The organism is Pseudomonas sp. Leaf59, from assembly GCF_920984685.1.
In the GTDB taxonomy this organism is placed as follows: Bacteria; Pseudomonadota; Gammaproteobacteria; order Pseudomonadales; family Pseudomonadaceae; genus Aquipseudomonas.
Genome location: NZ_CAKLBR010000001.1, coordinates 1 through 230,686 on the forward strand (window position 1 = coordinate 1; position 230,686 = coordinate 230,686).

At 60.7% G+C, this 230,686-nt stretch carries 160 protein-coding genes, 2 tRNA genes and 13 pseudogenes (1 of these 175 cut by a window edge); 76 read left to right on the forward strand and 99 right to left on the reverse strand.

All coding sequences use genetic code 11. From position 1 onward, the window contains the following. Nucleotides 1-131: 131 nt before the first annotated feature. A pseudogene (locus LUB09_RS00005) lies at nucleotides 132-737 on the forward strand (DUF2252 family protein); the annotation flags it as partial. On the opposite strand, the gene yghX reads toward LUB09_RS00005, so the two are convergent. Together yghX and LUB09_RS00015 are read right to left on the reverse strand one after the other, a co-directional pair. Then, a complete protein-coding gene (gene yghX, locus LUB09_RS00010) occupies nucleotides 738-1,625 on the reverse strand; it encodes a YghX family hydrolase (RefSeq protein WP_231421154.1) in 888 nt (295 codons plus the stop codon). An 81-nt stretch (nucleotides 1,626-1,706) separates the two neighbouring features. Then, nucleotides 1,707-2,138 carry a nuclear transport factor 2 family protein gene (locus LUB09_RS00015; protein ID WP_209981645.1) on the reverse strand — a complete coding sequence of 144 codons (432 nt, stop codon included), beginning with the start codon at nucleotides 2,136-2,138 and terminating at the stop codon, nucleotides 1,707-1,709. Nucleotides 2,139-2,289: 151 nt separating this feature from the next. On the opposite strand from LUB09_RS00015, the gene LUB09_RS00020 reads away from it, so the two are divergent. Next, on the forward strand, nucleotides 2,290-2,502 hold the full coding sequence (locus tag LUB09_RS00020; RefSeq protein ID WP_209981647.1) for a DUF6434 domain-containing protein: 213 nt from the start codon (nucleotides 2,290-2,292) through the stop codon (nucleotides 2,500-2,502). Between the two features lie 209 nt (nucleotides 2,503-2,711). Here the strand turns inward: LUB09_RS00020 and LUB09_RS23930 are convergent. After that, a pseudogene (locus LUB09_RS23930) lies at nucleotides 2,712-2,795 on the reverse strand (hypothetical protein); the annotation flags it as partial. A 194-nt stretch (nucleotides 2,796-2,989) separates the two neighbouring features. Beyond that, entirely contained in the window at nucleotides 2,990-4,699 is a 1,710-nt protein-coding gene (locus LUB09_RS00025) for an amidase (RefSeq protein WP_231421397.1), read from the reverse strand. 116 nt (nucleotides 4,700-4,815) lie between these two features. Between LUB09_RS00025 and LUB09_RS00030 the strand changes: the two genes are divergently transcribed. Then, nucleotides 4,816-5,121 (forward strand): DUF2834 domain-containing protein, encoded by a 306-nt coding sequence (locus LUB09_RS00030; RefSeq protein ID WP_231421155.1) that lies wholly within the window; start codon nucleotides 4,816-4,818, stop codon nucleotides 5,119-5,121. Here the strand turns inward: LUB09_RS00030 and LUB09_RS00035 are convergent. From LUB09_RS00035 to proP, 4 genes are all read right to left on the reverse strand, one after another. Next, a complete protein-coding gene (locus LUB09_RS00035; RefSeq protein ID WP_231421156.1) occupies nucleotides 5,118-6,284 on the reverse strand; it encodes a GGDEF domain-containing protein in 1,167 nt (388 codons plus the stop codon). The two genes, LUB09_RS00030 and LUB09_RS00035, sit on opposite strands and share 4 nt — an antisense overlap. A gap of 111 nt (nucleotides 6,285-6,395) precedes the next feature. Then, a complete protein-coding gene (locus tag LUB09_RS00040; protein ID WP_231421157.1) occupies nucleotides 6,396-7,607 on the reverse strand; it encodes an MFS transporter in 1,212 nt (403 codons plus the stop codon). 96 nt (nucleotides 7,608-7,703) lie between these two features. Next, nucleotides 7,704-8,210 carry a GAF domain-containing protein gene (locus LUB09_RS00045; protein ID WP_231421158.1) on the reverse strand — a complete coding sequence of 169 codons (507 nt, stop codon included), beginning with the start codon at nucleotides 8,208-8,210 and terminating at the stop codon, nucleotides 7,704-7,706. Nucleotides 8,211-8,261: 51 nt separating this feature from the next. Next, nucleotides 8,262-9,764 (reverse strand): glycine betaine/L-proline transporter ProP, encoded by a 1,503-nt coding sequence (proP, locus tag LUB09_RS00050; RefSeq protein ID WP_209981655.1) that lies wholly within the window; start codon nucleotides 9,762-9,764, stop codon nucleotides 8,262-8,264. A 327-nt stretch (nucleotides 9,765-10,091) separates the two neighbouring features. Between proP and LUB09_RS00055 the strand changes: the two genes are divergently transcribed. Then, entirely contained in the window at nucleotides 10,092-11,495 is a 1,404-nt protein-coding gene (locus tag LUB09_RS00055; protein WP_209981658.1) for an MFS transporter, read from the forward strand. Between the two features lie 132 nt (nucleotides 11,496-11,627). Here the strand turns inward: LUB09_RS00055 and LUB09_RS00060 are convergent, their stop codons facing one another. Together LUB09_RS00060 and LUB09_RS00065 are read right to left on the reverse strand one after the other, a co-directional pair. After that, nucleotides 11,628-12,920 carry a PQQ-dependent sugar dehydrogenase gene (locus LUB09_RS00060; protein WP_209981661.1) on the reverse strand — a complete coding sequence of 431 codons (1,293 nt, stop codon included), beginning with the start codon at nucleotides 12,918-12,920 and terminating at the stop codon, nucleotides 11,628-11,630. Continuing rightward, on the reverse strand, nucleotides 12,917-13,333 hold the full coding sequence (locus LUB09_RS00065; RefSeq protein ID WP_231421159.1) for a DUF2231 domain-containing protein: 417 nt from the start codon (nucleotides 13,331-13,333) through the stop codon (nucleotides 12,917-12,919). Before LUB09_RS00065 ends, LUB09_RS00060 begins: the two co-directional genes overlap by 4 nt. Nucleotides 13,334-13,509: 176 nt before the next feature. Between LUB09_RS00065 and LUB09_RS00070 the strand changes: the two genes are divergently transcribed. Continuing rightward, nucleotides 13,510-14,547, forward strand: coding sequence for a UV damage endonuclease UvsE (locus LUB09_RS00070; RefSeq protein ID WP_231421160.1), 1,038 nt, complete (start codon nucleotides 13,510-13,512; stop codon nucleotides 14,545-14,547). Nucleotides 14,548-15,185: 638 nt separating this feature from the next. On the opposite strand, the gene LUB09_RS23935 is transcribed toward LUB09_RS00070, so the two are convergent. From LUB09_RS23935 to LUB09_RS00080, 3 genes and pseudogenes are all read right to left on the reverse strand, one after another. Next, complete coding sequence (locus LUB09_RS23935; RefSeq protein WP_413469471.1) at nucleotides 15,186-15,953, reverse strand: methyl-accepting chemotaxis protein; 768 nt, start codon at nucleotides 15,951-15,953, stop codon at nucleotides 15,186-15,188. Between the two features lie 90 nt (nucleotides 15,954-16,043). Then, a pseudogene (locus LUB09_RS23940) lies at nucleotides 16,044-17,138 on the reverse strand (cache domain-containing protein); the annotation flags it as partial. A gap of 154 nt (nucleotides 17,139-17,292) precedes the next feature. Next, nucleotides 17,293-17,757: pseudogene (locus LUB09_RS00080) on the reverse strand (ABC transporter substrate-binding protein); the annotation flags it as partial. Here LUB09_RS00080 and LUB09_RS00085 point away from each other — a divergent pair. After that, a pseudogene (locus tag LUB09_RS00085) lies at nucleotides 17,751-17,930 on the forward strand (alpha/beta fold hydrolase); the annotation flags it as partial. The pseudogenes LUB09_RS00080 and LUB09_RS00085 sit on opposite strands and share 7 nt — an antisense overlap. 43 nt (nucleotides 17,931-17,973) lie before the next feature. On the opposite strand, the gene LUB09_RS00090 reads toward LUB09_RS00085, so the two are convergent. Next, nucleotides 17,974-18,168, reverse strand: coding sequence for a hypothetical protein (locus tag LUB09_RS00090; RefSeq protein ID WP_231421161.1), 195 nt, complete (start codon nucleotides 18,166-18,168; stop codon nucleotides 17,974-17,976). Between the two features lie 347 nt (nucleotides 18,169-18,515). On the opposite strand from LUB09_RS00090, the pseudogene LUB09_RS00095 reads away from it, so the two are divergent. Together LUB09_RS00095 and LUB09_RS00100 are read left to right on the forward strand one after the other, a co-directional pair. After that, nucleotides 18,516-18,713: pseudogene (locus LUB09_RS00095) on the forward strand (hypothetical protein); the annotation flags it as partial. 42 nt (nucleotides 18,714-18,755) lie between these two features. After that, nucleotides 18,756-18,860 (forward strand): annotated as a pseudogene (locus LUB09_RS00100) (DNA mismatch repair protein MutT); the annotation flags it as partial. Between the two features lie 64 nt (nucleotides 18,861-18,924). Here LUB09_RS00100 and LUB09_RS00105 read toward each other — a convergent pair. From LUB09_RS00105 to LUB09_RS00115, 4 genes and pseudogenes are all read right to left on the reverse strand, one after another. After that, a pseudogene (locus tag LUB09_RS00105) lies at nucleotides 18,925-19,238 on the reverse strand (hypothetical protein). A gap of 480 nt (nucleotides 19,239-19,718) precedes the next feature. Further along, on the reverse strand, nucleotides 19,719-20,816 hold the full coding sequence (locus tag LUB09_RS00110) for a methyl-accepting chemotaxis protein (protein ID WP_416195173.1): 1,098 nt from the start codon (nucleotides 20,814-20,816) through the stop codon (nucleotides 19,719-19,721). Between the two features lie 195 nt (nucleotides 20,817-21,011). Beyond that, a pseudogene (locus tag LUB09_RS23945) lies at nucleotides 21,012-21,374 on the reverse strand (PAS domain-containing protein); the annotation flags it as partial. Then, entirely contained in the window at nucleotides 21,375-22,049 is a 675-nt protein-coding gene (locus tag LUB09_RS00115; RefSeq protein ID WP_231421163.1) for an HAD family hydrolase, read from the reverse strand. Nucleotides 22,050-22,243: 194 nt separating this feature from the next. On the opposite strand from LUB09_RS00115, the gene LUB09_RS00120 reads away from it, so the two are divergent. Further along, nucleotides 22,244-24,442, forward strand: a complete 2,199-nt coding sequence (locus tag LUB09_RS00120; RefSeq protein ID WP_231421164.1) for an OsmC domain/YcaO domain-containing protein — start codon at nucleotides 22,244-22,246, stop codon at nucleotides 24,440-24,442. 125 nt (nucleotides 24,443-24,567) lie between these two features. On the opposite strand, the gene LUB09_RS00125 is transcribed toward LUB09_RS00120, so the two are convergent. The 6 genes from LUB09_RS00125 to LUB09_RS00150 form a co-directional block, all read right to left on the reverse strand. Then, nucleotides 24,568-25,734: a cystathionine gamma-synthase gene (locus LUB09_RS00125; protein WP_231421165.1), complete on the reverse strand. Its 1,167-nt coding sequence runs from the start codon at nucleotides 25,732-25,734 to the stop codon at nucleotides 24,568-24,570. Then, nucleotides 25,731-27,107 carry a pyridoxal-phosphate dependent enzyme gene (locus LUB09_RS00130; protein ID WP_231421166.1) on the reverse strand — a complete coding sequence of 459 codons (1,377 nt, stop codon included), beginning with the start codon at nucleotides 27,105-27,107 and terminating at the stop codon, nucleotides 25,731-25,733. The genes LUB09_RS00125 and LUB09_RS00130 overlap by 4 nt, the downstream gene beginning before the upstream one ends. A 249-nt stretch (nucleotides 27,108-27,356) precedes the next feature. After that, the gene (locus LUB09_RS00135; protein ID WP_209981691.1) at nucleotides 27,357-27,758 is read right to left on the reverse strand and encodes a hypothetical protein; all 402 of its coding nucleotides are present in this window, start codon (nucleotides 27,756-27,758) and stop codon (nucleotides 27,357-27,359) included. Then, nucleotides 27,745-28,134 carry a hypothetical protein gene (locus LUB09_RS00140; RefSeq protein WP_231421167.1) on the reverse strand — a complete coding sequence of 130 codons (390 nt, stop codon included), beginning with the start codon at nucleotides 28,132-28,134 and terminating at the stop codon, nucleotides 27,745-27,747. Before LUB09_RS00140 ends, LUB09_RS00135 begins: the two co-directional genes overlap by 14 nt. 144 nt (nucleotides 28,135-28,278) lie before the next feature. Continuing rightward, nucleotides 28,279-30,585, reverse strand: coding sequence for a TonB-dependent siderophore receptor (locus LUB09_RS00145; protein ID WP_231421168.1), 2,307 nt, complete (start codon nucleotides 30,583-30,585; stop codon nucleotides 28,279-28,281). 147 nt (nucleotides 30,586-30,732) lie between these two features. Beyond that, the gene (locus LUB09_RS00150; RefSeq protein WP_231421169.1) at nucleotides 30,733-31,584 is read right to left on the reverse strand and encodes an AraC family transcriptional regulator; all 852 of its coding nucleotides are present in this window, start codon (nucleotides 31,582-31,584) and stop codon (nucleotides 30,733-30,735) included. A 260-nt stretch (nucleotides 31,585-31,844) separates the two neighbouring features. Between LUB09_RS00150 and LUB09_RS00155 the strand changes: the two genes are divergently transcribed. The 5 genes from LUB09_RS00155 (at nucleotide 31,845) to LUB09_RS00175 (ending at nucleotide 36,928) form a co-directional block, all read left to right on the forward strand. Then, nucleotides 31,845-32,756 carry a LysR family transcriptional regulator gene (locus tag LUB09_RS00155; RefSeq protein WP_209981698.1) on the forward strand — a complete coding sequence of 304 codons (912 nt, stop codon included), beginning with the start codon at nucleotides 31,845-31,847 and terminating at the stop codon, nucleotides 32,754-32,756. A 106-nt stretch (nucleotides 32,757-32,862) separates the two neighbouring features. Then, nucleotides 32,863-33,792, forward strand: coding sequence for a hydroxymethylglutaryl-CoA lyase (locus LUB09_RS00160; RefSeq protein ID WP_231421170.1), 930 nt, complete (start codon nucleotides 32,863-32,865; stop codon nucleotides 33,790-33,792). A gap of 25 nt (nucleotides 33,793-33,817) precedes the next feature. Further along, on the forward strand, nucleotides 33,818-35,008 hold the full coding sequence (locus LUB09_RS00165) for a CaiB/BaiF CoA transferase family protein (RefSeq protein WP_209981702.1): 1,191 nt from the start codon (nucleotides 33,818-33,820) through the stop codon (nucleotides 35,006-35,008). Nucleotides 35,009-35,020: 12 nt separating this feature from the next. Next, nucleotides 35,021-35,545: a gamma carbonic anhydrase family protein gene (locus LUB09_RS00170; protein WP_209981705.1), complete on the forward strand. Its 525-nt coding sequence runs from the start codon at nucleotides 35,021-35,023 to the stop codon at nucleotides 35,543-35,545. Between the two features lie 66 nt (nucleotides 35,546-35,611). After that, complete coding sequence (locus LUB09_RS00175) at nucleotides 35,612-36,928, forward strand: MFS transporter (protein WP_209981707.1); 1,317 nt, start codon at nucleotides 35,612-35,614, stop codon at nucleotides 36,926-36,928. Between the two features lie 40 nt (nucleotides 36,929-36,968). On the opposite strand, the gene LUB09_RS00180 is transcribed toward LUB09_RS00175, so the two are convergent. Further along, nucleotides 36,969-37,589, reverse strand: a complete 621-nt coding sequence (locus tag LUB09_RS00180) for a LysE family translocator (RefSeq protein WP_231421171.1) — start codon at nucleotides 37,587-37,589, stop codon at nucleotides 36,969-36,971. Between the two features lie 340 nt (nucleotides 37,590-37,929). On the opposite strand from LUB09_RS00180, the gene LUB09_RS00185 reads away from it, so the two are divergent. The 4 genes from LUB09_RS00185 to LUB09_RS00200 all read left to right on the forward strand — a co-directional run bounded on the left by LUB09_RS00185 (nucleotide 37,930) and on the right by LUB09_RS00200 (nucleotide 41,691). Beyond that, nucleotides 37,930-38,397, forward strand: a complete 468-nt coding sequence (locus LUB09_RS00185; protein ID WP_231421172.1) for a DUF1203 domain-containing protein — start codon at nucleotides 37,930-37,932, stop codon at nucleotides 38,395-38,397. Between the two features lie 367 nt (nucleotides 38,398-38,764). After that, nucleotides 38,765-39,748: a DUF3644 domain-containing protein gene (locus LUB09_RS00190; RefSeq protein WP_231421173.1), complete on the forward strand. Its 984-nt coding sequence runs from the start codon at nucleotides 38,765-38,767 to the stop codon at nucleotides 39,746-39,748. Nucleotides 39,749-39,829: 81 nt separating this feature from the next. After that, a complete protein-coding gene (locus LUB09_RS00195) occupies nucleotides 39,830-40,870 on the forward strand; it encodes an ion channel (RefSeq protein WP_231421177.1) in 1,041 nt (346 codons plus the stop codon). Then, nucleotides 40,870-41,691: a nucleotidyltransferase domain-containing protein gene (locus LUB09_RS00200; protein WP_231421178.1), complete on the forward strand. Its 822-nt coding sequence runs from the start codon at nucleotides 40,870-40,872 to the stop codon at nucleotides 41,689-41,691. Before LUB09_RS00195 ends, LUB09_RS00200 begins: the two co-directional genes overlap by 1 nt. An 81-nt stretch (nucleotides 41,692-41,772) precedes the next feature. Here LUB09_RS00200 and LUB09_RS00205 read toward each other — a convergent pair whose 3' ends face one another. Together LUB09_RS00205 and LUB09_RS00210 are read right to left on the reverse strand one after the other, a co-directional pair. Next, nucleotides 41,773-42,459 carry a tetratricopeptide repeat protein gene (locus LUB09_RS00205; RefSeq protein ID WP_231421180.1) on the reverse strand — a complete coding sequence of 229 codons (687 nt, stop codon included), beginning with the start codon at nucleotides 42,457-42,459 and terminating at the stop codon, nucleotides 41,773-41,775. A 14-nt stretch (nucleotides 42,460-42,473) separates the two neighbouring features. After that, a complete protein-coding gene (locus tag LUB09_RS00210; RefSeq protein WP_231421182.1) occupies nucleotides 42,474-43,148 on the reverse strand; it encodes a hypothetical protein in 675 nt (224 codons plus the stop codon). Between the two features lie 92 nt (nucleotides 43,149-43,240). Between LUB09_RS00210 and LUB09_RS00215 the strand changes: the two genes are divergently transcribed. Then, a complete protein-coding gene (locus LUB09_RS00215) occupies nucleotides 43,241-44,005 on the forward strand; it encodes a pyrroline-5-carboxylate reductase family protein (RefSeq protein ID WP_231421183.1) in 765 nt (254 codons plus the stop codon). A 13-nt stretch (nucleotides 44,006-44,018) separates the two neighbouring features. Here the strand turns inward: LUB09_RS00215 and LUB09_RS00220 are convergent, their stop codons facing one another. From LUB09_RS00220 to LUB09_RS23955, 19 genes and pseudogenes are all read right to left on the reverse strand, one after another. Beyond that, complete coding sequence (locus tag LUB09_RS00220; protein ID WP_231421185.1) at nucleotides 44,019-45,164, reverse strand: sensor histidine kinase; 1,146 nt, start codon at nucleotides 45,162-45,164, stop codon at nucleotides 44,019-44,021. A 147-nt stretch (nucleotides 45,165-45,311) separates the two neighbouring features. Next, entirely contained in the window at nucleotides 45,312-46,805 is a 1,494-nt protein-coding gene (locus tag LUB09_RS00225; RefSeq protein ID WP_231421186.1) for a methyl-accepting chemotaxis protein, read from the reverse strand. 169 nt (nucleotides 46,806-46,974) lie between these two features. Next, nucleotides 46,975-49,134 carry a TonB-dependent siderophore receptor gene (locus tag LUB09_RS00230; protein WP_231421188.1) on the reverse strand — a complete coding sequence of 720 codons (2,160 nt, stop codon included), beginning with the start codon at nucleotides 49,132-49,134 and terminating at the stop codon, nucleotides 46,975-46,977. 750 nt (nucleotides 49,135-49,884) lie between these two features. Then, a complete protein-coding gene (locus LUB09_RS00235) occupies nucleotides 49,885-50,646 on the reverse strand; it encodes a PIG-L deacetylase family protein (RefSeq protein ID WP_209981743.1) in 762 nt (253 codons plus the stop codon). Between the two features lie 188 nt (nucleotides 50,647-50,834). Beyond that, complete coding sequence (locus LUB09_RS00240) at nucleotides 50,835-51,434, reverse strand: SAM-dependent methyltransferase (RefSeq protein ID WP_231421190.1); 600 nt, start codon at nucleotides 51,432-51,434, stop codon at nucleotides 50,835-50,837. Next, complete coding sequence (locus LUB09_RS00245; protein ID WP_209981747.1) at nucleotides 51,431-52,189, reverse strand: PIG-L deacetylase family protein; 759 nt, start codon at nucleotides 52,187-52,189, stop codon at nucleotides 51,431-51,433. The genes LUB09_RS00240 and LUB09_RS00245 overlap by 4 nt, the downstream gene beginning before the upstream one ends. After that, nucleotides 52,186-53,184 (reverse strand): acyl-CoA dehydrogenase family protein, encoded by a 999-nt coding sequence (locus tag LUB09_RS00250; RefSeq protein WP_231421192.1) that lies wholly within the window; start codon nucleotides 53,182-53,184, stop codon nucleotides 52,186-52,188. Before LUB09_RS00250 ends, LUB09_RS00245 begins: the two co-directional genes overlap by 4 nt. 1 nt (nucleotide 53,185) lies before the next feature. Next, complete coding sequence (gene glgX, locus LUB09_RS00255; protein WP_209981750.1) at nucleotides 53,186-55,345, reverse strand: glycogen debranching protein GlgX; 2,160 nt, start codon at nucleotides 55,343-55,345, stop codon at nucleotides 53,186-53,188. Between the two features lie 119 nt (nucleotides 55,346-55,464). Then, nucleotides 55,465-55,758, reverse strand: coding sequence for a DUF2934 domain-containing protein (locus tag LUB09_RS00260; protein WP_231421193.1), 294 nt, complete (start codon nucleotides 55,756-55,758; stop codon nucleotides 55,465-55,467). Nucleotides 55,759-55,781: 23 nt separating this feature from the next. Beyond that, nucleotides 55,782-58,532 carry a malto-oligosyltrehalose synthase gene (locus tag LUB09_RS00265; protein ID WP_231421194.1) on the reverse strand — a complete coding sequence of 917 codons (2,751 nt, stop codon included), beginning with the start codon at nucleotides 58,530-58,532 and terminating at the stop codon, nucleotides 55,782-55,784. Further along, nucleotides 58,529-60,613: a 4-alpha-glucanotransferase gene (gene malQ / locus LUB09_RS00270; protein ID WP_209981756.1), complete on the reverse strand. Its 2,085-nt coding sequence runs from the start codon at nucleotides 60,611-60,613 to the stop codon at nucleotides 58,529-58,531. The genes LUB09_RS00265 and malQ overlap by 4 nt, the downstream gene beginning before the upstream one ends. Further along, on the reverse strand, nucleotides 60,610-62,355 hold the full coding sequence (gene treZ, locus LUB09_RS00275) for a malto-oligosyltrehalose trehalohydrolase (protein ID WP_231421202.1): 1,746 nt from the start codon (nucleotides 62,353-62,355) through the stop codon (nucleotides 60,610-60,612). Before treZ ends, malQ begins: the two co-directional genes overlap by 4 nt. 20 nt (nucleotides 62,356-62,375) lie before the next feature. After that, complete coding sequence (gene glgA, locus LUB09_RS00280) at nucleotides 62,376-63,932, reverse strand: glycogen synthase GlgA (protein WP_231421204.1); 1,557 nt, start codon at nucleotides 63,930-63,932, stop codon at nucleotides 62,376-62,378. A gap of 590 nt (nucleotides 63,933-64,522) precedes the next feature. Beyond that, the gene (locus LUB09_RS00285) at nucleotides 64,523-65,476 is read right to left on the reverse strand and encodes a D-2-hydroxyacid dehydrogenase family protein (RefSeq protein ID WP_231421206.1); all 954 of its coding nucleotides are present in this window, start codon (nucleotides 65,474-65,476) and stop codon (nucleotides 64,523-64,525) included. Nucleotides 65,477-65,502: 26 nt separating this feature from the next. Beyond that, nucleotides 65,503-66,504, reverse strand: coding sequence for an alpha/beta fold hydrolase (locus tag LUB09_RS00290; RefSeq protein ID WP_231421208.1), 1,002 nt, complete (start codon nucleotides 66,502-66,504; stop codon nucleotides 65,503-65,505). 45 nt (nucleotides 66,505-66,549) lie between these two features. Continuing rightward, nucleotides 66,550-66,987, reverse strand: a complete 438-nt coding sequence (locus LUB09_RS00295) for a YqaA family protein (RefSeq protein WP_209990326.1) — start codon at nucleotides 66,985-66,987, stop codon at nucleotides 66,550-66,552. 39 nt (nucleotides 66,988-67,026) lie between these two features. After that, nucleotides 67,027-67,476 carry an SRPBCC family protein gene (locus LUB09_RS00300; protein ID WP_231421210.1) on the reverse strand — a complete coding sequence of 150 codons (450 nt, stop codon included), beginning with the start codon at nucleotides 67,474-67,476 and terminating at the stop codon, nucleotides 67,027-67,029. Nucleotides 67,477-67,560: 84 nt separating this feature from the next. Further along, complete coding sequence (locus LUB09_RS23950; RefSeq protein ID WP_428839043.1) at nucleotides 67,561-68,406, reverse strand: methyl-accepting chemotaxis protein; 846 nt, start codon at nucleotides 68,404-68,406, stop codon at nucleotides 67,561-67,563. A gap of 15 nt (nucleotides 68,407-68,421) precedes the next feature. After that, nucleotides 68,422-69,555, reverse strand: a pseudogene (locus LUB09_RS23955) (HAMP domain-containing protein); the annotation flags it as partial. A gap of 213 nt (nucleotides 69,556-69,768) precedes the next feature. Here LUB09_RS23955 and LUB09_RS00310 point away from each other — a divergent pair. Beyond that, nucleotides 69,769-69,963 carry a hypothetical protein gene (locus LUB09_RS00310; protein ID WP_209981770.1) on the forward strand — a complete coding sequence of 65 codons (195 nt, stop codon included), beginning with the start codon at nucleotides 69,769-69,771 and terminating at the stop codon, nucleotides 69,961-69,963. 6 nt (nucleotides 69,964-69,969) lie between these two features. Here the strand turns inward: LUB09_RS00310 and LUB09_RS00315 are convergent, their stop codons facing one another. Continuing rightward, nucleotides 69,970-70,350 carry a fe2+ zn2+ uptake regulation protein gene (locus LUB09_RS00315; RefSeq protein ID WP_209981772.1) on the reverse strand — a complete coding sequence of 127 codons (381 nt, stop codon included), beginning with the start codon at nucleotides 70,348-70,350 and terminating at the stop codon, nucleotides 69,970-69,972. A gap of 237 nt (nucleotides 70,351-70,587) precedes the next feature. On the opposite strand from LUB09_RS00315, the gene pvdQ reads away from it, so the two are divergent. The 4 genes from pvdQ (at nucleotide 70,588) to LUB09_RS00335 (ending at nucleotide 74,298) form a co-directional block, all read left to right on the forward strand. After that, complete coding sequence (gene pvdQ, locus LUB09_RS00320) at nucleotides 70,588-72,867, forward strand: bifunctional acylase PvdQ (protein WP_269325471.1); 2,280 nt, start codon at nucleotides 70,588-70,590, stop codon at nucleotides 72,865-72,867. Nucleotides 72,868-73,097: 230 nt separating this feature from the next. Beyond that, nucleotides 73,098-73,171 (forward strand) — tRNA-Cys (locus tag LUB09_RS00325). 234 nt (nucleotides 73,172-73,405) lie between these two features. Continuing rightward, the gene (locus LUB09_RS00330; protein WP_231421213.1) at nucleotides 73,406-73,618 is read left to right on the forward strand and encodes a hypothetical protein; all 213 of its coding nucleotides are present in this window, start codon (nucleotides 73,406-73,408) and stop codon (nucleotides 73,616-73,618) included. Nucleotides 73,619-73,686: 68 nt separating this feature from the next. Continuing rightward, complete coding sequence (locus LUB09_RS00335; protein WP_231421214.1) at nucleotides 73,687-74,298, forward strand: serine protease; 612 nt, start codon at nucleotides 73,687-73,689, stop codon at nucleotides 74,296-74,298. An 80-nt stretch (nucleotides 74,299-74,378) separates the two neighbouring features. On the opposite strand, the gene LUB09_RS00340 is transcribed toward LUB09_RS00335, so the two are convergent. Then, the gene (locus LUB09_RS00340) at nucleotides 74,379-74,990 is read right to left on the reverse strand and encodes a tyrosine-type recombinase/integrase (protein ID WP_442964082.1); all 612 of its coding nucleotides are present in this window, start codon (nucleotides 74,988-74,990) and stop codon (nucleotides 74,379-74,381) included. Between the two features lie 73 nt (nucleotides 74,991-75,063). Between LUB09_RS00340 and LUB09_RS00345 the strand changes: the two are divergent. The 7 genes and pseudogenes from LUB09_RS00345 to LUB09_RS00375 all read left to right on the forward strand — a co-directional run. Then, nucleotides 75,064-75,531, forward strand: a pseudogene (locus tag LUB09_RS00345) (DUF4113 domain-containing protein); the annotation flags it as partial. A 292-nt stretch (nucleotides 75,532-75,823) separates the two neighbouring features. Next, nucleotides 75,824-76,366: an ATP-binding protein gene (locus LUB09_RS00350; RefSeq protein ID WP_231421399.1), complete on the forward strand. Its 543-nt coding sequence runs from the start codon at nucleotides 75,824-75,826 to the stop codon at nucleotides 76,364-76,366. Nucleotides 76,367-76,541: 175 nt separating this feature from the next. After that, nucleotides 76,542-77,108, forward strand: coding sequence for a DUF6630 family protein (locus tag LUB09_RS00355; protein WP_231421215.1), 567 nt, complete (start codon nucleotides 76,542-76,544; stop codon nucleotides 77,106-77,108). Nucleotides 77,109-77,345: 237 nt separating this feature from the next. Then, a complete protein-coding gene (locus tag LUB09_RS00360) occupies nucleotides 77,346-77,537 on the forward strand; it encodes a hypothetical protein (RefSeq protein WP_231421216.1) in 192 nt (63 codons plus the stop codon). A 44-nt stretch (nucleotides 77,538-77,581) separates the two neighbouring features. Further along, a complete protein-coding gene (locus LUB09_RS00365; RefSeq protein WP_231421217.1) occupies nucleotides 77,582-78,364 on the forward strand; it encodes a hypothetical protein in 783 nt (260 codons plus the stop codon). Between the two features lie 118 nt (nucleotides 78,365-78,482). After that, on the forward strand, nucleotides 78,483-79,199 hold the full coding sequence (locus LUB09_RS00370; RefSeq protein ID WP_231421219.1) for a hypothetical protein: 717 nt from the start codon (nucleotides 78,483-78,485) through the stop codon (nucleotides 79,197-79,199). 509 nt (nucleotides 79,200-79,708) lie between these two features. After that, nucleotides 79,709-79,821: transfer RNA gene (locus tag LUB09_RS00375), tRNA-Ser, on the forward strand. 133 nt (nucleotides 79,822-79,954) lie between these two features. On the opposite strand, the gene LUB09_RS00380 is transcribed toward LUB09_RS00375, so the two are convergent. Further along, entirely contained in the window at nucleotides 79,955-81,268 is a 1,314-nt protein-coding gene (locus LUB09_RS00380; protein ID WP_209981774.1) for an acyltransferase family protein, read from the reverse strand. A 291-nt stretch (nucleotides 81,269-81,559) separates the two neighbouring features. On the opposite strand from LUB09_RS00380, the gene LUB09_RS00385 reads away from it, so the two are divergent. Genes LUB09_RS00385 through xylB form a run of 5 tightly spaced genes read left to right on the forward strand, consistent with a single transcriptional unit; the run spans nucleotide 81,560 to nucleotide 87,547 of the window. After that, complete coding sequence (locus LUB09_RS00385) at nucleotides 81,560-83,092, forward strand: sugar ABC transporter ATP-binding protein (RefSeq protein WP_231421220.1); 1,533 nt, start codon at nucleotides 81,560-81,562, stop codon at nucleotides 83,090-83,092. After that, entirely contained in the window at nucleotides 83,085-84,065 is a 981-nt protein-coding gene (locus LUB09_RS00390) for an ABC transporter permease subunit (protein WP_231421221.1), read from the forward strand. Before LUB09_RS00385 ends, LUB09_RS00390 begins: the two co-directional genes overlap by 8 nt. Nucleotides 84,066-84,099: 34 nt before the next feature. After that, nucleotides 84,100-85,032: an ABC transporter substrate-binding protein gene (locus LUB09_RS00395; protein ID WP_231421222.1), complete on the forward strand. Its 933-nt coding sequence runs from the start codon at nucleotides 84,100-84,102 to the stop codon at nucleotides 85,030-85,032. A gap of 21 nt (nucleotides 85,033-85,053) precedes the next feature. Next, nucleotides 85,054-86,046 carry a LacI family DNA-binding transcriptional regulator gene (locus tag LUB09_RS00400; RefSeq protein ID WP_231421223.1) on the forward strand — a complete coding sequence of 331 codons (993 nt, stop codon included), beginning with the start codon at nucleotides 85,054-85,056 and terminating at the stop codon, nucleotides 86,044-86,046. Between the two features lie 16 nt (nucleotides 86,047-86,062). Beyond that, on the forward strand, nucleotides 86,063-87,547 hold the full coding sequence (xylB, locus tag LUB09_RS00405) for a xylulokinase (RefSeq protein WP_231421224.1): 1,485 nt from the start codon (nucleotides 86,063-86,065) through the stop codon (nucleotides 87,545-87,547). Between the two features lie 296 nt (nucleotides 87,548-87,843). Here xylB and LUB09_RS00410 read toward each other — a convergent pair whose 3' ends face one another. The 3 genes from LUB09_RS00410 to LUB09_RS00420 all read right to left on the reverse strand — a co-directional run bounded on the left by LUB09_RS00410 (nucleotide 87,844) and on the right by LUB09_RS00420 (nucleotide 91,107). Further along, the gene (locus tag LUB09_RS00410; RefSeq protein ID WP_231421225.1) at nucleotides 87,844-88,302 is read right to left on the reverse strand and encodes an REP-associated tyrosine transposase; all 459 of its coding nucleotides are present in this window, start codon (nucleotides 88,300-88,302) and stop codon (nucleotides 87,844-87,846) included. A gap of 364 nt (nucleotides 88,303-88,666) precedes the next feature. Beyond that, on the reverse strand, nucleotides 88,667-90,646 hold the full coding sequence (locus LUB09_RS00415; protein WP_231421226.1) for a peptidase U32 family protein: 1,980 nt from the start codon (nucleotides 90,644-90,646) through the stop codon (nucleotides 88,667-88,669). Between the two features lie 80 nt (nucleotides 90,647-90,726). Then, on the reverse strand, nucleotides 90,727-91,107 hold the full coding sequence (locus tag LUB09_RS00420; RefSeq protein WP_231421229.1) for a RidA family protein: 381 nt from the start codon (nucleotides 91,105-91,107) through the stop codon (nucleotides 90,727-90,729). A gap of 191 nt (nucleotides 91,108-91,298) precedes the next feature. On the opposite strand from LUB09_RS00420, the gene LUB09_RS00425 reads away from it, so the two are divergent. Next, nucleotides 91,299-92,654: a methyl-accepting chemotaxis protein gene (locus tag LUB09_RS00425; RefSeq protein WP_231421238.1), complete on the forward strand. Its 1,356-nt coding sequence runs from the start codon at nucleotides 91,299-91,301 to the stop codon at nucleotides 92,652-92,654. 23 nt (nucleotides 92,655-92,677) lie between these two features. Here LUB09_RS00425 and LUB09_RS00430 read toward each other — a convergent pair whose 3' ends face one another. Beyond that, entirely contained in the window at nucleotides 92,678-94,381 is a 1,704-nt protein-coding gene (locus LUB09_RS00430) for an ABC transporter ATP-binding protein/permease (protein WP_231421240.1), read from the reverse strand. Between the two features lie 226 nt (nucleotides 94,382-94,607). Between LUB09_RS00430 and fhuF the strand changes: the two genes are divergently transcribed. Further along, nucleotides 94,608-95,264: a siderophore-iron reductase FhuF gene (fhuF, locus tag LUB09_RS00435; protein ID WP_231421400.1), complete on the forward strand. Its 657-nt coding sequence runs from the start codon at nucleotides 94,608-94,610 to the stop codon at nucleotides 95,262-95,264. Here the strand turns inward: fhuF and LUB09_RS00440 are convergent. The 8 genes from LUB09_RS00440 to LUB09_RS00475 are packed head-to-tail and all read right to left on the reverse strand — an operon-like array spanning nucleotide 95,255 to nucleotide 133,052. Continuing rightward, the gene (locus LUB09_RS00440; RefSeq protein ID WP_231421243.1) at nucleotides 95,255-96,895 is read right to left on the reverse strand and encodes a cyclic peptide export ABC transporter; all 1,641 of its coding nucleotides are present in this window, start codon (nucleotides 96,893-96,895) and stop codon (nucleotides 95,255-95,257) included. The two genes, fhuF and LUB09_RS00440, sit on opposite strands and share 10 nt — an antisense overlap. After that, nucleotides 96,896-100,639: a non-ribosomal peptide synthetase gene (locus LUB09_RS00445; protein ID WP_231421247.1), complete on the reverse strand. Its 3,744-nt coding sequence runs from the start codon at nucleotides 100,637-100,639 to the stop codon at nucleotides 96,896-96,898. Further along, nucleotides 100,636-110,676, reverse strand: a complete 10,041-nt coding sequence (locus tag LUB09_RS00450) for a non-ribosomal peptide synthetase (protein WP_231421250.1) — start codon at nucleotides 110,674-110,676, stop codon at nucleotides 100,636-100,638. Before LUB09_RS00450 ends, LUB09_RS00445 begins: the two co-directional genes overlap by 4 nt. A 47-nt stretch (nucleotides 110,677-110,723) precedes the next feature. Further along, nucleotides 110,724-124,619 (reverse strand): non-ribosomal peptide synthase/polyketide synthase, encoded by a 13,896-nt coding sequence (locus LUB09_RS00455; protein ID WP_231421252.1) that lies wholly within the window; start codon nucleotides 124,617-124,619, stop codon nucleotides 110,724-110,726. Between the two features lie 34 nt (nucleotides 124,620-124,653). Continuing rightward, a complete protein-coding gene (locus LUB09_RS00460; protein ID WP_231421253.1) occupies nucleotides 124,654-127,638 on the reverse strand; it encodes a non-ribosomal peptide synthetase in 2,985 nt (994 codons plus the stop codon). Nucleotides 127,639-127,672: 34 nt separating this feature from the next. Further along, on the reverse strand, nucleotides 127,673-128,719 hold the full coding sequence (locus LUB09_RS00465) for a TauD/TfdA family dioxygenase (protein WP_209981815.1): 1,047 nt from the start codon (nucleotides 128,717-128,719) through the stop codon (nucleotides 127,673-127,675). Between the two features lie 17 nt (nucleotides 128,720-128,736). Continuing rightward, a complete protein-coding gene (locus tag LUB09_RS00470; protein ID WP_231421254.1) occupies nucleotides 128,737-132,108 on the reverse strand; it encodes a condensation domain-containing protein in 3,372 nt (1,123 codons plus the stop codon). A gap of 8 nt (nucleotides 132,109-132,116) precedes the next feature. After that, nucleotides 132,117-133,052 (reverse strand): TauD/TfdA family dioxygenase, encoded by a 936-nt coding sequence (locus tag LUB09_RS00475; protein WP_442964085.1) that lies wholly within the window; start codon nucleotides 133,050-133,052, stop codon nucleotides 132,117-132,119. 294 nt (nucleotides 133,053-133,346) lie between these two features. Here LUB09_RS00475 and LUB09_RS00480 point away from each other — a divergent pair, with 294 nt between their 5' ends. After that, complete coding sequence (locus LUB09_RS00480; protein ID WP_231421256.1) at nucleotides 133,347-135,407, forward strand: TonB-dependent receptor; 2,061 nt, start codon at nucleotides 133,347-133,349, stop codon at nucleotides 135,405-135,407. 87 nt (nucleotides 135,408-135,494) lie between these two features. Further along, nucleotides 135,495-136,910: a diaminobutyrate--2-oxoglutarate transaminase gene (locus LUB09_RS00485; protein ID WP_231421257.1), complete on the forward strand. Its 1,416-nt coding sequence runs from the start codon at nucleotides 135,495-135,497 to the stop codon at nucleotides 136,908-136,910. Between the two features lie 83 nt (nucleotides 136,911-136,993). Here the strand turns inward: LUB09_RS00485 and LUB09_RS00490 are convergent, their stop codons facing one another. From LUB09_RS00490 to LUB09_RS00520, 7 genes are all read right to left on the reverse strand, one after another. Continuing rightward, a complete protein-coding gene (locus tag LUB09_RS00490) occupies nucleotides 136,994-139,618 on the reverse strand; it encodes a hypothetical protein (RefSeq protein WP_231421258.1) in 2,625 nt (874 codons plus the stop codon). Nucleotides 139,619-139,620: 2 nt separating this feature from the next. After that, nucleotides 139,621-142,263, reverse strand: coding sequence for an antiviral RADAR system adenosine triphosphatase RdrA (gene rdrA / locus LUB09_RS00495; protein ID WP_231421259.1), 2,643 nt, complete (start codon nucleotides 142,261-142,263; stop codon nucleotides 139,621-139,623). Between the two features lie 597 nt (nucleotides 142,264-142,860). Continuing rightward, entirely contained in the window at nucleotides 142,861-143,523 is a 663-nt protein-coding gene (locus LUB09_RS00500) for a fimbria/pilus periplasmic chaperone (protein ID WP_231421260.1), read from the reverse strand. Beyond that, complete coding sequence (locus LUB09_RS00505; RefSeq protein ID WP_231421261.1) at nucleotides 143,507-145,909, reverse strand: fimbria/pilus outer membrane usher protein; 2,403 nt, start codon at nucleotides 145,907-145,909, stop codon at nucleotides 143,507-143,509. The genes LUB09_RS00500 and LUB09_RS00505 overlap by 17 nt, the downstream gene beginning before the upstream one ends. 52 nt (nucleotides 145,910-145,961) lie before the next feature. Further along, complete coding sequence (locus LUB09_RS00510) at nucleotides 145,962-146,657, reverse strand: DUF1120 domain-containing protein (protein ID WP_209981830.1); 696 nt, start codon at nucleotides 146,655-146,657, stop codon at nucleotides 145,962-145,964. 179 nt (nucleotides 146,658-146,836) lie between these two features. Then, complete coding sequence (locus tag LUB09_RS00515; RefSeq protein WP_231421262.1) at nucleotides 146,837-150,550, reverse strand: ATP-binding protein; 3,714 nt, start codon at nucleotides 150,548-150,550, stop codon at nucleotides 146,837-146,839. Then, nucleotides 150,547-151,197: a response regulator transcription factor gene (locus tag LUB09_RS00520; RefSeq protein ID WP_209981833.1), complete on the reverse strand. Its 651-nt coding sequence runs from the start codon at nucleotides 151,195-151,197 to the stop codon at nucleotides 150,547-150,549. Before LUB09_RS00520 ends, LUB09_RS00515 begins: the two co-directional genes overlap by 4 nt. Nucleotides 151,198-151,494: 297 nt before the next feature. Here LUB09_RS00520 and LUB09_RS00525 point away from each other — a divergent pair, with 297 nt between their 5' ends. Continuing rightward, a complete protein-coding gene (locus LUB09_RS00525; RefSeq protein ID WP_209981835.1) occupies nucleotides 151,495-151,743 on the forward strand; it encodes a CsbD family protein in 249 nt (82 codons plus the stop codon). A 524-nt stretch (nucleotides 151,744-152,267) separates the two neighbouring features. Beyond that, nucleotides 152,268-153,200 (forward strand): cupin, encoded by a 933-nt coding sequence (locus LUB09_RS00530; protein ID WP_231421263.1) that lies wholly within the window; start codon nucleotides 152,268-152,270, stop codon nucleotides 153,198-153,200. 700 nt (nucleotides 153,201-153,900) lie between these two features. Here LUB09_RS00530 and LUB09_RS00535 read toward each other — a convergent pair. The 3 genes from LUB09_RS00535 to LUB09_RS00545 are packed head-to-tail and all read right to left on the reverse strand — an operon-like array spanning nucleotide 153,901 to nucleotide 156,558. Continuing rightward, nucleotides 153,901-154,518, reverse strand: coding sequence for a hypothetical protein (locus LUB09_RS00535; RefSeq protein ID WP_017279715.1), 618 nt, complete (start codon nucleotides 154,516-154,518; stop codon nucleotides 153,901-153,903). 5 nt (nucleotides 154,519-154,523) lie between these two features. Then, the gene (locus LUB09_RS00540) at nucleotides 154,524-155,339 is read right to left on the reverse strand and encodes a hypothetical protein (protein WP_231421264.1); all 816 of its coding nucleotides are present in this window, start codon (nucleotides 155,337-155,339) and stop codon (nucleotides 154,524-154,526) included. Nucleotides 155,340-155,388: 49 nt separating this feature from the next. Continuing rightward, nucleotides 155,389-156,558, reverse strand: coding sequence for a PDDEXK-like family protein (locus LUB09_RS00545; protein WP_122243100.1), 1,170 nt, complete (start codon nucleotides 156,556-156,558; stop codon nucleotides 155,389-155,391). A 357-nt stretch (nucleotides 156,559-156,915) separates the two neighbouring features. On the opposite strand from LUB09_RS00545, the gene LUB09_RS00550 reads away from it, so the two are divergent. From LUB09_RS00550 to LUB09_RS00570, 5 genes are all read left to right on the forward strand, one after another. Continuing rightward, entirely contained in the window at nucleotides 156,916-159,147 is a 2,232-nt protein-coding gene (locus tag LUB09_RS00550; protein ID WP_231421265.1) for a sugar kinase, read from the forward strand. A 1-nt stretch (nucleotide 159,148) separates the two neighbouring features. Beyond that, nucleotides 159,149-161,113 (forward strand): hypothetical protein, encoded by a 1,965-nt coding sequence (locus LUB09_RS00555; RefSeq protein ID WP_231421266.1) that lies wholly within the window; start codon nucleotides 159,149-159,151, stop codon nucleotides 161,111-161,113. Nucleotides 161,114-161,116: 3 nt separating this feature from the next. Continuing rightward, nucleotides 161,117-162,115: a hypothetical protein gene (locus tag LUB09_RS00560; RefSeq protein WP_231421267.1), complete on the forward strand. Its 999-nt coding sequence runs from the start codon at nucleotides 161,117-161,119 to the stop codon at nucleotides 162,113-162,115. Nucleotides 162,116-162,798: 683 nt separating this feature from the next. Further along, complete coding sequence (locus LUB09_RS00565; RefSeq protein ID WP_159957525.1) at nucleotides 162,799-163,983, forward strand: hypothetical protein; 1,185 nt, start codon at nucleotides 162,799-162,801, stop codon at nucleotides 163,981-163,983. Then, nucleotides 163,980-166,145 carry a hypothetical protein gene (locus tag LUB09_RS00570; protein ID WP_231421268.1) on the forward strand — a complete coding sequence of 722 codons (2,166 nt, stop codon included), beginning with the start codon at nucleotides 163,980-163,982 and terminating at the stop codon, nucleotides 166,143-166,145. Before LUB09_RS00565 ends, LUB09_RS00570 begins: the two co-directional genes overlap by 4 nt. A gap of 86 nt (nucleotides 166,146-166,231) precedes the next feature. Here LUB09_RS00570 and LUB09_RS00575 read toward each other — a convergent pair. Next, a pseudogene (locus LUB09_RS00575) lies at nucleotides 166,232-166,396 on the reverse strand (IS3 family transposase); the annotation flags it as partial. A gap of 85 nt (nucleotides 166,397-166,481) precedes the next feature. On the opposite strand from LUB09_RS00575, the gene tnpB reads away from it, so the two are divergent. The 3 genes from tnpB to LUB09_RS23965 are packed head-to-tail and all read left to right on the forward strand — an operon-like array spanning nucleotide 166,482 to nucleotide 167,431. Next, entirely contained in the window at nucleotides 166,482-166,841 is a 360-nt protein-coding gene (gene tnpB / locus LUB09_RS00580; RefSeq protein ID WP_231421269.1) for an IS66 family insertion sequence element accessory protein TnpB, read from the forward strand. Between the two features lie 18 nt (nucleotides 166,842-166,859). Further along, the gene (locus LUB09_RS23960; protein ID WP_442964088.1) at nucleotides 166,860-167,087 is read left to right on the forward strand and encodes a hypothetical protein; all 228 of its coding nucleotides are present in this window, start codon (nucleotides 166,860-166,862) and stop codon (nucleotides 167,085-167,087) included. Then, nucleotides 166,997-167,431, forward strand: coding sequence for a hypothetical protein (locus LUB09_RS23965; protein ID WP_442964083.1), 435 nt, complete (start codon nucleotides 166,997-166,999; stop codon nucleotides 167,429-167,431). The genes LUB09_RS23960 and LUB09_RS23965 overlap by 91 nt, the downstream gene beginning before the upstream one ends. A 645-nt stretch (nucleotides 167,432-168,076) precedes the next feature. Here LUB09_RS23965 and LUB09_RS00590 read toward each other — a convergent pair. Together LUB09_RS00590 and deoC are read right to left on the reverse strand one after the other, a co-directional pair. Continuing rightward, nucleotides 168,077-168,652 carry a hypothetical protein gene (locus LUB09_RS00590; protein ID WP_231421270.1) on the reverse strand — a complete coding sequence of 192 codons (576 nt, stop codon included), beginning with the start codon at nucleotides 168,650-168,652 and terminating at the stop codon, nucleotides 168,077-168,079. Between the two features lie 194 nt (nucleotides 168,653-168,846). Beyond that, nucleotides 168,847-169,530: a deoxyribose-phosphate aldolase gene (gene deoC, locus LUB09_RS00595; RefSeq protein ID WP_231421271.1), complete on the reverse strand. Its 684-nt coding sequence runs from the start codon at nucleotides 169,528-169,530 to the stop codon at nucleotides 168,847-168,849. Between the two features lie 126 nt (nucleotides 169,531-169,656). On the opposite strand from deoC, the gene deoR reads away from it, so the two are divergent. Next, the gene (deoR, locus tag LUB09_RS00600; protein ID WP_231421272.1) at nucleotides 169,657-170,415 is read left to right on the forward strand and encodes a DNA-binding transcriptional repressor DeoR; all 759 of its coding nucleotides are present in this window, start codon (nucleotides 169,657-169,659) and stop codon (nucleotides 170,413-170,415) included. On the opposite strand, the gene LUB09_RS00605 is transcribed toward deoR, so the two are convergent. From LUB09_RS00605 to LUB09_RS23975, 5 genes and pseudogenes are all read right to left on the reverse strand, one after another. Further along, nucleotides 170,412-171,458 (reverse strand): aldose 1-epimerase family protein, encoded by a 1,047-nt coding sequence (locus tag LUB09_RS00605; RefSeq protein WP_231421273.1) that lies wholly within the window; start codon nucleotides 171,456-171,458, stop codon nucleotides 170,412-170,414. The genes deoR and LUB09_RS00605 overlap by 4 nt on opposite strands. Continuing rightward, nucleotides 171,455-172,789, reverse strand: coding sequence for an L-fucose:H+ symporter permease (gene fucP, locus LUB09_RS00610; RefSeq protein WP_231421274.1), 1,335 nt, complete (start codon nucleotides 172,787-172,789; stop codon nucleotides 171,455-171,457). The genes LUB09_RS00605 and fucP overlap by 4 nt, the downstream gene beginning before the upstream one ends. A 28-nt stretch (nucleotides 172,790-172,817) precedes the next feature. Beyond that, nucleotides 172,818-173,738, reverse strand: a complete 921-nt coding sequence (rbsK, locus tag LUB09_RS00615; RefSeq protein WP_231421275.1) for a ribokinase — start codon at nucleotides 173,736-173,738, stop codon at nucleotides 172,818-172,820. Between the two features lie 163 nt (nucleotides 173,739-173,901). After that, the gene (locus tag LUB09_RS23970; RefSeq protein WP_373460621.1) at nucleotides 173,902-174,765 is read right to left on the reverse strand and encodes a methyl-accepting chemotaxis protein; all 864 of its coding nucleotides are present in this window, start codon (nucleotides 174,763-174,765) and stop codon (nucleotides 173,902-173,904) included. Then, nucleotides 174,760-175,515 (reverse strand): annotated as a pseudogene (locus LUB09_RS23975) (MCP four helix bundle domain-containing protein); the annotation flags it as partial. The gene LUB09_RS23970 and the pseudogene LUB09_RS23975, both read right to left, overlap by 6 nt. A gap of 207 nt (nucleotides 175,516-175,722) precedes the next feature. Between LUB09_RS23975 and LUB09_RS00625 the strand changes: the two are divergent. Further along, nucleotides 175,723-176,580: an SDR family oxidoreductase gene (locus LUB09_RS00625; protein ID WP_231421276.1), complete on the forward strand. Its 858-nt coding sequence runs from the start codon at nucleotides 175,723-175,725 to the stop codon at nucleotides 176,578-176,580. Nucleotides 176,581-176,726: 146 nt separating this feature from the next. On the opposite strand, the gene LUB09_RS00630 is transcribed toward LUB09_RS00625, so the two are convergent. Continuing rightward, nucleotides 176,727-177,641, reverse strand: coding sequence for a site-specific integrase (locus tag LUB09_RS00630; RefSeq protein ID WP_209981962.1), 915 nt, complete (start codon nucleotides 177,639-177,641; stop codon nucleotides 176,727-176,729). 108 nt (nucleotides 177,642-177,749) lie between these two features. Next, nucleotides 177,750-178,568: a M949_RS01915 family surface polysaccharide biosynthesis protein gene (locus LUB09_RS00635; protein ID WP_231421277.1), complete on the reverse strand. Its 819-nt coding sequence runs from the start codon at nucleotides 178,566-178,568 to the stop codon at nucleotides 177,750-177,752. Nucleotides 178,569-178,980: 412 nt separating this feature from the next. Here LUB09_RS00635 and arnC point away from each other — a divergent pair, with 412 nt between their 5' ends. From arnC to LUB09_RS00695, 12 genes are all read left to right on the forward strand, one after another. After that, complete coding sequence (gene arnC / locus LUB09_RS00640; RefSeq protein ID WP_231421278.1) at nucleotides 178,981-180,012, forward strand: undecaprenyl-phosphate 4-deoxy-4-formamido-L-arabinose transferase; 1,032 nt, start codon at nucleotides 178,981-178,983, stop codon at nucleotides 180,010-180,012. Further along, on the forward strand, nucleotides 180,009-182,000 hold the full coding sequence (gene arnA, locus LUB09_RS00645) for a bifunctional UDP-4-amino-4-deoxy-L-arabinose formyltransferase/UDP-glucuronic acid oxidase ArnA (RefSeq protein ID WP_231421279.1): 1,992 nt from the start codon (nucleotides 180,009-180,011) through the stop codon (nucleotides 181,998-182,000). The genes arnC and arnA overlap by 4 nt, the downstream gene beginning before the upstream one ends. Continuing rightward, entirely contained in the window at nucleotides 182,000-182,884 is an 885-nt protein-coding gene (gene arnD, locus LUB09_RS00650; RefSeq protein WP_231421280.1) for a 4-deoxy-4-formamido-L-arabinose-phosphoundecaprenol deformylase, read from the forward strand. Before arnA ends, arnD begins: the two co-directional genes overlap by 1 nt. Further along, nucleotides 182,881-184,536, forward strand: a complete 1,656-nt coding sequence (gene arnT / locus LUB09_RS00655) for a lipid IV(A) 4-amino-4-deoxy-L-arabinosyltransferase (RefSeq protein WP_231421281.1) — start codon at nucleotides 182,881-182,883, stop codon at nucleotides 184,534-184,536. Before arnD ends, arnT begins: the two co-directional genes overlap by 4 nt. Beyond that, nucleotides 184,533-184,880 (forward strand): 4-amino-4-deoxy-L-arabinose-phosphoundecaprenol flippase subunit ArnE, encoded by a 348-nt coding sequence (arnE, locus tag LUB09_RS00660; RefSeq protein ID WP_231421282.1) that lies wholly within the window; start codon nucleotides 184,533-184,535, stop codon nucleotides 184,878-184,880. Before arnT ends, arnE begins: the two co-directional genes overlap by 4 nt. Continuing rightward, nucleotides 184,877-185,278 carry a 4-amino-4-deoxy-L-arabinose-phosphoundecaprenol flippase subunit ArnF gene (arnF, locus tag LUB09_RS00665; protein ID WP_231421283.1) on the forward strand — a complete coding sequence of 134 codons (402 nt, stop codon included), beginning with the start codon at nucleotides 184,877-184,879 and terminating at the stop codon, nucleotides 185,276-185,278. The genes arnE and arnF overlap by 4 nt, the downstream gene beginning before the upstream one ends. Next, a complete protein-coding gene (locus LUB09_RS00670; RefSeq protein ID WP_209981977.1) occupies nucleotides 185,275-186,654 on the forward strand; it encodes a UDP-glucose dehydrogenase family protein in 1,380 nt (459 codons plus the stop codon). Before arnF ends, LUB09_RS00670 begins: the two co-directional genes overlap by 4 nt. Before the next feature lie 3 nt (nucleotides 186,655-186,657). Then, nucleotides 186,658-188,280, forward strand: coding sequence for an ArnT family glycosyltransferase (locus tag LUB09_RS00675; RefSeq protein ID WP_231421284.1), 1,623 nt, complete (start codon nucleotides 186,658-186,660; stop codon nucleotides 188,278-188,280). Nucleotides 188,281-188,584: 304 nt separating this feature from the next. Beyond that, entirely contained in the window at nucleotides 188,585-188,752 is a 168-nt protein-coding gene (locus LUB09_RS00680) for a hypothetical protein (RefSeq protein WP_209981982.1), read from the forward strand. Between the two features lie 171 nt (nucleotides 188,753-188,923). Beyond that, nucleotides 188,924-189,634 (forward strand): HPP family protein, encoded by a 711-nt coding sequence (locus LUB09_RS00685; protein WP_231421285.1) that lies wholly within the window; start codon nucleotides 188,924-188,926, stop codon nucleotides 189,632-189,634. 131 nt (nucleotides 189,635-189,765) lie between these two features. Continuing rightward, complete coding sequence (locus LUB09_RS00690; protein ID WP_231421286.1) at nucleotides 189,766-190,869, forward strand: enoyl-CoA hydratase/isomerase family protein; 1,104 nt, start codon at nucleotides 189,766-189,768, stop codon at nucleotides 190,867-190,869. A 3-nt stretch (nucleotides 190,870-190,872) separates the two neighbouring features. Then, complete coding sequence (locus LUB09_RS00695) at nucleotides 190,873-192,024, forward strand: acyl-CoA dehydrogenase family protein (RefSeq protein ID WP_231421287.1); 1,152 nt, start codon at nucleotides 190,873-190,875, stop codon at nucleotides 192,022-192,024. A 762-nt stretch (nucleotides 192,025-192,786) separates the two neighbouring features. On the opposite strand, the gene LUB09_RS00700 is transcribed toward LUB09_RS00695, so the two are convergent. The 5 genes from LUB09_RS00700 to LUB09_RS00720 are packed head-to-tail and all read right to left on the reverse strand — an operon-like array spanning nucleotide 192,787 to nucleotide 198,345. Next, nucleotides 192,787-193,560 carry an enoyl-CoA hydratase gene (locus LUB09_RS00700; protein WP_231421288.1) on the reverse strand — a complete coding sequence of 258 codons (774 nt, stop codon included), beginning with the start codon at nucleotides 193,558-193,560 and terminating at the stop codon, nucleotides 192,787-192,789. A gap of 11 nt (nucleotides 193,561-193,571) precedes the next feature. Further along, nucleotides 193,572-194,699 carry an acyl-CoA dehydrogenase gene (locus LUB09_RS00705; RefSeq protein WP_209981993.1) on the reverse strand — a complete coding sequence of 376 codons (1,128 nt, stop codon included), beginning with the start codon at nucleotides 194,697-194,699 and terminating at the stop codon, nucleotides 193,572-193,574. A 12-nt stretch (nucleotides 194,700-194,711) separates the two neighbouring features. Beyond that, nucleotides 194,712-195,896, reverse strand: a complete 1,185-nt coding sequence (locus tag LUB09_RS00710) for an acetyl-CoA C-acyltransferase (RefSeq protein ID WP_231421289.1) — start codon at nucleotides 195,894-195,896, stop codon at nucleotides 194,712-194,714. A 9-nt stretch (nucleotides 195,897-195,905) separates the two neighbouring features. After that, nucleotides 195,906-196,673 (reverse strand): SDR family NAD(P)-dependent oxidoreductase, encoded by a 768-nt coding sequence (locus tag LUB09_RS00715; RefSeq protein ID WP_231421290.1) that lies wholly within the window; start codon nucleotides 196,671-196,673, stop codon nucleotides 195,906-195,908. A 22-nt stretch (nucleotides 196,674-196,695) separates the two neighbouring features. Continuing rightward, nucleotides 196,696-198,345: an AMP-binding protein gene (locus LUB09_RS00720; RefSeq protein ID WP_231421291.1), complete on the reverse strand. Its 1,650-nt coding sequence runs from the start codon at nucleotides 198,343-198,345 to the stop codon at nucleotides 196,696-196,698. 208 nt (nucleotides 198,346-198,553) lie between these two features. On the opposite strand from LUB09_RS00720, the gene LUB09_RS00725 reads away from it, so the two are divergent. From LUB09_RS00725 to LUB09_RS00735, 3 genes are all read left to right on the forward strand, one after another. Beyond that, the gene (locus LUB09_RS00725; RefSeq protein WP_209982002.1) at nucleotides 198,554-199,612 is read left to right on the forward strand and encodes a HEAT repeat domain-containing protein; all 1,059 of its coding nucleotides are present in this window, start codon (nucleotides 198,554-198,556) and stop codon (nucleotides 199,610-199,612) included. A gap of 434 nt (nucleotides 199,613-200,046) precedes the next feature. Next, nucleotides 200,047-201,549, forward strand: a complete 1,503-nt coding sequence (locus tag LUB09_RS00730) for an ATPase domain-containing protein (RefSeq protein WP_209982005.1) — start codon at nucleotides 200,047-200,049, stop codon at nucleotides 201,547-201,549. Beyond that, entirely contained in the window at nucleotides 201,546-203,216 is a 1,671-nt protein-coding gene (locus LUB09_RS00735) for an ATP-binding protein (protein WP_231421292.1), read from the forward strand. Before LUB09_RS00730 ends, LUB09_RS00735 begins: the two co-directional genes overlap by 4 nt. Before the next feature lie 27 nt (nucleotides 203,217-203,243). On the opposite strand, the gene LUB09_RS00740 is transcribed toward LUB09_RS00735, so the two are convergent. The 5 genes from LUB09_RS00740 to LUB09_RS00760 all read right to left on the reverse strand — a co-directional run bounded on the left by LUB09_RS00740 (nucleotide 203,244) and on the right by LUB09_RS00760 (nucleotide 209,808). Then, nucleotides 203,244-203,621, reverse strand: coding sequence for a response regulator (locus LUB09_RS00740; RefSeq protein ID WP_057009991.1), 378 nt, complete (start codon nucleotides 203,619-203,621; stop codon nucleotides 203,244-203,246). Between the two features lie 78 nt (nucleotides 203,622-203,699). After that, the gene (locus LUB09_RS00745) at nucleotides 203,700-204,893 is read right to left on the reverse strand and encodes a hybrid sensor histidine kinase/response regulator (protein ID WP_209982009.1); all 1,194 of its coding nucleotides are present in this window, start codon (nucleotides 204,891-204,893) and stop codon (nucleotides 203,700-203,702) included. Continuing rightward, the gene (locus LUB09_RS00750) at nucleotides 204,887-205,486 is read right to left on the reverse strand and encodes a chemotaxis protein CheB (protein WP_209982011.1); all 600 of its coding nucleotides are present in this window, start codon (nucleotides 205,484-205,486) and stop codon (nucleotides 204,887-204,889) included. The genes LUB09_RS00745 and LUB09_RS00750 overlap by 7 nt, the downstream gene beginning before the upstream one ends. Next, the gene (locus LUB09_RS00755) at nucleotides 205,483-206,313 is read right to left on the reverse strand and encodes a CheR family methyltransferase (protein WP_015372059.1); all 831 of its coding nucleotides are present in this window, start codon (nucleotides 206,311-206,313) and stop codon (nucleotides 205,483-205,485) included. The genes LUB09_RS00750 and LUB09_RS00755 overlap by 4 nt, the downstream gene beginning before the upstream one ends. Continuing rightward, nucleotides 206,314-209,808 carry a response regulator gene (locus LUB09_RS00760; RefSeq protein WP_209982013.1) on the reverse strand — a complete coding sequence of 1,165 codons (3,495 nt, stop codon included), beginning with the start codon at nucleotides 209,806-209,808 and terminating at the stop codon, nucleotides 206,314-206,316. 274 nt (nucleotides 209,809-210,082) lie between these two features. Here LUB09_RS00760 and LUB09_RS00765 point away from each other — a divergent pair, with 274 nt between their 5' ends. The 3 genes from LUB09_RS00765 to LUB09_RS00775 all read left to right on the forward strand — a co-directional run bounded on the left by LUB09_RS00765 (nucleotide 210,083) and on the right by LUB09_RS00775 (nucleotide 215,809). Continuing rightward, entirely contained in the window at nucleotides 210,083-213,655 is a 3,573-nt protein-coding gene (locus tag LUB09_RS00765) for a hypothetical protein (RefSeq protein ID WP_231421293.1), read from the forward strand. 252 nt (nucleotides 213,656-213,907) lie between these two features. Beyond that, the gene (locus LUB09_RS00770) at nucleotides 213,908-214,273 is read left to right on the forward strand and encodes a response regulator (RefSeq protein WP_209982018.1); all 366 of its coding nucleotides are present in this window, start codon (nucleotides 213,908-213,910) and stop codon (nucleotides 214,271-214,273) included. A gap of 135 nt (nucleotides 214,274-214,408) precedes the next feature. After that, the gene (locus tag LUB09_RS00775) at nucleotides 214,409-215,809 is read left to right on the forward strand and encodes a DUF1254 domain-containing protein (RefSeq protein WP_231421294.1); all 1,401 of its coding nucleotides are present in this window, start codon (nucleotides 214,409-214,411) and stop codon (nucleotides 215,807-215,809) included. Between the two features lie 5 nt (nucleotides 215,810-215,814). On the opposite strand, the gene LUB09_RS00780 is transcribed toward LUB09_RS00775, so the two are convergent. Together LUB09_RS00780 and LUB09_RS00785 are read right to left on the reverse strand one after the other, a co-directional pair. Continuing rightward, a complete protein-coding gene (locus LUB09_RS00780) occupies nucleotides 215,815-216,309 on the reverse strand; it encodes a hypothetical protein (RefSeq protein ID WP_231421401.1) in 495 nt (164 codons plus the stop codon). Between the two features lie 108 nt (nucleotides 216,310-216,417). Beyond that, nucleotides 216,418-216,930, reverse strand: a complete 513-nt coding sequence (locus LUB09_RS00785; protein WP_209982025.1) for a GNAT family N-acetyltransferase — start codon at nucleotides 216,928-216,930, stop codon at nucleotides 216,418-216,420. A gap of 177 nt (nucleotides 216,931-217,107) precedes the next feature. On the opposite strand from LUB09_RS00785, the gene LUB09_RS00790 reads away from it, so the two are divergent. Beyond that, nucleotides 217,108-218,697, forward strand: a complete 1,590-nt coding sequence (locus LUB09_RS00790; protein WP_231421295.1) for an alpha/beta fold hydrolase — start codon at nucleotides 217,108-217,110, stop codon at nucleotides 218,695-218,697. Here the strand turns inward: LUB09_RS00790 and LUB09_RS00795 are convergent. After that, on the reverse strand, nucleotides 218,670-219,833 hold the full coding sequence (locus LUB09_RS00795) for a glycerate kinase (protein WP_231421296.1): 1,164 nt from the start codon (nucleotides 219,831-219,833) through the stop codon (nucleotides 218,670-218,672). The genes LUB09_RS00790 and LUB09_RS00795 overlap by 28 nt on opposite strands. A gap of 91 nt (nucleotides 219,834-219,924) precedes the next feature. Next, on the reverse strand, nucleotides 219,925-221,031 hold the full coding sequence (locus LUB09_RS00800; protein ID WP_209982032.1) for a sugar diacid recognition domain-containing protein: 1,107 nt from the start codon (nucleotides 221,029-221,031) through the stop codon (nucleotides 219,925-219,927). Nucleotides 221,032-221,191: 160 nt separating this feature from the next. Here LUB09_RS00800 and LUB09_RS00805 point away from each other — a divergent pair, with 160 nt between their 5' ends. Then, a complete protein-coding gene (locus LUB09_RS00805; protein ID WP_231421297.1) occupies nucleotides 221,192-222,502 on the forward strand; it encodes an MFS transporter in 1,311 nt (436 codons plus the stop codon). A gap of 108 nt (nucleotides 222,503-222,610) precedes the next feature. After that, nucleotides 222,611-223,492: an EamA family transporter RarD gene (gene rarD / locus LUB09_RS00810; protein ID WP_231421298.1), complete on the forward strand. Its 882-nt coding sequence runs from the start codon at nucleotides 222,611-222,613 to the stop codon at nucleotides 223,490-223,492. 49 nt (nucleotides 223,493-223,541) lie between these two features. Here rarD and hppD read toward each other — a convergent pair whose 3' ends face one another. Then, the gene (hppD, locus tag LUB09_RS00815; RefSeq protein ID WP_209982039.1) at nucleotides 223,542-224,618 is read right to left on the reverse strand and encodes a 4-hydroxyphenylpyruvate dioxygenase; all 1,077 of its coding nucleotides are present in this window, start codon (nucleotides 224,616-224,618) and stop codon (nucleotides 223,542-223,544) included. Between the two features lie 401 nt (nucleotides 224,619-225,019). Here hppD and LUB09_RS00820 point away from each other — a divergent pair, with 401 nt between their 5' ends. Both LUB09_RS00820 and LUB09_RS00825 read left to right on the forward strand, forming a co-directional pair. Next, complete coding sequence (locus LUB09_RS00820) at nucleotides 225,020-226,561, forward strand: EAL domain-containing protein (protein WP_209982041.1); 1,542 nt, start codon at nucleotides 225,020-225,022, stop codon at nucleotides 226,559-226,561. Between the two features lie 196 nt (nucleotides 226,562-226,757). After that, nucleotides 226,758-227,123, forward strand: coding sequence for a histone-like nucleoid-structuring protein, MvaT/MvaU family (locus tag LUB09_RS00825; protein WP_231421299.1), 366 nt, complete (start codon nucleotides 226,758-226,760; stop codon nucleotides 227,121-227,123). 111 nt (nucleotides 227,124-227,234) lie between these two features. Here LUB09_RS00825 and LUB09_RS00830 read toward each other — a convergent pair whose 3' ends face one another. Beyond that, on the reverse strand, nucleotides 227,235-227,771 hold the full coding sequence (locus tag LUB09_RS00830; protein WP_322213590.1) for a DUF4946 domain-containing protein: 537 nt from the start codon (nucleotides 227,769-227,771) through the stop codon (nucleotides 227,235-227,237). Between the two features lie 176 nt (nucleotides 227,772-227,947). Here LUB09_RS00830 and gloA point away from each other — a divergent pair, with 176 nt between their 5' ends. Next, complete coding sequence (gene gloA, locus LUB09_RS00835; protein ID WP_209982046.1) at nucleotides 227,948-228,469, forward strand: lactoylglutathione lyase; 522 nt, start codon at nucleotides 227,948-227,950, stop codon at nucleotides 228,467-228,469. A gap of 50 nt (nucleotides 228,470-228,519) precedes the next feature. Here gloA and ahpF read toward each other — a convergent pair whose 3' ends face one another. Together ahpF and ahpC are read right to left on the reverse strand one after the other, a co-directional pair. Then, a complete protein-coding gene (gene ahpF, locus LUB09_RS00840; RefSeq protein ID WP_003230739.1) occupies nucleotides 228,520-230,085 on the reverse strand; it encodes an alkyl hydroperoxide reductase subunit F in 1,566 nt (521 codons plus the stop codon). A gap of 123 nt (nucleotides 230,086-230,208) precedes the next feature. Next, a protein-coding gene (ahpC, locus tag LUB09_RS00845; protein ID WP_003191303.1) for an alkyl hydroperoxide reductase subunit C crosses the window boundary here: on the reverse strand, nucleotides 230,209-230,686 show its 3' portion. 86 nt of this gene lie beyond the right edge of the window; only the last 478 of its 564 coding nucleotides appear in the window; its start codon lies beyond the right edge, outside the window; the stop codon is at nucleotides 230,209-230,211.

A 230,686-nucleotide genomic window follows, 5' to 3' on the forward strand; every position in this document is an offset into this window, starting at 1 on the left:
TCGACTTGGTCTACGACCGACAATTTAAAAGCTAGCGTGTAATCGCGTTGGCTGCGCCTTTTTCCCGTATCCATTGAGTCCTCCTGAAGAAAGGTCAGAAGGTGTAAACCTTATTCAGGACGGGACACGGCTCCGATGAGCTGCATCACCTGGTGACCTCGCTCAAGGGACGGCCCAAGGACGCCAAGGTCGAATTGATGGACTCGGCCTATTGGGTCAAGGGTTGCAGCTCGCTCGGCCTGCTGCGTTACGCGGCGCTGTTGCGCGTTGGCGACAAGGACGATCAGGAATACTGCCTGATCGACATCAAGGAGGCGGTCGGCGCAGCGGCACCGCGCGCAGCCCGCGCAAAAATGCCACGGGACAACGGCCGGCGCGTGGTGGAGGGCGCCCGTCAGCTGTCACCGGGGTTGGGTGAGCGCATGTTGGCGACGCGTTTTCTGGACCATGGTTTTTTCATCCGCGAGCTGCTGCCCCAGGACATGAAGCTGGAGCTGGACGAATTGAGTGAGATCGACGCCATGCACGCCGCCGGTTACCTGGCGCGCGTGGTTGGCATCGCCCATGCCCGGCAAATGGATCGGGCGACGCGCAGGCACTGGATGGCCATGTTGCAGGAGAACCGCTCACGGCAGCTGGATGCACCGTCCTGGTTATGGACCAGCGTGGTGCAACTGGTGGGCAGCCACGAGCAGGGCTACCTCGACCATTGCCGGCGGTATGCGCTGGAACACTGATCAGGCCAGGTATTTATTGAACCAGCCCAGGGTGCGCTCCCACGCCAGGTTCGCCGCCGCTTCGTCGTACCGTGGCGTCGAGTCGTTGTGAAAGCCGTGGTTGGCGCCCTTGTAGATGAACGCCTCGTAATGCGTGCCGGCCGCTTTGAGCGCCTGTTCATAGGCCGGCCAGCCTTCGTTGATCCGCGTATCCAGCTCGCCGTAATGCAGCATGAGCGGCGCCTTGATGCGCGGCACATCCCTTGCCTCGGGCTGGCGTCCGTAGAACGACACGGCGGCGCCCAGTTCCGGGTAGGCCACCGCCGCCGCATTGGTCACGCCGCCGCCGTAGCAGAAACCGGTGATGCCGACCTTGCCGGTGCTGCTGTCGTGGTGCATCAGCCATTCGATGGCGGCGAAGAAGTCGTTCATCAGCTTGGTCGGATCGACGGTTTGTTGCAGCGCCACGCCTTTTTCATCGTTGCCGGGGTAGCCGCCCACGGAGGTCAGGCCATCGGGCGCCAGGGCGATAAAACCGGCCTTGGCCAGACGTCGGGCGACGTCTTCGATGTAGGGGTTGAGGCCTCGGTTTTCGTGAACCACCACCACCGCCGGCAACTTGCCTGCAGCTTTCGCAGGGCGCACCAGGTAGCCGCGCACCGTGCCGTTGCCCTTGGGTGAGGGGTAGGTGATGTAGTCGGCCACAATGTCCGGGTCGGTGAATTTCACCTGCTCGGCCAACGCATAGTTGGGGCTCAGCGCCGCGAGCAGCGCCGAAGCGGTCAGGCCGCCGAAGGTGAACAGCGCGGCGCGGTCGAGAAACTCGCGCCGGTTGAGCTTGCCATGGGCGTAGCCGTCGTAGAGTTCCAGCAGTTCGGGGGCAAAGTCTTTGGCGGTGAGACGAGTCATCGGTGCACTCCTCGATTGGCGATGGCAAGCACTATAGACCAAGGCGGGCCGCCGCCTGGATTCGTGTCGGTGTGCGCCCAATCAGTACTTGTAAGCCTGACGACCGATCAACAGCCACTTGCCTTTCTGCTTCTGCCAGACCTGGAAGTTGTCGATATCGGTCGGCACGTCGACGCCGCTGTTCACTGCCAGGGCGTGAAAGTGATTGCGCACCAGGGCGGTGTCACCGTTCAGGGTGATGGTCTGGTTCTGCATTTCGAGGGTCTTGAACGCGCTGACGTGGTTTTCCAGGTCGGCGATAAATTGCGCCTTGGTCTGCACCTTGCCGCTGGAGTGGCCGTAGGTGAGGTTATCGGAGGTCAGCGCGTTGAGCTGCTTGAGGTCCAGGTGCAGCATGGCCTGGGTCAGTTGATCGACGGCCTGGGCAACCTCTTTTTCGGCAGGGGCAGGCGTAGCGGCGACGTAGCCGGCGAACAGGCACAGAAAACCGATCAGCACTTTGAATTTTTGCATGGGGGTTCCTTATTGTTGTGGGGGCGCACGCTCACCAGGTGAGTTGTCGTACAACCATGCAATAGATTCGAAAGCGAAGGAAAGTGAATTTTTGAAATATCTTGAAAGGACTATGCTGATGCCCAATCACCCGACGCCTGCGAGAGCCTGAATGGAATTTAACTGGCACAGCGACCGACTTACCCGCGCCACGCCTGTCACCTCAGGCTACAAGAACACTCAGAACGTACGCCGATTCATGCTTGAGCAGTGTGGTACGGCGTTCAAGTTTGATCGGCCGTTCATGGCCTGGATCCGCAACGGCACGCCCAAGACACTGGGGGATGCGGTGGACGAGTGGCAACGCCGGCAAGCCGACGTTTAAACCTCTGCAAACAGGGCTCTTGTGGCGAGCGGGCTTGCTTGTGGCGAGCGGGCTTGCCCCGCGTTGGGCTGCGAAGCAGCCCCAGTAAAGACAAATGCGCTGTATCAGGCACTCCCTGGGACTGGTTTTGGGGCTGCTCCGCACCCCAAAGCGGGGCAAGCCCGCTCGCCACGGGGCGTTTCGCGATCCTCGAATTTGCATTCAGCCTGTCATTCAGTCGCCAGCGGCGGAGTACGCGGCGGCACCGGGCGACGGCTGCCGGTGGCTTCATACGCCGCAGCAAAGCGCAGCAGCTAAACCCTGGTAAACAGGGCTCTTGTGGCGAGCGGGCTTGCCCCGCGTTGGGCTGCGAAGCAGCCCCAGTAAAGACAAATGCGCTGTATCAGGCACTCCCTGGGGCTGGTTTTGGGGCTGCTCCGCATCCCAACGCGGGGCAAGCCCGCTCGCCACGGGGCGTTTCGCGATCCTCGAATTTGCATTCAGCCTGTCATTCAGTCGCCAGCGGCGGAGTACGCGGCGGCACCAGGCGTTTGCTGCCGGTGGCTTCATACGCCGCAGCAAAGCGCAGCAGCGCCGAGTCGTCGTAGGCGCGGCCGGCAAAGGTCAGGCCGACCGGCATGCCGATGTCCGCCATCACGCCCATCGGCACGGTGACGGTGGGCACGCCCAGGTGGCGGATGGCAAGGTTGCCGTTGGCCACCCACACGCCGTTGCTCCAGGCGAGATCGGCGGACGCTTCGTTCACGTCGGCATCCGCCGGGCCCACGTCGGCCACGGTGGGGAACAGCACGGCGTCGAGTCCGCGTGCGTCCATCCAGTCTTCCAGGTCTACCCGGCGCGTGTGTTCCAGACCGCGCAGGCCATCGGGCAAGGTCGCGATTTCGTTCCAGGGCGTGATGCCGCGCTGGGCCATGCGCACGTATTCGTCCATGCCGGCGGCCAGGTCGTCTTCGCGGTTGGGCAGGGTGCCGGGGTCGTGGGGGAAAATCTGCGGGCCGTCCACATCGGCCAGGCGGTTGAGCGCCGGATCGCCGTTGGCGCGCAGGAAGTCATCAAAGCCCCAGGCCGACAGTTCCCACAACTCATCGTGCAGAAATGCCTCGGATACCAGGCCACGGGTAAACACGGTCGGCGCGCCGGGGCGGTCGCCTTCGCAGTTGGACACCAGCGGGAAATCCACATCGATCACTTCGGCTCCAGCCGCTTCCAGCGCCTGGCGTGCTGCGTGCCACAGGTCGATCACCGATGCGCGGGTGTTGATCTTCTGCCCGGTCGGGCCGCCGATGCCGGGTTTTTCACTGGTGCCGGCCTCGGGGTCGGCATTGATGTACATGCGCGGCACGCCAAAGCGTTTGCCGGCGAGGGCGGCGCTGTCGGTAGCGAGTGCCGCGTAGGACGCCGGGCGCACCGCGCTGACGCTTGGGATCGGTACCCACGGTTGCAGACGCCACAGGTCGCCACGGGTGTCGGGGTCTTCGGCCACCACCACGTCGAGCACTTCCAGCAGGTCGGCCATGGTGCGCGCGAAGGGCACCACCACGTCCATGGTCGGGGTCAGCGGCCAGTTACCGCGCACCGAAATCACCCCGCGCGACGGCGTGTAGGCGCACAGGCCATTGTTCGACGCCGGGCCACGCCCGCTCGACCAGGTTTCCTCGGCCAGCCCGAACGCTGCAAAGCTCGCCGCCGTGGCCGTGCCGGCACCGTTGGACGAGCCGGACGCAAAAGGCGCCGTCAGGTAATCGGCGTTGTACGGGCTCTCGGCACGGCCATACACGCCGCGCTGCATACCGCCATTGGCCATCGGCGGCATGTTGGTCTTGCCCAGGCAGATGGCGCCACCGCCACGCAGCCGTTCAATGGTAAAGGCGTCACGCTGGGCGACCAGCCTGGCAAACGCCGGGCTGCCGGATGCAGCGGTCAGGCCCTTGACCAGATAACTGTCTTTGGCGGTATAGGGAATGCCATCCAGCGGCCCGAGTGTTTCACCCCTGGCCCGGCGCGCATCGGACGCCTTGGCTTCGTCGAGCGCATCAGGGTTGCGCACCACCACGGCGTTCAACGCGGTGGCGGTGTGCGGGCCGTCATAGGCATCGATCCGCGCCAGGTACGCCTTGACCAGTTCAACGGCAGTGGTCTGGCCGGACTCAAGCGCAGCGCGCAATTGGGCAATCGAGACTTCGGTAACTTGCATCAGATTTTTTTCGCCGCCTTCACGTGGGGGTATGGCGGCAGTCTACGTACAGATATTTCACAGTGCCAGCTTGCTGCTAAGGTGAGCGCTTTGATGATTCACGCTCCAAGGAGGAGAAGATGCCAAGACCCTATATTGCCCTGATCGCTCTGGTCGGGTTTTCGTTGTACACCGTGGCGACGATGTTAACCGCCGAGCAATCGCTGCTGGCCTTCGGGCGCGAGTTGATGTCGCGCCCGGACACCGCCCAGGTGGTGATTGACCTGTACCTGATGGCGGCGCTGGCCTGTGTGTGGATGTACCGCGATGCCAAAGGGCGAGGGCGCTCGGTTGTCTCACTGCTGCCGTACTTTTTGTTGACGGCACTGTTCGTGTCGGTGGGGCCGTTGCTCTACATCGTCGTAAATGGATTTTCACGACGCTAGCGCAGGCCGCCCGCGCCGGTGCGGTCTACCAGTTGCAGGCTGTCACGCCCGCCGCGCTTGGTTTCGTAAAGCGCGGTGTCGCCCAGTTCGATCACCGCCGCCAGCGAGGCAGGTGGCTGGTCGAACAGGTTGGCGCCGATGCTCAAGGTGACCGGTGCGGGCGTGGTGAAGGCTTGCGCGGCGCGTTGCTGGAATTGCTCGCGCAGGTGACTGCCCAGTTCGATGATCTGCTGCGTGGAGGTGTTGCTCAGCAGGATTACGAACTCATCGCCGCCCTGGCGGGCCGACAGCGCGCCCTGGGGCGTCGCGCTGCGGATCAGTTCGCTGAGGTCGATCAGCAGGCGGTCGCCGGCGGTATGGCCGTAGAGGTCGTTGACCAGCTTGAAGTTGTCGATGTCGATCAGCAGCAGCGCCCCGGGTTGCGTGGACGACACCTTGGCCAGCAGACGCGGTGCCCGCAGTTCCAGGGCGCGGCGATTGTAGAGGGCGGTCAGCGGGTCACGGGCGGCGAGCCGGGCGATCTGCTGTTCGCGGCGATGGCGCTCGGAGCCGGTCATCGACAGCGCAATCAGCATGATCGCCATGGCGCCTTCCACCAGGGAAATCTGGATGATCTCGCCCTTGAACGAAGCCAGGTCGATCAGCGCGCCCGGTATCAACACCGACAGCGCCTTGACCACATAAAAGCCGCCGTGAAACCGCAGCACGTAGCGCAGCTGTACCGCGCCGATGCTCAACGAGCTGCCGTGGGGCCGCAGCAGGTAGCTCGCCCGCAGCGTCGGCAGCGCCACCAGCAGCGACTGCACGCCCAGCATGGCCTTGGACCAGGGCAGGTCGGCGGGCAGCGCCAGCATGCCGAACCACACCACAAGCATCAGCAACCAGGCCCGCGAAAGCTTTACCTGAGTAAACCGTGCAACGCCAAGCAGAAACAGCACGTGCGCGCTCACCAGCATGCCATTGGCGAGCCAGATGCCGATCATTAAAAAACCGTTGATGCGCAGCAAGGCCAGGGTGGAACCGACGCCGATGGTGGCGAAACCGCTGGCCCAGAACAACAGCGAGGGTTCGCGCACGCTGTGCCATTCAATCGCAAGGTAAAGGGCGGCAGCGGCTGCCAGGGCAACGGTCAGTGCCAGAATCGTAGGAGGGTCGAGCGTCATGTTGGTGCCGGGGTTGCCTGGATGTGCGTTTAAAAACGCGATTGTAAGCGCACACGCAGGTTTTTCGGAGCTTTCAGAGTGATGGCTCAGTGATATCAGATAGCCGGTTCATCAAACGCCTTTGGTCGACGGCAACAGGATCGTCAGGATGCCCACCAGCGGCAGGAACGAGCAGATCTTGTACACGTACTCGATACCGTGATTGTCCGCGAGCAAGCCCAGCAACGCCGCGCCGATCCCGCTGAAACCAAACATCAGCCCGAAGAACACCCCGGCGATCATTCCCACATTGCCCGGCACCAGCTCCTGGGCGAACACCACGATGGCCGAGAAGGCCGAGGCGAGCACGAAACCGATCACCACGCTGAGCACGGCAGTCCAGAACAGGTCGACGTAGGGCAGGGCGAGGGTGAACGGCGCCGCGCCGAGGATCGAGAACCAGATGACTTTCTTGCGCCCGATCTTGTCGCCAATCGGGCCGCCGGCGAAGGTGCCCACGGCGACGGCGCCGAGGAACAGAAACAGGTACATCTGCGAGCTGGACACCGACAGCTGGAATTTTTCGATGAGGTAAAAGGTGAAGTAGCTGGTCAGGCTGGTCATGTAGAAGTATTTGGAAAACACCAGCACCGCCAGCACCACCAGGGCAAAGGTCACGCGGCCTTTGGACAGGCCGTGGGTGGCTTTGCCGCCTTGCTTGAGCTTGAACAGGTTGAGGTGGTTGCGGTACCAGCGGCTCAGGCCGTACAGCACCAGAATGGCGAACACGGCAAACAGGCCGAACCAGGCGATATGGGTCTGGCCGTAGGGAATGATGATCGCCGCCGCCAGCAACGGGCCGAAAGCGCTGCCGGTGTTGCCGCCCACCTGGAAGGTCGATTGCGCCAGGCCGTAGCGTCCGCCCGAGGCCAGGCGCGCGACGCGGGACGTTTCCGGGTGGAAGGTCGACGAGCCAACGCCCACCAGCGCCGCCGCCATCAGGATGGCGGGGAAGCTGCCGACAAACGCCAGCATCAGGATACCGACCAGGGTGCACACCATGCCGGCCGGCAGCAGCCAGGGCTTGGGGTGACGGTCGGTGTGGTAGCCGATCCAGGGTTGCAGCAGCGAGGCGGTGAGCTGGAACGTGAGGGTGATCAGGCCGACCTGGGTGAAGCTCAGCCCGTAGTTGGCCTTGAGCATCGGGTAGATCGACGGCAGCACGGCCTGGATCAGGTCGTTGATCAGGTGGGCGAGGGCGCAGGCGCCCAACACGCGCATGACCAACGGGCTTATCTGGGGCGCAGGGGCGGCAGCGGAGGGTGTGACGGTGACGGTCGACATGCAGGCATTCCATACAAGGCAGCTAACAGGGGCTGACAGTACTTCAGCTGGCAGCTCATTTCTAATTGTTTCGAGGCCTGTGCTGCAGGCATTCCGTTACTGCTCGGACACCGACAGGTTTGCGTAGAAAATGCAGCCGATCAAGCGTGCGAACAGGCTCAGGGTTTCCGGCAGGTTGGGGTCTTCAAACAGCATTGCGCGCGAATCCAGGGCGCACAGGGCACCGTAGAGACGGCCATCGGGGAGGAAGATCGGCGCGCCGGCGTAGCTTTCAATGTCGAACTGCTTGACCACCGGGCGTACCGCGAAACGGCCGCTCTTGCTCACTTGCGGGATGAACAGGGTATTAGGGTTGACGCAGAATTCGCTGCACAGGGTGGTTTCCAGGTCCAGCACGTCGTTGGCGTTGATGCCCATTCCCGAAGGGTCGTAGACCGAACAGACCACCCACTCGACGTCGGTGAACTTGGCGATCCCGGCAAAGCGCATGCCGGTCAGGCGGGTGACCAGTTGCAGGATGCTGGTGGTGGCTTCGATTTCGGCAATGGCAGCGCGCTCGTCCGCGCTGAGCAATGATTGTGGGGCGATGACGCTTGGAACCATTTGGAACACTCCAAAGACGTGGCGACCGAGGCCGCCACGTGCAGGCAGGTACTAGTTGATGCGTGGATGCTGTTGTACCAGATTGTTGCGCTTGGCTTCCAGTGCGGCGATCTCGGCATCGATATCTTCGATCTTCTGCTCGATATTATCGTGATGTTCCTGCAACAGTTCCTTGGCTTCTTCCATGTCCGAAGCCGCGGGCGCCGCGCCGCGCAGGGGCTTGTTGGCGGTTTCCTTCATGGTCAGACCGGTGATCAGGCCGATTACCGCGAACACCATCAGGTAGTACGCGGGCATGAACAGGTTGTTGGTGCTTTCCACCAGCCAGGCCACCGCCGTCGGGGTAACCCCCGCGATCAGTACTGACACGTTGAACGCACTGGCCAGGGCGCTGTAGCGCAGGTGAGTGGGGAACATCGCCGGCAAGGTGGAAGCCATCACGCCGATAAAGAAGTTCAGCACCACCGCGAGGATCAACAGGCCGGCGAAAATCAGCCCGGTCTTGCCGCTGGTGATCAGCATGAACGCGGGGATCGACAGCAACAGCAGGCCGATGCTGCCGGCGATGATGAAGGGCTTGCGGCCGATCTTGTCGCTGACAAAGCCGATGAACGGCTGCACGAACAGCATGCCCACCATGATTGCGATGATGATCAGCACGCCGCTGTTTTCGGCGTAGTGCAGGTTATGCGACAGGTAGCTGGGCATGTAGGTGAGCAGCATGTAGTACGTCACGTTGGTGGCCGCGACGATACCGATGCAGGTCAGCAAACTGCGCCAGTGCTTGGTAGCGATCTCCTTGAACGACACTTTGGGGCCATGGGTCAGGCCTTCGCGGTCGCCCTGTTCGAGCTTGTCGACGTGCTGTTGAAAGGCCGGGGTTTCTTCCAGCGCATGGCGCAGGTAGAGGCCGATCATGCCCAGGGGCAGGGCCAGGAAGAACGGCAGACGCCAGCCCCAGGCTTCGAAGTCCGCCTCACCCAGTACGGTGGAAATCAACACCACCACGCCCGCGCCCAGCACGAAACCGGCAATCGAGCCGAAGTCCAGCCAACTGCCGAGGAAGCCACGCTTGCGGTCAGGAGCATATTCGGCGACGAAGATCGACGCGCCGGTGTATTCACCGCCCACCGAGAAGCCCTGGGCCATTTTGCAGAGCAGCAGCAGGATCGGTGCCCAGATGCCGATGGAGGCATAACCGGGAATCAGGCCGATGGCGAACGTGCTCAGGGACATGATCACGATGGTGGCGGCGAGGACTTTCTGTCGCCCGTATTTGTCACCCAGTGCGCCGAAGAACAGGCCACCCAGTGGACGAATCAGGAAGGGAACGGAGAACGTGGCCAGGGCTGCGATCATTTGCACGCTGGGGGAGGCATCCGGGAAGAACACCTTGCCGAGCACATAGGCGACGAACCCATACACGCCAAAGTCGAACCATTCCATGGCGTTACCCAGTGCGGCGGCGGTGATCGCCTTGCGCATCTTGGCATCGTCGACAATGGTGATGTCTTTCAAACCGATGGGTTTGACGCTTTTCTTACGTAGTTTCATGCAGGCCACTCTAAACAGAACAGGGGGAGTGCCATCGTTGCAGTGGCACCGCTGTGCTGCTTCAGATACACGCGGACACGAAATAATTCACCTTGTTGCATATTTTTTTGCCTTTTCCGCCTGCAGGCGAGAAGGCCATCGAGTGATGCGCGGCTGTCATCCTACAACCTGTTGCGGCTGCCGTTTTTCATACCCCTTTAAATCCTTGCCCAATCGGCAATATTTCAGATTGACACCCTGTAGCCGTCCCGATATAAAAGCCACAGTTGTACGACGACATATGACGTTACATATGTCCTATCTAACAAAAATAAAAAAAGTGATGCCATGAATCTGAACGAGCCCATCAGTGCCCATCGTGTCGGCCAGGCGGTCGGCAATTACCGCTGGACCATCTGTGCGATGCTGTTCTTCGCCACCACCGTCAACTACCTCGACCGCCAGGTGCTCAGCCTGCTGGCGCCGCAGTTGTCGACGCAATTTGGCTGGAGCAACACCGACTACGCCAACATCGCGGCGGTGTTCCAGTTTGTCTACGCGATTTCCATGCTGTTTGCCGGGCGTTTTGTCGACAGGATCGGCACCAAGGCGGCTTACGTCATCGCCATCGGCATCTGGTCCAGCGGTGCCATCCTGCACGCGTTCGCGGTGCCGATGGGTGAGGGGATTGCGGCGGTCAGCGGCGCAATCGGTCTGGCGGTGATCCCGGTGTCGATTGCCGGTTTCATGCTGGCGCGTGCGGTGCTGGCGATTGGCGAGGCGGGTAACTTCCCGATCGCCATCAAGGCCACCGCCGAATACTTTCCGAAAAAGGAGCGCTCGTTCGCCACCGGTATCTTCAACTCGGGTGCCAACGTGGGCGCGATCCTGGCGCCGATCTGCGTGCCACTGATTGCCGGCATGTGGGGCTGGGAGGCGGCCTTCATGGTGATCGGCATGCTCGGTTTCGTGTGGGTGGCGATCTGGGCCGCCGTGTATGAGAAGCCGGACCAACAAAAACGCCTGTCGGCCGAAGAGCTGGCCTACATCCGCAGTGACCAGACCGCACAGCCGCTCACCCCGGCGCCTGCCGGCAGCGTCGCGAAGAAAGTCTCGTGGTTCAAATTGCTCACCTACCGCCAGACCTGGGCCTTCGCCTTCGGCAAGTTCATGACCGACGGCGTGTGGTGGTTCTTCCTGTTCTGGTTGCCCACGTACCTGTCGGCGCAGTACGGCATGAAAGGTGCGGATATCGTGATGCCGCTGGCCGTGCTGTACAGCATGACCATGGTCGGCAGCATCGGCGGCGGCTGGTTCCCCAGCTACTTCATGGCCCGAGGCGACGCACCTTACGACGGCCGCATGAAAGCCATGCTGGTGATCGCACTGTTTCCGCTGGTGGTATTGCTGGCGCAGCCGCTGGGCTACATCAGCTTCTGGATACCGGTATTGCTGATTGGCGTGGGCGCGTCGGCGCACCAGGCGTGGTCGTGCAACATCTTCACCACCGTGTCCGACATGTTTCCGCAGAAGACCGTGGCCTCGGTGGTCGGCATCGGCGGCATGGCCGGCGGCCTGGGCGGTGTGGTGATGACCAAGATCGGCGGCTGGGTGTTCGACTATTACAAGTCGATCAATGACATCCACACCGGCTACATGATCATGTTCGCGATCTGCGCCCTGGCGTACCTGGTGGCATGGAGCGTGATGAAGACGCTGGTGCCGCGCCACAAGGAAATCACGGACCTCTAAAAGCGGCGGCGATCAAGTGTGGAAGGGGGCTTGCTCCCGATGGCGGTGGGTCAGTCAATGCAGATGTTGACTGAAACACTGCCATCGGGAGCAAGCCCCCTCCCACATGTTGATCGCCGTTATCAGACCAGGTTACGGGTTGCGCGTGACTCGCCAAATGGTATTGGCCAGGTCATCGGCAATGATCAGCGCGCCTTTGGGGTCAACCGTCACGCCCACCGGGCGGCCGCGGGTCTTGCCGTCATCGCCGCGAAAGCCGGTGGCGAAATCAATCGGCTCGCCAGCCGGCTTGCCATTGCTGAACGGCACGAAGATCACTTTGTAGCCCACCGGGTTGGGACGGTTCCAGCTGCCGTGTTCGCCCACGAATACGCCGTCGGCAAACCTGGCGCCCATGGCCGGGATGGAAAAGTCCACGCCCAGCGCCGCCACGTGGGAGCCGAGGCTGTAATCCGGCTTGATCGCAGCGGCCACCTTGGCCGGGTTTTGCGGTTGCGCCCTTGGGTCGACGTTCTGCCCCCAATAACTGTAGGGCCAGCCGTAGAAGGCGCCTTCACGCACCGAGGTCAGGTAATCCGGCACCAGGTCCGGGCCCAGTTCGTCGCGCTCGTTGACCACCGTCCACAATTGCCCGGAACCCGGTTGAATGGTCAGCGCGGTCGGGTTGCGCAGGCCGGTGGCGTAAGGCTTGTGCGCGCCAGTGGCGGCGTCGATCTGCCAGACCATCGCGCGGTCGATCTCCACTTCCATGCCACGTTCGGTCACATTGCTGTTGGAGCCGATGCCCACGTAGAGCTGGCGCCCGTCCTCGCTCACGGCCAGGGACTTGGTCCAGTGATGATTGATCTGCGCCGGCAGGTCGGTGACCTTGGTCGGTGCGCCGCTGGCTTTGGTCTGGCCGTCGGCATAGTCGAAGCTCACCAGCGCATCCTGATTGGCCACATAGAGCTTGCCGTTGGCGAAGGCCAAGCCGTAGGGCGCGTTGAGGTTGTCGGCAAACACGGTCTTGAGTTCGTACTTGCCATCGCCGTCTGCATCGCGCAGCAGGGTGATGCGGTTGCCGCTCTTCACCTTGGTGTTGCCTTCGGCCTTGATCAGGCTGGCGATCACGTCCTTGGGCTTGAGCTTGGCGGCGCTGCCACCGCGACCTTCGGCCACCAGAATGTCACCGTTGGGCAGCACCAGGGTCTGGCGCGGGATCGCCAGGTCGGTGGCAATGGCGGTCACACTGAAGCCTTCGGGCACCGTGGGCTTGCGGTCGCCCCAGGGGGTCGGCTCGGCAATCTTCATGCTCGGCAGCAGGCTGCTTTGCTGTTCCGGCAACTTGGGATCCGGGCCACGGGCCTGGGTCTTGTCGCCTTCGCCACCGCAGGCAGCCAGCAGCAGTGCGGCGCTCAATAAGGTGAGGGTGTGGGACGTTTTCATTTGCTACCTCCGGCGCGCAGGCCAGTCCAGGTTGCCGCCAGGGTCAGCAGCAGCACGATGGCCGACAGCACCAGGCCGGCGGGCATGGCGGCGTAGGCATCCTTGGCGTGTTGGAAGGCATTGACCAGGCCCAGGACCCAGGTGGCCAGCAACAGCAAAACGTACAGCAGCGGTGCCCCGGCCTTGCGCTCGGCGCGTACCAGGTTGACCAGCGCGCACAACAGCGCCAAACCGCAGAACAACAGCGCACCGGCGATCAGCCAGGAGGCAAAGTTGGCCCACTGAATCTGGAAAGTCTGGGTGTAGGCGATGTCACTGAGCAGGGCGCCGAGAAACAGCGGCACGGTGCCGGCGAGCAAGGTCGCATGCAGCGGCCCGGGGGTGATGCGTTGATACGCGGGAAGGGTAGTCATGGGGGAACGGCTCCTTGTTGTACAACGCCCCAGGTTCGGGGCAGCGCATAGGAAAGGAACGCAGCGTTTGTCAGAAAGTTCAGCGCATCTCGTGTCTAAATATTATGAACCGCCAGGGTCAGCCGCCGGCCCAACACCTTACAATCCCGCTCAATACTCCCACGCCAGGCCCTTCCATGACCCACCCTCGCATCGGTTTCGCGTGCCAGTACCGGCACCCAGAACGCTTGCTGTCCAACAGCGCCCTCAAGTTGATCGAAGGCCCGTACAACCCGCGTACCACCACGTTGCGCTGGATGGACGGGGTGGCGCCAGAGGTCGCCCGCGCCAAGCTGGTCGAGGTAGTCACCCATAACCTGGCGGCCCAACTGCGTCTGCTGGCCTACGTTGCCGACCTGCCACCGACCCTGCGCATGCTGCGCTTGAGCAGCGACCTGCTGCCGTTCTACAGCCACCCGAAAGTCGCCGTCTTCTACCAGGACCCGGCCATTGCCAGCCAATTGCTCGAAGGTTTTGCCGCCATCGGCGACCTGGCGCGCGCGTCTGACATTCGTTTGTCATTCCATCCCGGCCAGTACTGCGTGCTCGGCTCGGAAAACCCCGGCGTGGTGGAAAACAGCCTGGCCGAATTCGAATACCACGCCGACATGATCCGCATGACGGGCTATGGCCGGCGCTTCCAGGACCTCAAATGCAACGTGCACATCGCCGGTCGCCTGGGCGTGGCGGGCACGCGCGCGGTGTGGTCGCGTTTATCGGAAGTGGCGCGCAACTGCATTACGTTCGAAAACGACGAAAAGACCTACGGCCTCGATCACTGCCTGCAAGTGGCCGACCTGGCGCCCGTGGTGCTGGATATTCACCACTGCTGGATCAACGAAAACGACTACATCGACCCCGATTCGCCACGGGTTGCCCGCGTGATCGAAAGCTGGCGCGGCGTGCGCCCGACCCTGCATTACTCCCAGCCCCAGGAGGTATTGCAGGAAATGGGCTTTGACGCCGAGCACAAACTGGAAATGGATGCCTTGCTGAAGGTGGTCTCCAAGCGCGACCTGTACGCCCACAGCGCGCAAATGTGGAACCGCTGGACCAACGATTACGCGCTGCAGTTTTTTGATCGTTTCGACATCATGCTCGAAGCCAAGGACAAGAATGTGGCTGCGCTGGCGTTTTACGAGCATTTCAAAAAAAGCTCAGCGGCCTCCAGCTGACACAGCTTCTCAGTGCGGAGCGGGCGTGTTGTGGCTAGCGAGCTTGCCCTAATGCCGTTCAGTTAAGCCAACGTGATGCTCGAAGCAACGAGCGGTGCGACTTTTCGGTGTACATATCGGTTGTGCGGTAACGGCGGCTTAGGGTTCCGCCCTTACGGCGGCTCACTTTTGAAAAGCGCAAAAGTAAGCAAAACGCTCTTGCCCCAACACTCGGCACCTCGCCTGGGCTCGGTGTGCCCTCACGCAGGCTTTGGAGCGTGGCGGCCTGAGAGCCGACCGAAATGGTCTGCCGAACGCTGTAAAAAATGTGGGAGGGGGCTTGCTCCCGATGGCGTCGGCCCAGCAAACATTGATGTTGAAGACCCACCGCTTTCGCGGGCAAGTCGAATCGTCGCACCGCAGCTCTTATCAAACACAAAATAACTTATTGATTTTAAACCTGAAGTTTCAGGCAGCCACATTCCTGTGGCGAGCGGGCTTGCCCCGCGTTGGGCTGCGCAGCAGCCCCCCAGCCCCGACTGCCCGCGGTACCTGACCCGCCGGCGGCGTACTTCATTGAGAGGGGGCGCTTCGCACCCCAACGCGGGGCAAGCCCGCTCGCCACAAGGGTTCGCTCTATACAAACGGTTAATCAGTCCCTAGGACTTGAACCGCCCCACCAACCCATTCAACTCGTCCGACAGTTGCGACAACCGCCCCGAGTCGTCCTGCGCCGAATGGGCCAGGCTTTCCACCAGCCGTGCTTCGTCGTAGATCTGCTGGATATGCCGATTGATCTCTTCGGCCACGCTGTGTTGCTCTTCGGCGGCGGCGGAGATCTGCAGGTTCTGGTCGCGGATTTCGTTGACCGAGGTCTGGATGCCTTCGAAGCTGTCGCGCGCGCTTTCGATGGATGACACGCTGGCGCGGGACAAGTCCATGCAGCTGTTCATCTTCTGCGTGACTTCCTCGGTCTTGCTGCCGAGGGAGCCCAGCAGGTGCTCGATTTCGCCGGTGGAGTCGGACGTGCGCTTGGCCAGCGCGCGCACTTCGTCGGCCACCACCGCAAAACCACGGCCCTGGTCACCCGCCCGGGCAGCTTCGATGGCGGCGTTGAGCGCCAGCAGGTTGGTCTGTTCGGCAATCGCGCGGATGGTGCCGAGGATCTGGTTGATGCTGCGGCTGCCGGCTTCCAGCTCGACCATGGCCTGGGACGATTCGCTCAGGCGCCGGCCCAGGCGGTTGACGTTGTCGGTGGTCACTTCGATCTGCTGTTTGCCCTCGGCGACACGGCGGTGACCGTTTTCGGCCGACTCGGCCGCGCCGCTGCAGGAACGCGCCACCTCGTTGGCGGTGGCGACCATTTCATTGAACGCGGTCGATACCAGCTCCACAGCCTCGCGCTGGCGCCCGGCTGCTTCGTTCATGTTGTGCGCCACTTCGCTGTTGACCCGTGAGGCGTCCTGCAAATTGGTCGATGCCGACCCGATGCGCTGGATCAGATGGCGAATCGCGGCAAGAAACTTGTTGAACCAGCCGGCCAGTTCGGCGGTTTCATCCTTGCCCTGCACGTGCAGGTCATGGCGCAGGTCGCCTTCGCCCTCGGCGATTGACTGCAAGCCACTGCTGACCTGGCCGATCGGCTTGACGATCACCTTGGAAAACGCCGCCGCGAGCAGCCCGAAGATCAGCACCAGCACCACCACGATCACGGCCGTGATGTAAGTCATGCGGGTCGCGGCCGCCATCACTTCGTTGTATTCAATCAGCCCCACATAACGCCAGCCCAGACCAGGCGAGGTCCAGATGTTGGCCATGTAGCGCACGCCGTCGATTACCACCTCGGTGGAGCCCTGAGGGGTGTTGGCCAACTGCGCGTACGGCGCGCCGAGGTCCTTGAGCGGCTTGAAGTTGTGCGCGGCGTCGCGCGGGTCCACCAGCACCACGCCGTCTTCGATCAGCATCACGTAGCCGCTGTCTCCCAGCTTGATGCTCTTGAGCAACTCGGTGAGATTCTTCAGCGACACACTCACCACGAACACGCCCTTGGGCTTGCCGGCGTTATCCAGCAACGTGCGCGCAGTGCCCACCAGCGCCACGTCATCTTTATCGTAATAGTAAGCCGGGGTGCGCACGGTCTTGCCGGGGCTGGCCATGGCGGCCTTGTACCACGGGCGGGCGCGCGGGTCGTATTTGGCCAGTTGCGGATCGTCAGGCCATTTGACGTAGGTGCCGTCCTCAAGGCCAATGGACAAGATGGCCGCCGCCGGGTGAGTGGTGCCAAAGCGCGCAAACTGCTCGATCACGCGCTGGGCCTGGGGCGGCATCGGTTGGCTGGCCGCATCGGCGCCCTGGTAGTTCTTCAGTGTGTCAACAGAGGTGTATACAGGATCGGCGGCCATTTGGTCGACGTTCTGCACCGTGCCATCGAAGAACTGCCGGATATTGCCGTCAATCTGACGAATCTCGCGGGTGCTGCCATCGATGAACTGATCGACCGCCTCGGTGCGCGTGTTCATGACGGAGATCACCGCGACCAGGCTGACCGGGATAAAAGCGACGCAGACGAAGGCGAGCACCAGCTTGTTCTTTATTTTCATGGAGACGACCATCAGCGGGGAGGGCGGCCAAATCGTCTGCCCTGGGTGGGCACGGCGACTTGATTTCACTGACTGTTTCGGCCTGATGGTGGTAAAGCTTTAGCGTTATTTTGTGTACAACTCGTCGCTGCCGAGTGGCGCCTTCCCTGGCGCTCTTTTCACCCGTTTATTGCGCCTGGCTGCAGTCGCGCGGGGTGATGCCTTTTTCCTTGGCGTACTGCTTCGCCGAGGCCTCGATGATGGGGCGCAACAGCGCGCGGTCGGCCTGCACCCAGTCGCTGATCAGGTTCCAGCGCTGCCCGTCCCATTGTTGGAAGCGCACTGCGCCGCCGCCTTCATGGTCGGCGCAGGACAGCTTCAGCGGCTGCACCAGGCCCTTGGCGCCCAGCGCCTGCAACCGCGCATCGTCCAGGTTCAGGTGCTCGAAGCCCCAGCGCACTTGCTCGCCGGTCAGGGGTTGGTGGCCGTATTTCTCCTGGGCCAGGCGCACGGCTTCGACGTTGAGAATGCCGTTGACCACGCCCAGGTTGTAATACACGGTGCCAAAGCGCTTGGGGTCGGCGAGGTTGCCCTTGCCCGGGTCGATCACGCTGTGCTGAATGCCTTGCAGCACGGGAAAGTCGGTGCCCGAAGATGTTCATGTATGGCGAGCAGAACGCCTCACTGTCGTACCTGCCCCATATCCAGGCCCACGGTGTGCGCCTGGCGCCCATTGCCCGGTGCGGACACTTTCCGATGTATTCCAACCCGGTCGCGATGTGGCAACAGATCGCGGAATTTCAGCACTCTACATTCAGTCTTTGACAGCATCAGCAGCCGATACCCATGTTCATGTCACGAAGGGTCGCTAGCGTTCGTACATCACATAACCAGGAATTGGTTTGTACTCATAGATAACGGTAGCCGAGTGTTTACCAACATTCTTCGTCACCTTTGATATCTCAACGGTGTACCCCTCTCTTGCGAGCACTCTCGTCGTTTTGTCACGTATAGCTTCATCAGACTCATCAGTTTCGCGGACGTCGATTATAAATTCGGTCATGACTCAAACTCCGTTGCGCTTCGGCCAAGTCGAAATAACTGGGCTGACTGGATGTTCGCACTCGGCATGGAACCTGAGACCTGTCAGATCTGACAGGTCTCAAGCTCGATTTTGAATAATAAACAACATTCCAGTTTTCTCTGTGGAATATTGGACTTTGTGTTGCTCTAGGATTTGAAGAGGCCGACCAAGCCATTCAGCTCCTGCGACAGGCCCGCCAACCGCCCCGAATCATTTGTCGCATTGGCCAGGCTCTCCACCAACTTACTCGCCAGGTTGAAAGTGCTGAGCCCCGCAGTGTTATCACAGTTAAGATGCCATCGGTATTTTCTCATTAAGGACAATGCATTCCACTGATCACGGAACGCGTAGCGCTGGCCCGCAATGGTGCCAACGATAAGGGCATTTGCCGCATGGCCTCGGGCTGGGCGGTGATGGGCGATGTGCAGTTCTTGCCAGGCTATTGCTTGTTGTTGCCTGACCCGGTGGTTGCCAGCCTCAATGATCTGGACGCCGAGGCACGCGCAACCTACCTGCTCGATATCTGGTGAGACTGGTAGAGCGGTTTGGCGAAAGGGCGCGGGCCAATGCGTGAGCGCAAAGCCGCACGCCTGCTGGTGATCAGCCCGGCGCGAACAGTGCTGCTGTTCCGCTTCGTTCACAAGGACGGCGCACTGGCCGGCAGGAACTACGATCGACGCCAGACACGGTATGACCAGAGGGGCTTACTGACATGCTCGTGCAGGCAGGCGTTTTTTAAAGCATGGCCAGAATCTCACCGGTTGCCACAATTGTGGCGTAGTCCATCGCCAGGTTGCTGAGCGAAAGGGCGTGCACATCTTCGGCGGGCCAGAGGCGCCCGGATAAGTCGGTCTGGTCAAAGGTGTAACAGGCGTCCGAAACCACGGTCACGTCGAACCCCAGGTTACCGCCCGAGCGGGCGGTGGCTTCGACGAAGTTTGGATGTTTGATTCAGCGTCGGGGTTGTTGCGTCGCCCGAGTGCTGGCGAGTGCATGCCTTGCTGCATGTCGATGATCACCAATGCTGCGTTTGTGGCTAACGGGTCCATGGCACATTCCTTGGTTGTCAGTCGCGAAACATAGCTCAGCAATTTCGAGTTGTGGTGGATTAAAAGATCTGCCTGACAAACTGGCTACTCCATGGCAAGCGAGCTTATTGTGGCGAGCGGGCTTGCCCCGCGTTGGGGTGCGAAGCGCCCCCAATCAAGGGACACGCGGTGTACCTGATACGGCTCAGCGTCTGGTTTTGGGGCTGCTGCGCAGCCCAACGCAGGACAAGCCTGCTCGCCACAGGGAATCTGCGCTTAACTGACTGGCATTAGGGCTTGCCCCGCGTTGGGGTGCGAAGCACCCCCGTCAAGGCCGAGTGCGGTGTGCCAGATACGCCGCAGACACAGGTTTTGGGGCTGCTGCGCAGCCCAACGCAGGGCAAGCCCGCTCGCCACAAGAAGCCCGCTCGCCACAGGGGATGCGCTCGCCTGAGGTTCTTGCTGACCGGCCCCCACAGCGGGCTTTACCTCAGCCGCGCCTCAGCGATTGAACCGCTCAACCAGCGCGTACTGCGTGGCTGCGGTGTTGGTCAGTTCCTTGCTCAGGTCGGTGGATTGATGGGCCTGCAATGAGGTCTGGTCGGCCAGCTCGGCGATGGTGGTGATGTTGCGGCTGATCTCTTCGGCGACCGCGCTTTGCTCCTCGGTGGCGGCGGCGATCTGGGTGGTCATGTTGGTGATATTGGCCACCGCTTCGCTGATGCCGACCAGCGCCTGGTCGGCTTCGAGCACCCGGGCCACGCCTTCCTCGGCCTGGCGGTGGCCGTTCTGCATGCTGCTGACCGCGTTATTGGACGAGGCCTGAAGCTGGGTGATCAGGGCGTGGATCTGCGTGGTGGATTGCGATGTGCGTTGCGCCAGCTGGCGTACTTCGTCGGCCACTACGGCAAAGCCGCGTCCTTGCTCGCCGGCGCGCGCCGCTTCGATGGCGGCGTTGAGGGCCAGCAGGTTGGTCTGGTCGGCAATGCCTTTGATCACATCGACCACGCTGCCGATTTCGTCGCTGTCGCGGGCCAACTGCGCCACGGTGGCGCCGGTTTCGCCGACCACGGCGGACAAACGCTCGATGGCTTCGCGGGTATCGCGCGCCACTTCACGACCACGACCGGTGAGCACATTGGCCTGCTGGGTGGCGTCGGCGGTGCGTTGCACGTGGCTGGCGACTTCCTGGGTGGTGGCGGCCATCTGGTTGACGGCTGCCGATACCTGTTCGGTTTCGACACGCTGGCGGTCCAGGCCCCGGGCGCTGGCAGTGGCCAACTGGTCGGACTGGCCGGCGAGGGCGCTGAGCTGCTCGGCGCTGTCCTGCAGGCGCGTCAGGCAGGTTTTCAGGCGCGCGGTCTGGCTGAGGAACGCGGTTTCCAGACGTGCCTGGGGCCCGCGCGCGTCGCTGTACATCTGCGCGATCAACGCATCCGAGGTCGACGGTTCCACACCCGCCAGCAGGCGCAGTGTGCTGCCTTGGCGCCAGCGCGCGCAGAGCACGCCCACCGGCACGGCCACGGCCAGCGCAACGGCAATCGCCACCGGAGCGCCGAGAAACATCCCGGCCACGCTGCCGGCCAGGCCCGTGGCCATGTACGGCACGCACGCCACGGCCGTCGGCAGCCAGGCATCCTGGCGCGGTACACCGGGTTTGCCTCGGCTGATCCGCTGGTACAGCGCCTGGGCGCGGCGGATTTCATCGGCGGTGGGTTTTACCCGCACCGACTCGAAACCGACGACGCGGCTGCCGTCGTATATCGGCGTGACGTAAGCGTTGACCCAATAGTGATCGCCGTTTTTCGAACGGTTCTTGACGATGCCCATCCACGGCTGGCCTTGCTTGAGCGCGCGCCACATGTGCGCAAACACCGCCGGCGGGACATCGGGGTGACGCACGATGTTCTGCGGTGCGCCGATCAGATCGGCGCGGTCAAAACCGCTGATATCGACGAACGCGTCGTTGCAGTAAGTGATCATCCCCTGAGTGTCGGTGGCGGAGATGAGTTTCTGCGACAGCGCGAGGGAAATCTCACGCTGTGTTACGGGCTGGTTGTTGCGCATGGTGCTGCTCCCTGAAGTGCCAGACAGGTCATCGGCATCACCTCGAATAAGTTGATGGCCGATTTTTTGCCAGGCACTGCGGGGCGGCATTCAGGGGCGTGAGGCGACCTCATCGAGATGGTCGAGCAGGTCCTGCGGGTCTTCGTAAACCCGCAGCGCGCCCGCACGTTCCAGTTCGCCGATGTCATAGCCCCCCGACAGCAGGCCGATCCCGGTGGCCTTGGCACGCCGCGCGGCGAGCATGTCCCACACGGCGTCGCCGATCACCAGGCACTCGTCGATCGGCACCTTCATATGCCGCGCGGCGGCCAGAAACAGGTCCGGGTCGGGCTTGCCGTACTTCACATCGTCACGGGTGATGATGTTCACCTCGTCAATGTCCAGTTCCAGCGCCTTGAGGTTGATTTTCGCGGTGTCCAGGCCGCCGCTGGTGGCGATGCACCAGTTGAGGCCAGCCTGGCTGAGGTGGTCGAGCAGCGCGACGGCGCCCGGCAGCGCGATGATCTGCCCCTGCAGTCGCGCATACGCCTCGGCATGCAGTTTGCTCAGGCGTTCGGCTTGGGGCTCGCTGATGTCGAGCCCGGTTTCGCGGGACAACGACTTGAGCATCAGGCCGCCGCTCATGCCGATCCTGCGGTGGATGCGCCACATCGCCAGCGGGATGCCTTCGGCGTCGAGGGCTTCTTTCCAGGCGGCTACGTTCTGGTAAACGCTGTCGGTGAGGGTGCCGTCGAGGTCGAAAATAAAGGAGGTTTGAGGTCGCATGGGGCTGTTCTCCAATCAGAAAAAAGATGATGGGACATCAGCTTGAGTGACATCACAGGGTTTGGAGTGCCCCGTGGTTTTGCCGTTCGATTTTTTGCTCATTCGCGCAGGCTTTGGCAAAAGCCTGAAACTTTCCGGGGAAAAACCTCATAATGGCGGCCATTTTTGTTCAGCCGTTATTCTGGTGTGCCCCCATGGAAATCAAGGTCAACTTTCTCGACAACCTCCGACTTGAAGCGAAGTTCGATGACTTCACGGTGATTGCCGACCAGCCGATTCGCTACAAGGGCGACGGTTCGGCGCCGGGGCCCTTTGATTATTTTCTCGCGTCGTCGGCACTCTGCGCGGCGTACTTCGTGAAGCTGTATTGCCAGACGCGCAATATCCCCACGGAAAATATCCGCCTGTCGCAGAACAACATCGTCGACCCGGAAAACCGTTACAACCAGATCTTCAAGATCCAGGTCGAGTTGCCCGCCGATATCTCCGACAAGGACCGCCAGGGCATCCTGCGCTCCATCGACCGCTGCACCGTAAAGAAAGTGGTGCAGGCAGGTCCCGAGTTCGTCATCGAGGAAGTCGAGAACCTCGACGCCGACGCCCAGGCCCTGCTGATGCCAGGCTCGACTGCAGGCGCCGGCACCCGCATCGCCGGCAAGGACCTGCCGCTGGAGCAGACCATCGCCAACATGTCCGCCATCCTCGCCGGGCTTGGCATGAAGATCGAGATCGCCTCGTGGCGCAATATCGTGCCCAACGTGTGGTCGCTGCATATCCGCGATGCGCAGTCGCCGATGTGCTTTACCAACGGCAAGGGCGCCACCAAGGAAGGCGCGCTGGCGTCGGCCCTGGGCGAATTCATCGAGCGGCTCAACTGCAACTTTTTCTACAACGATCAGTTCTGGGGCGAGGAACTGGCCAATGCGCCGTTCGTGCATTACCCGGATGAGCGCTGGTTCCAGCCCGGGCCCAACGACGAACTGCCGGGGGAAATCCTCGATGCGTACTGCCTGAAGGTCTACAACCGCGACGGCGAGTTGCGCGGTTCGCACCTGTTCGACACCAACTCCGGCAACGAAGCGCGCGGCATCGTTGCGCTGCCGTTTGTGCGCCAGTCCGATGGCGAGGTGGTGTATTTCCCGTCCAACCTGATCGAGAATCTCTACCTCAGCAACGGCATGAGCGCGGGCAATACCCTCGCCGAAGCCCAGGTGCAGTGCCTGTCAGAGATTTTCGAGCGCGCTGTTAAACGCGAAATCATCGAAGGCGAATTCGCCTTGCCGGACGTGCCGGCTGAAGTGCTGGCCAAGTACCCCGGCATTCTCGCGGGCATTCAAGGCCTGGAGGCCCAGGGCTTCCCGGTGCTGGTCAAGGATGCGTCCCTGGGCGGCGAGTTTCCGGTGATGTGCGTGACCCTGATGAACCCGCGTACCGGCGGTGTATTCGCCTCGTTTGGCGCGCACCCCAGCCTGGAGGTGGCGCTGGAGCGCAGCCTCACCGAGCTGCTGCAAGGCCGCAGTTTCGAAGGCTTGAACGATTTGCCGCAGCCGACCTTTGAAGCCCAGGCGGTCACCGAGCCGAATAACTTCGTCGAGCACTTCATCGACTCCAGCGGCGTGGTGTCGTGGCGCTTTTTCAGCGCGCAATCGGATTACCAATTCGTCGAGTGGGACTTCTCTGGCCACGGCGAAGACTCCAATGCCGAGGAAGCCGCGACCCTGTTCGGCATCCTCGAGAGCATGGGCAAGGAGTCGTACATGGCGGTGTACGAGCACCTGGGCGCCACTGCCTGCCGGATCCTGGTGCCCGACTATTCGGAAATCTACCCGGTAGACGACCTGATCTGGGACAACACCAACAAGGCGCTGTTTTTCCGCGAAGACATTCTCAACCTGCACCGCCTGGATGACGCGCAACTGCACGCGCTGGTCGAACGCCTGATCGAAAGCGAGCTGGACGACTACACCGATATCACCACCCTGATCGGCATCGAATTCGACGACAACACCGCGTGGGGCCAGTTGACCATCCTGGAGTTGAAGCTGCTGATTTTCCTCGCTCTCAAGCAGTACGAAGAAGCCAAGGAGTGCGTGGAGATGTTCCTGCAGTACAACGACAACACCGCCGAACGCGGCTTGTTCTACCAGGCTCTGAACGCGGTGCTGGAGATGGAGCTGGACGACGACCTGGCGCTGGCAGACTACGAGGCCAATTTCCGCCGCATGTTCGGCACTGAACGCATGGACGCGGTGATTGGCTCGGTGGACGGCAGCGTGCGCTTTTATGGCCTGACGCCGACCAGCATGAAGCTTGAAGGGCTGGACCGGCACCTGCGTCTGATCGAGAGCTACAAGAAGCTGCACAGCGCGCGGGCCGGGGTTACCTCAGTCTAAGACACGGTTTTCGTGTGGGAGGGGGCTTGCTCCCGATGGCGGCGGGTCAGTACTGGATTGCTGACTGATTCACCGCCATCGGGAGCAAGCCCCCTCCCACATTTGATCGTTGCTGCCTCGAGTCTTTAGATATGAGCCAGGGCCTGCGCCAGGTCGGCGCGCAGGTCTTCCACGTCTTCAACGCCCACCGACAACCGCACCAGCCCGTCGCCAATCCCCAGCTGCGCGCGGGTGGCCGCCGGGATGCTGGCATGGGTCATGATCGCCGGGTGTTCGATCAGACTTTCCACGCCGCCCAGGCTTTCGGCCAGGGCGAAGAGATTCACGTTTTCCAGAAAACGTCTGGCACCGGCCAGGTCGGTATTCAAGTCCACGCAAATCATCCCGCCAAACCCGTGCATCTGCCGCTGCGCTAGCTCGTGCTGTGGGTGGGATTTCAGGCCGGGGTAGTGCACCCGCGCCACTTGCGGTTGCTGCTCCAGCCAGGTCGCCAGTTGCAGTGCATTGCTGCAATGGCGCTCCATGCGCAGGGCCAGGGTCTTCACGCCGCGCAGGGTCAGGAATGCATCGAACGGCCCTGCAATGGCGCCAACCGAGTTCTGCAGGAAGCCCAGGCGCTCGGCCAGCGCCGGGTTGTCGCCGACAATCGCGATGCCACCAATCACGTCCGAGTGACCATTGAGGTATTTGGTGGTGGAGTGCACCACCACATCGAACCCCAGCTCCAGCGGGCGCTGGATCCATGGGCTGGCGAAGGTGTTGTCGGCCACGCAAAGGATGCCGCGCGCACGGCAGACACGCGCCACGGCGCGCAGGTCGGTGAGACTCAGCAGGGGATTGCTCGGGCTCTCGACCCAGACCATGCGCGTGTCGTCCTGCAACGACGCTTCAAACGCCGCCACATCGCTCAAGTCGATATAGCTGAAGCGATGCCCGGCACTGCGTTGGCGCACCTTGTCGAACAGGCGGAAGGTGCCGCCGTACAGGTCATTGCCGGAGACGATATGCGCGCCGGCATCGAGCAGTTCCAATACGGTAGAGATCGCGGCCAGCCCGGAAGCGAAGGCAAACGCCTGGCTGCCGCCTTCCAGGTCCGCTACGCAGCGCTCCAGAGCAAAGCGCGTCGGGTTGTGGGAGCGGCCATAGTCAAAGCCCTTGTGCACACCGGGGCTGTCCTGCAGGTAGGTGGAGTTGGCGTAGATCGGCGGCATCAGCGCGCCCGTGCTCGGGTCGGGCGCTTGCCCGGCGTGGATCACACGGGTGGCGAACGCGTTTTTATCGGGCTGGCTCATGCAAGGGACCTCCGTAAATGGTTGAGCAGGTCGACACGGGTGATCAGGCCATGGAAGCCCGACGCGTCGGCGATGATGGCGACGAGGCCGCGATCCAGCTCGGCCTGCAGTTCGGCCAGGCTGGCGCTGGGGTCGAGGGTTCGCAAGGTGTCGGTCATGGCGCTGGCAACGATCATGGAAAAATCCGCAGCGTCATGGTGCAGGCCCAGCAGGATGTCGGACTCGTCGATCACACCCACCAGTTCCTGGCCGTCCACCAGCACCGGCAGTTGCGATACGTCGGCCAGGCGCATGCGCTGGAAGGCGGTGAGCAGGGTGTCGTCGGGGCTCACGCTGATGACGCGGCCGTCCTCGAAACGACGGGCGATCAGGTCGCGCAGGTCGCCGTAATGTTTGTACTGCAACAGGCCGGCGTCATTCATCCATTGGTCGTTGTAGACCTTCGACAGGTAGCGCGTGCCGGTGTCGCACACAAAGGTCACCACGCGCTTGGGCTCGGTCTGTTCGCGGCAGTAGCGCAGCGCGGCGGCGAGGAGGGTGCCGGTGGACGAGCCGCCGAGAATGCCCTCGGCCTTGAGCAACTGGCGCGCGTGGTCGAAGCTCTCTTCATCGCTGATGGAGTAGGCGTGGCGCACGCTGGAGAGGTCGGCAATCGACGGGATGAAGTCCTCGCCGATGCCTTCCACCGCCCACGAGCCGGGCGTTTCCATGCGGCCGCTGCGGCTGTACTCGGCCATCACCGAGCCCAGCGGATCGGCCAGCACCATCGCCAGCTCCGGCTGCACGCGCTTGAAAAACCGCGTGAGCCCGGTGAGCGTGCCCGCCGAACCTACGCCCACCACAATCGCGTCGAGGTCATGCTGGGTTTGCGCCCAGATCTCCGGCGCGGTGCTGGTCTCGTGGGCCAGCGGATTGGCCGGGTTGTTGAACTGGTCGGCGAAAAACGAGCCGGGAATGTCCTTGGCCATGCGCGCGGCCACATCCTGGTAATACTCGGGATGGCCCTTGCCCACATCGGAGCGAGTGATATGCACCTCGGCGCCCATGGCCTTGAGGTGCAGCACTTTTTCCGTGGACATCTTGTCGGGCACCACCAGCACCACGCGATAGCCCTTGGCCCGGCCGACCAGCGCCAGACCCAGACCGGTGTTGCCGGCAGTGGCTTCGATAATGGTGCCGCCGGCGCGCAGACGACCATCGCGCTCGGCGGCATCGATCATCGCCAGGCCAATACGGTCCTTGATGGAACCGCCGGGGTTCTGTGATTCGAGCTTGAGAAACAGGGTGCAGGGGCCAGTGTCGAAACGGCTGACGCGAACCAGCGGCGTATTGCCGATCAGCTCGAGCACGGCGGGGCGGGAGGGTGTGGGCATGTCGTCACCTGAGTGCGGAAGGGGGGACAGCAAATGCAAAACATGCCTTGGACCATAGGTCGAGATCATGCCACTCGCAACCGGGCGGTCGGGTGGATGTATTTTTTTGGCGCATGAGGTCATTGAGTTCGGTGCGGATAAAGCACGCCGACAGCTACTGGCTGTCGCGTCATGGGTGAGGACAACTGCTCGCCGCGACAGTGCGCGGCGGCAGAGTTTCACTGGAAGAGCGGACGCCCGCGGCGGCCATTAGTGAGGCGACTTTACATCCCTTGCGAGCAGTTCTTGTGCCATCTCCATTGCCTGCTCACGTGAAGCAGCGAGAAGCAAAGGATAGCCCCAGAACTTGGCGAAAACGACCGCGAATGCTCTGAAACCAAGACGTTTTGCCGAGTTGGATTCGACCAGAATCATTGCCAGGACCCACTTTCGCAATTCAATCTTGTGCTTTTTCATCCAAAGTGCAGTGCGCTTCTTTTCTTCCGGCGAGTGCTCATGGTCGTCGGCAGGTGCTGTATCAGTCAGGAGCACGAAGGGCTCCCCGCGCTGCAAGTTGGCCTCGAATTCGGCGAAGTCCTTTTGGTGATCGTGTCCGGGTTCTTGCGTAAGGCTCATCCAGACAAAAGGGAAGTCAGAACTATTCACCGACATGGCCGACTCCTTTGCTTTTGATGCAACGCCAGGTGGCCGCAATGGCGAATACGCCGGGCAACGTAATGAAGAACACTGCCGAGAAGGTAATGTGCCAACCGTCGCGCAACCCATCGGAGATTCCCCCGAGGGTATTCAGGACGACAAGCAGACTGCCGAGGACCAAGGCAACCCACTGAGCCTTACGCGTTCCGATCAGGGCGAGAAGCACCGTTACGATCCAAGAGCCATAGAATGCGGAAAACATCCACAGTATGTCGGGCTCAAAGGTAATCGACGGCGTCGCTCCGTGCGCTCTTACAAAGTCGTTTACGTAGAAAAATAGCTGGAATGTGACAAAAAGTACGGCGCCAGCGGCTGTCGTCAGCCAGAACAAGGCGACTCTGTTTGGGTCGCTCACGGCCAGGGCTTGGGTGGGTTGCAGGTTAGGCTGAAGGGGCATAGGGGCGTTCTCGATAATCAATGGGCTGTGGTGTATGTCTGGGGATTTCTAACGGGTGAAGCGTTCGCCTGCGGGAAATCAATATCTATAGTCCAGCGTCACCATCAAGTTGCGTGGTGCGCCATAACCGACGGTGTCAAAATCGCCCTTCTGCAACGCATACTTCTTGTCGAGCACGTTGTTGACGTTGACTGCCGCGGTGATCTGCTTCGTGAGGGCGTAACGCCCTAACAGTGATACCAGGGCATAAGAACCCTGTTCCCCGCCCAACGAACTGGTACCGGTGTTGGGTGCCTGGTAGAAGCGGTTTTGCCATTTGACGCCTGCACCTAGCGTCAATTTGCTCCAGTCTCCGGGCAACTGGTAGGTGCTGAAAAGCTGGGCAGTGGTGCGCGGTATTTGCGAATTCAAGCGGACGCCATCGCCATCCTGTGCCGTGAAATGGGCGATGCCTGAATAGATGTTCCAGCCACGCGCCAGCTCGCCCTGCAAGTCCAACTCGATCCCGCGCGACTTCGTCCCATCCGAGCCCATATAGGCTTGGGCACCACTTGGCGTACGGGTTCCTGCGACCATCTGTGCAGCGTTGTCCAACGCGGTCTCGAACAAGGCCACCGAGGCATTCAGACGCCCGTCCATGTAAGCGCCCTTGAGGCCGATTTCCTTGGTTTTTCCCTTTGTCGGCGTGAGTACGTTGCCCTTGCTGTCGCGATAGTCGGTTTGCGGATTGAATATGCCCGTATAGCTCACGTAGGCCGAATAGGTCTTGTCGATGTCGTAGATCAAGCCGGCATACGGGGTGAATTCACTGCTCTTCTTGTAGTGCAACGACGAGCCGCCGACGGCGTCGTCGATTTCGTAGTTGCTGAAGCGGCCGCCGATAATGAGTTTCAGAGGATCGGCCAGCGAGAACCGGGCTGCGCTATAGACACCGCTCTGTTTGATCAGGGTGCGGGTCGGTATCCAAGCCATGGCATCGAAGTTGGGGCGGGGAAAAGCCGTGCTCAGTTGATAGACATTGACCGGCGTGAAGCCTGCATAGAACGGAGCGATAGCTTCCTGGCTGGAGGTGCGGCGCGAACTCGTCGCCCCCACCACCAAGTCATGCTGGCGGCCAAGCAGTTCGAAAGGGCCGCTCGCCATCACGTCGAAGGTGTTTTGACGGCTGCGACCTTCGGACGCCAGTGCCACCGGAAGAGCCCCGTTGGGAAAGGAGCCCAGCCCCGTGGCGCGATCGGGGCGACCGACCAGGCCGAGCAGTTCGGCATCGAATTGCGTGCGGTATTGATTAGCGACGGCCCGGACACTCCAGCCGTTGTCGAAGCGATGCTCGATCTCGGTAAACGCCGTCTTGAGGGTGTTATCCCAATGGCTCCAGTTCTGCGCATAGTTCTTGGCGCGTGAATATTCCGCCTGCGTGCCGTCGCTGAACCATAGCGGTAAACCTCCCCAGGTGGAGCCCTTCGGTGTGATGTCCTGGTAGTCATAGCCCAGGCTCACCGTCGTGTCGGGTGTCAGATCTGCCTCGATGATGCCGTAGAACGCCTGCCTCTGCGGCTTGTAGCCATCAATGTACGAGTTTCCTTCCTGGGACGTTCCGACCATGCGAGCGCGGATACGGCCATCCTCGGTCAACGGAGTCGATACATCGGCCATTTCCCGGTGGGTATCCCAGCTCCCCGCACCGAGCGAGGCGGACGCCGAGAATTCGCGGGTCGGGCGTTTGCGCACCAGGTTGATGGCGGCCGAGGGATTGCCGGTGCCGGTCAGCAGGCCGGAGGCGCCGCGCACGACCTCGACACGATCATAGAACGCGGTATCGAGGGAGCCGATGCCGCTCCCGTTGACAATGTCGCCGACGACGGTGGGTATACCGTCGTACTGAACGTTGTTGATCAAGAAACCACGCGAGTAGAAACTCGTCCGTTCGCTGTCGGACTGGTAAGACGAAACACCCGTGGTGTTCTCCAGCACGCCCTGTACCGAGTTCAATTGCTGGTCGTCCATGCGTTGGCGGGTGATCACCGTCACCGACTGCGGTGTTTCCCGCAGCGACAGCGGCAGGTGCGTCGCCGCCGCCGTCTGGTCCGTGGTGTAGGAGCCAGTACGTTCGGTGATCGCGGTATCCATGTGGCCCGTTACGGTGGTGGCCGGCAATGCGATCCCTTCTTGAGACTCCCCATTGGTTTGAATTTGCCCTGGCTCGGCGGCGAATGCGCCCTGTGCGCTAATAAGAATTGCCGCCGCAACTGCCGAACCCAGCAGGGTGCGGGGCGCGCTCCTGATTGCGCGCTTGTACAGCCTATCCAGATGAAGATAGCCGTCGTGCTCTGCGCGCATTTCAATTGGCCAGCGGGACTTCCCAACAGGTGTGATGACGAACATCAACAATACTCATTTGTATTCGGATGTTGCATTTAACAATAGAGACAGGGGGGAGTGATGGCGAAACCAGGCCAGATTGTTATTCAGTTAGGCCAAGCGCGATGTCGTTGTGGAGTGCAGGTGGTTTTCAACGAAGACCCTGATCCATCAGGGTTGGATTTCGTTAGGGAGTATGATGCTGGGCGCTGAAACAAGCTCTGCGCCGCTGATGCGATCCGAGAGGTATCGTGCAGGAGGTTTGCCCACTGCCTTGCGGAACATGGTGACGAAACCACTGGCGTTTTCGTATCCCAGCTCTAATGCCACCGTTTGCACGCTTTCACCCTTGGTCAAACGTTGCAGCGCAAGGATCACATGCAGTTGCCGACGCCAGCGCCCAAAGCTCATCCCAATTTCATGCAGCAAAAGACGGCTCATGCTCCGCTCGCTCATGCCAATGCGAGTTGCCCAGTCGGCCTTCGAGGTTTTGTCCGAGGGGGCGGCCAGCATCATTTCCACGAGGCGGCGCAATCGGGGATCGCGTGGCATGGGCAGATGCAAGTCTTCCACCGGTGCCGCCGCCAGCTCATCGAGCAATGCAGCAATCAACCGGTCTTCCCGTCCCCCCTGTGCGTATAACTCAGGAAAACCGGCCGCCTTCAGCAGCAACTCGCGTAGCAAGGGCGATACCGAAATCGTGCAACAGGTTTTCGGAAGGTTTGGTGCGGCGTCTGGTTCAACGAACAGGCAATAGCATTCCGTTTCACCCGCCCCCCGCGCCGCGTGCGGCAAGTCTCCCGGTATCCATATGGCGCACTGCGGCGGCACGATCCAGACACCGTCGTCAATTTCACAGTTGAGGATTCCGCGTAGGGAGTAGATCAGCTGCGCCTTGCGGTGCTGATGCCTCGCATTTTCCCAGTCCTTTGTTACCCATGTAGCACTCAAGGCCACTACCGGTCGCGAGATGCTGTCGACGTCCCAAGGCACAATTAGATCGGTGATTGCAATGCTGGACATGTTGTCCTGTAGAGCCTGGGATAAGAGGCCGAGACGTCGGCCTGATCGGAAAATACTATGACCAACTCGCTCAATGACGTCTAGCCATTCCTCCAGCTCGGGGCAGCGGCGAGGTCACCCAGCGCCTCTTCAAAGTGCCTGCAAAGCCCGAAGCCATTCAAGCGGCGCTTGCGTATATCCAGAATTTGCGAAAACCTCAGTAGATTGAACGCGGGGAATAAGCATCTTCGCGCCACATTGCGACTTGAAGGAAGGACGTAATGCAGCACCTGGATCACTTAACCCTGCACTTATTCATTCTGGTCTGTGAAGAGGGCACGATTGCGCGCGCCAGCGAGCGAGGATTCATTGCGCCGTCGGCGGTCAGTAAACGTATTTCCGACCTTGAGGCGCGGTTTGGTACGCCGCTGCTGAGCCGCAGCAAGCGCGGGGTTGAACCGACTCCGGCGGGGTTGGCGCTACTTCGGCACGCGCGGTCTCTGACGCGTGCGATGGAACGGCTCGATAGTGAACTTGGCGAATACGCTGAAGGCGCCCGTGGACATGTACGGGTGTTGGCAAACATTTCGTCAATTATGGAGTTCCTGCCGGAAGAGCTGTGTGACTTCATGCTCGAGCACCCGGGAATCCAGACAGACATCGAGGAGCGCTTCAGTCCCGACGTGGTGCGCGGAGTGGCCGAAGGCAATGCAGATTTAGGCATATGTCGACGATCAATGGCCGTGGGCGATCTGGAGTTTGTGCCTTATCGTCGTGATCATCTGGCCGTCGTCGTCGGATCGAACCATTCCCTGGCCAATCGCACCCGTATTGCGTTCGCTGAGACCCTGGCCTTTGATCACTTGGGGTTATCCGCTTTCGCCACGTTGAATAACTTTATGCGTAATGAAGCGACGAGGGATGGCCATGAGTTACGGTTTCGTTCCTATGTATCGTCGTTCGACGCAGCATTCCGCCTGGTGCAATTCGGCCTGGGACTTGCTGTATTCCCACTGGAAGCCGTGGCACGGTATGCATCGCTGTTTGACCTGCGCATTATTCCTCTGACCGATGACTGGGCGTTGGGTGAGTTCGTTATCTGTGTTCGTGATCGGGATGCACTTTCGCTGTCAGCGCGCCGTTTGCTGGATCACCTGCTTTCGCGCGCAGCACCGCTTCATTCCCAGCCCTGATTGCATCCATCGCGGTTGACGATGGATCAACGCGTAAATAACGTCTTTTTGCTGCATTTATGGCTCTCTAATCTGAAGTGACGCTTCGGCCTGTGAGAGTTTTTTCATGACAACAATAACAATCAATGAAGTCGGCATGCGTGATGGTTTGCAAAGCCTTCAAGCCATTATGTCGACGTCTGCCAAACGACAATGGATCGATGCCGCCTATGCCGCCGGCGTACGCTATATGGAGGTGGCGTCCTTTGTGCCCGCCAAACTTTTACCGCAGATGGCCGATGCCAAAGAGGTCGTCGCCCATGCCTTGAGCTTTCCGGATCTGGTTGTCACGGTGCTGGCGCCTAACCTGCGTGGCTGTCGTGATGCACTGGAATCCGGCGCTCACCGAATTATTGCGCCGGTGTCCGTCAGCGCTGCCCATAGCCTGGCTAATGTGCGTCGTACGCCGCTGGAGATGGTCGAGGAGTTGGCGCGGATGTGCCTGCTTCGCACCGAGCTTGGCTTGCACAACGTTCAGGTCATTGCCGGAATGTCTGTGGCGTTTGGGTGCACCCGCCAAGGTGATGTGCCATTGAGCGATCTTTGCGAGCTAACCGGGCATGCACTGCAAGCCGGTTGCGATCGGGTGTCCCTGGGAGACACCACGGGCTATGCCAATCCAGGCCAGGTCGCGTGCACCTTGCAGGCGATTCGCGCCATCGCGGGTGACAAGCTCAGGGCTGCGCACTTCCACGACACGCGAGGCCTGGCGCTTGCCAATAGCCTGGTCGCCGTTCAGCAAGGTATCACCGAGCTCGATTCGTCATTGGCCGGGTTGGGCGGTTGTCCGTTCGCACCGGGCGCATCCGGCAATACCGTCACTGAGGACCTGGTGTTCATGCTCCAAAGCATGGGCCACGAGACCGGCATTGACCTGGCTGCATTGATCGCATCCCGCGAGGTGCTGCGCGACGCCTTGCCGCACGAAACCCTTTACGGCTGCATTGCCCGCGCCGGCCTGCCACTCAATTACGTGTCGGCTGCCAGTCGCCGCTGAACCTGTCTGATCGAGGAAAACAATAATGTCCAGGCTTCCATTGGACGGCATTCGTGTCGTTGAAATTTCTCATATGGTGATGGGTCCGACCTGCGGAATGATCCTGGGTGACCTCGGTGCCGAGGTGATCAAGATTGAACCCATTCGCGGAGACGGTACACGCCGTCTGCTGGGCGCGGGTGCCGGTTTTTTTCGCACCTTCAACCGCAACAAACAGTGCATCGCCATCGACGTCAATACTGCACAAGGCCGAGATGCGGTACTGGCTTTGATCGATACCGCTGACGTTTTCATCGAGAACTTCAAACCCGGTCGCATGAGCGAGCTCGGCTTCGGTTACGCAGCGATTCGAGCGCGTAACCCGCGCATCATCTACGCCTCGCACAAAGGCTTTCTCAGCGGCCCTTACGACAATCGCCTGGCCCTGGATGAAGTGGTGCAAATGATGGCAGGCCTGGCCTATATGACCGGCCCGGTAGGCAGACCTCTGCGTGCCGGCAGCTCCGTGAATGACATCATGGGGGGCATGTTCGGTGCCATTGGTGTGCTTGCTGCACTTAATGATCGTAATGTCACGGGTGTCGGTCGTGAGGTGCAGAGCGCGCTTTACGAAAACTGCGTATTGCTCGCCGCACAGCATATGCAGCAGTACGCCGTGACCGGCCAGGCGGCTGCCCCGATGCCAAACCGTATCAGCGCCTGGGCCATTTACGATGTGTTCGAGTTCGCCGGTGGCGAACAGATGTTCGTCGCCGCCACCGGTGAAGGCCAATGGAGCGCCTTGTGTCATTTGCTGGGCCAGAGCGCCTTGCTGGACGACCAGACCCTGGCGACCAACAACGATCGCGTGCTGCAACGGCCGCGCCTGTTGGCTCACCTGGCTGAGGTGTTTGCCACCATGGACGCTCAAGCGTTGGCCCTGGAACTCGAGGCCAACAGCATTCCGTTTGCACCGATTCGGCGACCCGAGGAACTGTTTGAGGATCCTCACCTGCTGCATAGCGGCGGCCTGGCAAATCTTGAACTCGAAGACGGATCGTTCACCGCCATGCCGTTGCTGCCGTTGTCCCTGGATGGCGAGCGCCTGCAACCGCGGCGATCAATTCCACGCGTCGGCGAGCATACCCACAACGTCATGCGCGAACTGGGCTACAGCGATGAACACATCGCCGAGCTGTGTGCCGCCGGTGTTCTGAAAACCGATGCTCAGGCTTGAGGGGGAACTGTCATGGCGATTTATCAATACGACACCCTTATTCCTGCCATTCACGCCGAAACGTTCATCGCGCAGGACGCCACCATCATCGGCAATGTCATCCTGGAAAAGGGCGTCAGTGTTTGGCCGCAGGCGGTACTGCGTGGTGACAACGAGCCGATCAGAGTAGGGCGGCACAGCAATGTGCAGGAGGGGGCTGTGCTGCATGCCGACCCAGGATTTGCGCTGACGGTGGGCGAGGGCGTCACCATCGGCCACCAGGCCATGTTGCATGGTTGCACCATCGGCGACGGAGCGCTGATCGGGATTCAGGCTGTGGTGCTCAATGGCGCGGTCATCGGCAAGAACTGCCTGGTCGGTGCCGGGGCGGTTGTCACCGAAGGCAAGGTGTTCGCGGACAACTCCCTGATTCTCGGCTCGCCCGCCAAAGTCGTGCGCGAACTGACACCTGAAGCAATTGCCGGTATGCAGCAAAACGCCGCCGACTATGTCGTTAAAGGTCAGACGTACAAGGCCAAACTTATTCTAATCAGCTGAACCCATTGAGCAGGGTTCCTGAGGAACCTTGCTTCTCTCCAATAATTACAACAATGGAGAAATATCATGGTTGCCATGACTGGCGAAATCGCGCTCGCGCGCAACACAGAAACGATCAACGAGCTGCTGCTCTATCGGCGTGTGGCCTGGCGCATTATGCCGCTGGCCATTATCTGCTTTCTTTTTTCCTATTTTGACCGAATCAACATCAGCTTCGCCAAGGCCCAGATGCAGCAAGAGTTGGGTTTGAGCGACGCGGCGTATGGCCTGGCTGCGAGCATGTTTTTCTTCGGCTACGTGCTGTTCGAAGTCCCCAGCAGCCTGGGGCTCAAGCGCTATGGCGCGCCTGCCTGGATCTGCCGGATCATGGTTTCCTGGGGGCTGGCGACGGCGGCGTTGATGTTCGCTTACACCCAATACACCCTGTACTTCCTGCGCTTTTTGATCGGCGTCATGGAAGCCGGTTTTGGCCCGGCGATCCTGTTCTACCTGGCGTGCTGGTTTCCCAAGAAGCACCTGGCGAAAATGAATGGCCTGTGGTTCCTCGCTGTACCTTTGGCAGGCGCCGTCGGAGGGCCGGCAGCGGGCATTCTGTTGGGCACGATGGATGGCGTGTTCGGTCTGGCTGGCTGGCACTGGCTGTTCCTGATGTCCGGGCTGCCCTGCGTGGTACTCGGCCTGCTGGTACTGTGGAAACTGGACCGAGACATCGAATCGGCCAAGTGGTTAAGCCGTAGCGAGAAGGACCTGCTGGCGGCCAATCTGGCGCATGACAAGGTCAACCAGAAACCGGTATTGGGCTCCTTGTGGCGTGTGTTGCTGACCCGGGAAGTCGCGATCATGGCGTTCATCTACTTCGTGATCAAGTCCGCTTCCTATGGCCTCAACTTCTGGATGCCGCACCTGATCAAATCTTCCGGCGTGCAGGATCTGCTCTGGGTCGGGATGCTTTCGGCGCTGCCTTACATCGTGGCGTGCGTCGGCATGATATGGCTGACACGGCGCTCCGATCGTACCGGTGAGCGCAAGCGTTATCTGGTTCTGTGCCTAATGGCGGCGGCAGTGGGCTATCTGCTGGCCTGCCTGTTCTCGGACTCGTCATGGGCCATGATGGCCGCTCTCGTACTCGCGACGGCGGGCACCTTTATCGCGATTCCGATTTTCTGGACCATTCCGCAATCAACCTTTTCGGGATTGGCGATCGCCACGGGCACGGCTGCAATCAACTCCATCGGCCAGTTGAGCGGCATCGTTGCACCTGTGATGGTAGGCAAGATCAACGATCTGTCTGGCTCCACCTACATGGGCATGCTCTCCATCGCGCCATTGATTTTAGTCGCCTGTTTCGTCGTCATGCGCTACGTCAAGAATCCTCGGCCCTGACACGGCGCGCATGAACGGGCACGCTGAAGCGCGAGATGGCTCAAGCCCGGCGGGCCATCAACAACACCGTTGCCGCCGCCGACAACAACCCGGCGCAGCACCGATTGAATATCCGCTTGCCCCGTGGCGCTGCGAACCAGCGGCGCATGTGCAGGCCCATGTAGGCGTAGGCGCTGATGGCGATCCATTCCAGGGCCAGGAACATCGCGCCCAGCAAGGCAAATTGCGGCGTGACAGGTTGGTCGGGGACCACGAATTGTGGGAGGAATGCAGTGAAGATCAGGATCGCTTTCGGATTGCCCGCCGCTACCAGAAACTCCTGACGCGCCAATGCCCATAACCCTGCCTTATTGGCCTGCGATTGCGCATCGGCCAGCGGATTCGCGCGCCACAGCTGGAACGCCAGGTAAAACAGATACGCCGCCCCCAGGATCTTTATCCCGTAGAACAACAACTCCGAGGTCTGCAGCACCACCGCCAGCCCGGCGGAGGCGAGAGCGATCATGCCGGCGAAGGCCACCAGGCGCCCGATGCCGGCCAGGCAGGAAATGCGGTAGCCGTACCGGGTGGAGTTGCTCACGGAAAGCAGGTTGTTAGGGCCGGGCGCCATGTTCAGGGCAAAGCACGCGGGGAGGAATAGAGCGAGGGTGGAGAGGTCCATGGCGGCTCCGGGCTCGTGAGACTGAGAGGGATCAGGATAAGGTGGGTGAGGGCGTTCGGGCAATCGGCCAGCCGTGGAGGTGAGCAGTTAGCAACTGACCGTCCCTGGTCCTACGTTTACTTGGACGTTGCGGATTGCCTTGGTCTGGAACGTATTGGCGATTGGCCCAGCTTGCTAGCTGGATTTGATGCAGCTCGACTTACGTTTTGACTGACTCTGGACCGGTTAGCGACGGCCTGAACAGCCGGTCGCTTCAGCTTGAATAAAGCAGCAAGAATCGGATAGCAGGTACGGTACGAATTCCAGCCTGATAGAACTCCAACCCCATAGGAGTTCGACCATGGCGTTTCGTATCACTGGCCTTTCCCCCGAGCCATTCCAGTCACTGTTTGGATTGCCTGATCAGGAGCTCGCATTGCTCGGGATAAAGCGTTACATCGTCGACAGCCACCCAGGCTTTCCTGACCGTATTGAAATGAAGGATGCGCAGCCAGGTCAGAGCGTGCTTTTACTCAACCATGTCAGCCAGCCTGCCAAGACGCCATACCGCGCCTCACACGCGATCTTCATACGGGAGTGGACCACACAGGCTTATGACGCAGTCGATGAGGTACCCGAGTCCATGCGAATCCGTCTGCTATCACTTCGCGCTTTCACTGATGATGGGATGATGCTCGACGCAGACATCGCTGATGGAATAGCAATGGAAACTGTCGTTACTCGGATGTTTGCCAATCCAGAGGTTGGGTACATTCACGTGCACCATGCCAAGCAGGGTTGTTACTCTGGGCGGATAGGTCGGGCGTAGTCGACGCAGGTGTTGGTGGTTGGTTCTTCTTTCGGCTTTGCTGGGCAGCGACGGGCCGGTTGCTGCCCGCCGCGAACGGCAGAAGTCGGCCAGAAGCGGTCATTCCTATAAAGAGAGATTTCATAGATGATCCGATACCGCGTATGAGAGCAATTCATAGAAAGGATTTAGCTGTGCATTCACGTTTAGCCTAGTGTCGAAGCGGTCTGGCAGCTCAGTACAGTCAATCAGAAGCTCAGACTGGATTTCTAGCCATCTGTCGCTATCGTTTCAATGAGAGAAGGGTCATTCCAAGCGCGCCCAATGGCCATTCTCCAGTGCCAGCACTTTAAATTGATAAATACCATTCACTATAAGGATGATCCGAATGGCGATAGAGAAGAGAGTGCGATCAGTTGGCTCGGTAGCGGGCGAGCTTATAAAGAAATCTAGAGAAGCTGCCCTTGCTTCGGTACAGATATTCAATAATCCTGCGCTCACCTTCAAGTCTGAGATATTCATAGTTTTGATGATGATCTCTTGGACATATCTCCTCCATGCGTTTTATCGAAAAAAAGGCATTGAGTATCGCTACTTCAAAATGGAAGGCACACGAAAGAGATTTCAAAAAACTGCTAAGGGTGCTGTAAAACATTGGGAGCTAGAGAAATGTTTGAATCAACCAGAATCACCGGTCGACGTGAATGCTGCGAACAATCTTCGGTTCCTAATCGGTTTGAGGCATGAGATCGAGCACCAAATGACAACGAGAATAGATCAGTTTTTAAGTGCTAGATTTCAAGCCTGCTGCCTGAACTATAATGAACTCATAAAATCTTTATTTGGTACCGACTTCGGCATTGATAGGCACTTGTCTTTTAGCCTTCAGTTTTCATCTTTAAACAAAGACCAGGTGGACCGATTATCTCAAGCAAACGGTCTCCCTGAAAATATTCGAGCTTACATAACTGCGTTTGACTTAACTCTAACCGATGAGGAATTCAACGATCCAAAATTTTCATACCGTGTTTTCTTCGTCCCTAAAACCGCAAATCATAAAGGCCAGGCGGACCAAGTTATTGAGTTCATCAAACCAGGATCTGAAATGGCTCAAGGGATGAATACTAAATATATTCAGATCAAGGAGACTGAGCGTCCTAAATATTTGCCCTCGAAAATTGTAGAGAAAGTACAGATCGCTGGCTACGTAAGATTCAATATGATGCACCATACTAAAATGTGGCAAGCCAACGAAGCAAAGAAGCAGGGGAAAGGGTTTGGGGTCACAGTAATGAACACATGGTATTGGTATGAGGCATGGCTGGATAAAGTTCTAGCAGATTGTGAGATTCGAAAAAACGAGTTCAAATAGGGGCTCGCGACATGCTATTCCAGGAATGTAGCCGCCATGATAACGGCGCCGGGGAAATCGGTCACTAATAGCAGAGGGATCGTGAGTATTTTGACAGCATCGCTACCAACTGAGAGTATTGACGATGTGACTTGGCAAAATCAAGGCCATTGGTGGGCTTGGCGCACAGTCTGCAAGCTTGATGACCCACCGAGGTTGCGTAATCAGCCAGCTCTCAAATCTCGAGATCACGAAATGTTCAAAAAAATTCATTGCCGCCTATCGTTACTAAGACATGAGCTAATTCGCTTTTGGAATTGGAGAAAAAAACCTGGTCATCCTCCAGCATTAACGTTCAAAGAGCGAGCAACTGAGGAAGTAAGCATAAACGCCCTTAAAGACGGAGATGTAACTTTGTCTTTAATTAAATTCCCCAACATAAAGCTCCCATCAAAAGAACGCCGGATTAATGGGAGATACTTTAATAAGTGCGTGTTTTCTCAGGAGATAATCGAGAGCTTCACTTTTGATAAGTGCCGCTTCATTGAGTGCGTATTTAATGGGGCGGAAATCGTAGAGACCGAATTTCATGATTGCAAATTCGATGAGTGTTATTTTTATAAGACAAAATTCAAATCAACCTATATAGATCCAAGGCTATTCTCGTTTTCGGATAAATGGCACTGGGATATGGCGAACGTCAATTCAGGGCTTTTTCAGTCCCTGTATAGAAATTCTAAGGATATGCATCAGGATGAGTTCGCAATGCATGCCGACAGAAAATTTCAATTTTACCGTAGGTATCAACATCTCCGAGGAACAACCCCCAGGCCGAGTCGTTTCGTCACAAGTTTGTTTTTTGATTATTTTTTAGGCTACGGCTATGGAATTAAAAACACATTAATCGTCACGATACTGTCCATATTTACATTTGCTTTTATAATCGAAGGTCAGCTTGATAAAAGCAGCGGTTTTCTAGAAGCATTCTATTTCACAGTAGTATCCTTCACCACTGTAGGTTTTGGCGAGATAACACCTTTACATAATTCACTACCGCTCGTATTTACTATCGCATTTCTTCTAGGGTCAGTTGCATGGTGTGCAGTGGTCACTGCAATCATTGTTAAAAGGATAGTGAAATAGTGTCGTTCGTTATAATTCAGTGCGGATCTTCCGCAAGAGGCGACGCGAATATCAATAGCGACATTGATCTGGTGTGCATTTGGTCCGAAACTCCCCCAAATTATGATGCCATTTCCAGTGAGTACGACGATGTCGTGTTTTACTCTCAAGAAACCATAAGACGGATGAAAGAGAAGGGCTCGCTATTCCTCACACATTTGGATGTTGACGGGGTCTTTTTGGCTGGAAACAAAAATTTACTCAACGAATTTAAAGATTTCCGCCCACTAAAATCTCAAATTACCAAGCAGCACAATGAAACAAGAAGGTTAATTGCGAGATTGCAATGGTATCCGGACAGCATCATCGGTCAACTTTGGCTTTGCGACGTCATATATGTTGCCTTAAGAACTTGCGTATACTGCAAGAACGCTTTAAGTGGGCACTACGCCTTCGGCTATTTAGATGCGCTCGCAAAATTTGGCTTATCCGAAGAAAATATCCGCACTATGCTCATTATTAGGCAAGGGAAGTATTTGTATAGAAAAAATAGAACAACGGCATCCTGTACTAGCGAACTATCATGCTTCGATGGAAAATTGGTTGAGCTTGCATGTCGCGCAATTACTGAATGTACTGTTCGATTCGTCGCTGGAGGTAGTACGAAATGGGAGAAAATCAAACGAAATGACTATTGGTCCGAGCGACTAATTGAGCGAGCAATTCTGAATGGTGAGTATCATGATGACGAGTTTATGAAAAAGATGACGCGACATAATTATCACAAAGTATCTCTCAAGACAGACGCTTCAAAAATATTAGAAAGCCAGAAAAAATACTAAAAGGTCACACAGTGAGCGTCCGGTTCTGGCCGATTGCAGCCCTTCATAAAAGACAGCAATCAGCCAATAACCACGCTCCTGTTACGGCACCGATATCCCATACTCAGCCAGCTTCGCCCTGTGCTTCTCCTCCACGTATTTCTTTTTAACGATCTGCGAGAACTTCAGGAAGTCAGCCTTCGCGCCGTCCCTGTCTCCCAAATGGTCGTACGCGACACCGCGCGCGTAGTAAGCCCAGGCAAAGTCCGGCTGGCGTTGAAGGCCGGTGCTGAATGCTTCAGCGGCTTCTCGGTACTGACCCAGGTCTGTCAGTGCAAGGCCCAGGTGGTAGTAGGTCGGCATGTGGAAGCCCGAGCCTTTTCCGGCTTCTCCCAGGCCGTTGTCCAGGTTGTACTGCACCAGTTCTAAGGCTTTTTTCGGGTTGCCAGCGTCGCGATACATGGCACTCAAGTCCAGGTTGGCGCGTGGGTCAGGCTTGGTCGCCAATTGCAGGGATTTTTCCTTGGCTGTAACGGCTTGCGCAAATTGCTTGAGGTTGCTGTAGGCGTCGGCCTGCAACGCGTAAACCAGACTTTGCAGCGAGGCGGGCAGGGTGTTTTTCTGCAGGCACAAATCACCCTCTTGCAGCACCAGAGGGTAGTTCTCGGCTTTGTAGGCCTTGAACTGAGTTGCGCAGTGCGCAAGGTTGGCTTTTTGCGGGTTCTGCATTCCGGCACATCCGGTGAGGATGAAGACGCATGCGATGAGTGCGGGCCAGCGAATAGTCATGAAAAACTTCCTTGTCAGTCGAACAGCCGAGCGTTGAGGTCAGGGCGATAGACCTGCAAAAGCGGTGCGGTCACGGTGCCTTGCAGCGAGCAGAACACAGTGGTGTGTCCCTTGAGTGGCGGTGTCGCGTCGCCCTTGTCGACCATGAACACGCGGTCTACGAAACCAAACGGCGTGGCGACGCCAGGGCCGGTCAAGCCTTCGGTGCGCCATTGGCCGATGGGGTCACCGACGCGGCGAATTTCGGCGCGGGCAATGGCTTTGCCCTCACTGACAAAGCGTGCGTTATCGACAATCAGCGGCTTGAGTTTTTCGGCCACCTCTTGCGGCAGACCATCGGCTACGAAACCCCAGAACAGAAAATTACCCACGTCGTTCATGGTTTGCGCCTGGTTGTAGTAGCCGATCAGAGGCACGCCATTGACGATCAGGGGCTTTTCGAAGCGTTGATAGGTGCCACCTTCCTGCAACGGGTTCATGATGGTCGGCGCCTTGACCGAGCCGTACTGACTCAGGCGCAAGGTATCTGCCGGCAGGCGGGCGTCGCGCAGGCTCTCGAAGAAATGCGCATCGCAGCGAGAGAACTCGGTCAGGAGCTGTTCGGGCGTGGTGACGGTCTGAGCCTGGGCGGCATTACAGGCAGCGGCGACGGCGAGCAAGGCAACGCCGGAAAAAACGGATCGGAACATTTGAAATCATCCGTGAAGTAGGAACAAAAAATGTCGGCTTGTCAGTCGCGAACTTTAGCAAAACGGCACTGCGAACAAAACGGAGCAATCACATGCTGAACATCGGAATACTAGGCGTCGGCGAGCTCACCGAGAAAGTCGTGATCGGCCTGCGCCGCAGTGGCTTCACCGGGCAAATTCTGCTGTCTGCGCGCAACCATGAACGTGCCCAAGCGCTGGGCAATCGTTGTGCCTGCGAGGTGATGGCCGACAATCAAACCGTCGTCGATGGGTCGGACCTGCTGTTCCTCGGCGTGCGGCCTGATGCGGTCGCGCAGCTTGCCACGCAGGTGCAGCTCAAGCCTAGGCAGACGCTGGTCTCGCTGGTCGCCGGGTTGACCCTCGGCGACCTCGCCGGGCACTTTCCCTCAGCACTGCCGGTGCGGGCGATGCTGTCGTATGCGGCGCAGATCAACCAGTCCACGGTGGTGATCAGCCCAGGTGGCGAGCCCCATCAATCGGTACTCGGCGCGCTCGGGCAATTGGTCGTGCTGGACGATGAGCCCGAGTTCGAGCTCGCCACGGTCGCGGCTTGCATGAACGGCTGGTTCTATTTCCTGGTGCATGACCTTCAGCAGTGGTTTACCGCCAGGGGGTTGTCCGAGGAGCAGGCGCGGCAACTGGTGATGGGCAATCTGCAGGATTGCCTGGCCAGTGCCCGCCACCAACCCGACACCAGCGTGAAAGCGCTGGGCGAAGCGATTGCGACGCCGGGCACCTTTACCCGTGCGGGGCTGGAGGTGCTGAGGGAGCAGGGCGCAACCCAGGCCTGGGCTCAGGCGTGTGACGAGGTGTTGGCGCGTTTGAAGAAACGCTGATTGTCACGCGGCGTCAGGCAATGGTGGAGGCGTCTTTATCCAGCGCTATCTTCACCTGAAACACCGTGCCCCGGTCCGCGTCAGAGCTGACCTCGATCGTTCCACCATGTGACGCCACGATTTCCGATGCGATAAAAAGGCCCAGGCCCAAGCCCTCCGTGGGGCCGTGATCAATCGCCGTGCGCTGTGAGAAGCGGCCCATCGGGTTGAAGATGAACGGCAGCACGTCCTCGGGTATCGCCTCACCGCTGTTGTGCACCGAGAACACGGCGTGGTGCTCGTGAGTCGTCAGCTCGACCTTGATAGGCCGGGCGGTGTCGCCGTGCTGCACCGCGTTGCTGATGATGTTCGAGAAGACCTGTTGCATCCTCGCGCCATCGAACAGCCCGGCGACCGGTGACGGTGTTTCGAGCACGATCCTGGCCTCGGGATGAAACGCCTGGATTTCTTCAACCACACGCTCGCAGAGCGGTGCGAGGTCAACCGCTGCGGTTCTGACCGGAATTCCCGGTCCCATCTGGCAGCGGGTCAGGTCGAGCAGGTCACCGACAATCTGGCTCGCGCGCCGCACGCTGGTGTAGATCTGATTGGCGACTTTGGTCGAGCGGGCGCCGGCGCCTTCCGAACGCCTGAGAATGTCGGCACCCAGCATGATTGCGCCAAGCGGGGTGCGCAGGTCGTGACCGAGAATGCCGAGGAACACGTTGCGCGAGGCCTCGACCGCACGCGAGTAACTGGCGATGGATTCCGCAAGTGCCTGATCGATGGCCTCGTGGAAGCGGGTCATGTCGTCGACGTTGATCGGCGTGCCTTCCTGGACCTGGCGCATCCACTGGCTGACCACACTGGTTCTGAGGGCGCGGTATTCCGAGACCATCTGGTCGATGGTGAAACCTGCCATCAGCCGCGTGATGGCGTGGGTTTCGGCAGCGGTTTCCTGCTCATCCACCGGGCCATGGCCCTGGGCCTTGGCCGTTTGCTCGCGGCGGGTCTGGCGGGTGCGCAGGTCCGACACGATGGCCCGCAGCATCTGCTCGGCGTGGTCGCGCAGCGCCAGGCTGTCGAGCTCGGCGCCCGGCGTTTTGATGGTTCTGGCGAAATCTTCCCAGGCCTGCAGAATCGGCTCGAGGTGTTCGAGGATGAAATCGGGCAGGCGCATGTCGTGAATCCTGGTGGGAGGCGATGCAGAGGCGCGCAGAGTAACCCATGTGGAGAGGGGGCTTGCCTCCGATTGCGGTGTATCGGCCAAAGATGTAATGGCTGGCCCACCGTAATCGGGAGCAAGCCCCCTCCCACAGGTTGATTGTCAGGGGTGAAACCTGCGCCCCAGCGCGTCCAGGCGCACGGCAATCGGCGGCAGGCGCTCGCTGCTGCGCGCCAGGGTTTCCACGTCGTCGGCGGTGCTTTGCGCGATGCTCTGCACCGACTGCAGGCGTCCGACGATCTCAAGGTTCGCCGAGGACTGGTCGCGGGTGGTGCTGACGATGCGCCCGTTGAGCGCGTCGATCTGCGCGATGTCATGGCCCACCGCCTGTAGCATCTCGACGGCCAGCCGGCTGTCTTCCACGCAGCGTTCCACGCCTTCGCGGCTGTCGTGCATGGCGGCGACGGCCTGGCGGCTGCCGTGTTGCAGGCCTTCGATGATGGTCTTGATTTCCTGGGTGGAGAGGGCGGTGCGCTGGGCCAGGCTGCGCACTTCATCGGCCACCACCGCAAAGCCGCGGCCTTGCTCGCCGGCGCGGGCGGCTTCGATGGCGGCGTTGAGGGCGAGCAGGTTGGTCTGGTTGGCAATGCTGCTGATCACCTCGAGCACCGAGCCGATCTGTTCGGCCTGGGCGGCCAGGGATTGGACGGTGGATTCGGTGCCGTTGATGTGGGAGGCCAGTTGGTTGATTTCCTGGCGGGCGCGGCTGACGCTCTCCTGACCGCGCACGATCTGGCGGCTGGCCTGACCAGCGTGCTCCACGGCCTGTTCGACCTGCACCGTGATGTGGCCCATGGCGTCTTCCATGCGCTGCATCGAACCGGTCATCTCGGTGATCTCGGCCAGTTGATGCCGAGCGCCTTTTTCCAGGGTGCCGCTGGCGCTGGCCAGTTCCTGGCCGAGTTGCCCCAGGCCATGGGAGTCGCGGGCGACGCCGTCGATCAGGAGGGTGAGCTGTTGCAGGAAGTGGTCGAACCGTTTGGCCAGGGACACATGCACCTTGCCTTCGGTGTGCGCGCTTTCGGCGGTGAACTGCGAGGTCACTGCGAGCATCTTGTCGAGCATTTCCTGGCTTTCGACTGCTTCGGCCTGGCTGTGCACCGCGAGATAGAGCAGTGCGATCGTTTCCATGACCACGTAGAACGCGTGCACGAAGACCATCGTCCAGCCGCCGTGATGCTCCATCACGAACACCGGGAAGCCCTGATGCTGCAAGGCGTGGAACACCACGTGATGCACGGCGATGGTCGCCGCGGCCACCAGGATCGGCAGCCAGTCACGGTAAAAGGTCAGCACTGCCAGCAGCGCGAAGATCCCGAAGTGCGATTCGATCACGCCCTGAGCCTGGTTGATGTGCAGCGCGGCCATCACCATCAGGCCGGCGCCAAGGGCGCAGCGCATCAACCGGCTGCCACCGATGGCGCGGTACAGCACGGTGAGCACCAAAGCAGTGCCGCCGCCGACCAACAGCGCCTGTATCAGGGTGTCATGCCAGAACGCCAGGCCCAGGGAAAACAGGAACATCAGCCAGATAAGCGCCAGCATGATGCGGTCGGCCTTGCGGTAGTGCTCCAAAAAGGGGCTGGGGACGGGCATTCACGTTTACTCCTTGTGGTTTGGCCAGGAACAAAGCATGGGGCGTGCCACGACGGCCGCGTGCTGAGTGAAGCGGATCGTTGTTTTTTTGCGCTTCAGGCTGTTATCGGCAAGCCCGCACGGGACTTTAAGCCAGGAACGGCTGCCCGGGCGGGCAGCCGCAGGAGGGTCAGAAGCTGTACTTGGCGGTCAACATCATGTTGCGCGGTGCGCCGTAGGAATCGCCGCCATAGTCCACGGAGTTGGCGATGGTCTCGTAGTACGTGCGGTCGAAGATGTTGTTGGCGTTGAGCTGCAGGTCCAGATGCTGATTGACCTGGTAGCCGGCCATCAGGTCGGTGACGGCATAAGCGCCCTGTTTGAGCCGGTAGCGGCTGCCATCCGCGACGGTCAGGTCGTTGTACATGCGGCTCTGCCAGGAGATGTTGCCGCCCACGCGGAGTTTTTCCAGCGGGCCCTGGAAGTTATAGCGCGTGGTGAGCTTGAACAGGTGTTCCGGGGTGTCGGTGTCGAACTGCTTGTTCACGCTCTGCGGATTGGACGGGTCCTTGATCACGTGGGTGCGCGCGTAGGTGTAGCCACCGCCCACTTGCCAGTGTTCGGTAAGGGCGCCTTGCAGTTCAAAGTCGATACCCTGGCTGCGAATCTCGCCCGAGGCCTCAGCGCAGGAGGCCTGCGGGCAGTTCGGCACCACCACGTCGACGGCGCGGTTCTGCTGATCGACGCGGAACAGCGCGACGCTGGCATTCAGCGCGCCACCCAGGTATTCGCCTTTGATGCCCACCTCGTAGTTCTTGCCGACGATGGGCCTGACCGGGGTGCCGGAGGTGTCCTTGGCCGTCTGCGGGGTGAAGATGTCGCTGTAGCTGGCGTACACCGAATGATGATCGTCCAGGTCGTAGATCAGGCCGGCGTAGCGGGTGACGTTGCGGGTGACCTTGTAGTCGCCGTCGCCATCGTGGTTGTCGTAGTCGTACCAGTCCAGACGGGCGCCGAGGATCAGCTTCAATGGGTCGGCCAGGCTCAGGCGGGTGGTCACGTAGACACCGTCTTGGGTGGTGACTTCACGACCGTTGGCGGTGTGGGCGAACTCCGGCTTGCCCGCTGTGAGTGGCCAGTTCATGTCGTATGGCGAGTAGCTGTGAGTGGTCAGGTCGTAGACGCGACGGCTGGCGCCCACCACCAGCTCATGGGTGCGCCCGAGCGCCTGGAAGGGGCCGCTGACAAAGGCGTCGAGGCCCGCCTGGTTTTCATCCGCTGCCGACTGGTACACAGTGCGGGCCAGGGTGTTGTTGACCCAGCGCGACTGGTAGGAACCGGAAAACAGGGCGTTCTGCTCGGCGTAGTTGGCGTTGACCTGCAGTTTCCAGTCGTTGGCCAGTTGCTGGCGCAATTCGGCAAAGACCGTGTTGATTTCCTGGTCCTTGTTCTCCCAACGTGTACCGGGGTTGTAGGAGCGCGAGAGGTTCAAGTGGTGACCATCCTGGCCTACCATCGACGAGCCCCAGAAGTAGTTGGTCTTGTCCTTCTGGTTCGAGAAACCCAGGGTCAGGCGGGTGTTTTCACTGAGGTCGGCTTCGGTGACCGCATAGAACAGCCCGTGGTAATCCCCGACATTGTCGATAAAGCTGTTGGCATCGCGGTAGGAGGTGACCACCCGGCCACGCCAGGTGCCGCTGTCATTCAGCGGGCTGGAGGCATCCAGCTCGCCACGGTAGTTGTCCCAGGTGCCGGCCGCGCCGGTGAGGGTGACTTTCTGCTCGTCCAGCGGCCGCTTGCGGATCAGGTTGATGGCGGCCGACGGGTTACCCGCGCCGGTGACCAGGCCCGTAGCGCCACGCACCACCTCGACGCGGTCGAACATCGCCAGGTTCGGTTGGGCACCCACGTTGACGCCGTTGTAGCCACTTGGAATGCCGTCGTACATCAGGTTATCGATGTCGAAACCGCGCGCGGTGTACGACTGCCGGCCAGGGCCGTTGGAGAAGTTGAGGAATAACCCCGGGGTGGCGGCGACCACATCATTGATGCTGGTCATCGCCTGGTCGTCCATGCGCTGACGGGTGACAACGGTGACGGCCTGTGGGGTTTCACGCAGGGTCAGGGGCAGCTTGGTCGCGGTTTTCATCGCGCCCGTGGTGTAGGACTGCGTGCCCTCGGTGGTTTCGCCCAATTGCCCCTCGCCGGAAACTTGTGTGGCGCCCAGTTCGATAGGGCCGGAGGAGGGCTCGACATCGGCGGCAAAGGCCGCGTGTGAGCTGGCGAGACAAATGGCCAACGCCATCAAACTCGGTGCAAAAATGGTGTTGCCTTGTTGTTGCACAGACATGGAACAAGCTCTCCCCGATGCGCCTTCCCTGGCGAATAATAAGGCGGTTGATAATTATTCGCATCAGTGTGACAGAAGGTGTCCGGGCAAAAAAGCGTTTGCAGAGAATTGGTTAACGAATTTTTCACATTAAGGATGATGTGTAAGCCGTCTGGGGTGAGGGCCAATGCCGTTTAGTTAAGTGCAGATTCGCCCGTGGGAGCGGCGGTGCGATTTGCCCGCGAAAGCGGAGGGTCAGTCAACATCAATGTCTGCTGGGCCGACGCCATCGGGAGCAAGCCCCCTCCCACATTTTGTACAGCGTTCGGCAGACCATTTCGGTCGGCTCTCAGGCCGCCACGCTTTTGCTTTTGCTTTTGATCTGGAAGCGCCCCGTCAACCACGCTGGCCGCACGCAGGCTTGAATCCGTGGGTAACCCGGCAGGACGCCGGGTTAGCCGCACTGGGCCAGGGATGGCCCATTGCGGCGGCCCACGGATTCAAGCCGGAGTGCGGGCACACCGAGCCTTAGCGAGGTGCCGAGTGGTGGGGCAAGAGCCCTTTGGTTACTTTGGGGCTTTTCCAAAGTGACCCGCCGTAAGGGCGGAACCCTAAGTCGCCATCACCGCATCAACGGATATACACACCAAAAAACCGCCTTCACGGGCAAGTCGAACGGTCGCTCATTTGATCTTCGTCGCTTCAAGCACAGCGTTCGCATAACTGAACGACATTCGGGCGAGGGCACGCACCTCGCCGTCAATCAGGGCGCTAGACGAACACAATCTCGAACGGTTCGCGCATCCGCTCGAGCAGATCATGGGCGAGCATCGGCGGCAGGCCGATGGCGGGATCGCCGGCCAGCTGGCTGGCGAAGGCGTGGGCGGCGTGCAGCTTGCGCGCGACGCACCAGCTATCCAGGCGCACCTTGCGCGCGCGCAGCCAGGGAATCGTCGAGCCTTCGCGCACCGGACTGTGCCACGCCCACACCGGCAATTCGTACAGATGGGCGCCCACCAGGTTGCAGGCCGTCGCGCAGGCACGCCCAACGGCCTCGTGATCGGGCGTGCCGTCGTGGCGCCAGGTGGTGAAGGCCACGTCGCCGGGTTGCAGGTAACGCGCGATAAATTGGCTCACCGCGTGTTCATCGCCGGCCAGGCCGCCGTCACGAAAACCGCCGCGAATCCATTTAAGGCTGTGCAGCGGCATGCCCAGGCGGCGTAACGCTTCCACGCTTTCCTGGGGCCGCACCACGCTCAACCGGCTGGCCGGCCACACCCGCGAACCCGGATGGCTGGCACTGCCGTCGGTGATCGAGATCAATTGCAGCGGGTGTTCCAGCACGCTCAGGCGCTGCAATAGACCACCACAGGCCAGCACTTCATCGCCCGGGTGCGGCGCAACCACTACCACGCGCGCACCTGGCGGTACCAATGAGTTGGGGTGAATAGTGGGGATCTGCGCCAATTGCGGCGCGCTGTTCCAGACTTGCGCAGGACCGCGGCGGCCGTCACGCAGGGAAGCAGGATTCATGGGTGACACATCCTTGTCGATTGAACTCGGTCGCCACCGCATGCGGTACGACACTTGGGTAACCGCCGCAGACTCCGTTGCGACGAATGCCTGGCATTCCAGCCCGGGAATCCCAGTCAGGCGTTGTCAGCATAGACAAGGATCCGCCGTTGTCACATGGCACAACGACGATTTTTGAGGCGTCGCTATCACCGCAGGCCTTCGTGAGTGGCCACCGAGGTGCTGTCACGGCTCCACAGATCAAGGATGAAATCCGCTTCGTGGTGCATCAGCACGCGCGGCATCGCCAGGCGCTTGTCGAGCAGGGCATGCACCTGTTCGGCGGTCTGCGGGCAGCCGTCGATGGCCGGTCGCCAGTGGCAGGCGAGCAGTTGCCCGTTGGCGCTGAGCGATCCGAGGGCACGGTCGATCAGGCGGGAAAGGTCATCGGCATCCAGGTAGTAACACCATTCGCTCAACACAATCAGTTCGAACTGGCCCTCGGGCCATTCCTGCGGCAGGCGGCTTTGCTGCACCTGCACGTGGGGGAAGTCCTGCAGGCGCTTTTTTGCCAGGGCCACCGCCGCCGAGGCGGTGTCGCAGCACAATAACCGGTCACAGCGTGGCGCCAGTGCGGCGCTCAGCTCGCCGTTGGCGCAGCCGGGTTCGAAGATCGAGGCGTAGTGCGGGCGCGGCAGTACGGCCAGGGTCAGCGCGCGTTTGCGTTGCTCGTACCAGCGTTGGCGAAACGCCCAGGGGTCATCGTTACCGTCGAATAATTGGTCGAAGTAGGGCGTTGCGACACTCATACAAACACCACTTCAAACGGTTGCAGCAACCGTTCGACCACATAGGGCGCCAGGACTGGCGGCAGACCGATCTGCGGGTCACCCTCCAATTGGCTGGCAAACGCATGGATCGCGTGGCGCTTGCGAGCCACCGCTTCAGGGCTCAACGGGATCTTGCGCGCGCGGTGCCATGGCACCTGGCTGTCCTCGGGTGTCGCCCAGTGCCAGGTCCACACCGGCAGTTCATACAGCGTTGCGCCTACGGCCTGGGCGGCCTTGGCGCTGGCGCGACCGACCGCTTCATGGTCGCAATGCCCGTCTTCGCGCCAGGTGGCGAACACCACATCATCAGGCTTGAGGTGGCGCTGGATGAACGCCACCAATTGCGCTTCGCCGGCAGCGACCTTGCTGTCGGCGAAACCTGCGCGCAGCCATTTAAGACTGTGCAAGGGCACACCCAGGCGATGCAGGGCCTGGGCCGACTCCTGCGGGCGCACCACGCTCAAGCGCTCCACCGGCCAGCGCTGCGACCCCGGGTGACTGGCGCTGCCGTCCGTTACCGAAATCAGCTGAATCGCCCGGCCCAGCGCCGCCAGGCCTTGCAGCAGGCCACCCGTACCGAGCACTTCATCGTCCGGGTGCGGCGCGATGATCACGGCGCGATGGCCCTCGGGCACCAGTTGTTCGACGCTTATCTGCGGCAATCCGGCCATGTGGGGTGAATTCTGCCATTGGTGCAAGGGTGTGCCCTGGCCGACAATCGGGTTGGGTTTCATAACTGCCAACTCCCGGACGGCTCGCCCGCCACCAGTTCGCCCAACGAGGCGAGGTCACGTTCGGCATGGCTTTGGCGCACGTACACCGGCAGGTCCGCCATCAACTGGGCAAAATGCGGATCCTTGCAATACGGCCCGGCGCCGACGGCACGTCCGACATGGTGGATCACCTGTTCGGTCATGTTTTCGATGCTGGCGCGGGTTTGCTGCGCCAGCAGGCGCGCGTCAGCCAGAGGCTCCTGGTCGATCTGCCAGGCACTGGCGCGCAGCACACAGGCCGCGCTGTTCAGCGCACTGTCGACTGCACCCAGATGGGCCAGAGCATGGGGTTCCGAGCGTTTGCCGCACTGCTCGCGCAGCACTTCGGCCAGGCGTTGCGCGCCACCGTACCAGCATGCGGCAATACCGACGCCGCCGTGCCAGAAGCCCGGCCGCGCCAGGTAATCCCCGGGTTGGCCGATGGCAATGCCCCAGGCCTCATTGAAGACCACCTCGACACTGCCAGTGGCCGCCATGCCCACCGCGTTCCAGCCTTGATCCGTCACCGTGACGCCTGGCTGGTGCATTTCCACCGCCACCAGTTGCTGGCGATCATCCTCATCCCAGGCGGTGAGCAAGCCATGGCTGACCACCGCCGCGCCCGAGCACCAAGCCTTGCGCCCCTCCAGCAGCAGGCGCTGGCCCGCCTTGCGCACCCTTACTTTTGCATTGGGCGGTTCGGCGGCCCACATGCCCCAGGTGCTGCCCAGTGGCGGCAGCGGGCAGCGTAGCTCGGCAATGATCGCCAAGGCGTCGGTATGGCCCTCGAACAACTTGCACAGGCGCAGGTCGTGCCCGGCCACCTGCGCCAGGCGGCTGAACCGTTCCAGGGTCTGCCCGCTGCCGGGCAGCGGGAGTTGATCGAGTCCTTCTTCCTGAAGAGCCTTCACGGCGTCACCCAGGGCCTGCGTGTCCGCATAGCCCCGGTAGCCGCGAAGGAATCCGTGCAAAGCCATCTCACACCTCGTCGTCTCGCTGAAGTTCGAACAATAGCAGCGAACGACCGGTTACGGCGTACTCGTGTTCAAAGTCGAAGCGTTCCTGGCCGCGCACGGCCGGTTCGTTGGTGTCGAGCATGCAGGTCCAGAACTGACCTTCGGGCACGTGGGGCAGGCGGAAATTGACCAGGTCGTGGTGGGCGTTCACCACCAGCAGCAACGTCGCATCGGCGCCGGCACGGCGAATCCCGGTTTCCTGGGCGCGGCCATCCATCAGCATGCCCAGGCAACGACCGTGGGCGTCCTCCCATTGCTCGGTGCTCATTTCGTTGCCATCCGGCGCGAGCCAGGTGACGTCCTTCACGCCGATGTCTTCGTTGTAGTCGCCCACCAGGAAACGCCCGCGACGCAGGATCGGATAGGCCAGGCGCAGCTTGATCAGACGCTTGACGAACTTGAGCAGGGCCTTGCCGTCTTCGTCCAGGTCCCAATTGACCCAGCCGATTTCGCTGTCCTGGCAATAGGCATTGTTGTTGCCGTGCTGGGTGCGGGCGAATTCATCACCGGCCACGATCATCGGCGTGCCTTGGGCCAGCAGCAGGGTGGCGAAGAAGTTGCGCATCTGGCGCAGGCGCAGTGCGTTGATTTCCGGGTCTTCGGTCGGGCCTTCGACGCCATGGTTCCAGGACAGGTTGTTGTTGCTGCCGTCCTGATTGTTCTCGTCGTTGGCTTCGTTGTGCTTGTCGTTGTACGACACCAGGTCGTGCAGGGTGAATCCGTCATGGGCGGTGATGAAGTTCACCGAGCTGTACGGACGGCGACCCCGGTGGTTGAACATCTCGCCCGAGGCGGTCATGCGCCCGGCAAAGTCGGCCAGTTGCGCGTCGTCGCCCTTCCAGAAGGCACGCACGGTGTCGCGGAAGCGGTCGTTCCATTCCACCCAGCCTGGCGGGAAGTTGCCCACCTGATAGCCGCCGGGGCCGCAGTCCCAGGGTTCGGCGATCATTTTCAACTGGCGCAGTATCGGGTCCTGACGGCAGGCCACGAGGAAACTGTGGCGCTCGTCGAAACCGTCGCGGTAGCGGCCAAGAATGGTGGCCAGGTCGAAGCGGAAACCATCGACGTGCATCTCGGTGGCCCAGTAACGCAGCGAGTCGGTGACCATCTGCAACACGCAAGGGTGGCTCAGGTCGAGCGTGTTGCCGGTGCCCGAATCGTTGATGTAGTAGCGCTTGTCGTCGGGCATCAAACGGTAGTAGGAGGCGTTGTCGATACCGCGCATCGACAGGGTAGGGCCGCGCTCGTTGCCCTCGGCCGTGTGGTTGTAGACCACGTCGAGGATCACTTCGAGCTTCTGCTCATGCAGGTGCGCAACCATCTCCTTGAACTCGGCGATCTTGCCGCTGGCCAGGTAGCGCGGGTCGGGGGCGAAGAACGCGATGCTGTTGTAGCCCCAGTAGTTGGTCATGCCTTTTTCCAGCAGGTGCTGGTCATTGACGAAGGCATGCACGGGCAACAGCTCCACCGACGAGACGCCCAACTGGCGAATGTGCTTGAGCACATCGTCTTCCATCAAGCCGGCGCAGGTGCCGCGTACCGATTCCTCGACCGAGGGGTGACGCATGCTGATGCCGCGCAGGTGGGTTTCATAAATGATCGTACGGTCCCACGGCACCCGCACCGGCTGGTCGTTGCCCCAAGTGTGCGCCGGGTCGATGACCTTGCACTTGGGCACGAACGGCGCGCTGTCGCGTTCGTCAAAGCTGAGGTCGTCGTCCGGATGGCCGATGGTGTAGCCGAACAGCGCCTCGGACCACTTCAATTCACCCACGAGTTGCTTGGCGTAGGGGTCGATCAGCAGTTTGTTGTGGTTGAAGCGGTGGCCATTGGCCGGGTCGTAAGCACCGTACACGCGATAGCCGTAGATCAGCCCTGGATGGGCGTCGGGCAGGTAGCCGTGGAAAATCTCGTCGGTGTATTCAGGCAGCTCGATACGCTCGAGTTCCACTTCGCCGCTGTCATCGAACAGGCACAGCTCCACTTTGGTGGCGTTGGCCGAGAACAGCGCAAAGTTGACGCCCAGGCCATCCCAGGTGGCGCCAAGCGGGAAGGGCAAACCTTCACGGATCCTCGACGGCTCATGGCTCGGCGTCGGAGGGTTTTTGTCGGGCTTGCTCATGATGTTGCTCCTGCAATGGTCTTTTTCAGGCCGAACGCGGCCGTACTGACGAAAATTCAGCTGACTGTCTGGAAGGTAAAAGCACCCCTTGCCGACGGTGTCGACAAGCGGTGTGGAGGTCAAGGCTTTGGTTTTTTCGGCGCTGGCGGCTTTTTCGCAGCCGGGGCAGCCGATTTGCTGTCGGCAGGTGGTGCCGGCTTGGGCTTGGGCGCCGCTTTAGGACCCGCCTTGGGCACGGCCTTCGGGCCGGTTTTGGGTTTCTCCGCAGGCTTGCCCTTGCTCGGCGTCAGCGCCTCGGCTTCAGCCAGCTTGCGCGCCATTTCCCAATGCCGTGCGTCGTCACCATGGGGCTTGCCTTCGGATTCCCAGATCTGATGCGCCAATTCGCGAATGCGTTTGTCTTCATTACTCATCACACGCTCCTCACAGAAAATGTTCAGCTTTCTTGAATATCAGGATTGATAAAGACATTGACCGGGAAATCCCCCAGGGCAGTGCTGATCAACAGCTCCTTGTCTGGTGTGACTGCGCCTGTATGAAAAAGTCCCTTCCAGTTTTGCGTTGGCGCGTTGAACGGTAATTTCACCCGTGTATCGCCCCAAACCTGCGCAGTGATGGTGGGATGCACACCGTTTTCAAGCAGGCGCTGCGGCCAGCGTGGCACCACCACCAGCACCTGTGTCCCGGCGTGCTCGCGGCAGAATGCAACCACGTGGTCGGCGTGTTGCCCGACCACTTCCAGCGGCGTGTAGCTGCCGCTGCGGAATACCTCGGGATGGGCCTCGCGCAAGGCCAGCACCTGAGCGATCAACGCTTGCTTGATCCGTCCGTCACGCCAGTTGAACAGCAGCTCACCAGGATCCGGCGGTGTATCCAGCGCCTCTTGCCGTGCGCTGAAATTCACCGGGCGACGGTTGTCCGGGTCCACCAGACTGAAATCCCAGAACTCGGCGCCCTGGTACAGGTCCGGCACACCCGGTACGGTGACGCGAAGCAAGGTTTGCGCCAGACCATTCAAGGCGCCGGCCGGTGCGATGGCCTGAGCGGCGCTGCCGATGGCATCGCGCAGTGCGCGGCCTTCGTCGCTGAGCAACAGGCGCGAGAGGAATGCTTCCACGCCTTGTTCGTAAGCTTCGTTGGGCGCGCTCCAGCTGCTCAGCAACTTGGCTTCGCGCAGGGCCTTCTGCTGCCATTGCCACAGGCGTTGCTGGTAGTCGCTAAAGTCCGCGCCCATGTCCAGCGGCCAACTGCCCAGCAGCACCTGGTACAGAATCAGCTCATCGCCAGCGCTGGGTATGTCGGCATCGCTGCGCAAGGGCGCGGCGAGGGTGCGCCAGTGCTCTACCTGCTCGACATACCATGGCGCGCACTCGCTGAGCACCGCCAGGCGCGCGCGGGTATCTTCGCCGCGCTTGTGGTCGTGGGTGGCGGTGGCCAGCAGGTTCTCCGGGAACGCCTGCAGGCGCTGTTGGTTGACCGCGTGAAACGCCTCCACCGGCGCGCTGAACTGCTCGGTGCTGAAGCCCACATCGTTGCGCGACAGCAGCACCACCGAGCGATAGAACGCGGTGTCTTCCACGGCCTTGGCAGCGGCCGGCGAGGTCAATTGCTGGAAGCGCACGCAGGCATGCTTGAGGATCTTGCGTTCACGGCCCACCGGGCGATTGCGCCACGGCTGGCCGCCGAGCCACTGCTCGAGATGTTCGAGCACCGGCCAGTCGCTTTCGTTCAAGGTGCTGCGCGCACCGTCCATGGCCTGCTGGAAGATCTTGTCGTCGGCGGCGCTGCGGCCACGGGCACTGATGTAGGTGCGGTACACCGGGAAATGCACGATCAGTTCCTGCAAGGCCCGGCGAATGGCGCCCAGCGTCAGGTCGCGGGTCATTACGTCATCGCGGGCCACCTGCAACAGCGCCTGGGCCACGCTTTCGAAGTCGCCGCCCAGCGAGCCATTGAGGATCTGCTGGCGCGCCAGCCGGGCTTCCTCGATAAATGCCGAAGGCCGCTCGCTGTGACGCGTCCACAGCTCGGCCAGCGGTGCAAAGCCTTGCGGGTCGTGTTGCAGCAGCGACAGCTGGTTCATGAACTCGTAGCCGGTAGTGCCGTCCACTTGCCAGTCTTCGCGCAGGGTTTCGCCGTCGCCGAGGATCTTCTCGACAAAGATCGGCAAGTGCTGGTCCGGCGCCAGTGAGTCCACGCGGCGACGCAGCTTGCGGCAGTAACCGCGCGGATCGGCAAGGCCGTCAATGTGGTCGATGCGCAGGCCGTCCACCAGCCCTGCGCTGATCAGCTCGAAAATCTTGCCATGGGTGGCTTCGAACACGGCTGTGCGTTCCACCCGCAGGCCGCCCAGCTCATTGACGTCGAAGAAACGCCGCCAGTTGATATCGTCCGCCGCCGTGCGCCAGCTGGCCAAGCGGTAGGCCTGTTGTTCGAGCAGTTGGTGCAGGCGCTTGAAGCCGTCCGGTTGACGGCTGTCGAACGCGGCCAGACGCTGCTCGATGGCCGGCAGCACCTCGGTGGCCCGCTCGGCCAGGGCCTGCTTGAGCCAGGCGGCTTCGACGTAGGCGTCGTCCTGATGGGCGAGGGCGCTGAAACGCTCGGCGAGCGGTTTGAGTGGCTCGTCATTGCCCAGGATCATCGCGTAGTCGCGCGGGCAGATCGGGAAGCGGTGCTCGTAATGCTCGACGTAGAACACACCGTGCGCGGCGTCAAACAGCAACTTCAGGGTGCCGGTCTGCAGGGCTTCGCCGTAGTCGCTGCCCAGAAACGGCATCAGCAGCTGGCCCTTGAGCAGCGGGTCCGGCGAGTGCCACTGGATGTCGAAAAATTCGCTGTAGGGGCTCAGGCGCCCCCATTCCAGCAGGTCGAGCCACCAGGGGTTATCGGCACCGCCAACGGCCATGTGGTTGGAGACAATATCGAGGATCAGCCCCATGTCGTGCTCGCGCAGCGCCGCGACCAGCCGGCGCAGGGCCGCTTCGCCACCCAGTTCCGGGTTGACGCTGGTGGGGTCGACCACATCGTAGCCGTGCATGGAACCGGCGCGCGCGCTCAGCAGCGGCGAGGCGTACAGGTGGCTGATGCCCAATCGGGCGAAGTACGGCACCAGCGGCACCGCGTCATCGAGGGTAAAACCTTTATGGAATTGCAGGCGCTGGGTCGCGCGCAGGGGCAGTGCTTTCATCGGTCACGCTCATAGGCTTGGTTGCGCGCGACGGCCAGCAGCTCGAGGCGACGCGCGGCGCCGGCGTTGTCGAGCAGGCTCGCGGCCTCGCCCGGCAGGCGGCGGCGCCAATTGGGATGGGTATCGGTGGTGCCCGGCAGGTTGGGTTGTTCTTCGATGGCCAACGCATCCTCCAGAGGCAGCAACACCAGCGGCGCACGGGTGTGCCCCAGGTAGCGCACGCTGGCGTCGATCATGTGGTCGGTCTCGTTGCGGATCTCGTCGACGAAGTTCTGCGGGTCCTGGCCCAAGGCCTGGCGCAGCGCCTGGCGTTCACGCAAGCGATGCTCGCTCCATTGCTCCACGGTGGGCGCGTCGATCAGGCCGAGCTGAACGTTCCAGTCGATATCGCGGCTGTGCCACCAACCGTTGAGGGTGGGCAGGTCGTGGGTGCTGGTGGTCGCCAGGGCGTTGTCCGGCCAGTCGAGAATCGGCGTGAACCGGCCCTCATGGTTCTGTTCGAACAACAGCACGCGCATGCCAAGGATGGAGCGGCTGCTGAGTTTTTCCCGCAGGCCGTCGGGCACCGTGCCGAGGTCTTCGCCCAATACGATGGCCTGGTGGCGGTGCGATTCCAGCGCCAGCAGGCGCAGCATGTCGTCCACCGGGAAATACAGGTAAGCGCCTTCGCGCGGCGAGGCGTCCATGGGGATCACCCACAGGCGCTGCAGGCCCATCACATGGTCGATGCGCAGGCCGCCGGCGTGGGCGAAGTTGGCACGCAGCATCTCGATGAACGCACGAAAGCCGTTGCGCTTGAGGCCTTCGGGGGAAAACGCGGAGATGCCCCAGCCCTGGCCGGCACGGTTGAGAATATCCGGCGGCGCGCCCACGGTGAGGTCGGCGAGCAGTTCATCCTGGCGGCTCCAGGCCTGGCTGCCGCCGCCGTCGGCGCCCACGGCCAGGTCGGCGATCAGGCCGACGCCCATGCCGCTGCCACGTGCGGCTTGTTGCGCACGCGCCAGGCAGCGCGCGATCAACCATTGGCTGAAGGCGTAAAAGCCGATTTCATCGCGGTTGTCTTCGGCAAATTGCGCCAGTGCCGGGCTCTGCGGCGTGCGCCAGTCCTCGGGCCAATGGCGCCAGTCGAGGTCTTCGCCGGCAGCGGCGCGCGTCGCTTGTACGGCTTCAAAGCGGCAATGGTTTTCCAGGGCTTCGCCACCGGCCTGGCGAAAGCTCAGGAAGTCGGCGTGCTGCGGGTGATGGCCATGGCGAAAATCTTCATACAGGGCGCGCAGCAGGCGTTGTTTGGCCTTGGCGGCGGCCGGCCAGTCGATCAGGGTTTCCTGTTCTAGCCGGTGCAGTTCTTCGTCCAGATCCAGGGCCTCAATCGCGTTACGCACTTCCCGTTCACCGAGGATGCTGGCGGGCGATGCGTAAAGGCTGTTGAGAAACAAGCGGCTGGACGGCGAGTAGGGGCTGTAGCTGCCGGTGTTGGCGCTGAACATCGCGTGCATCGGGCTGATCGCCAACGCATCGGCGCCGCGTTCGGCGGCGGCGCGCACCAGGTTTTCCAGGGCCAGGGTGTCGCCGAAACCGCCATCGCCGAGGCGCCGCAGCGAATACAATTGGGCACTGAGGCCCCAGGCGCGGGCAGGGTGGGTGTCGACTGCTTCGGCCACGCTGTAGCAATGGCGGGGCGCCACGGCGAGGGTGAATTGCTGGTCGGCGATATGCACCTGGTGATACCCAAGAGCGATCACCCCCGGCAGCACGGCGTTGCCGTCCAGGCGCAGTTCCAGGGCGTCACCCTGTTCCAGGTTCACGCGGCAGGGCGTGTCGGGCGCGAAGAAGTGCGCCAGGTCGAGGCCGTCGCCGCTTTCAACGGTGAGCAGGGGCGGCAGGTGTTTGTCGTTTTGTGCCTGTTCCAGTTCATGCAGGCTGGCGTCGATCTCGGCATCGTTGTCGGCCGGGTGACCGAGGCCTTTCAACACGGCACGCAGGGCATCGGCGCTGACGCGTTGCGGGCGGCCGTTTGCGTCGATCCAATCGACGGCCAGGCCCGCGCGGCTGGCGAGGATTTCCAGGTTCGCTTCGCTCAAGGGTGCTCTCCAACAGGGGATAAGGTGACGCGCGCGCTGCAGGGCGGCAGTTGCGCATCCTGGCTGGCCGGCGTTTGAAAGATAACCGGGCCTGACGCGGCGCAGTCCAGCGTCGTGGTGCCCAGGTTCAGGTCGATCTGCAAGGTGCTGCCATCGCCCAGCCGCCAGCGCGCACTGACGGCTGCGTCGGCCAGCACCTGCGCGCCCAGGGCGACGGCGCCGGGCAGGTGCGGCACGATGTGCCGGTGGCGCAGGCGCAGCAGGTGGCGATACAGCTCGGCCTGTTCGTTGTCGGCAAAGCTGGGGGTCGACCGGGTGAAGGTCGACAGCGCATTCGGGTCGGGAATGCGTTCGCGCCGCTCGGGGTCATGGAAGGCGGCGAAATCGGCAAATTCGTTGCGCCGGCCTTCGCGCACGGCTTCGGCCAGGTCGCCATGGTGATCGGTGAAGAACAGGAACGGCTCGCTGGCGTTGACTTCGTCGCCCATGAACAGCAGCGGAATCATCGGCGACAGCAACAGCAGGGCCGTGGCCGCTTCGAGCGCCTGCGGCGAGCAGAGCTGGTGCAGGCGCTCGCCGAGGGCGCGGTTGCCGATCTGGTCATGGTTCTGCAAAAACGCGACGAAGGCGGTCGGTGGCAGATCTGCGCTGGGCTCGCCACGGGCATGGCCGTGGCGCGTGGTGTGGCCCTGGTAGATAAAGCCTTCGCCCAGGCAGCGTGCGAGTTTGGCGGTCGGGTCCTGTGCAAAGTCGCTGTAGTAGGCGTCGGTTTCGCCAGTGAGCAATACGTGCAGCACGTTGTGGAAATCGTCATTCCACTGCGCATCGAAATCCTGCCGCAACAGGCTGGCCTGATTCAGCTCGTTTTCCAGCATCAGCCACACGTGACGGCCGGTGTCCACCTGCTGACGCACGCGGTGCGCCAGTTCCTGCAGGAAGTCCGGGTTGTCGATGGCGTGCACCGCATCCAGGCGCAGGCCGTCGAAACGGTACTCCAGTAACCACATCAGCGCGTTATCGAGGAAGAAGTCCCGCACTTCGCGGCGATTGAAGTCGATGCCGGCGCCCCAGGGGGTGTGCACCTCTTCCTGGAAGAAGCCTGCGGCGTATTGGCCCAGGTAATTGCCGTCCGGGCCGAAGTGGTTGTAGACCACATCGAGGATCACGGCCAAGCCGTGTTCGTGGGCCGTGTCGATCAGGTGCTTGAGCTGTTCGGGGGAACCGTAGGAGGATTGCGGCGCGTAGGGCAGGACCCCGTCGTAGCCCCAATTGCGCTCGCCGGGAAACTGCGCCAGAGGCATCAGTTCGATGGCCGTGACACCCAGCTCGGCCAGGCGCGGCAGGTGTTGCTCAACCGCAGCGTAGCCGCCCAGTGCGCCCACGTGCAGCTCGTAGATCACCGCTTCGTGCCAGGGGCGGCCCTGCCATTGGCTGTGTCGCCACTCATAGGCGAGCGGGTCGACCACCAGGCTCCAGCCGTGTACATCGTCGGCCTGTGCCCTTGAAGCGGGGTCGGGTACTTCCATTTCCCCATCGATGTTGAAGCGGTAGCGTGTCCCCGCAGGGCACGCCACTTCTGTCTCGAACCAGCCATCTGCCTGGGGCAGCATGGCAATGGATTTACCGTGTTCCAATTCAACGCTGACATAAAACGCGTCTGGCGCCCACAGGGCAAAACGCGTGTGTTGCGCGTCCAGCATGATTGCGCCGTGGGGCCAGGTTTCCAGAGTCCGTAACGGCATCTACAAAAACCTCCCTTTGATTATTTAGCGGATTTCCCCAGTGCTTTAGCCACCAGTTGCTCATAGAGTTCGGCGTAGGGTTCCACCGCCTGGCTCCAGTTGAAAGGTCGTGTCATGGCCCGGCAACGCATGGCGTTAAGCAGGTCCGGGAAAGCGAATACCTTGAACGCGCGGCTCAGGGCTTCCTTGTAGCTGTCGACGGTCGATTCATTGAACAGAAAGCCGGTCACACCGTTTTCGATGGTGTCGGCCAGGCCGCCGGTGTTGCGCGCTACCGGCAGCGAACCGAAACGCTGGGCGTACATCTGGCTCAGGCCGCACGGCTCGTAGCGCGACGGCATGAGCAGGAAATCGCTGCCGGCGAACATGCGGCGCGCGTCGGTTTCGTTGAAGCCGATGCGTACGCCGATCTGGCCCGGGAAACGCAATGCCAGTTCGCGCATGGCGTTTTCTTCTTCCGGCTCGCCGCGACCGATGATCGCAATCTGGCCACCTTGCTCGACGATAAAGCTGGCAACGGCCTCGGTGAGGTCCAGGCCTTTCTGGAACACCAGACGCGAGACCACCGCAAACAGCGGGCCGGTGGATTCGCTCAGGCCGAACAGGTCGCGCACTTGCCTGGCGTTGACCGCCTTGCCTTCCCAGTCGCCGATGTTGAAGTTGTGGGTCAGGTGCGGGTCGGTGGAGGTTTCCCAACTGTCTTCGATCCCGTTGGGAATGCCGCTGAGCAAGCCTTGCTGGGTCTTGCTGGCCAAAAAGCCATCCAGGCCGCAGCCGAATTCAGGGGTGGTGATTTCTTCGGCGTAAGTGGCGCTCACGGTGGTGATATGGCTGGAATACGCCATGCCGGCCTTGAGGAACGACATCTTGCCGTAGAACTCCATGCCTTCCTGTTGCAGGGCGTGGGGCGGAATGCCCAGCTCCGGCGTCGAGGCCAGGCTGACCACGCCTTGATAGGCCAGGTTATGGATAGTGAACAGGGTCGGGGTGCGCGACCCGCGCCAGTGCATATAGGCCGGAGCCAGGCCGGCAGGCCAGTCATGGGCGTGCACCAGGTCCGGGCACCAGTGAATCTGCGCGAGGTTGGCGGCCATGTCAGCGGCGGCCAGACCCAGGCGGGCGAAGCGAATATGGTTGTCCGGCCAGTCGCGGCCGTTGTTGGCGCCGTAGGGAGTGCCTTCACGCTCGTACAGTTCGGGGCAGATCAGTACATAGATGACCAGGCCATCCTTGAGGTCCATGCGCCCGATCTTGCACGGCGGCAGCGCGGCATGGCCACCCAGCTCGCCGACGATGTGGATGGGGTTGTCGCTTTCCATCACCTGCGGGTAACCGGGGATCAACACGCGCACATCATGCAGATGCGCCATGGCGCGGGGCAGGGCGGCGGAGACGTCGCCCAGGCCGCCGGTTTTCACCAGGTCGGCAAACTCGGAGGTGACAAACAGCACTTTCTTGCGATTTGGATTTTGACTCACGATCGGCCGCACAGTGCCGGGCAGGTCGGCCAATGACGTAGGCCCCCCTACCGGCTGACTAAAACGCTCTCCCTGAGTTACAACTGCGGCACTGATCATAATGCACTCCCCTTGATGTTGGTCGGCTAATAGCCCGCTGCCACTAGCTCGAATTGGCCGCTTCCTGCGGCCAGGCGCACAAGCGCTATACAAACTGGCAAGGCGTATGCCAGCTGCACGGTTATGTCGAAAAGATTGGATGGACGGCATCTGGCGGGAACCGCTGAACACGCCCTACCTGAAACTTGACCTACGGCAGAGTTTGAAAGTTTCGATTTTTTGCGGGGTTTTTATTTTGAAACGGACCCATGGGTCATCAGTCTAGGACATAACCCAGACACCGTAGGGATTTTGGGAAGATTTTGTAGGACAAAAGACTTGTAACAGGCTAGCGGACGGATATAAGCCGACGGCCGGTAGGGCTGACGCTGTGCAAAATGGGCGTTGTGGTTGCTAGATGCAGGCTGTTATGGAACACGCTGTCGTGGCGAGCAGGCTTGCCCTGCGTCGGAGTGCGCAGCGCTCCCTCAGCGATCACACATTTGCAGAAGGGGCTGCTGCGCAGCCCAGCGCAGGGCAAGCCTGCTCGCCACAGTGGCCTGCTCATTCCGAATCAAGCCAGAGCTGCCCTGCAATGGTGCGGCGGACGGTTATGCCAGCACGCGAACGGGCGCACCTTCAGCCCAGGCCAGGATGTTTTCGATCATCTGCTGGTAGAACTGCCGGTAATTCTGCTCGCTGACATACCCAACATGGGGCGTCGCCAGCACATTGGGCAAGCGCCGGAAGGGGTGATCGACCGGCAACGGTTCCTCGCCATACACATCCAGCGCCGCCCCGGCCAGTCGCCCGGCGCTCAGGGCTTCGACCAGCGCCTGCTCATCCACAATCGGCCCGCGCGCGGTGTTCACCAGCCTGGCCGTCGGTTTCATCCAGCCCAGCGCCTCGGCGTCCACCAGCCCGCGGCTGCGGGCACTCAGCACCAGGTGCACGGTGAGGATATCGGCCTGCTCGAACAGCTGGCGCTTGCTCACCCAGGTCACGCCGACTTCGGCAGCGCGCTCGGGTGTGAGGTTTTCGCTCCAGGCGATCACGCGCATGCCGAACGCCTGGGCAAACCTGGCGACTTTCTGGCCAATGCTGCCCAGGCCGAGAATGCCCAGGGTCTTGCCGTGCAGGTCGCCGCCCAGGCCGACCTGCCAGTGACCGGCCCGCAGCGAAGCGGCTTCGGCAAGCAGGTTGCGCGTCGAGGCCATGATCAGCGCCCACGTCAGCTCCGGCGCCGCATGTTTATAGCTGTCGGTGCCGCACACCGGGATGCCCAGCGCCTTCGCGGCGGGAATGTCGATGGCGGCATTGCGCATGCCGCCGGTCACCAGCAGTTTGAGGTTGGGCAGGCCTTGCAGCAGCGCCTGGTCGAAGGCCGTGCGTTCGCGCATCAGGCAAATCACGTCGAAGGCCTTCAACCGTTCGATCATCACCGCGGTGTCCGCCGGGTAGTCATGCAGGAAGTGCACCTGCCCGACCTGCGCCAGCGCCGACCAATCCACCACGCCACTGGCCACGTCCTGCCAATCATCAATGACTGCGATCTGTACCGACATTCACGAGTGCCTCGAAAAAAGTTGGATTAAAGGCTGTTCAACCCCTGCAACAGCGCCTTGTGAAACCGAGCCGGTTCTTCCATCTGCGGCGCATGGCCCAGGCCCGGGAATTCCACCAGTGTCGCCTTGGGAATCAGCTGGGCCACTTGCTTGCCCAGCACGGTGTAATCGCCAAGCTTGGCCTTGACCTCGGGCGGGGCCACGTCCTTGCCGATGGCGGTGTTATCGGCCGTGCCGATCAGCAACAGGGTGGGCATCTTCAGGTTTTTGAATTCGTAATACACCGGCTGGGTGAGGATCATGTCGTAAATCAACGCCGAGTTCCATGCCACTAGCGTGTGCCCCGGGCCGTTGCTCAAGCCTGCGTACATGTCCACCCAACGCTCGTACTCCGGCTTCCAGCGCCCGACGTAATAGGTGTTGAGCTGGTAGTTGCGAATCCCCTCGGCACTGACTTTCAGCTCACGCGCGTACCACTGGTCAACGCTGATAGAGGGCACGCCCAGCGCTTTCCAGTCTTCCAGGCCAATCGGGTTGACCATCGCCAGCTGTTCGGTCTGTGCCGGGTACATCAGTGCGTAACGGGTGGCGAGCATGCCGCCGGTGGAGTGGCCGATGATCGTGGCCTTTTTCACGCCGAGCTGTTCCAGCAGTTGGTGGGTATTGGTGGCCAATTGCTGAAAACTGTATTGATAGTGCTTGGGCTTGCTGGAGGTGCAAAAGCCGATCTGGTCCGGGGCGATGACCCGGTAGCCGGCATCGCTCAAGGCCTTGATCGAGCCTTCCCAGGTGGCGCCGCAGAAATTCTTGCCGTGCATCAGCACCACGCTGCGGCCATTGGGCGTGCCGTTGGCCGGCACGTCCATATAGCCCATCTGCAGGGCCGTGCCCTGGGATTCGAACTCGAAGTGCTTGAGCGGATAGGGGTACTGGAAGCCTTGCAGTTCAGGCCCGTAGGTGGCGGCAAAGGCTGAGGCGGCGCCAGTGGCGAGCAGGCCGGTGATGAACATGTCGCGGATCAGAGGCATGAGCAATACTCCAGAAAAGGGTGTCCGGATGCTGTTTACAGCGGATTAAGCAGGAATTAATACCCAGTGCAGCGTCACGGCAGCGAGTACACCATACCGCAGGCTTTTGGCGAGGGTGACCAGCAGCAGGAATCGCCACAGCGGCTCGCGCATGACGCCGGCGACGAGGGTCAGTGGGTCGCCGATGATCGGCACCCAACTGAGCAACAGCGTCCAGTGCCCCCAGCGCTGATAACTGTTACGTGCTTTTTCCAACTGCCTGGCGTTGACCGGAAACCAGCGCCGGTCCTTGAAATGGTCCACCCAACGGCCGAGCAGCCAATTGACCACTGAACCCAGCACATTGCCCAGGGTGGCGATAACCAGCAGCCACCCCAGTGCGTAGTCACCGCTCAGCAGCAGCCCGACCAGCACGGCTTCCGATTGCAGCGGCAACAGCGTGGCGGCGCCAAAGGCCGCGAGGAACAGGCCGAGGTAGCCGATCAAGTGCGAGGATTCATCGTGGGTTTCACCGTGGAGGGGTCAGGCATTCTCCAGCCGTTGCTTGAGCCGGTCCAGCGCAAGCGCCGACAGCTCGACCATGCGCGCATGCAAGGTGGCCAGTTGCAACTCGGTTTCGTAGGTGAGCACACGCTTGAACAGCGTGCCGTCGCGATAGGGTTGCAGGAAGTAGTGGATGGAACCGTCGACCGCCACCGAAGTAAATGCAGCCTTGAATTCGCGAGGGGGCTGGGCGATCTGCACGCGATAGCTCAGGGGCACTCGCACGCCGAGCAGGTCGATCATTTCGCCAAAGCGTGCGCCGGCGGCGAGGGAACCACGGGTGCCGGTGTCAGCGCTGAGGGAGGTAGGGTGCCATTCGTGCCAGTGATCCGGCTGGGTCACATAGTCGTAGACGGCGTCGATAGGGGCCTGGAGAAAGCGTTCCTGACTGATCCGCTCCAGACGGACCGAGCAATCGGCAGTGCGCATGGCACACCTCCTGTGTGGCGAAATCCTTGAGCTGTCAGAATAGTCCCACTCCCGCGCCGTGCACGGGAGTGTTTCATAAATTTATCACTGCACCTTGAAACGCCCCATCAGGCTGATCACTCGACCATTGGCCTCCAGCAGGCTCTGGGTATTGGTTTCGGTGGCATGGCCGCTCTCTACCAGCTCTTCGACCATCTGTCGGATCTGCACCATGCTGCGGTTAATCTCCTCGGTCACTGCGCTCTGCTGCTCGGCGGCCGTGGCGATCTGGGTGCTGAGGTTGTTGATATGCGCCACCGAGCCGGCCATCTCATCCAGCCCGGTATTCACCCGCGCCGTGGCGTCCGCCGCCGACTGGCAGCTGGCCTGGGTATTTTCCATCGCCGCCACCGACGAGCTCACGCCGCTGGTCAAGCGCGCGAGCATTTCATTGATCTGCGAGGTACTGGCCTGGGTGCGTGCGGCCAGCGCCCGGACTTCGTCGGCCACCACCGCAAAGCCACGACCTTGCTCGCCCGCGCGCGCCGCCTCAATGGCCGCGTTGAGCGCGAGCAGGTTGGTCTGGCCGGCGATGGCGCCGATCACGCCGAGGGTTTCGGTGATGCGCGCCGCGTCCTGGCGCATGTTTTCCACGCTGTGGGTGGCGCTGGACACTTCGCCGATCAAGGCGCTGACGCTGGTGGATGCTTCGCCCACGACCACGCGGGAACGGTCGGCGTGTTCGTTGGCACGCTGGGTGAAGGCCGCGGTTTCGGCGGCGTTTTGCGCGACGGTGTCGGCGGTGGAGCTCATTTCGGTGATGGCGGTGACCGTCTGGTCGGTCTCGCTCGCATGGCGCACCAGGATCTGGTTGGTGTGGGCCGAGGTCCGCTGCAATTGCTCAAGGCCCGACGACATGGCGCCGGTGGCCTGGGTCACTTCGCCGATCATGTTTTGCAGGTAGACGATAAAACGGTTCACCGAGTGGCCGATGGCGCCCATTTCGTCTTCGGCGCGGATGGTGATGCGCCGCGTGAGATCGGCATCGCCAGCGGACAGCGCGTCGATGTTGGACGTCAGCGACTTCATGCGCTGCACCAGTTGGCGGATCGCGTAGGCGGCCAGCAGCACCAGCAGCAACACCATGGGGATTTGCAGCAGGGCCAGGCTGCCGAGCACGTCATCGCGTTGTGCGGTGATCAGCGAGGTGGGCAGGGCGGTCGCGAGGAACCACGGTGTGCCCTCGATCGGGCGCATATAGAAGGTGCTGGCCACGCCGCCGTTGTCGAACTCGCTGCGCTGCAGGCCTTGCTCTCGTTGGGTCAGGGCCTTGCTGACCTGGGTGGCAAACGCCGAGGTGCCGGTCAGTTCGCTGATGTTCTTCAGCACTACCGGGCTGCTGAAACGGGTGCTGTTGCTGATTATCTTGCCGTCGCCTTCGACGATCAGCATCTGCCCGCCGATGTCTTTTTCCTTGGCGGCCACCAGGTCGTTGAAGAACCCCAGGGTCACGTCGATGGTGGACACGCCATAGGCGGCGCCATCACGCTGGATCGCCATGGCGCAGTTGGTACGCGGCTCCTGGCTGGCGTCGTCCTTGTAGGCAGCGGCCCAGGCGCATTGGCCGGGCGGGGAGGCGAGGCCGCCCTTGTACCAGCTTTGATCGTAATAGTTGGGTGCAGGGTCGCTGTTCCAGAAGGTATTGACCGCCAGCTTGCCCGACGCATCGCGGTGCCAGAACGTACTGAATTTGTTGCGCCCCGGCGCGCGCTGGTTGGGCAACGGCCAGATGCCGCCGCCAAACACCTTCAGCTCGCCGTACTGGTCCACCAGGCCGGGCAGAACCTTGTCGATGGCATCGCTGTCGAGCAGGGGTATGGTCTGGGTGATGCTGCGTTGCTGGGCCTGGACCTTGTTCAGTTCGCCCTGGATACGTTCGGCCACTTGCGCGACACGGTTGAGCACCACCTGTTCTTCGGTATGGCGCAACGTGGGTGCGACCAACTGGCCGATACCGACCACCGTCAACACGATCAACACCAGAACGAACAGCAGCAGAAACAGGGTATAGCGGGCTTGGATGGAGCGCAGTGGGGGCATGGGGTCGTCCTTACGAAGCGTTTATTGTTGACGCGGCTTTTTTGGAGCTTCGTAGGGGTATCGGCTTGGTCTGTAGGAGCTTTAGGTACGATGGTGCAAGAAAATTCGTACATGCCTTGTCGCCATCAGCGTGTCAGTCAGACAAGCCAAAGTTTTTCAGCGCCTGTAATATCCGGTCCTGGTGCAACATTCTTAACGTTTCAGGAACCCGTCATGACCCAAAAGCAACGCTTGAAGTACTCGATTCTGATCTCCCTGGTGGTACTGGGCTCGATGTTCGGCCTGTCCTACCTGCAGAACACGGGCGTGATCAGCGAAAAAACCTTTCAGTACCTCGCCATTGCCATCGCGGTGGTCGTGGTGGTGATCAACGGCATCATGCGTCGCAAGGTCAAGCCCAACTTCTGAGTGGAGTCAGGCGCGGCCTTCGAGCACTTTGGCGGCCTCTTCGTGGAGGCTGTAGCTCTTGTCCGCATTGAGGGTGATCACGCCCTCGCTGCACAGGCGCTTGAGCACCTCACGCACGCTGAGAAACGACAGCGGGATGCCCAGCTCCAGCAGGTGGCCGTGCACCCCGCGCACGCCCAGGGTGCGCTGGTTGTCGGCGGCGGTGAGCAGGGCGTCGATGACCTTCAGCCGAATCAGGCTGGTACGCAGGCCAAAACATTTGAGCAAATGGCGAATACGCTGGTTGCCTTGCTGTTCGGGTGTCTTGCCGAACGCTTGGGTGCCGCTGCCGAACTTGGCATCGGTGGCCGATGAATGTCCATCCGTGGTCACTGGCGGGTTGTACATGCAAAAACTCCTTATCAGAGCCTGATCAGGAAAATGATGGCGCTCTTAGGTAATAAGACGAACGAGCGAGCAAAATCATGAAGTGGCGAATGTAGAAATTTTGTCGGTATCGGTTTTGTCACAAGGCAAACACACGGAATAAAGCGCTCCGGCGGCTAAATTGTGCACGGTCTTTTGCGTTCTTACGGTGGGGTGGTTGCCCCCGGTGAGGGTGTTCAATTTGACTGTGGAGTCTGCGTGATTATTACCAACGGGTTGTCCAGGGTGTGCATGGCGGGGCTGTTGCTGGGGGTGAGCCTGGCCGCGTCGGCACGGGAGCAGGTGACGCAGGCGTCGGCCGATATCCGCCGCACCACCTACGGCGTGCCGCACATACGCGCCACCGATGAGCGCGGCCTGGGCTTCGGTATCGGTTACGCCTACGCCCAGGACAATCTGTGCCTGCTGGCCAATGAAGTGGTCACGGTCAATGGTCAGCGCGCAAGGTTCTTCGGTCCCGATCAGGCGACCCTGGAAGAGCGCAACAACCTCGCCAGCGATGTGTTCTTCACCTGGCTGAACACGCCGGAGACCGTCGCGGCGTTCTGGAAAGCCCAGAGCCCGGAGATCAGACAGCGTATTGAAGGCTACGTGGCCGGCTATAACCGTTATCTGCAAGAGCAGGGCGCGCCGGCGCAGTGCCAGGGTGCCTGGGTGCGCCCGCTGGTGGCCGACGACCTGGTGAAGTTGACCCGCAGGCTGCTGGTGGAAGGCGGCGTCGGTCAATTCGCCGAAGCGCTGGTGAGTGCGACGCCACCCCAGGCCACCGTATCCTTGCAGCCCGACGCCAAGGCGTTTGCAACGGCAGCGGCCAATCAGCAGCGTTTCAGTCTGGACCGCGGCAGTAATGCCGTCGCCGTGGGCCGTGACCGCTCATTCAACGGCCGTGGCATGCTGCTGGCCAACCCGCATTTTCCGTGGGTGGGCGGCATGCGTTTCTATGAGATGCACCTGACCATCCCCGGCCAGTTGGACGTAATGGGCGCCGCACTGCCGGGCCTGCCGGTGGTGAATATCGGTTTCAACCAGCACGTGGCGTGGACGCACACGGTGGACACGTCCAAACATTTCACCCTGTACCGGCTGACGCTCGACCCCAAGGACGCCACGCGCTACCTGCTGGACGGCAAATCCATGCCCCTGGCGAAAACGTCGGTCACCGTGCAGGTCAAGCAGCCGGACGGCAGCCTCAAGGCGTTGAGCCACACCGTTTACAGCTCGCCGTTCGGCCCGGTGGTGCAGTGGCCCGGCAAACTCGATTGGGACGCCAGGTACGCCTTCAGCCTGCGCGACGCCAACCTGGATAACGACCGCGTGCTGCAACAGTGGTACGCGATGAACCGCGCCGACAGCCTCAAGGCCCTGCAAACCTCGGTGCACAGCCTGCAAGGCATTCCGTGGGTGAACACGGTCGCCGCCGATGACCAGGGCCAGAGCCTGTACATGAATCTGTCGGTGGTGCCCAACGTCAGCGCCGCCAAACTGGCGCAATGCAGCGACCCCCGCGCCGGCCTGCAAATGATCGTACTCGACGGCGCCCACAGCGCCTGCGCCTGGGACATCGACCCGCGCGCGGCGCAGGCGGGCATTTTCCCGGCAGAGCAGTTGCCGCAGTTGCAACGCACCGACTACGTGCAGCATTCCAATGATTCCGCGTGGATGGTCAACCCCAAGGCGCCATTGAGCGGCTTCTCCCCGGTGATCAGTCAGGACTCCATCGGCCTCGGCCCACGTGCGCGCTTCGCCCTCCAGCGCCTGCATGCCCTGGACAAACAACCGATCAGCGTCACCGACCTGCAAGGCCTGGTGATGGACAACGAGGTGTACCTGGCCGGCCAGGTCATGCCCGACCTGCTGGCGTTCTGCGCCAAACAGCTGGGCGGCGACGCCGATGCACTGCAACCGCTGTGCAGCAGCCTCAAGGCCTGGGACCAACGCGCCAACCTCGACAGCGGCGTGGGCCTGCTGCACTTCATCAACCTGATGGAACACCTGCAGCAAACCCCCGATGCCTGGCGCGTTGCCTTCGACCCCGCCAACCCCCTCACCACCCCGCGCGGCCTCGCCATCGACCGCGCGCCGGTGGCCAACGCCCTGCGCGAAGCCATGCTGGCCTCGACCGCAGCCGTCGGCAAACTCGGCGTGAGCCGTTGGGGCGACGTCCAGGTCTCCGGCCAAACCCCGATGCACGGCGGCCCGCAGGAACTCGGCATCTACAACGCCATGCAAACCGTACCCCGCGCCGATGGCAAGCGCGAAGTCGTCAGCGGCACCAGCTACCTGCAAATCGTCACCTTCGACGACAAAGGCCCGCAGGCACTCGGCGTGCTCGCGTTCTCCGAATCGAGCAACCCCGACTCGAAATATTCAAACGACCAGACCCAGGCATTCGCCGAGAAAAAGCTGCGCCCACTGCCGTTCACCGACGCCCAGATCCACGCCGACCCGCACTACCAGACCCAGCACATAAAGGAGTAGGGCAGGCGCGCAACCCCTTGATGCGATGCGAAATATTTTCCAAATCAAGGGGTTGCAGGCATGGGTAAATCGGTACATAATGGCGCCCATCGAACGCAACGAGGCGTTAAAAACCTCAATGTATTCAATAGGTTATAGTGAGTTATAGTTGTTCGAGTAGAGGCAGGCCCTTACAGCCCACTCAAGTTTTTATGCGGTGAATGTCGGTGGTAAAGGCATTAATCGTTTGAGGCCGAGTAGCAAAATGGTTATGCAGCGGATTGCAAATCCGCCTACGCCGGTTCGATTCCGACCTCGGCCTCCACTCTTGAAACCCCGTAGATCAATGGTCTATGGGGTTTTTTAATGCCTGTGATTTGGGATCGTTTCCGCAACTCTTCCTATCGTTTCCGCAACTGGCTGTTTCTTCCCCTGCGAATCTCTCATCTATCAAGAGGGGAATCACCTTCACTCGGTCCCCTGTTGCTCCCAAGAAATGGTAAATTGCCATCATGAAGAGTCCGATTTACCCATCTCTACGAGCAAGGAAAGCGTATAAATGGCCATTAACCCTGCAACGATTGCATCCCTATGTACTGTACGAATCGAGGCGCATGGCGATGCTGGCTCAAGTCTCGGTACGGGCTACTTCTATAATATAGAAACGGTTGCAGATGATCCTGGATTTATTAATATCACCCCACTTATCGTCACTAACAAGCATGTCGTGGCCGACAGCCCGGCTGTTAAAGTTCACTTTAGATGTAATTAAAAAAGACGGAGTGGTCGGGGAGGACGGAACCGTTGCATGGCAAGAACGGCATGTATTTGAAATAGATAGTGTTAAATGAAGCTGTAATTATGCATCCGAATCCTGATGTGGATTTGTGCGTTATTCAGATGGGATATATTCTTGGTAGGATAAAGGAAGGGTTTACCTTAAAGAACGCTTTTATGAGTGCCGATTGGCGTTTGAGTGAAGCTTCAACGCAGTTTGTACGACCTATAGAGCCTATAATTATGGTCGGATATCCAAATGGCATTTGGGATGCTCATAATAATAGGCCTATCGCCCGACGAGGTTTGAGCGCTTCGCATTGTCTGATGAAATGGAATGATCAAAGATATTTTGTAATCGATTGTGCGTGCTTTCCTGGGTCGAGCGGTTCACCAGTATTTCTTTATGAAGATGGTATTTACCGGACGGACAGTGGCCATCTCACGCCAGGTACGAGACTAAAGCTTCTAGGTACTTTGTGGGGTGGCCCAACCTATACTGCGGAAGGAAAGTTAATTGCGAAGCCTATACCATCTCTTTTGTCTTCCGGAAGTGAAGTGGTTCCTGTTGTAAGTGTTATGATGAATTTAGGCTTTGTAATTCATGCCGATGCTTTGGATGACTTTAAACCTCTAATAATTAATTTGTTGCGAAATGAGAATGCGATGGGTTAGGTCGTGATTTTTAATTTCCGGATTACATGTCGTAGGCATATTTGATTCTTGTTCGCGTGGTTTATAACTGCCCGATCAATTTATTTTGTCGGGTTTACTATTTCACCGACGCGACGATAAACCTTTTTGGTCATTTCTTCAGTGGAGTGCCCAAGCAATCGGCTGGCATGCGTTAGTTCTATTTCACTTGCAGCCTTAGGTCGGATGTCCTTGAACTGGAACTGACGGATCAGTATGGCCAATGCTGAGTCGCCATCGGCTCCAGCCTTGATGGCGGCTTTCTCGCGGGCTTCATCCCAACGGTTGCGCAGCATCTGCTGGCTCATACGTAGGCCGGATGTGTTGGTGATCAACCTTGATGTTTTTATTCCGTTGAGGGCTCGACGTTCCTGCAGGTCATTGATGAAGGCACTAAGCGCGGATTGGACACCCGCATCTTCTAAGCGAAGGCGTAGTTTCTTTTCGGTTTTACCTTGGTTGACCATTAAGAATCCTGCATTTAAATCTGTGGTGGCTACCTTGAGCACGTCGGCGGGGCGCTGGCCAGTCAGGTAGGCCAGGTCCATGGCGTCTCTAAGTTCCTGAACAGCTTCGGTGTACACCGCGTTCCACACGATATCGCCGGCATAATAGTCCCGGGGCTTCTTTTTTTTGCGCCGTACGCCGAAGCAAGGGTTGGCGTTGCTGGTCAAACCCCACTCGCGCGCAATAGTGAACATGTGCGAGAGCAGCGCGATCTCTCGGTTGGCCCTGACCTTTGCGGTCACCTACATGATGCGAGCTTCTGAGAAGCTTCGTGTCCAAAACTTGCTGTGCAAGAAGGTGCGCGTTTGTATCCGTACCGGCATGTTCAATCCAGAAGAGGCGAAGTACGCCAACGGAGTGGTGGTTGATATGCCCTATCCCACTGACGACGTGCGCCTTCTCACTCAGGCGGCTGTTGGCGCGTTTGAGCGCGTATTTCGGTCAGGCTTCAAGTACAGCAAGGCTGAAGTGATGTTGCTCGATCTGTGCCAGCACGGGGAATATACCGATGATCTGTTCGCTACATCGCAACCATCCGAAGCAACTCGGGTAATGACGGTGTTTGATCAGATCAATGGGCGGTGGGGTAGGGGAACGCTGCGGTCGGCCAGCGTTCCTACCAATCCGGAGTGGGGGATGAGACGTGAGATGATGAGTCAGAGCTACACAACTAAACTTGATAAGCTTTGGTCCGTAGCCTGTAGGTAACGGCTGCTTTCGGCCGATTCTGTTGAAAAAGTCGGCCTTGGTTTCCACTGCAGAAAAGTACGCGTCTGAGATTGAAAACCTTATTTTTGGTTGAGACTTCCGGGCTCAGATTTCACGTAGCAACGTGCAAAAGTTGCATTTTCCCCGGTCAATATCCGGCAGTTTGAGTGGAGCGAATTTTTCAACACAATCGGCCAGAAGCAGTCATTTGCAGCCCAGAAAAAAGTGAGACCCAATCGAGTAAGGGATATATTGCCTGCCTCGAAAAAGACTTGTATTCATGGAGGACAAATTGCGGATTTACATTACAGGTGCTTCGTGTGCGGGCGTGACTACTTTGGGTCAAAACGTCGCAACTCTGCTCGGTGTACGCCAGGTCGATGTCGATGATTACTTCTGGATGCCCACTGACCCTCCTTTTACGACCAAGCGAACTCCCAGTGAGCGCGTGTCATTGATCCAGCAAAAGTTCGGTGATGACGATTGGGTGCTGACTGGTTCTTGCATGATATGGGGAGAAGCGCTGATTACCCATGTCGATCTGATTGTTTTCGTTGTAACTCCAACAACCACTCGCCTTGAACGGCTGGCCGCCCGTGAAAAGGAGCGTTTTGGAGATCGGATAGCACCGGGCGGTGACATGCATGAGATACATGTAGCCTTTCGGGAATGGGCTTCGCAGTATGACGATCCGAACTTTTCAGGACGCAACCGGGCGTGGCACGAGGCGTGGCTATCAGAGCAGACCGCTCCGGTCTTACGGATTGACGGGATGAACAGTGCTGAAAAGATGGTTGCGGATGTCATTCATGCTTTGTCGCAAGTAGCGCAATAGCTCGAGAGCGGAACGGCTGAGGCACGACTCAACACGCTTTAGTAATGTCCGCTTCGGGTCGATTGCTGTCACACGTAGACTGAATAGATATTAACCCTGACCCTATTCGCCGTCATCGAACCGCTGGGGTAAGCTTCGCGCCAAAGGCTTTACCCACCAAGGAGAATAAACGGAGATGGGCTTGTTCAGTCGATTGTTCGGCGATCGCTTCACACAACCCCCACCCGATGAACCACGGTTGAGCGATGCCGCGATTATGCGTGAGCTTTACCCATTCGGTGCGCAACTGAAAACGTTCACCCAGGCCCTGTTGGCGCGGCTGCCTGAAAAGGAACGTGCGCGTCTCGTGAGAAGGGTGTCGCGCTATTACAACCTAGGTGAAGACCCGGCCACCGCGTTGGTCAGTGGTCTTTTGGACGCTGAGAAAGGCCAGTTACTCAATAATCTGGTTCTTATGGCCGTGGACGTGCACGGCTTCGATGATTTCAAGTACCTGGCACCGAAACTGATTGAAGCCAGCGGCATTGACCAGATTTATGCCTACAAGCTGGAAGATACGCCATCACTGATGCAAGTGCTGATCGATTTTGATCAATGGCTGACTGGGTTCGGGAAGCGCTTTCTGCATGTGGATACAGGCGGCGCCGATTATGTGGGTTGCATCATTGAGCAAGATTGCGTCGAAAACCTGATCGCGCTGGCTAAGCAGGCGGGCATCGACGCACGGCTCGATCCCTTTTGAGACACGTTGGCTGACAGCTATCGGCCGATTCTGTTGAAAAAGTCGGCCTTGGTTTCCACTGCAGAAAAGTACGCGTCTGAGATTGAAAACCTTATTTTTGGTTGAGACTTCCGGGCTCAGATTTCACGTAGCAACGTGCAAAAGTTGCATTTTCCCCGGTCAATATCCGGCAGTTTGAGTGGAGCGAATTTTTCAACACAATCGGCCAAAAGTGAACGGTGGACACGGTGATGGCAAATGAGTAGTGTCACGGATGATGCTTTCGACTCTAGAGGGCAGCAGGGCTTGCCGTCATCCATGTCGCGTTTCTCCCTGAGCGATGTCGCGCTTGCCGCGACCACCTCTAAGATAGACAAGGACTTACAGGATGAAAAGGAACGTAATATGACTCGCCATCGCGACAAAAACGCTACATGGCATGTCACCTAATAGCATGTCGCCCCATAGTAGTTATACCCATAGGGAAGTGTCGCATGAAAATCTTAGCATCGTGCATGGAGTGCCAAAAAGAACTAGGGCTCCCGTCATTTGAGCCGATTATTGCAGATTACTATGAAGGAGCTGTGGCTTATATAGAGTGTTCCAGAGGGCATAAATCCGCAGTCCTGCTGCAAAGCCAGAAATTCGAAATTCTACTTGAATCAGCTGCAAACGCACTTCTTGAGGGCTACACGATTGAGGCAGCATCAAGTCTCTCGGCGGCATATGAAAGATTCTTTGAATTCTCTATTAATGTCTTTTGCAAAAAGAATTCAATCACCAATCAGGCTCTTGAAGAAACATTCAAACAAGTTTCCAAACAGTCAGAGCGCCAAATTGGAGGCTTCCTTTTCCTTCATCTCATAACTTTTGGCAGTAGCTACGCACTTAGCAAAAAAATCCCGGAATTGAGAAATAAAGTAATCCATCAAGGCTATATACCCACACCAGAAGAAGTAATAGCTTTTGGAGAGCTAATTTACCAAGAAGTCTACTCAATAACTCAGCTGTTAAAAGCCAGCATGCATAGTGAAATGCAACAGGTCATCATGGATGACTTAAAATCAAAGAGCGAAAAAATCCCACCGGAAACACCCCGCGCAACTTCTACTGGCGCAATGTTCTTTTCCTTATCCATGGCAGAGCAGAAGAAAGACTTTCAAGAGGCTCTTGCTTCGTACAAGGAAGCTAAGGAAGTAATTTTTGGATCAGTTCCATACATGAAGCTACTCAACAAGGCAGTTTCGCTATATGCAAAATTTCGTGGCGGAGTATAACAACTGGTTCAAATCGCTCGTTGGGACGGGCTGAAGCCCGCCCCTTAACCAAACGTTATAAGTCAGAGTCGGGAGTCTAGGGACTGGGTATCTAAATATAAGATAATTGGAGAAGCTTATGAATAGACGCGAAGATATTCGATTAATCTTTGAAGAGTGTGATGCAAATATCTCTCGGATTGATGCGATTTATAATTCTGCCAAATCAGACGATCAGCAGATGGAAGTGCTTAAGCCTATCGTTAAATCAACTCTTGAGCATCTTAGAAGCATTCTCGAGTATTCTGCTCAAGACATATGGGAAAGCTATACTAAAAAGAAGAATAAGCCGTATTTTCCGTACGGGAAAAATACTGAGTTTTTCCAAAAAAGCGTAAAAAAAAATCTCCCAGGGTTGGCTGAGCAGCGGCCTGACATATTATCACTTATCGAATCTATACAGCCACAGGCGGCCAATGAAAGCTGGCTTCTTAACTTGTGTGAATATACTAATTCCAACAAACATGATCGGCTGAAAGGCCAGGTTAGAAGGGATTCTCCTTCTAATACAATAAGTATTAATAATGGAGATATAGTTATAAGAGATAGCACAAATGTTAATATAGTAGAGTATATCTATAATGGCATGAAAATTAATTCTGCCCCCATGCATATTTCGAGTACAACGCCATCACAGGTATTGAAGGGGATGGTTAACGAAGGTGTAGAGATCAAGAAGCAACATGACTGGGTTGAGTTTCATTTCGAAGGTTCAGTTCACGATGTTTTAGCGCTTTTAAAGCAGTCTCGAGAAGAAATTGAACTATATATATTAAAGTTGTATACCTTGATTTAAAATTTAATTTATTTCTTGTCCGTGTTTGAGCTGGAAGTGACGCTATGCAGTATGGTATCGGGGGCTGTGTTATTTAGTAGGTTTAACGATTTGTCCGACGCGTCTATACACGCTCTTCGCTAACTCCTCAGTGGATTAGCCGAGCAAGCGACTGGAATGTGCCAGCTCAATCTCACTGGAGGCTTTGGGTCGTATTGCGATTGATGAATTTTTGTAGAGACGAGGGAAGATTGACTGTTAAGGCAAGAACTCCGGACGTTCACCTTTTTCCCCGTATGACCTAAGCGGATCAAATACGGCAGTTGAATATAGATTGATTGAACACTGAATGCGATTACGCTGCTTATGTCAAACAGGCTCCCAAGCTGACATCCGGTCTGGAGGCCCCAGTACCTTTGAACAGATGGCTTGATACGACGAGCTGGAGGGCTATCCGGCTTGTGTTGAGGGAGGATAGAAATCCATTCCGCAACCGAAATAGAACCTCCTATTTCAGGGGGCTCCAGCGAGGCCGAAATGTTGGTAATGCGGAATCAATGCTGTCATAAGCAATTGAAATGAATGATAATTACCGTGGATTGCAAATCCGCCTACGCCGGTTCGATTCCGACCTCGGCCTCCACTCTTGAAAACCCCGTAGATTAACGTCTACGGGGTTTTTTATTGGCTGGAAATTGACCCGAAACCCCTGCGCCTTGCGCGTGGAGCTAAAAAGCGGCGCCTGGTTAGAGTGCGCCGCCAAAGATTTGGTCCACCTATCCGCGAGCTTGCGAATCCAGCGGGATCGACTGAAAAGCCCCCTCCATACCTTTTTGAGCGGCGCCCAGCCACTGCTCAACTTGTTTGAGTTCCAGGTTGAATGTTTCACAAGCCTGTTTGACCGTTATCTTCTGACTCAGGATCTCGATCACAAGTGCCACCTTGTGCTGGGTCGTCCATTCCCTTGAATCGGCAGGAAGGCTTGGACCCGAGGGGGCGCTGAGGCGGCGGATAATCCGGCCACCATGGCGGGAAATCGGCGCTTCGAAGAATCGGTACATGAACATTGCTACCGCAATGGAAATAGCGATCCAGCCAAATCGCCACAATTCTGCGGTCCAGGCCGGCAGCTGCAGATAGGCTTGGGTGGCTTTAGAACCCACTATGGTGAAAATCCCCCAGTGGAACAGGTAGAGGCTGAATGAGCAGTTACCCGCGCTGTTCAGCATGGACACCGGGATTGCAATGGCTTTGTTTGTGCTGTGCAACCAGCCGCGCTGTTCAGTATTCAATAAAGCAACTATCAGGAGACTGGATGCCAGCGCGACCCCGACAACAATAAAGTACAACTCACCCGAGCCCAATGCCGCTGATGGCGCATTGATGATTCCTGCAACCGTGGCAATGGAAAGAGTGAAACCTGCCGCTGGATGAATCCATGCCAACTGTCGTTGATACAGGTAGAGCGCGATCCCTGTCGCAAATAGCAGTTGAAACGGCGAAAACAAGTGGTGCCCCAGTGCGCTGACGAGCCAGGGATGACTTGGAGAAATGGAATACAGGACAGCGCCGATACCGAACAGCAGCAGAAGGGTGAGCATCAACATTCTGTGGCTGTAGCGAATCAGCACCAAGGCTGAGACGAAGTAGAATAAAATTTCGAATATCAGCGTCCAACCTACTGAATTTATAGGCTTTATCGTGCTGGGTAATAACAGTAGCGAGTTGATATAGGACGTTGTATTAAATGGAGTTCCGTATGAAAAAGAGACGTTGAATATATACACGCCAATTAATGCGAAAACAAAGGAAAGCCACCATATCGGATAGATCCTGATGATGCGCTTGCCTAGAAAAGGAAAGAGCTTGAATTTCTCTCCTGACGTGACGTGCGTAATAATAAAACCGCTGACTACAAAGAATAGATAAATCGCCCAATGCCCACGGGTATAGACGAAGGGTATATCAACTTTGTACCCGTCCGGCATCATGTCTATTGCGATATGAGAGTGAAACAAAACAACGAGTAGGGCGGCGATGCCGCGCACCATTTGAATGGAAATATACTGACTTTTTTTCTGTGCGATCATTTCGCTATTTTCGTCCTGTGGTATCCAGGCTGGAATCGTTCCAGGGCCCGCCTTGCGTAGCCCGGCAGTGTATAGAGGTCTGACAACCGCAGCCATCCAAACAGTCGAGATCGACCGAATGCAGATCCAGCAGCCAGCACTGCATTCAACAGATCAAAAACAAGCCAAACCTCGTTGGTGAAACGTTTAACCCCCCGACAAAATGCACACGCAAGCGCTTGCGTAAGCAAATGTATCTGACTACAGTCGGCCTCACTCGATTACAAAAATAATAAATCCAGGAGCTCATCAATGAGCCTTGAACCCTTGCTTGAGATGCAGGGCATCAGCAAAACCTTCAACGGTTTGCGCGTGCTCAACAGTGTCGGCCTGAAGGTCTTCCCCGGCGAGATCCACGCCTTGATGGGGGAGAATGGCGCCGGCAAGTCCACGTTAATGAAGATCCTTTCCGGCGCTTACCAGGCCGATCCCGGCGGTGAAATCCGCATCGACGGCCAGCCCGTACCCACCTTTACCCCCGCGACCGCTAAAGCCCTCGGCATTGCCGTGATCTACCAGGAACTGAGCCTGTGCCCGAACCTGAGCGTGGCCGAGAACATTTACCTGGGCCGTGAACTGCGCCGGGGCTGGACCATCGACCGCAAGGGCATGCAGGCCGGCTGCGTCGAAGTGCTGCAGCGCCTGGGTGCCGAGTTCACGCCAGCCACGCCGGTCAGCAGCCTGTCGATTGCCGAGCGCCAGTTGGTGGAGATTGCCCGTGCGCTGCATGCCCACGCCAGGATCCTGGTGATGGACGAGCCGACCACGCCGTTATCGTCCCGCGAGACCGACCGCCTGTTTGCGTTGATCAAGCAACTGCGCAGCCAGGGCCTGGCGATCATCTATATCAGCCATCGCATGGCCGAGATCTACGAGCTGTCGGACCGCGTTTCGGTGCTGCGTGACGGCCAATACATCGGCGAGTTGACCCGCGATGCGCTGTCGGCCGAGGTGCTGGTGAAGATGATGGTGGGTCGCGATTTGTCCGGCTTCTACAAGAAGGAACACGCCGCCTACAACCCCGGCAACGTGGTGATGCGCGTGCGTGACATGGCCGATGGCAAGCGTGTGCGCCATTGCAGTTTCGACCTGCACGCCGGTGAAGTGCTGGGCATCGCCGGGCTGGTGGGGGCAGGGCGCACCGAGCTGGCGCGGTTGATCTTTGCCGCCGACCCGCGCACCAGCGGCACCCTGGAAGTGGTGGGCAAGACCGTCACCCAACTGCGCAACCCGGCCGATGCGATTCGCGCAGGCGTGGTCTACCTCACCGAGGATCGCAAGGCCCAGGGCCTGTTCCTCGACATGAGCGTGGCCGACAACATCAACGTGTGCGCTTGCGTGCCGGATGCCCACGCCGGCGGCGTACTCGACCGTACGCACGCCGCGCAACGCTCGAATGACGCGATCAAGTCGCTGTCGATTCGCGTGGCGTCGGGCAAGGTCAGCGTGGGCTCGCTGTCCGGCGGCAACCAGCAAAAGGTGCTGCTGGCACGGCTGCTGGAGGTCAAGCCCCATGTGCTGATCCTCGACGAGCCCACCCGTGGCGTCGATATCGGCTCCAAGTCCGAGATCTACCGCATCATCAATCAACTGGCCCAGGCCGGCGTTGGCATCGTGGTCATTTCCAGCGAACTGCCGGAAATCATCGGCACCTGCGACCGCGTGCTGATCATGCGCGAAGGCCAGTTGGTGGCCGAAGTCGGCGGGGCCTCCGGCCACGCCATCTCCCAGGAACGTATTATTGACCTCGCCACCGGTGGCGATCAGGTGGTGGCGCATGGCTGAAGTGAATGGAGCGACAACGACAGGCAAGGCAGAACGGGTTCGCGAGCTGATGCGCGCCGTCGGCATGTTGCCGGTGCTGGTCCTGCTGCTGGTGGGCTTTGCCCTGGCCAGCGAAAACTTTCTGACCCTGCAGAACCTCTCGATCGTCACCCAGCAGGCTTCGGTCAACGTGGTGCTGGCGGCGGGCATGACCTTTGTGATCCTCACGGCGGGCATCGACCTGTCGGTGGGCGCGATCCTCGCAGCGTCCGCCGTGGTGGCGTTGCAGGCCTCGATGTCGCCGCAGTTCGGCATGTTCGGTATTGCGGCGGGCGTGGGCTTTGGCCTGTTGCTGGGCCTGGTCAACGGCGGGCTGATCGCCTTCATGCGCCTGCCGCCGTTTATCGTCACCCTCGGCGCGCTCACCGCCATGCGTGGCCTGGCGCGCCTGCTGGCAGATGACAAGACGGTGTTCAACCCCGACCTGCCGTTCGCCTTTATTGGCAACGATTCGATCCTCGGCGTGCCCTGGCTGGTGGTGATCGCCGTCGCGGTGGTCGCGCTGTCGTGGTTCATCCTGCGCCGTACGGTGATGGGCGTGCAGATCTATTCGGTGGGCGGCAACCCGGAAGCGGCGCGGCTGTCGGGGATCAAGGTGTGGAAGGTGCTGCTGTTCGTCTACGCCATGTCCGGCGCGCTGGCCGGGCTCGGCGCGGTGATGAGCGCCTCGCGCCTGTTTGCCGCCAACGGCCTGCAACTGGGGCAATCCTATGAACTGGACGCGATTGCCGCGGTGATCCTCGGCGGCACCAGTTTTACCGGCGGCGTCGGCACCATCGGCGGCACCCTGATCGGCGCGCTGATCATCGCTGTGTTGACCAACGGTTTGGTATTGCTGGGCGTCTCGGACATCTGGCAGTACATCATCAAAGGCATTGTGATCATCGGCGCGGTCGCGCTGGACCGTTATCGCCAATCCGGTGCGCGCACCTGAGTTTCCTCACACAACAATCACAAGAGAGACCCGCATGAACCTCAAACGCCTGTTTCCCGTAATGGCCCTGGCTGCCCTGATGTCCCAAACCGTCGAAGCCCGTGAGCTCAAAGCACTCGGCATCAGCATGGGCTCGCTGGGCAACCCGTATTTCGTGACCCTGGCCGATGGCGCCACCGCGCGGGCCAAGGAGCTCAACCCCAGCGTCAAGGTCACCTCGGTGTCGGCTGACTATGACCTGAGCAAGCAGTTTTCGCAGATCGACAATTTCATTTCGTCCAAGGTCGACCTGATCCTGATCAACGCCGTCGACCCATCCGCCATGGCCTCGGCGATCAAGAAAGCGCGTGACGCCGGGATCGTTGTGGTGGCAGTGGACGTGGACGCCAAGGGCGTTAACGCCACGGTGCAGACCGACAACGTCGAAGCCGGCAGGCTGGCCTGCCAGTTCCTGGTGGACAAGCTTGGCGGCAAGGGCAACGTGATCATCCAGAACGGTCCGCAGGTCACCGCCGTGACCGACCGCGTCAAAGGCTGCAAAGCCGCACTGGCCGGCGCGCCGGACATGAAAGTGCTGTCCGACGACCAGGACGGCAAGGGCTCGCGTGAAGGCGGGTTGAACGTGATGCAGGGCTACCTCACGCGCTTCCCGAAAATCGACGGCCTGTTCGCGATCAATGACCCGCAAGCCATCGGCAGTGACCTGGCGGCCAAACAGCTCAAGCGCAGCGGCATCATCATCACCTCGGTGGACGGCGCGCCGGATATCGAGAACGCCCTGAAAACCGACACCCAGATCCAGGCGTCCGCCAGCCAGGACCCGTGGGCCATGGCGCAGACCGCTGTGAACGTGGGCAATGACCTGCTCAACGACAAGGCCCCGGCCGAAGCGGTCACCCAGCTCACGCCCAAGCTGATCACCCGTGACAATGTCGGCAGCTACAGCGGCTGGTCGAGCAAACGTTGATTGGTTGAGGGGAACCGCGCCGTGGTCACCATGGATGACGTCGCAAGCAGGGCGGGCGTGTCGACCTCGACGGTGTCCCATGTGCTCAACGGCACCCGCAAGGTCAGCCCGGCCACGGTGCTGGCGGTGCAGCAGGCAATCCAGGCGTTGGGGTACATCCCCAATACCCTGGCGCGCTCGCTCGCGCGGTCGAGCACCAGCACCATCGGCGTGGCGATTTCGGCGCTGTCCAACCATTACTTCAGCGAAACGGTGCACGCGATTGAAACCGAGTGCGCCAAGCATGGCTTCATGATGCTGTTCGTCGACACCCACGACGACCCGGAGCAGGAGCTGCGGGTGGTCACGGCGCTGCACCATCGGCGGGTCGACGGCATTGTACTGGCGCCGTCGAACGGCTCGATGGCCCTGGAATACCTGCGCGCCAACCGGATTCCGGCGGTGCTGGTGGACCGCATGATGAGCGGGCAGTTTGACCAGATCGGCGTGGAGAACACCCAGGCCACCCAGGATCTGATTGCCCATCTGATCGAACACGGCCATCGTCGCATCGGCTTTATCGCCGGGCGTCCGGGTTTCAGCACCACCGATGAACGTGTCGAAGGCTACAAGGCGGCGTTACAGGCGGCGGGGTTGCCGTTCGATCCGCAACTGCTGGTCAACGGCGGCTCGAACACCGAGCCGGCGCGACTGGCGACCGTGCAACTGTTGGCCCTGGATTCACCGCCCACGGCCATCATGGCCGGCAATAACCTGATGACCCTGGGCGCCATGCATGCCCTGCGTGACGCCGGGCTGCAAGTGCCGACGCAGATGGCGCTGGTGGGGTTCGATGATTTTGACTGGGCGGATTTTTTCGTGCCGCGCCTGACGTTGATCGCCCAGCCGGTGCAGGCGCTGGGCACGCGCGCGGTCAACCTGTTGCTGCAACGCATGGCCACGCCTGGCGCGCCGACGCAAAGCGTACGCCTGACGCCGAGCCTGCAGGTGCGCAATTCATGTGGCTGTCATTGATTGGAATCACGTGCGTATGAGCAGTCCTGTTTCTCTCGGTATTGACCTGGGTACATCGGAACTCAAAGCCATCCTCATGGATGCATTGGGCAACGTGCTGGCTCAGACAGGCGTGCGCTTGAGCGTGTCGCGCCGTCATAGCGGCTGGTCCGAGCAGTCTCCGCAGGACTGGTGGCAGGCCTGCTTGCAGGCGCTGGGCAGCTTGCGCACCCATGAGGCCTTCGGCCGCGTGGCCTGTATCGGCCTGTCGGGGCAGATGCACGGTGCGGTATTGCTGGGGGACGACAACCGCGTGTTGTACCCGGCGATCCTGTGGGACGACTCCCGCGCGGTGGCCGAGGCCGAGCAACTGGGCGCAGACTTTGCCGACATCACCGGCAGCCTGCCGATGGCCGGGCTTACCGCGCCCAAACTGCTGTGGCTGCAACGGCACGAACCCGAGGTGTTCAAGGCGATTGATTGCGTGTTATCGCCCAAGGATTACCTGCGCCTGCGCTTTTGTGGCGAGCGCATCAGCGAGATGTCGGACGCCGCCGGCACCCTGTGGCTGGACGTGGCGCAGCGTGAATGGTTCAGCCCCATGCTGCACGCCACGGGCCTTGAGCCTGGGCAAATGCCGAGGCTGGTGGAGGGTGGCGCGGCGAGTGCTCTATTGACGGCGCAAGGGCTGGGCTTGTCCGCCAGTGTGGTGATCGCCGGCGGCGGTGGCGACAATCCTGTCGCGGCAGTGGGCATCGGTGCGATCAACGCCGGTGACGGCTTCATCACCCTGGGCACCAGCGCGGCGATCGTCGCCATCACCGACCACGCCGCCGGCAACCCGGCCAGCGCCGTGCACAGCTTTTGCCATGCGCTGCCCGAGCGCTGGTACACCATGGGCGCCATGCTCGCGGGGGCCAGTTGTTTGCGCTGGGTCACACGGCTCACGGGCACTGCGGATGAGCAGACGCTGCTGGATCTGGTGCAGGCGCACCTGCCCATTTCAGCAAGCGTGCCTCCGAGCACACCGTTATTCCTGCCGTATCTCGCCGGCGAACGCACACCCCATAACGACCCGCTGCTGCGCGGTGGTTTCATGGGCCTGGGGCATGACTGCACGCCTGCCATGCTTGGCTACGCAGTGATGGAAGGCGTGGGCTTCGGCTTGCTCGACGCCTGGCGCGCGGTGCAATCGAGCGGTGCCGAGGTCAGCGCCTTTGCCCTGGTCGGCGGCGGCGCCCGCAGCGAATATTGGGCGCAGTTGCTGGCCAACATCCTCCAGCGCGAAGTGTTCACCCTGCACGGCAGCGAACTGAGCGCCTGCATCGGCGCGGCAAAGCTGGGGTTCCTCGCGATGGGGCAGGGCGCTGATTTACTGGCGGCGGGGATGCCGGTCAAGGCGCGCTACTTACCTGACCCGGCACAGCAACTGGTGCTTGAAGCGCGCTACGGCAAGTTTCAGGGGCTGCTGGCCGCAGCGAAATCTGTCGCGAGCAGGGTTCCTGTGATGAGTGGGCTGTGATGAGCGGGCTTCTGTGGTGAGCAGGTTTTTTTGTGGTGAGTGGGCTTCTGTGGCGAACGGGCTTCCTGTGGCGAGCGGGCTTGCCCCGCGTTGGGGTGCGAAGCGCCCCCGATCAAGCAAAACGCGGTGTACCTGATACGGCTCAGCGTCTGGTTTTGGGGCTGCTGCGCAGCCCAACGCAGGACAAGCCTGCTCGCCACAGGGAATCTGCGCTTAACTGAACGGCATTAGGGCAAGCCCGTTAGCCACAGGAAGCCCGCTCGGCACAAAAATTTCTTCGGCCACCATCCCATGTGTCACAACCAGGCAGCGTCCCATAACGAATAATCGCCAATATGCTCAACCAGCCCCGCCCGTAAAGGGTTGGCAATGATGTAGCGCGCCATTTTGCGGATATCTTCCTCGGCTCTTACTGCTCTATCGTGGTAACCACGTTGCCAGAACCTTTCGCGGCTGTTGCGGGATCGATTAATGCTCAAGGTGCTGCGAGACTTCGTCGCTCGCATCACCTCGGCAAGCGTTGAGTCGTTGAGGTTGAACAGCCAGTGAAAGTGATCCGGCATGACCACCCACGCCAACGAATTAACGCGGCCCGTTTCGTGGGCTCTTTTGAATTCGGTAACCAATAACCGGCCCAACCGAAAGTCCCGAAACAGAGGCAGGCGCTGATGCACCACTGCGGTGACAAGATAAGCACGTCCGGACTCCGAGTAGCGACCGCGACGCAGCAGGTGTGAGTTTGGTTGAAGAGACAATCCGTTGCTCCTTGCATGGATAAGAAACCTCCACGCTAGCAGCGCATTCGAAGCGGCGACGTTGACTACCGTGTCCCCATATTTCAACCAAACACCCAAACCCTTGTGGCGAGCGGGCTTCCTGTGATGAGCAGGCTGTGATGAGCAGGCTTCTGTGGTGAGCAGGTTTTTGTGGTGAGAGGGCTTCTGTGGCGAGCGGGCTTGCCCCGCGTTGGGCTGCGCAGCAGCCCCAATAAAAAACACCGCGGTCTGCCTGACAGATCGCGGTGTCTGGTTCAGGGCCGCTTCGCGCCCCAACGCGGGGCAAGCCCGCTCGCCACAGGAAGCCCGCTCACCACAGAAGCCCGCGAGTTATCGTTTTTGGCTAGTGAGTGCCCTGATAGATAAGATTTTCCGGATTGAAATGCTCCACCACGCTGCCCGGTTGCGGCAACCCCAGGATATGCCCCTTGATCTTGCCCACCACGTGCATTTCGCAGGGCTTGCAGTCGAACTTCAACGTCAGCACTTCATCACCGTGTATCAACTGCATCGGCGCCACTTTGGTTTTCACGCCCGTCACGCCCTTGGCCTGTTTGGGGCACAGGTTGAACGAGAAACGCAGGCAGTGCTTGGTGATCATCACCGGCACTTCGCCGGTTTCTTCGTGGGCTTCGAAGGCGGCGTCGATCAGCTTCACGCCGTGACGGTGGTAGAAGTCGCGGGCCTTCTGGTTGTAGACGTTGGCCAGGAACGACAGATGCGCTTCCGGGTACACCGGCGGCGGTGTGGTCTCGGCCTTGCGCCCGCCACGAGGGTGCGCGGCAACACGGGCAGCGGTGAGGGCTTCGATCACTTCACGGCGTAAGGCCTTGAGCTGCGAGTTGGGGATGAAGAACGCCTGCGGTGCATCCAGGGCGATATCGGTGGCGTGGTACTCGGTGGTACCGAGCTGGCCGAGCAGGTCACGCAGGGTGTCCAGCGCCTGTTCCGGCTTGTTGGCCACGCCAAACGGGCCGGGCAGGGTGATGCTGGCGCGGATGCCTTCTTCGCTGGTGGCAGTGACTTCAAGCTGTTCTTCGCGCAGACGGGCGACCCAGGCCAGGCCGATACGGCGTTCGGCCGAGGTCTTGAGCAGGGCCTGTTGCCAGTTGTGGTCCAGGTTGCGGTTCAGCGGATGGTGCGGGCGCAGCTGATGCAGGCCGGCGGGCATCTCGTTCGGCTCGACGCGGTAGCGGTAGCGCTTCTGCCCGTCTTCCTCGAACTCGCCCCTGGGCTCGGCGATGTTGGCGCGAAAGCCCACCACTTCACGCTTGACCAGCACATTGAGTCCGTCGCCGTTGGACAGCGGCTCATGGGTCACCACCTGCAAGTCGCGCTTGCCGGCCTTTTCCACGGTGCCCACCGGCAGGCCGGTGAAGGTCGGGGTGTCGAAGGCGCCGATGTCGATCTTGCGGTCGCTGACAAAGTAATCGGTGCTGCCCCGGTGAAAGGTCTTTTCCGGATCGGGCAGGAAGAAATGCACGGTACGCCCGCTGGACGCGCGCGCCAGATCGGTGCGGTCTTCGAGCACATCGTCCAGACGCTGGCGGTAATAGGCAGTGATGTTCTTCACATAGCCCATGTCCTTGTAGCGGCCTTCGATCTTGAACGAGCGCACGCCGGCTTCGACCAGGGCGCGGATGTTGGCGCTCTGGTTGTTGTCCTTCATCGACAGCAGGTGCTTTTCAAAGGCCACGACGCGGCCCTGATCATCCTTCAAGGTGTACGGCAGGCGGCAGGCCTGGGAGCAATCGCCACGGTTGGCGCTGCGGCCGTTCTGCGCGTGGGAGATATTGCACTGCCCGGAAAACGCCACGCACAAAGCGCCGTGGATGAAGAACTCAACGGCTGCCTCGGTCTCGTCGGCAATCGCGCGGATTTCCTGCAGGTTCAGCTCGCGGGCCAGCACCAGCTGCGAGAAACCGGCCTGATCGAGAAATTTGGCGCGGGCCAGGGTGCGGATATCGGTCTGGGTGCTGGCGTGCAGCTCGATGGGCGGGATATCCAGCTCCATCACGCCCAGGTCCTGCACGATCAACGCGTCGACGCCGGCGTCGTAGAGCTGATGGATCAGCGTGCGCGCAGGCTCCAGTTCGTTGTCATGCAGGATGGTGTTGATCGTGGTGAAGACGCGCGCGTGGTAACGATGGGCAAATTCCACCAATTGAGCGATATCGCTCACCTCGTTACAGGCGTTATGGCGGGCGCCGAAGCTTGGCCCGCCGATGTAGATGGCGTCGGCGCCATGCAGGATGGCCTCGCGCGCGATGGCGACATCGCGGGCCGGGCTGAGCAATTCAAGGTGATGCTTGGGCAAGGACATAGTTTTTTTAGTCAGGCTTGTCACGGTTGAGGCGCGCATTGTAGCCGTGAAATGCCTGACCGGCATCTACCGCAGGGCTGTCAGGCCTTGGCGGCCATGGCGGTGACTTCCACGCGCATGCCTTTGACGGCCAGTTCAGCCACGCCGACTGCCGCACGCACCGGCCATGGCTTGGCGAAAAAGCGCGTGTACACCGCGTTGAAAGCGGCGCGGTCGGCCATGTCGGTGAGGTAGATGGTCAGGTGCATCACCCGGTCCATCGAACTGCCGGCCTTCTCCAGCGCCACTTTCAGCGCTTGCAGGGTGCATTCGCTTTGCAGGGTGATGTCGCCCAGTTCCAGGCTGCCGTCGACGCGGGTCGGGATCTGGGTGGACACCAGGATGCCGTTGAAGCCGATAACGTCCGAGGAAATCGAGTCGGCGTCGGGATCAGGGGTGAAGGACAGGTCGTGATTGGCCATGGGCGCCTCTTGTTGGCAAAAAAACAGAGGCGCCATGGTCCCTGAAAAGCCCCGCCGGGGCAAACCCGGGCAGCCGTTCCGGGCGCTTATTTTGACGTCAATAAATAAACAGGCCAGCCGCTTAAAGTCGCGTATTTCGCGGCCGATAGCGGCATTGATACAACTGTTTATCCGCGCGCTGAGGGCACGTCATGTTCAACAAATCACTCAAGACAGAACTGGCGGCCAGGACGGCCGAAGTCACCGAGTACAAAGGACTGATTGCTGCGCTCGAGCGCTCCATGGCCGTGGTCGAATTCGATCTCAACGGCAAGGTGCTGCGCGCCAACGAAAACTTTCTGCGGACCCTGGGCTACAGCGCCGCGCAATTGGCCGGCAAGACCCACCGCGATTTCTGTCTGCCGGCGCTCACGGGCAGCCCGGCCTACGCCACGTTCTGGCAGGACCTCAGGGCCGGCAAGTTTGTGTCGGGCACCTTCAAACGGGTGGACGCAAACGGCAAGGTGATCTGGCTGGAGGCCAGCTACAACCCGGTGCTGGATGAGCGTGGCCAGGTGCTCAAGGTGGTCAAGTACGCCCTGGACGTCACCGCCAACGTTGAGCAGGAGGCCGCCACCCGCAGCAAACTGGTGGCGCTGGACCGCGCGATGGCCGTGATCGAGTTCGACCTCGGCGGCCAAGTACTGGACGCCAACCCCAACTTTCTCAACGTGATGGGCTATTCACTGGCAGAACTCAAGGGCAAGCATCACCGCCTGTTCTGCGAGCCGGCGCTGATCAACAGCAACGAATACACCGACTTCTGGCGTCGGTTGAACAACGGCGAGTTCTTCACCGGCCAATTCAAGCGCCTGGGCAAGCATGGCCGCGTGGTGTGGCTGGAGGCCAGCTACAACCCGGTGTTCGACAGCGACGGCAAACTGATCAAGATCGTCAAGTTCGCCAGCGACATCACCGAGCGGGTGGAGAAGTTCGAGGAAGATTCACGCGGCGCCTCCCGGGCCTATCACATCTCGTCCGAAACCGAGCGCTTCGCCGAGCACGGCACCCAGGTGATTCACGACACCGCCACGGAAATGCGCCGCATCGCCGAAAACATCGGCGCTTCCGCCAAGCTGGTGGGGCAGTTGGGCGAGCGTTCCGAGCAGATCACCGCCATCGTCAACACCATTCGCGGGATCGCCGACCAGACCAACCTGCTGGCGCTCAACGCCGCCATCGAGGCCGCGCGGGCGGGGGACCAGGGCCGTGGGTTCGCAGTGGTGGCCGATGAGGTCCGGCAACTGGCCGGGCGCACCAGCCGCTCCACCGCCGAGATTGCCGAAATGATCGGCATGATCCTTTCGGAAACCCGCGATGCGGTCTCCAGCATGAATTCCACTCAGGAAGGCGCGCAACGTGGCGTCAGCCTGGCCGACCAGGCCGGTTCGGTGATCCTGCAGATCCGCACCAGCACCAGCGACGCGGTGCAGGCGGTGAGCATGTTTGCCTCGAAACTGGACGAGTCGGAGGTGATTCCGAAGACCGCCGTGGGCTGGATGGGCTGATCAGCGTGTGCCAGTGAGGGCGCCTAGACCGGCTGCCTCACCGCGCGGCGTACCCATTCCACCTCGTCGCGCAGCTCCAGCACCTGCCCATGAAACCGCTCCAGCGCGGCATTGTGGCCAACGCTGATGAGGATCGTCTGCGGCAGCGTTGCCTTGAGCAACTGGTAGCAACGCGCTTCGTTGGCCGCGTCCATCGCCGCGCTGCTCTCGTCGAGAAACAGCACCGCCGGCCGCGCCAGCAGCGCACGCACAAAGGCGCAGCGCTGTTGCTCGCCGATGCTCAGGGTCTGCGCCCAGTCGCGCTCCTCGGCCAGTTGCGTGCCCAGGTGCGCCAGGTCGAGCTGGTCGAGGAACCGCTGTACCACCGCGTCCTGCTCGGCCGGTGCGGGGTTGGGGTACCAGAGGGTTTCGCGCAGGCTGCCCAGGGGCAGGTAGTTCTTTTGCGAGAGGGTGAGGGCGCGCTCACGGTCATAGGCGACCGACCCCGAGGCATGGTGCCAGAGCCCGGTGAGGGCGCGAATCAGGGTGGACTTGCCATAACCGGACGGCGCGCGGATCAGCAGGCTGTCGCCGGGCTTGAGCGCAAGGTTGAAGCCGCTGAACAGACGGCGGCCGTCCGGCAGCCAGATGTCCAGGTTGCGCACCTGCAAGCCGTCGTGCTGTTGCGTCAGCACGACGGCGGAATCGACCTTGACGTTATCCAGACGCTTCTGGAACCCGTGCAGCCGGTCGATCACCGACTTCCATTCGGCCAGCTCCGGGAACACGCCCACCAGGTAAGCCACGGCCGCATGCACTTCGCCAAAGGCGGCGCTGATCTGCGTCAGACGGCCAAGGGTAAAGACCCCGGCAAAGAACTGCGGCGCCATGATCAACATCGGAATCACCGTGGCGCTGCGCAGGTAGAACGTCGAGTAGCCCATGATCAGCTTCTGCTTTTTCACCAGCACCCAGAAATTCTGCAGGGCGGCTTCCAGGCGCTGATTGAAGCGCTGGTTTTCCACCGCTTCGCCACGGTATTGGGCCACCGAATCGGCGTTCTCCCGCAGGCGCATCAACGAAAATCGAAAATCGGCCTCGCGCCGTTGCTGCATGAAGTTCAGGTGAGGCAGGGCGCGACCGAGCCAGAAGGCGAAGCCGGTGCCCGCCAGCGCATACACCAGCGCCACCCACACCAACAGGCCGGGAATCACCAGGCCGCTATCGCCCAGGGGAATGCGGATCAGGTCGGAGGCCTGCCAGAGGATATTGAGGAACGAAAACAGCGACACCACGGCCGTCAGCAGCCCCAGGCTGAGCTTGAGCGACTTGATGATGAACAGGTCGATGTCTTCGGCGATGCGCTGGTCGGGGTTGTCGACCTCGGTTTCGCTCATTTTCAGCTTCTGGTAGCGCTGGCTGCCCAGCCACTGGTCGAGCGTGTTGCGCGTGGCCCAGCGCCGCCAGACGATGGTCAGCTTCTGCTGGAAGTGAAACGCCCCCACGGTGAACACGGCGAGGGCCACCTGCAGCAGGATGAACTGCCCCGTACCGAGCATGAAACCCGGGTAGTCCTTGGCCTGCAGCGCGTTATAAAAATGCAGGTTCCAGAAGTTGTTGAGGATATTGACGCCCACCAGGCACAGGTTCATCAGCACCGTGCCCAGCAGCAACCGCAGGGCCGGGTATTTCTGTTCCGAGGTCCAGAACGGTCGTGCCAGGCGCCAGAAATTGCGAAGTGTATGCATGGGGGCTGAAGATGTCCGGTCGTTGGCGACGTTGAGTTTGCAGGGGAGGGAGGATAGGATCCGCCAATGCTAATCGCTTGCATTCATAAGGGAAAGCCACAGGAGCATCGGTATCGAATTTCCAGAATGGCTCAAGCAGGCGTGGCCGCCGATTCAGCGGGTCATCCAGCTTGACGCGAATGACCAGCCTTTTCTCGCGCTGAGCCGCGTCGCCGAGCCGGCGTTGCTGCAGCCGGTGCTTGCCGAGTTCGCCCTGCGTTACCCCGGCGTCAACAACGCGGCGGTGGTGTCGCAGTGGTCGATGAACTACATGAGCATCGTGGTGCCGGCCACCCTGGCCTGCGTGCTCACCCGCGAGCAGGCCATCGACTTCTGGAGCGACGACAGCGTGTTGCGCCTGGACGCCGGTCAGCCGCTGGCGTTGCACTTTGCCACGCGCTTGCCAGCCCTTGCCGCCGCCGAGCGGGCCGACTACTTTTCGCGCTGGGTGCACGAGCACCTCGCGCCCCTGTTCGCCACCCTGGCGCTGGCCGGGGGCCTGGCGCCGAAGATCCTGTGGGGCAATTTTGTCGCGATCTGGGACGGTGCCTTCGCCCGGCTCGACCCGGACCTGTCCCGCCCAGGCTTTGCCGAAGCGCACCGCTGGCTGGAACCGGTCAGCGTCAACCACGGCCGCCTGAAATTGCGCGGCCTGCAACGCCAGGTGCCGTCGCCCGCCCCCGAGATTTGCCCGCAGCTGCCGCTGCGTCGGCATTGCTGCCTGCACTATCAACTGCACCCGCTGGTGGAAGGTGAACCGCTGGTGCTGTGCGAATCCTGCCCCAAACTGCACCGTTTGCCACTGGCCGAGCAGGTCAGTTACCTGCACTCGCTCTACGACTGAGCTTCCAGCGCCACGCCGGCTGCCAGCGGCGCCTCACTCAGGCGCCCGTGTTCGATGCGCAGCAGGCGGTCGGCGAGGCCGAAATACGCGTCGTCATGGGAAATCACGATCACCAGCTTGCCCCGTCCACGCAGGTCGGCCAGGATCCGCGTGTAGAAAAAGTGCTTGAACACCGGGTCCTGATCCGCCGCCCACTCATCGAACAGGTAGCACGGTCGGTCATCCAGATAGGCACTGAGCAACGCCAGGCGTTTGCGTTGCCCGGTGGACAGCGCCAGCGTGGTCAGGCGGCCCTGTTCGATCTGCACTTTGTGATCCAGTTGCAGGTGCACCAGGTAATCCTGCGCCTGCTGCACCAGCTTCGGGTTGTCGCCGTCGAACAGGTTTTCGAACAGGCAGAAGTCGGTGAAAATCGCCGAGAAGTGCTGGCGAAAATGGTGGTTGTCAGCGCTTGAAGACACTTGCTCGTCCAGCATCACCTCACCGCTCTCCGGGCGATACAGGCCGGTCAACAGCAGCGCCAGGGTGGTCTTGCCGCTGCCATTGCCGCCAGCGATGAACACCACTTCGCCGGCCTTCAAGGTGACGCTGATCGGCCCCAGGGTGAAATGCCCGTCCTCGCGCTCGCGGTAGTAGGTGTGGGTGACGTCACGGCACACCAGGCTGCGCACGCGCGTTGGCGCGAAGGTTTCCAGGCTTTCCTCGGCGCCGTGCATCTGGCCCTCGAGCGCGCGGATCTTGTTCAGCGCAACGCTGGCGCGGCCCAGGGTCGGCACCGCGTGCATCAGTTCCGAGAGCGGCGTGATCATGTACAGAATCGCGAGGATATAGCCTGTCACCAGGCTCACGCTCAGGTCGATAAAGCGCGGCGCCACGAACAGCACCACGCCGATCAGCAGGTAGAACACCGCGTTGCCCCAGTTGAGCACCACCGCGTAAATGCTCATGCCACGCACGAAGTCGCGCCGGTACTGCTGGCTGGTCGGCAGCAGCAGGCGGCTGAAAAAGTGCTGGCGACGCGGATGGTTCAGCTGCAGCTCCTTGCTGCCATCGGTGAGCAGCCGATAGTGCTCGAACAACTGGTCCTTGAGCTCGCGCGCGCGGGAGATCGAGGTCAGCGCCTTGCGCTGCGGCCAGTTGAAACTCAGGCTGCCGAGCACGATCAGCAACACCGTGAGGCCCAGCAACGGCAGGCTCAACCAGCCCAGGTAACCGAGGCAGGCGAGGATGATCCCGCCGTTGACCAGCAGCACCGGCACCAGCTCCACCGCCTGGCTGATGGTTTGCGTGTCGTCGGTCAGCACCGCCAGCAGCCGGTGTTTGCCCAGGCGCTGCAATTGCGCGTAGGGCGTGTCGATCAGTTTGGCGCTCAGGTGCAGGCGCATATCGTTGACCGCCGCCTGGCCCAGGCGCAGCAGGCTGATGTCGGAAATGATCCGTGACACCGCCACCAGCAGCACCAGCGCGCCGAAGTACAGGCCGTCCATCGGGCGCAACTGGTCGAACACCGTGAGGCTGTGGTTGATCATCGCGATCAACCCGGCCGCCGCGAGGCCGCAGGCCAGCCCGGTCAGCGTTGCTACCAGCAGGGCGCGCCACGAGCGCTTGGCCATGAGTATCAGCAAATCCATTCAAACTGCTCCGTCTGTCGCCAGGGCCGCAAGGCCGGCCGCCAGCTGTTGATGCACCGAGGGTTGCGCAAGGATGTTCAAGTGCTGCGCCTGCACCACTTCACGGGTGTACGCGCCGCTGCTTAACTGTTGCCACTGCGGGTCGGCAAAATCCGCCGCGCCCAGCGTGGCGTCCGCCCACCACACCTGCACCGGGCAGTGCAGCCGTGGCGGCTGGAAGCTGGCGAGCAACTGGCGGGTCTGTTGCTGATGGCCAAGCCGCGTGTGCAGGTGTTCCCAGCTGTCGCCGTCGAGCTGCAGACCTTGCTGCTGCGCCCATTGCGCGAGGGCGGGCAGGCGCTGCGCGGCGGGCAGGGCAGCCAGTTGTGCGGTCAACTCGGCCAGCGCCTGCGCCGGTAAGCCGCGCAGTAGCGCCTGGCTGTTGGCCGTGAGCGCCTGCGTGGCGTCGGCCAGCAAGGTCTCGATGCTGTCTTCATCGGCGCTGCGCGCGTACTGCGAGTCGAGGATGCCGAGAAACGCCACCTGTTCGCCGCACCGCTCCAGCTGCGCTGCAGCGGTGATCGCCAGCAGCCCGCCGAGGGAAAAGCCCAGCAAGTGATAGGGCCCGTGCGGCTGCTGAGCACGCATGTACTCGATATAGCGCGCCGCGAGCCCTTCGATATCGCCGCCGTCCACCGTGTCGTCGTCACCCAGTTTTTGCAACCCCCACAGTTGCCAGTGCGGCAGATGGGGCAGCAGCGCGCGGTAATCCTGCACATGCCCGGTGGACGGGTGAAAACAGAACAGATTCGCCCCTGCGCCCGGCGCCGACAGGCGCACCAGTGGCGACAGCTTGAATTCGGCCTGCACCAGTGCGGCAAAGGTCGCCACGCTCGGTGCATTGAACACCGCGTTCACCGTAACCGGCGCCGCCAGTACCGTCTGCAGGCGGCTGGCCAGGCTGACCGCCGCCAACGAATGCCCGCCCAAGGCAAAGAAATCATCTTCGATGCCCACCCGCTCCAGGCCCAGCACCTGCGCCCAGGTCTCGGCCAGCAGCGCCTCCAGCGGCGTGCGCGGCAATGCACCGCCGACGCCGCCCTGCACCTGATCGGCCCATTGCTGCAGGGTCTTGCGGTCGAGCTTGCCGTTGCCCATCAGCGGCAACGCCTCGACGATGCGCAGGCTCGGCAGCATGTAGTCCGGCAGGCGGTCCTGGGCCTGGCCATGCAATTGCGCCACGCTCACCGAGTGCCCCGGCGCCAGGGTCACGAAGGCAAACAGTTGCGGGCCCAGTTCACCCTTGGGCAGGCACTCCACCGCCGCCTGGGCCACGCCCGGCAGGCCGGCAAGCTGCGCCTGGATCTCGTCAAGCTCGATGCGAAACCCGCGCACCTTGACCTGGCGGTCGCTACGGCCGGTGATTTCCAGGCTGGCGTCGTGGCGATAGCGCGCACGGTCGCCGGTGCGGTACAGCCGCTCGCCGTCGCGCTCGATAAAGCGCTCGGCGGTGTGGGGCGCGTCGAGATAGCCGCGCGCCAGGTGCGGCCCGGCGATATACAGTTCGGCGTGCTGCCCCGGCGCCGCGAGTTGCTGCTGTTCATCCAGCAGATACAAACGCATGCCGTCGAGCCGATCATCCAGCGGCAGGCGGCGGTAGTCACAGGCCGGGTCCAGCCTGTGCATGGCCACGCCGACGGTGGCTTCCGTCGGCCCGTAGTGGTTGAACAGCGTCAGCGTCGGCGCGAACTGGCGGATCGACTGCAGCAGGCGCCGCGAACAGCTCTCGCCGCCGAGGATCAGTTGCCTGCGCGGCAGCACGGCTGCGCTTTGTGCGTGCATCAGCCAGGCATCGAGCAGCGACGGCACGATTTTCAGATGGTCGACCGGGTACTGCGCCTGCCAGGCGGCCCAGGCTTGGGCGTCCATCGCGGTGGTCTTGTCCAGCAGGTGCAGTTCGCCGCCGCTGAGCAAGGCGGGAAACAGCAGGGTGTAACCCAGGTCGGCGGCCAGGGAGGTGACCACGGCGCTGCGTTCGCCGGCTTGCAGCTGCAGGCGCGCGGCCACGCTGGAGACATAACTGGCCAGTTGCGCGTGCTCGACGATCACGCCCTTGGGCACGCCGGTGCTGCCCGAGGTGAACAACACATAGGCCGCATCCGTGGGCAGCACGTCGTCGCCCAGGTCGGTCATGGGCGCCTGTTGCCACACGGCGGTGTCGCGCAGGTCGAGGCTGCCCATCGACGCCAGCAGCGGCGCGCTGCCGGCGGCCCCAGTCAGCACAAAGCGCGGCTGCGCCTGTTGCAGGATCGCCAGGGAGCGTTGCGCGGGCTGGTGCACGTCCAGCGGCACAAAGGCCGCGCCGCTCTTGAGCACGGCGAGCATCGCCAGCACCATCGGTGCCGAACGGTCCAGGTACAGCGCCACGCGGTCCTCACGGCCGATGCCCTGGCTGCGCAGGTAATGCGCCAATTGGTTGCTGCGCGCGTGCAGCTCGGCGTAGCTCAGGTGCTGGTGCGGATCGCGCAGGGCCAGGTGTTCGGCAAAGCCTGCGGCGCAGGCGTTGAAGCGCGCCGGCACGCTGGCGAATGGCGGCGTGACGCGCTGCTGGCGTGCCGCGAGTGTCGCCGCAAAGCCCGGCGCCGCCAGCGACAGTTCGCCCAGCGGGGTGGCGGGGTGGGCGAGGGCGTCCAGCAGCAGCGATTGCAGTTGTTCCAGCAGGGTTGCAGCGGCCCGGGTGCTGTAACGGTTGGCCTGATGGCAGAGCGTCAGGCGCTGATCTTCGGCGATCAGCAGCAGCTCCATGCCGGCCGGGATTGCACACACTTCCAGCACCTTGAACGGGCTGGCGGGCGCATCCAGCGCCGGGCTCCACTGGAAACCATAAGGTGACGCGATGTCGGCCGGCGAGTATTCCTGCCATTCGCCGACGTCCTCACAACGTCTTTGCAGCGCCGCCAGGGCCTCGCCGAACGGACGCTCCAGCGCCGGCTGCCACGGCAGCGGCAGGGCCTTGGCGAACAATCCCCAGCAGTCGGCCAGTTCTTCGTAGTCGTCACGGCAGTCATGCACCCAGTTAAGGGTGAGAGCCGGGCTGTCAGTGGCGCTCAACCGCTGCAACAGCACGCCCCAGGCGGCCATCAGCAGGTGTTCGGCGGGGGCGGCCTGGGCGTGCAACGCAGCGATCAACGCGGGGTCGAGCATCACGCAGGTGGTCAGCGGCGTGTCGGCCTTGTCGCTGCGCACTTCGCGGTACAGCAGCTCGGTGCCGGCCTGTTGGCCCAGGGCCAGATCGGCCCAGTACTGGCGTCCCTGCGCCGCGTCGTCATCCGCCTGCAGGTCGTGAATCCAGGCGCTGTACTGGGTGTAGGTCATCGCCTCGGCGTCAGCCAGCGGCGGCTGCGCCAAATCCAGTGCCTGCGCCGAACCCAGCGCCTGCGCCAGGCGCAGCAGCGTGCCACGGTCGGCCGCCAGCGCGGGCAGTTGCAAGGTCACCCGTTGCACCTCGGCGTCCAGCGCCTGCACGTCGATGCTGACCACGCTTGCGGCGGCGACGCGTTGCAACGGCACCTGCATCCCCGGCTCGGGCCGAGTGTGCAGGCGCAATGCGTCATGCACCTGTGCCAGCGTCGCCAGCCGCTCACGCAACTGCGCCAGCGCGGTGGCGCCACGCACCTCCAGCACCAGACGGGCCGGCGGCGCATTCGCCAGCCATTGGCTGCGTTGCTGTGGCGACAGGGCGAACGCTGCTTCGTGGTTGCTCATGGCTGTTCCCCCAGTTGTTCGCGGTTCATCATCTGCCCCATGGCCACGCAGATTTTGCGCTCGCCTTCAAACGGGTCGCGGGCATGGGCCACCAGCATATTGTCGAGCATCACCATGTCGCCCTTGTGCCAGGCAAAGCGCACCGCACAGGCCTCGTACGCGGCGCCGATCACGTCCATTACCGCGTCTTCGATCACGCTGCCATCGCCGTAATACACGTTGCGCGGCAGGTTGCCGGCGCCGAACAGGTTGATCAGGTTGCTGCGCACCTCCGGCTCCAGGCAGGCGCTGTGGTGCAACTGCACCTGGTTGAAAAACGACGCTTCGCCGGTGTCCGGGTGCGCCACAATCGCCGGGCATTGCTGGGCGATCTTCAGGTTGTCCGCACCCAGCCACTCCCACTGCATGCCCGCTTGGCGGCACTGACGCTCGACCTCTTCGCGCTGCTCGGTCTTGAAGAAGTCCTGCCAGCGCACGTCCAGCTTGTCGGTGAAGTGCCGCACATACAAAAGGCCCAGGGCCTTGAAGCGCTCGACGATGTCCGGCGGCAACTGCGCCAGCACCTGGCGGCAGTCGACGATCGGCGTGCAACCGCCCCGTGGCGCCGGGATCTCGCAGAAGAACCACTGCTTGCGCGGCCATTGCGCCATGTGCGAGCTCTCGTTGTGGAACAGGATCATGTGCTGTTCCGGGTACGGTGTGGAGTGGTAGATATTCTTGCCGGATTTATTCTTCGGCAGGTCGCCGTAGGTGCCGTACAGGTCCCGCTCGATGGCCTGGGCGAACTGCTCGAAAGCGGCGGCATCCGGCAGGTTGAACCCGCGAAACAGCAGGCCGCCGTGGGTGCGCAACTGCGCATTGATCCACTCGCGCGCCTGCACCGCCCAGTGCACCGGGTCGAGGTCTGCCAGCAACGGTTCGATCACCAGCGGCAGCGGTTGCGCCTCGCCCAGGGTGCGGGTGCGCACCTGTTCGTGGGCCAGTTGGCTGACGGCGGTGGCGCGGGTGTTCTTCAGCTTGCTCATCTTCGACTGCTTGCGCTCGCTGCGCGCTTGGGTCTCATCGATGGCCGCCGGGGCGTCCGCGTGCAGGCGCCACGTCCAGTCCTGCAACGTCAGGCTGTCGAGCAGTTGCGCAAAGCCTTGCTCCAGGCGTTCAACGGTGTGCGCCTGCAATACGCTGGTGCGATACACCCAGCGCACCTGCAGGCCGCTGTCGTCTTCCTCGACAAACACGGCCAGGTCGAACTTGCTGGTCTGCTGCTGCGGCGCCAGGTGTTCCACCGCCAGGTCCGCCAGGCTGGCCGTGCCCTGCGGGGTGTTCTGCATCACGAACAGCACCTGCACCAGCGGGTTGACGCCCGGAGTGCGCGGCGGTTGCAGCGCCTCCACCAGCTTGTCGAACGGCACCTGCTGGTGCTGGAACGCGGCCAGGCAATCCTCGCGCAGGCGTTGCAGGCGGCTGTCGAAGGTATCGCCGGCATCCAGCCGTGCGCGGATCGGCAGCACGTTGACGAAGAAACCGATCAGGTTTTCCAGCGCCGCCTGCTCGCGGTTGGCCAGGTCCGTGCCGACGATAAAGTCATTGGCGCCGGTGGCCCGCTGCAACAGGCTGTTGAACGCATTGAGCAACAGCATAAACAGCGTCGCCTTGTGGGCCTGGGCATACGCCTTGAGCACCTGGGTCTGGGCCGGGGTGAAATGCTGGGTCAACAGCGCGCCTTGATAATCCGGCTGGGCCGGACGCGGCGCATCCAGCGGCAACGGGATCAGCATCGGCGCGCCGTCGAGCTGGCGCCGCCAATAGTCGATGGCACGCGCCAATTGGCGCTGTTGCGCTTCACTGCGCTGCCACTGGGCGTAATCGGCGTACTGGATCGGCAACGCGGTAAACACCGGCGTGGTGCCGCTGGCGTAGGCCTGGTAACCGGTGATCAATTCCTGAATCAGGATGCCCATGGACCAGGCGTCCGTGGCGATATGGTGCAGCACCAGTTGCAACACATGGTCATCTGCGCCCAGGTGCAGCAAATGCGCGCGCAGCATCGGCGCCTGCTGCAGATCAAACGGCTGCGCCGACTGTTGATCGATCACTGCCTGCAGGGCTTGCGGCTGTACCGTGAGCGGCGTGAGGTCGAGCGTCGGCGCGGGATGGATCACCTGGCACGGCTGGTCGCCGTGCAAGTCAAAGCGGGTGCGCAGCGATTCATGCCGTTCCAGCACCCGCTGCAACGCCTGTTGCAAGGCGGCGATATCCAGTGCGCCACGCAGGCGCACCACGCTGGACATGTTGTAGGCCGCGTTCGGCCCCTCGAAACGGTCGAGGAACCACAGCCGTTGCTGGGCGTAGGACAGCGCCAGCGGTCGGTTGCGCGACACCGGCACGATCTCGTCCTCGTCGGCCACCTGGGCCTGTTGATCCACCACCTGCGCCAGGTGCTCAAGGGTGCCGCCTTCGAACAGCACGCGCAGCGGCAGGCTGACGTTCAAGCGGCGGCGAATGCGCGAGAGCATCTGCGTGGCCAGCAGCGAGTGGCCGCCAATGGCAAAGAAGTCATCGTGCACGCTGACACTGGGCACGCCGAGAATGGCCTGCCACAGCTCGGCCAGCACTTTTTCGGTCGGGGTGCGGGGGGCAATCGACACGCCATCGGCGGCTGCGGCCTGGGGCACCTCCAGCGCGGCGAGAGCCCGACGGTCGACCTTGCCGTTGGCATTCAGCGGAAGCTGCGCCAGTTCCACCCAGCGCGCCGGCACCATGTAGTTGGCCAGTTGCGCGGCCAAATGGGCGCTCAGGACCGACTGCGCATCGCCATCAAAAGCGCTGTCGAGCACATGGAACGCCACCAGTTGCAGCGCACCACGGGCATCCGGCAGGGCCAGCACTGCTGCGCTCTGCACGGCCGGGTGCTGCATCAGGCGGTTTTCGATCTCGCCCAGTTCGATGCGATGGCCACGAATCTTCACCTGCTGATCGCGCCGGCCCAGGTATTCGAGCACGCCATCGGCGCGCAGGCGGCCGATATCGCCGCTGCGGTAGAGGCGCGCGCCCGGCTCGAACGGATGGTCAACGAAGGCTTCGCGGGTGCGTTGCGGGTCGCGCAGGTAGCCACGGCCGACGCCGACGCCACCGATGCACAGTTCGCCCGGCACGCCGATGGGCACGCTGCGCAGCGCGCTGTCGAGCACAAACACCTGGTTGTTCGCGGTCGGTCGGCCAATCGGCATGTGCAGGCAGTCAGCGTCCGGTGCCTGGGTGATCGGGTAAAACGCCACGTCATCCGAACACTCGGCAGGGCCGTAGGCGTTCATCAACGGGATCGTCGGGAAGCGCGCAAACCAGTCCCGGGCCAACGCCGGCGGCAGTGCCTCGCCGGTCGGCAGCAGCCAGCGCAAGCTGGGCAGGCGGTGCTCGTCGCGGGCTTCCTGCAACAGGCCGCGAATCAGCGCGGGCACGGTTTCCAGCAGGGTCAGCTGCTGCGCTTGCACCGCATCGAGCAAGGCCTGCGGGTCATGGGCCTGGGCGTCCGGCAGGATATGCACGGTGGCGCCCACCAGCGGCGCGGCGAGGAACTGCCATACGCAAATATCGAACGCGGCGGAGGCGGTCTGGGCGATGCGGTCGTGTTCGCACAGGCCCAGGGCCGGCACCTTGCCAAAGATGTTATTGAGCATGCCGCGCTGTTCCACCATCACGCCTTTGGGCGTACCGGTGGAACCCGAGGTGAAAATCACATAGGCCAACTGGTCGGGGTTGTGCGCGTAAGTCACCGCGGGCCGGGCCTCGCCTTGCCACAGCGTTTGCGCAACCAGGCAGGTCGGCTGCTTGAGCACCTGCGGCAGCACGCCCTCCAGCACGCCGCTGGCGCTGTCGCACACCAGTAAAAGCGGCGCTTCGCCCAGGTTCAGCAGCTCGGCCAGGCGCGCGGCCGGCTGCTGGATGTCCAGCGCCTGGAACGCGGCACCGGCCTTGAGCGTGCCGAGCATCAGGGTCAGCAAGCTCAGGCCGCGCTCGGCAAACAGCGCCACCAGGGTTTCCGGGCCGGCACCGGCGCTGTGCAGAGCATGGGCGACGGCGTTGGCGCGGCGGTCCAGTTCGGCGTAGGTCAGGGACTCCTGCCCGTGCACGGCGGCGATCTGCTGCGGCCGGCGGCGCACCTGCTCGGCGAACAAGGCGGCGTAACCCTCGGTCAGCGGGAAGTCGACCGCGCTGCGGTTCCACTCCACCTGCAGTTGCTGACGCTCGGCGGGCGCCAGCATGTGCAGGCTGCCCAGCGTTGCCTCGGGGGCCTCGAGCATGCTTGACAACAACTGCACCAGGTGCCCGAGCATGCGCTGCACGCTGTCGGCGCTGAACCGCTGGCTGTCATAGGACAGGCGAATGCCCAGGCGGTCGCCGGGGTACAGCACCACGGTCATCGGGAAGTTGGTGTGCACGCGGTCTTCATAGATGTCGATGCTGAAGGCGTCCAGCTGCACGCTGCTGATGTCCAGCGGCGCGTTTTCGAACACCACCAGGCTGTCGAACAGCTGCTGCCCGCGCGGCACGCCGCTGCTGCGCTGGATATCCACCAGCGAGGCACTTTCGTGTTCACGCAGCCGCGCATTGTGCGACAGCAGCGCCTGCAACCAGCCGGCGACCGGCGCTTCGGGGTCGACGTCGAGGCGCAGCGGCAGGCTGTTGATGAACAGCCCGACCATTTCCTCGACGCCGGCAAGCTCGGTGGGGCGACCGGCCACGGTGACGCCGAACAGCACGTCGCGATTGCCGCTGTAGCGCGACAACAGCAAGGCCCAGGCGCCCTGGATCCAAGTGTTGGGCGTCAATTGGTAGTGCTGGCACAGCTGCTGCAACCGTTGGGTCTGGCTGATGCTCAGGGTCTGGTCGAGGTCGCCGACCGCTTCCGGTGCTTGTTCCGCGCGGGCCAGGGCGCTGTCCAGGTGCAACGGCGTGGGCTCGCTGAAACCGGCCAGGTCCGCTTGCCAGAATGCATGCGCGGCGGCCATGTCCTGGCGTTCCAGCCAGCTCATGTAGCCGCGGAACGAGCGAAAGCGCGGGCGCGCCAGCGGTTCCTGATGCACAACCGCCTGATAGATCGCCAGCAGGTCCTCCATCAACAGGCCGAAGCACCAGGCATCGGTGAGGATATGGTGGAAGCTGCGCACCACGGCGAATCGGCGCTCATCGAGCTGGAACACGCGCAGGTGCGTCAACGGCGCCACGGCCATGTCGAAACCCTGCACGCGCTGGGCCTCCAGCGCCTGGTCCATGGCCAGGCGTTGCTGCGCATCATCCAGGTGCCGCAGGTCCTGCCAGTCGAACGCCGGCGCGGTGTGGCGGTACACGCACTGCAACGGCTCGTGGTCGTCCTGCCACCGGAACGCGGTGCGCATCATCGGGTGGCGGTCGAGGAAGACCTGCCAGGCCGTTTCCATGGCCGCGCGTTGCAGCACGCCGTCCCAGCTGTAACGCTGCTGCATCAGGTAGATGCCGCTGTGGGGCTGCAGCAGGGTGTGCAGCAGCATGCCCTGTTGCATCGACGACAACGGGTAGACGTCTTCGAGGTTCGACCAGTCCAGCGGCTCGGCGGCGAGGGTTGCGGCTTGCCGGTGGCACAGCGGGAAGGCGTCGCTGTGGGGACGCAGCTCAGGCGCGGCCGCAAGTGCAGCAAGGCTTGCCAGGCGCTCGGCGAGTGGCGCGGTCCAGTCGGCGGCCAAGCGGCCTTCGCAGCGCAGGTGCAGTTGGCCGTCCTGCCAGTGGGCTTCGACGCGCAGGGCATGGGCCGTGGTCGGCGGCAGGTCGGCGGCGGTGACCTGCGCCAGCGCGCCGTGGGCTTCGCGGTGGCTGTCGAGGTCGCCGCGCCAGTGAATCGCGATATCCGCCGTGGGCAGATCGCGCAGCGGTTCCTGCAGGTAGGTGTTGTCCGACAGGTAGCGCAGCACGCCATAGTCGGCGCCGTGTTGCGGGTAGGCACGCAGTTGCGCGGCCACGGCGTGCAGGCGTTGCAGCGCGGTGACGGCGTCGGTGTGCAGGAACACCGGCACCGGCAGGTCCAGCGCACCGATGATGCGTTGCGGCTCAAGATCGGCGAGGGCGATGGGCGACTGCACCGGCAGGCGCTCAATGGCCGGACGCGCAGCGTACAGCTCCAGCGCCAGCAGGCCGTTGCCGCACTGTTCGGCCACGGCGGTGGCCAGCAGGCTGTTCCAGTCCAGGTGCAGCACCTCGGCCAGGCGTTTCAAGGCGCCGGAGGTCTGGCTGCTCAGGCTGTGTTCGATCACCTGGCTCGGTTGCTGGCTGGCGGGCAGTTGCAGCGTGTCCATCCCGGCAAATTGCAGCCAGTGTTCCCAGGCGTCATCGAGGGCATCGCTGTGGGCGTGGTCTTGCTGATGGCGCGCCCAGGGGGTGAAGTTGCCGCCGTGATAGGACAGCCGCACCGGCCGTTGCAGGCGCAACTGGCTCAGCGCCAGATTGAGGTCGGTGAGCAACAACGGCCACGAGGCGTCGTCCACGCACAGCGGATGCGCGGCCAGCAGCAGGTGCGCGTCGCCCAGCAGGCTGGCGTGCAGGCTTTGCCCGGCGTGCAGGTCCAGCGCGTCGACCGCGGCCTGGGCCAGGGCCTGCAACTGGTGCGGCAGGTATTCGCCGCTGCTGATCGCGGCCGCCTTGGGCGCTGCCAATACGCGCTGCTGCCAGTCCGCGTCGAACCCCAGGCGCAGGGCCTGATGATGCTGCTGCAAGGCGCCCAGGGCCTGGCCGAGCAAGGCACGGTCCAGCGGCTGCGCCAGGGCCACGCAGCGCCAGGTGGCGGTCAGCGGGCCCTGTTCCAGACGCGCGCGCTGGCCGGCGCCGAGGGGCAGCGCATAGCCGTCGGCTTGCTGCTGCGCCACGGTGTGGCTGGCATCGGCGCCGAGCACACGGGCGATGTCGGCGACGGTGCGGTTCTCGAACAGTTGCCGTGGGGTGAGCTTGAGGCCTTGCTGGTTGGCCCGCGCGATGATCTGCAGGTTCAGAATCGAATCGCCGCCGATGGCGAAGAAGTTGTCGTTGACCCCAACCTGTTCGCGCTTGAGCACGTCCTGCCAGATTGCCGCCAGCAGGCGTTCGACGTCGTTGCGCGGCGCCACATAATCGGCGTTGTCGTCGCGGGTGGCGTGGGGCAGTGGCAGGCGTTGCACATCGACCTTGCCGTTGCGCGTCAGGGGCAGTTCATCAAGGGTGATGAAGTGCGCCGGCACCATGTAGTCCGGCACGCGGCTGCTCAGGTCGTTGCGCAGCTTGAGCGCCGACAGTGACTGGCGGGCCACCAGATAGGCGACCAGACGCAGGCTGCCTTCCAGCTCGAGCGCGCGCACCACCACCTGTTCGATCAGCGGCGACAGGCGGCGGATCTGCGCCTCGACTTCGCCCAATTCCAGGCGATTGCCGCGAATCTTCACCTGACTGTCAACGCGGCCGAGGAACGCCAGTTGTCCGTCAATCAGCCAGCGCACGCGGTCGCCCGTGCGGTACCAGCGCTGTTGGCGGGCATCCAGGTGGAAGCGTTCGGCGGTCAGGTCGTCGCGGTGCAGGTAACCACGGGCGAGGGCGCCGCTGATCAGCAGTTCGCCGCTGATGCCGGTGGCCACGTCGCGCCCCTGGGCGTCGACTACGCGCAGTTGGCGGTTCGGCAGCGGCCGGCCGAGGGCAATGCGTGGCTGGCCCGCCGTGAGTTCGGTGGCAATCGCACCCACCGTCGCCTCGCTCGGCCCATAGTGGTTGAACACCCGCAGGCCGGGCGCCAGCGCGTTGACCTGAGCCAGCAGCGCCGGGCTCAGGGCGTCGCCGCCAAACACCAGCAGGGCCGTGGGCAGCAACCGCGCATCCGGCAGTGCCTGCAACAGCCCGCTGAGGTGGCTCGGGGTGATTTTCAGCACGTCCACCGGGAACTCGCTGAACAGCTGCGCCAGGGCCAGCGGGCTGAAAGCGCTCTCGTCATCCACCAGCAACAGGCTCGCGCCGCTGCACAGCGCGCCGAACAGCTGGGTGTGGCCGAGGTCGGCGGCAATGCTCGACAGCAGGCCATAACGCGCGGCGGCGGGCGGCTGCAGCACGCTGTGCACCGCGCTCAGGTAATCGACGATGGCGCGGTGTTCGACCACCACGCCCTTGGGCGTGCCGGTGGAACCGGAGGTGTAGATCACGTAGGCCGCGTCATCCAGGCGGTGGGAAACCACTGGCGCGCTGGCGGGCTGGGCGGCAATCGCTTCGGCCTGTGCGTCCAGACACAGCAGCGGCGTGTGCTCACCCAGGCGCGTCAGCAGGGGCGTTGCCGTGGCGCCGATCAACAGCGCGGCGCGGCTGTCCTGCAGCACGTCGGCCAGGCGTCCGGCGGGTTGTTTGAGGTCCAGCGGCAGGTAGGCGGCGCCGGCCTTGAGGGTGGCGAGCACGGCGATCACAAAATCGGCGCTGCGCTCCAGCGCCAGCGCCACCAGGCTGTGACGGCCGATGCCCTGGGCGCACAGATGCTGGCTAAGGCGGTTGGCGCGCTGGTCGAGTTCGCCGTAGCTCAGCACACCGTTGCGGTCGCGCAGCGCCGGTTGCTGCGGTGCGGCGGCGGCCTGCTGTTCAACGCGCTGATGCAGGCACAGGTCGGGCACCGCAAGCGCCACACCGCGCCCGAGGGCTTGCAGTTGCTCGCGCTCCTGCGTACCCAGCCAGTCGAGATCCGCAACCCGGCACTGCGGCTGCGCGGCCATGGCCAGCAGCACCGTGCGCAATTGCGCCGACAGCAGGGCGATTTCCTCGTCGCTGAAACGGCTGCGGTTGTAGCTGAACAGGTAATGCAGCTGCTCGCCCGGCACCACGATCAGCGACAACGGGAAATGGTTGCGCCCCTGGGTCAGGGTCAGGCCATCGCTTGCGTGCTCGCGGTTCGGGTCGGCGAAGCTCAGGCCACCGGCGTCCTGGTTGAGCGCATCGGTCACCGGGAAGTTCTCGAACACCAGGATCGAGTCGAACAGCGCCTGCTCGGCGGCGATGCGGCTCATCGACTTGAGTTTGCCCAGCGGCAGATAGGCGTGGTGGCGCAGGTCGCTGTTGGCTTGCTGCAACTGTTGCAGCCAGTCCACCAGCACCGGGCCTTCGGACCATTGCACGCGCAGGGGCAGGGTGTTGATGAACAGGCCGACGGTGCTGTCGATGGCGGCCAGGTTTTCCGGGCGACCGGCCACAGTGACGCCGTAGATCACGTCATCGCGCCCGGCGTGCTGGCCCAGCAGCAGCGCCCAGGCGCCCTGGATCAAGGTGTTGAGGGTCAGGTGATGGCGGCGGGCGAACTGCGCCAGTTGCTCGGTTTCCTCGATGCTCAGGCGGTGTTCGCGTTCGGCGCACGGCGCGTCGGCAGGCGGGGCCAGGCGCAGGCCGAAGTCGGGCAGCGGGGTCGGTTCGCTGACATCCTGCAACTGCCCGCGCCAGAAGCTTTCGGTGGCGGCCATGTCCTGCTCGGCCAGCCAGGCGATGTAGTCGCGGTAGGCGCGGGTCGGCGGCAGATTGGCCGGGCGGCCGTGGGCGTGTTCGTAGTAGAGCGCCAGCCATTCCTGGATCGCGATGCCCACGCTCCAGCCGTCCATGATGATGTGATGGAAGGTCCAGATCAGGTGCCAGCGCTGCGGTTCGAGGCGCACCAGGGCCAGGCGCATCAGTGGCGCGTCGTTCAGCTCCAGCGGTTCGGCGCGTTGTTCAAGGGCCAGTTGCGGCAGGGCGGTGTGGCTGTCGCTGCGGCCCTGCCAGTCGAGTTCGCTCAACGGCAGGTTCAGCTCGGACTGCACCACTTGGTAGGCATCGTCGAGGTATTCCCATAGAAACGCGCTGCGCAATACCGCGTGGCGTTGCATCAGGGCCTGCCAGGCGGCGCGAAACGCCGGCAGTTGCAGCGGGCCATGCATGTCCAGGCTCAGTTGCTGGTAGTACACCCGCGAATCGGGCTCGACCACGCTGTGAAACAGCAAACCGTGCTGGGTCGGCGACAGGGAGTAGATGTCTTCGATGTTGTTCATGGTTGTGCGATCCATTTCAAATGCTTGGAGAGAACGGCGCGCCGTTCTCAGGAATTCGGTTTGCTCTTGAGCTTGCCCAGCAACGTGTCGAGGGACTTCTGATTAAGTGCCTTGGCCAACGGAAAGTCGGACGGCATCAGCGCGCCCGCCTGCGGATCGAGGCAATGCTCGAGCAGCGCTTGCAGGTGCGTCAGCAGGCGCGCGGGCAGGTCGCGGTCGGCCTCGGCGCTGATGCTGTGCCAATGCAGCTGCAACACGCCGTCCTCCAGCCACGCCACCACTTCACGGGCATGGCTCACACGGTTGGCAGGCGCAACCTCCGCCGGCGCCGCCAGGGTGCTGGCGCGCAACCAGCCGGCTGGCGCTTGCTCATGGCCCAGGTAGTTGAACAGCACGTCACCGTTGCCGGCCGGCAGCGCACCGCGCAGGCGCAGCAAGCCGTACCCCAGGCCCTGTCCGGGCACCGCGCGCAACGCTTCCTTGGCCTGGCGCACCCAGTCGCCGGGCGTGCCTCGGGCATTCACCCGCAACGGGAACAGGGTGGTGAACCAGCCGACGGTGCGGCTCACATCAAGCCCTTCAAAGCCCGCATCGCGACCATGGCGCTCCAGATCGACGACGATGTCCTGGCGCTGCTCGGCTTCGGCGAGGGTCGCGACCAGGGCGGCGATCAGCAGTTCTTCCGGCTGGGTGCGGTAGGCGGCGTGGGACTCGGTCAGCCATTGCTGGGTGCGCGTGGCATCCCAGCGCGCCGAGAGGGTCTGGCGCTCGGCCACCGTGGCCTGCGGCATCGGCGTGACGGCGAGCTGGCGCGCCCAGTAAGGCTGCTCGACGGCGGCACTGGCGGCCCGCCCATGCAACTGCTCGGCCCATTGCCGGTAGGACGTGGTTTTCGCCGGCAGCACCACGGGCGCGCCGCTTTCCAGCGCGGCATACACCTGCTGGAAATCTTCCAGCAACGGCCCCCACGACACGGCGTCGATCACCAGGTGATGAGCCACCAGGTACAGGCGCTGTGGCGTGCCTTGCAGCAGCGCGGCGGCGAACAGCGGGCCGTGTTGCAGGTCCAGACTGCCCGCGACTTCGTGTAATTGCTGCGCCTGGCTTGCCAGGGTCAGTCGCGCCGGTTCGACCGCTGCAATCTCCGCCTGCCACTGGCCGTGCGCGGCATTGAAGCGCAGGCGCAGGGCGTCGTGATGGGCGACCAGATGATCGAGTGTCTTCTGCACCAGCGCCGCTTGCAGTGGACGCGCGCTGTCGGCCAGCACCGATTGGTTCCAGTAGGCAGGCTGCGCTTGCTGCTGGTCGAAGAACCATTGATGCAGCGGCATCAACGGCATCGCACCGCGGACTTCGCCTTGCTCGGCCACCGCCAGCAGCGGCGTGATCAGCTGCGCCAGACCCGCCGGGGTCTGGGCGCGGAACAGGTCCTTGGGCGTGAGGGCATAACCGTGGTCGCGCAGCTGCGAAATCAGCTTGAGGCCGAGGATCGAGTCACCGCCCAAGGCAAAGAAGCTGTCCGCGGTGCCGACCGCGCGGCCGCCGGTGAGGCTGTCGCCGAGCAAGTCGCTGAACAGCTGGCACACCAGGCCTTCCAGGGCATTGCGTGGTGCGACCGACGCCTGTTGGTGCTGCGGCAGAGGCAGCGCCGCCAGCGCTTTGCGGTCGAGCTTGCCATTGGTGGTCAGCGGCAGGCTTGGCAGTTGCACCCACACGACAGGCACCATATAAGCCGGCAGTTGACCGCTGAGTGCGGCGCCCAGCGCCGTCTCGGCTGCAGCGCCGCTGTAGAACGCCACCAGGCGATTGTCGACCACCAGCGTGCAGGCGCCGCTGACGCCCGGCTGACCGAGCAGCGCTGCATCGATTTCGCCGAGTTCGATGCGTTGGCCGCGCAGCTTGACCTGGTGGTCGAGGCGGCCGAGGTAGTCGATATTGCCGTCAGGCAGGAAGCGGCAGCGGTCGCCGGTGCGGTACAGGCGTTCGCCGTTCACCGTGAGGAAGCGTTCGGCGGTGAGGTCGTCACGCTTCAGGTAGCCGCGCGCAACGCCGACGCCACCGATATACAGCTCGCCGATGCTGCCAATCGGCAACGGCTGCTGCTGCTCATCCAGAATGTGCAGGCGCAGGTTGGCGATGGGCTTGCCGATCGGCACGACAAGGTCGTCCACCGAGCAACGCCACACCGACACGTCAATCGCCGCTTCGGTCGGGCCATACAGGTTGACCAGCGCCGCCGGGTGGCGACGCATGAAACGCTGCACCAGATCCGCTGGCAGCGCCTCGCCGCTGGCGAATACCTGACGCAGGCTGCGGCAGGCGGCCAGGCTCGGTTCTTCGACAAACGCGCGCAGCATCGACGGGACGAAATGCAGGGTGGTGACCTGCTCCTGCTGGATCAACTGGCTCAGGTAAGCCGGATCACGGTGCCCATCGGGACGCGCCACCACCAGCGTGGCGCCGGTGATCAGCGGCCAGAAGAATTCCCACACCGATACGTCGAAGCTGTACGGCGTCTTTTGCAGCACGCGGTCGTCAGGCCCAATCGCAAAGGCATCCTGCATCCAGTGCAGGCGGTTCATCAGCGCGCCGTGTTCGTTCATCACGCCTTTTGGCTGGCCGGTGGAACCGGAGGTGTAGAGCACATAGGCGAGGTCGTTGGCCTGCACGTTCAGCGGTTCGACGTTGTCAGCCGCGGGCAGTGAGTCGAGCGTCCAGGCGGTGTGGCTTGCGGGCAGGCGCGACAGCCACTGAGGCTGGGTCAGGGTGACCCGGGCATCCGCATCGTCAATCAAAAACGCCAGGCGCGCGGCCGGCAGTTCCGGATCGAGCGGCAGCCAGGCAGCACCGGCATGCACGATGCCGAGCAAAGCCACCACCATCTCCACCGAGCGCTCCATGCACACCGGCACAATTGACTCGCGACCAATGCCGGCGGTGCGCAGAGCGCGGGCGACGTGTTGGGCGCGCTGGTCCAGCTCGGCGTAGCTCAGGCGCTGGTCTTCGAACACCAAGGCTGGCGCATTCGGCGTGAGTGCGGCTTGTTGGCTCAGGGCCGTGTGCAGGTCGGTCGGGCCAGGGTAATGCCGCTCGGTGGCGTTCCATTGCGCCAGCTGCGCCTGATCCTGCTGCTGCGGGAACAGCTCGACCAACGCGCGCTCCGGCGTTGCCACCAGTGCATCGAGCAGCGCACACCATTGTGCGCTCCAGCGTTGCATCGTGGCGGCGTTGAACAGCGCGGCCTGGTATTCCAGCGCCAGGGTCATGTCGCTGCCGTCGTCGTGCACTTCCCAGCTTTGTTCGAACTTGGCGTCGATGGCCGGCAGGGTGCGTTCTTCAAGGGCCAGCCGCGGCCATTGGCGGCTGTCCATATGGCCGTGATTGAGGGAGAACAGCACCTGGAACAGCGGCGTGCGGTTGAGGTCGCGGCGCTGGGTCACGGCGCTGACCAGGCTGGCGAACGGCAGGTCGGCATGGGCCTGGGCCGCGCGCAGATCGGCTTCTATCGCAGCCAGCAGGGTTGCGGCCGGGGCCTGTTGGTCGACGTCGCTGCGGATTACCAGGGTATTGACCAGGCAGGCCAGCAGGGTCTGGGTTTGCGGTTGGTCGCGCTGGTCCGCCGGAGTGCCCAGGCGAATATCGCGCTGGCCGCTGTAGCGGGCCAGCAGGGCGCTCAAGGCGCTGGCGAGCACCACGTACGGCGTGGTGCCACGCTGCCGCGCGAAGTGGCGAATCGCCGCCGAGCGTTCGCGGCCCAGGCTGAGATTCAGTTGACCGGCACGCCGATCTGCTTCAGCGGCGCGTGGCTGGTCCAGCGGCAATTCGAGGCGGTAGTCGTCCTCGCCCAGGTGGTTTTTCCAGTACGTCAGGCTGGCCGCGCGCCGGGCCTGGGTGTGCGGGTGCTGTTGCCACAGGGCGAAGTCGACGTAGTCGATGGGCAGTGGCGTCCAGTCGGGCGCCTGCCCGTGCAGCCCGGCGCGGTACGCCTGGGCCAGTTCGTCGATCAGCAGGCGCATGGCCCAGCCATCGGTGGCGCTGTGGTGCAGGCACACCAGCAGCAGGTGCTCGTCGCGGCCCTGGCGGTGCATTAAATGCGCGCGCCAGGGGGCGGCGTTTGCCAGGTCGAAGGGGGCCATCAACTCGGTCTGCGCGCGGTTGCACGCGCTGTCCCAGTCGCGCTCGGCAACCGACGTCACCTGCAGCGCCGGGCCTTGCGCATCGATCAGCAACTGCGCCTGGCCTGCGACTTCCCTAATGCGGCTGCGCAGCACCAGATGGCGCTCGCTGAGCTGATCAAAGGCGGCGCGCAAGGCCGGCAGGTTCAGCGCACCGGTCAAGGTCAGCGCGAACGGCATGTGGTATTCGCGCGATTGTGGCACCAGCCGGCTGAGCATCCAGAACCGCTGTTGCGCCAGGCCCAGCGGCAGGGCAGCCGGACGTGGCTGCGGCGTGATCTGTTCACCCGGCAAGGCGTCGTCCAACTGCGCGGCCAGGGCCGCGACGGTCGGCTGGGCAAACACGAGTGCCAACGGCAAGGTCACCCCCAGGCGTTCCCGCACCCGGGCGACCAGTTGCGTGGCCAGCAGGGAATGACCGCCAAGCTGGAAGAAGTGGTCGTCGATGCCCACCTGCGGGCATTGCAGCACTTCGCTGAACACCTCGCACAGCAGCGTTTCGTTGGCGTTGCGCGGCGCACGGTGCGGCTGCTCGCGACTTGCGTCGGGCAGGCGGATGGCGGCGAGCGCCTTGCGGTCGAGCTTGCCGTTGGGAGTGAGCGGCAGGTGATCGAGCTGCACCAGCAGGCTCGGCAGCAGGTGGGACGGCAGTTCGCGGGCGAGCGCCGCGCGCAGTTCGGCTTCGCTGGCGTCACCGCTCCAGAAACTCACCAGACGTTGGTCGAGCAGCAAAGTAGCGGCTTCGCGCACCTGCGGCCGTGCCAGCAGGCCAGCGTCGATTTCGCCGAGTTCGATGCGCTGGCCGCGCAGCTTGACCTGATGGTCGAGGCGGCCGAGGTAGTCGATATTGCCGTCAGGCAGGAAGCGGCAACGGTCACCGGTGCGGTACAGGCGTTCGCCGTTCACCGTGAGGAAGCGTTCGGCGGTGAGGTCGTCACGCTTCAGGTAGCCGCGCGCAACGCCGACGCCACCGATATACAGCTCGCCGGCCGTACCAATGGGCAACGGCTGCTGCTGGTCATCCAGAATATGCAACTGCAGGTTGGCGATGGGCTTGCCGATCGGCACCACAGGGTCGTCGACCGAGCAACGCCACACCGACACGTCAATCGCCGCTTCGGTCGGGCCATACAGGTTGACCAGCGCCGCCGGGTGGCGGCTCATGAAGCGCTGCACCAGATCCGCTGGCAGCGCCTCGCCGCTGGCGAATACCTGACGCAGGCTGAGGCAGGCGGCCAGACTCGGTTCTTCGGCAAACGCGCGCAGCATCGACGGCACGAAGTGCAGGGTGGTGACCTGTTCCTGCTGGATCAGTTGGCTGAGGTAGGCCGGGTCACGATGGCCATCGGGACGCGCCACCACCAGCGTGGCGCCAGTGATCAGCGGCCAGAAGAACTCCCACACCGACACGTCGAAGCTGTACGGCGTCTTTTGCAGCACGCGATCGTCAGGCCCAATCGGATAGGCATCCTGCATCCAGTGCAGGCGGTTCATCAGCGCGCCGTGTTCGTTCATCACGCCTTTGGGCTGGCCGGTGGAGCCGGAGGTGTACAGCACGTAGGCGAGGTCATTGGCCTGCATCTTCAGCGGTTCGACGTTGCCCGCGTCGGGCAGTGCGTCCAGCGTCCAGGCGCTATGGCCTGCGGGCAGGTGCGACAGCCACTGGGGCTGGGTCAACGTGACCAGAGCATCTGCATCCTCGATCAGGAATGCCAGACGCGCGGCCGGCAACTCGGGATCGAGCGGCAGCCAGGCGGCGCCGGCATGCACAATGCCGAGCAAGGCCACCACCATCTCCACCGAGCGCTCCATGCACACCGGCACAATCGATTCGCGGCCAATGCCGGCCGCGCGCAGGGCACGGGCGACGTGTTGGGCGCGCAGGTCCAGCTCGGCGTAGCTCAGGCGCTGGTCTTCGAAGATCAACGCAGGCGCATTCGGCGTGAGTGCCGCCTGCTGGCGCAGGGCCGTGTGCAGGTCGGTCGGGCCAGGGTAATGCCGTTGGGTGGCGTTCCACGCCTGCTGTTGCAGGCGCTCGGCGTCGGTCAGCGGCGACCAGTCGGCGATCAGCGTCTGCGGTGCGTCGAGCATGCTTTGCAGCAGTGCCTGCCATTGCGTCAACCAGCGTTGAGCAGTGGCCTGGCTGAACAGCGCGCTGCGGTATTCCAGCAACACCGACAGCACTTCACCGTCGTGCACTTCCCAGTTCAGGTCGAACTTGGTGGCGGCGGCCGTCACTGCCCGTTCACGCACCTGCAAGTGCGGCCACTGGCTGGCGTCGGCAGTGCCGTTCTGCATGACGAACAGCACCTGGAACAACGGCGTCTGGCCGAGGCTGCGTTCGGGCGCGAGGTGTTCGACCAGTTGATCGAACGGCACGTCCTGATGCTGCTGGGCGTCGAGCACGGTGTTGCGCACCTGGTCGAGCAAGCCGGCGAAGTCCAGCCCCGGTGCCAGGTCGGCGCGCATCACCAGGGTGTTGACGAAGCAACCGATCAGCGGCTGCAGCTCGGCCAATGGCCGCTGCGCCACCGGGCTGCCGACGCGCACATCGCGCTGGTTGGCGTAGCGCCCCAGCAACAGTTGTGCGGCGCTGAGCAGCAGCATGTACAGGGTTGCGCCGCGCTGCTGGGCAAACTGGCGCAAGCGCGAGGTCAGCTCGGCGGGCAATTGCAGCTGCACCGAGCCGGCACGCGGGTCGAGCAGGTGCGGGCGTGGCTGGTCGGTGGGCAGTTCCAGCTGGTAGCTGCCGTCCTCCAGTTGCGTTCGCCAGTAGGCCAACTGACTGTCGAACCGCGCCTGCTGCGCCGCTTCGCGCTGCCACAGCGCGTAATCCGGGTATTGCAGGGCCAGCGCCGGCAGGCTGTGCTGCTCGCCTTTGTAGCAGCGGGCCAGTTCGTCGAGCAGGTTCTGCGTGGACGCATCGTCGCTCACGCAGTGGTGCAGGGTCAGCACCAGCAACGCCTGCCTGTTGCGTTTGAGCAGGCGCGCGCGAATCGGTGCTTCACGGGCCAGGTCAAAACGCTGCGCGGTGGCGGCCTGGATCGCATCTTCGTTCAGTTGCTGCCAGTGCGCGTCGGTGACGGCGTCCCAGTCCGTCATGGCCAGCGTCAGCTCGACGTGGGGTTCGATCACCAGCGCCAGTTCACCGGCCGGCTCACGCACGATGCGGCTGCGCAGGATTTCGTGGCGTTGAATCACGCTGTTCAGCGCCGCTTGCAGCGCCGGTACGTGCAGTTCGCCGTCGAACTGCACGGCGCTGACCACGTTGTACTCACTGGTGCCGCTCAGTTGCTCGAGGAACCACAGGCGCTGTTGTTCGAACGACAACGGCAGGCGCGCAGGCCGCGGGGCGGGCACGAAGGTGTCGCGGGGTGTTTGCAGCGGCTGCGCGAGCAACGCCGCCAGGGCCTGCAAGGTGGGATGCTCGAACACCGCCCGCAGCGGTGGCACCGTGGCAAATTGCTGACGCAGGCGCGCAAACAGCACGGCCGCCAACAGCGAATGGCCACCCAGGTAAAAGAACTGGCTGTCACGCCCGATTGCGCTCAACGGCAGCTTCAGCAGCTCGGCCCACAGGGCGGCGAGCTGGCATTCGGCGTCGGTGCGCGGTGGGTCCGTGGCGTCCGGCTCGGCCTGGGTGTGCGGCGCGGGCAAGGCCTTGCGGTTGAGTTTGCCGTTATCGGTCAGGGGCAACGAGTCCAGCACCACAAAGGCCGACGGCACCATGTAGTCGGGCAGGGCGGCGCCCAGGGCGTGGCGCCACGCGCTGAGGTCGGGCTGGGCGCAACTGACGTAGGCCACCAGGCGCTTGTCGCCGGGCACGTCTTCACGGGCCAGCACCACCGCCTGGCGTACGCCGGGTTGCGCGCCGAGCAGGGCTTCGATTTCGCCCAGCTCGACGCGGAAACCACGGATTTTCACTTGATGGTCCATGCGGCCCAGGTATTCGAGCTGGCCACCGGGCAGCCAGCGCACCAGGTCGCCGGACTTATACATGCGTGCCTCTGGCAGCGGCGAGAAAGGATCGTCGATGAATACCTTGGCGGTCTGCTCGGCGCGGTTGAGGTAGCCGCGGGTCACGCCGGCACCGCCGATATGCAGCTCGCCGGGCACACCCACCGGCAGCGGGTTGAGGAACGCGTCGAGCACGTAGGTGCGCACGTTGGCAATCGGCCGGCCAATGATCGGCCGCTGCGGGAAGTCATCCACCGCGCAGCCGGTCGCGTCCACGGTGCACTCGGTGGGGCCGTAGGTGTTGAAGAAACGGCTGCCGGCGATGGACGGCAGGTGTTGCCAGAGCTGCGCGTCCACCGCATCGCCGCCAAACAGCACGAAGCGCGGCAGGTAGGTCTCGCCACGGCGCACACCGTCCGTTTCGAGCAGGCTCTTGAGCTGCGCCGGGGTGCATTCGAAGGCGTCCAGGCGTGTGTCCTTGAAGAACTGCGCCAGGGCCGCCGGGTCATAGCGCACGTCTTCCGGGGTCAGGTACAGGCTGTGGCCGTCGAGCAGCAGGATCAGTTCGGCCACCGAGCTGTCGAACGCGAACGAGTAGTTGAAGCTGGTGCGCATCGGCTGGTCGGTGTAGCGCCGGTACAGACCGTGAATGCGCGCCCAGGCCAGGTTGACCACCGACGCGTTGGTGACCAGCGTGCCCTTGGGCTTACCGGTGGAGCCGGAGGTGTACATGATATAGGCCAGGTCATCGGGACCTGCCAGCGCGGCGGGGTTGCTCTCGGGTTGGCTGGCGAGCAGTGCGGCGTCGGCGTCCAGATGCAGGCGTGGCAGGTGGCTGCCCAGCTGCTCGAGCAGGCCCTGCTGGCCGACGAACAACCGCGGTTGCGCGTCGTCGAGCATGTAGGCCAGGCGCTCGGCCGGGTAGCTCGGGTCCAGCGGCACATAGGCGCCACCGGCCTTGAGAATGCCCAGCAGGCCGATCAGCAATTCCAGCGAACGCTCCACACACAGCGCCACCGGGCGGTTGGCGCCCACGCCTTGCCCGCGCAGGTAATGGGCGACCTGGTTGGCGCGGCGGTTCAGTTCGGCGTAGCTCAGGCATTGGCCTTCAAAGCACAGCGCGTCACGCTCAGGCGTGCGCTCGGCCTGCTGTTCGAACAGCTGGGCGAAGGTCAGGTGCTGCGGCACGTCCATCTCGGTACGGTTCCACTCCACCACCGTGCGCTGCCACTCGGCGGGCATCAGCAAGGGCAGGGTGGCGACCGCGCGTTGCGGCGCGGCGAGCAGTTGTTCCAGCAGGTGTTCCAGGCGCGCCAGGGTTTGCCGCGCGCTGTCCTGGGTGAAGAGGTCGAGGGCGAACATCAGCTCGAGCTGAATCGGCGCATCCGCCGGGCACAGCACATGCAGGTCGAGGTCGCATTCGGAGTGCTTGAGCGGCGTGTCGAGCGCTTCGAAGGCCAGCCCCGGAAACTGCAGGCGCGCCTCCATGCCCAATTGCTGCGCAACCATCACCTGATACAACGGCGCATGGCTGAGGCTGCGCGGCAGTTGCAGGCTGTCCACCAGTTGTTCGAACGGCAGGTCCTGGTGTTGCAGGCCTTCGCGCAAACGCGTGGCGACTTGGACAACCACCGCGTTGAAATCGGCCTGGGCGCTGAAGTCGGCGCGGATCGCCAAGTTGTTCAGCAGGATCCCCAGCAGGCCTTCGGTGCCCGGCTGTTCACGGTGGGTAACCGGGGTGCCGATCAGTACGGTGGCGTCGCCGCTCAAGCGGTGCATCAACACCGCAAAGCCTGCGAACAGGACGCTGAACGGCGTGGTGCCCAGGCGACTGGCAAGTGCCTGCACGCGGCCGCTGAGGGCGGCGCTGAGTTCGCGTTGCACCAGCCCCGCGCGGTAGCTCTGCACCGACGGCCGTGGATGGTCGGTGGGCAAGGCCAGCAGGGGGCTGGCGTCCTGGTCGCGGCGGTCAAGGGTGCGCGTCCAGTAGTCGAGTTGGCGCGCAAGTTCAGCGCCTTGCAGGTGATCACGCTGCCACAGGGCGAAGTCGGCGTATTGCAGGGGCAGGGCCGGCAATTGCGCGGCGGCGCCGTGGCGGCGGGCTTCGTACCCTTGCGCCAGCTCACGCAGGGCGATGGTGGCCGACCAGGCGTCGGACACCAGGTGATGCAGGGCAATGCCCAGCACGTGTTCGTCCGGCGCCACTTTGAGCAGACGCGCGCGCAGCAGCGGCGGCGCCGTCAGGTCGAAGGGGTGTTCGAAGGTGGCTTGCAGGGCGTTGAATTGCGCACCTTCACGGGCGGTGGCGGCCAGGTTCGACAGGTCTTCGAACGGCAGCTCGATGTTCAGCGCCGCGCTGATGTGCTGGCTCGGCACGCCGTCCACGCTGCGAATGCCGGTGCGCAGGATTTCATGGCGCGCCAGCAGGTCATTCAGGCTCGCGTGCAGAGCTGCCACGTCGAGTTGCCCGCTGAGGCGCAGGGCAAACGGGATATTGAACAGCGTGGTGCCGGGCGTCAGTTGCTCGATAAACCACAGGCGTTGCTGGGAGAACGACAACGGCAGCAGCGCCGGTCGCGGTCTGGCCTGTAGCGAATCGGCCGCGACGGCTTGCGGTGCGGCAGCTTGCGCCTCGCGTGCGGCGATGGCCACCGCCAGCAGGGCGACGGTGGGCTGTTCGAACAGCACCCGCAGCGGCAGCTCGAGTTTGAACGTGCTGCGCAGGCGCGCGACGATCTGCGTCGCCAGCAGTGAATGGCCGCCGAGGGTGAAGAAATTGTCTTCCACACCCACGCTGTCGCGGCCCAGCACTTCGGCCCAGATGGCGGCAATGGCGGCTTCATGTTCGTTACGCGGCGCGAGGCTTTCGCTGGCGTCTGCCTGCCAGGTCAGTTGCAGCGCAGCGAGGGCCTTGCGGTCGACCTTGCCGTTGTTGTTCAGCGGCAGGCGGTCGAGGCATTCAAAGGCGGCCGGCACCATGTACGGCGGCAACTGCGCGCGCAGGTGTTCGCTCAAGCCATGGTTGCCCAGGCTTTCGTCATGGGCCGACCAGTAGGCCACCAGCCAGGCTTCGCCCACGCTGTTTTCGCGCAGCAGCACGGCCGCTTCGCGCACGTTCGGGTGCTGGGCCAGGCGGTGTTCGATTTCGGTCAGTTCGATGCGGTGCCCGCGCAGCTTGACCTGCTGGTCGCGGCGACCGAGGTATTCGATCACCCCGTCGGCACGCCAGCGGCCAAGGTCGCCGGTGCGGTACAGGCGACCGTCGATCTGCGCATGCTCGATGAAGGCTTCGGCGCTGCGCTGCGGGTCGTGCAGGTAGCCGCGACCCACGCCGACACCGCCGACGCAGATTTCCCCGGCCACGCCAACGGGCACCGGGCGCAGTGCTTCATCGAGCACGTACAGGCGGTTATTGGCGGTGGGCTTGCCGATGGGCATGTGGCTGACGCTGGCGTGCGGCGCTTCGGTGATCGGCTGGAACGCCACGTCGTCGGCGCATTCGGCGGGGCCGTAGGCGTTCATCAGCGCGATAGCGGGGAACCGCGCAAACCAGTCGCGGGCCACGGTCGGCGGCAGCGCTTCGCCGGTGGGCAGCACCCAGCGCAGGTCGGGCAGTTGCAGGTCGCACGGGCACAGCGCAAGCAGGGTGCGCATCAGGCTCGGGACGATTTCCAGCACATTCAGGCGCTCGCTGGCGAGTACCTGCAGCAGGCGTTGCGGGTCGTGGGCGACCTCGTCCGGCAGGATGTGCACGGTGGCGCCGAGTACCGGGGCGGCGAGGAACTGCCACACGCTGATATCGAAGGCCACCGAGGCGGTCTGTGGAATGCGGTCGGCGGCGTTCAGGCCCAGGGCCGGGACTTTGCCGAAGATGTTATTGAGCATGCTGCGCTGTTCGATCATCACGCCCTTGGGCGTACCGGTCGAGCCCGAGGTGAACAGCACGTAGGCCAGGCTGTGCGGGGCGCCGGCGAGTGCCAGCGGTGCATCGTTGGGGATGTTCCAGGCCGCTTCGGCGAACAGCGCCCGGGGCGCGTGATCGAGGCCGCTGAGCAACTGATCGAGCAGGCCGCTGCAGTCTTCACTGGCGACCAGCAAAGGCGCGCGGGACAGGCTGAGGATTTCGCGCAGGCGCTCCGGCGGGTGGTTGACCTCCAGCGGCAGCATCGCCGCGCCGGCCTTGAACACCGCGATCATCGCGGTCAACAGCGCCAGGCCACGGGGGGCGAGCAGCGCCACCAAGCGGTCTTCGGCGGCGCCGGCCGCACGCAGGGCGTGGGCCAGGCGCGTGGCGCGCCGGTCCAGTTCGGCGTAGGTCAGGGACTGGCCGTCGCAGATCGCGGCCACCTGATCGCCGCGTTCGGCGACCTGGGCGGCAAACAGTTCGGCGTAGCTTTTATCCAGCGCAAAGTCGTGGCGGTTGAGCGCCCAGTCGCCCAGCAATTGCTCGCGTTCATCGGCGGCCAGCAGCTCGAAACTGCCCAGCGCTGCCTCTGGCGCGGCGAGCATGCCGCGCACCAGGCTGGCCAGGTGGCCGAGCAGGCGCTGCACCGTCTCGGCGGTAAAGCGCTCGCGGTCGTACGACACGCGGATGCCCAGTTGCTCGCCGGGCAGGATCACCACGGTCAAGCCGTAGTGGGTGTGCACGCTGTGGTCCATGCCGTCGAGGCTGAACTGAAAGCCGCCGTCGAGAATCTGCTCATCGATGGGGGCGTTCTCGAACACCAGGATGCTGTCGAACAGGGTTTCGCCACGGGGGAAGTCGCTCCAGCCCTGGATATCGGTGAGCGGCGTGTGCTCGAAGTCGCGCATCTGCACGTTGAGTGCCTGCAAGTCCCCCAGCCAGTCGCCCAGCCGTGCCTCGGGATCGACGCTGACGCGCAAGGGCAGGGTGTTGATGAACAGGCCGATCATTTCGGCGACGCCGGTGAGCTCGGCCGGACGCCCGGCCACGGTGACGCCGAACACCACGTCGCGTTGCCCACTGTAGCGCGACAGCAGCAGCGACCACACGCCCTGGAAAAAGGTGTTGGGGGTGATGCGGCGGCTGCGGCAGAAACTGGCCAGCGCCTGGGTGTGCTGCGCGTCCAGGTGGATCAGTTGATCGTCCACCAACACTGCATCGGTATAGCGGTCGCGCGCCACGCCGTTGTCCACGGTGAGCGGCGTCGGCGCGTTGAGCCCGTGCAACTGGCCGCGCCAGAACTGCTCGGCCTTGCCCGCGTCCTGGCGTTGCAGCCATTGGATGTAGTCGCGAAACGGCCGGGGGGCGCTGATCTGCGGCGTGCGCTGGTTGCACAGCGCCTCGTAGACCTTGAGAAAGTCCACGGTCACCAGGGAAATGCACCAGGCATCCATCAGGATATGGTGGAAACTGCGGATGAATTCATAGGCCTCATCGGCCAGGCGCACCAGACGAAAGCGGATCAGCGGCGGCTTGGACAGGTTGAAACCGACTTTCTGCTCCTCCTCCAGCAGCACACGAATGCGCGCCTGCTGCTCGTGGGGCGCCAGCCCGCGCAGGTCGAGGGTATCGAGCGGTACCTTGACCTCGCGGTGGATCACCTGCACCGGCTGCTTCTGGGTTTTCCACTGGAAGCTGGCGCGCAGCGACGGGTGCAGCGCCACCACCTGGCGCCATGCTTCAAGAAACGCGGTCTCGTCAATGGCCCCACCGATTCGGTAGCGATCCTGCATCAGGTACACCCCGGAGTCCTCGTGCAGCAGGGAGTGGAACAGCATCCCTTGTTGCAGCGGTGACAGCGGGTAGACATCTTCGATCGGATTGCGCGTGGTGTTGTCGGTGGTCATTCAAAACGTCCTGCAGAAATAGGGGCGACGGCGGTTACAGGTCGGCGTCGTTGAGCTCGGCCATCAGCGCGTTGAGTTCGTCATCCGACATGCCGGACGCGCTGAACTCGGCGCTTTGCGCCTGCGCCGGGCTTGCGTCCAGCGGCTGGGCGACGCTGGCCATGGCGGCGATGCTCTGGTGCTCGAACACGTGCTTGGCCGACAGCGCGATGCCTTGTTCGTGGGCCTGGGCCACCACTTGCAGGCTGAGAATCGAGTCGCCGCCGATGGCGAAGAAGCTCTCGGTGACGCTGACACGGGGCAGTTTCAGGACCTTGGCGACGATGGCGTGCAGCGTGGTTTCCATCGGCGTGCGCGGGGCCACATGGCTGCTCTGGTCAAGTTGATCCGGGTCGGGCAACTGCTGGAGGTCGAGCTTGCCGTTGGGCGTGCGCGGGAAGGCGCCGAGGGTGATTACGCGGGTGGGCACCATGTACGACGGCAAGCGCTCGCCGAGGTAGCGCTTGAGCGCTTCGGAATCCGGCGCATAGCCGTGGGCGGCGAGCACGTAGGCGAGCAGGCGCTTGCCGGCGGGCTGGTCCTGCACGATCACTGCCGCTTCACGCACGTCGCTGTGGCTGCACAGTTGGCGCTCGATCTCGCCGAGTTCGATGCGGTAGCCGCGCAACTTGACCTGATGGTCTTTGCGCCCGAGGAACGCCAGGCGCCCGTCGGCCAGCCAGCAGGCGAGGTCACCGGTGCGGTAGGCGCGGGTGCCATCGGCGAGGGTGACGAAGGCTTTGGCGGTTTCTTCGGGTTTGTGGCGGTAACCCCGGGCCAGGGTCGGGCCGGCAAGAATGATCTCGCCCGGTTCACCAACGCCGCTGGCGACCTCGTGTTCATTGAGGACGCGCAGGTCCATGCCGGCAATCGGGCGGCCGATGGTCAGGGCGCGGTCGCTGTCGAGCACGTCGTAAGTGGCCCACACGGTGGCTTCGGTGGGGCCGTATTCGTTGACCAGCAAGGCCTCGGGCAGGGCGTTGCGGTGCTGGGCAATCAGCGACGGCGGGCACGCCTCACCGGCAACGATCCAGCAGCGCAGGCTGTCGGCGCCGCCCAACTGATCCAGCAGCGCCTGGTACAGCGACGGCAGCGACAGGCCATGGCTGACCCGGTGCTGCGCGATCAGTTGCGCCAGGCGCGGCATGTCCAGTTCTTCGCCGGGCGCCGGCAAGACCAGGCGACCGCCCTGGGCCAGGGTCCAGAAAATCCCGGCCACCGAGCTGTCGAAGGCAAATGACGACAGCAGCAGGTAGGCGCTCACGGGCGCCTCATACGCGGCCATGCGCACCTGGGTGGAATGGCTCAGGGCGCCGTGGCTGATTTCCACGGCTTTGGGCGCGCCAGTGGAACCGGAGGTATAAATCAGGTACGCAAGGTCGTCGCTGTGAGGCAGGGGCAATGGCGGCAGGGTGCTGGCTGCGTGCAGATCGGCCAGCACAAAGCATTGCAGGCCGGCCGGAACGCTGTCGGCCAGCTCGGGGCTGACGATGATGTGCGCGATGGCGCTGTCGGCGAGCATGTAGGCGCGACGGTCCTGCGGGTAAGTGGGGTCGACCGGCACGTAGGCGCCCCCGGCCTTCATTACGGCGAGCATGGCGACGATGGCGGCGTTGCCGCGCGGGAACAGAATGCCCACTGGCACGTTGGCGGCGATCCCGGCGTGCGCCAGTTGGTGCGCCAGTTGTGTGGCGCTGGCGTCCAGTTGCGCGTAGGTCAGGTCGCCCTGTTGATCGCTGAGGGCGACGGCATCGGGCTGGCGCTGCACCTGGCGAGCGATCAGCTCCACCAGCGTCACCGCTTCGATCACCGGCGGCTGTGTCGGTGCGGCGATGATCGCCGCTTGCTGCGGGCCGCTGATGGGCAGTTGCGCCCAGGGCTGCTGCGGGTTGGCCAGCGCGGCCTGCAGCAGTTGCGCCCATTGCTCGGCCAGGCAGGCGGCCGCCTCAGTGCTGAGCTGATTGCAGTCGTAGACCAGCTGCGCGCGGAGCCGGTCGCCGCCTTGATGGACCTGCAGGCACGCCTTGGCCGGGCTCGTCACCGCGCTGGCCTCGCGTTCGCGCGGGTCACTGGCGCGCCAGGCGAAGGCATAACCGCCGCTGAGGTCGCCGGTGTAATAGTCCTGCCAGCCGGTGGCGTGCTCTACCAGGGTGCCGATGTGGGCGCTCTGTTCCTGCAGGGTGGCCTGCGCCTGCAGGTCGATGCGCAGGGGCAGGCTCTGCTCGAACAGGCCCACGGCGTTGTCGAGTTCCGGTCCACGGCTGGGGTGAATCAGAGTAATGGGCACGTGCTGTTGCCCGGACAGGCGCCCAAGCAGCACGGCCCAGGCGGTCAGCATCAGGTGGGCGGTGAAGGCCGGGTGATTGGGCAGGCTGATGTGCAGATGTGCGGGGGCAAATCCACCGTCACCGGGTGTTTCCAGTGACAGTTGCAAGGCGTGCCGTTCGTGCTCGGCCGCAGGGTTCCAGAACAGCGCGCCGGGATGCTGCGGTGCGTCTTCGACCAGGCTCCAGCGCCATTCGGCGTAATCGGCGTATTGCAGGCTGTCGGCCAGGTCCGGCGGGGTGTCTTGCAGCAGGGCTGTCGCCAGCAGTGTGAGGCTGGCGAGGTCCAGGTGACTGCTGGCGGCGGCCAGGTGCAGCACCTGGCCGTCGGGCCGTTGCACGAGGGTGACCGTCAGCGGCTGTGTCCAGTCCTGCGCAAGCGACGGGATCTGCTGCGCCACGTTGACGCGCAACGCGCACGCGTCATGGATCACCTGCACCGGGTGGCGCAAGCCGGGCACCGGCGTCAGTTGGGTGCGCAGGATCTCGCTGCCGCCCGCCAGCGCTTGCAGGCGCTGTGTGAGGGTGTCGGCGTCGACCGGCGGGGTCACGGCCCATTGCAGCTGGCAACCGAACGGGTGCCGGCTGCCGCCGTTGAGGTGTGGGTAAAGGGAAGCCTGTTGCGGCGAGATGCGAAAGCCTTGAAGTCCGTTCATGTTCAACTCAACTGCAAAATAGGGTGGAGAGCGCTCACACGGCGACGTCGCTGGACAGCAGGGCCTCGGCCATGCCGGTCATGATTGCGCGCTTGCCGGTAAAGGGTTCGCGGCCGTGGACCGCGAGCATGTTGTCGATAAACAGTACGTCGCCCTGTTGCCAGCTGAAGCGCACCAGCGAATCGAGGTAGGCGGCGCGCAGCGCTTGCAGCACCTGGGGCTCGATGGGCGTGCCATCGCCGTAAAAGGTGTTGGTGGGCAGGTCGAGGTCGTTGAAGTTGCCTTGCAGCGAATCGCGGATCGCCGCCGGCAGGGTGCTGATATGAAAGAACGTCGCGTGGTTGAACCAGACCTCTTCGCCGGTACGCGGGTGGCGCACCACGGCCGGACCGCGTTGGCGAGTGCGCAATCGGTTGTTTGCCTTCCACTCGACCTCGATGCCGACGCTGGCGCAGTAGGCTTCGACGTCGCTGCGCTCGCTGGACTGGAACACGCTCTGCCACGGCAGGCCGAAGCCGTCGCCGTAGTTGCGCACATAGAGCACGCCTTTTTCGCGAAAGCGCGCCTGGATCTCGCTGCTGATGCGTGACTTGACCGTGCGGGTGGAGCCAATCGGGGTTTCGCCGCCGGTCTCGGAAGGCAACTGGCAGTAGAAGAACAGCCGCAGCGGAAACCGTGGCGAATAGGAGTGCTCGTTGTGCGGGAAGATCATCTGGTCGGCCGGGTAGTCGGTCGAGGTGTAGATGTTGCCGCCCACCCGGGTACGCGGCGAGGCGCGGAACATGTACTCCAGGGCGCCGGGGGACAGCGCGGCGATGACCTGGTCGAACTGTTCCACCGAGGTGACGCCGAAACCACGAAACAGCAAGGCGCCGTGTTGCAGCAGTTTCTGTTCCAGGGCGTCGCGCTCACTGGCGGCCCACGCGGCGAGGTCAACGCCCTCGACGGCTGGTTCGATCACCAGCGGCAGGGCATGGTCGGCGCTGAGCAGGCGTTCGCTGACCAGTTGCCGTGGGGCGACGTTCATCGCTTTGCGGCGTACACCGCCGAGGGTGCGCGGCGTTGGGGGTACGTCTGGCATACAGGCATCCACCTCTGTCAAAGGGTCAGTGAGCGTCGTTTGGTCTGCAGCAACTGGCTGCGCCCGGCGCTGGCCTGGGTGTGCTGGCTTTCGCGCTGGAAGGCCTGGTCCCAGGTGTCGAGGCGCGCCGCCAGCGCGGGCAGCGACTCGCTCAACCAGTCGCCGGCCTCGTCCAGCAGACGCGTCCACAGGTGTTGCAGGCGCAAGGCACGGGCCTGATCGAAGTGCTCGCCACGGTACTTCAGGGTGGCGTCGATGCCATGGCCGGCATGTACCAGGTCCAGCACCAGGTGGAAATCCCCCGGTGCCTGGGCCACATCGAGCGTGTGCAGGTGCGCGCCGGCAATCAGCGTCGGCGCTGAACGTGACGGTTGATAGTTCAGCTTGACCTGGAACAGCGGCGCGTGGCCCGGACGTCGTGCGGGGGCCAGCGCGGCGACCACCAGGTCGAACGGCAGGTCCTGATGGGCGTAGGCTTGTTGCGCCTGCTCGCGCACCTGTTGGAAAAATTCGCCGAGGCTCGACTCGCCCTCTACCTCGCAGCGCAGGGTGAGTTGGTTGACGAAGAAGCCGATCACCTCGTTATGCGCCGCCAGCGGACGACCGCTGACGTCGGTGCCGAGCAAAAAGCGCGGCTGGCCTCCCAATTGCTTGAGCACCAGTTGGTAGCAGGCCAGCAGCAGCATGAACAGGGTCATGCCCTGTTCACGGGCGAGAGCGGACAGCGCATCGCAGCGCGATTGAGGCAGGCTGAAGTCGAGGCGGTGCTGCCCCGGCGACGCGCCGCTGCCACCCAATGCCAGGGTTTGCGGGACGTCGGCCAGGTGTGCGCGCCAGAAGTCCTGCTGCGCGGCGATGCGCGAGGGCGTCCAGTGCGCCGCTTCCCAGCGGGCGAAGTCGAGGTATTGCAAAGGGCGATCAGGCGAGGTGTGCGCCGCCAGTTCGGCGAGCAGCAATTGCGCGGAACGGCCGTCGAAGGCGATGTGGTGCAGGGTCAGCAGCAGGTCATGCCTGTCGCCCTGGCTGATCAGGTGCGCGCGCAGCAGCGGGCCGTGTTGCAGGTCGATGGCGGTTGCGTGTTCCCGGGCCAGGCAATCCTGCAGGTTGTCCTGCACGAGCAACTGCACGGGGCTGGCGGGCATTACCTGCTGCTGCGGGCCGTCGACGTCGTCGTGATAGACCGTGCGCAGCACGCTGTGACGCTCGACCAGCGCGTCGAGCCGCTGCGACAGGGCTTGTGTGTCCAGCGCGCCGTGCAGTGTCAGGTGCAGCACGAGGTTGTGCTGGGTGTCCTGCGGGTTGAGTTGATGCAGGAACCACAAGCGGCGCTGGGCGAAGGACTGGTGACTATGGCTGAGGTCAGTCTCGGGTGCGGGATTGGCGAGCGGGGCAGCGGTGCCGAGGTAGATCAGCAGCGCCTGCGCCCAGTGCGCCAGGGTCTGTTCGCTGAACAGGCTTTGTGTGTCCAGTTCCCAGCCAAGGTCGCGCTGCAGACGTGCGGCGAAATCGGCCAGGCCGATCGAGTCCAGGCCCAGGCCGATCAGGCTGAGTTCGGTATTCACGCTGAGGTACGGGTTGAGCGCGAGCAGGGTCTGCGCCAGCCATTGATGGCAGGTGGCAAGGTCGGGCTGCTCGCGCAATTGCGCGACGTCAAGGCGTTTTGCGGGCGAGGCGGGCGTGGCGCCGCTCTGGGCGATGATGTTCAGGGTGCCGGCCGCCAGTTGGGTGCGGGCGCCCTGGCGGGCAATCTTGCCGCTGGTGGTCATGGGAATGGTGCCGGCCTGCACCAGCACAATCTGATCGATGCCGCAGTCAGCCGCTTCGCGCACGGCGCTTTGCATCGATGCAAACAGCGCCGGGTGATGGGCCGGGTCGACGAACTTGCGTTGCGGCTCGGCCACGATCACCAGTTTTTCGCGGCCCAGCACCGGGTCCATTTCCGAGAAGGCAGCGATGCGACCGGTGCGGATGCCGGGCTCGCTGTCGGTGATCGCAAACTCGATATCGTGGGGGTAGAGGTTGCGGCCGTTGAGAATCAGCAGGTCCTTGAGACGCCCGCAGATCACTACCTGGCCCTGATGCATGAAGCCCAGGTCGCCGGAGCGCAGGTAATGGCCGGGCTCGCCGGCGATCTGCGCCTGGAAGGCGATGCGGCTGGCCTCGGGGTTTTGCCAGTAGGCCTCGGCGTTGCTCGGGCCTTGCAGCCACACTTCGCCGATGCGATCGGCGGCGCAGCGCTCGAAGGTGTGCGGGTTGGCGATGGCAATGGCGTGATGGGCCTGGGGGTAGCCACAGGCGACAAACTCCACTGCGGGCGCATCACCGCTGGCCAGGGCCACACGACCGGTTTCCAGCACCTGTTTGTCCAGGCGCAGCACCACCGGCAGCGCGTCGGCCGGAGTTGCACTGACGCACAGGGTGGCTTCGGCCTGGCCGTAACCGGGGCTGATGGCCAGCGGGTTGAGACCGCAGGCGGCGAAGCGCTGGGCAAAGGCGTCGAGGGTGCCGGGGTGGATCGGCTCGGCGCCGTTGATAGCGTGTCGCCAGGCGCTGAGGTCGAGCTGGGCGATCAGGCTGTCGCTGACCACGCGGTTGCACAGGGCGTAGGCGAAGTTGGGCGCAAAACTGGCGGTGGCACGGTAGCGACTCAGCGCCTGCAGCCAGGTGGAGGGCGCGTTGACGAAGGTCTGCGAGGCCATCAGGTAACACGGCATGCCGCTGTAGAGGGGCGCCAGCACGCCGCCGATCAGGCCCATGTCGTGATACAGCGGCAGCCAGTTGACCATGGCGCCGTGTTCATCGAAACCGTAGGCCTGGCGCATCAGCTCGACGTTGGCGATCAGGTTGCGCTGGCGCACTTCAACGCCTTTGGGCGTGCCGGTGGAGCCCGAGGTGTATTGCAGGAATGCCACCGTGGCGGCGTCGATGGACGGGCGTTGCCATTGGCCGGCGGGCGGCGTGCCGAGGTCGTGCACGGTCAGTACGTCGATGCGGTGGTCCACCAGTTCGCGCAGGGCCTCGCAGTGTTCGACGGGCGCCAGGATCAGCGCCGGCTGTGCATCGATCACCACGTTGCGCACGCGGTCCAGATGCCGCGGCTTGCGCGACGGCGGCGGGAACAATGGCACGGCGATCAACCCGGCATACAGGCAGGCGCAGAAGGTGCGGACATAGTCGAGGCTGCTGGGCAGCATCAACAGCACACGCTCGCCCGGGTTGTAGCGCGCTTGCAGGGCCGCGGCCAGGGATCGGGACTGTTCGTGCAGTTGGGCGAAGGTGAGCGTTTCGCCGACGTCGACGCCGTCGGGCAGAAAATGCAACGCGGCACGCTGCGGGAAGTGCAGGGCGTTGGCCTCCAGCACGTCTATCCAATGATTGAATGCAAACATGGTGGGACTCATGCCATGGCCACGATGACTTTGCGGTCACCGGTATAAGGATTGCGCCCGTGGGCGACCAGTCGGTTGTCGAGCATCAGGATGTCGCCAGCCTGCCAGGGGAAGCTCACGGCGGTCTGGTCATACACGGCGCGCACGCTGTCGAGCAGGGCGTCGGCAATGGGCGAGCCGTCGCCGAAGTACACGTGACGCGGCAGGTTTTCCTCACCCACGGCGGCCAGCAGGCTGGCGCGCACGGCGGGCTCGATTGCCGAGACGTGAAACAGGTGCGCCTGGTTGAACCAGACCCACTCGCCGGTTTCCGGGTGCTGCAGCACGGCGGGGCAGCGCTGGCGGGTGCGCAGATCACCGTCGGTTTTCCACTCCCACTCGATGCCGTGGTCCTGGCAGTAGCGCTCGACCTGGGCACGGTCTTCGGTGTTGAACACCTGTTGCCAGGGCAGGTCGAGGGCGCCGCTGTAGTTGCGCACGTAGAGCAGTTCGCGGCTGGCGAACTGCTCGCGGATCTCGGCGGGCATGCGCTGGTAGATCAGGCGGCTGTCGCAGATTGGCGTCTCGCCGCCGGTTTCACTGGCCTTGATGCAGTGGAACCAGATGCGCGAAGGCCAGGGCCGGGTGTAGGCCTGCTCGTTGTGCAAGGGGATGAACTGGTGCGCCGGGTATTCGGTGGAGCTGTAGACCCCGGCGAACACTTTGCTGCGCGGCGTCGAGCCGAACTCGTAGCTGGCCAGGGGCGCGCCGAAGCTGGCGGCAAAGCGTTTGAAGTCGATGGGGGTGGCGACCGTGAAGCCGCGAAACAGCACGCCGCCGACGGTGCGCAGGCTGGCGTCGAGGCTGTCGCGTACAGACTGCTCGAGCGCATGGATCGATTGGCCGGGGCTGGCCTGTACGCACCGGGGCAGGGTGGCGCCGTGGTTATCATCCGTGATCAACATGGGCTTGAAACGTCCGTCCGGGTGTTCGATGGAGGTCATTGTCTTGCACATCCTGTTTATGCTTTTGGCTTTTCAGCAACGTGACAGCAGGCCTTGAAAACCGGGCAGAGGCCTTCACAAAACGTTTAACAAAATGTGTTTATGTCGGTACGAAGGGCATACTAGGTGTTAATGAGAGGGATTATCAATAGTATTCCTTTAATATTTTTTTTGGCTTAGACTCCGCCCCGCTGGGGAAAAAACAGTGTTTGCCAACGGATAAAAACTCAAATAATTGCGGTAGGGGAGCGGGGCGTGAATCACAAAATCAATACACTGGCGTTGGCGGTAGCATCAGCCGTCTGCCTTATGAATACTGCATGGGCGGACGATCAGCCAGCGGCGCTGGAGATCGCTCCAGTCACCGTCACGGGCGAAAAGATGAACCGTTCGCTCGAGAAGACCCAGTCGAGTGTGGCGGTGGTGACGGAGCAGCAACTGCGCGACAAGGCCGATCACAGCCTGATCGACGTGTTTGCCCGTACGCCAGGCGTGTACAACCAGTCGGGTAATGAGAACTGGGGTATTCGTGGCGTTCCGGTGTCCGGTTTCGATGACCAGGGCCCGGCAACCTTGAACGGGGCGATTTCGGTGTATGTCGATGGCGCCCAGCAACCCAACCGCGCGCTGACGCTGAGCCCGGTTGGCCTGTGGGATACCGAACAGGTCGAAGTGCTCCTCGGCCCGCAGTCTACCACTCAGGGGCGCAACTCCCTGGCCGGTGCGGTGGTGATCACCACCCGCAACCCCACTTTCGAACCTACCTTCTCCGCCCAGACCAACATCGGCAACTACGGTGAGCACGGCGTGGCCGTGGCCGGCGGTGGCTCGATCATCGACGACAAGGTCGCCGGCCGTATCGCCATCGATACCCAGGACGGCGACGGCTATATCCGCAACACCACCAATAACGACGACGCCAACCCACACCGCACCAGCAACTATCGCGGCAAGTTGTTGATCACCCCGAACGACGACACCGATGTGCTGCTGACCTACGCGCACAACGAGCACCGCCAGGGCGACAACTCGATCACCCGTATTGGCGACAAGGTGCAGTATTACAAGATTGCGTCCAACACCAAGGCCTATGACAACCTCAACCAGGACACCGTGAGCGCGAAGATCGACTGGCGCCTCAACGACGCCTGGACGCTGACCAACATGACCAGCTACACCCACTCGGGCTACACCGCGCGCAAGGACTTCGACCAGACCGCCACGGCCAACAACGTCATCCTGCGCGAGCAGAACGGCGACATGTTCAGCCAGGAACTGCGCCTGGCGTACCAGAACGACACGGTGCGCAGCTTCGGCGGGCTGTACCTGGGCAACACCACCAACAGCTTCCACGACCGCTTGCTGTTCAACAACGTGCAGCGCGGCGCCGCCAAGGGCGATGTGGACGTCAAGAACGCTGCGGTGTTCGGTGAAGTGGATTGGGATTTTGCGCCGAACTGGACCCTGATCACGGGCCTGCGCTACGACTACGAGACCAACGATACCGACGTCAAGCAGGACGACTTCTCCAGCCCCGGCAAGGTGAAAAAAAGCTTCAATGCGTTCCTGCCCAAAGTCGGCGTCGACTATCAGTTCATGCCTGACCAGTACGTCGGCTTCATGGTGCAGAAGGGCTACCGAGGCGGTGGCGTGAACGTGCGGGCCGGTGGCGGTCACACCGCCTACGATCCGGAATACACCACCAACTACGAGCTCTCGTACCGCGGTTCGTTCCTCGAGAAGAGCCTGCGCGCGCGTGCCAACCTGTACTACACCGACTGGAAGGATCAGCAGGTCAGCGTGCTCGATCCAACGGGTAATTTCTTCCTGGTCTACAACGCCGGTCGCAGCGACATCAAGGGCCTGGAAGTGTCCGTCGAAAAAGACTTTGGCGAGCAGTTCACCCTGAATGTCGGCGGCGCGGTCACCGACTCCAAGTACAAGGAATTCAACACAGGCGACGGCACCGACCGCAGCGGCCAGGCGTTCCTCTACTCGCCCAAATACAAGATGTCGGTGGGCGGCACCTACCGCTGGAATGACCGCCTGACCCTCAACACCGACCTGACCTACCAGAGCACCGCGCCGTCTGACTTCGAGTTCGACGCTGCTGGCAATGTGAGCAAGGTGCGTCGCAGTGACAACTACGTGCTGACCAACTTCAGCACCGAATACAAGGTCACCAAGAACGTCGCGGTGTCCGGTTACCTGAAAAACGCGTTCGGCAAGGAATACGTCACCAGCAACCGCATCGGCGACATCATCGATGTGGGCGCGCCGCGCACGTTCGGCCTGGTGCTGCGTTACGACATGTAAACCTCTGGACGCCGGGGGCCCAGGTTCCCGGCGTCCGGTTTTGCCTGGCGCATTCTGCTTCCACACCCAGCGTCCCTGGAGGACTTCATGAACGCCGTTTCGAATGCCACGACGGGCGGGGCAGCACAGTTACGCCTGTCGCACACCGGATTGTCCCAGCCCTATTGCCTGGACCTGACGCCGATGCTCGAGCGCCAGCAACAGCAGGAATCGAATGCGCGCAGCTACCCACGGCGCATTCCGCTGGTACTTGAACGGGCCCACGGCATCTACGTACAGGACAGTCGCGGCCAGGTGTTTGTCGATTGCCTGGCCGGCGCCGGTACCCTGGCGCTGGGCCACAACCACCCGGTGATCATTGAAGCGATCACGCAATTGATGACCGCCGGCGTGCCGATGCACACCCTGGACCTGATGACACCGGTCAAGGACGCCTTCGTGCAGGAAATCTTCGGCTGCCTGCCGGCGGATTTCGCGCGCAATGCGCGCATCCAGTTTTGCGGCCCCAGCGGGGCGGACGCGGTGGAAGCCGCGCTCAAACTGACCCGCACCGCCACCGGGCGGCATTCGGTGCTGGCGTTCGAGGGGGCCTACCACGGCATGACGCTGGGGACGCTGGCCATCAGCGGCAATCTGTCACCCAAAAATGCCCTCGGCGCCCTGATGCCGGGGGTGCAGCGCCTGCCGTTCCCCCATGATTACCGCTGTCCGTTCGGCGTCGCCGGCGAGCAGGGCGTCACCCTCAACCTGCGTTACCTGGAGCACCTGCTCAACGACCCGGAAAGCGGCGTGACCCTGCCGGGTGCGATGATCCTTGAACCGATCCAGGGGGAGGGCGGGGTGATCGCCGCGCCGGACCGCTGGCTGCAGGAACTGCGACGCCTGACCGCCGCCCACGGCATTCCGTTGATCTTCGACGAAATCCAGTGCGGCATCGGGCGCAGCGGACGCATGTTCGGCTTCGAGCAGTCGGGCATCACCCCGGACGTGATCACGTTGTCCAAGGCCATCGGTGGCGGCTTGCCGCTGTCGGTGATGGTCTACAACGATTCACTGGATGTGTGGCAGCCCGGCGCCCATGCCGGCACCTTCCGTGGCAACCAGCTGGCCATGGCGGCCGGCACCGCGACCTTGCGTTTTATTCGCGACAATCACCTGGTGGCCCACGCCGAAACTGTGGGCGCGCACCTGCGCAAACAGCTACAGGCGCTGCAGGGCGAATTCCCCTGGATCGGGGATGTGCGCGGACGCGGCCTGATGCTGGGCATGGAAATCGTCGACCCCCAGGGGCTCGCGGACGTACAAGGGCATCCGCCGGTCGACGCGGTACGCGCCAAGGCGTTCCAGCAGGCGTGCCTCAGGCACGGGTTGATCGTGGAACTGGGCGGACGTCATGGCGCGACCGTGCGTTTTCTACCGCCGCTGATCATCACCGAGCAGGAGATTGATTTTGTGGCGCAGATCCTGTTTGAGGCAGCGCGTTCGGTTACTGTACGGGGCTGATTGAGCAATAGGCACCATTAACGGCATAAAAGCTTGCCAACAACAGCCGAATTTAATCCGAAATCGACTCAGGTTGGAGGCAATCATTGCTTCCAGACGGAGACATGCTTTTCATCGAACTCGCAGATACCTTTGTTTCGGATGCTCTCCAGCCACTGAGGAATGGCTGCAGTGTTGACAGTGTGTTTGCGCGCGGCAATTTCAATCAGGGCAAATTCGGTGCGCAAAGTAGTTGGCATAATACCGGGATCATCCGTATTGATCGTTACAGCCATTGGCCCATTACGTAACGAGTAAAGGTTGTGTTGCTCACCCGGAAGGAGTAGCGCGGGATCAGGCGGGTTCCAACGAAATATTGGGTGCTCGGCGTAATCGGTGAGCCGGGATATATACAGATTTGACGTTGGATTTGTTTCAATGATCAGACCTAGCAGGTTGTACTCTTCGAGCAGAAAATCCTGTAATGCGTGCATAAACTGTGCTTCTTCAACACTATCATTGTCAAAGACCAAGTTTAGATCTTCATCAAAAATAACTTCGATGGATGTGTCGTCAAATTGGCGAATTAGGACCATTGGTTCCTTCTCGTCATTATCGCCCATTGTAGCGTTCCGTCTTGTATATAATTTTTCTGCGAGAAAAACTCCCTCAGACTTATCAGAATATGCTTTTAACGACATAAAATCTGGTGCCGCTAATTTTATTTTTTCATCAGGTATTCCTGAGTCGTTATAAGCAGAAACTTGTGCAGGACAATTTCGTCTAAGTTTCCAAGCGCGGAGAAGATCTTCAAGAAAACCTTTTTCGTGTAGATCTTGTTTGGCCCAGCCCACATAACCTCCAATGACTTTCATGCGATTTTCAAGTATTGGTATTACAGAATAGGCTAAATCTACTGCGTTAGTGTTTAGCATTTTGCGCGCTTGATGCCAAGTCCAAATAAGATTGTCCAGATGCTCAGAGGCGGTTAATAACGCTTCGCCGTGACGTTCCAGCCAAACCTTTGGGTCAACTCCGAGCGCTAGAGCATGTCCTAAGCGATCACCCCGTTCCATTTCGCAAAAAGTGACGGTTTCGTCAACGTGGCGCATGCCTGATAAAGGATGTGCATAATCTTCACCAGCGTGAATACTTAGATAAAGGCGGGAAGGCGCTCCTTTGCTTTTCAGGAAGATATCATCAGGCTCCGCCTTACCCCGTAACCATCGCACCATAGGCGCGTATATCTCAATTCGGGCTTCGTTCTCGTCACCGACCACATCAAGTCCTCTTATCCAATTGTTGCAAAATAATCTGCTATCATGTAATAAGCAGTTAAGTGCATGCGATTGACTGAACATGGAGGTCGCGTGAATAGCGCGTGATACTTCTTCCGCTACGGCCCATACTTTATTGCGTCCGGTGATTTTAATGTGTTGTGCCTGACGTGAGAAGCTAACGCAGCCGTGCCAGCGATCTGTCAGTTTTTTGTACGCAGCGTGGTATTCATCAGAGGGAGCGTAAGCATTCGCTAAAATCGAAAGGTTTTGTGATCGGCAGAGGTTGTCTAAAAAAACACGCAACTTGCTTGGAGAGTGGTTGTTTGATTCCCGAAAAAAATCAATTCCGATTTTTATTTCTGCCCGATCCTCTTTACCTGGTAACAACATACGCATATTAGAGAGACCGCCAATAAGCCTGTTCCTAGCTCTGATTGGGTATGAATTGGCTGTTATGAAGTTGGAAAGCCCTACACCTTCCATGATTAATTTTTTTCTAATTTTAATTAGACTACCTTGAAGGTAGTGAATAAGCATTCTTATAGGCCAGCTAGTTGACTTGTTCTGATACTGCCACGCGATAAATATCTGAAACCATAACCATGCACGGGGCGAGTCATCATTGGCGATTGCCAAGCCAATCTGCTGGCGTAACCAATACCAATCCACCCTTGCTTTTGGGCTCTCTTCCTCAATCACCCATGACCAATTAAGCTTTGGATCAGCGCTGTAAGAATCATTGTTAATAACCTCGCTTATTAATTGACGTAAAACCGAAGGCTTAACTGGTGGTTGGCCATTCGTTTGAATATGAGGCGAGGCAATGAGAAAGTGGCTAAGAGCCGATAACTGAGCGATTTCTGTATCCGAAGAGGGGCCGTATTTTAAACCGGCCCACAATTCATGCATGAGAATAACACCGTCGACGTTCATTCCACTCAGATGCACATGGCCCTCTGCATAGTCTTTGTTATCTACCGTCATGCCCGTATGAAAGGGCTGTTGCGCCTCAACGCGTTGCTGCAACTGGTATGGAGTTATATTTTTATTTTCATGAATGTCTTTCGCAATTTTCCACGCGACTACGTTTGTTGGATCGAACATGGAAGCCAGATGAACATATTCAGTGGTTCGATCGGCACGAAACTTAATTAGATTATCTTGTGTCTCCATCAGTGCCGAATATAGATGTGACATTGACGGAGTTTTTCCGTCAGAAAATAAGTTTTCAGGCCAGGCCGTTTTGAAAATCGTGCTGAGATCTGTTTTTCGGTAGCGTCGTGGATGATAATTGTTGAGGTCGATTTGTAAGGCCTCCAAGCAACTTTCGCGCAGTTTCTCGACGTTTTTTTTAGTAGCTCCACTGAGTTCTTCAAATAGAGTGCGAAGCATGTTTTCGCCGCTGTAGGCGGTCGCTATTGCCAAGTTGAGTAGTTGATATTGATACATGATTAGTTTGTATGGCTCGTCATTTTTGCGATCGCCATGAATTTGCGGTAATGTTTATCCCCCTCAAAACTGTTGCGAATATGATCGATAATTTCTTTTTTATTATCAGCTTTCATGAGTATTTTTCTAATGCCATCCTGCTGGAAATTTCTGTATTTTGAACCGGTAATTTTATTAAAGTAATCAAGCAGCGTGTCCGAGATTTCGGGTTTGGTTTCATCCGATTGCTTCACTGAGGCTGCTGCATTCTTAGGGTCTGCGAAAGACTGCATAATCACTCGGAGTGGATGAGACGCGATCATGTAGGTATAGGCTCCTGTGGCCTTACCAAATCCATCAGCTTTAGTACTCCCAGCGTAAAAAGGGGATATGTTTCGTGTGTAGAGTTCGCTGTTGCTAAATTTTTTACCGTCACCGACATTGACGTGTGCTATCTCTGCCGGCAATCCGAACAGCTCACCTTTTTCAAAGCTACCGAAAGCTGCCCATATGCTATTGAAGATCTTTGGGGCCAATGCTGATATATGATTGGATATGTTGCTGGATGGGTTGGTATTTACAGATTGAGGTTTATTGAATATGCCAGCTTGATTGAATACCTTGTTCATGACGTTGTAAAAAAACCAAGGTGCAGGCACATGGTTCTGAAGATTGTGCTGCGCTCTCCAGGTGTTGATATTCAGAGACAAACTTTCAATCTGATCACTGTACGTGGGTGATTCTTCATCATTAGCTTCAGACGAAGCTTCATCTTCATCGCTGGTATCATCCTCATCGGTGGCGACCGTTTGAGTTTTGGTAGATGCCAACGCGCCAAGGGAATGGAAGGGCGCGCGTCGCAAAACATGTGATATTTCATCAGCACTCACATCTTTTACAAAACTGGCGACCAATAGTTCAAAAACCCTGCCACAGCAAGACAACGTGGCTCGTTTATTTGTGGTATAAAAATTTCGATGAAGTAGGAGGGCTGCGACAAATTCGCTTTTTTTATCCTTGAAGGAAGGGATTTTCTTAGTTAGAGCATAACCGGGCTCTGGTGACGGATAGGGTATAAGCGTGCAATCGGGGATTCGTTCAAGCCAATCCAGTGGTGCACGATTGGCTAATACTTCGCGCCAAGCCGTTGTCGGCGCAGTTGCTTCGAAATGGCGCAAGCTGATGTCATTGTGATTCATAGGTTCGAACAGCGGGGTGTGCAAAACACTGACGTATTCGTCTCGGCCATGCATGCTATGTATCTCTCGCCAATAGTGCTGTGCTGATAAGGCCAAGTAAGCAGCTCCCCCTTCTGCAGCAAACTGGCAATACTTCATAAGGGCTTTTTGGCTGGCGGGCGCCAGTGCCACCAGTTCATTGTGAAGGGGGAAGGGTTGTTTTGCATCGTCGGCCAGTTGTTGATAAGCCCGGCGTCTTGCAGCCTCATTTTGCGATTTATCTACAATGCGAGCAGCTGCAGAATAAGCATCTTTAAAGGCCTGCATGACAGCTGGCAGGATAGGCAGGGTCAATAATCGACGAAGTTGCGCAGACTCTACATCATGGCCTGCCAGCGCTTGACTCAGTTTTGGAATTTCGTCCTGCAAGGAATAAACCAATTGAGCAAGTGAGCGGATATTTTTTACCGGCGCGGGCAGATAGCTATTTTCCATACCGTTGGTTCTTTCGTTGAGTATCGCTTCAAGCCAAGTATGAAAATGCGCCATTGTGATGTCGGCGACAGGCTCACGGTTACTGTCAATAAAGCCGATGTTCGATGATTTCAAATAGGAGATTACCTGTGGCATCTCGATGCGATATTGAAGCGGCAGGATTTTTCGTTGGTACTCCTGTGCGAGATCCTTAGCTCGCACTAGCGCAGCGGCTGACTCGACGTTGCTTTCCTTGATAAGACGACCATGGAAGTTGCGCCAAGTCAGCTCGTTGTATAGCTCAAGGTCGCCACTGATGACGGGCAAAACATAAGGTGAGACGAGATATTTTCGTATCACTTCAAGGTTGTCAAACGCTCTGTTCAGCGAGGTGTCGACGTCGTCAATGGGTAGTACGAGGAGATCTTTATCCAGTAAATTCAGAGCGGCTTTAAATATCCGATGTACTTGCTGAGCTAGATTTTGATTGCCCATGAAGGCACGTAGTTTATCCAGCCCACGCAGTTCACGCTGCGACTCAAGTCGCTCTAGCGTATTACCTAAAAGTTGCAGTTCCTCGTGAAACACGGTTGCCTGCTCCGCTTTTTGGTCCTTAGCTTCTCGCATTGAGGGATCGCAGACCAAACCTGCGACGATGACGTTCAGGAAGAGATCATCTGTAGTTTCGAGAAGCGTAGGGTCGAGAGGCTTGAGAAAGTGAACCCTTTTTTGCAGCTCTGGCTCGTGCTCTGCCAGGTATTTTGAAATGTTGACCAGGACAGAGCTTTTCCCCGTTCCGCGGGACCCATCAATCAGAACGGCTGTGTGAGCCCTGTGGATGTTGACGTCGTCTTCGCCATTTGCGCTCTCACGTGCACGCTGGGACACAGCTTTTGCGCTTTTTACCGTTTCTGTCAGCTTGTCGTAGACGTCAGATGCAAGTAAGACTTTGGCAGATGCTTGGGAAGCTTGCTCACGCTGATTGATTGGGAAGTACACGGTAGGAAGGGTCATGACGCTGGTCGACTCCTGTCGATATTAAATTCTGTTTAGGGCTGAGCAGCATCGAAAATATCCATTGGACGGGATGTCCTGATAGCCGTCGATCATGTAGCGTCCAGTCTCACGCATCTTGAGGATCTCGATCAACTAGTAACGGTGTTTTATGTGAGGTTTATGAACGGATACCGTGCGGGAAGACATCGCTTACGTCGCAATTGTTATAGCTGCTAAGGCTCCGTCACTGTGATTTTATGTACTGGTTGATCGAAACACTGCGAAAGCCAGAGTCCTCCACCCGCTCAGGCACAGAATATGGGCATTGACGTAAAACTCTCCCGGTCTTTGCGACTTTTACCGGACTGCACGACGCCACCATGGACTGAAGGGGCGTCGAGCTGCCTGAATTCGGTACTTCGTCTCAATTGCCAACAATTGATTTATCGGTTGATCCGGCGAAGCAAACGGCCACTATACGATGTTTTACGTGTGGACACACGCAGTGCCCATATGTCGTAAAACGGTACGAACAGGAAGTAGATTTTTGCGCGCATTCTGTTGCAGGCGGCGCGTTCGATCACTGTGCAGAAGGGGCCTAGCTCAGTTTTATAATCAAGGCTTCGACGCCTGGTCGGATAACTGGATGACATGGGTTTGCAGCATGAAGTTGAAGCTGGACACGCTGTTGAATTTCAACGAGGCGTTGGCGGCCAGCGGTGATGTCAGCGCCTGGCAGAGCGTTTCGCCCGGTAACACGTAAGCCTTGTTGAAGGTAATGTCGGCCTTGGTCGGCGCACTCGACATGGTCGGATCAAAACGAAATACCTTGCGCGACGGGTTGCTCATACAGAGTTTCCCCTGTGTTTGCTTAAAGCTGATTTGCTTCCAGGTGTCGACCTCGGACACGTTGGGATCGACGCCAATGATCACGGGCAGATCCTGCCCGATGACGAATTTCACCTTGCCTGCGGCTTGCTGCTGTGGGGGCAATCCTGAAAACAGCACCCGTGCGATGTGTTCCCTGTCGAGGGGCTTGTTGCTACGGAAGATCACGCGCACGGTCTGGTTTTTACCGGGCGCGACCACCACGGTTTGCGGCACGGTGTACAACACGCCACCGTCGAGGTCGTCATCCGGCAGTTTGCTCACTTTGCTGTAGAGCAGCACGGCTTCGTCACTGTTGTTTTTAAGGTCGATGGTGGCCTCTTTCTGTCCTTTTTCAATCAGCACCGCAGAGGCGCTGGGTTGCACCTGGGCTTCAGCCAGCAGGGGCATGGCTGTCAGGCAGGCCAGCCACAGGCATTTTTTGCCGAGAGCAGTCAAAGGTTGTATCGATAATTTGTTCATTGGAGATCTCCAGTTGAGTGGGAAGTTTGCACATCAAGGTGCTGTCGGACGCATCGAACATGCCTGACGTTTGCAGTTGTTTAATATTGTCCTGTTTAACCAGCAGCACGTTCTGGTCGATAAAGTTGGCGATCAAGTTGCCGTCCTGGTCATAAAACACCGTGCGAGAACTGAGCGCTTCTGGCTTGTTTGTCCAGCGCATCAACACGTTCTTGTTAGTGGTGGGCTCGAAGTCGAAATAGGACACCGCGCCACGGTCGCTGATAAAGTCCATCTGGTTGTTTTGGAAGTACACGTCATCGTCCAACCCCTTGGGATTGACTTTGACAAAGTCAGGCTTGTTATCGGAGATATTGGCCAGCACCACTTTGCCGTTATAGTTTGTTCTTGCTGAGCTGCGCTGGCTGCTGACCTTGACGAAACCCTTGAGGTGAGTGTCGACAATGGCGTAGGTGTCTTTGAGTTGTTCGGGTGTAAACACCACGCCCTTGTGATTGGCGGCGATTGAACCCGAAAGGCTCAGGTTGTTTGACGTTGCGCTGCGGCTGTCGCTTTCGGACTTGGAAACCGTCAGGCCGGCATGCGTGTACGGTGTATTGAAGTCGTTGCTTATATAGTTTTCTGTGGATTCGCTGCGATTGGCAGTGCGCTGCACATGGCCAGCGGTCACGCTGTAATCACTGTTGACCCGGGTGGTCAGGTAGTTATCCAGGCGCTGGCTATTGCTGTAAGCGTTGTATTGCGATCGGTAGTCAACACGGCGGCCGCCCACTTCAAATGGAATCGACAGTCTGGCATTCAACGTCATTTTGTCACGCTGGGTATCACCGGGCGCTTGCAGGGTAGACCCGGCACTCAGGCTGAGTGAGGCTTTTTTGATGTTTGTGGAATAGCCTACCGACCACGTCGAATAACTGGCGCGGTTGTAGAAGTCGTTCCGGTCGAGCGAAATGCTGAACGCATTATTGTCACCCACGACAAAACTGTGCGCGATACTCAGGGTACTTTTTATATCGGCTTGGTAATCATAAAGAACCTGGCCGACATAGGAGAAATTGCGGCTGATTGCCTGGTACGTAAGGTCGGTGCCGCCGTAACTCAGCGTGGCGTTAAAGTTGGCGCCGAGTTTATTGTGCTCATTCCTCGATAACAGGCCGTACGTGGTTATCTGCAGACCGCCTTTATTGAGGGTGTTGTTAACGGAGACGCCCTGATAATGTTGTTGGGCGACGACTGCTACGGTGGGGTTCACGGTATCGCTGTAGCGCTTTGAATAACCCGCACCGGCTGTCACGGCGCGCGCATCCGTGTTCGAGCGCCCCGCAAATGCATACAGTCCACTGCTTTGCGTGGTCGCACGGCTGATGCGAGCACGGGAAATCTGGCGGGTATCGATCACCTGGCCATCGCGTTTGATCACCACCACCACGTCCGACGTCAGTGATGTCACCGGTATTGCGGCCAGGTTGTTGTGGCCGCGGTTGACGTTCAGGGTGTAGACCAGTTGGTCTCGCTGGTAGAACTCGATCACCGCCGGCGCATCGCTGTCGTAGGTGAAGGCCACGCTGCCAATGCCTGATGGCGCACCCTTGGTGTTGTAGACCACGCCATCCACATACCCCACGCCGAAGCCGCCGTCGGGCGAGTTCAGGCGACCGGCTTTGACGCGGCCAATGTCGAAATCGCGATCCAGATAAAACGACTGGACGTTGTTATTGCTGTAGCGCTGGGTTCTGGACGTAAAGCTGCTGAAGGTGCCGTTGGCGCGCAGCAACGCGTTGTCTGCGTTGGCGCCGACTTGATAATTTGCGCTCAGTGAGTCATTACTCGAACCGCTGGAGTCGTACGACGAATAGTAGGTGTTGTAGTTGACGAAGGCGCCGGTTCCGCCCTTTTGGTGTTGAATGAAATCGGGGTTTTCCAGCAGCGCGCGCGGTACCGTGAGCTTCAGGCTGCGGTCGCTGCGGCTGAAATTGGGCTTGATCCGATCAGTCAGCAGCACGTAGGTCGCAGCGCCATTTTGAATGCGCTGACCCCAGGCTTCTTTCTTCAGACCGAACCGTTCAAGGTCATGGGCGGTATAGCCCGCTTGTCCTCCGGGCGCGCGATAAACCACGGTCTTGGCAATGAAGCGATCATTGACGTAGAGATGGACCGCGTTATCGCCAGCATAAAGTTCCGTGTCGTGAAGGGCGTCCTCAACTTGCTGGTCACTGATGCCATTGATGCCGAGCAACTTGCTGTCAAATTTGAGTTGCGCGTGAGCGTTCATCGAGATGAAAAAGATCAGCAGTAAGGAGTGGACAAGTTTCATGGCAATAAAAATGTCCCACCGTCAGGCAGGACATTTGCGAACCCACAATAAATTAGTAGTAACGAACGTTCACTTGTGCCGTGCCGTTCCATGGAACTTGCGTGGTCGCGCTGATTTGGCTGGCGATGTTTATTTGCGGTTCAACCTCAAAGTTCCAGGTGAACGCATTGCCACTGGCCGGATTGCCAGCGGTGTCCAGAGGGCTCCACTCTTCTTTGGTGTAATAAGCCCAACTGGACATCAACGCTCGACTGCTGGGCGTAGACATATGGTTGGCCGCGTCGCGGTTATAACCAAAGCTGGTGGTGTTGGTTGCGCCGTCGACGATGGTGCTGACCGGTTTCAGCACAAAGTTGCCGATCTGCTTCTTGGTCACCGGGTCAAAGCCGATACCGAAGATACGGCCTGAATCGGCGTGGTCGGTGCGCCCGGCGCTATTCTTGCCGATCATGGCGCTGGTAGGGTCCGCATCGACGATCCACATGGCGGTTTTCGTGGTTGTGCCTTCCGGGCAGTTAATATCGATCCTCGCTGTTTTTGCGGGGAGTGTGGTGAAATCGGTTTTGCTAAGTGAGTCCCAAGTGATCTCGCCCCAGTCCAGATCATTGCCAGTTGGGACATTAACCGTGCACGCGGCCGGCGTGATAATACCTTTAACGTTAATTTCGCTGGCGGCATGGGCGATAAAAGGGGCGAGGGCAGCGAAGCCGGCAACGGATAATGTCGTACCCAGTTTGAAACGTTTCACAGTCATACTCCTATGAATAATTAAAAGACGCGTCGAGATGGCAACGTCGATAATGAAATCGACACCATTCAAGAGCAGCGAAATTATAGGAGTGCAAAAAGTGCTAGTTACCTGGAATATTCCAGTTCTGCTGTTAACGAGGACAGCTGGGCGTGCACACGGGGATGATGTGCGAACCGTCAAACACCGGCGGCGCGAAGTTGGTAAACGAAGTCGCGTACCGCCGCGTGCACCACCGAGTGGTGCAGTGCTTCACGGTGCAAATGCTGCGCCTGACGGGACAGTTCGGTCAGGTCGACCAGTTGCAACGCTCCGGCGAGTTTGTGCAGCAGATGGCCGAGGGTTTCTGCATCGTCACTGATCAGTGCGGCCTCTATGGCCAGCAGGTCCTTGCGACTCTCTGCGCAAAAACTGTCCCACATCACGGCCTTCAGATCGCCCATGCTGGTGACTGCCGAGTCTTCAGGCGGCGCGCACAGGTAACGCTCGAACAGGGTAATCAACGCACTGAGGACGATGGGCTTGAGGATGAGTTCGTCCATACCGGCCGCTCGGGCACGCTGCTGTTCCTGCGGGTGGATGCTCGCCGTCATGCCGATGATGGGGATTGTCGCGGCCTCGAGCTGTGAGTCGCGTACCTGGCGGGTCATGGCGTAGCCGTCGAGTTCCGGCATATAGCAATCAGTGAGGATCAGCGTGTACTGCTGCGTTTGCAGACGCTCGAGCGCCTGCAGGCCGTTTTCCACCAGGTCGAAGGCGCATTGCAGGTGCTCCATCTGCCTTTTCAGCAGCAGTCGATTGGTGGGGTGATCCTCCACGATCAGCACTTTATGGCCCTTGGGGTAACTGGAACGGGGCAACGGAATTCGGCGGCTGCTGTTGCGCCCCAGCAGCAGTTGCTCAAGCGCGGCCTGCAAACCGCCCCAGGTCAGCGGGTTAACGCTCAGCCGGGTGGACGAGGGGCCGACCGCATAGCCGGCAGGCAAGTCTTCGGTGGTAATCAGCAGCGTCCCGGGATTGCCGGCGGATGCCTCGTCGGTGGTGATCAGCAGGTCCGGCTGATCCGACGTGAACTGAAACCCCAGCGCCAGCAGGTGCTGCGCCAGGGCTTCCTGACAGGGCGCAAGATCGGACGCGAGCTTTACCGAGTGGGATGCGAAAGGTTTTTCAAGCGCGGCGACGACGGGCAGGCTGAGGGTGAAAGTGATGCGCGTGCCTTCATTGAGGCAGCTGTGCAGGTAGAGTTCACCGCCCATCAGTTGCACAAGTCGACGCGAAATCATCAGGCCCAGGCCCGAGCCTCCGTAGCGGCGGGTAATGGAGCTGTCCGCCTGCATGAAGGGTTGAAACAGACGCTCCTGCTGCGCCTGACTGATGCCGATGCCGGTGTCCGCAACCAGGAATTCCAGGTGCTGCTCGCCATCATCGTGCTTGACGCTGAGTTCCAGGCGCACATGACCGTTTTGGGTGAACTTGGTGGCGTTGCTGAGCAGGTTGAGCAGCACCTGGCGCAGGCGGCTGCCGTCGACTTCCAGCAGCCCGGCGATGCGATGATCAATCAGGCTGTGCAGCCCGAGGCCTTTGCCGTGCGCCTGATGGCCGATCAGGCGCAGCACGCCGTCGAGCAATTGACGCAGGTCGGTAGGCTCGGGCGCCACGACGAGCATGCCGGAGTCGATGCGTGAAAAATCCAGGGTGTCGTCAAGCACCTGCAGGAGCGAGCGGGTCGATTCGTTGACCATTGTCAGCATTTCCTGCGCATCGGTGGGCAGGTGCAAGTCGCTCATCAATTCGAGCAGGCCGAGAATGCCATTCATCGGCGTGCGAATTTCATGGCTCATGGTGGCCAGAAACGCCGCCTTGGCCTCGGCCGCCTGTTCAGCCAGCTGTTCGGCGGCGCGAATGCTGGTGACGTCGATAAACGTGGTGAGCACGCCCTGCGGTTCGGCGCCGTCAAGCCGATAGGGGGTGACGATGTACAGCCAGTGCTGGTCGCTGCCATCCTCGCCCACCAGGATATGCTCGCCTTGTTGGCGTTCATCGTCGCGCAGCGCCCGGTCGACCATCTTCGAGATCCGCTGACGCACCTGCGCAGGGTAGTAGCTGATTTCGTCAACGGAGCGCCCCAGCACCTGGGCCGCTTCGACGTTGAAGGTTCGCTCATAGGCTTTATTGAGCATCAGGTATCGGCGCTGACGGTCCTTGATTGCCACCGGGTATGGATACGATTCAAGCAGTTCGCGGCTGAAGCGCAATTGCGCGGACAGCCGCTGTTGCGTTTCCCTCAGGGCGCGCTGGCGGGTTTTGAGCGACAGGTGTGCGTAGAGCAATACGCCAATGATCAGCAGGGCTGCGGACCCTATGCTGCCGACGATACGCCAGAGGCGTTGCGGGGAGACGCCGATTTCATAGGTATTGCGCAGCCACTGTTGGGCAAACAGGTCGCGCTGTTCTATCGGAATGCTCTGGATAAGTTGATCCAGCAGGGCCGCCAGTTGCGCGTGACGCTCGGTCACCGCGATAGACAACTCCAGCGGCAGATCGGTGGCTGCGGCAATCTTGAGGCTGTCCGACCAGCCTTTCTCCAGTAAGCGGTCCACGGTTATCAGGTTGCCCACGTAACCATCGGCCTTGCCGGTGCGCACCAGCTCAAAGCCATCTGCCGGGTCGGTTACCCGCAGCAGCAAGCTGTCGGGCACCCGTTGCTGGAGGCGTTGCGCGAACTTCGGATTGTCCGGCACGACCAGCGTCGCGCCATTGAGCTCTTCGATGGCGGTTTTCGCCGGTTCTCCGAGGCGTGTCACCAGCACGTTGGGAATCTTCACGAAGGGCTGCGTGTAGCGCCAGCCGGGCAAGTGCTCGGTGGACGCGTCCACCGGAATACGCAGGTCAATCTCGTCGGAAGGCGCAGCCGTGCCGCTTGGCGCGGGTATTTCAACCACTTTGAGCCGCAGCGCATTCACCAGGTATTTCAGGTAGCTGTAGCTCAGGCCATTGGGGCGACCGTGTTCGTCGAGGAACGACATGGGACGAAAGGTGGTTTCATAACTCACGCGCAGCATCGGCAAGTCATCCACCCATTGGCGCTGCGCGGTAGTCAGGTGGGAGGAGGGCTGCATGCGTTGATTGATCGAATGCTTGTCCAGCCAGCGCAACTGCAGGTCGTTGAGAAAGTCGGACGGGGTACGGGCCATGGCTGCGGCAAGGGCGTCGCGCACGTCGGGCCGCAGTGAACTGATACCGAAGTGTAGGCCGGCGTTGTCGTAAATATCCTGCTGCCTGACCTCAAGGGACTTGTAGTGTCCGCTGCTGAACAGCGCTTCGAGCTGGTACGGCTCGCCCAGGTAGGCGTCACCTTCGCCATGCTGCAAGGCGTCCAGGGCAGCCTTGGTGTCCGCGTAGATTCGCAGTTGAGAGGGCGGCAGGCGTTGGCTCAGCCATTGAGCAGTGGTATAGCCCTGCTCGGCGACGAATGAATGTGACGACAAGTCGGCAGGTGTGATCGCCGCGCTGCCGTGCCGTACAACCAACACCAGGGGGGAGAGCAGATAGGGGCTGGAAAAGTCCATGCAGCGTTGCCGCTCGGCGTTGGTCTGCAAGTCCGGCACGATGTCGATGCGTCCTTCGCACAGTGCGGTGGTGGCTTGTTCAAAAGTGGCGAACTGGCGAAACTCCAGTTTCAGGTTCAATTGGTCGGCCAGGTAACGCAGGTAGTCGATACTGAACCCGGCCGGGCTGTCGCCGACCCAGTAGCCGAGGGGAGGGGTGGTCTGCACCGGCAGGCCGACCACTACCACAGGGTTGCCCAACGCCGCCGGGGCTTGTGTTGACGCCGTGCACAGGCTCGACACCAACAATGTCAGCCACAACAGCCTGCGCAGGGCGTTTATCACCCGGAGTGCTCGACGGTGGATTTGCTCAGTGAGGCGTAATACTGATACAGCTGCGCGTCGGACTGTATACCCAACTTGCGCTTGGCCGAGTTCTTGCCCCAGCTGACCGTCTTGACGCTGCGATGCAGGGTCTCTGCAATGTCCTCGGGCGACTTGCCCGACGCCAGCAGCCGCACGATTTCCAGCTCCCTGGGGCTCAGCTGCGCTTCTCCTGCCGGGCTGCGGGGCGATTCAGCCAGCGCCTTTTTCAAGGCTTCATTCAAATAGATGCCCCGACGCAGCACGGTGCGCACGGCTTTTGGCAGGCAGAGAATGTCGCTGTTTTTTTGAATGATGCCACGCACTTTCGCCTCCAGAATCAGCCTCAGAATGCCGAGGTTCTCTTCACCCGTCAGCACCAGCACCGGCAGGTTCGGGTAACGTCTGTTGAGCAAACCCAGCATGTGCAGGCCATCCATGTCGGCGCCGGGCATCGAATAGTCGACGATCAGCACGTCGCATTCATGGTTTTCCAGCGCGGTGAAGAGTTCCGGAACGCTGGTGGCGGTTGCCTGGATTTTGGCAAAACTGCTGTCATTCAACAGTACAACCTGGCAACCGTGCAGGATGGCAGGGTGATCGTCGGCGATGATGATACGAGGAATCATAAGCGCTGCTCCTGGGGAACTGTACAAATTGGCCCGTCACTGTCGCCCGACTGCTCAACACGCAGAAAGTGTAGCGTGAGTACCGTCCTGCGCGCCTGTTCAAGTTGAGACGGGAGAGCCGTGAACGATACATGCACGCAGGTTTGAGAAGACTGGAAAAATCTAGTTCCCGGGGCTTGGCTAAATGCGGCACTTCAACTTGAACTAATCACCACGCCATCCGCCCTAACGCTGTGCAGCTAATCGCCAACCCGGATTGACGCCGGGTTGCTCACTACACGCAAAGGTTTTGTGATTATGAAAAGTGAACAAGTAGAAGGTGTTGTAGAAAAGGCCGCAGGCAAGGCACAGAGCGCTGTCGGGAAACTGTTTGGTGATTCGAAGCTGCAAGCTGAAGGGGCTGGACGCCAGGCGGCTGGTCAGTTGACCCAGACCTACGGCGATGCGCTTGACAGTGTGTCTACATTCGTTAAAGAGAAGCCGGTTGCAGCCCTGGCAATTGGTGCGGTAGCGCTGCTGGTGCTGGATCGTCTGCTGCGCCGCTGAGTTGGGGGGAGAAACCTTGAGGGGTTTTTCCTGAAGCTCACCTTCGAACGCTTCGAAGTTGTGTTGTTTGGAGTGCGCGAAGGTGAGATGTGTGCATTCACCTGGAACGTCGAAAAGTATGTGGCTGGCGACGATAGTAACGTGCGTCATCAGTGTGGGCTTTTGGCTGACGGCGTCATGGTTGGCCGGAGTGAATGAGCCGTGGGACGCGCACTGTTATTTTGCTGTTCTATATCCGGCGTCCCTGGCGCTCACACTGACGCTGGGTCTGCTGTTTCAGAAACGCGGATGGCTGGCGGGCCCCATCGTAATGTTCGGGCAGATTCCGTGTGTGATGATCACATCTGAAACCGGGCCGCTATTGGCAGTTGGCATTGTGTATTGCCTGTTGCTTTCGATCCCGGCAGTGATGCTGTGGTGGGTGGCTCGCGTTATCTCTCGACGCTTCACCGCTCCAGCGGGTTAGGCTGCATTAAGCGTCTACGCTGAGAAAATCTCCTGGGCATAAGAGTGAGGTGACCCGAATGAACAGCGAATCCACCCCGGACAGGACCCGTACCGACCCAATCGACGCCGAGTATTTCGAATACAGCAAAGCAGCCAATCCGATCAGCGCGAACTTGATCACCCGAATTCCCTATCAGAGCTTCCCGGCTTCGCTGTATGACAGCGGCCCCTCCAGGGTAGTGCCACTGGACCTCAGCGAAGCCCTGGGCTGCGAAGGCCCGGCGACTGGCCCTGGGCTGTGCGCGAACTTCATTCGGCTCAACGCCGGCGATACCCTCACCTTGCAGCCCAACGCGACGTCTCAAGTGCTCTATGTAATTGCGGGGGAGGGCCGCGTCGTTCAGGGCGAGCATGCCATTCAATGGTCCAAAGGCTGCTTTATCGCGCTGCCTGGCCTGCACGAGGCACGTCTGACTGCAACGCAGGATGCTCGGTTTTACTACGTGCACGATGAGCCGCTGTTGCGCTACCTGGGCGTAACGCGCAGCAGTGATCGCTTTGCGCCGACGCTCTATCCCGCAGACGTGGCGAACGCGAAACTGCGTGAAGCGGCCGATGACCCGCATGCGCAGGACCGCAGCCGCATCAGTATCCTGTTGGGTAATCGCAACTTTCCACAGACCCGCACAGTGACTCATGTGCTGTGGGCAATGTATGGAATTCTGCCAGCAGGGTCGGTGCAAAAGCCCCATCGGCATCAGTCGATTGCGTTGGATTTCATTATCGATTGCCCTGTGGGGTGTTACTCGCTGGTGGGCACTGAGCTGGATGCGGATGGGCAAATCCGCAACCCGGTGCGAGTGGACTGGTCACCTGGCCTGGCGTTCGTGACCCCGCCAGGGTACTGGCATGCGCACTTCAATGAGGCAGACACGGAGGCATTCCTGATCCCGATTCAGGATGCGGGGCTGCAAACGTATTTGCGGTCGTTGGATATTCGGTTTAGTTGAGCGGCTTGGGGGTAGTGCGAATAATTGCGCGGTGCGTTCATGTTGCCTGATACATCATTTAACAAGTGGGCGATGTTAGATGTTCATAAGCAGATCAGCATCCCAATAATACTGGCTCAGTGGCCCTGAAATGAACGTAACTGTTCATCGCTTGGTGTTCATAGACCTAGCTTTCCCGTCATTATTCTCGTCACCCCGAGCTTTATCCGTCCATCCAGTGATGGTGGAGGTATGCTCGACGGCGGCACGGGATGCGCTTGCTTGGTGTTTCGTGATCGAATATGTCATATAGCCGCTATTGGATTTTGTTGCAGCGCCACCGCTGCATCGATTGGACTAATAGCGGTCATTCGCCTGCTCACTTGAAACGAACCGAAGCAAGATGCAGCGCGTCAAAACGGCGGGCTTCCGGCAGATCGTATCCATGGGGTACGGAAGTGAAGTGTCTACGAAACTAAGAGCGATTCAACATACCCGTTTGCCTATCCCTTATCTCAAAGGGGGGAACGGTGTCCTGTCTTTCAAGGGGGCTCGTTCAATGGATAACCCGTTGTTGAGCCCGTGGGGATTTTTCGGTGCGTTCATTCAACTAGCTTCCTGCTGGTGTTTTTGCGTAACCGCAGCCGTTCCGACCTTCGTACGTTTCGGCTTCAACGGAGAAAATCGGGAGGGTAGGGTTCAATTAGCCCAAGCTCAGAAATCAAATTTGCTGATCAAGCTTATCCGACGCGCGCTTTCTCAGCCCGTTCAAGGCGGTGCGGATGGCGTTCTCATCGGTGCATACAGATAAGTCCAAAGCCTCTGCGTAGGCGCGATAGCCAGGATTGCCATCACATTCGAGTACCTCTCCCATTGCTGGATAGTACGTCAGGTCCCAGACCTGGCTACGCCAGTTGTATGGCCCTTTGTGGGGTTCCAGGCATTGGAAGATATAGATGCGCAACTCGCTTCGGCTGTTCTCGACGATTGATGCTTCTTCGGCGTTCTCACCATTGCCCGTGTCGTTCCGGACCCAAACGTCGAACAACAGATCACCCTTCTCATGGCAATGCACGGGATCCTCCTGCCCGCCGTTACGAAGCCATAGCACGGACACGTCGTTGAACGGCAGAAAACGTTGTCCTGCGCTGTTGCTGACCTCTAGTCCATCCAGGCTCCGGGGCACACGATTTCGCGGTATCTGAGAGTAGTAATCGGCGCCCAGTTCCTCACGTATAAAGCCCAGTAGCTCAAGAATGCGCTGTTGATAATCCGCCAGCAGGCGATAGGCTTTGCGTACATCCAGAAGAGCGCTGTCGATTGAGGTTTCAGTGGCCAAGTTAGTCAGCTCCAACGTGCAATGGGGAATTGGGTAATTTGAATAGAAGGTGCAGAAAGGTCTGATAGGAAGCGGGATGTCGCTACGCGGCTCGGGACTCGCTTGGCGCTAACGGTTGCGGGCGCGAATATAGGGGAGCGCGTGGAGTCGATCGATACCGGGGCCAGTTGACCTAACCAGCGCCGAGGAAGAATACGCAGCCCATGCCATTCGTAAGCGGCGGCAATATCATCCAGCAGACGCTGAAGGCCTGGAGATGAGTCCGTCGATGCGTTGGAAATCGCTGCTTCTAGAGCCTGGAACAACTGATACCAACTGCAGCACGCCAACTCGTAATCTGAGCCTGCCCCGGACAGTTCTCTCTCGATTTGGGACTCCAGCTCAGAGGTGCTTTTCTGCGTGTAATTTTGAAGGCCACCAATGGTGAGGAGTATCGAGCCATCACCCAGGTGTTTGCCTGCCCAACCAGCCCGCAACTCATTTGCCAGTTGTACAGCGTATTGCTGTTGGAGATCGTCGTGGCGCTTGGCTTCAATCAGCAGCGTACGCTCCGAGCCGTACAGCACCACATCGGGTTCGACACGTCGTTCGTCAAGCCACCATGATGGCCAGAACTCGAAATCCTCCAAGGTGCCAATTGATCTGTCTGGTCCCAACAATTGAACGAAGAAGCTATCACGCACAGATTCGGGTAGGTAAATCAGTCGCTCGACTATGGTGGCGGTAAGGATGTCTTCCGCCCCGGTGGCATCTCCCAGGCTTGAATGCCTACCTTCAACGCCGCTACCTCGGCGCTTGCCGTTCAATATTGCAGCGAGCATGTTATCTCCAGCCTGAAGCGCCAAGGGGTTTCATCGTGCGATGTGAGCATCAGCGCGATCCCGGTAGGGTAGGGTCTAGAGCCCGATCGATCTCTTCAAGGCAGTCCCGGATTTTGCTCAGCGCCTGGTTGTAATGCGCATCCGTCGCCTTGTCACCCAGGTCAAAAATGCACCGTTCATGTTTAACCTGGTAGCCGCTTGAAGCCACATAATGCCCAGCCCAGTCAGGAACCTCCCGCGGGCTTGAAGTGAAGTTGGGTAGGTGTCTTGCCAACTCGGTGGTATCAGCGGCAAGGAAGTAAGGAAAAACACCAAGCCAGGTGTGCTTGTACAGTTTGATCCAGAGACCGTCGGGCCATTCTTTTACCCGTACGTCCAAGTCATGCCGCTTTTTGTCGACATTACATATTGGCCTCGTTTCGATCCTGCCGGCCCAGTCGGCAAACATAGGCGCGGTTTTAACCTCGGTTTCCAGCCATTCGAAGCGCTCTTGCAGCTTGCGATTCTGGCAATAAACGAAATGGTCGTGGATATGACCATACGCCTCTTCGTTTTGCTGGAAGATCTCCCAGCACAACTGTTTGAGCTCGGTGTTTCCCGACATGGTCTTCTCGATGTGAGCGACAAACTGATGGATAAACGGGAGGGCTTTCGGATCTACGCTTGTCTGCTGACGTAGCAGCTCGGCCAGTTGTCCATAGGATTGGTAGTAGACCGGGGTCGGGGAGTCTGGATCGATCGTCGGAGACGCCCGGCCTTTGGGCGTCAGGTACACCAGCGCCCTATGGGTATAGTGGGGGAACAGGTCCTGCAATGCTTTCTGGTAGCGGGCGACCTGACGGCTCTGGTCCAAGGCCCATATCTTGTTTTCGATTGCGATCACCAGTTTGAGGGACGGGTAATCGAGCAAGATATCGATATGTTCAAGTTCCCGTGTCACGTTCGCGCGCACGTCAGCAGTGCTTGAAAGTACGGCTTCCGGGAGGGGGTTGCGCTCGCAACGGCAGCCGAGAAGCGACCTTACATAATCATCTCTGAAGGCGCTGCCCATGCCATGGGCTTCACGATCGTTCAAGAGCGAGGCAATGATGTTCGAGTGGACCAGCTCCCTTGTGCTCACGCCCATGGCTTTGAAAAGATCAAAAGCCTTGGTATAGCCCGTCAGGGTATTAAAAGCTTCAGATGCGGACATTGCTGCTAGATGTTCAGGGGCGTCCATGTCGATGTTTCTCTATAAATAAGGCTTGTGCAGTCCGACTTGCCTGCGCTCGCAATGCCAATGTGTCTTTGTGCGAATGACGGTGGTTGACTACTTGAGCAGAGCAAGCTGTAGAATTCTGCCGCGCCATGAGGCGAATAGCCAGTATTGTGATGGTGCTCTCCCTGAGCAGATTTATGGGTGCCTGATGAGAACGATGCGTTGAACCAGACCTGCGTAATGTACAAGCTCAAACCTTTATGATTCGGAGCTTCTGCCAGTCAAGCTTCTCGCGAGTCCGCCGATACCCTTGCGGCAGACGTATGTCCGCCGCAAGGGTCTGGCGTCTAACTTCAAAGATGAACCGAGGAAGAAACAATGGCGATGGAATCACCTGCGCTCCTGCTGACCGATCTGAACAAGGCACTGCGTCGTCTACGCGGTGCCTGCACCGACCTTGGTAACGAGGAAATCGACGAGAAACTGCTTGAGGTGATGCGCCGCCTGCTACTCGCCGAGGTACTGGGAAATACCTGGATCGTTGTGATGGGCGGCTCTCAGGGCGCGGGCAAGACGACGCTGATGGCGAGCATCTATGACCTGCGCGGTGATGGGCCGAGGTGGCTGCAGAGCAATGAGGGCCGTGGCGAGAAAATGCCGGTACTCATCCTTGAGATAGAGGGCCTCGAGCGCGCGCAGGGATACGTTCGCAGGCTGGTTCCGGACGCGGCATCGCAGGGCTACAGGCTGGATGACTTCGAGGTGGATGTTCCGGAGTTCCAGCGCGCCATCTGCGACCCCAATGCCGAGGATCTGCTGCCGGTCCTGAAAGTGCCTCGCCGCTACTTCAAGCGCGATAACCAGGCGTGGTTGCTGCTTCCGGGGTACGAGAAGCAGGAGCGCGACAACCGCGCCTGGCAAGAGCTGATGCGCCAGGCGATGATCGCGGCAGGTGGCTGCATCATCGTGACCGACGAGACGCGCATGGCCAATCAGCAGCAGCTCGAGATCGTCCGGGACATGCTCGAGAACGAGCTCAAAGGCTGTAAGCCGTACATCGTGGTCTCCAAGACCGAGCCCCATCGCAACGATCCCAAGCGGCAGGCCGATCTGCGCTCAAGCGCCCAAGCGACGTTCCAAGTGGCGCCCGATCTGGCCGAAAGAAACATCATTCTGAGCGGCACCGACGACGTCGAGTACATTGAACAGTGGATGCCCCACCTGCGTCGCGCCATAGACGACCTCAACTTCACTGGGGAATCGGATCGCCACTTCCAGATGAGTCATCTCTCTGAAATTGTGGGTAAGGATTTGACACGGGTGTTGAATGCTATCCGCAGCAAGGCGCGACTCTATTTCACGAGTGACAAGGCAAGTGGGATTGATGGTGCTGAAGTGCTGGAAGAGGTTTTGGGCCGGTTCGATGAGGCAGCAGCGGAGCTTCGGAGCCAGCATCATCAGCTTGTGAGCGAGCTGGCTGGGGAGGCCTTTTCCAAAGCGTCCGATTCAATGAGTGCTCGGCTCATTGCCGATCACGAGGGCTTCGGCAACTGGTTGTCGAATGCCTTCGATACCACCAGCCAGACCAGAATGAAGATGCAGGATCTGGTCCAGGGATCTTGGCGAGAAGCGGCGCCGGCGTTTTTTCACAAGTACTCGCAAGGCGTATCGTCGTTAACGGCGAGCAAACTTGAGCGAGTGCCCTTAGAGAAATCGGGGGAGGGCTCTCCCGCGCGGTTGCCACAGGCGAAATCCCATAAACTGATCGAGATGGGCTTTGTGCACGCATCGGGTCAACCCGTTCGTTTCGAGAAGCTAACCCCTGAAGCGCTCAGTGATATCAGCATCCTTCTGGGCAATGGCCACCGGGAGGACTGGCAGGCTAATCAGGATGTCAGCAAACAGGTGGGTGCCAGTGCCGAACTGATCCCTGCGATGTCGCTAGAATACACCCGGCTTCTCTTCGCTGTGCCTGAGGTCGTTGGCGTCAAGCAGGACTTCGTACCCATCGACAGCACGTCTGGCGCCAATGCCGTCTCAGCGAGTGTCGAGAACCTCAGGACAGGCGTCGAGCTTGGCAAGACTGCTATTCGTTCGCTCGCCACCGTGTTGGCGGTAGACGTGGTCAGCGATGGAGACTCCGACATACTGGGCGCGCTCTTCGGCAAGACGGCTGGCGCGGATGCGGGGGATGCGGCTGATGCAGGCGATTCAGGATCGGAGACCAAGCTTCCGATGCCGCTCACGCTGCACCCTGCTGCAGTGGCGGCCACCGCAGTCGTCGCGGCTGCGTATCTGACAGGCGTGGCGGTAACACGGATTCGCAGCATCGAGAAAGCAGCAAGCGCCCAGGCGAGGGTCATGCTCGGCACCGTCCATGACCACCATGTTGAAAATCTTCGCACGTCCTTCGATGAGACCATGGCCGTGGCGCGCGCGCGCGTCTGCACGAGGCTGCGTGCCCGCTACCGCATGGACGAACTGCTGATGCGCAAGGACCGGCTTGCCAAAGCCATCGCCGATGTCACCTCGATCACCAGTGACTTGCGCTACGAGTTGGACTCGTCGGCTTCTGGCTTGCAACTGTTCATCTCTGACCGTGGTGTCTGACATGGCCAAGCAAGCCGTCATGGACCATTGGCACGCTCTGCAGGCACATCAGTCGGACTGGGCGTTTCGTGCCTATGCGCGGTTGATCAAGACGTTGAGCAAGGACGTCCAGGAAAAGCTGAAGCTCAAGGAGGAAGTGGCCGAGCCCTACGTGGTCATATTCGGCAAGACCCAGGTCGGCAAGACCACGCTGCTGCTCGACCTGATGGGCATCGACCCGGCCCAGTTGGGGAGGATCTCGCAGATCATGCGTGGCGGGCGCGAGGTGGGCAAGTCGGCGACGGCCACCGCCATGGAGTATTGCCGCTCAGCCAACGGCCGCTGGGGACTGACTCTGCGCTCGAAAACGCGCTGGTTTGAGGCTGAAGCCGACGTTACCCGGGCGCTTGGCCGGCTCAGGGAAGACATGGAGGCCGGGCGACTGGTTGCCGATTCGCCCTGTGTGGTGCATATCCCATCGTCATTCTTTGCCAGCCGGGCCGCCGAGGGGCCGAGCATCCGTATTCTGGACCTGCCAGGCGACAACCCTGCCAACGCTGCAGAGCAGGCACATGTGAACCATATGGCGAAGACTTATCTGCCCTTCGCTGACCTGGTGTTGCTGGTTGGCCGGGGCGATGATCTGGGCTTCCTGCGGCCTGAGGCGCTGACGCTGCCTGGAATCGAAGACTGGCAGGCCATGCCGCACCGTTTTCGCATTGTCACAACCTATTCGTACTTCGCACAGTCGATCAAAGACGCTGCTCGCAAGGATGCGAAGTTCGATGCTTCGAAGTCTCGGCGCCGTCTCATCCAGCAAATCGAGCTTTTTGGTCGTCTGAGCGACCAGGCCCAGGATGAGCACCTGTATTTTCCACTGGAGTTCGGCACCAGTTGGATGAGCATGCAAAATAGTGAGCCGGAACTGCATGCCCGGATCGCTCCGTTGATTGCCGGACTGCGCAGCGAGTTGCTGGATCAGATCTCGCAGTCCACAAGTCCGGTTGGCCGCCTGCGTAGTACGCTCGATAGTCACTTGGGCGTCGGGTATATCCAGAAGAAGAAGACCGAGGCGGTTCAGCTGACCATTGAGCGGCTGGAAAGCAAAAACACCACGCTTTTGAGCGAGATCGCCATCTGGACCGCAGCGATCAAGAAAGCGCAGGATAAGTTGGGGACGGCATTACAAGACTTGCATACCAATACATTGGTAGATGGCATGGAGTTGATCGAGCACGCTGCCTCGAGCCCAGTGTTCATTGTCTCCGGTAGCTATCCTCCCAAGGAGGGTGCGATCAAGTCTGACTGCCAGACGCTCAGGACGTTGGTTAATGACTATTACAGGCTACTCAAGGGGATGCGCCTGGAGGTCAAGGGCAATCCCCGATTGTCGAAGTCGTGCGCGTATTGGGAAGGCGTGCGCAGGCTCGTGAATGAGCCTGGCTTGCGGGTGATTGAGGATATTATCGACGACGCGTTCAGTTCAATTCGCTACACACTCGCGGCCTACACCTTCGATACCTATCTATTTCCACCAAACTATCAAAAAGACTTGAGGAAGGTTCACAGCGCAGGCAGCGAAGCCCGGCACGAATTGGTCCGCTTGTGGAAAAGACATTGGCTCGGGGCATTGACCGCGCTTGACCAAGAGTTCAAACGTGACATGAAGGCGCTCGAAGCCAGCCTCGAACTGCAGCGGCACGAGCAGATGCTTCTGATCAAGCAGCGCGAGCGAGTCGAGCACGAGATCGCCCTCAAGCACGGCGAGTTGAAGCGCATTGCCCAAACCTCGCAACAAGACCTCGATCGGTGCAAACGCTTCGTTGACTTGCTCGACGAGGAATACCTTGCCGAACTCAGCCAGCGGATGAGCTTGGCGATGAGTGAGCAAGATGATTGTGACGCGTTACTGCAACTGCTGGCCTGTACGCAGTTGAGCAACCAGCGGGTAGAACTGATGAGACTAAGCCAAGATGGCCGGGCCTGAAAAATGAGTACAGCTACAGAGATTCAAAACAAAGAAAAGACCCTTGCCGAGTTGATGGTTAAGATCCTGAAGGAGCCGCTCAGCCCACTCGAAACCTCGATCAAGGCACTGAGTGGAGACCTTGCGGACACACGAGATTCTATCACCGAGATCAACGACACCTTGGGCGCCTCCGCGGACGATGGGGAAAAAGCCACGAAGTCGTTGCTGCAGGCGTTGCGCAAAATTCGCGAAGAAGACGTCCCTTCGTTGCTCACCAAGCTGCAGAAACACATCACCGACCAAAGCGCGAGTGACGCTCGTGCAGTTGAGGCCTTGCTCGAGCAATCTACGGCCGTCCACACATCTAGCGTGCGCTCGACTGAGGCCGTGCTGCTCGAAGTGCTCGCTGGGGCGACCCGGCAGCAGGGGGAGCTGGCGCGGTCGATCGAAGCGCTGCGTCCGCACATCGAAAGCTCGGCCGCTGAAGTGTCGCGCCAGTTGTCGTCATCGCATAGCTCAAGTGTCACTGATTTCGAGGCAGCGATCGTTGGCGTCGGCGTTCGCATCGCCCAGCAGCAGCAAGCTTCGCAGGAAATCCTCCTGGCAGGGCTGGAAGCCCTCCGGTGTGAAGACCAAGCAGCCAAGATCGAGCACGCCGAGGTGGTGGAAAAGGTCTTGAAAGAAATTGCGTTGAACCTGGAATTCAGCAAGAGGATAAACTCGGCCTTGGCGGCGCAAGTCACTACCCTGGGCACGGACGTGGCAGGTTTATTCACCCAGCTGTCGACGCAGGTCGAGGCCGTGTCGGCTGAAAACCAACGCTTTGTGCAACAGCTCTCGGCAGCGGCCACGGGCGAGCAAACCGCACTGGTCGCGCTGCTGACCCAGCAGAATGCGGACCTAGCTGCGCAGCTCTCATCCAGCCAGCGTCCTGTGAAAAGACTGACAGTCATCACGGGTGTGTTTTTCGGATCGATGCTGCTGTATGTGGGGTATGACATCTTGCGGAATTTGCTCTGATTTAGCAGGCAGCAATAGCAACAAGCGACCCTTTGGACCCGAAGTAGCGCTCCGCGGAGGGCTGCTCGTGACCAAAAGCACTTGCTAACACCCGAATTAAGCCTTGCCGCGAAGCGGCTTCGGTTTGCGCCTGAATGACCCTCTATCTGACTGTGGTGCTGGATCTGTTTTCTCGTCAGGTCGTTGACTGGTCAATGAAGTCGCATATGACCACTGATAATGAGCTAGCAAGGTGTCTAGAAAATCCGGGGCGATTCAATCTGGCAGCTTCGGAGGCGCTGAGAGCGTGTCTCTGTATGGCTGTACTGTGATGAGCTACTGCCTTTGGTAGTAGGGATCTCCTGAACCGACTGAGCGTGATGGTACGTGGCTATGCGGCTATCTAAGTTTGATTGGGTAAGACAGCGAGGGCTAGAGACAGCTAAGGTGTTGAATTTGTTTGCCCCGCCATCTGGTGAGCCTACTCGATCCCCCCACGACGTTTAGCGGATCAACATTTCTTCGCTGTCTGCTTGGCTTCTACTAGCTTGAATGGTGTATTTTAGTATTCCTTCGCAGCCCGATGAGGCTAACAGGAGCTAGCCTAAGTTATTAAACACTCTAGGCGGTAAGTTTTACATTTTATGATGCGTTGTATATATAATTTGTACGAAAGGCCACCCAATAAATGTAAGGATTAGACGGTGATAAATTTTCCTACGGATCTTACAATTGATAGTTGTGAGGCATTTGTAAATGGCTTGGAGGAAGCCAGCCCAAGTGAGGCGCTCTATCTTCCCTCTGAGTTTAATAATGCCCTGTTTGGTGGGGTGGCCGCTGCAATTCAAGCGATTAATACGTGGGGGCGGTTGTCTAGTTCCCGAGAAATAGTTCTCGGAGGGAACTCCGAAGAAGCTCAAGAATATAAGGATGAAGTAGTGAATCGCCCGCACAAGTTTAATGCGGCGATGCTGGCGAAGAAGATAGTGCTCTCGAGTACAGGGGCAGACATCCGCAAGGATGTGAATATTGCTGCGAGGGGTGCTATTGAGAGTCAAGCAGGAAACAAACATGGCCAGCAAAGAGGTGCACTATGTTGGTTTTCTTTTGTCGACCACAGCTCGAAAGGTTTCGATAAGAACTTTTACACACAATCTTCCGAAGGGGGAGCTATTCCCAGGCAGATTTCTCAGATAGAAAATATAATAAAATCAATGGTGGAGAAATCCATTGGTGTTCTTGGTGCTGCGCAAAAGCTATCAAGTGATGACATGCAGCATCTTGGTCGTATATTTTTCGAGCTGTTTTTGAATACGCATGAGCATGGCTCAAGAGGTCATAGTCGGGACGTATGGCTGAGGCCTGGGCAACGTGTAATTTATAGCAATGGAATAAGTCTTTTTGATAAAGCACTTGAAAAACGCACCCAGCGAGAACGCGGACTTTCAACCTATTTGCAAACGCATCGAGTAGATGAGGTTGAAAAAACCAGATTCATCGAAATAAGCATTATTGATTCTGGGCTTGGGTTTTTTGAACGCTGGTGTGCTGACAAGAACGAGTCGGCCCCTGAGGATGATCTCGGTTACGAGTATTCGATCATCAAGAAATGTTTCAGCGCGCGTCAGACTTCATCCGGTAAGGATAACAAGGGTCTTGGCCTTCCCGTCGTCATGGATCGCTTAACTAAACTCAACGGTTTCATGAAAGTTAGGAGTGGGCGTCTCTCTCTATATAGGAATTTTATTGCTCAACCTTATGCTCCAGGCGATTCGTGTGACTTTTCCGATTGGGTTACCGGGCTTCCTGCCAATGAATCCCTCACTCAATTAGGTTGGGTTTCTGGTGTAGCAATAACATTCTTAATTCCTCTGGAGCCTAAGCAATGAGTGCCGGCTTTGCGTTTCGTTTCCAACATGAGTCCGTAAGGCCTGCTCTCGTGATTTGCTGTAATACGACTGTGTCTTCAGATGAGGTCGTTAAGTCAATAAAAGCAGATGTCGAAAATAATTTGCTTCCGGATCGTGTTTATTTGATAGGGCCGACCGGCCATAGAGATGATTTTGTAAGTCTCTTCAGTAATGATTCATTTAAAGAGGAATTTGAATCATTCGTAGGGGATGTAGATGAACGACTTGTTCCTCTGTTATACGACAGTTGTGGAGTAATAACACGTGCCAAAAACGATTTAAAAATCGAAAAGGGCCTTCGCGACGCGATGATCTGTCAGGGTATGCTTGATATTTTCGAGCGCAGACAAGGGCTTATCACATCCTCGTCAAGCTTCCATTTCTCGAAACCTTCAGGTGATCACTGCAGCGGATTCATACGAGCTTCGAATTTGTTAGTGGCTGGTGAAGAGGTAGCATTCCTTGCTATATCTTTACTTCCTTACTTTTCTGAGGCTCCTGATCGGATCTATGTTGATACGTCGTCGATTTCTTATTTGGTGAGTGTTGCTGCTTTGATGTCCGGTCGCTACAGCGAACGGTTGCCATTAATTGAGAGTTTTGAATCTTACACTGCGCTTAAGAAAAGCTTCGACTTTGTGGAGGCAGCAAGCAGTTTGGTGATTATCTCTGCAACCACAAGCGGCGGGCTTGCTGCAGAGATTCTTAAGAAAAATAATTTCACCGCGGAGCAGGTTATCACACTTTTCTATAGTAAGTTGAAGCCCGCTCAATACGGTATTTTTGATGTGGCTTGCTTGGTCTCTGAAAGCATAAAATCTTTTGCTCCTGAAGACTGTTCTGATTGCTTGAAGGGAAGTAAAGTCATCAAGATCGCGGGCGATCAATTTTTGCCCGAGACGCCTAGTCATGGTCAAGTAGTAATCAAGAAGACAGATTTTACAGCTGATCGACGGAAGTTCTTTGAGGAGTTCGCTGCAAAAAACCTTTTGCAATGGCGTGTGGCTTCCGATCTGGGTGCTGAATCAAGGGAGCACTTTTTTATCGATGTTGAGAATTACTTGAAAGGAATGCCCAAGGGGTTTTCGGAAAAGCTCCATCGATCAGTTAAAAAGTATATCTCTAGAGATGCTGAAAAGATAATTGCGCTTGATGATCCTGGCTCAATTTCTTTGATGGAAGAGGTCAAGAAGATTGTTGGTGAACCTGGAGTTGTCTGGCAGAGCATGTCTGAAGTTGACGAGGATCTGCTTAAAGGTTCTTCATCAGTGGTAGTAATTGCTGGGGCAATCACATCTGGTAGAAAATTGCTCGACGCTTCCAGGAAGCTGCGCTGTATCAGTGATCAATCCTCTATACTTTATTTGGTTGGATTCTCAAAAATTCCTAGCAAGGATGCATACGAGCAACTCCGTAAGGACTTAGAGTTAGGCGGGCGTACCCTGATCGTACTGAGCGAATGTCATATGCCTCGTGTCATCGGAAGTACGAGAACGTCGTGGGACGCGGAGTGTGATTTTCTGAGGGAAATTAGCGATGATTTATCCGAAGATCCAGTTGAATTATCCGACGCTCTTAAAGTGCGCCTTGGGAAATTCGAGCAGAATGAATTTGACTCAGATGATCTATTCTTGCCTTCGCCTTCAGGTGAAGTTCTTAAGTTGAGGGATACGTTTGCCTTCTGGTCAGGCTTGGAAATAGATCATACGACATCTACTCAGGCTGATGTATATTGGACGATTCAAGCGATTTTGCATGATATGAGGATAAAGCCTAATGGCGCAGGTTTGGCTAGCATCTATCATTCAACAGTTATAAGCCCGGCGTGCTTCGATAGATACAATGATGGAGTAATTCAAGCATGTCTTCTCAGGGCGGCTACGGCATCAGAGTTGAACTACTCAGTTAGTGATGATTTTAGTCTGAAGATGATGGACTTTCTGATTTCGGTAATTGAAGGATCAGCTGAGGCGCAAGGTGAGGGGGCGCTTGAGTTCCTGATGGCTATGTGTCTTGGTCACCTCCGTATCAATACCGAACACTTAAGAGAGTTGCTTTCAAGAGCTAAATTGCTTGAAGTGAGTGACGACATGGGACTGCTTTTGAATCAGTTGTCAAAACAGCTGCCTTGTAAGGATTGATTTTAGTATCTCAAGCCCGGCTGATGCAGGGCTTAAGATGCTTTATGCAACTGATGAACCTCGCGTGGTGAATCGCCCCTGATTTTCTAGACACTCTTCAAGCTCGCGGTGTTGCGCTTTTCAAACTCTACCGGTGACACCTGATCGTTGAAACCATGACGTCGTTTTGGGTTGTAAAACATCTCGATGTAATCGAATACATCCGCTTGAGCATCTTGCCGAGTGATGTAGATTTTTCTCTTGATTCGTTCGTAAGCGCTCCATGAACCCCATATTCAAAGCCGCCGCGTGATCCCGGATGCTGTGCTCCCGATTTCTTTCTGGAGCCCATTAGCCATGATGCGTCCCGACGCAAAAGTCGAAAAAGTGTATCTGTACCCCAAGCCCGTCAACTTCCGAAAGTCCATCGACGGTTTAGCGGCCTTGGTCGAACTGGACATCAAGGTCGCGGTCTTCGACCCCGCGCTTTTCGTCTTCCTCAACAAGCCACGCAACCGGGTGAAGATTTTGTACTGGGAGCGTAACGGCTTCTGTCTTTGGCTTAAGCGCCTAGAGTCCGAGCGTTTCAAAACATCGCCCGATGTGACGGACGAAGCGATTGTCCTTACCGTTCAGGAGCTAAACTGGCTGCTCGACGGTTTTGATCTCTGGCGTAACCGTCCCCATCAGGTTTTGACGCCGCGATTCGTGGCCTGATTCGGTATAATCCAGGGCATGATTCCGCTGCCCAAAGATCTTCCTGACGACCCTGCGCTGCTCAAACAATTGCTTGAGCAGATGTTGCTTGAGCGCGAAACGAGCAAGGGCCGCATTGTCATCTGGAAGAAGAAAATGCGCTGCTACGCCAGCGCTTGTTCGGACGTAAGTCCGAGCAAACAGCCGATCCAGCGACGCCACAATTGGCCCTGTTCAAAAGCCGAAAGCGTCGTCGAAGCTCGCTGAAGAAGAGGTTGTCGCCCTCGCCAAGCGCCGTGGCAAGCGTAAGCCGCTGCTGCCGATCTGCCGCGCATCGAAGTCATCCACGAACTGCCCGAACACGAACTGACCTGCGCCTGCGGTTGCCGCAAACACGCCATTGGCTTGGATGGCGATCTCGGTTAATTGCAGATTATCAATCGTATCCGCTATTACTTGAAGATGAGAGATCGCGTCGTAGAGGTTCTTGTAGCCACTTTCGCGGAGAAATCCTACGACGCGGTCAAAATCGCCTCGCGTCAACTGTGTGGGGGTCGGATACGCCGCGTTCAAACAAGGTGTTATACAGCCGCCGGACGGCAATATTGTAGGCCGTGACCATCGAAAACCTCAGGCTCCGGGTGCGCTGCAGATATACGATTAAGGCCTTGCAAAAATCCTGGAAATCCAAGGGGAGGGCAGCTTTAGGAGGAACAGAATAGCCATACTTTCAAGCGATTGCCGGTGAGTTTCAAAGGTGATGGTCTGTTGCTTTAAGCGCTGCGGCAGCCAATGCTCGACCGACCACAGCGTTGACTCCCACGGAGTCGTAATCGGTAATGACTGAAAAATCGCTTGCTCCCGGTTAATGAAACCTTCGAGGCTCTCCCGTGCCCTAGACAGTGTCATCAGCGGCATCCTCCGTGTGCTGCCGGCAGCGTTCGATCGTAGCGCTTACTGCCAGGATGGTTGTCTGATGCTGGGCGAGGGGCCGGTTGTGAATGAGGTCTCCGGCTTGTTCTGCCATGTCAATGAACCGTTGGGCTTCTCGTTGCAGCGCCTCATTCAATGACTTGCCATGAACACGAAGTACATGGCCCGTTGAGAGAGTGGACGCCAGAAGCGGGTTTTTCTAATCAGTGGCTTGGGCAGCTCATGAACATCTATGACATGACCTGTCGTTTAACATAATATACATTATGCGTACCTCACTATGGAGGTTTGGGGGCCGGTGGTGGTCAGATTTGAAGCCACGCTCATGACGGATCGGCCTGCTCGGAAGCCTTGGGTTGGAAATCAGCCGGCGTCATTCCATAGCAGACAATGAATACGTCCTGGCAATCTTGCTCGCGGTACCACTGCACAACGTTCTCGATCATGGTGTCCAGGACGCGAATCAGCGTGTCGCTATATCCTTTGCGCGATCTGGCCTCGTATGGATATCGGGCGTTTGTGAAAACATTACGGTAACGCTCAATCCATTCTTCCTCATGGTCGAATCGAAGTCGCGACCGGATATCAGCAGGCACCGCATAAAAAAGCGTGAGTAGATCGTGCTTATCAACGCGTTTGTCATCAGCAGCAATCTTGCCAGCGTGCTGCAGCTCGCGATGAGCGTCATTGATCAACTTGAGGTCTAAGTCATACGTTTCATTGACCTGACCATGGTTGCCGCTGGGCCGGGCGACGAAGCTTTTCAACAAAATCTCCATACCGATCGCTGCATTGACCTGGGCAACAGCCATCATGTCGTACCCAGTAAGCAAGTATTTCGCGGCCTCACAATAACGGTAAGCGCTTTCGATCATCCAAGGTGTAAGGTGCTGCTGCATCAAAATTCTCCATAATTTGAGCTACCCCTAGCTCATTCTTGAACGCTAGCGTGCATGCATGAACGTTAGCGATCATGCATGACCTACCCCTAGGTCACCAGATGAGCTACCCTCCTCCTTATAATTCATTAAAGGCATAACTAAACTAAATGACTATTTAGTTGAGTTAAGTCACAAAGCGAACCAAATGCTCTTCAGTAGCCACTGCCTGCCGTCACCGCTCCCCCCACAATCGCAATCCCCGAACTGCTACCCAACCGAGTCGCCCCCGCCTCAATCATCTTCACCGCCGTCGGATAATCACGCACCCCACCGGATGCTTTTACCCCAATACCGGCGCCCACGGTCTTGCGCATCAGGGCTACGTCTTCAACGGTAGCGCCGCTGCGGCTGAACCCGGTGGATGTCTTGACGAATGCCACGCCCAGGTCGCGACAGATCTCGCATGCCTGAACCTTCTGTGCGTCATTGAGCAGGCAGGTTTCCAGGATGACCTTCAACGGCACGGCCGCGCACGCCTTGTGCACCTGTGCAATATCGTCGCGCACGGCGTCCAGCAAGCCGTCCTTCAGCCAGCCGATATTGAGCACCATGTCGATCTCCCCTGCCCCGGCCGCAATGGCTCGTTCGGCTTCGAAGGCCTTGGTGTCACTCAGGCCGGCGCCCAGGGGGAAGCCCACCACCGCGCAGATCACCACGCTTTTATCGGTCAGGCACGAAGCCACGTAGGGCACCTGCCCGGAATTGACGCATACCGAATAAAAGCCATGTTCCCGCGCTTCGTCGCACAGGGTCTTGATCTGATCAACGGAGGCGTCGGGAGCCAGCAATGTGTGATCGATGTACTTGGCCAATGCGGCGGGTGGAAGACTGTTCATTTAATGGCCCCTTGCCTGTATGTTTCCAATAAGTGTGAAGCGCTGTCACAGTGCTCACATAATCCGTTACAATAGTAACACTTAATGTTGCTTATTTAACATCATCAATCAAGCCCTGGAATACGCGTGGACAGTAGAAAAGCCGAGCGACTCAAGCTTATCCAGCAAGCCCTGCAGGACCAGAACGCCATTCACCTGCGGGAAATGGCGGCCCTGCTGGACGTTTCCGAGATGACCCTGCGCCGCGATCTCGCTCACTTCACCGAGCACCTGCGCCTGCTGGGCGGCTATATCACCCGGGTCGGCAATGAGGTCGGCGATTACCGCGTGGCCGATCAAGACACTCGCCACGTCGAGGAAAAACGCCGCATTGGCAAGCTCGCCGCCCAACTGATCCAGCCTGGCGACACGGTGTTTTTCGACTGCGGCACCACCTCGCCGTTTGTGATTGATTTCATTCCCGATCAGTTGGAATTCACTGCGGTGTGCAGTTCGCTGAACGTGCTGCTCAAGCTGCAGAACAAGCCCAATTGCCATATCGTCTTGTGCGGCGGCACCTTTCACCGCAAGAACCAGGTTTTCGAAAGCAGTGCCGAAAGCAGCATTCTCGACAGCGTGCGCCTGACGTGGGCCTTCGTGACCGCCGCCGGCGTCAGCCAGGCATTCGGCGTGACCTGCTTCAACTTCAATGAGGTCGAGGTCAAGCAAAAGGTCATACGCCAAGCCCAGCAACGGGTGCTGCTTGCCGACTTCAGCAAGTTCGACACGGTGCGCACCGCTCACTTCGCCACCCTGGAAGACTTTCAGTACGTGGTCAGCGACAAGAAAATCCCGCGCAGCTACAAAGAATCCATCTTGGCCAGCGGTGCGCAATTGCTGGTTTAACCCAGCACCGTTTGCCGCTCCTGCGCACTCAGGTAGCCGGTGGTCAGGCTGAACGAAGCGCTGGCGCCGGTGGCCAGTACCCGCACGTTACCCTTGGCTTTTTCGGCGTTATACCCCTCGGGTTCGCAGGTGGACGGCAGCACGAACGCCGCCACCTGCTGATCCGGCGTGTAGAGAATCCAGCGCACGGCATGCTCGAACTGCTCGGGGCGGTAACGGGTGTAAAACGCCGCACCGTCGGGATGATCCAGCAGAAAATGCGCCTGGCCTGCGGCGTCCGTGCCCACGCCGTCGAAGAAAAACACGACTTCCGGGTCGTACAGCGATGGCTGATCGAGACTGGCCAATTGCGCCGGATGCTCGACCAATTGCGCCATGTAGGCGCTCCAGGCCGGTGTCGGTTTGACGTGGTCCGGCACGCTGGTGCGCAGGCGTTGGCGTTGCATGCCCAACGGCTCGACGAACCGCGCACCCGCCACATAGGCGTAGTTCATATGGGCCATGTACATCAGGTCCATGGGTTTGCCGGCCAGGTTGGTCACCGCCATGCCGATATCGAACAGGGCCGAATCGGCGCGCAGGGTCACGCTGGGGCATGCGCGATAGCGATCGCCAAAGCCTTTGGCGTATTCGTACGAACCGTTCAGGCTCACGCAGTCTTCACCCAGCTCCAGCCAGGCCGTGTCCATCGGCGCGCAGGGCATCTCGCCGTGCAGCGCGTGGGTGTCCTGCGGCGCCGGGCAGCCGTTGCGCAGCAGGCCGCTGTGAAACATGAAACAGCCGTAGGTATCGATGATCGTCGGGCTGGGTCGGGGTTGCTCGAACAGGTTGGGCATGGTCAGGTCGCAATCGTCGAAGACGGCGGACCAGATCATCTGCCCCTGATAAGGCAACAGCACCAGACGACCACGGCTGTTTTCCAGGCTCAGGGCCTGCACGCCGGACGGATAGGTCCAGGCACTGACCTTGAAGGCCTGCGACTGCAGGATAATTTTCTCCTGCTCGCCGAACAGCGCGGGGTACAGCGGGATACGGGTACTCATGAAGCCACCGCCCCGGCTGCCGTCAACGGCTCGCGGCCTGGCTGGCGCATGCACTTGAGTGCGTAGATGACGATCACGATAAAGCACAGCGACGGCACGCTGTAGGCCAGTTGCATATTGCCGCCGCTGGCGTCGGACAGCAGGCCCTGGAAGATCGGGATGACGCCGCCGCCGACGATGCTCATCACCAGCAGTGAACCGCCAACGCCGGTGTCTTCACCCAGGCCGTCGATGGTCAGGCCATAAATGGTCGGCCAGCAAGGACCGAGGAAAATACTCACGCCGACCGCTGCATACACTGCCGAGATATTCGGCACCAGAATGGTGTAGGCCAGCAGCACGATGCACAGCACACCGTAGATCGCCAGGACCTTGGCCGGGTGCAGGCGTCGCATCAACAGGTTGGCGATCATCTTGCCGACAAAGTAGGCGGCAAAGGTGGTCATCAAAAACCATGAAGCGCTGCGCTCATTCATGCCGCCCATTTGCATGGCCAGGCGAATGGTGAAACTCCACACGCCGACCTGGGCACCCACATACAGAAACTGCGCCAGTACGCCAAAGGTAAAGCGCGGGTTACGCCACAGGCGACCGAGGCTTTGACGCACGCTGCTACCCGCCTTGCTGCCGGCAGGTTTATTGCCCTTGCAGGCGGGGAAACGGGTGATGGCGACCAGAATAAACATCAGCACCAGCACGGCAATCATCCACTTGTAGGGCAATAAGGTGGACTGAATCATCTGCAACTGCTGCACCGCCGCCTCGGTGGCGCTCATCTGCGTCAGCTGTTCGGTGGTGGCGTCAGTGGACTTGAACATCACAAAGCTGCCGACATACACCCCGGCCATTGCGCCGAATGGGTGGAAGGTCTGCGAGATGTTCAGGCGCCGCGTGCCGGTTTCCCGTGGGCCCATCAGCGTCGAGTAGGTGTTGCAGGCGGTTTCCAGAAACGACAGGCCCGCAGCGATCACGAACAGCGCCAGCAGGAACATGCCGTACTTGGCGGTGGACGCCGCCGGAAAAAACAGCAGGCAGCCGAGCATGTACAACAACAGCCCGATCAGAATCGTGCTCTTGTAGCTGAAGCGCCGCACCACCATCGCGGCCGGAATGGCCACGAAAAAGTAGCCCAGGTAAAACGCCGACTGGACGAACGCGGTCTGGAAATCACTGAGCATAAACGCTTTCTTGAAGTGCGCGATCAGCACGTCGTTCATGCTCGCCGCAGCGGCCCACAGTGCAAAGATGCTGCACAGCAGGATAAAGGCGAACCAGGGCGTGCGGTTCAGGTAGAAACCGTCGGGTGTCTGTTGCAGCGCAGGTTTGTTCATTATTGTTCTCCGGGCTGGGTTGAAGGTGTTACGGCTGTTGCTGGAAGCGCGCGAACGCTTCGCCGTCGGGATAGGAAGACTGCGTGCCCAGCGCCATGACCGAGCATGCCGAGTACGCCACCGCCTGCTCCATGGCCTGCTGAATATTGCCGTCGCGGTTCCAGTGGTGAATGAAGCAACCAATAAAGGCATCACCGGCGCCCGTGGTGTCGCGGGCCGCAACCTGGCGGCCCGGCACGCGGAACTCGCCCTCCTCGCCCACGTACAGCGCACCCTGTTCGCCCAGCGTGACGATGACGTGGCGAATGCCGCTGGCAACCAGGGTGCGTGCAGCGGTTTGAGCGGCGGCCGGTGAGTCCACCACCTGCCCGGTGATCAGCGCCAACTCCGATTCGTTGGGGATCAGAAAATCCAGTTGCGCGAGATGCTCAGGGCTCAAGCTCGCCAGGGCCGGCGCCGGATTGAGCAGCACTGCAATACCGTGCCGGCGTGCGAATTCGATGGCGTAGTACACCGTCTCCAGTCGGATCTCCAGTTGCAGCACGATCAGCGTGCACTCACGTAGCTCGGCCGCCGCCGCATCAATGTCCGCCGGCGCAAGATGCGCGTTGGCGCCCTTGACGATAAGAATGCTGTTGTGGGAATCGGCGCGCACAAAAATCGGTGCTACACCACTGGAGACGCTAGCCACCCGCTGCACATAACGGGTGTCGATACCAAAGCGCTGAAAATTGGCCAGGGTGTTGTCGGCAAACATGTCGTCGCCAACCTTACTCACCATCAGCACCCGCGACCCGAGCTTGGCAGCCGCCACCGCCTGGTTGGCGCCCTTGCCACCACAACCCAGGGCAAAGTCCGGCGCTTCCAGGGTTTCGCCCTGGGCCGGCATGCGGTCGATGTAGGTAATCAAATCCACCATGTTGCTGCCGATGACTGCGATCTTGCTCATTGCTATTCCACCTTGTTGCGGCACGGCCAGGCAGGTCATGTCGCTCTTGTTTTGTTATTTAAATAACATATGGTGTGAATATTCAATCTTTTTTTGCGGTGTAGCATCGAGTCCAGGCAAAAAAAACCGGCCCATGGTGGGCCGGCGCGTTGCGTAGCGAGCGTTACAAGCTGAAGCGATCCACCGATTGCGACAACTTGCCGGCCAGCCCGGACAAATGGTCGGTAGTGGACGCGGTTTCGCCGATCACCCGGCTGTTGTTTTGCGACATGCCGGCGATCATCTCGACCTGATGGGAAATTTCATTGCTGGCCAGGCTCTGCTCGCCGATGGTGCGCGAAATGTCGTTGACCAGCTCGGTGGTGCTGAGGGTGGCCTGCAGGATTTCGCGGATGGCCCGTTCGACCTCGGCGGTCACGGCCATGCCTTTGTCCACCTGGGCGACGCCCTCCTCCATGCTGGTCACCGCCTCACGCGTACTCTGCTGGATGCGTCCTACCATGCTGGCAATTTCCTGAGTCGAGGCGCTGGTGCGGCCTGCGAGGCTGCGCACTTCATCGGCCACCACCGCAAAACCACGACCCTGTTCACCGGCGCGAGCGGCCTCGATCGCGGCATTCAGGGCCAGCAGGTTGGTCTGGTCGGCGATGCCCTTGATCACCTGGATAATGCTGTAGATCGCCTCGGACTCTTTGTCGAGGGTACGGATGACCTGGGCCGATTGCTGCGCCGAGCGGGCGATGCCGTCCATGTCGCTGACCACCTGGTGAATCACTCGACCACCGTCCTTGGCCAGGGCTTCGGCCTGGTTGGCCATGTCCAGGGCGCGCCCGGCATGCCGGGTGATTTCCTCGATGCTGGCGGTCATTTCGCTGGCAGCGGCCGCCATGGTGCTGGCCGCGCCGCTTTGCTGCTGGCTGCTGTTGGCAACCTCGTGGCAACCGTGGCTCAGTTGCTCGCTCATGTGGTTGACCTCATGGGCGTTGCTGCGCACTACCTCGATCATGCCGCGCAAGTCGCGCTGCATGGTCGCCAGGCTACTGATCAGCATGCCCGCTTCGTCCTTGCGCCGAGGCTCGGTGATCGGCTCGCTCAAATTGCCCCTGGCGATGCTCGCGGCAATGCGGCTCGCGGTCTGCAGCGGCCCCATGATGCTGAGGATGACCCAGCGGCCCTGCGTCAGCAGCAGCAACAGGCTGACGATCAACACCACGCCCAGGGTCAGGTTGGCATTGCTGAGGGTTTGCCGGGTGCTTGCGCCGCTCTGTTCGGTGTTGCCTTCGATCACCTCGCTCAAGGCGGCCATCTGTTCTTCCAGGTGACTGAACGCACTGTTGAACGTATCCAGTTCGGCGCGGGCGGCTTCGGGGTTGTCCAACGCCAGGGCGACGATGCGCTCACCCGCGCTGATATAGGTGTCCAGGCTGGGCTTGAGCTTTTCCAGGTTGGTCTTGAGGGTGGCGTCCAGCGGCAGCTTGAGATTATCGCCCAGCACCTGGCGGAAGTGCTCGGCATGTTCTCTCAGCGACTGGGTGACCTCGGCCTTGGTGCTGGTGCTCTTGCCCAGTCCCACCAGCATCGCCGACAGCACGTCGGCGCGCAGGGCATCGTGCATCATGTCCGCTTCCATGTGGTTGCGCAGCACCGTCATGCTCACCGCGTTATCGGCCACGGCTACGCCCATGCGGGTGTTGCCCAGGTAACCGGCCAGGCTCATGACCAGCGCCGTGAGCAGTCCGGTCGCAATCAACAGCATCAAGCGTAGTCTGATCGTCATGCCTTATCCCCTGTATGGGCCGCCGATTGGCGGTCCTGCCGCTAGTAGCGTTATCGGCAGTGATCACAGGACTTTTAGGTAAATTTCAGCAGCGCGCCGCTAGGCGGGTATCAACCACTCGTCGGGCCTGCGCCGCATCCATCACAACTATCGCCGGAGCCAAAACTACTAATCCCATAGCACCCTTGGAAATCTATGGAGATTGTTATGACTGACTACCCACGCCCTCCCTTCGCCCCACAAGCCCAAGCCGTGCCAGGCACTCAAAAGAAGATGGATCCGTACCCTGACTGCGGCGAGCAGAGCTACAAAGGCTCCGGTCGGCTGGCCAACAAGATCGCGTTGATTACCGGCGCCGACAGCGGCATAGGTCGCGCTGTCGCCATTGCATTCGCCCGTGAAGGCGCCGATGTGGCCATCGCCTACCTGGACGAACACGAAGACGCCCGGGAAACCGCACGCTGGGTTGAAGAAGCCGGCCGTCAGTGCCTGTTGCTGCCCGGTGACATCGCGCAGAAAGCCACCTGCCAGGCGCTGGTGGACAAGACCGTCGAGCAGTTCGGCCGCATTGATGTGCTGGTCAACAATGCCGCGTTCCAGATGAACCACGAAACCCTCGAAGAGATCGAGGATGAAGAATGGGTCAAGACCTTCGATATCAACATCACCGCGATGTTTCGCCTCTGCAAGGCCGCTTTACCGCATATGAAGGCCGGCAGCTCTATCATCAACACCAGCTCGGTCAACTCCGACATGCCCAAGCCAACCCTGCTGGCCTACGCCGCCACCAAGGGCGCCATCGCCAACTTCACCGGTGGCCTGGCGCAGTTGCTGGGCAGCAAGGGGATTCGCGTCAACAGTGTCGCCCCCGGTCCGATCTGGACGCCGCTGATCGTGGCCACCATGACCGATGAAGACGTGCAGAGCTTCGGCAGCGAAACCCCACTGGGCCGGCCGGGCCAACCAGTGGAAGTGGCGCCGATCTACGTGTTGCTCGCCTCGGATGAGGCCAGTTACATCTCCGGCTCGCGCTACGCGGTGACCGGTGGCAAGCCGATTCTCTAATACCCCACGCAATGTGGGAGGGGGCTTTCTCCCGATAGCGGTGTATCAGCCAAAAAATGGTTGCCTGACACACTGCAATCGGGAGCAAGCCCCCTCCCACCTTTTGATGTTCATCAAACGTTGCTCTTCATCCAGGCGGGCGACCGCTACAGGTCGAACCTGTCCACCGCGCGTCGCCGCTCGTTATCCTCGCGCACGTCATAACTGGCGGTGGTCTGGATATTGGTGTGGTGCGCCAGCTTCTGCGCAATCGACAGGTCATGCTCCTCGATCACGCGGGTGATGAACGAGCGGCGAAAGTCGTGGGGCATGATCTTCACCCCCACCTGCTCCCCGCGCTGGCGGGCGATGTAATAGATCGCATGCTTGGTGATGCGCTCGCGGGTGATATGACTGCCCCGGCGTATACGGTTGAACAGGAAGCTGTCGTCCTGCTCGCCCTCCTTGAGCTGTTCGCGACGAAAATCCAGCCAGGCCGCAAGCTTGGCGAATGCCCAATCCGGCGCGTACTTGACCAGTTCCTTGTTGCCCTTGCCGATCACTCGCAGACTGCGCTCCTGGAAATTGACCTGCGCCAGGTCCAGGTTCACCGATTCCGACTTGCGCATGCCCGAGCCATACAGAATGCCGATCACGGCCGCGTCGCGCAGGCCCTGGGGGCGTGGGTCGGCGGCGCACACGTCCATCATTTCGCGGATCAGCGTGCGCCGCAGGTTGCGGCCCTGGCTGAGGCGACTGCCCGCGGTGGCCTTGACCGTGCGCATTTTCAGCAGGTGCTCCTGGCTGATCAGGCTCATGCGCCATGCCTCGTTCATCACCCCGCGCACGGCATTCACATACAGCGATGAGGTATTGGGCGCATAGCCGTCTTCGCGCAGGGCGGCGACGAGGGCGATCACGTGTTCGGGTTGCAGATGGTGCCAGTCGATGTCTTCGAGGTTGATGTCATCGAAGCCCAGGCGGTCGGCCGCGTCTTGCAGCACGTAGCGCATGGTCAGTTGGCTGGAGGGGGCCAGGCGGGTGAGATAGAGGGTCAGTGGGTTGCGGATAGACTCAGTCAAGGTAGATCAGCCTTTGGATTAAATACATCGAGTAATCGATTGATTAATCGAGGTATTTAGTGAATTGGCGAGGCCTGAGTCTAACGCAGGATCAGCCCCCGCACCACATCACGGCGCCGAGTCTTCGTCTACGGTGGGTTCCTGCGGCTGGGGTTGTGCCTGGGCCTGTCCCCACTCGGTGTCCTGCTTTTTCATCAGCGCAAACCAGTGCTGGCGCATGAAGGTCAGGTAGCGCTCGGGGGCCTTGGCAAAGTCTTTCTCATCGCCATAGCACCCCGGCAACGGCAGTTCGGTGCCCTGCTCCTTGTACTGGCTGACCAGCGCCTGTTGCGCAGCCACGCTGCAGTCGGTGGGCAAGGGCATGCCGCGCAACGCGCCAAGCTCTTCGTCCCACCACGCGGCGCCGTAACGGTCGACACCGCGCAGCCGGTACTTCTGGGACTTGCCCACATGCATGATCAGCTTGAATTGATTGGGGCTGACGTCGCTGGCGCAGGTCAGCGAATAGCCCACGGTGGCCTGGGTGCTGCCGTCTCCCGCGAGGTCGGTGACCCTGGTGGCCGCCATGTCGAAACGCAGCGCCGCATCGAATTCGCAGCGTTGCACGTCGTCGTAGAGCATCCACATGCGCCTGGGGCGGTCACCATCGATCAGGTACTGGGCCGCGTAGACGAATGCAGACTGACTGCCATCGTCGTCCCGCTCGCTGATTTGCTCGGCGAGCACCAGCAGGTTCTTGCCCTGGCGATCGTCCCAGGTGAACGCCGCCACCTGCTTGCCGCGCACTTCGACGCCGTCCGGCACCTGACTGACAGGCGTGAGCGCCACCCCTTCATCGGCCCGCACCGTACCGACACAGGCCACGGTCATCATTAAACCGATCAACGCAGGCCGCAATTGGCCGCGCAAAAGCTGCACGCTATTCATCCGACTACCCTGGCACGAGATGGCTTACTTTACCGGCACTTGAGGCGTAATGCAGAGAAGATTGTTGAATAAAATCCGCTGGCTAATCACAGACGACGGAGTCGCGCGCAATGTGCAGTTGGCTGTCCCCGTTTTTCGGGCCAAATCTTGCCTGCAGGCCCCTGACTGCTTAGCTGAACCCTAGCTGTCTACCTGTCAAATAAACGAGTTTTTCATCAGGCTTTCATATCTGTTCAACATTTTTGCGCTTAATCTTGAACACAGTACTTCACAGCAAACCGCGCTACACAGGCTAACCTGTTGATAATGTTCCAGCTTTGATACCGCTCAGTTACCCGCGGTCTGCAGGTTCGCCCCCTGATTGCTGCTGTTTTCACGCTTCAAGTTGCGCTAACCCCGAGGTCATGAATCTTTGAAACCCTACCCTATTCATTGCGTGTCGATCGTTATTCCGGTCTACAACGAACAAGAGAGCCTGCCTGAACTGTTGCGTCGCACCACTGCCGCCTGCAAGCAACTGGCCTACGAATACGAAATCATCCTGGTGGATGACGGTAGCCGCGACAACTCGGCCCAGATGCTCGAAGACGCGGCGAACGAAGACGGCAGCAACATCGTGGCAGTGATCCTCAACCGCAACTACGGCCAGCATGCCGCGATCATGGCCGGTTTCGAGCAATGCCGAGGCGAGGTGGTGATCACCCTCGACGCCGACCTGCAGAACCCGCCGGAAGAGATCCCGCGCCTGGTCGAGCAGGCCGCCCTTGGCTACGACGTGGTCGCCACCGTGCGCAACAATCGCCAGGACTCGGCCTTTCGCCGCTGGCCTTCGCGCCTGATCAACCTCGCCGTGCAGCGTTCCACCGGCGTGGCCATGACTGACTACGGCTGCATGCTGCGCGCCTACCGCCGCACCATCGTCGACGCCATGCTCGCCTGCCGCGAGCGCAGCACCTTCATTCCAATCCTGGCCAACGGCTTTGCCCGCCACACCACGGAAATCCTGGTGCACCACGCCGAGCGTGAACACGGCGAATCCAAATACAGCGCCATGCGCCTGATCAGCCTGATGTTCGACCTGCTCACCTGCATGACCACCACGCCACTGCGCCTGCTCTCCATTGTCGGTTTCAGCCTGGCGGCGCTGGGCGTGCTGTTCGCCTTCGCGCTGGTCATCCTGCGCCTGGCCTTCGGTGCACAGTGGGCCGGTGACGGCATGTTCGTGCTGTTCGCGGTGCTGTTCGTGTTCACCGGCGGCCAGTTCATCGGCATGGGTTTGCTGGGTGAATACCTGGGACGCATGTACAGCGATGTGCGCGCCCGCCCCCGTTTCTTTATCGAAAAAGTGCTGCGCAACCAACCGGCAGCACCTGCACCCGTGGTCGTCGTCGACGGCCTGGTGTCTTCCCATACCTCCACTTCTTCCGATCAGGTTCAGTCATGAGTTCAAAAGCTGTTGTATTCGCGTACCACGATATTGGCTGTGCAGGCATCGAAGCCCTGCTCGCTACGGGTTACGACATTGCTGCCGTGTTCACCCATGCCGATGATCCCAAGGAAAACAATTTCTACGGCTCCGTCGCGCAACTGTGCGCACGCAATGGCATCCCGGTACACGCTCCGGAAGACGCCAACCACCCGCTGTGGGTCGAACGCATCGCCAAGCTGAACCCGGATTACATCTTCTCTTTCTACTACCGCAACCTGTTGAGCGAAGCCCTGCTGGCCACCGCCAAAAATGGCGCGTTCAACTTGCACGGCTCGCTGCTGCCCAAATACCGTGGCCGCGCCCCGGCCAACTGGGTGCTGGTCAATGGCGAAACCGAAACCGGCGTGACCCTGCACCGCATGGTCAAGCGTGCCGATGCCGGCGCGATCCTCGCCCAGCAAAAAGTCACGATCGACCGCAGCGATACCGGCCTGACCCTGCACGCCAAACTGCGTGACGCGGCCACCAGCCTGCTGCGCGACGCCCTGCCGCAGCTGGCCCAGGGCAAGCTGACCGAAACCGCCCAGGACGAAAGCCAGGCCACCTGCTTTGGTCGCCGTACCGCCGCCGATGGCAAGCTCGACTGGAAAAAGCCGGCTGAACAGCTGTTCAACCTGGTGCGCGCGGTGACTCAACCCTACCCGGGCGCCTTCTGCGCCGTGGGCGAGCACAAACTGATCGTATGGCAGGCCGAGGTGGTCAAGGGCAATGAAGGCCTGGCGCCGGGCCGCGTGATCAGCGTCAACCCGCTGCGCATCGCCTGCGGTGAAGACTCCCTGGTGATCAAGTTCGGCCAGCGCAACGCCAGCGGCCTGTACCTGGCCGGCCCTTCCCTGGCCGATGAACTGGGCCTGGTGGACGGCTCCGTGCTGCGCGGCGCCGAATCCGGCCGCAAGCCACGCCGTACACGTGTGCTGATCCTGGGGGTCAACGGCTTTATCGGTAACCACCTGTCCGAGCGCCTGCTGCGTGATGACCGCTACGAAGTCTATGGCCTGGACATCGGCTCCGACGCCATCGAGCGCCTGCGCAGCCACCCCAATTTCCATTACGTGGAAGGTGATATCAGCATCCACACCGAGTGGATCGAATACCACATCAAGAAATGCGACGTGGTGCTGCCGCTGGTGGCCATCGCCACGCCCATTGAATACACCCGCAACCCGCTGCGCGTGTTCGAGCTCGACTTCGAGGAAAACCTCAAGTTGGTGCGCTACTGCGTCAAATACAACAAGCGCGTGATCTTCCCGTCGACCTCCGAAGTCTATGGCATGTGCCAGGACCAGTACTTTGACGAAGACACCTCCAACCTGGTGGTCGGCCCGGTCAACAAGCAGCGCTGGATCTACTCGGTGTCCAAGCAACTGCTCGACCGCGTGATCTGGGCCTACGGCGACAAAGGCCTGAAATTCACCCTGTTCCGTCCGTTCAACTGGATGGGCCCGCGCCTGGACCGTCTGGACTCGGCGCGTATCGGTAGCTCCCGGGCGATCACCCAGTTGATCCTGAACCTGGTGGAAGGCACGCCGATCCGCCTGTTCGACGGTGGCGAGCAGAAGCGCTGCTTCACTGATATCGCCGACGGCATCGAAGCCCTGGCGCGCATCATCGATAACGACAACGGTGTCTGCGACGGCCAGATCATCAACATCGGCAACCCGGAAAACGAAGCCAGCATCCGCCAGTTGGGCGAAGAACTGCTGCGTCAGTTCGAAGCCCACCCACTGCGTGGCAACTTCCCGCCGTTCGCCGGTTTCCGCGACGTCGAGAGCAAGGCGTTCTACGGCACCGGTTACCAGGACGTGGCACACCGCAAGCCGAGCATCGACAACGCCAAGCGCCTGCTGAACTGGACGCCGACCGTGGAGATGAGCGAAACCATCGGCAACACGCTGGACTTCTTCCTGCGCGAAGCCATGCTCGAAATCGCGGACAAAAAGTAATGAAGGCAGGCTTGCGCATCGACGTCGACACCTACCGTGGCACCCGTGAAGGTGTGCCGCGGCTGCTCGAATCCCTGGACGAAGCCGGGGTTAAAGCGACGTTCTTCTTCAGCGTCGGGCCGGACAACATGGGGCGCCACCTGTGGCGCCTGATCCGTCCGCAGTTCCTGTGGAAGATGCTGCGTTCCAACGCTGCCGGCCTGTATGGCTGGGATATTTTGCTGGCCGGCACCGCCTGGCCGGGCAAACCGATCGGCCGCGACCTGGGGCACCTGATGCGCCAGGCCAAGGCGGCGGGCCACGAAGTCGGCCTGCACGCCTGGGACCACCACGGCTGGCAGGCCAACACCGGACGCTGGAGCGAAGCACAACTGATCGAACAGATCCGCCGTGGCGTCGACACCCTGAGCGACATCCTGGGTGAACGCATCGACTGTTCAGCTGCCGCCGGTTGGCGTGCCGATGAGCGCGTGGTGCAAGCCAAGCAAGGGTTCAACTTTCGCTACAACAGCGATTGCCGGGGTACCAGCCTGTTTCGGCCGACATTGGCCGACGGCAGCGCGGGTACGCCACAAATTCCGGTAGACCTGCCGACCTTCGACGAAGTCGTCGGGCCGGTGGTGGCTGCCAAAGACTTCAACGGCTTCATTCTTGACCGCTTTGAAGCGGCCAGGCTCAACGTCTACACGATCCACGCAGAAGTAGAAGGGATTCTGATGGCCAATGATTTTCGCCAGTTGCTCGCCCAGGCAGGGCAGCGCGGCATCGAGTTCGCGCCACTGGGTGAGCTGTTGCCCACCGACATCGACACCCTCCCCCGGCAGCAACTGGTACGCGGCGCCTTGAGCGGCCGCGAAGGCTGGCTTGGAGTGCAGCAGGCATGATTCGGCGTTGGGCGCTGCCCCTGTTGTTGCTGGCCTTCGGCGCGTTTTACCTGCTGCCATTGGCCACCCATGGCCTGTGGATTCCGGATGAGTCGCGTTATGCGCAGATCAGCCAGGAAATGCTGCTGACCGGCAAATGGGCCGCGCCGCACTTCATGGGCATCCGCTATTTCGAAAAACCTGCCGCCGGTTACTGGATGATCGCGTTCGGCCAGGCGATCTTCGGGCAGAACCTGTTCGGCGTAAGGTTTGCCTCGGCCCTGAGCACCGGCCTGAGCATCCTCCTGGTGTACGCCGTGTCGCGCCGCTTGTGGGATAACCGTCAGAAGAGCCTGATCAGCACCGTGCTGTACATGAGCTTCGTCAGCGTGGCGGCGCTGGGCGGTTATGCCAACCTCGATCCGCAGTTCACCTTCTGGGTCAACCTCACCGGCGTTGCGCTGTGGTTTTGCTTGGACAGCAGCACCCGGCGTGGCCGCCTGTGGGCGTGGGCCCTGCTCGGGTTCGCCTGCGGCATGGGCTTCTTGACCAAAGGCTTTCTGGCGTGGCTGCTGCCGGTGTTGATTGCCTTGCCTTATATGGTCATGCAAAAGCGTGTGGGTGAACTGATGCGTCATGGGCTGATCGCGGTGGCGGTTGCCACGGCTGTCAGCCTGCCATGGGCGCTGGCCGTACACCTGCAGGAGCCGGACTACTGGCACTTCTTCTTCTGGCACGAGCATATCCAACGCTTTGCCGGCGAAGATGCCCAGCACGCCGAGCCGTTCTGGTATTACCTGCCGCTGCTGGCCGTCTTTTCGCTGCCGTGGCTGGGCCTGCTGCCGGCCACCTTCAAGCAGGCCTGGCTGGACAAGCGCTCGCCGAAAATCACCTATCTGTTGCTGTGGCTGCTGATGCCCCTGGCCTTCTTCAGCCTGGCCAAAGGCAAGCTGCCGTCCTACATCATGCCGTGCCTGCTGCCCCTGGCCTTGCTGATGGGCCATGTGCTGGCCGACACACTGGCCCAAGGCCGCACCCGTGCCTTGCGCATCAACGGTTGGCTGAACCTGATTCTCGGTGTCGTGGCGCTGCTGGCGCTGGCCTGGGTGCAACTGAAAAAACCGCTGTATGAACCCGGCCAGGAAACCTTCAGCCTGGTGCTGGTGTGTGTCTGCCTGTTCGGCTGGGTCATCGCCAACCTGCTGCAGGCCATGCGCCCGTTGACGCTGTGGGCGGCACCGCTGATCGGCAGCGGCTTGCTGGTTGCCCTCGCCCCGGCCGCGCTGCCCCATTCGGTGGTTTACAACAAGACCCCGGATCAATTCATCCTTGATCACCTGCAAGAGCTGCAACCCGCCACCGCGCTGCTGAGCAACGACCTGGGCGCCGCGTCGGCCCTGGCCTGGCGCCTGCAACGCGCTGACGTGACCCTTTACAACTCCATCGGCGAAGTGAAATACGGCCTCGCCTACCCGGATGCCGGCCATCACATGGTGGACACCCATCAGATTCAGCAATGGATGATTGATGCGCGCAGGCAGGGTCCGGTCGGTGTGGTGATGCGGGTCAAGGGCGATGACGAGGTTGCCGAAGTCAATCTGTTGCCCCAGGACGGCAAACGGTACGAGCAAGGCAACATCGTAATCCTCATCTTCGCCCAGGTGGCACCGTGATCACCCTGTTGCTGTTACTCGCCGCGTGCCTGCTCACCTGCATGGGCCAGGTCTCGCAGAAGTTTGCCGTGGAAAGCTGGCGCCACCAGCCCGCGGGCTGGGCGTTGAAGCTGCGCTCGCCGTGGTTGTGGTCGGCGCTGCTGTGCCTGGGGTTTGGCCTGCTGGTGTGGCTGCTGGTGTTGCAGCGCCTGGAAGTCGGGATTGCCTACCCGATGCTCAGCCTGAACTTTGTGCTGGTCACGTTGATGGCGCGGTTCGTGTTCCATGAACCCGTCGACGGCCGTCACTGGCTAGGCGTGGCGCTGGTGATTGCCGGCGTTGTGTTGCTGGGGCGCCAGGTATGAGCCGCGTACGGGGTTTCGCCCTGGCCATGGGCAGCGTCGGCCTGGTCAGCGCCGCACAGCTGGGCATGCGCTGGAGCATGACGCGCCTGCCGCTGCCCCATGAGTGGCTGAGTGCACCGATTGATCCGAGTGCGCTGGGCGTGGTGATCCTCGCGATCCTCGCCTACGCACTGTCGATGCTCTGCTGGCTGGGTGCGCTCAAGCACCTGCCGCTGGGCCGTGCCTATTCATTACTGAGCATCAGCTACGCGCTGGTGTACCTGCTGGCTGCCAGCCTGCCGGTGTTCAACGAATATTTTTCGCTTTCAAAAACTCTGGGGGTGGCGTTTGTCATCCTCGGTGTGTTGGTTATCAACTCCCGCCGTGCTAGCGCAGCAAGTCCCAGGAATGCCTCATGAAAATCAGTGTATTTGGTAGTGGTTACGTCGGTCTGGTGCAGGCCACCGTATTAGCCGAAGTCGGTCACGATGTCATCTGCATGGACGTGGATCAAAACAAGGTCAAGCTGTTGCAGCAGGGCCATGTGAGCATTTTCGAGCCGGGTCTTGCGGCCATGGTCAAGGAGAACCTGGAGAGCGGTCGCCTGCACTTCACCTTTGATGAAAAACTGGCGGTCGAACACGGCGAAGTGCTGTTTATCGCCGTGGGCACGCCGTCGGACGAAGACGGCTCGGCCGACCTCAAATACGTGCTGTCGGTGGGTGATGCCGTGGCCCGCCATCGTGTGGCCCCGGTGATTCTGGTGGAAAAATCCACCGTGCCCGTCGGCACCGGTGACACCTTGCGCGCGCACATTGAAAAAGCCCTGCGCGTGGCCGGCCGTCACCTGGAGTTCGATATCGTCTCCAACCCGGAATTTCTCAAGGAAGGCTCGGCCGTTGCCGACTGCCGCCGCCCGGACCGCATCATCATCGGCTGCGAGCGTGAAGAAGTGCGCGAGGTGATGCGCGACCTGTACGCGCCCTTCAACCGCAACCATGACCGCATCATCTTCATGGACCTGCGCAGCGCCGAGCTGACCAAGTACGCCGCCAACTGCATGCTGGCCACCAAGATCAGCTTCATCAACCAGATCGCCGAGCTGGCCGAACACCTGGGCGCCGACATCGAAGCCGTGCGCCTGGGCATCGGTGCCGACTCGCGCATCGGTTACCACTTCATTTACCCGGGCTGCGGTTACGGCGGTTCGTGTTTCCCCAAGGACATGCGCGCTTTGATCCACAGCGCCAGGCAGGCCAACTGCTCCAGCGACCTGCTGGAGGCGGTGGAAGCGATCAACCAGCGCCAGAAGAGCAAGCTGTTCGAGCGCATCAACGCGTTCTTCAAGGGCAATCTGCGCGGCAAGACCTTCGCCCTCTGGGGCCTGGCCTTCAAGCCCAACACCGACGACATGCGCGACGCCCCCAGCCGCGTGCTGATGGAAGCCCTGTGGGCCGCCGGCGCCAACGTGCGCGCCTTCGACCCCGAAGCCATGCAGGAAACCCAGCGCCTCTACGCCGATGAAGAGCGCCTGATGCTGATGGGCACCCCGGAGTCCACGCTGGTGGGCGCTGACGCGCTGATCGTCTGCACCGAATGGCAGCAGTTCAAGGCGCCGGATTTCGACCTGATCCACCAGCGCCTGAAAACCCCGGTGATCTTCGATGGCCGCAACCTGTATGACGGCGAGCGCCTGGCGCGCAAAGGCTTCCAGTATTTCCCGATGGGCCGTGGCGACTCCTGCACGCTGCCGATACCGCAGCAGCAATGGTTGCCCCAGGTTGTGGAAGCCTGATACGTGAACAAAGCGCAACCCTCCCCGCTCACTGCAACGCTGCGCCGCCAATCCCTGGGTCTGGGGTTGCTGGCGCTGTTGCTGTTTGTCGTCGGTAACTGGCATCAGGCAATCATCGGCTTTGACTCGCGTTTCGTGGTGTTTGCCCAGGAGATGCTGCGCCATGGGCCGAGCTTTTTCCCCACCACTTACGGGCAGCCCTACGCCGACTACCTGGCGACGTCCACCCTGCTGACCTGGGTGTTGTCGTTGCCGTTTGGCCAGGTCACCAGCTTTACGGCCTGGCTGCCCACCTCCATGGCGTCGGCGCTGATCGTTACCCTGGTATATCGCCTGACGGCGCCCTACTCCACGCGCTGGGGCCTGCTGAGCGTGGCAATGCTGTTGCTCAGCAGTACCTTCATTACCGAGACCCGCGCGGTATCCCTCGACCAGATGCTCGCCGCCGTGGCATTGGCGGTGTTCTACCTGGGTTACGCCCATGATCATTTCGGCGCGGCCAGGCGCGTGCACTGGCTGTTCCTGCTGCTGATCATCGGCTTCGCCATTCGCGGGCCCATCGGGCTGGTGATTCCTGTCGGCGTGCTGTGCAGCTACTACCTGCTCAATCACCAATGGCGCCAGTTGTTCAGCTTCGGCCTGCTGGCCCTGGCGTTGCTGGCGGCGTGTATGGGCCTGTTGCTGCTGCTGGCCAAGCTCAGTGGCGGCGAAGTGTTCATGCAGGACGTGATCCGCATGCAATTTCTGGGACGCATGGACGGCAGCGAAGGCTCGAGCGGCGTGCTGTATTACTTCACCAGCTCGCTGGGCAACTATGCCCTCGCCTACCCGCTGGCGGTGCTGGTGCTGCTGGCGGTGCTCGCCGGCGGGCGCCGCCCCGCGGACCCGGCGTTACAACTGGTGCTGTACTGCGCGGCGGCCGGTGCGCTGGTGATGCTGGGGCTGTCGGTGCCACAGGCGAAAAAGGCGCGCTACATCCTGCCGATGCTGCCGATGGCGGCGATCATAGCGGCCTACCCGTTCCAGGTCAGCCAGGGACGCTTGTTCGCCGGATTGCGCGCCTTGATGCTGGGCATCTGGACGCTGTCGCCGGCACTTCTGGCGATCGGGCTGATGGTTGCGCGGCGGCGTTATCCGCAGCAGCTGGACAGCCTTGGGCTGATGTTTGCCGTGCTCGCGGTGCTGCAACTGCTGGCATTGCTTTCGTTGCTGAAGCCGCGATGGCGCCCGCTGGGGCCGGCGTTGGCGGCCGTGCTTGCGATCTGGTCGACTTACATCGTGGTGGTCGAGCCTCTCGAGCGCGCGGTCTACGACACCCGCGCTTTCAGCCTTGCGGTCAAGGCGCGGATCCAGCAGGAGCCTGCCCCGTTGGTGCTGCACGGCCTGGGCAAGGATGCGAAAGCCATCAAGTTCATGGTCGGTTATGGCTGCGACAAGGTGCCCCTGTTCACCCGGACGTCCAGAGACCTGGCACCGCTGCAAGGGCCGGCATGGCTGGTGATGAGTGCCCAGGACTTCGCCCGCCTGGAAGACCCGCGCCTGCATGACCTCACACCGACCCTCACTGGAACCTTTGACAAGGATGCCTACGTGCTGCTGCATCTGGAGAAGGCTTCGCCGCCTTGAGCGCAGTGTTGACCGATTTGTAGGACGTGACGCCCGCTCTTTCAGGAGCGGGCGTTTTTCGTCACAAGCACCCGGAAACACCCTACACATCTATGCGTAAAGACCGATTAACTCTGCCTTTCGGCGCCCCCACCCCGTCGGTAAACTCGCTTGCCAGTGCGTTAACTATCTACAACCCGACGCACACTGCATAACAACAAGGACGCTGTCGGCCAGCCTCATCACGGCCGCCTACTGCATAAAAGAGGGCAATGCCGTGTCGGATGATTTTTTGCTTGTTGCCGTGCCGAGGCTGGATGGATTGATGGAACTTCGCGATGCCGTGGTGGCGCTGAACGGGCCGCTGGCCGAGGACCCGGCGGTGCAGGAAAACCTGCACCGTCAGCTGTTCAACGAGGAACGCAGGACCCGCGTGCTGGGGCGCATCAGTGCGGTGTCAGCACAAGACACCCGGCAAATTCCCTTTGGCTGATGGCCTTGACTCCAGTTTTATTGCATTCAACCTGCATTAATATGCATTGGACCCGCCCATTCAACGGCGGCACACTGCGCAGGTTCCTTCCCCAATTGTTGGAACTTGCGAGGGCTTTTCCGGGAAACCAGGCAAGCCCTTTTTTTTGCCCGCTGTTCATGGATTCGTACAATGTTCGCTCGCTGGTTACCCGCAGCCATCAATACCCGACCCGCCGAATGGAGCCGTGCCGCCATCGGCATGGCCCTGGGCACCCTGTTCAGCGTGTGGCTGTGCGCTCAGGTATTTGGCATGGACGTAGCGCTGCACCTGCTGGGGCCGCTGGGTGCGTCGGCAGTGTTGCTGTTCGCGGTGTCATCCGGCGCACTGGCGCAGCCGTGGTCAATCATCGGTGGTTACCTGTGTGCGACGGTCGTTGCGCTGCTGGTGGCCCGGGTCCTGGGGCGCACCCTGGGCAGCGCGTGTCTGGCGGCAGGCATGACGGTAATCCTGATGTGCTGGCTGCGCTGCCTGCACCCACCGGCCGGGGGGCTGGCGATGACCCTGGTGCTGGCCGATCCTGCATCCGCCACCCTTGGCTGGCACGAACTGTTCGCCGTGATGCTCGGCGCCGGCGCATTGCTGACCTGTGCACTGGCCTACAACAATGCCACCCGCCTCCGCTATCCAAAGGCAGCCGATAGGTCACCCGAGGCCGTCATGGGCAGCCAACCGCCGATGACTGACCCGGCGATCACCGCCGCCGACCTGAAGCGGGCCCTGGCTGAAATGGAACAGTTCTACGACATTGAACCGAGCGAGTTGGAGCAACTGGTCCATGCGGCCGAGGGCCATGCGCGCCGCCGCAGCATCGGCGAAGTCCTGGCCCGTCGCGTGGCATGAGCATGGCTGCATAAATGCAGGAAGCACCTGCATGTTTGAAGGTTGTACTGGGCAAATTTGCACTGGTAGGATCGTGAGCAGGTTCGTTCGCGAATATCTTGATAAAGACAATAAAAAGCAGGGAGTTAGAGATGACTGCTCAGGTTTCCGCCGAGGCAAGCCACGTCGACACGCACACCACGGATGTTCTGGCCGAAGTCCGCAACCATATCGGCCACCTTACCCTCAACCGCCCGGCCGGCTTGAACGCTCTCACGCTGGACATGGTGCGCAGCCTCAACCGCCACTTGCAGGCCTGGGCCGATGACCCGCAGGTGTACGCGGTGGTGCTGCGCGGCGCCGGCGAAAAAGCCTTCTGCGCCGGCGGCGATATCCGCTCCCTGTACGACAGCTTCAAGGCCGGCGATACCCTGCACGAGGACTTTTTCGTCGAGGAGTACGCGCTGGACCTGGCGATCCACCATTACCGCAAACCCGTACTGGCCCTGATGGATGGCTTCGTGCTGGGCGGCGGCATGGGGCTGGTGCAAGGCGCTGACCTGCGGGTGGTCACCGAGCGCAGCCGACTGGCCATGCCGGAGGTGGCCATCGGTTACTTCCCCGACGTGGGCGGCAGTTACTTCCTGCCGCGCATTCCGGGTGAGTTGGGGATTTACCTGGGCGTTACCGGCGTGCAGATTCGTGCGGCCGATGCACTCTATTGCGGCCTGGCCGACTGGTACCTGGAGAGCGAGCGGCTGACCGACCTGGATCAGAAGCTGGACGACCTGCGCTGGCACGGCGCCCCGCTCAAGGATCTGCAGGGCGTGCTGGCCAGACTGGCCGTGCAGCAACTGCCCGATGCACCGCTGGCCGGGTTGCGCCGGGCTATCGACCACTTCTTTGCCTTGCCGGATGTGCCGAGCATGGTCGAACAGCTGCAGCAGGTCACGGTCGCCGACAGCCATGAATGGGCGATCAACACCGCCAGCCTGATGCAGACCCGCTCGCCGCTTGCCATGGCGGTGACCCTGGAAATGCTGCGTCGCGGCCGCCGCCTGCCGCTGGAGCAATGTTTCGCCCTGGAGCTGCACCTGGACCGCCAGTGGTTCGAGCACGGCGACCTCATCGAAGGCGTGCGCGCGTTGATCATCGACAAGGACAAGGCGCCTCGCTGGAACCCGCCGTCCCTCCACGAGCTGCACGCCGCCCACGTTGAACGCTTCTTTCGCGACTTCAAGCAGGTTGGGAGATAAGTCATGCAAGATATTGAATACACAGAAGATCAGGTAATGTTTCGCGACATGGCACGCGACTTTGCGCGCCATGAGATCGCCCCGCATGCCCAGGTGTGGGAAAAAGCCGGCTGGATCGACGACGCCTTGGTCGCGAAGATGGGCGAACTGGGCCTGCTGGGCATGGTCGTCCCCGAGGAATGGGGCGGCGCCTATGTCGATTACGTGGCTTACGCCTTGGCGGTGGAGGAGATTTCCGCCGGGGATGGCGCTACTGGTGCGTTGATGAGTATCCATAATTCAGTAGGTTGCGGGCCAATCCTCAACTACGGCTCACTGGAGCAGAAGCAAACCTGGCTGGCGAAACTTGCCAGCGGCCAGGCGATTGGCTGTTTCTGCCTGACCGAGCCCCAGGCCGGTTCCGAAGCGCACAACCTGCGCACCCGCGCCGAACTGCGCGACGGTCAGTGGGTGATCAACGGCGCCAAGCAATTTGTCAGTAACGGCAAGCGCGCGCAGCTGGCGATCGTGTTTGCGGTGACCGACCCCGATCTCGGCAAGAAAGGCATCTCGGCGTTCCTGGTGCCCACTGACACCCCGGGGTACGTGGTCGACCGTACCGAACACAAAATGGGCATCCGCGCGTCCGACACCTGCGCCGTCACCTTCACGGCCTGCACCGTGCCCGAGGCCAACTTGCTGGGCGAGCGCGGCAAGGGTCTGGCCATTGCGCTGTCGAACCTGGAAGGCGGCCGCATCGGCATTGCCGCCCAGGCCCTCGGTATTGCCCGTGCAGCGTTCGAAGCGGCGCTGGTGTATGCCCGTGACCGCACGCAGTTCGACAAGCCGATCATCGAGCACCAGAGCGTGGCCAACCTGCTGGCCGACATGCAGACCCGCCTTAATGCGGCCCGATTGCTGATCCTGCACGCCGCGCGCCTGCGCAGTGCCGGCAAACCGTGCCTGTCGGAAGCCTCGCAAGCCAAGCTGTTTGCCTCGGAAATGGCCGAGAAGGTGTGTTCGTCTGCGCTGCAGATTCATGGCGGGTACGGGTACCTGGAGGACTACCCGGTGGAGCGCTACTACCGGGACGCGCGGATCACGCAGATTTACGAGGGCACCAGTGAGATTCAACGAATGGTGATTGCCAGAGAGTTGAAAAACTATCCGCTCTGACTGACGCCACACCAAGCTGCGGGAGGGAGCTTGCTCCCTCTTATCAAACACCCAATAACTTTTTGACTTTAAAACCTGAAGTCTCAGGCAGCCACATTCCTCTGTGGCGAGCGGGCTTGTCCTGCGTTGGGCTGCGCAGCAGCCCCAAAACCAGGCGCTGAGCCGTATCAGGTACACCGCGTTTTGCTTGATTGGGGGTGCTTCGCACCCCAACGCGGGGCAAGCCCGCTCGCCACAATAAGCCCACAAGCGCAGATTCCCTGTGGCGAGCAGGCTTGTCCTGCGTTGGGCTGCGCAGCAGCTCCAAAACCAGACGCTGAGCCGTATCAGGTACACCGCGTTTTGCTTGATTGGGGGCGCTTCGCACCCCAACGCGGGGCAAGCCCGCTCGCCACAATAAGCCCACAAGAGCGCAGATTCCCTGTGGCGAGCAGGCTTGTCCTGCGTTGGGCTGCGCAGCAGCCCCAAAACCAGACGCTGAGCCGTATCAGGTACACCGCGTTTTGCTCGATGGGGGGCGCTTCGCACCCCAACGCGGGGCAAGCCCGCTCGCCACAATAAGCCCACAAGAGCGCAGATTCCCTGTGGCGAGCAGGCTTGTCCTGCGTTGGGCTGCGCAGCAGCCCCAAAGCCAGGCGCTGAGCCGTATCAGGTACACCGCGTTTTGCTCGATGGGGGGCGCTGCGCACCCCAACGCGGGGCAAGCCCGCTCGCCACAGAAGCTCCATTCGGCGCAGCTATCTTTAGCGTCGAGCAGATCGGTTACTTGTCCTTGAATTCAGGCGCGCGCTTGGCCACGAAGGCGGCCATGCCTTCCTTTTGATCCTGTGTGGCAAAGGCTGCGTGGAACACTCGACGCTCGAAGCGCACACCTTCCGACAGGCTGACTTCAAAGGCGCGGTTCACGCTCTCCTTGACCATCATGCTGATCGGTACCGACTTGCCGGCAATCAGGGTCGCGACTTTAAGCGCTTCGTCGAGCAGTTCATCGGCCGGCACGATGCGCGCGACGATGCCGCAACGCTCCGCTTCCACCGCATCGATAAAGCGCCCGGTCAGGCACATCTCCATGGCCTTGGCCTTGCCCACGGCGCGGGTCAGGCGCTGAGTGCCGCCCATGCCCGGCAGCACGCCGAGGTTGATTTCCGGCTGGCCGAATTTGGCGCCGTCACCGGCCAGGATAAAGTCGCACATCAGCGCCAGTTCACAGCCTCCACCCAGGGCGAAGCCGTTGACCGCCGCGATGATCGGCTTGCGGCGATTGGCCACGCGGTCGCTGTCACTGAACAGATCGTCAAGGTAGATCTGCGGGTAGGTCAGCTCGGCCATTTCCTTGATGTCGGCGCCGGCGGCGAAGGCTTTTTTCGAACCGGTCAGTACGATGCAACCGATTTGCGGATTGGCTTCCAGGCCGTCCAACGCCTGGTTCAGCTCGCTGACCAACTGCGCATTCAGCGCGTTCAGCGCCTGCGGGCGATTGAGGGTAATCAGCCCGACACGGCCCTGCACGTCGAGCAAAATGGTTTCGTAGCTCATGGATTGGCTCCTTAGAGATTGCGTGAGATGACCATGCGTTGAATATCGCTGGTGCCTTCGTAAATCTGGCAGACCCGCACATCGCGGTAGATCCGCTCCAGAGGAAAGTCGCTCAGGTAACCGTAACCGCCCAGGGTTTGCAAGGCGGCCGAGCAGACTTTCTCGGCCATTTCCGAGGCGAACAGCTTGGCCATGGAGGCCTCCACCAATGCCGGCTTGCCGCTGTCGCGCAGCGCAGCCGCGTAATGCACCATCTGCCGCGCCACCGCTATCTGCGTGGCCATGTCGGCCAGGCGAAACGCCACGGCCTGGTGCTCGATCAGCGCCTTGCCGAAGCTCTCGCGCTCACGCGCATAGTCACGCGCCGCCTCGAACGCCGCGCGGGCCATGCCCACCGCTTGCGACGCAATGCCCACACGGCCGCCTTCCAGGTTGGCCAGGGCGATCCGGTAACCCTCGCCCTCCTCGCCCAACCGGTTGGCCACCGGCACCCTCAGGTCTTCAAACAGGATCTGGCACGTATCGGAAGCATGCTGGCCAAGTTTGTCCTCGACCCGCGCCACGCTGTACCCCGGCGAATCCGTCGGCACGATAAACGCACTGATGCCGCGCTTGCCCGCGGTCGGGTCGGTGACGGCGAACACAATCACCACCCCGGCGTTTTTCCCCGAGGTGATGAATTGCTTGCAGCCGTTGAGCACATAGTGATCGCCGTCGCGGCGCGCGCGGGTTTTCAGGCTGCTCGCGTCGGAGCCGGCCTGGGGCTCGGTGAGGGCGAAGGCGCCGAGCATGGCGCCACTGGCCAGGGGCGCGAGGAACTGCGCTTTCTGTTGCTCGCTGCCGAATTTGAGGATCGGCACGCAGCCCACCGAGTTGTGCACGCTCATGATGGTCGAGCAGGCGCCATCGCCGGCGGCGATTTCCTCCAGGGCCATGGCATAAGCGAGATAGCCGGTGTCGCAGCCGCCCCACTGTTCCGGCACCAGCATGCCGAAAAAGCCCAGCTCGGCCATCTCGCCGATGGCCTCTTTGGGGAAACGGTGGTCGCGGTCCCACTCGGCGGCAAAGGGCTTGAGCCGCTCCTGGGCAAATTGCCGGGCGGCGTCACTGATTTGCAGCTGTTCGTCATTGGGCAGCATGGTGCTCATTCCTTAATACAGGCATTCGACGGCCATGGCCGTGGCTTCACCGCCGCCGATGCAGATGGCGGCCACACCGCGCTTGAGGCCTTGCTGGCGCAGCGCCGAAAGCAACGTCACCAGGATCCGCGCGCCGGAGGCGCCAATCGGGTGGCCAAGGGCGCAGGCACCGCCGTGGATATTCACTTTGCCGTGGGGAATCTGCAGCGTGCTCATGGTGACCAAACTGACCACGGCAAACGCTTCGTTGATCTCGAACAGGTCGACTTCGTCGAGGTTCCAGCCGGTCTTGCTCATCAGCTTACGAATCGCCCCTACCGGCGCCACCGGAAACAGCCCTGGTTCATCGGCGAACGCCGCATGGCCATGGATGACTGCCAGAGGCTTGAGCCCGCGCTTGTCAGCTTCGGATTGGCGCATCAGCAGCAAGGCCGCCGCGCCGTCGGAAATCGAGCTGGAGTTGGCTGCAGTCACCGTGCCGCCTTCGCGGAACGCCGGTTTCAGGCTGGCTATCTTGTCCAGTCGGGCCTTGGGCGGCTGCTCGTCATGCAGGATGGTTTGCTGCTCCTTGCCCACGGTGACCTGCACCGGGACGATCTCGGCGGCAAAACTGCCGTGGCTGATCGCTTCCTGTGCGCGGGTCAGGGAGGCAATGGCAAAGGCGTCCTGGGCTTCGCGGGTAAAGCCGTTATGCAGGGCGCAGTCTTCGGCGAATGTGCCCATCAGCCGGCCCTTGTCGTACGCGTCTTCCAGGCCGTCGAGGAACATGTGGTCAAGCATCTTGCCGTGGCCCATGCGGTAGCCGCTGCGGGCGCGGTCGAGCAGGTACGGCGCGTTGGACATGCTTTCCATGCCGCCGGCAATCACCACCTCGGCGCTGCCGGCGAGCAAGGCATCGTGCGCCAGGATCGCTGCCTGCATGCCCGAACCGCACATCTTGTTCAGGGTGGTGCAGCGGGTGCCCTTGTCCAGGCCGGCGCCCAGCGCGGCCTGACGTGCCGGCGCCTGGCCTAGGCCCGCCGGCAGCACGCAGCCGAACAGCACTTCGTCGACGCCGTCTGCGGCAATCCCGGCGCGTTCGAGTGCCCCACGAATCGCGGCGGCGCCCAGTTGCGGCGCGGTCAAGCCCTTGAGGTCGCCCTGGAACCCGCCCATGGGCGTGCGCGCGGCGCTGACAATAACAATCGGATCGTTCATGAGACCTCCTTAGCGGGCTGCCATGCGCAAGGCGCCGTCCAGACGGATCACCTCGCCGTTGAGCATGCTGTTTTCAATGATGTGCCGCACCAGCGCAGCGTACTCGGCAGGTTTGCCCAGGCGCGGCGGAAACGGCACGCCGGCGGCCAGGGCATCACGCACCTCGGGGGTCATGCCGGCCATCATCGGCGTTTCGAAGATGCCGGGGGCGATGGTCATCACGCGGATCCCGAAACGCGCCAACTCACGGGCGGCCGGCAATGTGAGGCTGGCGATGGCGCCTTTGGACGCGGCATACGCCGCCTGGCCGATCTGCCCGTCGAAGGCGGCGACCGAGGCGGTATTGATGATCACCCCGCGCTCGCCGTCGGCATTGGCGTCGCTGTTGGCCATCGCTGCCGCCGCCAGACGCAGCAGGTTGAAGCTGCCGATCAGGTTGACGTTGACCACCTGGGCAAAGCTCGCCAGGCCGTGAGGACCGTCCTTGCCAAGGATTTTCTCGCCGCGCACCACACCGGCGCAGTTGACCAGCCCATGCAGGCCGCCAAACGCGTCGACCGCCGCCTGCACGGCCGCCTGGGCGGCAGCTTCCTGACTGATATCGGCCACGGCGCTGCGTGCACGCTCGCCCAGCTGTTCGGCCTTGGCGGCGACGGCTTGGGCGTTCATGTCCACCAGCATCACTTTCGCACCCGCCGCCACCAGCATGTCGGCCGTGGCCGCGCCGAGGCCCGAGGCACCGCCGCTGACCAGAAACACCTTGTTTTCAATCTGCATCATGGTTTCCTTGAAAAGTGGATCACGCCACGGCCGCCTGGGCCTTGGCGATCTCTTGATTACGCAGGATGAAGCGTTGCAGCTTGCCGCTCGGGGTCTTGGGCAAGTCGCTGACAAATTCGATTTCCCGTGGGTACGCATGGGCCGCCAGGCGCTTGCGCACATGCAGGCGCAGCTCTTCGGCCAGTTCCGGGGTGGCACGGTACTGCTCGTTGAGCACCACAAACGCCTTCACCAACTCGGTGCGCTCCGGGCACGGCTTGCCGACCACGGCCGCTTCGACCACTGCCGGGTGCTCCACCAGGGCGCTTTCCACGTCGAACGGGCCGACGCGGTAGCCGGACGTGGTGATCACATCGTCACTGCGCCCGACAAAACTGATGCTGCCGTCCGGGTTCAGCTCTACGGTGTCGCCGCTCAGGTAGTACTTGCCGACGAACGCTTTGGTGTTTACGCCGTCGTAACCGGCAAACCAGCACATCGGCGATTGTTCGCGGTCGATGGCCAGGATGCCCGGCTGGCCGGCAGGTAATTCCCGGCAGTCATCGTCCAGCACCACGATACGGTGGCCCGGCGAAGCGAAGCCGGCTGAGCCCACGTGCACCGGATGCGTCAGCCCGTGATGGTTGCACAGCACCATGCCCAGTTCGGTCTGGCCGTAATGGTCGTGGATGGTCACGCCCAGGTTGTCGGCGAACCAGCGGATCACTTCCGGGTTCAGCGGCTCGCCGGCGCTGCTGACGATGCGCAGCCGGCCCTTGATCGATTCGGCGAACTGCTTGCCGCCGGCAATCAGCAAACGGTAGGCCGTGGGCGAGCCGGTGAGGTTGGTGATGCCGTACTTGTTGATCACCCGGCAGGTGCTTTCGAGGGTGAACGGTCCATCGTAGAAGGTGATCGGGTGGCCCATGGACAGCGGCCCGGTCACGCCGAAATAGATGCCGTAGGCCCAGCCCGGGTCGGCGACGTTCCAGAAGGCGTCTTCGGGCCGCAAGTCCACGGCGTCACGGGTATAGCTCTGGAACGCGACGATGGCCTTGAGCGGCACCGACAGTGCCTTGGAGGGGCCGGTGGTGCCCGAGGTAAACATCAGCAGGAACGGCTCGTCCGCGCCCAGCATCACCGGCTCGCAATGATGGGCGTGATTGGGCAGCTCGGCCCAGAAACTGAAGTCGCCCCGCACCAGGCCTTCGCCTTTGGGGCCGGTGACCGTGACGATGGTCGGGCAAGCGTCGACGTCAGCGAGTTTGGGGCGGTTGACCGCGTCGGTGACCACCAGCGCCGCGCCGGAACTGTTCAAGCGGTGCTCGATGGCCTTGGGGCCAAAGGCGGTAAATAACGGTTGGTAGACCGCGCCGATGCGCCAGGTGGCGAGCACCACCACCAGCAGTTCGGCGGTGCGTGGCAGCAGCCCCGCGACCTTGTCGCCGCGCTTTATGCCCTGAGCCAGGAGGAAATTGGCGAAGCGTGCCGCCTGATCCTGCAGGTCGCTGAAAGTCACCGTGGCGCTGCGCCCGTCCCGGCCCTCCCAGAACAGCGCGATGCGCCCCGGCAGCGCGTGGCGGTCACAGCATTCCACGCAGGCGTTGAGGGCCTGCAGGTTGCCGGCCAGCGCCGCGTCAACGGTACGCGGGTAATCGAACTCGGTGATCGCAGACAGATAGTCACGCATCGCTTCAAATCCCTCTGTGTTTTTATTTTCAGGGCGTCAACAGCAGAAATAGTGGCGTCAGAGTGTTGCAGCGGCAATGGTCAAAGCCTTCAAGATAGTTGACTGGTTTGGCCATTGCGCGTGGGAGCGGACACAGGTTTGACACCTGCCGTGGTCTGGTCGAAGCTGACGGCCTTGTAACAGTCGCTCACGTTTTCTGGACGCCCGCATGTCAAAGTCACGCCGTTACTCGATTGCCGGCCTGTGCGCCCTGCTGTTTATTGTAGTGATCACCTGGTATTTCTCCCGATCCACCCCGACGGCGGTGCCGCCTGCGATTGCCCATGGATATGCCAAGGCGCTGCGGCAGGCACACAACGGCGAACCGGGCGCGGCGCGGGTGCTGTACCAGCAATTGGGCCGCCCGGACCTGTCGCCGGAACGCCGCGCCGCCCTGCATGCCGAACTGCCCAACTACCCCAGCCCCCAGGCATTGAAACTGGCCGATAAAGACCTGCTTGACGACTCGCCCGTGGTACGCGAAGCGGCCATTCACAGCATTGTCGGCCTGGTGCCCACCGGCCAGCGCACCCTGCTGCTCGGGCCGGCGCTGGACGACCCGGAGCAGGAGGTTCGTTTTGCCGCCGCCAATGCCTTGCTCGGCCTCTCGCCGGACACGTTGGGCCTGTACTTCGGCCCGTTGCAGCAAGTGCTCGATGAGTTCGTGAAAAAGCTCAAGGCCGAGCCCGAAACCGCCGAGGGCTGGATTCAACTGGCGCGCCTGTACATTCACAGTGCCCTGCTGCCGGATGCGCAAAATGCGCTGGAGCAGGCAATACGTCTGCAGCCGGACAACCTGCAAGCCGTGGTTGCGCAGATTGAACTGCTGGACAAACAGGGCAAGACCGACGAGTCCCGCCAATTGCTCGGGCGCCAACTGGCGGCGCACCCGGAATCGGCCTATTTGCAGCATGCGCTCGGCATGTGGTTGCTGCACCACGGCGAGCGGCCTTATGCACTGCTCGGCCTGTCCAGAGCGATCGAACTGGAGCCGGACAATCAGGATTACCGCTACGACCTCGCCACCACCCTGCACGCCCAGGACGAACTGGAAGCGGCCCAGCGCCAGCTGGAAGAAATCATCCAGCGCCACCCGGCCAACCGCAAGGCGCGGGTGCTGCTGGTCAACTACTGGAAAGAGAGCGGGCAGTTGCAGAACGTGCAGATATTGCTCGCGCAGCTTGAGCAACAGAACCCCGACGACCCCGCGTTGCAGCAAGGCCTGTAAAAAACCTCGCAGCAAACGGACCTGCTGTGTCGAGCGGGCTTGCCCGAATGCCAATCAGTTAAGCGCAGATTCCCTGTGGCGAGCAGGCTTGTCCTGCGTTGGGCTGCGCAGCAGCCCCAAAGACAGGCGCTGAGCCGTATCAGGTACACCGCGTTTTGCTCGATTGGGGGCGCTTCGCACCCCAACGCGGGGCAAGCCCGCTCGCCACGACAAGCCCGATCGCCACAACAGGTCCCGTTTGCCACAACACAACAAGCCCGCTCGCCACATTAAGGACCTGCTTTGCACCGTTAGACCTGCTTCACACAGCAACCGAGAGTCGCCCACAGCACATAATCGCAAGTTCGCGGAACGGCTACAGGCCGCTACGGTCAAGAGATTATGGCGTGCCAAGCGGGCACGCCCTCTATCTGTACGTGACCTGAGGGCACTTCTTGTCTACATCCAACGAGCTGTTCAGTGAAAAGGCGGCCATCGGCATTGAAGGTCTTGATGACATTCTTTGCGGCGGGCTATCGCGCAGCCACCTGTTCCTGCTGGAAGGCGAACCTGGCACCGGCAAGACCACCGTAGCCCTGCACTTTTTGCAGGCGGGCGCCAAAAACGGCGAGCGATCGCTGTACATCACGCTGTCGGAAACCGAGCGTGAATTGCGCCAGGGTGCCAAGTCCCACGGCTGGGACCTGGATGACAATATTCATATCTTCGAGCTCACCCCGCCCGAAAGCCTGCTCAACGCCGACCATCAGCAGAGCCTGCTGTACTCCTCCGACCTGGAACTGGGTGAAGCCACCCGGCAGATCTTTGAGGTCGTCGAGCGGGTCAAGCCGAGCCGCGTGGTGATCGACTCGCTGTCGGAAATTCGCCTGCTGGCCCAAAGCTCGTTGCGCTATCGCCGGCAGATTCTGGCGATCAAGCACTACTTCGTGCGTTACGACGCCACCGTGTTGCTACTGGACGACCTCACCACCGAATCCCTCGACAAGACCGTGCACAGCGTGGCCCACGGCGTGATTCGCCTGGAGGAGCTGACGCCCAGCTACGGCGCCGAGCGCCGCCGCGTGCGCGTGGTGAAGTACCGGGGCCAGAAATACCGTGGCGGTTTTCACGATTTCACCATCATGCAGGACGGCATCCATGTGTTCCCGCGTCTGGTGGCCGCCGAGCACCGTGGCGGTTACGTACGAGAGACGCTGAGCAGCGGCATTCCTGAACTGGATGCGCTGATGGGCGGCGGTGTCGAGACCGGTTCCAGCAGCCTGATCCTTGGCCCGGCCGGTACCGGCAAATCGCTGATTTCGATGGTCTTCGCCGCCGCCGCAGTGGCGCGTGGCGAAAAAGCCGCGCTGTTCATCTTCGATGAAGAGCTGGGCCTGCTGTTTGAACGCATGAAAAACATGGGCATCGACCTGGCCGCCTTGCAAGCGACCGGCAACCTGTTGATCGAACAAGTAGATGCCGCCGAACTGTCGCCTGGCGAGTTTTCGCACCGGGTGCGCCGTTGCGTCGACGAGCGCGGCATCAAAACCGTGGTCATCGACAGCATCAACGGCTATCAGGCCGCGATGCCGGAAGAGAACGCGCTGATCCTGCACATGCATGAATTGCTGCTGTACCTCAACCGCCGAGGCGCGGCGACCTTCATGACGGTTGCCCAGCACGGGCTGGTCGGCGATATGCAGACACCCGTGGACATCACCTACCTGGCCGACACCGTAATTTTGCTGCGCTACTTCGAGGCACTGGGCAAGGTCCGCCGCGCGATTTCGATCATCAAGAAACGCACCGGCGCCCATGAATCGTCGATTCGCGAGTACCGCATCAGCGGGCGCGGGCTGACCGTGGGTGAGCCCCTCGACAACTTCCAGGGCGTATTGCGCGGTATCCCTACCTACATGGGCGCGGGCTCTCCCCTGCTCAAGGAAGAGGGCCAGTGACCAGTCTTTCCCCTGTCTCCGAGCGGGCAATCATCCTGGCCCCCGTCGGCCGTGACAGCTCACTGGCGCTGATGATGCTCAACGAAGCCGGTTACAGTGGCATCGTCGCCGCCAACCTGGGCGCCTTGTGCGAGGCACTTGAACAAGGCGCCGGCTTGCTGGTGATTGCGGCGGAAGCCCTGCGCGGCGTCGACCTCGAACCGTTGCTTGAATACCTGCATCAACAACCCGCCTGGTCGGACCTGCCGATCGTATTGATGACCCACCACGGCGGCACCGAACAAAACGGCTCATCGCACCTGAGCGGCCTGTTGGGTAACGTGACCTTTCTGGAACGGCCGTTTCATCCGGTCACGCTGATCAGCCTGGTGAGCGCCGCACTGCGCGGCCGCCGCCGCCAATACGAAGCCCGTGACCGCCTGATTGACTTGAGCGAAAGCGAGCAGCGCCTGCAAAGCACCCTCGAAACCCTCGAACAGCAAGTCGAGGAGCGTACTGCACAACTGCGCAGCAACGAAGACGCGCTGCGCCAGTCGCAGAAAATGGAAGCGGTCGGCCAGTTGACCGGCGGCATTGCCCACGACTTCAACAACATGCTCACGGGCATCATCGGCAGCCTGGAATTACTGCGAAGGCGCATTGCACGGGGCAAGCTCGACGACCTCGATGGCCTGATCGACCTGGGCGTCACCTCGGCCAACCGCGCCGCCGGCTTGACCCACCGTTTGCTCGCCTTCTCCCGTCGCCAATCGCTGGACCCCAAGCCTGTGGAGATCAACCAACTGGTGAACTCGATGGCTGAGCTGCTGCAACGCAGCATCAATGAAAGCATCGCGCTTGACATGCGCCTCAGCGGCCCGCTCTGGACCGCCGAAGCCGACCCCAATCAACTGGAAAGCGCGCTGCTCAACCTGGTGCTCAACGCGCGCGATGCGATGCCGGGCGGCGGCCGCCTGACGGTCGAAACCGCCAACCGCCATCTGGACAGCGTGTTTACCGCCGCCTACGGCACCCTGCAGCCCGGCGATTACGTTGAATTAAGCGTCAGCGATACCGGCTGTGGCATACCCGACAACGTGATAGGCCGAGTGTTTGATCCTTTCTTCACGACCAAGCCGATCGGCCAGGGCACAGGCCTTGGCTTGTCGATGATCTACGGCTTTGCCCGCCAGTCTCGCGGGAATGTGACCATCCACAGTGAAGTGGGCAAAGGCACCACCGTCAGCCTGTTCCTGCCGCGCTTTGCCGGTGAGATCGCCGCGCAGGAGGCCACCAATCCGACGCTGCTGCCGTACGCCAATGCCGGCGAAACGGTGCTGATTGTCGAGGACGACCCCGCCGTACTCGTGTTGGTCAGCGCGGTGCTCAAGGAGTTGGGCTATGGATTCGTCGAGGCGGTGGACGCTGTCACGGCGGTGCCGATCATCGAGTCCGAGCAACGCATTGACCTGATGATCAGCGACGTCGGTCTGCCGGGCATGAATGGACGCCAGTTGGCTGAGATTGGCCGGCAGATCCGACCCGGGTTGAAGGTGCTGTTCATTACCGGGTATGCCGAGCATGCGGCGGTGCGTGGCGGGTTTCTCGACCCTGGGATGCAACTGATCACCAAGCCATTCACCTTTGACCTGTTGACCGCCAAGGTTCGGGAAATGATCCAGGCCTAGGGCTGCATGAAAGCAGCCCTTCGGCTGTCAGGCCAGCAGCCGCTGGATATGCTCCTGCAGCGTATCCAGATCGAACGGCTTGGCCAGGATCGGCGCATTGCGTGTGATCGGGCTGTCACAGTCGAGGATTTCCTGCGGGTAACCGCTGATAAAGATAACCTTCAATTCCGGCCGTACCCTCAGAGCTGGCTCGGCGATCTGCACCCCGGAGATGCCACCGGGCAGACGGTAGTCGGTGACCATCAGGTCCAGGTGCGGCTTGGTCGCGAGAATTTCAAACGCCTCTTTTCCGTTGACGGCCTTCAATACCCGATAACCCAGGCCTGCCAGGTATTCACCCAGCACAAACATAATGGATTCGTCGTCCTCGACGATCAGTACGACGTCTTGTGCATCTTCACTCATGGGAAGCCTATGTCCGGTCAATTGCTGCAATTACGACCATGGGGTCAAGCAGAGGTTGCGTTGAGCTGACGATTGATTTCAGGGCGCCGCCTGCAGAGGCAGACACACGCGAAACAAGGCGCCCTCGCCTATCTGGCTCTCCACCTCGATGGTGCCGCCATGGGCTGCCACGATCTGCTCGGAAATGAATAACCCAAGGCCCAGTCCGGCCGCTGCATGACTGGCCGAAACGCGCTCGAACTGCTGGAAGATGCGCTTCTGGTTCTCTTCGCTGATACCAATGCCGTGGTCGCGCACTTCCACGCGTGCCTCGCCATGCTCGGCGTATACCCGCACGTGCACCGGGCTCTTGGCGCCGTAGCGCAACGCGTTGGTCAGCAGATTGTTGATCACCTGTTCAATGCGAAATTCGTCCCAATGCCCCTCCACCGGCCCGTCGACCACCAGTTGCATGGACGACTCGGCGGCAGTTACCTGCGGCGCAAAATTGTTCACCAGGCTGCTCACCAACTGCGCCAGGTCAAAAGGCGCCGGGCGAATCGACAATTTGCCGGTGCGAATACGCGACACATCGAGCATGTCTTCGATCAACCGGATAAGGCTGCGGATCTGCCGCTCGTCGCGATCGACCATCGCGTGCATCTTGTCCAGGGTAAACGCCGCAGCGTTGTCCCGGGCCAGGTGCATCTTGCGCAGTTGGGTTTCCAGGATCAGGCCGTTGAGGGGCGTCCGCACTTCGTGGGCGACGATCGACATGAAGTCATCGCGCATACGCACTGCCTGCTCCAGCTCTGCCTGGGTCGCCTGCAGGCGCGTCAGCAGCAGTTCCTGCTCGCGGCGGCTGCGTTCGAGGGCTTCGACCTGCAGCTTCATGGCCTTGCTTTGGCGATACAGGTCAACGAACACGTTGACCTTGCTCTTCACCGCATGGATATCCAGCGGTTTGTGCAGGAAGTCCACGGCGCCGCTTTCGTAGCCCTTGAACGCGTAGTTCAGCTCGCGACCGGCGGCACTGACGAACACAATCGGGATGTTCTTGGTCTTTTCGGTGCCGCGCATCAACTCGGCCAGCTCGAAGCCGTTCATGCCGGGCATCTGGACATCGAGAATCGCCATGGCGAACTCGTGTTCGAGCAATAGTGACAAGGCCTCATCGGCGCTCAACGCCTTGTAGACGTGACGATCCTCACGCTTGATCAGCGCTTCGAGGGCCAGCAGGTTTTCCGGCAGATCGTCGACGATCAGCAGTTTGGCCTGGACGGTACTTAACATGGGGAAGATTCCAGGGAAGCCAGCAATGAGCCGATTCGGCCCATAGTCAGAATATGATCAGGTGTGTGCAGGGCCAGGGCCGCCAGCGGCATCACGGCGATGCGTGCTTCCGTGGGGTCCTGGACCACCGTGGTGCCGCCCGATTGCTTGACATGGGCCAGCCCGCGCGCGCCGTCCTGGTTGGCGCCGGTGAGCAGGATCGCCAGCAGGCCGGCGCCGTACACGTCGGCAGCCGAGGCAAACAGGTAATCGATGGCTGGCCGGGAATGGTGCACGCGGTCCTCCTGGCTCAGGGACAGGCTGCGATCCTGCTCCACCGAGAGGTGATAGCCGGGCCCGGCAAAATACAGGGTGCCGGCCTCGATCAGCTCTTTGTCCCGCGCTTCTTTTACCGGGATGCGCAGGCGCCGCGCGAACACTTCGGCCAACTGGCTGCGACGCTCGTCCGGCAGGTGCAGCACGGCAATGATCGGCAGGCCGAAGCCCGTGGGCAACTCGCCAAATATGCTAAGCAACGCCTCGACACCGCCAGCGGACGCGCCGACGACGATGGCTTCAATCCCGCGAATCGGGTTGGCTGCGGCGTCGTTCATGATTTGCGGTAGATCCGTTCCTGTTTGACCAAAGGCTCGAACTGCTTGCTGTAGGCGGAAAAATCCAGGGTTTCCTTGCTGCCCAGCACCAGGAAGCCGCGATGACACAGCGATTCATGGAACAGCCCAAACGCGCGATCCTGCAATTTTTTATTGAAGTAAATCAGCACGTTACGGCACGAAATTAATTGAGTTTCGGAGAATACACTATCGGTCGCCAAACTGTGATCGGCAAAGGTCACATTCTCACGCAGTGTCTTGTCGAAGATCGCGTAATCGTAGGCTGCCGTGTAGTAGTCGGCAAATGAGCGCTGGCCGCCGGCCTGCTGATAGTTGGCGGTGTAGGCGCGCACGTTCTCCAGGGAGAAGATGCCCTGCTTGGCCTTGTCCAGCGACGCCGGGTTGATATCGGTGGCATAGATGATCGTGCGCTCGAGCAAGCCTTCCTCACGCAGCAGGATCGCCATGGAGTACACCTCCTCCCCCGTGCTGCAGCCGGCAATCCAGATCTTGATCGACGGGTAGGTCTTGAGCAGCGGCACCACTTCCTGGCGGATCGCGAGAAAGTGCGAAGGGTCGCGAAACATCTCGCTCACCGGGATCGTCAGAAATTGCAGCAGTTGCATGAACGCCGACGGATCGTGCAGCACCCGCTCCTGCAGCGCCGAGATGGTCGCGCAGTCGAACTGACGCAACGCATGGGCCACACGGCGCTTGACCGACGCGCCCGAGTAATCGCGAAAGTCGTAGCTGTACTTGAGGTAAATCGCCTCAATCAACAGGCGCAGCTCAATGTCGCTGCTTTTGTCCAAGAAACTGCGCTCCACTTAAATGCGTTCCATCTTCGGCAGCCACACGCGAATCAACGAGAACAGCCGGTCCAGGTCAATCGGTTTGGCCAGGTAGTCATTGGAGCCTGCGGCGAGGCAGCGCTCCTGATCGTCTTTCATGGCCTTGGCGGTGACCGCAATGATCGGCAACTTCTTCCAGCGCGGGTCCTGGCGGATCAACGCAGTGGCCTCGTAACCGTCCATCTCCGGCATCATCACGTCCATCAGCACCAGGTCGATGTCCTCGACTTCATCGAGCCGTTCGATGGCTTCGCGGCCGTTTCGGCCGATCACCACCACAGCGCCCTTGTGTTCCAGCGCACTGGTGAGGGCAAAAATATTGCGTACATCATCGTCCACCAGCAGGATCTTGCGGCCTTCGAACACCTTGTCGCGGCTGCGCGCGGTCTTGAGCATCGTCTGGCGCTCATGGGACAGCTGGGATTCGACTTTGTGCAGAAAGAGTGTGACCTCGTCCAGCAGACGTTCCGGCGAACGCGCGCCCTTGATGATGATCGAGCGCGAATACTTGCGCAGTTCGGCTTCTTCATCTCGGGTCAGGTTGCGCCCGGTGTAGACGATCACCGGCGGGAACGAACAGATATCTTCGGTGGCCATGCGCTTGAGCAGCTCGTTGCCGAGCATGTCCGGCAGCTTGAGGTCGATGATCATGCAGTCATAGATATGATCGCGCAGCAGGTCCAGGGCTTGCTGGGCAAAGCCCACGGCAGTGATCTCGATGTCATCGTCGCCGATCAGGCGAGCAATGCTGTCGCGTTGCAGGTCGTCGTCTTCCACCAGCAGCACACGCTTGACCTTCTGCGTCAGCTTGGCCTCCAGACGCGCGAACACATCCTTGAGCTCTTCACGGGTGGTGGGTTTGACCGCATAGCCGATGGCGCCCATGTGCATCGCCGCTTCGACGCGGTCTTCCACGGAAATCACGTGCACCGGGATGTGGCGGGTGCCGGCGTTCTGCTTGAGGCGCTGCAGCACGGTGAGACCGGAATGGTCCGGCAGGCGCATGTCGAGCAGGATCGCGTCGGGAATGAGTTCTGCCGCCAGGCTGTAGCCTTCGTCCGCGCCATGGGCCACCAGGCAGTGGTAGCCCAGTTCATGCGCCAGATCGAAGAGGATCCGCGCAAAATTGGGCTCGTCTTCCACTACGAGGATGCAGCGGGTGGTGAACGGCGCCTTGTCGCGGTCGTCGGCAAAGCGCGGGATCTGGCTGGTATCGGCCACCGGCAGCGGCGAGACCTTGACCGGCGCAGGCGCGGCGGCCAGCGGCTGGCGCGCCTGCTCTGCCAGCGGCGCATCGGCTTCGCGCTCCACGTAGTGCTCAGGCAAGACCAGGGTAAACACGCTGCCCTTGCCCGGCTCGCTGGTCACGCTGATATAACCGCCGAGCAACGCGGCCAGGTCGCGGGAAATCGACAGGCCCAGGCCGGTGCCGCCGTAACGGCGGTTGGTGGTGCCGTCGGCCTGGCGGAAGGCTTCGAAAATGCTTTCCTGCTGGTCCGGCGCAATGCCGATGCCCGAATCGCGCACGGTAAAGGCAATGCCCGCATCCTGCGCACGGGACACCGACAGGCTGACCTCACCCTGCTCGGTAAACTTGACCGCGTTGGACAGCAGGTTCTTGAGAATCTGCTCCAGGCGCTGGCGGTCGGTAAACAGCATGGCCGGCGCACCGGGCTGTACATCCACCTGAAAACCCAGCTTGCGGTCGGCGGCCAGCGGCTCGAACATCCCGCGCAAACCCTCGACCAGACGCGCCACGCTGGACGTTTCCGGACGCACTTCCAGCTTGCCGGCTTCGACCTTGGAGATGTCGAGGATGTCGTTGATCAGGTTCAGCAGGTCGTTGCCCGCCGAATAGATCGACTCAGCGAACTTGACCTGTTCGGCACTGAGGTTTTCCTGAGGGTTCTCGGCCAGCAACTTGGCCAGGATCAGCGAGCTGTTGAGCGGCGTACGCAGTTCGTGGGACATGTTGGCGAGGAATTCGGACTTGTATTTGCTCGAACGCTGCAACTCGTCGGCGCGGTCTTCGAGTTCAAGCTGGGCCTGGTTGAGTTCAATGTTCTTGCGGTCCATGGCGTCACGCTGCTCGGACAGGGTCTGGGTCTGCTCGGCCAACTGCTCGTTGGTCTGCTCCAGCTCCGCCTGCTGGGTTTCCAGATGGGCCTGGGACTCCTTGAGGATGCGTGACTGTTCTTCGAGCTCTTCGTTGGCGGTCTTGAGTTCTTCCTGCTGCACTTGCAGCTCTTCGTTGAGCTGCTGGGTCTCGGCGAGCACTTCCTGCAGGCGCTGACGGTAGCGCGCAGCTTCGATGGAGGTGCCGATATTGCCGGCGATCAGTTCCAGCAGCTCGACGTCGCGTTCATCCAGGGGGCGCAGGAAACCCAGTTCGATCACACCGTTGACACGGTCCTCGTCGCTGGTCGGCACCACCAGTACGCTGCGCGTCGAGCCCTCGCCCAGCCCGGAGCTGACCTTGAAGTAATCCACCGGCACATCGTCCAGGCGAATCAGGCGATCAAGCTGGGCGGCCTGCCCAACGATGCCTTCGTCGCTGTAGATCGACTGTTCGTGCTGTTCCTGCTCGCGTGAGAAACCATAAGTGGCCACACGCTTGAGACCGCCGTGCTCCTGACGCACGTACAACGCAGCCACGGCAGAGCCCATGTATTGAGCAAAGAACTGCAGGATATTGCGGCCGAGCATGTTCAGGGTCAGTTGGCCGAGGACCTGCTCGGCCAGTTCGGTCTGGCCGTTGCGCAGCCAGGCCTGTTGCTCAAGACGCCGCGCAATCTTCTGTTGCGACGCGAGGTTTGCGCTGTAGCTATCTGATAACGCTACCAAATTCCTGCGGCCGATATAGGCAAGAAAACCGCTCAGCCCCAATACGAATGTCAGGTACAGCGCAACGCTGACAATGGTGGTACGGGTGACGTCCTTGTTGCGCGCGATTCGGAACTGCTGCTCCATCGCCACCGCATCCGCGTATTCCTGGCGGATCGCATCGGTGAGGCCCTTGCCCCGACCGGCCTTGACCGCCGAGCGGTAGTCACCGCTGTTGCGCTGCAGGTCGATCATCGACTGGGCGTACTTGTTCCACTCGCCCTGCATCGCTTCCAGGCGTTTGAGGCGGTCCACCTGCTGCGGGTTATCCGCCACCAGCTCCTGCAAGTTACGCAGGTCGCCAATGATGCGCGGCTTGGCCACTTCGTAGGGGTCGAGAAAATGCTCGTCGCCGGTGATCAGAAAGCCACGCAGGCCGGTTTCCAGATCCACTGTCAGTTTCGACGACTCATTGAGGTTGTTGATGACCCGGTCGGTGTGCTCCACCCACTGGATCACCGACAGCAGATAGGTGATCAGGCAGACGAAAAACACCGCGCTGAGTACGCCGACGCTTAAGGGTAACGCGACGTTTCGGCCCAGCAGGGTACGGAAGCTCTTTTCATCGACGGATGACGCAGGAGTCATGGGCATGCCTTGGCCAATACGGAAAAACCGGGAGTTTGCCCGAATATCGGGTGCCGAGGCTATGTTTGTGCGCTGATTTGACGCAACAGTACGGGCTCGATGCATAAATCCCACACCTCTTACCGCCAGTTTCGTCAGCTTACTTACAATTTTTTTTACAGATCGACGCAGCGAAGTTGGAACGTCAGTGCATCGATCCGGCACTCATGGCTGCGCCTCAGGAACAGGGAGATCCAACGTAAAGGCGTCCTTCTGACAGACCGGGGTATTTCGAATGAGCATCACCCGCGTAGCGCATCGACCGATGAACCTTGTCACCGAAGCACCTGAGCCGGGTGCAAAAAAAGCGGGTGCGGTAACAGCGAACCCATCTCCCCGGGACCGTTCGTCCTCGGTTGCGACACCTGCCGTCAAAACCGTGCAGCAATTGCTGGCGGACCAACAGGATATGTTCAGTTTGGCCGATAAACTAAGGGGCCTGACAACCTGGGTGGATCACAAGTTTTCCTACCAGTTGAACAGCGATGTCGTGCTTCCCTATGTAGGTTCTTCCTACGCTCTGGCGCGCACCACTCCCCCGACCCTGGCTACCGTCATCACGGACCTGGGCTATGACTTGCCGCAGAACGTCGTTGAAGCCAAAGCGCTGGCAGACATATTGGAGAAAAAAGCGTCGGTGCTCCTCCTGGGGGATTTCGGTGGCGCGCTGTCCTGGCCGATACCGATGGCGCAAACTGACCAGTACCGCATCGCCCAATTCCTGCTTTCCAGCGAGACGGGGCTGCCGGGTTTACCGTTGTCCACTGACAGGGGTGTGCTGGATTATTTATTGATTGGCAGCTCGGTGACACACGATGACTTGAAAGGCCCCGCCACCATGGCCATGCAGAAATTGCTCGACAGCCCAAACGCCCTGGCGCTGGGGCAAGCCCTCCAGGCGCACCTGGGGGGTGTGGCGTCGGACACCAGTATTTACGACTATATATTGGCGGCGATTCACCTTCGGCTGGATCCGGAATCTTCTCTAAAAAAAATTCGCAACCACACCGCGCACTTTGATCTGTTACGTCCCGAGCATTGGGGCCTCGCCCCGTCGCACGTCGTCAGCGAACTGAGCCGTCATCTTGTCGACAATGGACGGGCTGCACCGTATTCAGCCACGCTCGCGACTCACCTTTTACTGGCCTCCAGTGCACCGCAGTTTCTGGTTAAAGACATTCCAGGCGGCGTCACCGTAGGCTCTGCCATGTGGGCGCAGTTAACGATTGCCGCAGCCAGGATCGAGGCGCAGACGCCGGGTCGGGTGCAGAACATGACCTACGCTGAGGTTATCGCTCAAGCTGAGTCAATAGCGGCTGACACTTACACCGGTCAATTGGCTCAACGCGGCGCCCTGATCGATTGGGCCGTAGCCAATGGTGTGCTGAAACCCAGCGAAACCGAACATTCTGCGGCCGAGATACAGCAGGCCAGGATTGCCTATAACGATCAACTCAGCGCGCTGGTGAAGTCTTCGTCATTACTGGAGACGCCCGTGCCCAGTCGAAAGGACATCGCGCTGGAATACCTGAAAGCTGAATTTCCTCAGGTGGATCCTTCCGTCTTTGAAATCAGGAATTTGCAAATACGCGACCAGAACGCACTCCGCGTTTACCCCGCTTATCTTACGCGACGCTCGATGCTTGATATCGTGATGGAGGGCAAACCGCTCGACAAGCATCACGTATGGGTCACGCCGGATAGGCGAATTCCGATCGCCTCGTTCAACACTTACTTAAAAACCAAAAAACATACTGAGGTCAAAAAGCTATTCGACACTCATTATGAAGCCGCCATGAAATCGCTGGGTGACGGCCACCATGAACTTGTCAAACAGCTGGTATCCAACTTGCCACTGGCTGACCGCAGGAATTTTGAACTGGGCGACGTGAAATTTTTTCACACCAGCGACTACAAAATTGCACTCGATTTCACTTCACCGCTCGAACTGGTACATCGTGCGCGCACGATGCATGTAAAGACTACGCTCAACGGCGAGGTCAACGTGTATGAAATCGACTCCAGCACAGGGACCATTGAAAAAAAGGAACACCTGATTCGCAGACTCAGCGAGCCCTATACCGCTGAGAAGATGGATTCCAGAGCCGCGAATCTCATTACTCGAATGTCCGTGCTGAACCCTTACAACGGTGCTCGAGACAGCGAAACGACAGAGAAGCCCGTTACCGCTCAAACGCCCGACAGCTATCGCTCCAAGCGCACCGACTTTATTGCCGACATGTACGTCAAAGCGCTCGCGCTGGATGGCGAGGAGCTGTTGAACCACGCCAGAGGTATTACGTCCTTCGACAAAGGTCGGGCGCTAGGTAGCGTGATTGATGAGTTTTTTCTCAACCTGATTCCGTTTCGATCGGCTATCAATAATTTTCTGCAAGGCAACACCCTTGACGGGGTCGGTGATCTGGCTATTGACGCGTTCGGACTGCTCACGCTGGGTGCGGGCAAGGCGGCGCAAGCGGTAAAAGTCTTTGGCAAGGGCATGTCGGGTTTGAACGCCGCTGCCAAGGCAACCAAAGCGGTAAAGTTTATTGGCGCGGCTGCTATTGAGTTTATTAATCCCGTGGGCGGGGTGGGCGACGTGTTGGTGGGAGGAGCCAAGCTGGTTGGAAGAGGGCTTGCCAAGGGGGCCGATGTGGTCACCGCGCTCAGGGGCGCAAGTGGCAGTTACGATGCGCTCAAAGCAGCCAGTAAACATAATCGCATCGTTGCAACCGGCACCTTCAAGCTGGCAGACGAGGTTGTCCAAGGCGGTGCAGTGTTTGAAAACCGTAAATGGTACTCGTTGGACCCGGTCATTGGTCCTTATGGAACGGCGTTGGCGAACTTCAAACCGGTAACGGTCGCCGCCAACGGTGAGATAAACGGCAACTGGATTAATTGGTTGACCGCTGTTGTGGCTCCAACCCCGAGAACGCCCCACATTTCTGATGTCCTCAGAGACACCTTGGCAAAGGCCAAGGCTAATGACCTTGCCGCCTTCACCCGAGGTCATGATGCTGGCAACATCGAAAACATCCCTGGGTATTACAGTTCCATGAATGTTTCGGATCTCAAGGAGTTGACCGTCAGTTCGGGGCGCACGGCCGAAGAGATCGGTTCGTTGGCCAAAGTGATAGAAACCAGAATGGTGCGCAATAGCCTTGAAAGCGCGAGAATCTTCAGCGAGCAAATCGCGGCCGCAGGTGGCAAAGCCACGCTGATGCCGCAAAACTTCTACCTGAGCCAAGGGGATCTGGCATCAAACGGCGAATGCGCGGCCTTGGTCAATACCATGGCCATAGCCATTCAGAATGGGCGCCAACAGACGTTGATCGATAATTTTTTCAAAGCGAGCATTAAGACCAATGATTCCAAAGTCCTCGCGTTTCGCAAACAACTGAACGAGATGCATCAGATCGTTCGCGACCATTTTCATGGTGTTCAACCCGTGTCCCAAATGTCACACATTGACATCGGCGCTACCCTGAGCAAAGCAACCCCGCCCTGCATGATGAGGGTCGCTACGCAAAATCACGGTCTGCTCGCGGGGGCCATGTTGAATAGCAACGGCCAGAAGGAGTGGTTTTTCTTTGACCCCAATTTCGGCCTGGCGACGTTCACCAGCGAAGCCACAATGCAGCGCGGAATAGAGGTCTGCCTGAATAGCGGAAGAACAGCAGGCACACTGAGCCCTGTCGCCATTACCAGCGGCAGGCCGCAATTCAATGTCAGTCTTTTCAATGAGTCTGACTTTCTAATGACAGTGCCCTATAACAACCCGTATGCGCTGTTCAACGCGGCTCTTTGAGCCAGGGCTCACACATTCGTGCAAGAGGGTTTCAACGCCGGGCGTTCTGTACGCCTCCAGCGACTTCAAGACGGGTCGCAACCCCTCGGCAGTCAAACGTATGAGTAAACCAGCACGCTGACGGGACATTCGGCGTGCCTAAGGTCACAATGCCAGCCATTCATTTTGAACTTGCTGGCATTGTTATCACTCACTACCGGGTTAGCTTCTGCCTCGTCACGTTCAGCCCCTCACTTTTCAGGAATGCTCATTATGTCCTCCACCTCCTCCACCATCCTTGTAGTAGAAGACGACAACATCGTGCGCATGCTGATCGTCGATGTACTCGAAGAGTTGGAGTTCACTGTGCTGGAGGCTGCTGACGCCGAACAGGCACTGGCATTTGCGCAGAATCGCGATGAGGTCATCAGCCTGATGATGACCGACGTCGGCCTGCCGGACATGGACGGCAAGCAACTGGCAACCAAAGTACGTGAGTTGCGCCCCGAACTGCCGATCCTGTTTGCCAGCGGCTACGCCGACAATATCGATGTGCCCCCCGGCATGCAGGTGATTGGCAAACCGTTCTCGATCGATCAGTTGCGCGACAAGGTCAAGTCCATGCTCCCCGCAGCCTGATACCTGCCCCTCCCCTTATCCATTTGCTCAGTTCAGTGTGCGTGCAGGGATTTACGTGACGTTTGCCCAATAAAACGGGAAACTCGTCGCCTTCATCTCCCGTCAGTCAAAAGAACTCTGGAAGGACGCAACAACATGATCGGAAAACCTGCGCGCCTGGTGCTGGCGAGCCTCTCCCTCCTCATGAGTACCGGCGCATGGGCCGACTTCACGGCGACGCCGGCGCAAGCGCGGGCGATCGCCAAGGAAGCCTACCTGTATGGCTTCCCGGTGGTGCAAATGTACAAAACGCTCTACACCCAGGCGGTGGACAAGGGCGGCGTCAACTACAAGGCACCGTTCAACCAGATCGGCAATGCCGCGCAGGTGGTGACGCCCAGGGACGCTGCGTTCCCCAGCCCGAACGCAGATACGCCCTACTCCTTCGTATGGATGGACCTGCGCAGGGAACCGCTGGTACTGACCCTGCCCAAAATCGAAGACGACCGCTATTACTCGGTGCAGTTGATCGACCTGTATACGCAGAACTTCGCCTACCTGGGCACCCGCAGCACGGGTAACAACGGCGGTCACTACATGATCGCCGGGCCTGACTGGAAAGGTCAGCAGCCGGTGGACGTCGACCGAGTGCTCTACAGCGAGAGCAATATCGCCTACGCCCTCTACCGCACGCAGTTGTTCGATGAAAAAGACCTGAACAAGGTCAGGCAGATCCAGGAAGGCTACAAGGTGCAGGCGCTGAGCAGCTATGTGAAACAGGCCGCGCCGCCCAAGGTTGCAAAGGTCGAGTGGCCCAAGCCGATGGCGACCATGACCGAGGGCCCGCAGCTGTTTCGCTATCTGAACTTCATGCTGGCCTTTGCCGCGCCCCAGGACAGTGAAAAGGAGATGCTCGCGCGCTTTGCCACCATCGGCATCGCCCCCGGCGCGCCGTTCAAGGTCAAACAGTTGACGGCTGAGCAACGCAAGGCGCTGGAAGACGGCATCGCCGACGCCAAGGCCGAGTTCGCTGCGTTCAAGAAAGACAAAATCGAGACCCGTCAGGTCACCAGCGCAGACCTCTACGGCAGCCGCGACCACCTGCAGAACAATTACCTGTACCGCTACGCCGGTGCCGAAACGGGCTTGTTCGGCAACTCGAGTGATGAAGCGGCCTACTTCAAATACGTCGTCGACAGCGAAGGCAAACCGGCCAACGGTGCACGTCACAGCTACACGGTGCATTTTGCCAAGGACCAGTTGCCGCCCGCCGATGCGTTCTGGTCACTGACGATGTACGACGCCAAAACCCGCTTGCTGGTGCCGAACCACAAGAAGCGCTACCTGATCAATTCGCGCATGCTGCCCGCCCTCAAGCGCGACGCTGACGGTGGCCTGACCCTGGCGCTGCAGCACCACGAACCACCGAAGGCCGAACAGAGCAACTGGCTGCCGGCGCCACCAGGCCCGTTCTATGCGGTGCTGCGGGTGTACCTGCCCAAACCCGAAGTGGGTAATGGGCAATGGAAACTGCCTCCATTGACGCCGTTGAAATAGACGCTTCAGGCGCGTTCGCGGGGAATCAGGCTTTGTAGCTGCGATGCCAGAAAGTTGGCATCGAAGGCATAGGTGTCCGGGTCTTTCAGGCCATTGGTTTTCTTCCATAGCCAATCGTTTTTGTCCGCCGGCAGCACCAGCGATATGCTGCCATGGCGCGTCGCGGTCAGGCCCGTCACCGCCACGGAGATCAACCCGCCCGCTCCCATTACATCCGGCACGAACTCTACGGTTTTGCCGGTGATTAGCACAGTGAGCTTTTCGGTGTTGAAGGCCGATGCCTGTGCAACTGCGCTCGGGCCGCTGGCGACGTAGGCTTCACGGCTCACCTCCAGCAATCCGGCGCGCTTTACCGGTTCCAGCCACTGTTCAATCAGTTGGAACAGCTCGCCGAGTTTGTGCGCCCAGCGCGCCGACTGCACATCGAACAGCTGTTTTTTATGCGCTTCGCTATCAGCGTAGTGACGAAGCATCTCGCCCAATTGGTGTACATCGTCCATTTCGGAAATCCTTGGGTGAACCAAGTTGCGAAGCCCGATCATGGCAGATGCGCCCACATGGCGTACGGCTTAAAAACTGTTCGGGGCATTTGGTCGGCTGTTTGCGGATCAGATCGAGCTGCGCAGACGCGCCATGCTCAATGTATCGACAAACACACCGTCACGCAGGGCGTAGTCGCGCAGGCGCCCTTCCACCTCGAAGCCGAACTTGCGGTACAGGTGATGCGCGGCTTCGTTGTCGGCATACACCGTCAGTTCCACCCGGTGCAGGTTCATCCAGTTGTCGGCCACGTCCAGCGCGGCCGCCAGCAGCCGGGAGCCCACTCCCTTGCCTTGCCAGGCCGTCGCCACGCCCATGCCGAACGAACCGACGTGGCTCTGGCGCACCCGCAGGTACTGCTCCAGGCCAAGTTGGCCAACCACCTCGCCGCCATGCAGCGCAACCAGCTGGAGTCGGCGCTCGTTATCCAGCACCAGACGTTTGCGCCAGGCTTCGACCGACTGGAAGGGCATCTGCAGCACCTGCCTGCACACCGCCGGCTCGTTATAGAGGGCGGTGACGCCTTCCAGATGGGCCTCGGTGAAGCGCTGGATCACGATCGGGGTTTCAGGCGCATGCATTGTGTTTCATCCTTTGAAAGACACATGGCCGCCCAGTGTAGGGCGCAAGTCGGCGCAAAGGAAAGCGCCGTACGTTCCCGGAGCCTGCCGGTAACAAGCGCTGTGTTTTCCTACATTCACGGCCAGACCGACCTTGTAATACTCCCGGCCATCCAACCACAGCCGGGTCTTCAAACAGTGAGCAAGCAACGAACAGTATTGGGCAGCCTTATTATCATTGCGCTAATGACCAGCGGAGCCTGTGCGACCAGAAAACAGGCGGAAAATATTCGATGGCTCCCCGACTGCGACGCACGGCCTATCCGCGGCCTGGACCCGGAAGTCGTTGCCAGAACACAGTGCGGCATCGTCCGCGTGCCGTTGAATCACCTGAAACCTTCGCTCGGCACCCTCGACCTGGATATCACGCGGGTGACCGCGCGCCAGCCAGGCAAGCGAGAAGGCGCGATATTCACCAACCCGGGCGGCCCCGGTGCTGAAGCAGACGGCTTTGCGGTGCTGCTGGCTTCAATCTGGAAAAACTACGGCGAAAAGCCCGACGGCGAGGCGTATCGGCATCTGACCGACACCTTTGACGTTATCGGTCTCACGCCCCGGGGAATGGGCAGCACGAAAGATTCGCAGCTGGTGTGCCAATCCGATGAGCTGATCGTCGCGCACAACGACATCACTGAAGACCGCAGCCCCGCCAACCTAATGGCCCTGCAACACAACGCCGCCGTACTGGCCCGTGGCTGCGCCAGTCAGCGCCTGGCGCCCTATATCAATACCGCTCAGACTGCGCGTGACATGGAGTTCGTGCGCGTTTTACTCAAGGAGAAAAAGCTCAATTATTTGGGTAATTCCTACGGCACCTGGCTGGGCGCCTGGTATGCGGGACTGTTCCCCGAGCACGTTGGTCGCATGGTGCTCGATTCGAACACGGACTGGACATCGACTTTCCAGGACGCCTCATTAATCCAGGCGCCAGAGAAGGAAAAGATATTCGAACGTTTTGTTGCGCAGCCCGCCGCCCGCCGCCCGCAGGTCTATCAGATGGGCAACGATCCCAAGGCCATACGTGACATTTTCCTCGAACTGTTACCCGAGGTCCGCGCGGCACTGCGTTCGGACAATGAGCTTTACAGTTCTGCAGAGTATCTGATGGCAGCACGCTTGCTCAGCCAATGGTTGCGAGAAACGCCCGACACCAATGACACCCACCTTCTGTCCAGGGCACGCACCCACCGATTCAGCCCGGATAACGAGGTGGATCAGTCTGCTAAAAGTGCGTTCATGCACTTGCTTACGCTCATCCGCAACCCTGAACCCTGGAATGGTCTGGCACCCGGTCCGCTGAAGCTCACGCCGACGGCCTCTGTACGCAGCACGGTGTTATGCAATGACACACCAGCGGCGGGCGAGGCATTCTGGGCCGACAAGGGCAACCGCTACGCCACCCAGTACCCGGTGGGCGGCAGCTTTTTCCAGGCCGCGCACTGCGCTGGGTGGAGTGTTCAACCATTGAACGGTGTTCCCGTGAAAAACCTGAAGCACGTGCACAGCATCCTGATGGTCCAGGCCGAATTTGACGACCAGACACCGGCAGCGGGCGCGTTGAAAGCCTTCAAAAGCTTGCCCAACACCCACATGACGTTGCTCAAGGGCAGCTATCAGCATGGTGTGTCTTTTTCCGACAGCAGCGCCTGCGTCAATAGGAGTGTCGGTGATTACCTGGCATACGGACGCAAGCCTGAACGTTATCTGATCTGCTTCGGTGCAGATTGAACCGGCGCCGCCAGTCGCCACACCCGTGCGATATCCGATGCGCGCTCGCGCAACAGGCGTGGCGCCTCGCTGCAGGCCTGCTCCAGGCTCATGGGTCCTGACGGCAAGGCAAAGGCTGCGTCCACGCCGTGGGCATACATCTGCGCATAGCCATCACCCAGGGTGCCGGCGATCACGATCACTGGCACGCTGTGCTGTTGGGCAATGCGTGCCACCCCAAACGGCGTTTTGCCGCGCAGGGTCTGCGCGTCGAAGCGGCCCTCCCCGGTGATGACCAGGTCGGCGCCGCACACGGCGGCGTCCAGGCCGACCAGTTCGGCGACTACCTCCACTCCCGCCCGAAACTGCGCCCCCAGGAATGCCTTGGCGGCAAAGCCCAGGCCGCCGGCGGCGCCGCTGCCGGGCTCGTCGCGCACGTCGGTGGCCAGCACGCTGGCGCAGTGGTCGGCGAAATGACCGAGCGCGGCATCCAGGTATTGGACTTGCCGGGGATTGGCGCCTTTCTGCGGACCAAAAATCGCCGAAGCGCCGTGCGGGCCGCACAGCGGGTTGTTCACGTCGGCGGCGATTTCAAAACGCACCTGTGCCAGGCGCGAGTCAAGGTTGTCCAGGCCGATACGCGCCAACTGCGCCAATGCCAGGCCGCCGGGGGGCAATTGTTGGCCTGCCGCGTCGAACAGTTGCACACCAAGGGCTTGCATCGCCCCGGCGCCGCCATCATTGGTCGCACTGCCGCCGATGGCCAGGATGATGCGCCGCGCGCCGAGATCCACTGCGGCGCGGATCAATTCCCCCGTGCCGTAAGTGGTGCTGGAGCAGGCGTCGCGCTGGCCCGGCGCGACCAGTTGCAGGCCGCTGGCCTCGGCCATTTCGATGATGGCCGTGTGGCTGTCGGCCAGCCAGCCCCAACGGGCTTCAACCGTGCCGCCCAATGGCCCTCGAACCGTCTGGCTGCGCAACTCGCCGTTGCACGCAGCCAGCACGGCATCGACCGTGCCTTCACCGCCGTCCGCCATCGGACATTGAACCAGCTCGGCAGTCGGCCAGACCTGGGCCAGCCCTTCGGCAATGGCCTGGGCCACGCCTGCAGCACTCAGGCTGTCCTTGAACGAGTCAGGGGCGATGATGATTTTCATGGGCGTTCTCCGGTTTTTATAACGTCCATGCTGCCAGTTGCCACCGGTCATGACGCCTGTCAGATGCACAAGTGCGGCGCAGGTTTGTTGTTCATTGTGACAATGGCTGGGGCAACAGTTGCACGCCCAGATACAGCGCGAGCATGCCGTCCAGGGTCAGCGGGTCAACGCCGCTGAGTTCGGCGATACGCTCCATGCGGTAGCGCAGGCTGTTGCGGTGGATGCCCAGGGCGTCGGCACAGGCCTGGCTCTGCCCGTCGTGTTCGCACCAACTGCGCAGCGTGGCCAGCAACTGGCCATTGTTGTCCCTGGCCAGCACCTGGCGCAGCGGGTTGAGCAGCTCATCCAGCGCGTCTTCGTGGCGATGGCGCCAGAGCATCACCGGCAGGCGGTAGCGGTTGAGGGTAAGAACGCGCGATTGCGGCAGCACATCGCGGCCGTAGGCGAGCAGATCGCCGACGCGGCGGTAACAACGACGCAATGCGGCCAGCCCCTCGGCCTGCCCGCCAATGGCCACGCGCAGGACGTTCCAGCCCAGACCGTCGAGTTTTTCCAGCAGGCGTGGATTATCCACCGGCACGGCGGCGGGCCGGCACCACAGCAGTGAGGATGGCGCCGAACTCACGCACCAGCTGTCCGGGTAGCGTGAGGCCAGCCAGGCACTCAAGTCCTGAGCCGATTGCCCGGCCCCCAGCTCAAACAGGTACGGCATGCGCGCCGCTTGCGGCTTGAGGCCCAGGCGTTGCGCCTCATCCACCAGGCGCGGCGAGTCGCCGTTGTCGGCCAACAGCAACGCCAGCAGGTCATCGCAGCGCTGACGTCGCCATTGTTGCTCGATTTGCTGATGACGATGGCTCACCAGCATTTCGGCGGTCATGCGCACCAGTTCGGCGTAAGTGCGCAACCCTTGCGGCTCGCCGGTGATGCCGAGCACGCCGATCAGGCGCTGATCATGCAGCAGCGGCAGATTGATGCCCGGTTGCACGCCCTTGAGGTGCTTGGCGGTCTGCGTGTCAATCTCCACCACGCGGCCGTTGGCCAGCACCAGCTGCGCGCCTTCGTGACGGGTGTTGATGCGTTCCGGCTCGCCGCTGCCAAGGATCAGGCCCTGACTGTCCATGACATTGACGTTATAGGGCAGGATCGCCATGGTGCGATCGACGATATCCTGTGCCAGGTCATGATCAAGCTCGAACATGGGACTGTTTTCCTTGAAAGCGAGGTTGTTCATCGGCACAGCGCAGCGCATGCTTGACTGTGCGCGGGCACAAAGACAGCAGCCTGCCCGTTGGCCGAGACTCGTTGGGCGATCAACGTTACCTGCGCATCGCAAAAAATCATAATAAAGAGAGACCGCCATGTCCCAGAGCGCCGCTGCAGCACCGGCCACCGATGACGCAAAAAACGCGATCTACAAGCGCGTCACCCTGCGCCTGATCCCCTTCATCTTCATCTGCTATCTGTTCAACTACCTCGACCGGGTCAACGTCGGCTTTGCCAAGCTGCAGATGCTCGACGCGTTGAAGTTCAGTGAAACCGTGTACGGCCTGGGGGCCGGGATCTTCTTTATCGGCTACGTGCTGTGCGGCGTGCCGAGCAACCTGGCGCTGACGCGGTTCGGCCCGCGGCGCTGGATCGCACTGATGATGATCGTGTGGGGCACGCTGTCGACCTGCCTGCTGTTCGTCACCACGCCAACGCATTTCTACACCCTGCGTCTGTTTACCGGCGCCGCCGAAGCGGGCTTCTTTCCGGGCGTGGTGCTGTACCTTTCGCAGTGGTTCCCGACCTTCCGCCGGGGGCGCATCATGGCCTTGTTCATGTCGGCAATCCCGGTGTCCGGCCTGCTTGGCAGCCCCTTTTCCGGCTGGATCCTCAACCATTTCGCCGCCGGCCAGGGCGGCCTTGCGGGCTGGCAGTGGATGTTCCTGTTGCAGGGCGTTCCCACTGTAATACTCGGCGCCCTCGCCTACTTCCTGCTCAGCGACAGCTTTGCCCATGCCAAGTGGCTGACGCCCCACGAGCGTGCGGTGCTGGAGGCCGACCAGGCCACAGACCTGGCGAACAAGCCGAAAACCAGCACCGATTCGCTGGCTGAGGTGTTCAAGAACCCGGTCATCTGGGCGTTCGGCCTGATCTACTTCTGTATCCAGAGCGGTGTTTACGCGATCAACTTCTGGCTGCCGTCGATCATCAAGAACCTGGGATTCAGCGATAACCTGGTGATTGGCTGGCTGAGCGCGATTCCTTATCTGCTGGCGGCGGTGTTCATGCTGCTGGTGGGGCGTTCCGCCGATTTGCGCAAGGAGCGGCGCTGGCACCTGGTGGTGCCGATGCTGATGGGCGCCATCGGCCTGGTGATTGCGGTGAATTTCGCCACCACGCCGGCAATCGCGATCCTCGGCCTGAGCATTGCGACCATGGGCGCCCTCACCGGCCTGCCAATGTTCTGGCCGGTGCCCACCGCCATGCTCAGTGCAGGCGCGGCGGCGGGCGGCCTGGCGCTGATCAACTCCATGGGCCAGATGGCTGGCTTCCTCAGCCCGTATATCGTCGGCTTTGTGAAGGATGCCACCGGGTCCACGGATATGGCGTTGTACCTGCTGGCGGCGGTGATTGTGGCGGGCAGTGTGCTGGCTTTGCGCATGACCCGCAGCCTGAAGGCCTGAGCCGGCCAGGAGCCGTCAAAAAACGCCCCAAAATAGCGCGACGCTGCTTCGCTAAAACCACCATAATCTACGCTTGAAATTGGACTGAACGGTTTGCGCGAGGGCAGCGTGTCTAAAGGTGTTGTGTTATCCGTATCGGCGTCGGTGTTGTTTGCCGTCATGTACTACTTCACGTCGTTGCTGACGCCGTTGAGCGGCCTGGAAATTTTTGGCTGGCGCATGCTGCTGACCATGCCCTGCATGACCGTGTTCATGATCGTCACCGGCGAGTGGCGGCGTGCATGGGCGTTGTTGCGCAGGATCGCGGCCCAGCCACAGTTGATTGTCGGGGCGATGCTGTCCTCGACGTTTCTTGGTGTGCAGTTGTGGCTGTTCATGTGGGCGCCGCTCAACGGACGCAGCCTGGACGTGTCGGTGGGCTATTTCCTGCTGCCGCTGACCATGGTGCTCACCGGGCGCCTGGTGTGGGGCGAGCAGTTGTCTTATCTGCAGAAAATTGCGGTGTTCTTCGCCGGGCTCGGGGTGCTGAACGAGTTGTTCCAGGCCGGAGGCTTCTCCTGGGCGACGCTGGTGGTGATCATCGGCTACCCGCTGTATTTCATCATCCGCAAATACCTCAAGACCGACCACCTGGGCGGGCTATGGCTGGACATGGCGCTGATGCTGCCGGTCGCCTGGTGGTTCGTGCAGAGCGGTGAACAGGGGTTTGCGGTGATGGATACGCACCCGAAACTCTACGCGTTGATCCCCATACTCGGGCTGATCAGTGCCTCGGCGCTGGTGAGCTATATCATTGCCAGTCGACTGCTGGCGTTCAGCCTGTTCGGGCTGCTCAGTTACGTTGAACCCGTATTGTTGCTGGTGGTGGCACTGCTGCTCGGCGAGGGCATCAAGCCGGGCGAATGGCTGACCTACATTCCGATCTGGATCGCGGTGATGGTGCTGGTGTTCGAAGGCTTCAAGCACCTGGTGCGCCAGCGTCGGGCGTGAATGGCAGGCAATAAAAAGCCCGGCCGACGCCGGGCTTTTTATTTATGCGTCAGTCGGTGCTCAACACACCGCGACGCACCTGGTCGCGCTCGATCGACTCGAACAGCGCCTTGAAGTTGCCCTCGCCAAACCCATCGTCGCCCTTGCGCTGGATGAATTCGAAGAACACCGGCCCCATCAGGGTTTCCGAGAAGATCTGCAACAGCAGGCGCTTGTCGCCTTCGATCGACGAACCGTCCAGCAGGATGCCGCGCGCTTGCAACTGGTCGACCGGCTCGCCGTGGTTGGGCAGGCGGCCTTCGAGCATTTCATAGTAGGTGTCCGGCGGCGCAGTCATGAAGCGCATGCCGATCCGCTTCAAGGCGTCCCAGGTCTGGATCAGGTCGTCGGTGAGGAACGCCACGTGCTGGATGCCCTCGCCATTGAACTGCATCAGGAATTCTTCGATCTGCCCCGCGCCCTTGGACGACTCTTCGTTGAGCGGGATACGGATCATGCCGTCCGGCGCACTCATGGCCTTGGACGTCAGGCCGGTGTACTCGCCCTTGATATCGAAGTAGCGCGCCTCACGGAAGTTGAACAGCTTCTCGTAGAAGTTCGCCCAGTAGGCCATGCGGCCGCGGTACACGTTGTGGGTCAGGTGGTCGATGACCTTGAGACCAGCGCCGACAGGATTGCGCTCCACGCCGTCGAGGTAGACGAAGTCGATGTCATAGATCGAACTGCCTTCGCCGAAGCGATCGATCAGGTACAACGGAGCGCCGCCGATACCTTTGATGGCCGGCAGGTTGAGTTCCATCGGACCGGTCTGGATATGAATCGGCTGGGCACCCAGTTCCAGCGCGCGGGTGTAGGCCTTTTGCGAGTCCTTGACGCGAAACGCCATGCCGCACACCGACGGACCGTGTTCGGCCGCGAAATACGAGGCCAGGCTGTCGGGTTCGTTGTTGAGGATCAGGTTGATCTCGCCCTGGCGGAACAGGTGCACGTTCTTGGAGCGGTGGGTGGCTACCTGGGTGAAGCCCATGATCTCGAAGATCGGCTCCAGGATGCCTGGGGTCGGTGATGCGAATTCGATAAATTCAAAGCCCATCAGGCCCATCGGGTTTTCGTAGTGGTCTGCCATGGTCGGCGCCTCATCATGCGGGTGGTTGGCAATTGTTCAGTGGCGAGCAGGGATGAGGGTTGAGGGCGGCGCGCAGGAGAGGCCTCGCACGCTGCGGGCGAGGAAGTCACCGAAGATGAGGGGGGAGCCGAGTAGCTTCATGGTGTCATCAGTCTCTGACGGCAGAGGCTTGCGTGAGCGCAAGTCCATATTCTTGTATGCGTAAATCGATTCTACACAGCGTAACCTTGTTTGTCCGCAGTCTTATCAGATCGCCAATGCCCTGCCCCGTGCAAGCGGTTTGTAACGGCAGTCGATACAATGTTGGCCTGCTGCGCGGCAAGCATATTTCAGCCCAGGCATCTATCATCGCTATATTGCCGCCGGCCTCCTGGCGCCCCCACTCGCCTGACAGGCCGCTTATGCCCTTATCCGTCAAAGGCCCGCGCAAGCCCCTCGCCCGCCATTCCATCAGCGTTTTCTGTGCGCTGGTGCCCATTGTGCTGGGTGTGTTCATCCTGCACTGGCAAGCCGAGCGCACCCTGAAGCACAACACGGTGCAAGCCGCCCAGGAAGCGGTGCGCCAATTCGAACTGATGCTCGACCAAACCGCACTCGCCACCCAGGCGCTACTGCCGTTGGCTGGCAAACCCTGCGACCAGGCGGTGCAATTGGCGCTGCGCGAGCAGGTCACGCGGAGGCCGTTTGTGCGCGCAACGACCTTGTCCTGGCAGGAAAACATCTACTGCACGTCACTGTTCGGCAGCGATCACGTGTCACGCATCAACCCGGCCGACTACGTGGATGGGCGACTGTGGCTGATGAAAGGCAACCCGGTGACGCCGGACACAGCATTGCTGGTGTACCGGCTGGTCGATGGTGACCGGGCCGCCTTCGCCTCAATCGATGGCTACCACCTGACCAATACCCTGCGCCTGCTCAGCCGCCATGCACAAATGGTGCTGCGCGTGGGCCACAATTGGCTGGGGGACGACGGCAAAGCCCACGCCACTGCGGTTCCGACGTTTGCCGTGGCCCATCACCATCTTGCTTCCGAACGCTATCGATTGAGCGTCGACGCCGGCCTGCCCGCAGGTGAAGTCTGGCGCTACATGCAGGCGCGCTACCCGGCCATGTTCAGCCTGGTGCTGTTTTTTGGCCTGTTGGCGGGCCTGCTCGCACACGGCCTGCAAAAACGCGTGTCGCGGCCCACCCATGAGCTGCGGCGCGCCTTGGGCGCCAATGAGTTTCTCGCGTATTTCCAGCCAGTGGTGCGCGGCGATACCCGCGAATGGGCAGGCTGCGAAGTGCTGATGCGCTGGCAGCACCCCAAGGAAGGCCTGGTACGGCCCGACCTGTTTATTCCATTGGCCGAGGATTGCGGCCTGATCGTACCGATGACCCGCGCCCTGCTGCGCCAGACCGCCGAACAACTGGCACCGCACGCCGCGCTTCTCACTCCCGGCTTTCACATCGCGGTGAACATCACGGCCCGGCATTGCCGCAATCTGGAGCTGGTGGAGGATTGCCGGGCATTTCTTGCCGCCTTCCCACCCGGTCACGTGACGCTGGTGCTGGAGCTCACCGAGCGCGAGTTGATCGAGCCTACCGATGTGACCCGTCGATTATTCAATGCGCTGCATGAACTGGGGGTGATGATCGCCATAGACGACTTCGGCACCGGGCATTCCAGCCTGGGCTACTTGCGCAACTTCCACGTTGACTACTTGAAGATCGATCAGAGTTTTGTCGCCATGATCGGCGTCGACGCGCTCTCCCGCCACATTCTCGACAGCATCATCGAACTGTCTGCAAAGCTCGACCTGGCTATCGTTGCCGAAGGCGTGGAAACTGCCGAACAGTGCGAATACCTCGCCGCCCACGGTGTGGATTTCCTGCAGGGTTATCTGTTCGGACGGCCTTTGCCCGGCGCTGAATTCATTAAATCCCTGGTTCGCCATTGAATAGTCAGTGACGGGCGATGTGAAATAATGCAGTTAAGACAAAAGACTTGATTTACTCAAGACAGATTAACTACTACAATTTTTCGTGCCTGTGCAGCACCCGCAGACGCCATCTTACTTGAGTCGCCTTAACGCTTTTGGCTTATTGTTTTGTCTGCAGTTGATGTCAGCCACATACACTATTGGAGTAAAGATCTTGTCCAGACTCGCCGAATTTCGCGCAGCAGAAAAAGCCCTTCAAGAACAGCTCGCCCAGCTGGAATCCCTGAAGAACGACGCCGGCCTGAAGAAAGAAATCGAATTCGAAGAAAAACTCCAGGCGCTCATGAAGCACTACGGCAAAGGCCTGCGCGACATCATCTCCATCCTCGATCCAAACCCGGGCAAGGTTGGCACGGCAGGCGCCGCCGCCCCCAAACAGCGCCGTGCACGGGTGGTCAAGGTGTACCAAAACCCGCACACCGGCGAGCTGATCGAAACCAAGGGCGGCAACCATCGCGGCCTTAAAGCCTGGAAAGAACAGTATGGCGCTGCCACTGTTGACTCTTGGTTGCGCGGCTGATCGCAGCGCACTAACAAAGAGCCCCGCTTAAGCGGGGCTTTTTTATTCAAGGGTTCGAAAGCGAACTTAAATATTATTTCATTTTGTTCAAAATCGATAAGTACCCCACACTTAAAGTTTCAGCGTGCTGCGCACTGAGTTGACTTCATCCTTGCTCGCTTCATAAGCCTGGGCCTGACCCGCAAATGAAAATACATAGGCCTTATCGGCATCGACAGCGCCGACCAATGTTTGTGACAGCACATGCCTGCCGTTCTCGGTAATCACGCAGGTAGATTCCAGTGCATCGAGACGGCTCAATGTGCTGGCGTGAATTTTGGTACACACACTTTGATAACCACCCTGGGCGAAATCCTTCTGGATGGATTTACGCATTTCCAGCAACACGCCTTGCAGATTGACCTTATGCCCCGCCTCAATCGGCGTAGCGGTCAGCTCCATGACCATCAGGGTCGCACCCTTTTCGTCGTTCTTGATTGCCCGTTGGCGCGACACGCTTGAGGCGGCCGAGGGCGCCTGGGCGTCAGGCGCCACGTCCTCTACCTGCCAGCCACTGGGCCAGTGAACTTCCGGGTCGGCCGCCCCTACCAACGGACTGGCCAACAATAAACACAGGACACTCAACAGCGGTTTAGGTAATTGGATCATTGCAAAGACGCCCAAGGTTCAGGCGTCAAAGTCTGAGCCCCCACCCCCGCGACTCGCAAGGCCTGCGTGACCTTTTCTTTTGGCGCTGCCGGCGGGCCTTGCGTATCATGACCGCGCAGCACGGACGCTTGCCGCAAGCCAAGGGACCGCTTTGCCCCATTTTTTCTGGAGGGCCCATGAGCCTGCACGAACTGAACACCTTGCCGGGCGTCACCGCCCAACCTGACACCGCCACCTCGAACTTCGTGTTCAACCACACCATGCTGCGGGTCAAGGACATCACTCGGTCGCTGGACTTCTATACGCGCGTGCTGGGGTTTTCCCTGGTGGAAAAACGCGATTTCGCGGAAGCCGAATTCAGCCTGTACTTCCTTGCCCTCGTCGATAAAACGCAGATTCCAGCGGACGCCGCCGCGCGTACCCAGTGGATGAAGTCGATTCCGGGCATCCTGGAATTGACCCATAACCACGGCACCGAAAACGACGCAGATTTCGCCTACCACGACGGCAACACTGACCCACGCGGTTTCGGTCATATCTGCATCTCGGTGCCGGATATCGTGGCCGCCTGCGAGCGTTTCGAAGCCCTGGGCTGCGATTTCCAGAAGCGCCTGACGGATGGCCGCATGAAAAGCATCGCCTTTATCAAGGACCCGGACGGGTACTGGGTCGAGATCATTCAGCCCGCGCCGCTGTAACGAAAAAACCCCATGATCGCTCATGGGGTTTGTCATTTTCAGGCTTGGTATCAAGCCGGAGCGGAGCTGCGGATCAAGTGATCGAAAGCACTCAGGGAGGCCTTGGCGCCCTCGCCTACCGCAATCACGATCTGCTTGTAAGGTACGGTCGTCACGTCACCGGCGGCAAACACGCCTGGCAGTGACGTTTCGCCACGGGCATCGACGATGATCTCGCCGCGTGGTGTCAGCTCCACGGTGCCTTTGAGCCAGTCGGTATTAGGCAGCAAGCCGATCTGCACAAAGATGCCTTCCAGGTCGAGGGTGTTGAACTCGCCGCTGTCGCGATCCTTGTACACGAGGCCGGTGACTTTCTGGCCGTCGCCTTTGACTTCACTGGTCAGCGCACTGGTGATCACGTCCACGTTCGGCAGGCTGTGCAACTTGCGTTGCAACACAGCGTCGGCGCGCAGTTTGCTGTCGAACTCGAGCAAAGTGACGTGGCTGACAATACCGGCCAGGTCGATGGCTGCTTCCACGCCAGAGTTACCGCCGCCGATCACCGCCACACGCTTGCCCTTGAACAGCGGGCCATCGCAGTGCGGGCAGAAGCACACGCCCTTGGCCTTGTATTGCTGCTCGCCCGGCACACCCATTTCACGCCAGCGGGCGCCAGTGGCCAGAATCACCGTTTTGGACTTGAGGGTGGCACCACTTTCGAAGCGAATTTCGTGCAGGTCACCGGCATTTTTTGCCGGGATCAGGCTGCTGGCGCGCTGCAGGTTCATGATGTCCACGTCGTACTGACGCACATGGGCTTCCAGGGCGCTGACCAGTTTCGGCCCTTCGGTTTCCTGCACCGAGATGAAGTTCTCGATGGACATGGTGTCCAGAACCTGGCCGCCAAAGCGCTCGGCTGCCACACCGGTACGAATGCCTTTGCGCGCAGCGTAGATGGCGGCCGAAGAGCCCGCGGGGCCACCGCCAACGACCAGTACATCAAAGGCGTCCTTGGCACTGATTTTTTCGGCGGCTTTTTCGATGCCGCTGGTGTCGAGCTTGGCGAGGATCTCTTCCAGCCCCATGCGGCCCTGACCGAAGTTCACGCCGTTCAAGTAGACGCTGGGCACCGCCATGACCTGGCGCTCATCGACTTCCGCCTGGAACAGCGCGCCGTCGATGGCGACGTGGCGGATGTTCGGGTTGAGCACGGCCATCAGGTTCAGCGCCTGGACGACATCCGGGCAGTTCTGGCAAGACAGCGAGAAGTAAGTCTCGAAGCTGAACTCGCCTTTAAGGGCGCGAATCTGTTCAATCACTTCGACACTGGCTTTCGAGGGGTGGCCGCCGACTTGCAGCAGGGCCAGCACCAGCGAAGTAAATTCATGGCCCATGGGGATGCCGGCAAAACGCAGGCTGATATCGGCACCCGGGCGGTTGATGGAGAACGACGGCTTGCGCGCGTCATTGCCATCGGTGTTCAGAGTGATCAGCGTGGTGAGGCTGGTCACGTCCTGCAAAAGGGCAAGCATTTCCTGGGATTTCGCGCCGTCATCGAGGGAGGCGACGATCTCAATCGGCTGGGTGACCCGTTCCAGGTATGACTTCAACTGAGCTTTAAGAGTGGCGTCCAACATACGGGCGATTTCCTTTGATTTCGGGTATAAAAAAACGCCCGAGCGAATCTCGCCCGGGCGTTTTTGAGGGCGGTTGCAGCTTACTGAGTAGGTGCGGATACCCGCCCTGGGTGCTTCACAGACTTAGATCTTGCCAACCAGGTCCAGGGACGGAGCCAGAGTGGCCTCGCCTTCTTTCCACTTGGCTGGGCACACTTCGCCCGGGTGGGCAGCGACGTACTGGGCAGCCTTGATTTTGCGCAGCAGCTCGGAAGCGTCACGGCCAACACCACCGTCGTTCAGTTCGACGATCTTGATCTGGCCTTCCGGGTTGATCACGAACGTACCGCGGTCCGCCAGGCCTGCTTCCTCGATCAGCACGTCGAAGTTGCGGGAGATGGTCAGGGTCGGGTCGCCGATCATGGTGTACTGGATTTTGCCGATGGCTGGCGAGGTGTTGTGCCAGGCAGCGTGCGCGAAGTGGGTGTCGGTGGACACGCTGTAGATCTCGACGCCCAGTTTCTGGAATTCGGCGTAGTTGTCAGCCAGGTCTTCCAGTTCGGTTGGGCAAACGAAGGTGAAGTCGGCTGGGTAGAAGAACACAACGGACCACTTGCCTTTC

What these genes read in the sequence shown, in the direction of transcription:
- yghX (WP_231421154.1), bottom strand. Translation starts at nt 1,625, where the DNA reads ATGACTCGTCTCACCGCCAAAGACTTTGCCCCCGAACTGCTGGAACTC.
- LUB09_RS00015 (WP_209981645.1), bottom strand. Translation starts at nt 2,138, where the DNA reads ATGCAAAAATTCAAAGTGCTGATCGGTTTTCTGTGCCTGTTCGCCGGC.
- LUB09_RS00020 (WP_209981647.1), top strand. Translation starts at nt 2,290, where the DNA reads ATGGAATTTAACTGGCACAGCGACCGACTTACCCGCGCCACGCCTGTC.
- LUB09_RS00030 (WP_231421155.1), top strand. Translation starts at nt 4,816, where the DNA reads ATGCCAAGACCCTATATTGCCCTGATCGCTCTGGTCGGGTTTTCGTTG.
- LUB09_RS00035 (WP_231421156.1), bottom strand. Translation starts at nt 6,284, where the DNA reads ATGACGCTCGACCCTCCTACGATTCTGGCACTGACCGTTGCCCTGGCA.
- LUB09_RS00040 (WP_231421157.1), bottom strand. Translation starts at nt 7,607, where the DNA reads ATGTCGACCGTCACCGTCACACCCTCCGCTGCCGCCCCTGCGCCCCAG.
- LUB09_RS00045 (WP_231421158.1), bottom strand. Translation starts at nt 8,210, where the DNA reads ATGGTTCCAAGCGTCATCGCCCCACAATCATTGCTCAGCGCGGACGAG.
- proP (WP_209981655.1), bottom strand. Translation starts at nt 9,764, where the DNA reads ATGAAACTACGTAAGAAAAGCGTCAAACCCATCGGTTTGAAAGACATC.
- LUB09_RS00055 (WP_209981658.1), top strand. Translation starts at nt 10,092, where the DNA reads ATGAATCTGAACGAGCCCATCAGTGCCCATCGTGTCGGCCAGGCGGTC.
- LUB09_RS00060 (WP_209981661.1), bottom strand. Translation starts at nt 12,920, where the DNA reads ATGAAAACGTCCCACACCCTCACCTTATTGAGCGCCGCACTGCTGCTG.
- LUB09_RS00065 (WP_231421159.1), bottom strand. Translation starts at nt 13,333, where the DNA reads ATGACTACCCTTCCCGCGTATCAACGCATCACCCCCGGGCCGCTGCAT.
- LUB09_RS00070 (WP_231421160.1), top strand. Translation starts at nt 13,510, where the DNA reads ATGACCCACCCTCGCATCGGTTTCGCGTGCCAGTACCGGCACCCAGAA.
- LUB09_RS23935 (WP_413469471.1), bottom strand. Translation starts at nt 15,953, where the DNA reads ATGAACGAAGCAGCCGGGCGCCAGCGCGAGGCTGTGGAGCTGGTATCG.
- LUB09_RS00090 (WP_231421161.1), bottom strand. Translation starts at nt 18,168, where the DNA reads ATGACCGAATTTATAATCGACGTCCGCGAAACTGATGAGTCTGATGAA.
- LUB09_RS00110 (WP_416195173.1), bottom strand. Translation starts at nt 20,816, where the DNA reads ATGGCCACGGGCCTGGCCGGCAGCGTGGCCGGGATGTTTCTCGGCGCT.
- LUB09_RS00115 (WP_231421163.1), bottom strand. Translation starts at nt 22,049, where the DNA reads ATGCGACCTCAAACCTCCTTTATTTTCGACCTCGACGGCACCCTCACC.
- LUB09_RS00120 (WP_231421164.1), top strand. Translation starts at nt 22,244, where the DNA reads ATGGAAATCAAGGTCAACTTTCTCGACAACCTCCGACTTGAAGCGAAG.
- LUB09_RS00125 (WP_231421165.1), bottom strand. Translation starts at nt 25,734, where the DNA reads ATGAGCCAGCCCGATAAAAACGCGTTCGCCACCCGTGTGATCCACGCC.
- LUB09_RS00130 (WP_231421166.1), bottom strand. Translation starts at nt 27,107, where the DNA reads ATGCCCACACCCTCCCGCCCCGCCGTGCTCGAGCTGATCGGCAATACG.
- LUB09_RS00135 (WP_209981691.1), bottom strand. Translation starts at nt 27,758, where the DNA reads ATGTCGGTGAATAGTTCTGACTTCCCTTTTGTCTGGATGAGCCTTACG.
- LUB09_RS00145 (WP_231421168.1), bottom strand. Translation starts at nt 30,585, where the DNA reads ATGTTCGTCATCACACCTGTTGGGAAGTCCCGCTGGCCAATTGAAATG.
- LUB09_RS00150 (WP_231421169.1), bottom strand. Translation starts at nt 31,584, where the DNA reads ATGTCCAGCATTGCAATCACCGATCTAATTGTGCCTTGGGACGTCGAC.
- LUB09_RS00155 (WP_209981698.1), top strand. Translation starts at nt 31,845, where the DNA reads ATGCAGCACCTGGATCACTTAACCCTGCACTTATTCATTCTGGTCTGT.
- LUB09_RS00160 (WP_231421170.1), top strand. Translation starts at nt 32,863, where the DNA reads ATGACAACAATAACAATCAATGAAGTCGGCATGCGTGATGGTTTGCAA.
- LUB09_RS00165 (WP_209981702.1), top strand. Translation starts at nt 33,818, where the DNA reads ATGTCCAGGCTTCCATTGGACGGCATTCGTGTCGTTGAAATTTCTCAT.
- LUB09_RS00170 (WP_209981705.1), top strand. Translation starts at nt 35,021, where the DNA reads ATGGCGATTTATCAATACGACACCCTTATTCCTGCCATTCACGCCGAA.
- LUB09_RS00175 (WP_209981707.1), top strand. Translation starts at nt 35,612, where the DNA reads ATGGTTGCCATGACTGGCGAAATCGCGCTCGCGCGCAACACAGAAACG.
- LUB09_RS00180 (WP_231421171.1), bottom strand. Translation starts at nt 37,589, where the DNA reads ATGGACCTCTCCACCCTCGCTCTATTCCTCCCCGCGTGCTTTGCCCTG.
- LUB09_RS00185 (WP_231421172.1), top strand. Translation starts at nt 37,930, where the DNA reads ATGGCGTTTCGTATCACTGGCCTTTCCCCCGAGCCATTCCAGTCACTG.
- LUB09_RS00190 (WP_231421173.1), top strand. Translation starts at nt 38,765, where the DNA reads ATGGCGATAGAGAAGAGAGTGCGATCAGTTGGCTCGGTAGCGGGCGAG.
- LUB09_RS00205 (WP_231421180.1), bottom strand. Translation starts at nt 42,459, where the DNA reads ATGACTATTCGCTGGCCCGCACTCATCGCATGCGTCTTCATCCTCACC.
- LUB09_RS00210 (WP_231421182.1), bottom strand. Translation starts at nt 43,148, where the DNA reads ATGTTCCGATCCGTTTTTTCCGGCGTTGCCTTGCTCGCCGTCGCCGCT.
- LUB09_RS00215 (WP_231421183.1), top strand. Translation starts at nt 43,241, where the DNA reads ATGCTGAACATCGGAATACTAGGCGTCGGCGAGCTCACCGAGAAAGTC.
- LUB09_RS00220 (WP_231421185.1), bottom strand. Translation starts at nt 45,164, where the DNA reads ATGCGCCTGCCCGATTTCATCCTCGAACACCTCGAGCCGATTCTGCAG.
- LUB09_RS00225 (WP_231421186.1), bottom strand. Translation starts at nt 46,805, where the DNA reads ATGCCCGTCCCCAGCCCCTTTTTGGAGCACTACCGCAAGGCCGACCGC.
- LUB09_RS00230 (WP_231421188.1), bottom strand. Translation starts at nt 49,134, where the DNA reads ATGTCTGTGCAACAACAAGGCAACACCATTTTTGCACCGAGTTTGATG.
- LUB09_RS00235 (WP_209981743.1), bottom strand. Translation starts at nt 50,646, where the DNA reads ATGAATCCTGCTTCCCTGCGTGACGGCCGCCGCGGTCCTGCGCAAGTC.
- LUB09_RS00240 (WP_231421190.1), bottom strand. Translation starts at nt 51,434, where the DNA reads ATGAGTGTCGCAACGCCCTACTTCGACCAATTATTCGACGGTAACGAT.
- LUB09_RS00245 (WP_209981747.1), bottom strand. Translation starts at nt 52,189, where the DNA reads ATGAAACCCAACCCGATTGTCGGCCAGGGCACACCCTTGCACCAATGG.
- LUB09_RS00250 (WP_231421192.1), bottom strand. Translation starts at nt 53,184, where the DNA reads ATGGCTTTGCACGGATTCCTTCGCGGCTACCGGGGCTATGCGGACACG.
- glgX (WP_209981750.1), bottom strand. Translation starts at nt 55,345, where the DNA reads ATGAGCAAGCCCGACAAAAACCCTCCGACGCCGAGCCATGAGCCGTCG.
- LUB09_RS00260 (WP_231421193.1), bottom strand. Translation starts at nt 55,758, where the DNA reads ATGAGTAATGAAGACAAACGCATTCGCGAATTGGCGCATCAGATCTGG.
- LUB09_RS00265 (WP_231421194.1), bottom strand. Translation starts at nt 58,532, where the DNA reads ATGAAAGCACTGCCCCTGCGCGCGACCCAGCGCCTGCAATTCCATAAA.
- treZ (WP_231421202.1), bottom strand. Translation starts at nt 62,355, where the DNA reads ATGCCGTTACGGACTCTGGAAACCTGGCCCCACGGCGCAATCATGCTG.
- glgA (WP_231421204.1), bottom strand. Translation starts at nt 63,932, where the DNA reads ATGATCAGTGCCGCAGTTGTAACTCAGGGAGAGCGTTTTAGTCAGCCG.
- LUB09_RS00285 (WP_231421206.1), bottom strand. Translation starts at nt 65,476, where the DNA reads ATGTCGGTACAGATCGCAGTCATTGATGATTGGCAGGACGTGGCCAGT.
- LUB09_RS00290 (WP_231421208.1), bottom strand. Translation starts at nt 66,504, where the DNA reads ATGCCTCTGATCCGCGACATGTTCATCACCGGCCTGCTCGCCACTGGC.
- LUB09_RS00300 (WP_231421210.1), bottom strand. Translation starts at nt 67,476, where the DNA reads ATGCGCACTGCCGATTGCTCGGTCCGTCTGGAGCGGATCAGTCAGGAA.
- LUB09_RS23950 (WP_428839043.1), bottom strand. Translation starts at nt 68,406, where the DNA reads ATGATCGGCGAAGTGACCCAGGCCACCGGCGCCATGTCGTCGGGCCTT.
- LUB09_RS00310 (WP_209981770.1), top strand. Translation starts at nt 69,769, where the DNA reads ATGACCCAAAAGCAACGCTTGAAGTACTCGATTCTGATCTCCCTGGTG.
- LUB09_RS00315 (WP_209981772.1), bottom strand. Translation starts at nt 70,350, where the DNA reads ATGTACAACCCGCCAGTGACCACGGATGGACATTCATCGGCCACCGAT.
- LUB09_RS00330 (WP_231421213.1), top strand. Translation starts at nt 73,406, where the DNA reads ATGGCCATTAACCCTGCAACGATTGCATCCCTATGTACTGTACGAATC.
- LUB09_RS00355 (WP_231421215.1), top strand. Translation starts at nt 76,542, where the DNA reads ATGGGCTTGTTCAGTCGATTGTTCGGCGATCGCTTCACACAACCCCCA.
- LUB09_RS00360 (WP_231421216.1), top strand. Translation starts at nt 77,346, where the DNA reads ATGAGTAGTGTCACGGATGATGCTTTCGACTCTAGAGGGCAGCAGGGC.
- LUB09_RS00365 (WP_231421217.1), top strand. Translation starts at nt 77,582, where the DNA reads ATGAAAATCTTAGCATCGTGCATGGAGTGCCAAAAAGAACTAGGGCTC.
- LUB09_RS00370 (WP_231421219.1), top strand. Translation starts at nt 78,483, where the DNA reads ATGAATAGACGCGAAGATATTCGATTAATCTTTGAAGAGTGTGATGCA.
- LUB09_RS00380 (WP_209981774.1), bottom strand. Translation starts at nt 81,268, where the DNA reads ATGATCGCACAGAAAAAAAGTCAGTATATTTCCATTCAAATGGTGCGC.
- LUB09_RS00385 (WP_231421220.1), top strand. Translation starts at nt 81,560, where the DNA reads ATGAGCCTTGAACCCTTGCTTGAGATGCAGGGCATCAGCAAAACCTTC.
- LUB09_RS00390 (WP_231421221.1), top strand. Translation starts at nt 83,085, where the DNA reads ATGGCTGAAGTGAATGGAGCGACAACGACAGGCAAGGCAGAACGGGTT.
- LUB09_RS00395 (WP_231421222.1), top strand. Translation starts at nt 84,100, where the DNA reads ATGAACCTCAAACGCCTGTTTCCCGTAATGGCCCTGGCTGCCCTGATG.
- xylB (WP_231421224.1), top strand. Translation starts at nt 86,063, where the DNA reads ATGAGCAGTCCTGTTTCTCTCGGTATTGACCTGGGTACATCGGAACTC.
- LUB09_RS00415 (WP_231421226.1), bottom strand. Translation starts at nt 90,646, where the DNA reads ATGTCCTTGCCCAAGCATCACCTTGAATTGCTCAGCCCGGCCCGCGAT.
- LUB09_RS00420 (WP_231421229.1), bottom strand. Translation starts at nt 91,107, where the DNA reads ATGGCCAATCACGACCTGTCCTTCACCCCTGATCCCGACGCCGACTCG.
- LUB09_RS00425 (WP_231421238.1), top strand. Translation starts at nt 91,299, where the DNA reads ATGTTCAACAAATCACTCAAGACAGAACTGGCGGCCAGGACGGCCGAA.
- LUB09_RS00430 (WP_231421240.1), bottom strand. Translation starts at nt 94,381, where the DNA reads ATGCATACACTTCGCAATTTCTGGCGCCTGGCACGACCGTTCTGGACC.
- LUB09_RS00440 (WP_231421243.1), bottom strand. Translation starts at nt 96,895, where the DNA reads ATGGATTTGCTGATACTCATGGCCAAGCGCTCGTGGCGCGCCCTGCTG.
- LUB09_RS00445 (WP_231421247.1), bottom strand. Translation starts at nt 100,639, where the DNA reads ATGAGCAACCACGAAGCAGCGTTCGCCCTGTCGCCACAGCAACGCAGC.
- LUB09_RS00450 (WP_231421250.1), bottom strand. Translation starts at nt 110,676, where the DNA reads ATGAACAACATCGAAGACATCTACTCCCTGTCGCCGACCCAGCACGGT.
- LUB09_RS00455 (WP_231421252.1), bottom strand. Translation starts at nt 124,619, where the DNA reads ATGACCACCGACAACACCACGCGCAATCCGATCGAAGATGTCTACCCG.
- LUB09_RS00460 (WP_231421253.1), bottom strand. Translation starts at nt 127,638, where the DNA reads ATGAACGGACTTCAAGGCTTTCGCATCTCGCCGCAACAGGCTTCCCTT.
- LUB09_RS00465 (WP_209981815.1), bottom strand. Translation starts at nt 128,719, where the DNA reads ATGCCAGACGTACCCCCAACGCCGCGCACCCTCGGCGGTGTACGCCGC.
- LUB09_RS00470 (WP_231421254.1), bottom strand. Translation starts at nt 132,108, where the DNA reads ATGTTTGCATTCAATCATTGGATAGACGTGCTGGAGGCCAACGCCCTG.
- LUB09_RS00475 (WP_442964085.1), bottom strand. Translation starts at nt 133,052, where the DNA reads ATGTTGATCACGGATGATAACCACGGCGCCACCCTGCCCCGGTGCGTA.
- LUB09_RS00485 (WP_231421257.1), top strand. Translation starts at nt 135,495, where the DNA reads ATGAACGCCGTTTCGAATGCCACGACGGGCGGGGCAGCACAGTTACGC.
- LUB09_RS00490 (WP_231421258.1), bottom strand. Translation starts at nt 139,618, where the DNA reads ATGTATCAATATCAACTACTCAACTTGGCAATAGCGACCGCCTACAGC.
- rdrA (WP_231421259.1), bottom strand. Translation starts at nt 142,263, where the DNA reads ATGACCCTTCCTACCGTGTACTTCCCAATCAATCAGCGTGAGCAAGCT.
- LUB09_RS00500 (WP_231421260.1), bottom strand. Translation starts at nt 143,523, where the DNA reads ATGCCCCTGCTGGCTGAAGCCCAGGTGCAACCCAGCGCCTCTGCGGTG.
- LUB09_RS00505 (WP_231421261.1), bottom strand. Translation starts at nt 145,909, where the DNA reads ATGAAACTTGTCCACTCCTTACTGCTGATCTTTTTCATCTCGATGAAC.
- LUB09_RS00520 (WP_209981833.1), bottom strand. Translation starts at nt 151,197, where the DNA reads ATGATTCCTCGTATCATCATCGCCGACGATCACCCTGCCATCCTGCAC.
- LUB09_RS00525 (WP_209981835.1), top strand. Translation starts at nt 151,495, where the DNA reads ATGAAAAGTGAACAAGTAGAAGGTGTTGTAGAAAAGGCCGCAGGCAAG.
- LUB09_RS00530 (WP_231421263.1), top strand. Translation starts at nt 152,268, where the DNA reads ATGAACAGCGAATCCACCCCGGACAGGACCCGTACCGACCCAATCGAC.
- LUB09_RS00540 (WP_231421264.1), bottom strand. Translation starts at nt 155,339, where the DNA reads ATGCTCGCTGCAATATTGAACGGCAAGCGCCGAGGTAGCGGCGTTGAA.
- LUB09_RS00545 (WP_122243100.1), bottom strand. Translation starts at nt 156,558, where the DNA reads ATGGACGCCCCTGAACATCTAGCAGCAATGTCCGCATCTGAAGCTTTT.
- LUB09_RS00550 (WP_231421265.1), top strand. Translation starts at nt 156,916, where the DNA reads ATGGCGATGGAATCACCTGCGCTCCTGCTGACCGATCTGAACAAGGCA.
- LUB09_RS00555 (WP_231421266.1), top strand. Translation starts at nt 159,149, where the DNA reads ATGGCCAAGCAAGCCGTCATGGACCATTGGCACGCTCTGCAGGCACAT.
- LUB09_RS00560 (WP_231421267.1), top strand. Translation starts at nt 161,117, where the DNA reads ATGAGTACAGCTACAGAGATTCAAAACAAAGAAAAGACCCTTGCCGAG.
- LUB09_RS00570 (WP_231421268.1), top strand. Translation starts at nt 163,980, where the DNA reads ATGAGTGCCGGCTTTGCGTTTCGTTTCCAACATGAGTCCGTAAGGCCT.
- tnpB (WP_231421269.1), top strand. Translation starts at nt 166,482, where the DNA reads ATGATGCGTCCCGACGCAAAAGTCGAAAAAGTGTATCTGTACCCCAAG.
- LUB09_RS23960 (WP_442964088.1), top strand. Translation starts at nt 166,860, where the DNA reads ATGATTCCGCTGCCCAAAGATCTTCCTGACGACCCTGCGCTGCTCAAA.
- LUB09_RS00590 (WP_231421270.1), bottom strand. Translation starts at nt 168,652, where the DNA reads ATGCAGCAGCACCTTACACCTTGGATGATCGAAAGCGCTTACCGTTAT.
- deoC (WP_231421271.1), bottom strand. Translation starts at nt 169,530, where the DNA reads ATGAACAGTCTTCCACCCGCCGCATTGGCCAAGTACATCGATCACACA.
- LUB09_RS00605 (WP_231421273.1), bottom strand. Translation starts at nt 171,458, where the DNA reads ATGAGTACCCGTATCCCGCTGTACCCCGCGCTGTTCGGCGAGCAGGAG.
- fucP (WP_231421274.1), bottom strand. Translation starts at nt 172,789, where the DNA reads ATGAACAAACCTGCGCTGCAACAGACACCCGACGGTTTCTACCTGAAC.
- rbsK (WP_231421275.1), bottom strand. Translation starts at nt 173,738, where the DNA reads ATGAGCAAGATCGCAGTCATCGGCAGCAACATGGTGGATTTGATTACC.
- LUB09_RS23970 (WP_373460621.1), bottom strand. Translation starts at nt 174,765, where the DNA reads ATGCAGCGCGACTTGCGCGGCATGATCGAGGTAGTGCGCAGCAACGCC.
- LUB09_RS00625 (WP_231421276.1), top strand. Translation starts at nt 175,723, where the DNA reads ATGACTGACTACCCACGCCCTCCCTTCGCCCCACAAGCCCAAGCCGTG.
- LUB09_RS00635 (WP_231421277.1), bottom strand. Translation starts at nt 178,568, where the DNA reads ATGAATAGCGTGCAGCTTTTGCGCGGCCAATTGCGGCCTGCGTTGATC.
- arnA (WP_231421279.1), top strand. Translation starts at nt 180,009, where the DNA reads ATGAGTTCAAAAGCTGTTGTATTCGCGTACCACGATATTGGCTGTGCA.
- arnD (WP_231421280.1), top strand. Translation starts at nt 182,000, where the DNA reads ATGAAGGCAGGCTTGCGCATCGACGTCGACACCTACCGTGGCACCCGT.
- arnT (WP_231421281.1), top strand. Translation starts at nt 182,881, where the DNA reads ATGATTCGGCGTTGGGCGCTGCCCCTGTTGTTGCTGGCCTTCGGCGCG.
- arnF (WP_231421283.1), top strand. Translation starts at nt 184,877, where the DNA reads ATGAGCCGCGTACGGGGTTTCGCCCTGGCCATGGGCAGCGTCGGCCTG.
- LUB09_RS00670 (WP_209981977.1), top strand. Translation starts at nt 185,275, where the DNA reads ATGAAAATCAGTGTATTTGGTAGTGGTTACGTCGGTCTGGTGCAGGCC.
- LUB09_RS00680 (WP_209981982.1), top strand. Translation starts at nt 188,585, where the DNA reads ATGGAACTTCGCGATGCCGTGGTGGCGCTGAACGGGCCGCTGGCCGAG.
- LUB09_RS00685 (WP_231421285.1), top strand. Translation starts at nt 188,924, where the DNA reads ATGTTCGCTCGCTGGTTACCCGCAGCCATCAATACCCGACCCGCCGAA.
- LUB09_RS00690 (WP_231421286.1), top strand. Translation starts at nt 189,766, where the DNA reads ATGACTGCTCAGGTTTCCGCCGAGGCAAGCCACGTCGACACGCACACC.
- LUB09_RS00695 (WP_231421287.1), top strand. Translation starts at nt 190,873, where the DNA reads ATGCAAGATATTGAATACACAGAAGATCAGGTAATGTTTCGCGACATG.
- LUB09_RS00700 (WP_231421288.1), bottom strand. Translation starts at nt 193,560, where the DNA reads ATGAGCTACGAAACCATTTTGCTCGACGTGCAGGGCCGTGTCGGGCTG.
- LUB09_RS00705 (WP_209981993.1), bottom strand. Translation starts at nt 194,699, where the DNA reads ATGCTGCCCAATGACGAACAGCTGCAAATCAGTGACGCCGCCCGGCAA.
- LUB09_RS00710 (WP_231421289.1), bottom strand. Translation starts at nt 195,896, where the DNA reads ATGAACGATCCGATTGTTATTGTCAGCGCCGCGCGCACGCCCATGGGC.
- LUB09_RS00715 (WP_231421290.1), bottom strand. Translation starts at nt 196,673, where the DNA reads ATGCAGATTGAAAACAAGGTGTTTCTGGTCAGCGGCGGTGCCTCGGGC.
- LUB09_RS00720 (WP_231421291.1), bottom strand. Translation starts at nt 198,345, where the DNA reads ATGCGTGACTATCTGTCTGCGATCACCGAGTTCGATTACCCGCGTACC.
- LUB09_RS00725 (WP_209982002.1), top strand. Translation starts at nt 198,554, where the DNA reads ATGTCAAAGTCACGCCGTTACTCGATTGCCGGCCTGTGCGCCCTGCTG.
- LUB09_RS00740 (WP_057009991.1), bottom strand. Translation starts at nt 203,621, where the DNA reads ATGAGTGAAGATGCACAAGACGTCGTACTGATCGTCGAGGACGACGAA.
- LUB09_RS00745 (WP_209982009.1), bottom strand. Translation starts at nt 204,893, where the DNA reads ATGTTAAGTACCGTCCAGGCCAAACTGCTGATCGTCGACGATCTGCCG.
- LUB09_RS00750 (WP_209982011.1), bottom strand. Translation starts at nt 205,486, where the DNA reads ATGAACGACGCCGCAGCCAACCCGATTCGCGGGATTGAAGCCATCGTC.
- LUB09_RS00760 (WP_209982013.1), bottom strand. Translation starts at nt 209,808, where the DNA reads ATGACTCCTGCGTCATCCGTCGATGAAAAGAGCTTCCGTACCCTGCTG.
- LUB09_RS00765 (WP_231421293.1), top strand. Translation starts at nt 210,083, where the DNA reads ATGAGCATCACCCGCGTAGCGCATCGACCGATGAACCTTGTCACCGAA.
- LUB09_RS00770 (WP_209982018.1), top strand. Translation starts at nt 213,908, where the DNA reads ATGTCCTCCACCTCCTCCACCATCCTTGTAGTAGAAGACGACAACATC.
- LUB09_RS00775 (WP_231421294.1), top strand. Translation starts at nt 214,409, where the DNA reads ATGATCGGAAAACCTGCGCGCCTGGTGCTGGCGAGCCTCTCCCTCCTC.
- LUB09_RS00780 (WP_231421401.1), bottom strand. Translation starts at nt 216,309, where the DNA reads ATGGACGATGTACACCAATTGGGCGAGATGCTTCGTCACTACGCTGAT.
- LUB09_RS00785 (WP_209982025.1), bottom strand. Translation starts at nt 216,930, where the DNA reads ATGCATGCGCCTGAAACCCCGATCGTGATCCAGCGCTTCACCGAGGCC.
- LUB09_RS00795 (WP_231421296.1), bottom strand. Translation starts at nt 219,833, where the DNA reads ATGAAAATCATCATCGCCCCTGACTCGTTCAAGGACAGCCTGAGTGCT.
- LUB09_RS00800 (WP_209982032.1), bottom strand. Translation starts at nt 221,031, where the DNA reads ATGTTCGAGCTTGATCATGACCTGGCACAGGATATCGTCGATCGCACC.
- LUB09_RS00805 (WP_231421297.1), top strand. Translation starts at nt 221,192, where the DNA reads ATGTCCCAGAGCGCCGCTGCAGCACCGGCCACCGATGACGCAAAAAAC.
- hppD (WP_209982039.1), bottom strand. Translation starts at nt 224,618, where the DNA reads ATGGCAGACCACTACGAAAACCCGATGGGCCTGATGGGCTTTGAATTT.
- LUB09_RS00820 (WP_209982041.1), top strand. Translation starts at nt 225,020, where the DNA reads ATGCCCTTATCCGTCAAAGGCCCGCGCAAGCCCCTCGCCCGCCATTCC.
- LUB09_RS00830 (WP_322213590.1), bottom strand. Translation starts at nt 227,771, where the DNA reads ATGATCCAATTACCTAAACCGCTGTTGAGTGTCCTGTGTTTATTGTTG.
- gloA (WP_209982046.1), top strand. Translation starts at nt 227,948, where the DNA reads ATGAGCCTGCACGAACTGAACACCTTGCCGGGCGTCACCGCCCAACCT.
- ahpF (WP_003230739.1), bottom strand. Translation starts at nt 230,085, where the DNA reads ATGTTGGACGCCACTCTTAAAGCTCAGTTGAAGTCATACCTGGAACGG.